This window comes from Kitasatospora sp. NBC_00374 (assembly GCF_041434935.1).
GTDB lineage: Bacteria > Actinomycetota > Actinomycetes > Streptomycetales > Streptomycetaceae > Kitasatospora.
In genome coordinates this window covers 1,315,774-1,546,459 of the sequence record NZ_CP107964.1, presented here as the reverse complement: position 1 = coordinate 1,546,459, position 230,686 = coordinate 1,315,774, and the positions used below count along the sequence as shown (strand labels likewise).

The window sequence follows — 230,686 nt, the reverse complement described above, 5'->3', positions numbered from 1 at the left end:
AGACCAGGGCCACCGCGGTGCACTGACAGAACAGGATGCTGGAGAGGTAGGAGAGCGTCCGCCGTGGCCGGCGCCGCTGCTCCACGGCCGGGACCCGTCCGGAGAACAGCCTTCTGCCTCTCCACTGCGCCATCGCCAGTGCGACGGAGGCCACGAACAGGACGATCGTGAGGATGAGGAAGGGAGTGCCGGTCAGATTCATCGCGTTGTGGTACCCAGCTCCTGTGCCGCCCGGGCCGTGCGCCCGGCGACAGGAGTGACGGCAGGGAACAGCCGTTCGGTTGCCCACTCCTGAGGGAAAGCTGGGAGATTTCTGTGATCCTCGCCGACCCGCCGTTGCCGCTGCCCGGCCGCCCGGGCCGGTGCCGGCGAGGAGGCGTTCGCGGCCGCGCTTGGCCCGTCCGGGTGACGCCGGTTTGCGCGTACACGGACGGCTCCGCGACGATCACTGTCCGTGAAGATCGCTACCGCCGGAGCCGTCCGCTGGCTCGTCGAACTCGAACCGGTCGCCGATGAGCTGATGAACCGCCATCTCGCCACGGCGCGCGAGTGGTTCCCGCACCAGTACGTGCCGTGGAGCCTTGGCCGGGACTACGACGGCCCGCTCGGCGGAGAGCCCTGGACGCCCGAGCAGTCCGCCCTGAGCCCGGCGGTACGCTCGGCGCTGGTGGTCAATCTCCTCACCGAGGACAACCTGCCGGGCTACCACTGGACGCTCGGGGCACAGACCTCCCGGGACGGCGTCTGGGGTGCCTGGCTGCACCACTGGACCGCCGAGGAGGACCGGCACGCCTCGTCCATCCGGGCCTACCTGCACGCGGCCCGCGCCGTCGACCCGATCGCCCTGGAACGAGCCCGGACGGCGCAGCTGGCCTCGGGTGCCGTCCCGGAACCCGTCGGTGTGCTCGGCGTGGTCGCCTACGCGACCGTCCAGGAGCTCGCGACCCGGGTGAGCCACCGCAACACCGGCCGGCTCAGCGGCGAGCCGGTCTGCGAGGGGCTGCTCGCCCGGATCGCCCAGGACGAGAACCTCCACATGGTCTTCTACCGCGAACTCCTGCGTGCCGCACTGGAGATCTCCCCCGACCGGGTGCTCACCGTGCTCGACGCGACCGTGCGGGACTTCGCCATGCCCGGCCAGGGCATGCCCGGCTTCGCCCGGATGGCCGCGGAGGTCGCGGTCGCGGGCGTCTACGACCCGCGGATCCATCACGACGACGTCCTGCTGCCGCTGCTGCGCTCGCTGGGGATCTTCGAACTGGGCGGCCTCCGGTCGGCGGGCGAGCAGGCCCGGCAACGGCTCGCCGATCATCTTGCCCGCCTGGACACCCGGGCCGCGCGGTTCGTCGAACGCCGCGCCCAGGCCCTCGCCGTCCGCGCCCGCCGTGGCCACACCGTGCACACGGGCGCCCCCCGAACTGGAGAGGCATGACCATCACCACCACCGGCACCAGCGCCGCCGACATCGAGTTCCACTACGACCTCGGCAACGAGTTCTACGCGCTGTGGCTCGACCCGACACTGACCTACTCGGCGGCGCTCTGGGACGGCATCCCACCCGACGAGCCCGACGCCACCGCCCTGCCCCGCGCGCAACGGGCCAAGCTCGACCTCCACCTGGACCTGGCCGGCGCGGCCGCAGGCACCGGTCCGCGCCTGCTGGACGTCGGCTGCGGCTGGGGCGGGATGCTCGCGCACGCGGTCGTCGAGCGGCGGGTGGCCGAGGCCACCGGGCTCACGCTCTCCCGCGCCCAGCACGCGTACGTCGGGGCGCTCGGACTGCCCGGTGTCGAGGTCAGACTGGAGAGCTGGGACAGCCACCGCCCCGAGCGGCCGTACGACGCAATCGTCTCGGTCGGCGCGTTCGAGCACTTCGCCACCGCCGCCATGGACCACGCCGAGCGCCTGGCCGCCTACCGGACCTACTTCGAACGCTGTCACGGCTGGCTGCGCCCCGGCGGCCGGATGTCGCTGCAGACCATCGCGTACGACGGGGTGGCCGGCGGCGACGGGCCGGTGGGTTCTTTCGTCGCCGCCAGCGTCTTCCCCGGTGCGGCGCTGCCCCGGCTGAGCGAGATCGCCGCCGCCTGCGACCCGTACTTCTCGGTCACGCTCGTCCGGGCCTCGGCCGAGGACTACGCCCGGACCCTCAAGGCCTGGTCCGCCCGGCTGCTCCGGGCCCGCGAGGAGGCCGAGCGCCTGGTCGGCCCGGCGGGATACCGGCGGTACCGGCTCTACCTTCGGGCCTGCGAGGTGACGTTCCTGCGCGGCGCCGCCACGCTCTACCGGATCGGCTTCCGGCGGCGCGACGAACCCCTGCGGCTGCCCTGCGGGGCCGGGACGTCCGCCGCCGGGCGGGCCCGGTGAGCAGGCGGCGGGCGTGGGGCGCGGTGGCCGTGGTCTGCGCCGCCCTGTTCCTGCTCGGGCTCGACTTCACGGTGCTGAACGTGGCGATCCCGGGACTGCGGGCCGACCTCGGCCCCACCATGGCCGAGACCCAGTGGATCGTGGACGGCTACGCGCTCGCGCTCGGCGGCTGCGTGCTGGCCGCCGGCGCCCTCGGCGACCGGTACGGCCGGCGGCTGGCGTTCACCGTCGGGCTCGTGCTGTGCGCGCTCGCCTCGCTGGCGGGCGCGGTCGGCACCAGTGCCGCCCAGCTGGTCGCCGCCCGCTGCGGCATGGGGCTCGGAGCGGCGCTGTTCATGCCCGCCACGCTCTCCACCATCGTGCACGTGCTGCCCGACCCGGCGGACCGGCGGCGGGCGATCGGAGTCTGGGCGGCGGTGGCCGGGGTCGGCGCGCTGTTCGGGCCGGTCGTCGGCGGCTGGCTGGTGGGGCACTACGGCTGGCAGGCGGCGTTCTGGCTGAACGTGCCGGTGGTGGCGCTCCTCCTGACGGCGGTGCCCGTGCTGCCCGAGTCGCGCGACTCCCGGGCGCGGCCGCCGGACCCTGCGGGTGCGCTGCTCTCCTGCGCAGGTCTGCTGGCGCTGGTGTGGGGAGTGATCGAGGCGCCCGGGTACGGCTGGACCAGCGCCGAGGTGCTCGCCGCGTTCGCCGGGGCGCTGCTGCTGCTCACGGCGTTCGCGTGGTGGCAGCTGCGCTGTCCGGCGCCGATGGTCCCGGTCCGGCTGCTGGGCGGTGGCCCGGTCTGGCCGGCGACACTCTGCCTGGCGCTGATGTCCTTCGCCATGTTCGGCGCGATGTTCCTGCTGACGCTCTATCTCCAGCAGGTGCGGGGCCTGTCGGCGCAGCAGGCGGGCGTGCGGATGATCCCGCTCTCGCTGGGGCTCGCGGTCGGTGCGGTGATCGGTCCGATGGTGGCGCGGCGGCTCGGTGCGCGCGTCCCGGCGGCCGGCGGCCTGCTGCTGATCGTCGCGGGCTTCGCTCAACTGGGCGGTCTGGCGGCCGAGTCCGGGGACGGGCCGGTGATGGTCTTCGAAGGGGTCAGCGGTCTCGGCGCCGGACTGCTCGCGCCGGTCGCCACCGAACTGGTGATGAGCGCGGTGCCCACCGCCATGGCCGGGGTCGGCTCGGCGCTCAACGACGCGACCAGGCAGGTCGGTTCGACGCTGGGTGTGGCCGTGCTGGGCTCCGTCCTGGCCACGGCGGTGAGCGGGGCGCCGGCCGGGGATGTCGGCGCTTTCACCGACGGGCTCGGCGCCGCCTCCCGGGTGGGCGGGACCGTCGCGCTGGCCGCGGCCGTCCTCGCCTGGTACCGGCTGCCCGGGCGCCGCCCGGGCCCCGTCCCCGTGCTCGTCCCCGAACCCGACTGAGCCGCCCTGCCGCTCAGCACCGTCGGATCCCTGCAAGTGAAAGGCCTCACCGGTATGTCCGAGACGTACGAGATCCTCCGCGACTGCCTCGTCACGGAGTTCGACGTTCCGCCCGGCCTCGTCCGGCCGGAAGCCGTCCTGTCCGGCCTGGACCTGGACAGTCTCGCCCTGGTCGAGCTCTCCCTGATGGTGGAGGAGCGGCTCGGCGTCACCGTGACCGACATCGGGCCCGACCGCACCCTCGGCGAGCTGGCCGCCCTGGCCGACGCAGACCGGGCGGCGGGCGCGGTCAGTTGAGCACACGTGCGGTGGCCGTGACCGGGCTGGGGCTGATCACCCCGGCCGGGTTCGGAGTGGCGGCGAACTGGGAGCGGTTCTGCGACGGGCTGCCCACGGCGCGCCCCGACCCCGGACTGGCGGGCCTGGCGGTGGACTTCTCGTGCCGGGCAGCCGACTTCGACCCGCACGCCCTCCTCGGCGGCCGGCTGGCCCGCCGGCTGGACCGCTTCGCCCAACTGGCCGTGCTGGCCGCCCGGGAGGCGGTCGCCGATGCCGGGCTCGACCCGGCGCGGTGGGACGGTGACCGGGTCGGTGTGGTGCTCGGGGTGAGCGCCAACAGCGTCGCCACCTACCAGGTGGAGTACGCCCGGCTGGAGGGGGGCCGGCCCGACCGGGTCTCGCCGCTGATGCTGCCGCGCAGCATTCCGAACATGGCGGCCGGCGAGGTCGGCCTGGACCTCGGCGCCCGCGGGCCGAGCCTGGTCGCCAGCACCGCCTGCGCCTCGGGCACCACCGCCCTCGGCCTGGCCTGCGACCTGCTGCGATCCGGTGACTGCGACCTCGTCCTGGCGGGCGGCACGGACAGCCCGTGCTCCCCGATGGTGGCGACGGCCTTCGACCGGCTGGGCGCGCTCTCCCGGCGCCGGCACGACCCGGCCGGCGCCTCCCGTCCGTTCGACGCCGACCGGGACGGTTTCGTCCTCGGCGAGGGAGCGGGCGTGCTGGTGCTGGAACGGGTGGAGCACGCCCGGGCGCGCGGCGTCCGTCCGCGGGCCTACCTGGCGGGCCGGGGCGCCGCCGGCGACGCGTACCACTTCACCGCCCCCTCCCCGGGCGGCGAGGGGCTGGCCCGCGCTGTCGAGGCCGCGATCGCCGACGCCGGGCTGGTGCCGTCCGAGATCGGACACGTCAACGCGCACGGCACCGGCACCGCGCTGAACGACCCGGTGGAGGCGGCGGCGCTGCACCGGGTCTTCCGCCGTCCGCCGCCGGTCACGGCGAACAAGAGCGTGATCGGCCACACCATGGGCGCGGCCGGCGCGATCGAGGCGGCGCTGACCGTCCTGACCCTGCAGCACCAGCTGATCCCGCCGACCGCCAACCTCGACCGGATGGCCGAGGGGATCGACCTCGACGTGGTCACCAAGGTGCCCCGGCCGGTCGCCCTCCGGGCGGCCGTCTCGGTGTCCAGCGGCTTCGGCGGCCAGAACGCGGCCGTCGTGCTGACCACCGCCTGACCCGGCGCCGTCCGGCCCCACCGTCCGTGCCAGACCCGGAGAGTGCACCATGACCACCCCAGCGAGGGAACGTACGTCCTGCGCCGACCGCCCCGTGCGCCGCGGCGGCCTGCTCGCCCGAGCCCGGGTCGCCGGTGCCCGCCTCTACTGCCGCCTGCTGATGTCCCGTCCGCCCGCCGACTGGTCCGTCCCGTACGCCGACGGGCGGTACGGACCGGTTGCGCCCGCCGACGACCGGCCGCTCACCCTGCTGATGCTCGGGGACTCGCTCGCCCAGAGCCTCGGCGCCCGCCATCGCGAGGAGACGATCGGCGCCCGGCTGGCCCACGCCCTCGGCGAGCACCTCGACCGGCCGGTGGACCTGCGGGTACTGGCCCGGGTGGGCGCCACCACGGCGGGCGCCCGTCGGCAGGCCGCCCGGGCGTCCGCCCTGCGGCCCGGCGTGGCCGTGCTGATCATCGGAGGCAACGACGTCCTGCTCCCGCGGCCGCTGGGGCGCTCCGCCCGGAGCTTCGCCCACCTGGTCCACGGCCTGCGCGAGGAAGGCTGGCAGCCGGTCGTGGTGCCCTGCCCGAATCCCGGGTACGGCCCGGGCTTCCGGGCACCGGCCCGCTGGCTGGGTGCCCACCGGGCCCGGCGCCTGGCCCGGCTCCAGCTCCGCGCCGCCGAGCGGGCCGGCGCGGTGCCGGCGCCGTCCTCCGGCACCGAGTTCCGCGACCGCGCACACGAACTCCTGGGCCCGGACGGCGTCCACCCCTGCGCGCGGGGGTACGCCGAACACGCGGAGCGGATGCTGCCGAGCCTGCTCGCGGCGGCCCGGCTGTTCGACCCGACCGAGGTGGTGCCGCGCTGAGCGGCGGCGGGCGGCGCTCGCCGAAAGGCGTCCACCGTTTGGTTCAGGCCGTCCGGTGGCGATGGAAGCCACGTCCCGACTTGCGGCCGAGCAGTCCGGCCTCGACCATCCGCGACAGCAGCGGCGGCGGAGCGTACAGCGGTTCCTTGTACTCCTCGTACAGCGACTCGGCGATGGCCTGGACGGTGTCCAGGCCGATCAGGTCGGCGAGTTGGAGCGGGCCCATGGGGTGGGCGCAGCCGTGCACCATGCCGGCGTCGATGTCGGCGGCGGTGGCGTGGCCGGCCTCGGCCATCCGGATCGCGGACAGTAGGTAGGGGACCAGGAGGGCGTTGACGACGAAGCCGGCCCGGTCGCGGGAGCGGATGACGTGCTTGCGGAGGGTGTCCTGGACGAAGCTGTCGACCCGGTTGAGGACGGTCTGGTCGGTGTGCAGGGAGGAGACCAGTTCCACCAGCGGCATGACCGGCGCCGGGTTGAAGAAGTGCAGGCCGAGGACGTGCGAGGCGCGGTCGGTGGCGATGCCGAGCCGGGTGACCGGGATGGCGGAGGTGTTGGTGGCGAGGACGGCCTGCTCGTCCGCCAGCACCTTGTCCAGGGCGGCGAGCACCTCCGTCTTGACGGGCTCGTCCTCGACCACGGCCTCGACCACCAACTGGCGGTCGGCCAGCGCCTCCAGATCGTCGGCGAAGAGCAGGTGCGCCCAGGCGTCCTCGCGCCCGGCCGGGCTGAGCCGGCCGCGTTCGACCGCGTGGTGCAGGGCGCGGTCGATCCGGGCGCGGGCCGCGCGCAGCGCGTCCGGGCCGCGCTCGCAGACGACGGTGTCCAGGCCGGCGCGGGCGAAGACCTCGGCGATGCCGGAGCCCATCTGCCCGGCGCCGACCACGGCCACCCTTCGGATCTCGTTCACGGTGCTGTCTCCCTTGCTGGGCTGGGACGGCTCAGGCCGCGGTGCGGACGCGGACCAGGTGGCGGGCGTAGGCCTCGGTGGTGAGGAAGGCGGGCAGCTCCGCACCGAGCGCGGTCTCCACCAGGATCCGGACGGCGTCGTCGACCAGGGCCGGGTCGGCGCCCTCGGCGAGCAGGGCGGCCCGCTCGGTGTCGATCAGCCGCCGCACCACGTCCGCAGTGACGAGCGAGCCGCCGGTGAGCCGGGAGCAGTGGTGCTGCCACTGCCAGAGCTGGCAGCGGGCGATCTCGGCGGTGGCGACGTCCTCCATCAGTCCGAAGACGGCGACCGCGCCGGAGCCGCCGAGCCAGGCGGTCAGGTAGCGCAGTGCCACCGCCACGTTGGAGCGCACGCCCTCGCCGGTCGGCAGGCCGACGGACAGGCGCTGGACGGCGAGCAGGTCGGCGGCGCCGACCTCGACGTCCTCGCGGCTCCGGTCGAGCTGGTGCGGACGACTTCCCAGCACGCCGTCGAAGACCTCCCGGCAGGTGGCGACCAGGCCGGGGTGGGCGACCCAGGAGCCGTCGAACCCGTCGCCGGCCTCGCGCTCCTTGTCGAGCCGGACCTTGGCGAGCGCGGCCTCGTTGGCGGCCGGGTCCCTGCTGGGGATGGCGGCCGCCATGCCGCCGATGGCGTGGGCGCCGCGCCGGTGGCAGGTGCGCACCAGCAGGTCGGTGTACGCGCGCATGAACGGCTGGGTCATGGTGACGGTGGCGCGGTCGGGCAGGACGAACCGCTCGCCGTGTCCGGCGAAGTTCTTGATCAGGCTGAACAGGTAGTCCCAGCGGCCGGCGTTGAGGCCGGCGGCGTGCTCGCGCAGCTCGTAGAGGATCTCGTCCATCTCGAACGCGGCGGTGACGGTCTCGATCAGGACGGTGGCGCGGATCGTGCCGTACGGGATGCCGAGTTCGTCCTGAGCGAAGGTGAACACCTCGTTCCACAGGCGCGCTTCGAGGTGGTTCTCCAGCTTGGGCAGGTAGAAGTACGGGCCGCTGCCCCGTTCGATCTGCCGCGTGCCGCAGTGGAACAGGTACAGGCCGAAGTCGACCAGGGCACCGACCGCCGGGCGGCCGTCGATCAGCAGGTGGGCCTCGTCCAGGTGCCAGCCGCGCGGGCGGACCACGATGGTCGCGGGCGTGTCCCCGATCCGGTAGCGCTTCCCCTCCGGGGTGGTGTCGTCGATCCGGCGCTCGACCGCGTCCAGCAGGTTGAGCTGGCCCGAGACGAGGTTGTGCCAGGTGGGGGCGGTGGCGTCCTCGAAGTCCGCCAGCCACACCTTCGCCCCGGAGTTGAGCGCGTTGACGGTCATCCGGCGCTCGGGCGGTCCGGTGATCTCCACCCGGCGGTCGGCCAGGCCGGGCGCAGTCGGCGCGACCCGCCAGGTGCGGTCCTCCCGGACGGCGCGGGTCTCCGGGAGGAAGTCGAGGGTGCCTGTGGCGGCCAGGGCGGCCGCGCGGCGGCCACGCTCCGCGAGGAGCGCGGCGCGGCGTCCGGCGAAGGCGTCGTGCAGGCGCACCACGAAGCGCAGGGCGTCGGGGGTGAGGATCTCGTCGAACCGCTCCTCGGGCTCACCGAGGATCTCGATACGGCTGGTCAGGGTCATCCGGCTCTCCAGGAAGGTGGGCCCGGGGCCGCGTCTCCCAACGCGGCCCCGGGCACGGGCGGCCGTCGGGGTCCCGTCCCTCAACGGGACCCCGGGCGAAGGTCTGGGGCGGCCGGCCGGCAGCGGGGAGCCGGCCGGGCCTGATCAGTGGAACTGCTCGGCCTCGGTGGAGCCGCTCAGGGCGAGCGTCTCGGCGTTCGGGTTGAGCGCGGTGCTGACCTGGTCGAAGTAGCCGGTGCCGACCTCGCGCTGGTGCCTGACCGCCGTGTAGCCGTCCGGCACGGCCGCGAACTCGGCCTCCTGGAGGTCGACGTAGGCCGTCATGCCGCTCTCGGCGTAGCCCTTGGCGAGCTGGAACATCGAGTGGTTCAGCGCGTGGAAGCCGGCCAGTGTGATGAACTGGAAGCGGTAGCCCATCGCTCCCAACTCCCGCTGGAACTTGGCGATCTGGTCGTCGTCCAGGGCCGCCTTCCAGTTGAACGAGGGCGAGCAGTTGTAGGCGAGCATCTTGTCCGGGTACTCGGCCTTGACGGCCTCGGCGAACTCGCGGGCCTGCGCCAGGTCCGGGGTGCCGGTCTCCACCCAGAGCAGGTCCGCGTAGGGGGCGAAGGCCAGCCCGCGGGAGATCACCGGGCCCATGCCCGGCTCGACCCGGTAGAAGCCCTCGGCGGTGCGCTCGCCGGTGCAGAACCGGGCGTCGCGCTCGTCCACGTCGGTGGTCAGCAGGTTGGCGGCGAGCGCGTCGGTGCGGGCCACGATCAGCGTCGGCACGTCGGCGATGTCGGCCGCCAGCCGGGCCGCGTTGAGCGTGCGGACGTGCTGGGCGGTGGGCACGAGCACCTTGCCGCCGAGGTGGCCGCACTTCTTCTCGGAGGCGAGCTGGTCCTCGTAGTGGATGCCGGCCGCGCCGGCCGCGATCATGCCCTTGGTGAGCTCGAAGGCGTTCAGCGGGCCGCCGAAGCCGGCCTCCGCGTCCGCGACGATCGGCACCAGCCAGTCCGGCCCGTCACTGCCCTCGGCGGCGTCGATCTCGTCGGCCCGCAGCAGCGCGTTGTTGATCCGGCGCACCACCTGGGGAACGGAGTTGGCGGGGTACACGCTCTGGTCCGGGTAGGTCTGCCCGGCCTGGTTGGCGTCGGCGGCCACCTGCCAGCCCGACAGGTAGATCGCCTGCAGCCCGGCCTTCACCATCTGCACGGCCTGACCGCCCGTCAACGCGCCGAGCGCGTGGATGTAGTCCTGCTCGTGCAGCTGCCGCCACAGCCGCTCGGCGCCCCGCCGGGCCAGGGTGTGCTCCTCGCGCACCGTGCCGGACAGCCGCACCACGTCGGCGGCGGTGTAGGTCCGCTCGACGCCCGCCCAGCGCGGGTCGGACGCCCACCGGGCGGCCAGCCGCGCCGCCTGCTGCTCCTGCTGCTGCCGAACCGACTGCGTCATGATCTGCTCCCGAGGATGCTCGTTGCGAAGGATGTGAGGCCGATCACTTCGCCCGGTGAAAGTGCGGCCGGGGGCGCCGGGCAGGCAGCGGCGCTGCCGGGACGTCGTAGCCCTCGGCTCCTGCCGCCAGGCGGAGAACGCCTTGGCAGTAGGGCCGTTCGTGGTGCGCCTTCCGGCCGCAGCACCGACTCTGGCAGCCCCGGCGGCGGCCGTCACCGGTGGACGGCTGCCAACTTCTGCGAATCCGATCCTGCGAATCTGCGAAGTCTGCGAAGACTCCGGGACCCTCCTCCTGGCTATGCTGCGAGGCACCCGAACGGTCGGCGAGGAGCGGAGACGGCTCGATGGGACGGACCTTCGCCGGCGCGCGCCTGCGCCGGCTGCGCGAGGACCGCGGGCTCAGCCAGGCGGCCCTGGCCCGGCTGCTCGAACTCTCGCCCAGCTACCTCAACCAGCTGGAGCACGACGCCCGCCCGCTCACCGTCCCGGTCCTGCTGCGGCTCACCGAGGCCTTCGGTGTGGACGCCGGCTACTTCGCCCCGCCGGACACCGCCCGGCTCACCGCCGAACTGCGCGACTCCCTCGGCGAGGAGCTCGCCGCCGGCCGCGTCACCCCCGGTGACCTGGACGAGCTCGCCACCCGGCTGCCCGCCGTGGCCCGGCTGTTGATGGACCTGGGCCGCAGCCGCCGGGCCGTCGCCGACCAGCTCGCAATCCTGGCCGGCGACCGGGGACCGGCGGCCGACACCGCCCGTACGCCGCACGAGCAGGTCCGCGAGTTCTTCTACCGGCGCCAGAACTACGTCCATGAACTCGACCTGTCGGCAGAGGAGTTGGCGAGATCCATCGGGCTGCGGCGAGGCGGGGTCAGGACGGTGCTGGCCGAACGGCTCGCGGCCGGGCACGGGGTCCGGCTGGCCACCGGGGGAGAGCGCCTGCACGAGTACGACCCGCGCACCCGGGTGCTCCGGCTGTCGGACCGGCTGCGGCCGGGCCAGCAGGCCTTCCGGATGGCCACCCAGCTGGCCTACCTGGAGCACGACGCCCTGCTCGGCGAACTCGCCGCGCAGGACAGCCCCGAGGGATCCACCGCCTGGTCGCTCACCCGGATCGGCCTGGCCAACCACTTCGCGGCCGCCCTGGTCCTGCCCTACACCGTCTTCCACGCCGAGGCGGAGGCGGCCCGCTACGACATCGAGCACCTCGCCGACCACTTCGGGGTCGGCTACGAGACGGTCTGCCACCGCCTCAGCACCCTCCAGCGGCCCCGGCTGCGCGGGGTGCCGTTCTCCTTCGTCCGGGTCGACCGGGCCGGCAACGTCTCCAAGCGCCAGTCCGCCACCGACTTCCACTTCTCCCGCACCGGCGGCACCTGCCCGCTCTGGAACGTCTACGAGGCCTTCGCCGCCCCCGGCCGGGTGCACGTCCAGGTCGCCGCCATGCCCGACGGGCGGCGCTACCTGTGGACCGCCCGCGCGGTGACCCGCTCGCCCGGCGGCTGGGGAAGGCCGGGCAAGACCTTCGCCATCGGGCTCGGCTGCGAACTGCGGCACGCCGCACGGCTGGTGTACTCCGCCGGCCTCGACCTCGGGGACGAGGGCGCGGCCACCCCGATCGGCCTCGGCTGCAAGGTCTGCGAACGCCCCGCCTGCCCCCAGCGCGCCGCGCCCGCCATCGGCCGGCCCCTGGCGGTCGACGAGCACACCAGCACCTTCGTCCCGTACCCGGTCCGTGTCGAACGTGCGGACCAGTTTCCCCTGTGACGCGGGTCACGGGAACTGCCCTGTGGCGGCGGGACAACCAGAGGTGTGGACTTTTCGATGCACGAACGGATCAGAGCCGGGGATCCCGGCGCCTTCCGGCAGCTGTTCCAGGAACACTCGCAGGCGGTCCTGGCGCATGCCGTCCGGGTGAGCGGGGATCGCGCCGGCGCCGAGGACGTCATGGCAGTGGTCTTCCTGGAGGCGTGGCGGCTGCGGGAGAAGCTCCGCGATGAGGGGAGCACACCCCGCCCCTGGCTGATGGGCATCACTGTCAACGTGCTGCGCAACCGGGCCCGGGCCGCCCGCCGGCATGCCGCCGCCCTCGCCCGGATGCCGCTCGCCGAACCCGCCCCGGACTTCGCCGACGAGCTGGTCGGCCGCCTCGCCGACCACGAGCAGCTTCTGGCCGCCAAGGCGGCGTTGGAGAGACTCCGTCGTGGGGAGCGCGAGGTGTTCTCGCTGTGCGTGTGGGCCGGCCTGAGCTACCCCGAGGCCGCCGCGGCGCTGGGCATCCCGGTCGGCACCGTGCGCTCAAGGCTCTCCAGGGCCCGCACCCGGTTGCGTGCCCTGGCCGACAAGGAACTGCGGCAGGCCTCGAAGACTCTGCGGGAACCCCTGCGGGCAGTCGGACAAGTACAGGGTGGCCGGATGGTTCCGGCCCGGTCGGACAAGGAGTGGAACGGATGACCAGCACCCCGAAGCGGCAGGAGTCGCTCGACGACGCGGAGCTGAAGCACCTGCTTCCCGCGGCCGGAGCACCGGCCGCCCCGCTCGGCCGGCAGCGCCAGATCGAGGAGTTCCTGATGAACGAGATCACCCGCACCCCCCAAACCGCGGCTCCGGTCCGGCCCGAGGCCAGGAGCCGTCGTCGGCTGCTGATCGCCGTGCCCGCCACGATGGCGGCCTTCGCCCTCGCCGCGACCGTGGCACTCACCACGGACGGCACTCAGGGAGCCGGTCCCGCGGGGGACGCGCGCGTCGCGGCGCCCGTCGTCCGGATCGCGGCCGGCGACACCGCGGCCCTGGCGGGCGCCGTACAGCGGATCTCCCTGGCCGCCGAGGCCGCACCCGACCTCGTCCTGCGCCCGGGCCAGTACGTCTACATCGAGAGCACCGTCTCCCACCTCGTGGGCTCCGTCGACGCGGGTAGCGGCACGTCGAACGTGTGGGTCGACAAGCCCCACCATCGGCAGGTGTGGCACTCGGCCGACGGCCGCACGGGCCGGCTCATCGAGGAGGGCAAGACCCCGGAGGGAGGTGAGGCCCTGGAGTCGGGCACCGGCGCCTACCTGAACGGCCCCTCCTACGACTACCTGCGCACCCTTCCCACCGACCCGCAGGAACTGCTGCAGAAGATCTACACCGAGACCAAGGGAGCCGGCAGCGGACCGGACCAGCAGGCGTTCGTCACCATCGCCGACATGGTCCGCGAACAGGCCGTCCCCGGCAAGCTCGCCGCCGCGCTCTACCAGGCCGCCGCCCGTATTCCCGGAGTCGTCCTGGTCGACGATGCCACCGACGCCGCCGGCCGCACCGGTATCGCCATCGCCCGCACCAACAGTGCCACCGGCTCGCGCGACGAGATCATCTTCGACCGCACCTCCTACGCCTTCCTGGGTGAGCGCAGCGTCCAGGTCACCGAGGCCTTCGGAGTCAAGCCCGGCACCGTCACGGCGAACACCGCCGTTCTGAAGCGCGCCGTCACCGACGCCGCAGGCCAGCGGCCCGGCAACGCGCAGGCCTGACCGCACCCGCCCGCCGCCCCGGCCCCCCTGTGGGCCGGGGCGGCGGGCGGTGTCGGTTCTAGGGCGCGAGAGTCAGTCGACTCGATGCGCGGGCCAGCAGGTCGATCAGCAGAGCGCGTTCCTCGGGGCTGAAGCCGTCGGCGATCCGTCGCTCGATGGCGACGGCCTTCGCGTCGGCCTCCGCGAGCAGTAGGCGTCCGTCGTCGGTGAGGCGTACCTCGGCCACCTTGCGATGCCAGGGATGCGGCTGGCGGGTGATCAGCCCCTTCGCCTCCAGGTTGGCGAGCACGGTGGCGATGGTCTGCGGGGTGACCAGGCAGGCGCGGGCGAGCGCGGCGGCGGAGAGCCCGGGCTGGTCGTCGAGCGTGTACAGCGCGGCGTACTGCGGAACCGTCAGCCCGAGCGGCCGGAGTGCGGCGTGCTTGGCCGCCATCAGCTCCTGCTCCACCCGCTTGATGTACAGCCCGAGGCGTTCCGTGACCGGCATCTCCATGAGGCCGATGGTACGCCACCGCTCGAACCCTGGCTGATGACAGAGCTCTGGCACATGCCAGAGCTCTGCTATGTTTTCCCCAATCGCTCAGCACTCATTCATGGAGGCACCCCTTGGCCAACCCTGAACCGCTTGATCACGTCGTCGCCGGGGCCGGACCGGGCCTGGTCCTGATCCACGGCACCGGCGCCGACGCGACCTCGAACTGGGGAGCTCTCATCGACGCGACGCGTGACCGCTACACCGTCGTCGCCCCGAACCTGCCCGGCGCCGGCGCCACCCCAGTCGACCCGGCACCGATCGACCTGGACTCACTCGCCGACCGGGTGGTCGCCACCGCCCGGACCGCTGGCCTGGAACGGTTCCACCTGGTCGGTCACTCGGTGGGCGCCGTCGTCGCCACGGCCGTGGCCGCCCGGCATCCTGCGGCCGTGACCTCGCTCGTCCTGCACGCCGGATGGGTCAGGACGACCCCGCGCGAGGCGTTCATGTTCGACCTGTGGGCGCGGCTGCTGCGTACCGACCCGGCCCTCCTGGCCCGCCAGTTGATCCTCACCGCGATGGGGCCCGGTCTCCTCGGCGCCCTCGACGACGCGCAGTTCGCCGAACTGGCGGCGGGTTTCACGGCCGTTCTCGACGAGCGAATCCTCGGGCAGATGGAACTCGACACCCGAGTCGACCTGCGTGACGCGGTGGGCCGGATCGCCGCGCCCACCCTCGTGCTGGCGAGCGCCGACGATCAGGTCATCCCGCCCCACCACCAGCGCGAACTGGCCGCCGCGATCCAGCAGGCCGACTATCTCCAGGTCCCCGGCGGCCACGGTCTGCCGTTCGAGGACCCTGCACGGTTCTTCTCGGTCATCGCCGAGTACGTGGACCGGCGCCAGGCGCAGGGCCGGGGCTGAGGCCGTGTAGCTCGGGGCCGGCTCGGGAGAGGTGTGGCGCCGAACGAGTGGACTCGTGGGGGCGCGTACCGGAGGGGGGCCCGCGCCCGGGGTCCGGATGGTGACGTTGCCATCCGAGCCCCTGGACTGGAAGAAGCACCCCGACATGCGACGCACCCCCTCCCGCCGGCTGCTCGCCGCAGCGCTCCTCGCGGCGTCCGTGCCGGCCCCGACGGCAGTGGCTCCCGCCGCGGTCGTCCACGCCGTGAGCATCGACCGGTACGACAAGGGCGACTTCCCGCCGGACGGTCTCGGCCCCGAGCTGACCTCCCGGCTGGACCGGGCCATCGAGGACGTTCGCCGGCAGGCCGGCATCCCCGGCGTCGTCGTCGGGCTGTGGATGCCGGGCAAGGGGAGCTACGTGCGGGCGACCGGTGTCGCCGACACCGTCACGCGCAGGCCGATGACCACCGACGTCTTCACGCGGATCGGCAGCGAGACCAAGACCTTCACGGTCACCGCGCTGCTCGAACTCGTCGACGACCGTCGGATCGGGCTGGACGACCCCATCTCCAAGTACATCGACGGCGTGCCGTGCGGCGACCGGATCACGCTGCGTCAGCTCGCCGGGATGCGCAGCGGCCTGTTCCCGTACACCGCCGACCCGGACTTCGTGCGGGCACTGGAGGGCGACCCGAGCCGCTCGTTCACCCCGCAGGAGGTGCTCGCGTACGGCTTCCGGCACGACAACACCTTCGGGCCGGGTGAGATGTTCCAGTACTCCAACACCAACCTCGTCCTGCTCGGCCTGGTGGTCGAGAAGGTCAGCGGCCTCGGGCTGGCCGACTTCATCCACCGGCGGGTGCTCCGGCCGGCCCACCTGCGCCACACGCTGCTCCCGCGGGGGGCCGAGTTCCCCGAACCGCACGCGCACGGATACACCGACCAGACGCTCGGCGGCGAGGTCGCGGACACCACCGACTGGAACCCGAGTTGGGCCTGGGCTGCCGGGGCGATGATCTCGGACCTGCGCGACCTGCGCCGCTGGGCCGAGGTCGTCGCCACCGGGACGCTGCTCAGCCCGGAGACCCAGCGCGAGCGGCTCGAGGTGCTGCCGACCGGCTTCCCCGGCACGGGCTACGGCCTCGGAGTCTTCGAGACCGGCGGATGGATCGGCCACAACGGCTCCATCCCGGGCTACGAGACCGTGGCCGTCCACCTGCCCTCGCAGCGGGCCACCCTGGTGATCATGATCAACACGGACGTCTTCGCCCAGGGGCAGGAGCCGTCCACGCTGCTCGCCCGGGCGATCACCGGGATCGCGACCCCGGACAACGTCTACGACGGCCAGGTCCCCCCGCGCTAGCCGTGCCTCGGCGCCAGCCCGGCGTCGTCCGGAAGAGCGGTGTCGCCGACCGTTCCCACGGGGGTCAGGCAGTCGGCGGCACCGGTCGGAGGGGCTGGATCCGGGCGTGCAGGAGGCAGAACTCGTTGCCTTCCGGGTCGGCCAGGACGTGCCAGCTCTCGGTGCCGGTCTGGCCCACGTCGACGGGCCTGGCGCCGAGGGCGAGCAGCCGCTCCAGCTCGGCGTCCTGGTCGCGGTCGGTGGCGCTGACGTCGATGTGCAGGCGGAGCTTCCCGGCCCGCGGCTCGCTGCTGGGGCTGAGGACGAGGGTGGGCTGCGGGCCGCCGAAGCCGGCGCCGGGCGGTCCGATCTCGATGCTTCCGTCGGCCTCCCGGCCGAGTTCGACGTAGCCGAGGACCTCGCTCCAGAACGCGGCGAGCCGGTCGGCGTCGGCGGCGTCGATGACCAGCTCACTGATGCGGCATGCCATGCCCGTCAGTGTAGGTGGACAGACCGGGAGTCGACCGTCGGCCGCCGCCGTCGGCGTACCGACGAAGAGGCCGCCGACCGGGAGCTGATGCCTCGTCACCGCAGGGCCGTCGCAGTACTAGGCTGTGCCTCGCAGTCGGTTCGCCCTGTCAGCCAGGCAGGCGCGTCGCAAGAGGGAACCCGGTGGGAATCCGGGACTGCCCCGCAGCGGTGAGTGGGAACGACCGCCGTCACGTGCACTGGGCCCCAGCGGGGGCCTGGGAAGCGACGGCCAGTAGGTGTCCGCCTTTCGGGCGGATGTGCCCATGAGTCCGAAGACCTGCCACTGCCCGTGTGCGACCGCACACGGTGATCTCGGTGACCTCGTGGGAGGGTCGGCGGAGCGGGCGGGCACATCCCGGTGCTGCGCCCTCACTGTCGTACCCTCGTTCCTCCGTGCTCTCCCGGGATCGCAACGCGACTCGCGAAGGAGAGTTCCGTGTCATCGAGCTCCACCACCCCGCAGGCCACCGTGTACGGCTACCCGAGGCAGGGCCCCAACCGGGAGCTGAAGAAGGCGATCGAGGGCTACTGGGCCGGCCGCGTCGACGCCGAAGCCCTCCGGGCCACCGCCGCCGACCTGCGCCGCGACACCTGGCGCCGGCTGGCCGAGGCCGGCGTCACCGAGGTGCCCACCGGCGACTTCTCGCTCTACGACCACGTGCTGGACACCAGTGTCGCCGTCGGCGCGATCCCGCCGCGGCACCGCGCCGCCGTCGACGCCGACCCGCTGGACGGCTACTTCGCCATGGCCCGCGGCACCCAGGACGTGGCGCCGCTGGAGATGACCAAGTGGTTCGACACCAACTACCACTACCTCGTGCCCGAGTTGGGGCCGGGCACGGTCTTCGCCGCCAACTCGGCCAAGCCGGTCTCCGAGCTGCGTGAGGCGCTCCTGCTCGGCCACCGCGCCCGCCCGGTGCTGGTCGGCCCGCTGACGTACCTGCTGCTCGCCAAGCCCGCGCCCGGTGTGGCCGCCGACTTCCGGCCGGTCACCCTGCTCGACCGGCTGCTGCCCGTCTACGCCGAGCTCCTCGCGGACCTGCGCGCGGCCGGCGCCGAGTGGGTGCAGTTGGACGAGCCCGCCCTCGTGCAGGACCGCACCCCGGCCGAACTGAACGCCGCCGCACGGGTCTACCGCGAGCTCGGCGCGCTCACCGACCGGCCGAACATCCTGGTGGCGACCTACTTCGACCGGGCCGGCGAGGCGTTGAAGGTCCTGGCCAAGGCCCCCATCGAGGGCGTCGGGCTGGACTTCACCGGCCCCGGCGCGGCCAACCTGGACGACCTCGCCGCCGTCGGCGGCCTGCCCGGCAAGCGGCTGATCGCCGGTGTGGTGGACGGCCGCAACATCTGGATCAACGACCTTGAGAAGTCCCTCACCACCCTGGCCACCCTCCTCGGCCTGGCCGACCGGGTCGACGTCGCGCCGTCCTGCTCCCTGCTGCACGTCCCGCTCGACGCCACCGCCGAACGTGACCTCGACCCGCAGATCGCCCGCTGGCTCGCCTTCGCCCGGCAGAAGACCGCCGAGATCACCACCCTCGCCCGGGGCCTGAACGCGGGCACCCACGCGGTCCTCCCCGAACTCGCCGCCAACCGCGCCGACCTGGCCTCCCGCGCCGTCTCGGCACTCACCCACGACCCGGCGGTCCGGGCCCGTGCTGCCGCCACCACCGCCGAGGACGCCCGGCGCCCCCAGGCCTACCCCGAGCGCGCCTCGGCCCAACGCGCCCGTCTCGGCCTGCCGTTGCTGCCGACCACCACCATCGGCTCCTTCCCGCAGACCACCGACCTGCGCACCGCACGCGCCGACCTGCGCGCCGGCCGCCTCGACGAGGCCGGGTACCGCGACCGGATGGAGGCCGAGGTCCGCGAGGTGATCGCCTACCAGGAGAAGGCCGGCCTGGACGTCCTGGTGCACGGCGAGCCCGAACGCAACGACATGGTCCAGTACTTCGCCGAGCAGCTGACCGGCTACCTGGCCACCCAGCAGGGCTGGGTGCAGTCCTACGGCACCCGCTACGTCCGCCCGCCGGTGCTGGCCGGCGACATCTCCCGCCCGCACCCGATGACCGTCGACTGGTACCGCTACGCGCAGGACCTGACGGACCGTCCGGTCAAGGGCATGCTCACCGGCCCGGTCACCATGCTCGCCTGGTCCTTCGTCCGCGACGACCAGCCCGTCGGCGACACCGCCCGGCAGGTCGCCCTCGCCCTGCGCGACGAGGTGAACGACCTGGAGGCCGCCGGCGCGGCCGTCATCCAGGTGGACGAGCCCGCGCTGCGCGAGACGCTCCCGCTGCGGGCCGCCGGCCGTCCGGCGTACCTGGCGTGGGCCACCGAGGCGTTCCGGCTCAGCACCTCCGGGGTACGCGCCGACACCCAGGTCCACACCCACATGTGCTACGCCGAGTTCGGCGCGGTCATGACCGCGATCGACGAGCTCGACGCCGACGTGATCTCGCTGGAGGCGGCCCGCTCGCACATGGAGGTCGCGCACGAGCTGGCCGAGGCGGGCTACCCGCGCGAGGTCGGCCCCGGGGTCTACGACATCCACTCGCCCCGGGTGCCGAGCACCGAGGAGGCCGCCGCACTGCTCCGCGCCGGCCTGGCGGCCATCCCGACCGAGCGGCTGTGGGTCAACCCCGACTGCGGCCTGAAGACCCGCGGCTGGCCCGAGACCCGCGCCTCACTGGAGAACCTGGTCGCCGCGGCCCGCGAGGTCCGCGCGGAGCTGGCCGGCTGAGGCTGCCGCCGGGGCGGGTGCGACCTATTGGGTCACCCGCCCCGGCGCCGTCCGCGGCAGACCGTCGGGTGTCGGCCGGGTGGCCTCGGCCGCTGCGCTGCTCACGGCCGTGGCGGGACGGCGCCGGGGACCACGACGGACAGGCGGGCGCGGAAGGTGGTGCCGTCCGAGGTGTCCTGGACGGTGAGGGTGCCGCCATGGATGGTGGCGATGTCGCGGGCGATGGGCAGGCCCAGGCCGGTGCCGCCGTCGTCGCGGCTGCGGGCGTCGTCGAGGCGCGTGAACCGTTCGAAGATCCGCTCTCGGTCTGCGGGGTCGATCCGGAGGCCGTCGTTGGAGACGTCGAGGACCGCCCGGCCGGTCGCGCCGTCGGTGGACAGCCGCACGGTGACGCGGTGTCGGGCGTGGCGCTGCGCGTTGTCGAGGAGATTGGTCAGCAGCCGCCCGAGCCACAGCCGGTTGCCGACGAGGGTGATCTCGTCCGGGGTGTGGAGGGAGACCGGGTGGGGCTGGGGGCCGCGGGCGTGCACCGTGGTGTGGACGAGTTCGGTGAGGTCGACCAGCTCGTCGGGCCGGTCGTGGCCGGTCGCGTCGAGGCGTGCGAGGAGCAGCAGGTCGGCGGCGAGTGACTGGAGGCGTTCGGTGTCCTGCAGGGCGCCGGCGACCAGGTCGGTGCGTACGCCGGGGTCGGGGTGGGTCAGGGCGACCTCGAGCTGGGTGCGGAGCACGGCGAGGGGGCTGCGCAGTTCGTGGGAGGCGTCGGCGATGAAGCGGCGCTGGCGGGCGCCGGCGGCTTCGAGACGGTCGAGCATGGCGTTCATGGTGTGGGCCAGGCGGGCGATCTCGTCGTCGCTGCGGGGTTCGGGGACGCGGCGGTCGAGGTCGCGGTCGCCGATGGCGGCGACTTCGGCGCGGATCGCCTCGACCGGGCGCAGGGCGCGGCCGGTGGCTCGCCAGGTGAGGGCGCCGACGGTGAGCAGCAGGACGGCACTGAGGGCGGCGAGGGCGGCGGTGGTGAGGTCCTCGGCGGTGTCGGCGGTGCGCAGGGAAGCGCCGACGTGGATGGTGACCGGGCCGGTGGGGGTGTCGGTGGTGACCGTGGTGACCCGTTGGTGGTGTTCGTCGCCGAGGGCGCCGAGGTTGTAGGTGCTGTGGCCGTCGTGGGTGTTGGTGGGGGCGAGGGCGGGGTGGCCGGCGAGGTTCTGGCTGGCGGCGATGACCTTGCCGTCCGCGTCGGTGACCTGGATGAAGTCGGTGCCGTGGTCGAGGGGCAGCTGCGCGGTGAGGTGGTCGTCGGTGGCCAGGCGGGCGATGGCCTGGGCCTGTTCGCGGGCTCCGGTCTCGACGGTGCGTTCGAGGTTGGCGCGGAGCAGCAGGAGTACGGCGGCCGAGGCGACGAGCAGGACGACGGCGACGCTGGCGCAGGCCGCGAGGGTGGTGCGGGTGCGGACGGAGCGCGGCGCGAGGCGCTTGACCAGGGCCGCGATGCGAGGGTGCCGGGTGAGGTGGTGCAGGATGGCGGCGGTTCGGCGGCGTGCGGCACGGAGGGGTCCGGGCCGGGTCGGGTCAGCCACCGTCGGCCGCCAGTCGGTAGCCGGCGCCGCGGACGGTCTGCACCGCCGAGCGCCCGAACGGGGTGTCGATCTTTCGGCGGAGGGCACTGATGTGGACCTCGACGGTGTTGGGGTCACTGTCGGGGCCGCTGTCCCAGACCTGTTCGAGGATCTCCCGCTTGGAGACGGCCTCCCCGGCACGGCGGGCGAGGTGGTCCAGGACGGCGAACTCGCGGGGGGTGAGGGGCACCGGAGTGCCGCCACGGGTGCAGGTCCGGGCGGCGGAGTCGACCACGAGGTCGCCCAGGGTGGTGCGCCGGGGCGCGCGGCTGCCGATGCGGCGGGCGAGAGCCTTGAGGCGGGCGACGAGGACGACGAAGGAGAACGGCTTGGACAGGTAGTCGTCGGCCCCGGTGTCCAGGGCCTCGGCCTCGTCCCACTCGCCGTCCTTGGCGGTGAGCATCAGGATGCCGGCGTCGCTGCCCGCGGCTCGCAGGCGTGCGCACACCCGGTAGCCGTTGAGGCCGGGCAGCATGATGTCGAGCACGATCACGTCGTAGGAGTGGTCCGTCGCCCGGGCGAGGCCGGAGAGGCCGTCGTGGACGACGTCGACGGTGAATCCCTCCGCGGTCAGTCCGTGCTGCAGCGCCAGGGCCAGTCGGCGCTCGTCCTCCACCACCAGTACACGCATGACCCCAGGGTGGCAGGTCCCCCGGCCGGGAACCTGAAGGTGTCTTCAGGTCTTCAGCAATCCTTCAGCGACGCCCGGTCATGCTGGGGCTGACGTCCGGGCGCAGGGCCCGGGCCTTGCCACATGATCGGGGTGGGCGCAGTGAGCGAGTCCATGGACGGTGCGGAACCGCAGGAGCAGCCGGGCACCGAGAGCCCCCGCAAGGGGCCCGGTGGGCTGCGCTGGCTGCGTGGCCGTCCCGCGCGCTGGGCGGTGGCCGGCGCGGCGGCCGCGGTGGTGATCGGCGGCGGCGCGGCCGCGGTGGCCGTCCACCACGAGGGCGAGGGGCACGGCGAGCGCGCGGTGGCCTCCAAGGACGGATACGAGGGGCGTGACGGCCGCAAGGCGGAGGGTCGCGACGGCGGGCGGGAGGACGGGCGCGGCCCGCAGACCGCGCCGGCGCCGCTGCCGTCCCTGGACGCCGCGGACGCGGTGGTCAAGGCCTCGTCCTCAGTCGCGGGAGGCAAGGTCGAGTCGCTCAGGGCGGTCACGGAGCAGGGCGGCGGCCGGGCCTGGCAGGCCGTGGTTCTCGGCCCGGACGGGGTTCGGCACGTGGTGACCGTCGACGGCGCCAGCGACACGATCACCGGCAACACGGTCCTGGGCGGCTGAACCATCGGGTCGGCGCGGCCCGGCCGCGCCTCGTGGAAAGGAGTGCCGTCGTCTTGGACGCCACCACGACAACGACTCGCGCGGCCCGCCGCCCGGCCGGGTCCGCCCGGCCGGTGTGGAGCAAGGTCCCGCAGGTGACGGCTGCGTTCTGGCTCGTCAAGATCCTCACGACCGGCATGGGCGAGACCACCTCCGACTACCTCGCCCGCACGCTCGGGCCGATCCCGGCGGTCGGCTCGGCAGGCCTGCTGCTGGCGGCGGCGCTGTTCGCCCAGGCCCGTACCCGTCGCCACGTACCGGCGGTCTACTGGTCGGCGGTGGTCATGGTGAGCGTGTTCGGCACCATGGCCGCCGACGTCGCGCACGTCGCGCTCGGGGTGCCGTACGCGGTGTCCGCGCTCGCCTTCGCCCTGGCGCTGGCCGCAGTGTTCGGGCTGTGGCGCCGGACCGAGGGCACCCTCGCGGTGGAGACCGTCTCGGGCGGGCGCCGCGAGGTCTTCTACTGGTCGGCGGTCATGGCGACCTTCGCCCTCGGCACCGCCGTCGGCGATCTGACCGCGGCCACCCTGGGCTGGGGCTACCTGACCTCGGGAGTGCTCTTCGCCGCCCTGATCGCCGTCCCCGCACTCGGTCACCGGCTGCTGCGAGTGCCCTCCGTGCTCGCCTTCTGGTGGGCCTACGTCCTCACCCGGCCGCTCGGCGCCTGCTTCGCCGACTGGGCCGGTGTCAGCCGTCAGCGTGGCGGCCTCGACCTCGGCACCGGTCCGGTGAGCCTGGTACTCGCCGTCGTGATCATGGCCGCCGTCGGATGGCCGGCCGCCGCCGCGCGGCGCGCGTCGCGCACCGCGGCCTGACCACGGCCCCACCGCACCGAACCGCTTCCAGGAAAGGCGCAACCGCGATGATCTCCTCATCCGCTCTACTGGCCGTCAACCCGCTGGACGCGGGCTCGCTGCTCGGGGCCTTCGGCGCCCTGGGCATCGCCGTGGTCCTGTTCGCGGAGACCGGCCTGCTGGTCGGATTCTTCCTGCCCGGCGACTCCCTGCTCTTCACCGCCGGCCTCCTCTGTACCACCGGCACCCACAGCGGGCCCCACCTCGACCTGGCCCAGGTCCTGGCCGCATCCGCCGTCGGAGCCCTCGCCGGCGCGCAGGCCGGCTACCTCATCGGGCGACGCGGCGGACGCGCCCTGCTCGCCCGCTCCCGCAACAGACACCTCCACGAAGGCGCCGTACGTGCGGAGGAACTCCTCACCCGCTACGGCCACGGCAGAGCCGTCGTCCTCGCCCGGTTCGTGCCCGTCGTCCGCACCGTCCTCAACCCGCTCGCCGGTGCGCTCGGCGTGAACGCCCGCACCTTCACGCTGTGGCAGGTCGTCGGCGGCCTCGTCTGGACCTTCGGTCTCGTCCTGGCCGGCTACGCGCTCGGCTCGTCGGTACCGAACGTCGACCGCTACCTCCTGCCGATCGTGGGCGCCGTCATCGCGCTCTCGCTGCTGCCGCTCGCGCTGGAAGTGCTGCGCTCCCGCCGTCAGGCCAGGGCGCGATGAGGGCCGCCGGCACCGCGCTCGCCGTCGACGGCCGGCCGATCGACGGCGGTCTGTCCCTGCGGGCCGACCACTGGGTCCAGCACCTGCCCTCGCCGGTCCAGGACGCGATCGCCGCGTTCTCCGCTTACGGCCTGGGGCTGCTGGCCGTCCTGATGGTGTGGGCCTGGTGGCGCGCCCGCGCCGCCGACGGCGCCGCCGACGGCGCCGCCATGGCCCGGGTGCTCGCCGCGCCACTGGTGGTGGTCGTCGTGTTCGCCGCCGACACCGTGCTCAAGGCCCTGCTGCACGAGCCCCGGCCGTGCCAGGTCCTCGACACCGGCCCGACCCTGGAGACCTGTCCCGCCACCGGGGACTGGTCGCTGCCGAGCAACCACACCGTCATCGTGTTCGCCGGTGCCGCCGTGCTGTGGCTGGTCGACCGTCGCATCGGTGCGCTCGCGCTGCTCCTGGCCGTTGCGATGGGAGCGTCCCGGGTGCTGGTCGGCGTCCACTACCCGCACGACGTCGCCCTGGGTGCGCTGGTCGGTGCCGCCGCCGGATACGGGATCGGTGCCCTGGCCGGGCAAGGGCGAGGCCTGGTGGACCGGGCCAGGACCGGAGGCCTGCGCAGGTGGCTGACCGCATGACGGGCCGGCGGTGGCCGAAGCCGTGGAACCCGCCGTCACCTCGCTCGGTACCGGCGTGGTGCGCCACTGGTGGGCCGGCCGCAGCGGCGGCAGCCGCCGTGACACTCCGGGACGGCTCCCGGGCCGGTCGCCGACGGACCGACCGGCGGGCGCCGTGATGTGACGCACGCGGCCTTGACCCGGCCTTTCGGCCGTCGCCATGATGGGCCGTCATGTCGTGACTCCGCCGTTGGCGGAAGTCCGGTCCGAATCCGGCGCTGACCCGCAACGGTAGGCCGCCGACAGCTGTCGGCGGCGAGCCCGAGTACCCGGCGGCGGAGGTGTGTGCACTCCTCCCGTCGTGGTCTGCGGGCCGGAGCTCCGAGGGCTGCCCGGTTTCGCGCGGGCTCCCTCCGGGCCCCTGCGTGCGGGCCCGGAGAGGCTCTCACACCCGCCACCGGCCGCACCGCCAAGGCCGACGCGGGCCTCGGCTGGCTGACCGCCCATCAGAACACCGACGGTGGCTTCGCCGCTGCCGGAGCCACCGCCTCCAACGCCCACAGCACCGGCCTGGCCACCGAGACCCTGCTGTCCACCGGCCGCCTCGGCGCGGGCCTCAAGGGCTGGAGCAGCCTGGTCAAGCTCCAGCAGGGCTGCGCCGCTGACCGGGCCGTCCGCGGCGCGGTCGCCTACGACGCCACCGGCTTCGACCCCGGCACCGGCGCCCGGGCCACCGCGCAGGCCGTCCTCGGCCTGTCCGGCACCCCGCTCGCCACCCTCTCCGCGCACGGTGCCCGCCCCGCCGTGCCCGTCCTCGCCTGCCCGGCGACCACCCGCTGACCCCGTAGGAGCACCCCGATGACCGACACCCGCACTCCGCCCCGGCGGGCCCGCCGCACCCTCGGCTCGATCACCGCCGCCGCGGCGCTGACCGCCGGCCTGCTCGGCGTCTCCGCCGCCCGGGCCCCGCAGGCCCAGGCCGCGGCCTGCACCGGCACCACCGGCGTCACGGTCGTGGTCGACTTCACCGCCGTCGGTGGCGGCATCGAGACCGGCTGCGCACCCGGCGACCCGGCGAGCGGCCTCGCCGCACTCACCGGCGCCGGCTTCTCGTACGCCTTCCACCCGCGGTTCCCCGGCTTCGTCTGCAAGATCAACGCCCTGCCCGCCACCTGCACCAACCCCACCGGCAGCGCCTACTGGTCGTACTGGCACGCCCAGCACGGCGGCGCCTGGTCCTACAGCAACCTCGGTGCGGGCAGCTACAACCCGGCGCCCGGGGACGTCGAGGGCTGGGCCTTCGGCGCCGGAGCGCAGCCGGGCATCACCGCACCATGAATCACCGCGCCCTGACCGGCCGTCCGCAGACCGGTGGCCCGGCCCTCCACGATGGGGCCGGGCCACCGGCGGGTGCACGATGCCGTCAGGCGGCGTGGCTCAGCGGCACAGGGCCGTGTCCACGAGCCTCTCGACGTGTTTCATGGCTGCCTCGTCGGTCGGCTGGGTGGTCACCGCGAGGTTGGCGGCGCGGCCGTCCTCGGTGACACCGCCCCGGGTCTCGTAGCCCGTGATGCTGCCACCGTGGCCCCAGTAGAGGCCGCCGCACGACAGTGGTTTGCTCACGAGCCCCAGTCCGTAGCGGGCACCGTCGCCGAACGTGCTTTCGGCGGGAACGGTGGTGCGCATCTCGGCGAGCTGGGCCGCCGGGAGGAGACGGCCGGCGAGGAGTGCGGTGAAGAACCGGTTGAGGTCGGAGTTGGTGGAGATCAACTGGCCCGCCGCCCAGCCCCAGGAGGGGTCGAGTTCCGTGCCGTCGCGCAGTGGTGCGCCTGCCGATTCCCGGTAGTAGCCCTTGGGGTGGGGCTCCCGGATGGTCGCGTCTCCGGGGGCCGGGAAGTACGTGTGGCGCAGCCCGATGGGTTTGATGATGCGCCGGTTCATCTCCTCGGCGATGGGTCGGCCGGTGACCTTCTGCACGATCAGGCCGGCCAGCACGTAGTTGGTGTTGCTGTACGCCCACTGCGTCCCCGGGGCGAAGTCGGCCGGGTGCCGGAGCGCGAGGTCGAGGAGCTCGTGGGGTTCGTAGTGCCGGACGTCGTCGCCCAGGTACTCGGTGTAGTTGGGAAGTCCGCTGGTCTGCTGCAGGAGTTGACGGACGGTGATGTGGCGTCCGTCGATCCCGTCCCCGCGGACGAGGCCGGGCAGATAGGTGTCGACCGTGGCGTCGAGGCCGATCCTCCCCTCGCCGACCAGTTGCAGTACGACCACGGCGGTGAACGTCTTGGTGTTGCTGCCGATCCGCACCTGGCCGTCGACCGGCACCTTCGCGCCGGTGGCCAGGTCGCCGACCCCCGCGGTGTAGGTACGGGTGCGGCCGGTACGGTCCTTGACGCTCGCCAGCGCGGCGGGCAGGCCGTCGTTGCGCACCAGCGCGTTCAGGCCCCGCCGGACGGTGTCCGGCCCGACGGCGGCGGCCGCCGCGGGCGGCGCCAGGGCACTCATCGTCAGGACGCCGACGGCCAGCGCGACCGCGGCCGGCACGGCCCTGCGCCGGCCGCCCCGCTGCCGCCCGGATGGACGGAACCTCTGCCATGCCTGCTCACCCACGAGTCGACTCCTCGGGAATCGTTGGAACACCATCGGTTGGTGCCGGGCCCAGCATTTCCGAAGGCGACCGACCGGGGCGATCCTGCCAACCCCCAGCTCACGGTGGGGCTACCCCCCGGGGTGGCTCACCCCTGGTACCGACCCCGACCGTCACCGACCCGTCCGGTGTGCCCTAGCATCCATCCGGTCCGGACGGCAGATCGAACGAGGAGGGGCCCGAATGCGGGACAGCGACGACAAGCCCGCAGGCGCGAGCGTGCTGCGCCACCGCAGGCTCATGCTCGGCGTGACGGCGGGGCTGTGCGTCCTGGGCCTGGCCGGGGGAGGCGGGCTGCTTCTGCGGGGCTCGGACGAGCCCGACCGGATCGGCGCCGAGACCGTTCCCTCGGCCAGTGCGGCGGCCTCGACGAGCGCCGGCCCGTCCGTGCCCGTGATCGCGTCCGCGCCGGTGCCGTCGTCGGCGAGCCCGTCACCTTCGGAGGCGGCACCGACGTCGGCGAACCCGTCCGCCAGCGCGAGCGCGACGCCGCCGGCCCGTACGGGGGCGGCGACCGCGAAGCCGTCCACCGGCAAGCCCCGGACCAGCCCACCGCCACCGCGGCCGTCCGTGACACTGCCGGTCCCGCCGACCTCCTGTCCCGCCGGGCAGCTGGCCTCCTGGGACGGCTGCCACCCGCTGCCACCACCTGTCAGCCTGCCCTACCCGTCCGTGTGGCCCTCCTGATCTTCGGGGCGCGGGAGCCCGCCGCCCGTCCGGGACGAACCGTCCGCGCGGACGACCCCCGTTTGCTGATGGATACTCAGCTGCGTTGGTCCACCGAGACGCTGTTGCCGAACGGCCCGTAGTAGCCGGGCGCGGCTCGCTGCCCGGTGCGCGTTGAGGACGGCCCCGGGCTCGGAGCGTCGAGCCGCCCCCCGGCGCCGTTGCGCGGCAGCCCCGGTCGCACCGGGTTCCCCGTTCGGCCAACCAAGGACCGCCGCGCTGCCCGCCGCGCCAACTTCGAAGCCCCCGTCCGCTTCACCGCCCCGGCCACCGACCGGAACGCCGCACAGCCGGCCGAGCCGCCGACGCGGTGAACACGCCCGGGGCGCTCAGGCCGTGAGCGGCCGGTGGGTCGGGCCGATTTGCTGGTTCTGGACCAGGACGGTTGGCACGCCGTGGGGCGGCGGGCCCTCGTGATGACGAACTGCACCAGTCGACTCGCGAGGGCGTGCCGCGTTCGCGGGCACTCAGTGGACGTTAAGTCCCCTTTCTCACGGTTCGTGATCGCTCGCTCGTGTGAACGTCGGCCGTACTGGCGTGCCAGTTGGGGTTCGGGTGATGTTCTGCGGCGCATGGACAGACGGGCGTATCCGAGCGACTTAGACCGTTTCCTACGTGGTGGTTTTGGCGAGGCGTTTGTGGCAGGTGATGACGGCGGCGAGGTCGCAGAAGGCCAGGTAGTGGCGGTGATCGCGTTCGTAGCGTCGGGCGATCCGGCGGTAGCCGGTGAGCCACGACATGGTGCGTTCGATCACCCACCGATGGCGGCCCAGGGTCTGGCTCGACTCGACGCCCTTGCGGGCGATCCGGGGCAGGATTCCCCGCCTGCGAAGCCATGTGCGCAGCTCGGAGTTGTCGTACGCCTTGTCCGCGTGCAGCTTGCGTGGCAGGAGGTGCGGGGCTCGCTCGGGGTCGTGTTTCGCCGGGAGGGCTTCGACCAGGGGCGTCAGGCCGTGCTGGTCGTGGGTGTCGGCGGAGGAGATGCCGATGACGAGGGGCAGCCCGTTGCAGTCGGACAGGACATGCACCTTGGAGCCGGGCTTTCCCCGGTCGATGGGGCTGGGACCTGTGTGTTCGCGCCCTTTTTCGCGCGGACGTGGACGGAGTCGACGACGACGCGCGACAGGTCCAGGACCTCGGCGTCGGCCAGGCGCTCCAGCATCACTCTGCGGAGCCGGCCCCACAGGCCGTCCTTGGTCCAGATCGTGAAGCGGCGGTGCACCGTGGACTTCGACACCCCGAAACACGGTGGCAGATGTCGCCACGCGCACCCCGTCGTCAGCACGTAGACCACCGCCGCGAACACCGCACGGTCGTCCAAGTTGGCTGTGCCACCGCCCTGTTGGCGCACTCGAGCAGCAGGAAGCAGTGGCTCGACCACTTCCCACAAGCCGTCAGGAACGATCCATCCCCACTCACCACTCCCCATGACCCCTACAACGACACCACCGCCACGTAGGACACGGTCTTAACGTCCACTGAGGGCCCTGACGTGGGAGCCGTCGATCGCCACATCGTCCATGTCCAGCAGGCCACTTGCCCGCAGTTCGGTGAGGAGTGACTCGTGCAGGCGGGGCCAGACGCCGGCCTCGGTGCAGTCCTGCAGCCTGCGCCAGGCGGTCATCCCGGAGCAGCCGACGACCGGGGCCGGGACGTCGCACCAGGCCACTCCCTTGCGCAGCACGTACACGATGCCCGCCAGCGCCACCCGGTCCGGCACCGGGAGCCGCCCGGGATGACGATGGCGGCGGGGCGGCCGCTCCGGCAGCAGCGGGGCTATGAGCTCCCAGAGGTCGTCGGGAACAAGATCAGCAGACATCCGCCAGACCTTGGCCCAGATGCAGCGTCAGGCGCCAGCCGACACGCCGATCTCATTCTGAAATGAACGGCTAAACAGGCATTCGAGGAGAGACGCCGGGGAATCGACGTTCGGTTGCCATCACCTCAAACTCTTTACAAATCACGGAAAGCAGCACGATATCCGTTCGTGATGCACAGTTTCGTGATGCACCGTCACTTGCCGTGTACTCTGCGCGAGTTTGCCAGCTGACAGAATGTCTAGCAATGGCCCAATGGATAACGTTTCCATAAAGTCGTATGCGATCCACTGGCTCTTTAGAGTGGATCGCCAGTTACAGAGTCCATCAACAATCGTTCTGTTCAACCAACTTGACTGCCCGTCATATCCACGCGGGGCATTGGTTGAAGAGGCGACATCTTCGCGCGTAGAAAGCAGTGTTCAGACCGCACCGAATCCTCTGGCAGGATTCCCGGAACTCAATCCCTCAGGAAAGAGGTGTGGTTATGTCTGCACGTAGAAAGATGAGCAATCGGGGGCGTCGAACCCGGGTCTCACTGGTCGCGGCGGTGGTGGCCGCAGCGGGGGTCTTAGCTGGAGGTTCGGCCGCACTGGCCGGGGTCTTCACGGGCGAGCGGACGACGGTGACGGCGGCGGCCAGCGCCTCCGCGACCGAGCTCACGCCTGCAGCTGAGCCCCGACACGACGAGGCACCCAAGGCGGTGGCCTCGATACCGGCGGACGACCCGTCGAACGGTCTGGTCTACGCGGGCCTGCGGCCCGCTCCTCAGGGCGACCGCTGCCTCGGTGTCCTCAGTACGGCCGACGGGCACTGCACCCACGGCCCGGACGCGCCGCCCAAGGGCGTCGACATCAGGAAGGACACCCCACCGGTAACGTCACCGCTGCCGAGCCTCGATGCGCGGGCCGACCAATCGTCCGCCAGCCCGGCCTCAACTCCCGGACCGGGCAATGTGGTTGCCGCTCCGGCCAGCCAGTCCGTGGTCTGCGACGGCGACGGAAACACCGGCAACCGGGTCCAGGTGGTGTACGCACACGGTCCGGGCCGCAACCGGTACGCGCAGTACGCCGTCTCGTTCAAGACGTGGGCCGCCGAAGCGGACATGATCTACTCCGCCAGCGCCCAGGAGACCGGCGGCGTGCGGCACATCCGCTACGTGACCGCCGCCGACTGCACCCCGGCGGTGCTCGAAGCCGAGATCCCCGACGCGGCGCTGGCCGAGTTCAGCGCCATGAACTCCGCACTCGCGAGCAAGGGCTTCAACCGCAAGGACCGCAAGTACATGGTCTTCGCCGACGCCAACGTCTACTGCGGGATCGGCACCTTCAACGGCGACGAGCGGCCCGGCCAGGACAACCTCAGCAACTTCGGCCCGTCGTACGGCCGTTCCGACAGCGGTTGCTGGAACCCCCACACCGCCGCACACGAACTCGGGCACAACCTGGGTGCGGTGAACAACAGCGCGCCCAACACCAGTCGCGGCGCACACTGCACCGACGAGTGGGACATCATGTGCTACTCGGACACCCCGTACTACCCGGCGATGCGCACCGTCTGCCCGGATCAGGGACACGACCTGCGGCTGGACTGCAACCACGACGACTACTTCAACACCAACCCGAAACCAGGCAGCTATCTTGCCACCCACTGGAACATCGCCAACAACCAGTTCCTGCTGACCGGCAACGGCACCAAGCCTGACCCGAACCCCACGTCCAGCCCGAGCCCGAAGCCCAGTCCCACCGGCAGCACAGGCCCGTCCACCGGGCCGGACGTGACGGTCGGCCAACTTACGCCGGACTCCGCCGTCATCACCTGGCCGACTGTCAAATCGGCGGACTGGTACGAGGTCTTCCTCAACGGCAAGCACATGGGCTGGGTGAAGCAGCCCACCATCCGCCTGGCCAACCTGCGCCCGGACACCGACTACGCCATCGCGGTGTCGGTCCGCGACAGCGCCGGGCATGACTCCAAGCCCGGCCGCACGGTGTCCTTCCACACCCCGAAGGCCTGACGGTAGGTCATGTCGGCCGCCCGCCTCACCGCGCGGGCGGCCCCCTTCTCCGGGCTCGCTTCTCCGGAGCGGCCCCCGCCCCACCGCGTGGGGCGGCCCCTTCTCCGGCCGCTTCCCCGGAGCCCCCTTCCCCGGAGCCCGGACGGACGGTCCCACTACCGCGCAGGCACGTTCCGGACTCCCGAATTCTCCGATTGAGGAGCATCATGCATCGACGTCGCATGTCCCGCCGCAAGAAAGTGTTGATGAGCGCGACCGCTGCCGCGCTCTCCGGCGGTCTGATCGTCGGCCTCGGCGTCTTCGCCCAGGCCGACCTGGTCAACGGCACCGTAACCGCCGGCAACGGCCAGTACAGCAGCATCAACCATCGCGCCCAGCCGTCCCTGTCGGCGCAGATCAGCGGCTCCACACGGATCGGTGACAAGGTCGCGATGTCGTGCCGGACCACCGGCGATGCCGTCGAGAACAACACCCGGTGGGTCCAGTCCGACTCCTATTACATCGCCGCAGCCTTCATCAAGGAGAACACCGACAACCTGCCGGTCTGCCGTTCGACGACCACCGATCCCTCCCCGACGACGACCACCAGTACGACCGCCAAGTCACTCAAGATCAGCATGCAGAAGCAAGTCAAGGACCAGTGGTGCTGGGACGCCTCCGGCGTGACCATCGCCCACTTCTGGGGCCACACCAGCGTCAGCCAGGAGGAGTTCTGCAAACTCGCCGCCCAGGGCACCTGGGTGAACTGCAACAACCAGCCCGCGACCCTGGAGGACATGGCCAACGGCCTGGCCAGGCTGGGCCTGAGCAGCAGCGGCCGCAGCCTGTCCCGTAGCGCCTCGTTCGCCGAGTCCTCCGCCGAGGTCACCGCCGGCCGCCCGTTCGGCGTCCGGATCGGCTGGCGCAGCGGCGGCGGCCACATGAACGTCGTCTACGGATACGACACCGCCAGCAGCATGATCGCCGTCGGCGACCCCTGGCCCAGCACCCAGACCTACACCTGGTGGAACTACTCCACCTATGTGAACAACAACTCGTTCCAGTGGACCCACTCCCGCATCGGCATCCACGGCTGAGGAGACGACCGACCATGCAGATCATGCGACGCCCCGCGCGTGCGGCCGCCCGAGCGGCCGTCCTCGCCACAGCCACTCTCGCCGCCACTCAGTTCTTGAACATCTCGGCGCAGGCCGCCGACGGTGACGGCATCGCGGGCTACCAGTCCGCCCAGCAGGTCCTCCAGAGCGGTCAGGTCAAGGACACCGTCTCCCGGTTCCTGGTCGCGGCGCGGCAGGCCGGCACCCCCGCGGCCGCCGACGGCGGCACCGTCGGCACCCCCGGGAACGCGCCGGGCGCCGTCGCCGCGCCGCCCCGGTTCGATCTCAAGGACCCGGTGCCGATGTTCGAGCTCAGCCCCGAGTTCGTCGCCGGCAAGAGCCAGGCGAGCCCGCAGACCGCGCTGCGGCTCTCCTACCTGGCCGCCCGGGTCACCGCCTCCGACGGCCACCAGGCCGCCGTGCTGCTCGCGCCCCAGAACAACGGCCAGAGCAACGCGGCCCCGGACAAGAACGGCGTCCAGAACATCGGCGCCGAGGGCTGGCAGCTGGCCGGCATCCGGGACGGGGACGCCGAGGTCAGCCTCGCCGAACGCGGCACCGCCCAGGCCCGCACCTTCACCGAGCCGCAGATCCACGCCTGGTACCGGCTCACCGCCGAGGGCATGGTCGAGCCGCTCAACGACGAGGCGACCACCGGCCTCCAAGGCAAGGCCGGCATCCCCCTCGCCGACTACCAGAAGCTGGTCAACACTCGCTACGGCGACAAGCTGCCCGGCTCGGAGTACGACCGCAAGGGCCTGGCCGGCGGATTTGCCGGCCTGACGGACGGCCAGCCACAGCAGGTCACCACCACGGCCGCAGAGCCGACGGCCGATCCCGACTGGCGGCCCGCCGCCATCACCGGGGTTGCGGCCCTGGCCGCGATCGCCGGCGCCACCTGGTACCAGCGCCGCCGGCGGACCTCCACCACCCGCTGACGCACCCCCGAACGCCCGGCGCCGGCCCACCGAATTCACTGCACCGGCGCCGGGCGCCAACGGCGGAACGAGCCCGGGCATCGCAGCTGCCGGGCCCGGGCTCGATCCCAAGGACCCGGTCGGCCGGGCAAGAGCGCACCTACGCGACGGTGCCCTCGCCTGTCCAAACCCTCGCCTCCCGGGTGACGGCCGAAGACGGCCACCACGCCGCTGCCCTACCGCCCCGCAACCGCAGGACCGGACCTGGCAACCAGCCGGCATCCGTGGCGGCGACGCCGAGGTTGGCCACAACGAGAGCGCCACCGCTCAGGCCCCCGGTGTTCGCCGAATCCCAGTCCACGCGCGGTCTCCCTCACCACGGATGGCACCGTCGAACCGGTCAACCAGGAAGCCACCACCAGCCTCGGCTGCAAGCACCTCCTCACCGGCGGATTCGGCTCTGCAGCCGCCGCGGCACCCACACAGCCGCAAGGCCCGTCGACGCTCACTCGTCAGCGTCGGTGCCGCAGTTCTGGCTGCCGACGTCGGCATCGCCGCTCTCCGGACCGCCGTCGCACGCACCGAGTCGAAGAGCGTCCGTCTCCATGCTCACGCAGTCTCCCCTCACATAACGAAAGGGCCCGCCCCGTTGACTCAGACGCTCATTGGGCCGACACACAATGACACCGGCATGGCTGACCCGGCGTCGGATCCCGCGCCCGTCTTCGTGGACAAGTCGGGCACCCGCGGCCGCCGGCTGCGCGGCCTTGGCTGGCTGCTCGCTCTGGTGGCCACCATGCTTGCGGCCGCCGCGACCAGCAGCATCGTCGGTCTGCAGTCGCAGGCACCCGAAATCCGCATCCCGCCACAGCCCCCGGGCGCCCTCGCGGCGCGTGCCGCGAGCCCGTCGGCAGCCCCGCCCACCGCGCCATCCTCTCCGGCAGCAAGCCCGACCGCGCCCGCGCGCAGCGATCCGTCCACCACGCCACCCTCGCCCGCAGCAAGCTCGCCCACTCCCGCGCGCAGCACGCCGTCCACCACTGCCCCCTCGGGTCAGCCAAGCAGAACCGCCCGCGCCACCACCAGCCCGGACGGGCACTCCAAGAACCCCAAGCCCAAGCACGACTGATCCGCGGAACCCGCCCGGCCCCCCAAGGAACCCCATGTCCCGCCATCAGCGACCCCGGCAGTCGATCGTTCGACCGCGCCGGCTCGCCGCGCCGCCCCTGCGTTTCTTCCTGCCGATCACCCTGTTGGTCTGCCTGCTGGCCCTCCTGGTGCTGCGCGGTCTCGCGACCAACGAGGCCTTCCATGACGAGCGGGTGGCCGTCTCGGTGGACAAGAGCACGGTGCCGACCAACCTGCTGAACGGCGGACCGATCGTCGACGCCCGCGGAACGCTCAACAACCAACCGGTGAGCTACCAGGTGCCGGACCACACGGTGGTCCTGACCTTCGACGACGGCCCGGATCCGAAGTGGACACCCCAGATCCTGGACCTGCTGGCGGCCCGTCACATCCACGCCTCGTTCTTCATCACGGGCGCGATGGCATCCCGCAACCCCGAGCTGATCCGTCGGATCGTCGCCGGGGGCCACGAGATCGGCGTGCACACCTTCACCCACCCCGACCTCACCCAGCAGTCTGACGCCGGGCTGGCCTGGGAGCTCGGGCAGACGCAGCTCGCACTGGCCGGCGTCGCCGGCGTGCACAGCTCGCTGTTCCGCCCGCCGTACTCGTCCACCGTCGACGCTCTGGACGACTGGAACTACCCGGTGGTGAAAAAGGTCGGTGCCCGCGGCTACCTGACGGCGTTCATCGACTCCGACACCGAGGACTGGCAGCGCCCGGGTGTCCCCGCCATCGTCAAGGCGGCGATGCCCAAGCAACCCGGAAAGGGCGAAATGATCCTGATGCACGACGCGGGCGGCGACCGCTCGGAGACGGTGACCGCGCTCAGCCAGATCATCGACGAACTCCAGACGCAGAACTACCACTTCGCCACCATCTCCGAGTCTCTCGGCGCCTCCAGCGCGACCGTCCCGGTGCACGGCTACCAGCTGTGGGCGGGCAAGGCGTTCATCTGGCTCACCGGCCTATCGGTCGTACTGCTTCCCTGGCTGGTCGATCTGCTGGCCTTCGTCGGCGTCCTGGTTTTCGCCCGGTTCGCCTTGATGATGGTGCTGGCCACCCGCCACGCCCGGCAGCGGCGGCGTCCCGACTTCGCCTGGGGTCAACCGGTCTCCCGACCGGCCACCGTGCTGGTGCCCGCCTACAACGAGCGGGAGTGCATCGCCAACACCCTGAACTCCCTTGCCGTCAGTGACCATCCGATCGAGGTCATCGTCATCGACGACGGCTCCACCGATGACACCGCGGACATCGTCGAGGAACTGGCCCTGCCGAACGTACGCCTCATCCGGCAGCCCAACAGCGGCAAGTCCTGTGCCCTCAACACCGGTATCGCCAACGCCTCACATGACCTCATCGTGATGATGGACGGAGACACCGTCTTCGAGCCCTCCACCGTCCGCGAGCTGATCCAGCCCTTTGCCGACCCCTCCGTGGGAGCAGTCGCCGGAAACGCCAAGGTCGGCAACCGCGACACGCTGATCGGCGCCTGGCAGCACATCGAGTACGTCATGGGCTTCAACCTCGACCGCCGCATGTACGACACCCTCAACGTCATGCCAACCATCCCCGGCGCGGTCGGCGCGTTCCGCCGCGAGCCGCTGGTGCACATCGGCGGAATGAGCGACGACACTCTGGCCGAGGACACCGACGTCACCATGGCAATGCTCTGCGAAGGCTGGCGGGTCGTCTACGCCGAGCGCGCGCGTGCGTGGACGGAAGCCCCCGGCAGCATGCAGCAGCTCTGGTCGCAGCGCTACCGCTGGAGCTACGGCACCATGCAGGCGATGTGGAAACACCGCCACGCCGTCCGCAGCCGCGGCCCGGCCAGCCGGTTCGGGCGACTCGGCCTGCCGATGGTGGTGCTGTACTCAGTGCTCGCCCCGCTACTGGCTCCACTGATCGACCTGTTCCTGTTGTACGGCGTGCTGTTCGTCGACGCCCCGCGCACCCTCACCGCCTGGGCCGCCGTCCTGCTCGTCCAGATCGCGCTGGCCTGGTACGCGTTCCGGCTCGACGGGGAAAAGCCCGGATATCTCATCACCCTGCCGATCCAGCAGGTGGTCTACCGCCAACTGATGTACCTGGTACTGCTGCAGTCCTCGATCACCGCGGTGACCGGCGGCCGCCTGCGCTGGCACAAGCTGCGCCGCACCGGCGAGGTCGCCGCACCGATGGGGGCCTGACGTGAACAGCGACACCCTCAACCTGCGCATCCCGCCCGCCTTCGTCCCCAGGCCCGAACCCCAAGCGTCGGCGTCGGCTGGCCGCACACAGGGCCGCGACCGCTACCTGGACCTGCTGCGCGCCATTGCCCTGGTCCGGGTCGTGGTCTACCACAACTTCAGCTGGACCTGGCTGCCGCTGGTCTTCCCGTCCATGGGCGTGATGTTCGCGCTGGCCGGCTCGCTGATGGCCCGTTCACTCAGCCGCCCCCCGCTCGACGTGATCCGGGGGCGTCTGCGCCGGCTGTTGCCGCCGATGTGGCTGTTCGGCGTGATCGTCGTCGCCGCGCAGATCCTCGACGGCTGGGGCCCGAACTCCGAAGGACACCCGGCGTGGTGGTGGGGGAAGCTGGCGTTCTGGATCCTGCCGCTGAGCACGCCGCCCTACGCCGCGCACCTGAACGGCTTCAACCACCATCTCGTGCCGAACTGGGCCGAACAGGTCGTCGTACCGCTGTGGTACCTGCGCGCCTACCTCTGGTTCGTGCTGCTCTCCCCGCTGGCGCTGCGAGCCCTACGGCGGATGCCGTGGCTGACGGCGCTCACCCCACTGGCGCTGTCGCTCGTCCTCAACTCGGGGCTGTTCAGCCAGCAAGGGCGGATCTGGGAGACCGTCATCGACTTCACCACCTTCGGCTCCTGCTGGATGCTGGGCATGGCCCACCAAGAGGGGCTGCTGAAGCGGATACCGCGGTACCTCGTCCCGTCTACCGCCCCGCTGATCATGCTGGCCGGCCTCTGGTACCTGAACATCCAGCCGTTCGACCCCAGCCAGCCCACCGACCTCGACGGCGTGCCGATCGCCCAGGCCGTCTGGTCGTTCGGCTACGTCGCCATGCTGCTGCACCTCAGCCCGTCGTGGGAACAGTGGCCCAAGCCGCTGGAACGCTGGAATGGTCTGATCAGCCTGCTCAACGCCCGCGCGGTCAGCGTCTACCTGTGGCACGCGCTGGTGCTCTCCCTCCCGCTGACCGACCCGCTCTGGGGGGTGTCCTTCGTCTACCAGAACGCCCAGTGGCTGCTGACCAGCCAGTGGCTCCCGCTGATGACCGGCATACCGCTGATCGGGCTGTTCGTGCTCTCCTTCGGCTGGATGGAGGACCTTGCCGCAAAACGGTCGCTGCGGCTGTTCCCCTGGCCCCGCCGCCCACGCGGCAGACGTCGCGCCGCATAAGAAGCCAACGCGCGACCAATCCCGCTCTGTCCGAGGGGTGCTTCCGGGAACTCTCCACCGTCTGACGCGGTCGCCCACACGATCATGTTGTCGCAGCCCGCCCCGGCCGCCGCCTTCGCCCCACCGGGCGACGACCAAGGGCGGGATCCGGTCGGGAAGCGGCCCGGCCGCCGCGTCGGGCAGCGCTCGGCGCCACCGCCTCCATCAGGGACAGAAGCGCGGCTCACGGACCTGGCCACCACCCGAAAGATCATCGCGGAGGTCACGCCGGCAGGAACCGAATCCGAACCACCCGAGACGAACACTACCTACCAGGCCATCGTGAACGCTTTCAACCAGAACCCCGACCAGGCATTCCGGGTACGCGAGCTGCACGAACTCCTCGGCATGCCCACCGACGAGGCGTCCGTCAACATCACCCGCAGCCGCCTCGGACGCCTCACTCGCCAAGGCTTCCTCACCCAACCCGGACGAGGGCGCTACAAGAAACGGACTTAACGTCCACTCAGTCGAGACAGAACTCGTTGCCCTCGACGTCCTGCATCACGAGGCACGACTCGTTGTAGCCGTCGGCACGCAGGAGCCGCACGCGCACCGCGCCGAGCGCGACCAGTCGTGCGCATTCGGCCTCAAGTGCGGTGAGGCGCTCCTCACCCACGAGCCCGGTGCCGACCCGCACGTCAAGATGCAGCCGGTTCTTGACGACCTTGCCTTCGGGAACGCGCTGGAAGAACAGTCGTGGGCCCGCACCCGAAGGATCAATGCACGCGAACGCCGAACCCTGACGCTCAGGCGGCAGTGCGCGGTCGAAATCGCCCCAAGTGGCGAACCCCTCCGGTGGCGGCGGTACGACGTACCCCAACACCTCGCACCAGAAACGAGCGACGCGCTCAGGTTCCGCGCAGTCGAAGGTGACCTGGATCTGCTTGATCGACGCCATCGGTCCATCATAGAGGCGGGGTCTTTCGTCGTCTCCCCGGGCCCGGCCCGGGGCCCCGCTTGGTCGCGGGATGGTCTGGTGTGCTGCTCGATGCCACGTCAGTCGTGGGGCCAGGGTTGCCGCATGGTTCAGGGGTGGGTGGATTCCGGCAGGCCGCTCGCACGGCCGGACCAGGTGTCGTTGGGGGTCCTGGTCGCGGCGGTGCCGCGTTCAAGGTCGACGAGGCCGCGGCGGTGTGCGGGGTGGCCGAGCAAGGCCGGGGTGGCACGCTCCCTCCGCACGTGACCGCCTATCCGACGATGGCGCTGTGCCTGTTCTCCGACGAGGGCGCCGAGGAGGTCGCGCGGAAGGTCAGCGGGTCGCTGTCGGAATTCGGCGTGTGGGACGCCGGGTGGGAGCCGCCGACGTCGTCGGGGATCACTCAGGCGCGCAGGCAGCTGGGTCGCGACGTGCTGCGGGAGACGTTCTACCGGGTCGCCGAGCCGGTTGCCACCGGCGAGACCCGCGGCGCGTGGCTTCGCGGATGGCGGCTGATGGCCATCGACGGGTTCGAACTCGACGTCCCCGACTCGGCCGAGAACGCGGCCGAGTTCGGCTACGCCGGCAACGACCAGTCCCGTTCCGCCCTTCCCAAGGCCCGGGTTGTGGCTGTCGTCGAGTGCGGATCGCACGCCGTCATCGATGCCGAGGTCGGGCCGTGGCACCGGAGCGGGAAGACGATGGCGGCCGCGCTGCTGCCCTCGATCTCGACCGACTGGCTGCTGCTGGGCGATCGGGGCCTCTACAGCTTCGCCGTGTTCAGTGCCGCCGCCCACACCGGGGCGGCGCAGTGCTGGCGGGCACCGACGCAGCTGTCCCTGCCGGTCCTGAAGGTCCTGTCCGACGGTACGTACCTGTCGGCTCTGGTCGATCCTGCCCTGCGCGGCTGGGAGCGGGAGGAACAGCTGCGGGTGGCGAAATCCGGCGCGAAGCCCGATCCGGCCGCAGCCCACGTCGTCCGGGTCGTCGAGTATGACGTCCCCGACCGCGACGGCGGGGAACCGGTCTGCCTGATCACCACGGTCACCGATCCGGAGGCCGCGACGGCGGCCGAACTGGCGGACGCCTACCACCGGCGATGGGAGGAGGAGCCCGCGACCGGCCGGTTGAAGACCGTCCTGCGCGGCCCGGGAACGGTGCTGCGGTCCAAGAGCCCGGACCTGGTCCACCAGGAGATCTGGGCCCACCTGCTGGTCCAGTACGCGATCAGCTCCCTGGTCTGCCAGGCCGCGACCGGTGCTGGCATCGACCCCGACCGGATCGGCTTCGTCAGGACCCTCAACATCGTCCGCCGCACCGCCACCGGTACGGCGGCCCTTTCCCCCTGATCGGTGGGACACGGTCGGGGCGGATGTCCTCACCGCGCTCGCGGCACGCCGAAAGCGCAACCCGGCGGGCCGCCGCCGCTCCTACCCGCGCGTCGTCAAGCGGGCCCGCCACAACTCCTACCCCCGGTCTTCCCCGGCCTGCCGACCTTCTCCTGCCGCTAGGCGCTCCACTCGCCCGGACCCCTGCTGCGGCGAGGCCGGCCTGTGGGGGATCGGTTCCACGCCGTGGTGCGCCGTCAGGTTCCGAGCTGTGCGGCGGTGCGGGTGAGTCGCTTCTCGATGTCCTCCAGGGCGCGCAGGACGGAGGCCTGTTCCTCGTCGGTGGTGTCGCCGACGGTGGCGTCTTCGAGCTCGCGCCACAGCTGCTCGACTTCCTTGCGCAGCGCGTGACTGGCGGTGGTGGCCTCGATGAGGGAGGCGCGTCTGTCGTCGACGCAGGGTGAGCGGCGGACGAAGCCGGCGTGTTCGAGGCGTCGGATGGTGCGGGTCATGGTTGCGGCGTCGGAGTCGAGCAGTCGGACGAGGTCGACCTGTCGCTGCGGTCCGAGTTCCCACAGCTGCATCATCACCAGCTCCTGGCCGGGGTGCAGGCCGACGCGGCGCAGGAGGTGTCCGGCGATCATGCGGTGGGTGCGGGCCACCCGGAAGATCGCGTGACTGATGGGTCCTCCTTCGGCGGCCGCGGGCAGGGGGATGGCCGCGTCTGCCGAGGCCGGGGAGCGGCCCTCGCTGCCGGCTGCGGACTCCGTCATGGTCTGACACTCCCGTTTCCTGGTGAATATTGCCCGAGCAGGATATCTCCTCCCGCCCCGTGGGGTGCTCGCGGTCCCCCCTCTCACCTTCCCTGCGCGCACAGGCCCGACGCCGACGGATCCTGGATCGCCGTGATGGGCGTCACATCGTTTGCGGAATGCCATCGGAGGGTTTTACTGTTCGAACAGGTAATTCCGTCGGGTCGCACCAGGGCCCGCCAACAGAGGCCGCCACCGGCCGCTGCAGCACCCACTGCCTGAAGGGCTTGATCATGACCACCGCTTTCGATCCGATCGTCCTGGGCGGCCGCCGCCTGTCCAGCCGCGTCGTGATGGCGCCGATGACCCGCAGCCGCGCCTTCGGGCCCGGCGCCGAACCGACGGAGCTGATGGCGACGTACTACGCGCAGCGCGCCACCGCCGGCCTGATCGTCACCGAGGGCATCCAGCCCTCGACGGTCGGCCAGGGCTATCCCGACACCCCCGGGCTGCACACGTCCGGGCAGGTGGCGGCGTGGCGGACGGTGACCGACGCCGTGCACCGCGAGGGCGGGGTGATCTTCGCGCAGTTGATGCACACCGGCCGGATCGGCCACCCCAGCCTGCTGCCCGAGGGCCTGGTGCCGGTGGGTCCGTCGGCGGTGGCCGCCAAGGGCCAGGTCTTCACCCACGAGGGGCCGAAGGAGTACGTGACGCCGAAGGAGCTGAGCGAGGCGGAGATCCGGCAGACCGTCGACGACTTCGCCGCCGCGGCCCGCAACGCGATCGAGGCCGGGTTCGACGGCGTGGAGCTCCACGGCGCCAACGGCTACCTGATCCACCAGTTCCTGGCACCGAACAGCAACCGGCGCACCGACGCCTGGGGCGGCGAGGCCGAGGGCCGGATCCGCTTCGCCGTCGAGGTCGTCACGGCCGTGGCCGAGGCGGTCGGCGGCCACCGGGTGGGCCTGCGGCTCTCACCCGGGAACCCGTACAACGACATCGCCGAGGACAACCCGGCCGAGGTGTACGAGGCGCTGCTGGGGCGGATCGCCGGCCTGGACCTGGCCTACCTGCACCTGTTGGAGGGCCCGGACCGCGACCTGACCAACCGGCTGCGCAAGGCCTGGCCCGGCACGTTCGTCCTCAACCCCTTCACCTACCCGGAGGTCACCGGGCCCGAGGCGCTGAAGATGGTCGAGGACGGAGCTGTGGACATGGTCGCCTACGGTGCGCTGTTCCTGGCCAACCCCGACCTGCCGGCCCGGCTGGCGGCCGGTGGCCCGTTCAACACGCCGGACCCGGCCACCTTCTACGGCGGCGACCACCGCGGCTACACCGACTACCCCACCCTCGTCGCCTGACCGGGGCCCGCGCGGCCCGGGCTTCACGGCCTGCCGCCGGGACGTCCCGCCCCCATCACGCCACTCTGGTGACGCAGATCGTTTCCCGCCCGTGTCTTCCCCTCCTGGAGTTCCGATGTCCAACGCGATCACATACTCGAGCTACGGCGGCCCGGACGTGCTCACCCTGACCGAGGTCGACGCGCCCGAGCCGGGCCCGGGCCAGGTCCGGATCAGTGTCCGGGCGGCCTCCGTCAACCCGATCGACCTGAAGATCCGCTCCGGCAGGATGGCCGGCGCCCGCCCGGCGCAGTTCCCGGTGCGGCCGGGCCTGGACGTGGCCGGCGTCGTCGACCAGGCCGGCGAAGGTGCGACCGCCTCGGTCGGCGACGAGGTCTTCGGCGTCGCCCTGGGCGGCGGCTACAGCGAGTACGCGCTGCTGCGGCAGCCGGTGCCGAAGCCGACGGGGGTCTCCTTCGAAACGGCTGCCGCCCTGGTGACGGTGGGTGAGACCGCCTACCGCGGCCTGCACCAGCTGGGCGTGGCGGCGGGGGAGACCCTGCTGATCCACGGCGGGGGCGGATCCGTCGGCACGATCGCGGTCCAGCTCGCCGTCGCCCGTGGCATCGCCGTCGTCGCCACCGCCGGCGAGCACGACCTCGAGCGGCTCACCGCGCTCGGCGCCACCGCCGTCCGGTACGGCGAGGGCTGGGTGGAGCGGGTGAGGACGGCCGCACCACAGGGTGTGGACCGCGTTTTCGACACCTCCGGCGCGGGCGTGCTCGCCGACTCCGCCGCGCTGACCGGCGATGCGGCCCGGGTGATCACCATCGCCGACATGACCGCCGCCCAGCACGGGGTCCGCTTCAGCAGTGGCGGCCCCGCCGACCGCGTCGAGCAGGCGCTGCCGGAGCTGGCCGCCCTCGCCGCCGCCGGCAGGCTCGACCTCCCGATCGGTGCCGGCTACCCGCTGGCCGAGGCCGCCCGCGCCCACGCCGATATCGAGGCCCGCCGTGTCCGCGGCAAGGTCATCCTGTTGCCCTGACCGGGACCGCCGTCCCACCCGCCCCTTCACCTCATGCGGGTCCGCGCACCGCTGCCCGCACGCGAACAGATCCGCTCCGGGTGGCAGCAGCACACTCATCCGCGAGCCGGGCCACCGGGTGATGCGGCCGCCGAGCCCGGATCACCCTGCGCGGTCAGAACCAGTGCAGGCAGTGCGGGGAGCGCTCGGCGCGGAAGAGGGCGTCGGCGCGGGCGGCCGCGCCCGGGCGGTGGGCCCGGATGTGTCCGGCCCGCACGAGCGTGCTCGGGGCGGTGCCGCCGAGGTAGACCGAGCCCAGGTCGCTGACGTCCAGGGACAGGTCGGGCTCCCGGTCCGTCGGAACGCAGTCGGCCTTGCCGTCCCGGACGGTCAGCAGGTAGCGGCCGTGCTCGCCGAGGAACGGGTCGTCGACGTCCAGGACGAGCTCGCCGTCCGTGAACCAGCCGCGCGCGGTCAGCGCACCCGGGACGTCCAGCAGCCGCACCCAGAGCCAGTCGGTGTCGTTGCTCACCTCGGCGGCGCGGAAGTCCGCGAGCTGCCAGCGCAGCGGGTGCTCGGGCGGGACGTGCTTGAAGACGACCCGAGCGACCAGGTCGTGTCCGAGCAGGAAGCGGGCCAGGGCCGTGAAGACGGCGTCATCGGCGGCGATGATCTCGTCGACGGTCAAGGTCTCGGACTCGCCGAGAGAGTAGCTGGCGTACCCGTCCGGGGCGCCGTCGGCGTCCCGGTGGACGGCGATGTAGCGCGGCGCCGGAGAGATCGGGGGCTGGCCTGCGCCCGAGGACCACCAGCGGTGCGGCCGCGACAGCGCGCCGGGCTGTGCGCGACGGTACCGGTCGTAGACCTCCTCCAGGATCTCGCCGCACTCGGCACGCCGCAGCACCTCGACCGAGCCGGTGTCCGAGCCGCCTGCAGGGGCGTCGGCCGCTCCGCGCGCCCGGGGAAGAGCGAACGCGGCCCGGTGGCGCGCCACCGTGAGTCGGGCCGTGTAGGTCGCCGGTCCGTAGCCGAACCTGCGGTAGATCAGGGCCTCGGAGGCCAGCAGGACGGAGAGGAACTCCCCGCGCGCCCGCAGCGCCGTCAGCTGATGCCGCATCATCGCGGTGAGCACGCCCTGGCGTCGGTGCGAGGGCAGGACGCCGACGGCGGTCACCCCGGCGGCCGGGACGAGGGTCCCACCTGGCAGGGTGAGCTCGAAGGAGTACGCACCGGCGGTGCCGACGGGCCGCCCGTCCGCCGTCACGGCGAGCAGACTGCGGTCCATCTCGTACGCCGACCAGAAGACCCCGCCGCCGTCCTCGGCCGGGGTCTCCGGGAAGCGCCCGAACGCGGCGTGGACGGTGTCGACGAAGACGTCGAGGTCCTGATCGGTCGTGGGACGGATGTCCATCGCTGCCGCTGCCTCCCCTGAATACCGGCACCACGACTCGTGGTGTCCCGCCACAGTGCAGCGTCGACCCGCGGCCAGGTCAACCGAATTACGGCCGGGCCTGCGGCCGGTCACAGCACCCCTCAGCGGGGGCGGCATGGCTGATGACGATCTCACCTGCTCCGGCCGGGGCGGGCGCGATTGCGCCGCCTCGGCTGGGCTCGGCCCGGGGTAGGTGGCCCCCTTGTGGCGCCGGGTGGCGCCATGTGGCACCACCTGGCGCCATTCCGCGCTATCGGATGCGCATGAGCACGGCTGGCGCCACCATGGCGCGAGCCGCCCTCATCGCGTTTTCGCAGGTCAGGGCGCCCAGACTAGGGTCCGTCCCGCGAATGGCGCCACCGGGTCTTGCGTATGGTGCCACGGTGGTGCCATGATGGCGTCATGGACCTCACTCCGTATGTCGACACCCTCCGCCGCGAACTCGCGGTGGCCGCCGAGGCCGGCGGCGACGAAGCTCGCGAGCTGGCCGACCGACTCACCGCTCCCCTGGAGTCGGCGACCCGGCTGACCATGCTCAACGTGCTCTCCGCCGCGATGGACGAGATCACCCGCGAACTCGCCCCCGGCTCGGTCGACGTACGGCTGCGCGGGCTCGACCCCGACTTCGTGGTGACACTGCCGCCCACCGACGGCGGCGCCCCCGCGGAGCCGGCCGCGTCCGTCGAACCGCTCAAGGCCTCGACTCCGGCCGACGGCGACGAGGGCGGCACCGCCCGCGTCAACCTGCGTCTGCCGGCCAACCTCAAGGCCCGCGCCGAGGAGACCGCGGCCCGCGAGGGCCTGTCCGTCAACTCGTGGCTGGTCCGGGCCGTCTCGGCCGCGGTTGACGGCGACACCCGGCCGCGTGCGACGGAGAAGACCCAGAGCATCGGACGGAGCATCACGGGCTGGGTGCGCTAGCCGCATCCCGCCCGCACGAACCATCACCCCACACCACGTCCCACCAGCGGGGACGCCCCGAAGACCCAAGAGGACGGGACAGCCATGCCTTCTTTCGACACTCCCGAACCGATCTCGGCCACGGCGCACGTGGAGGCCGGTTCCATCCGATTCGCCGCGGGCGACCGCCTCGACACCGTCGTCGAGGTGCGGCCCCGCGATCCGAAGAAGGACCAGGACGTCCGCGCGGCCGACCAGACCGAGGTCACGTACACGGGCGGTGTCCTGACCGTCAGGACCCCCAAGCAGCGCTATCTGATCGGCCGCACCGGCACCGTCGACGTGACGGTCGAACTGCCCACGGGCTCGCGCATCGACATGACCGGCGCCTGGGCACAGGTGCTCGGCGAGGGCCGGCTCGGCGAGGTCCGCGTGAAGACCTCCTCCGGCGACGTCCGCCTCGACACCACCGGCCCGCTGCACCTCACCGCCTCCCACGGCTCGATCACCGTGGACCAGGTCGAGGGCATGGCCGAGATCACCACCAGCTCCGGCAGCCTGCGTGTCGGCCTCCTCGACGGCCCCGCCGTCCTGAAGAACTCGCACGGCACCACGACCGTCGGCGCCGCGACCGGCGAGCTGCGGGTGAGCGGCGCCAACGGCGACATCGAGATCCGGCGCGCCGAGGACTCGGTCACCGCCACCACCGCCCACGGCACCCTTCGCGTGTACGAAGTGGCCCGTGGCACCGTCCAGTTGGAGACCTCGTACGGTGCCATCGAGGTCGGCATCCGCGAGGGCACCGCCGCCTGGCTCGACGTCAGCTCCGGCTCCGGTCAGGTGCGCAACACGCTCACCGCGTCCGAGGCCCCGGAAGCGACCGAGGACACCGTCAAGGTCCGCGCCCGCACCCGGTACGGCAACATCGACATCCTCCGCGCCAAGGTCTGACCCTCGAAGTATCGGCGTCAACCCACCGGCTCCGCCGGCCACTTCGACCACTTCGGCCACCTCAACCACTTCAGCCTTCGAACGGGAGGGCTTCATGCCTTCATTTGTCATGCCCACATCCAGCCGGGGTGGCGGTCACCCGTCGCCGGCCGCCATCTCCGCCGTCGGTCTTCGTAAGTCCTATGGCGACAAGACCGTTCTCGACGGTGTCGATCTGTTCATCCCGGCGGGGTCGGTGTTCGCGCTGCTCGGGCCGAACGGCGCGGGCAAGACCACCGTGGTGAAGATCCTGTCCACGCTGATCTCCGCGGACGGCGGGCAGGCCCGGGTCGCGGGCCACGACGTCGCCACCGACCCGCAGGCCGTGCGCGCCGCGATCGGTGTCACCGGGCAGTTCTCCGCCGTCGACGGGCTGATCACCGGCGAGGAGAACATGCTGCTCATGGCGGACCTGCACCACCTGTCCAGGCGGGAGGGGCGGCGCACCGCCGCCGAGCTGCTGGAACGCTTCGACCTGACGGAGGCGGCGAGGAAGCCCGCCTCCACCTACTCCGGCGGCATGAAACGCCGCCTGGACATCGCGATGACCCTGGTCGGCGACCCGCGGATCATCTTCCTCGACGAGCCGACCACCGGCCTCGACCCCCGCTCCCGGCACACCATGTGGCAGATCATCCGCGGGCTCGTCACCGACGGCGTCACCGTCCTGCTCACCACCCAGTACCTGGACGAGGCCGACGAACTCGCCGACCGCATCGCCGTCCTCAACGACGGCAGGATCGCCGCCGAAGGCACCGCCGACGAACTCAAACGCCTCGTCCCCGGCGGCCACGTCCGACTGCGCTTCACCGACCCGACCGCCTACCGCAACGCCACCCTCGCCCTGCACGACGCCACCCGCGACGACGACGCACTGACACTCCAGATCCCCAACGACGGCAGCCAACGCCAACTGCGCGCCGTCCTCGACCGACTGGACACGGCCGGCATCGACGCGGACGAACTCACCGTCCACACCCCCGACCTCGACGACGTCTTCTTCGCCCTCACCACCGGCACCGACCCCCAACCCCGCATCCCCAACCAGCCCACGGAGGCCGCACGATGAGCTCCCTCACCCTCGCCGCACGCGACTCCTCCACCATGCTGCGCCGCAACCTCCTGCACGCCCGGCGCTACCCCTCCCTCACCCTGAACCTGCTGCTCACCCCGATCATGCTGCTGCTGCTCTTCGTCTACATCTTCGGCGACACGATGAGCGCCGGCCTCGCCGGCGGCAGCCCGAACCGCGCCGCCTACATCGCCTACGTCGTCCCGGGCCTGCTGCTGATGACCATCGGCAGCACCGTCGTCGGCACCGCGGTCTCCGTCTCCAACGACATGACCGAGGGCATCATCGCCCGCTTCCGCACCATGGCGATCCACCGCCCCTCGGTCCTCGTCGGGCACGTCGCCTCCAGCGTGCTGCAGTCCGTCGCCAGCGTGCTCCTCGTCGGCGCCGTCGCCGTGGCCATCGGCTTCCGCTCCACCCACGCCACCGCCCTGGAGTGGCTCGCCGCCCTCGGACTGCTCGTGCTGTTCGCCCTGGCCCTCACCTGGATCGCCGTCGGCATGGGCCTGATCAGTCCCAACGCCGAGGCGGCCAGCAACAACGCGATGCCGCTGATCCTGCTGCCACTGCTGTCCAGCGCCTTCACCCCGATCCACTCCATGCCCGGCTGGTTCCAGCCCATCGCCGAGTACCAGCCGTTCACCCCCGCCATCGAAACCCTCCGCGGCCTGCTGCTCGGCACCGAGATCGGCCACAACGGCTGGCTCGCCATCGCCTGGTGCCTCGCCCTCACCGCACTCGGCTACCGCTGGTCCACCGCCACCTTCAACCGCGACCCGAAGTAACCACCACCAACACCACCCCACCCCGCCCCACCCCAGGACGGCGTACCCCGACACCACATCGGCGTACGCCGCCCACCGGCATTCCCAGCCGAATCCGTCAATGGCCGGGAGCTTGTGGCTCCACTTCACCGCTCAGACGTCGTGCGCACAGGTTCGTGGTCCGACCGGCGGTGTCCGGCCCTGAGTGACCGAGCACGCCGAGGTCATTGCCGTCCACGCCGAGAAGTGTCGGCGGGCTGCCTGAAACCGGCCGGCCGCCGACGCCTGTCCGCACGGCTGCGCCGGAGCCCCGCATCGAGTAGCGATCTAGCATGAAAGGTGAGGCTTCATTTCCAGGCCCGCGCCGCAGCGGCAGGGAGGCCGGCATGGCGTTCGACACGACTGGTTTCGAGCAGGCGGACAGCCGCCGCTACATGCCGATCTCCGAACACGGCCTGATCGGCGATCTTCGTACGACGGCCCTGGTCGGAACGGACGGCACCATCGACTGGTACTGCTGCCCGCGATTCGATGCGCCCAGCGTGTTCGGGTCCATCCTCGACGCCGAACGGGGCGGGTCGTTCGAGTTGGCCGCCGAGGTCCCGACACGCACCCGACAGTTCTACTTCCCCGACACGAACGTGCTGATCACGCGATTCTTCGCCGCAGACGGGGTGGCGGAGATCCAGGACTTCATGCCCGTGGTCGACGAGTCGCGGGAGGCGGCCCGGCACCGGCTGATCCGGCGGGTGCTCTGCGTCCGCGGTGCCCTCCCGTTCAGGGCGCGGATCGCCCCCCGGTTCGGCTACGGCGCCGAGGCGCACACCACGCACCTCGAAGGCCACGTGGCGGTTTTCCGCTCCCCGTCTCTGACACTCGCGCTGACCGCCACCGCACCGCTGGAGAGCGACGGCCTGGACGTGTGGTCGCACTTCAAGCTCCTCGAGGGCGAGTCCAACGTGTTCGCCCTCGACCAGATCGGCGACGACGTGGCCCCTCGGTCCTGTCCACGCGTCGAGGCGCAGGAGCAGGCCGACGCGACGGTCAGGTTCTGGCGTCACTGGCTGGCCGGTTCGCGCTACCACGGGCGGTGGCGGGAGATGGTGAACCGCTCCGCTCTGGTGCTGAAGCTGCTCACCTACGCGCCGACCGGTGCGATCGTCGCCGCACCGACCACCAGCCTGCCCGAGCAGATCGGCGGCGAGCGCAACTGGGACTACCGCTACGTCTGGGTCCGCGACGCCGCCTTCTGCGTCTACGCCATGCTGCGCCTCGGGTTCACCTCGGAGGCCGAGGCGTTCATGGGGTTCCTCGGCAAGCAAGGCATCATGAGCGGCACCGGTGCGACCGGCCCGTTGCAGATCATGTACGGCATCGACGGGCGCAGCGAGCTGCCCGAGTACGAGCTGCCGCACCTGGAGGGCTACCTCGGCTCCGCACCGGTCCGGGTCGGCAACGCCGCCACCGGCCAGCTCCAGCTGGACATCTACGGAGCCCTGATCGACTCGATCTACCTGTACGACAAGTGGGGACAGCCGATCAGCAGCGCCCGCTGGGACGAGGTCGGCGCGATGGCGGACTGGCTCTGCGAGCACTGGGACCAGCCCGACGAGGGAATCTGGGAGACCCGCTCGGGCCGGCGGAACTTCGTGTACTCGCGGCTGATGTGCTGGGTGGCACTGGAGCGGGCCATCCGGATGGCGAACCGCCGCGGCCTGCCGGCCGACCTGCCCCGCTGGCGGCAGTCCCGGGACGCGATCTACCGGCAGATCATGCAGCGCGGGTGGTCGGCCCGGCGGGGCGCGTTCGTCCAGGCTCTGGACGACGGTCAGCTGGACGCCTCGCTGCTGATGATGCCGATGGCCAAGTTCATCTCGCCCACCGACCCCAAGTGGCTCTCCACCCTGGACGCCCTCACCGCCGACCTCGTCTCCGACTCCCTGGTCCACCGCTACGACGCGGCCGCCAGCCCGGACGGCCTGCACGGTCCCGAGGGCACCTTCTCGATCTGCTCCTTCTGGTACGTGGAGGCCCTGGCACGCGCAGGGCGGCTGGAGGAGGCCCGGCTCGCTTTCGAGAAGATGCTCACCTACGCCAACCACCTCGGTCTGTTCGCCGAGGAGATCGGCCCGACCGGCGAACAACTCGGCAACTTCCCCCAGGCCTTCACCCACCTCTCGCTGATCAGCGCCGCCTTCAACCTCGACCGCGCACTCGGCTGACGCGGCACCGCCGCCCGGACGCAGTGCCCGACGCGCTACGGCGATATCCATGCCGGACGGGCGATCACCCGGATCGGCATGCGCTCGGCCCGGTGCGGCCGGCGGATCTCAGCCCATTCCCCCACGGAAATCACCCGCTCCTCCTGATCCTCGCCTTGTCCCCCGCCGCGGGGTCGGTGCGAGCTTGCGGCCCGCGTGACGGGTGAGTCGGCGGCTGTCCGCCCGCCGGCCTCCCGCGTGCCGGTCCGGGACGAATCCTGACGCCTTCTTAACGCCTTCTTATCGCGTTCTTGGCGTAGCATTTCCCTTCGGTGTGCCGGGAAGTCTGGTCGGCGTCTGTGTCCCCACGTCCCGACCTGAAGGGCTCGCTCCCGTGGTTGCTCCCGCCGCCGCCCACCCCACCGTTCCGTCCGCGGCCAGTCCCAGACGCGGGCCTCGACGCTCGGTGCTGTTCTTCGCCTTCGCCTTCGCCGTGATCGCGGACCCGGTCTCCTCCGTGGCCTACGCGATCGAGGCCGCGCTGCGCGCGCTGCACGGCGACCTCGCGCTGCTGCTCCCGACGATGGCCCTGGTGGTCGGGCTCGTCGTCGTGGTGACGGCCAACTACTGGCAGCTGGTGGGGCGGTTCCCGAAGGGCGGCGGAGCGGCCGCGGCCGCCGGACGAGCCTTCGGCGCCCGGTGGACGTTCCTGCCGATCGGCGCCCTCGTGGTGGACTTCGTCCTGACCATCGGCATCTCCATCGCCGCCGCGGCCAGTGCCGTGATCGCGCTCTTCCCCGGGCTGGCGCCCGTTCGGATCCCGCTCGCACTCGTGCTGCTGGCGGTGGTGGCGGGGCTGACCTGGTTCGGGCACGGCGGCCGCCTGTTGTTCGCGGCGATGACGGTCGTGTTCGTGCTGATCGCGGTCGTGGTGCTGGTCCTGGGCTTCGCCGGGCCCCACAGCACCGGCACGGCGGCTGCGGCGGCAGACCCCGGCAGGCCCGCGGTGCTGGCCGTGGTGATGGCCTTCCCGGTCGCCATGGCGCTCGCCACCGGTATCGAGGCGCCGTCGACCGCGATCGCCCAGCTCGGCCAGCTCGACGACACCCACCGCCGCCGCTTCGGCCGCGGCACGCTCGCCCTGCTGCTGGTCATCGTCGGGGGCCTCACCCTGGCCCTGACCGCGCTCGCGGTGGACCTCCACATCGGGCTGCCCGGTGCCGACTCCACGCAGATCGCGGAGATCGCGCATGCCGCGGCCGGCCCGGGCTGGGTCTACAGCGCGTTCCAGCTCACCAGCTCGCTGCTCCTGCTCGCGGCCGCCAGTTCCTCCTTCCAGGCCGGACCGGGCCTGCTGAAGGCCCTCGCCGGGACGGCGGACAACCCCGGTGTCCTGCCGGCCGTCCTCGGCCGGAGCAACAGGCACCACACCCCGTACTGGTCGGTGGTGGTCTACCTGGCCGCCGCCGCGCTGGTCATCGTGGCGGCCTCCGGGCAGGAACAGGAACTCGTCCTGTTCTACGCGGTGTCGGTCTTCGTCAGCTTCCTCGTGGGTCTGCTGGCCATGGCCCGCTTCGCCAGAACCGAGCGCAAGCCCGGGCTGGTGCTCGTCAACGCCCTCGCGGCGGTGGCGGTCGCCTTCACCCTCGCCGTCAACCTGCTGCGCGGCTGGCCGCTGCTGTCCCTGGTCGCGACCGTGCTGATCGGCGGTGCCCTCTACGCGCGCTGGGTGCGGGCAGGCCGGCCCAGCGGCATCGAGGACATCGAGCGCCGGGCCGAGGCCGGCTGAGCGGTGCGCACGCGTCGATGCTCAACGCCGCCTCTCGTCGCTCAGGGCCGGTCGGGGGTCGATGGTCGGCCCCGAGCCGGCGTTCGAGGTCGCGCAGGTCCTTGCCGATGGACGAGCGGACCTTGCGGGCCGTGACCGGTGAGGCCGGCCGGCCTGTCGATCGTCGTGCGTTGCCCTCGCCGTTCGCGTCGTAGGCCTCCCGATCAGGACTCCTGTCGCTGGCGGCGAGCGCCCGATTGCGGCTTTACGGCTGATTCGCGGCGTACGGTCGGGTCAGCGCGGCTGCCCTCCGCGCGCGTCCGCGAAGGAGTACTTCCCTGAACGCCCACGATCACGACGGGGACGAGCCCGACCGCTCCGCACCACGGCCCCACCCGGCCCCCGAGCCCGAACAGCACAGCCCCGAGCCCGCCCCCGGACCGAGGCCGGACGGACAACCGAGCCCGCGCCCGCAACACCCGGAAGCCGAACCGTCGGCCACCCGCCCGCGGTCCGACGTCAAGGGCTCCCCGCTGCGGACGGCGCTCGCGGCCGGCCCGCCGCCTGGTCCGGCACGCCCGGAGTTCTGGCGCAGCCCGCTGCGCGGCCCGTGGCTCACCTCGGTCCTCGGCCTCGTCCTGCTGGGCGGGATCACCGTGCTGTTCGTGACCGGGCTGCTGTCCTACGCCGCCTACAACCCGGACCTCGCGGCGGTGAACGACCAGACCCCGGACAAGGGTCGGCTCGGCTTCTACCTGTTCCCCTGGCCGACCAGCCCCGCCTGGCTCTACCGCCTGACCCAGGGCGTCCACGTCACCCTGGGCATCGTGCTGATCCCGGTCCTGCTGGCCAAGCTCTGGTCGGTCATCCCCAGGCTCTTCTCGTGGCCGCCGGTCCGTTCGCCCGCCCACGCCCTGGAACGGCTGTCGCTGCTGCTCCTGGTCGGCGGGGCGCTGTTCGAGTTCATCACCGGCGTCCTCAACATCCAGCTGCACTACATCTTCCCCGGCTCCTTCTACACCCTGCACTTCTACGGCGCCTGGGTGTTCATCGGCGCCTTCGTCGCCCATGTGGCCTTCCGCCTCCCGGTCGTGGTGCGGGCGCTGCGCAGCCGGCGTCTGCGCGCCGAACTGCGCACCGACACCGCCGGCACGGTCCCCGAACCGCTCGACGACACCGGCCTGGTCTCCCCGCGGCCCGCTCCCGCGACCGTCTCCCGGCGGGGAGCCCTCGCCATGGTCGGCGCCGCCGCCCTCGCCCTGTTCGCGGTGACGGCCGGTCAGAGCATCGGCGGATGGTGGCGCCGGACCGCACTGCTCGCCCCGCACGGACAGGAACCCGGCACCGGCCCGAACGGCTTCCAGATCAACAAGACCGCCGCGGACGTCGGCATCCGCCCCGCCGACATCGGCCCCGACTGGCGGCTGACCGTGCGCGGCCCCGGCCGCGAAGCCGTCCTCACCCTGGACCAGCTGAGGCGGCTCCCACAGACCGGCGCCGCTCTGCCGATCGCCTGCGTCGAGGGCTGGTCCACCCCCGACCAGGACTGGACCGGGGTGCGCCTGACCGACCTCGCCGCCCTCGTCGGCCTGCACGACAGCCCGCCCGACGTCTTCGTCGAATCCGTCCAGCGCGGCGGGTCGTTCAGCTCGACCGTCCTGCGTGACAACCAGGTCCGCGACGCCCGCTCCCTGCTCGCCCTGCGCGTCAACGGCGCCGACCTGTCACCCGACCACGGCTACCCCGCGAGGATCATCGTGCCCGCCAACCCCGGTGTCCACAACACCAAGTGGGTCACCCGCCTCACCTTCGGAGCCACCGGATGACACGCCGCAGCGGCTTCCGGGAGCGCTACGGCGCCTCCCCCCTGCACCTGCTCCTGCTCCTGAGCTCCGTCGCCCTCGCCCTGTACGCCGGGATCCGCCTGCTCAGGGGCGATCCGCTCGGTGTCGCGATCTGGTTCGTCGGCGCCGCCCTGTTCCACGACCTCGTCCTGCTGCCGCTCTACACCTTCACCGACCGGGCCGCCCAGGCCCTGACGGGCGGACACCGGGCCGGGACCGACGGGGCGTACCGGGTGCCGGCGGTCAACTACCTTCGCGTGCCCGCGTTCTGCTCCCTGCTCCTGCTGGTCGTCTGGTACCCGCTGATCCTGCGCCGCGTCCCCGGCTACCGCTCCGCCACCGACCTGGATCCCGACCGCTTCCTCGGGCACTGGCTGCTGCTGACGGCCGCGTTCTTCGCGCTGTCCGCGGCCTGTCTGCTGGCCGCGACGGTCCGCAGGCGCCGAGCGGGCGGCTGAATCAGCCCTGCATCCTCACGTAGCGGGCTGAGCTGCATCTCGTCGACCGACAGCGCGGCTTCGGCGGCTTCTACGAGCAACTGCTCGACCTGGCGTGACCGCTGTGCGTCCCCGGGGCCGAACCGATCCGTCGTCAGGCGCTGAGGAAGCCGGCGTCCGTGAGGACCTTCTGGCCGTCGGGGGACTCCACCAGGGCGACGAACGCCTGGGCGCCGGTGCTGTTGGGGGCGTGGGTGAGGGTGGCGATCGGGTAGTCGTTGATGGCGGAGGAGGACTCGGGGAAGGTGACGCCGTCGACCTTGCCCGCAGCGGATTTCACGTCGGTCCGGTAGACGAGGGAGGCGTCGGCCTCCTGGAGTTCGACCTTGGTCAGCGCCGCTTTGACGTCCTGTTCGTAGCTGGCGGGAGTGACCTGGACGTTGCCGGCCGCGAGGGCCTTCTGGGCCGCCGCCCCGCAGGGGACCTCCTTGGCGCACAGGACGACCTTCAGGCCGGGCTGGGCGAGGTCCTGGAGCGAGGCGATGTGCTTGGGGTTGCCGGGAACGGTGGCGATCTCCAGCTGGTTGCGGACGAAGGTCGTCGGAGTGCCCGCCGCGTCGCCCTTGTCCGTGACGGTCTTCATGGTGGCCGGGCTGGCGGCGGCGAACACGTCGGCCGGGGCGCCGTTCACGATGCTCGCCGCGAGGGCGTCGCTGCCCGCGAAGTTGAAGACCACCTTGGTGCCGGGATGGGCCGCCTCGAACTGCGTGCCGATCGCCGTGAAGGCCTCCTTCAGCGACGCGGCGGCGAAGACGGTCACCGTCCCGGTGACGTCCGCCGTCGTCCCCGAAGCGGTTGCGGGGGCGGTCGAAGCCGTCGACGCGCCGGAATCGCTCGAGGAGCAGGCGCTGAGCGCCAGGAGGACCGCGGTGCAGCCACTCGCCAACCGCATGGTCCGGCGGCGGATGGTACGGGTCGGCACTGGGTTCTCCCCGTCTGTGACGGCACCGGTCGGTGCGCAGTAGCGCCGAGCATAGGGCCGCATCTGCGAGGGGGATCGGCACATTCGTCTTGCATTCGCCCAATGGTGTGAGTGATTGATCCACACTGCCGACAGGTCCCGCCCGCACGGTGAAGGCGGGCCGGCCATTCCCCGGCCGCGAGGCCTGCCCGGCCCGTGTGGGGTCGCACCCTCGGTCGTCAGGACCGAACCCTGTTCGATAGGTTGGGGCGCCAGCGTCAACTGTCGAGTACCGCAGAAGGGCCCCTCCAGATGGCCGAGCAGGCGTACCACCAGCTGTTCTCCTACGGCACACTGCAGCTTCCCGAGGTCCAACTCGCCCGTTTCGGGCGGCATCTGGAAGGACAGTCCGACGCACTGCCCGGCTACCGCCTCACGTACGTCGAGATCACCGACCCGGAGGTGATCGCGACCAGCGGCACGAACCTCCACCCCCTGGTCGTGGCCTCCGCCGAGGGCGGCGACGCGGTGGACGGCAGCGTCTTCGCCATCACCGACGCCGAGCTCGCGGCAGCGGACGACTACGAGGTCGACGACTACGCCAGGACCGAGGTCGTCCTGCGGTCGGGAACGAAGGCCTGGGCGTACCTCGCCGCTCACGCGTAGGGCGGCACCGCCGGCTGGGGCGACCGCCCCTGACTGCACGTCACCGGGGCACCTGCTCATGGCGCCCCTGCGGATCACACGCGGGGCGGAGCCTGCCGTGCAGCGGGGTTGACAGCAGCGGGCGAGCCTGCCCTGCCTCCCCTTGATGCCGCACCCCCGTGACGAGAGCCCGGAGCGGTCAGGAACGGAATGCCGCTTCGGTCTGTGCGGTGTCCTCGGTGCCGCGGTAGTGGACGATCTTCCCGTCACGGAAGGTGAACCGGTGGTGCAGGTCCATCGCCAGCCGCGTCCCGCTGGCCCGGTGCGTGGCCCGCATCCGCACCACGGTCAGGACGTCGGTGTCGTTCGCGGCGAAGGACACCGGGGTGAACTCCTCCACGGCCATGGTCGAACCGAACTGCTCGAAGAATTCGGCGACTTCCGCCTTCCCGTGGCGCACGCCGTACCACGGCGCCGCCGTGGAGCTGGTCTCCGAGGCCCAGTCGACGTCATCGCCGAGCCTGGCCAGGATCCCCGGTACGTCGCCGCTGCCGAACGCCGTGTAGACGGATCTGATCGTCTCGATCATGCTCTGCTCGCCCACCGGGCACCCCTGTCCGTCGAGGAAACCATCTCGGTCCATGCTAGGAGCGGTACCGGTACCGCCGCCTTCCGGCGCGGCCCGGCCCGTTCGGTCCGCAGGCCGTCGCCCCCGGAGCCTCCCCCCTCGGCCGTCAGGAGGCGGCCGGAGGGTCCCGGTCCGTCCGGCGCGGACGCGCTGGGCGAGGCTTGCCCCGGTGCCGGGCGTCTCTGCCGCATCATGGATCGGGCGGAAGGAGACTCATGGCGCAGCCTGTCCCGCGGAACGGCGGATGGCGCCCCTCCGTTCCCTCGCTCCCCGGGCTCGTCGTGCTCAGGCACTACCGGCGTGCCTGGCTGCGGGGTGACCTGTTGGCCGGCGGCACCGTCGCGGCGTACCTCGTACCGCAGGTCATGGCCTATGCCGGCGTCGCTGGTCTGCCGCCGGTCGCGGGGCTCTGGGCGATCCTCCCGGCGCTGGCCGTGTACGCCCTCCTCGGGTCGTCCCGGCTGCTGTCGGTGGGGCCCGAGTCGACGACGGCGCTGATGACCGCCACCGTGGTCGGGCCGCTGGCCGGCGGCGACACCGACCGCTACGCGGTGCTGGCGGCCACCCTCGCCGTGGTGGTCGGCGTACTGTTCGCGCTGGCGTGGCTGGCGCGGCTGGGATTCGTCGCCGACCTGCTCTCGCGGCCGGTCCTGATCGGCTATCTGGCCGGGGTCGCGCTGATCATGATGGTCGACCAGCTGTCCAAGCTCACCGGCGTCGACGTGGAGGGCGAGGGGTTCGGCCCGCAACTGAGGTACTTCGTACGGCACCTCTCGGAGGCGGACACCGCCACCGTGGTCTTCAGCGCGGCGGCGCTGCTCTTCCTCTTCGCCGTCAACCGCTTCCTTCCCCGCCTCCCCGGACCGCTGCTGGCCGTCGTCCTCGGCACGGCGGTGGTGGCGGTGTTCGGTCTGCAGGAGCACGGCATCGCGGTGATCGGCGAGATCCCGGCCGGACTGCCCAGCCCCTCCCTGCCGGACCTGAGGGAGGTGCACCGCCTGCTGCTGCCCGCCCTCGGCGTGCTGCTCGTCGGCTACACCGACGTGATCCTCACCGCGCGGGCCTTCGAGTCCCGCGACGAGGGCGAGCAGCTGGACGCCGACCAGGAACTGCTCGCCCTGGGCGGCGCCAACCTCGGCGCCGGATTCCTGCACGGCTTCCCGGTGAGCAGCAGCGCCAGCCGCACCGCGCTCGCCCAGTCGGCCGGCGGCCGCACCCAGGCGTACGCGCTGACGGCCGGCGTGGCCGTGCTCGCCGTGCTGCTGTTCCTGAGCCCGCTGTTGAAGTACACGCCGACGGCGGTGCTGGGCGCACTGGTCGTCTTCGCCGCGATCCGGATGATCGACGTGGCGGGGCTGCGCCGGCTGAAGGGGTTCCGGCGCCGGGAGTTCCTGCTGGCGGTCGGCTGCCTGGTCGGGGTGCTGGCGCTGGACATCCTGTACGGGGTCCTGGTGGCCGTGGGGCTGTCGGTGGCGGAGCTGCTGAGCCGGGTGGCCCGCCCGCACGACGCCGTCCAGGGCCTGGTGCCCGGTGTTCCCGGCATGCACGACATCGACGACTATCCGCAGGCCCGCACCGTGCCCGGGCTGGTCGTCTACCGCTACGACTCGCCGCTGTTCTTCGCCAACGCGGAGGACTTCCGGCGCCGGGCGCTGGCCGCGGTCGCCGAGGAGAGCGGCCCGGTGCGCTGGTTCGTCCTCAACACGGAGGCCAACGTGGAGGTCGACATCACCGCGCTGGACTCGGTGGAGGCGCTCCGGATCGAGCTGGCCGGACGCGGCATCGTCTTCGCGCTGGCCCGGGTCAAGCAGGACCTGCGGGCCGAGCTGGACGCATACGGGCTGACCGGGTCCGTCGGCGAGGACCGGATCTTTCCCACCCTGCCCACGGCCGTGGCCGCCTACCAATCCTGGGCCTTTGGCAGCGGCCCGGAAACGTGGCCGGCGGACCCGGAGTGAGGCGGACGTCCCCCGGGTGGCGGCTCCCGGTTTGACGGCCCCGACGGTCGGCCGGATGGTGGCAGGTACCGACGTCCACCGGACGGTGGGCCGGATCGACGCGGCAGCGGAAGCGGCCGCCCGCCGGGCAGCGGCGCCGGCCGGCCGCGGCGACGGCGATGGCAGGGACCGGGACAGGGGCCGGGCCGGTGACCCGCAGCCGTCGCGGACCGAGAGGAAGCGGTACCGGCGATGTCGGACAAGCAGGCCAGACGGATCGCGAAGTTCATCGAGCCGCTGCGCGTGGAGCCGGGCTCGCGGGTGGACCTCGCCGAGGACTTCGACCCCCGCTACAAGGCCCGGTTGAAGAAGCGGGACGGCGCCGAACTGCTGCGCACCGGCGTCGGCCTGCTCGCCGAGTACCAGTCACGGCTGGCCGCCCAGGACACCTACGGTGTGCTGCTCTGCCTCCAGGCGATCGACGCGGGCGGCAAGGACGGGACGATCCGCCACGTGATGAGCGGGGTCAACCCGCAGGGCGTGCACGTCAGCAGCTTCAAGGTGCCCTCCGTCGAGGAGCTCGACCACGACTACCTGTGGCGCTACGCGCGGCGCCTGCCGGCCCGCGGGGACATCGCGATCTTCAACCGGTCGCACTACGAGGAGGTCCTCGTGGTGCGGGTGCATCCCGAGAACCTGGACCGGCAGCGGCTGCCCGCCGAGGCGAAGGGGCGGGACGTCTGGACGCGCCGCTACCGGGAGATCAACGACTGGGAGCGCTACCTCTGCGCGAACGGGTTCAGAGTCGTGAAGATCTTCCTGAACCTCTCCGAGGAGGAGCAGCGCACCCGCTTCCTGAAACGGATCGACCTGCCGGACAAGAACTGGAAGTTCTCGGCGGCGGACCTGCGCGAGCGCGAGCGGTGGGACGACTACCAGCACGCCTTCTCCGAGATGCTCTCGGCCACGAGCACCCCGTGGGCGCCGTGGTACGTCGTGCCGGCCGACCGCAAGTGGTTCGCGCGCATCTGCGCCGCCGCGGTGCTCGCGCACACGCTGATGGAGATCGACCCCCGCTACCCGGTCGTCGGCAAGAAGGCCCGCAAGGAGCTGCGGGCCGCCAAGCGGCAGTTGGAGCAGCAGGCCCCCGAGGGCGCCGAGCGCGACCCGTACGCGGCCGGGCACCGGACCGGGCACCGTGCCTGAGCACCGCGGCGGCCGGCCCGCCGTGAGGAACGCGACGCATCGGAGGTGCGGGCATGGCGGCACAGACTGAACCGCCGGCGGCGGGCCCGGCCATGCGGCCCTGGTACGCGACACCGCCCCAGGAGGTCGCGGCACGGCTCGGCGTGGACCCGGAGGCCGGGCTCTCCGCCGCCCGGGCGGCGGACCTGCTGGCCGCGAACGGCCCGAACGCACTGCCGGAGGAGAAGGCGAGGCCGGGCTGGCTGCGCTTCCTCGACCAGTACCGCAGCTACATGCAGATCATCCTGGTCGCCTCGGCGGTGGTCGCACTGGCCATCAAGGAGTGGAGCACGGCGATCCTGCTGATCGTCCTGACGCTGTTCAACGCGGTCGTCGGTCTGCGGCAGGAGGGCAAGGCCGAGAGCGCCATGAACGCGCTGCGGTCGATGATGAAGACCACGGCCCGGGTCCGGCGGGACGGGGCCGAGGCGGAGATCCCGGCCGAACAGCTGGTGGTCGGGGACGTCGTGCTGATCGCCGCGGGCAACACCGTCCCCGCGGACGGGCGGATCGTCCGGGCCAGCTCGCTGCAGATCGACGAGTCGGCGCTGACCGGCGAGAGCGTACCGGCGGTGAAGGACGCGGGCACCCTGACGGGCGAGCGGCTCGGCCCGGGCGACCAGTCCACCATGGCGTTCATGAACACCCCGGTCACCCACGGCAGCGGCGTACTGATCATCACCGGGACGGGCGCCGGGACGGAACTGGGCAAGATCTCCGGGATGCTCTCGGCGACCGAGAAGGAGCAGACGCCGCTCACCCGGGAACTCGACACCCTGACCCTGTGGATCGCGGCGGCGGCCGGCCTGACCATGGTGGTGATGTTCGCCCTCGGCCGCAGCCGCGACCAGGCCTGGGACACCCTGTTCGTCAGCGCCGTCTCGCTGGCCATCGCCGCCATCCCCGAGGCCCTGCCGACCGTCACCCAGGTGATCCTCTCGGTCGGCAGCCTCAACCTCGCCAGACGCAACGCCATCGTCAAGGAACTGCCGTCCGTGGAGACCCTGGGCTTCACCTCGGCCATCAACTCCGACAAGACCGGCACCCTGACGATGAACCAGATGACCGTCGTCGAGGTCCTCAGCCCCACCGACCGCTTCACCGTCTCCGGCAGCGGCTACGGACTGGAGGGGCGGATCCACCACGCCGCCGGATCCTCGGCGGGCATCGAGGACGCCATCCTGCCGTACCTGGTCGCCAGCGACGCCGAGCTGGTGGACGGCACGGTGGTCGGCGATCCGACCGAGGGCGCGCTGCTCGTCCTCGGCCACAAGGCCGGCCTGGACATCGGCGCCACCCGGGAGCGCTACCCCCGGCTCGCCACCCTGCCGTTCGACCCCGAGTACAAGCTGATGGCCACCTTCAACTCGGCCGTGGACGCGACGGGCCGGCCGGTGGTGCGCTGCTTCGTCAAAGGCGCGGCGCCCGCCGTCACGGCCCGCGCGACCACCGCGCTCGCCGACGGCCGGACCGTCCCCTGGGACGCCGACCTGCGGGGTCGCGCGGAGACCCAGTCCGAACGGATGGGCGGCGAGGGCCGCCGGGTGATGGCGGCGGCCGAGCGCGACCTGGACCCGGCGGAGTTCGACCCGGACGGAGACCTGCTCGCGCTCGTCACCGACCTGCGGATGACCAGCCTGGTCGGCATGGTCGACCCGCCCCGCGCGGAGTCCAGGGAGGCGGTGGCCAGCGCCCAGGCCGCCCACATCCGGGTCCGCATGGTCACCGGTGACGACGTCACCACCGGCGAGGCCATCGCCCGTCAGCTCGGCATCCCCGGCGGGGCGATCCTCGGAGCGGACTTCGCCGCCATGCCGGAGCACGAGCGGCTGGCCCGGATCGACGGCATCGGCGTGGTCGGCCGCGTCGCGCCCGAGCACAAGGTCCTGCTCGCCGACACGCTCAAGAAGAAGGGCGAGGTCGTGGCGATGACCGGCGACGGTGTCAACGACGCACCCGCCATCAAGGCCGCCGACATCGGCATCGCCATGGGCAGCGGCACCGACGTGGCCAAGAACGCCGGCCGGATGATCCTCTCCGACGACAACTTCTCCACCATCGTGTACGCCGTCGAGGAGGGCCGAAAGCTCTACGACAACCTCACCAAGTACATCCGGTTCGTCCTGATGCTCCTGGTCACCTTCGTCCTGACCTTCCTCGGCGCGACCCTCTTCAACATCGCCGCCGGTGAGCCGTTCACCCCGCCGCAGGTGCTGTGGATCCACTTCGTCGTCAACGCGCCCTTCGGCTTCGCCCTCGGCTTCGATCTGGCCAGCCCCGGCCTGATGCGGCGCACCCCGCGCCCGCGCGGCGAATCGCTGCTGACCAGGTCCGTCATGGTCACCGTCGGGCTCAGCGGACTGGCCGTCACCGTCGCCCTGCTCCTGCTGATCAAACTGGGCGAGCACCACTACGGCAGCGTGAAGACCGGCAGCTCGATCGCCTTCACCGCCTTCGCGCTCTGCCTGATCGTGGCGGCCTACGAATGCCGCAGCGAACGCGCCACCGTGCTGAGCACCGGCACGTTCGACAGCAGACCGATGAACCTGGCGGCCCTGTCCGAGTTCGTCCTGGCGGTCCTGGTGACGCAGATGGACGCCTTCCGCCGCATCCTCGGCACCACCGAGATCACCCTCGCCCAGTTCGGCTGGGCCCTGCTCGCCCCCGTCGCACTCCTGCTCCTGTGGGAGCTGGGCAAGCTCCTGTCCCGCCGAACGTCGACGGCCGCCTGACACCCGGCCACGTGGCGGGCTTGATCACCACCCGGTGCGCCGGCCCTCCGCCGCCGCGATCCTCGGCCGCCCGCCCGCTACGCCGGTGAGCGCTGTCACCCCATTCAGAAAAGCCTGCTGACACCGAGTCAGCCGAAATGTCGAAGCTCGCGCGGCCGCTCGAACATGGCATTTCGGGCGATTCCGACCGCACGTCACCAGCCCGTGTGACTTAGCACACGTTTTGCTTTCACATTGTCCAGATTTGGCAGGCATGGTCACGCTTACTCCACTCGATCCGTGGCGGGTCCACCTCTCTGACCTCCCGGTTTGTGTTGACACCCGGTTCGATGGTTTACGAAGATCTGCTCCGCATTAGAAGATCTTAAGAATTCGGGGATGAGAAGACGGTGGCAAGTACAGAGTGGAGACGGGCGACGCGGGCATGGATTGCCGCGACCGTGGCTGCCGGAGCACTGATCGGCTCCGGCCTGCTCCCGGGCGTCGCGTCCGCCGCTGACGGATCGCCGGCGGCTTCGACGCCGGCCGGCGTCACCTCGACCGACGCGGCGGAGGTCGCGGCGGTCGCGGAGGCGAAGCGGTCGGGGAAGCCGGTCGAGGTGGCGTCGAAGCGGACCGAGACGAGCGACGTGGTGGCCCAGCCGGACGGGAAGCTGGTGGCGACGACGTATGTGCAACCGCACCGGGTCCGCAGGGCCGGCGGCTGGGTGGACGTCGATCCGTCGCTGAGCGTACGCGCCGACGGCTCGGTGGCACCCAAGGCGGCCACCGCCGACGTGGTGTTCTCCGGCGGCGGGAGCTCGCAGCCGTTGGTCCGGATGACCTCGGCGGGCAAGGAGCTGAAGCTGTCGTGGCCGAAGGCCCTGCCGAAGCCGGTGGTGGACGGCAGCACGGCGGAGTACCGCTCGATCCTGCCGGACGTGGACCTGAAGCTGACCGCGACGCGGACCGGGTTCAGCCAGATCGTCGTGGTGCACACCGCGGCGGCGGCGAAGAACCCGGAACTGGACCAGCTCCGGCTGGGCCTGAAGGGCGACGGCCTGACGGTCAAGCAGGCCGCCGACGGTTCGCTGACCGCGGTGGACAGGAACGGCGGCGGGACGGTCTTCGAGGCGCCCACGCCGGTGATGTGGGACTCCTCCGGCCCGGCTGCCGCCCAGGCGGCAGCGGCCGCGGCCGCCGCCCCGGCGGCGAAGTCGAGGACCCTCGCAGCGCCGGCTCAGGAGTCCGCCGCGCTGCCCGCGCCGGACCTGCTGCCGGGTGAGGGCGCGAAGGTCGCCCGGATCAAGGTCGACCTGCCGCTCGCACAGGACAGACTGGTCCTCACTCCGGACCAGACGATGCTGGACGACCCGGCGACGGTGTTCCCGGTGATGATCGACCCGGCCTGGAACACGCCGAACGCGGCGGACTGGGCGGGTGTGTCGCGGTACTACGCATCCCAGTCCTACTGGCACTTCACGTACAACAGCTCCTACGTGCACGACTGGGGCGTCGGATACTGCGGTGACACCAGCCGCTGCGCACCGTCGGACGTGAAGCGGGCGTTCTTCCAGATCCCGACGTCGACGTTCATCGGGAAGCAGATCCTGAGCGCGGAGTTCGGTACCTACGAGAGCCACTCGTGGTCCTGCTCTCCGAGCAACGTGGAGCTGTGGAGCACCGGTTGGGTGTCCTCGAAGACGAACTGGACCAGTCAGAGCGCGTCGGGATTCTGGAGCCGGAAGCTGCAGACGATGAGTGCGGCGAAGGGCTGGAGCGGTAGCTGCCCGGGTGGCTGGCTGGAGTTCGGCGGCGCCTCGGGCGGGGTCAAGGACCTGGTGCAGGACGCCGCGAACTGGGGTTGGTCGTGGACCACGTTCGGGCTCAAGGCCGAGAACGAGGGCGACAGCAACAGCTGGAAGCGCCTGACCGACGACGCCTTCCTGCGGGTGCACTACAACCTGGCACCCCGCCAGACCCCGATGAGCGGCCTGACGATGTCGCCCGGCAGCTGCCTGTCGACCGGCGTGACCATCAACAAGTGGCCCCAGATCACGGCGCGTGCCGACGACCCGGACGGTGAGGCCGTCGGCGTCCAGTTCGCGGTCGGCTGGGACGACGGCACCGGCTTCGCCCGCCGGTGGTGGTCGACCGGGTCGGCGGGTGCGGCGCCCGCATCCGACACCTTCAAGGGCTCGGGCTCGCAGTTCTCGCTGACCGTCCCGCCCATGCCCGCGCCCGCCAAGGGCGCCTACGGCTGGGAGATGAGGGCCTGGGACGGCGCGAGCTGGGGGCCGTGGTCCTCGGTCGGCGACGCGACCAACTGCTACTTCCGCGTCGACACCTCCGCGCCCGACGGGCCGGCTGTCACCTCGGCCTCCTACCCAGGCTCGAAGGACGCCGCCGCAGCGCTGCCGTGGACGGACGGCGTCGGCAAGTACGGCGCCTTCACGATCGACTCGGCGGCCACCGACGTCGTCAAGTACCAGTGGGGGCTGGACACCACGGCCTCCGCGGCCCACGAGGTCGCCACCACGGCGGGTGCCCCGCAGACCATCAGCGTGCTGCCGGAGACACCCGGCGTGCACACCCTGTCGGTGCGGGCGCTGGACGGGGCGGGCAACGCCTCGCAGCTGGAGACCTACTACTTCAGCGTCCTGAACGGCCAGCCGCAACGCGCCGGCTGGACCATGGACGAGGCCTCCGGCACCACCCTCGCCGGAACCGGCGCCCGGATCGACGCCACCAAGGGCGGCGGCGCGGTGACCGGGGCGCCCGGGCACCTGGGCACCGGGGCGGCCTTCAACGGGACCTCCACCTCCTACGCCGGAACCCAGGGCGCGGTCCTCGACACCACCAGGAGCTTCACCCTCTCCGCGTGGGTCTACCTGACCGACGCCACCCACAACCGCATGGCGATCGCCCAGGAGGGGACCTACATGTCCTCCTTCAGCCTGGGCGAGCGCGACGGCAAGTGGGCCTTCGTCAGCACCACCAAGGACAGCACCGGCTACGCCTGGCAGATCGCCGCCTCGCCGACGCCCGCCCCGCTCAACCAGTGGGCCCATCTGACCGGCGTCTACGACTCCGCCAACCAGACCATGGCGCTGTACGTCGACGGGGTTCCCACCGCGACCGTCCCCGCACCCGTCAGCTGGAGTGCACGCGGACCGCTGGACATCGGCCGGCTCACGTACCGAGGCGGGTACACCGACTTCTGGGCCGGGTCCCTGGACGAGGTCAAGGTCTGGGACCGGCCGCTCTCCGCGGCCGAGGCCGTCGAGGTCGCCGCCGACCGCCCGCTGACCGCGGGCCTGCCCGCCAAGGCGGTCTGGCACCTCGACGAGGACGCGGGCGCCGCGACCGTGGCCGGCTACCCGGAGTCCGACAGCCTCACCACGTTCGGAGGCGTCCAGGCCGGCGTTCAGGGGACGGCCGGCAAGGCCGTCCACTTCGACGGCACCAGCGGGTACGCCCGCACCGCCCGTCCGCAGGTCGACGGGGCCCGGAGCTTCGCGGTCTCCGCCTGGGTGCGGCTGCCCAAGCTCGCCGACACGGACGGGACGGCCAAGATCGCGCTGTCCCAGATCGGCCGGCACAACAGCGAGTTCTCCCTGTACTACTCGGCCTACTACAAGCGGTGGATCTTCGGCCGGTACAAGGAGGACACCGCCGCCGACACCCTGGTGCGGGCGATGCAGCCGGACTGCGCCGCGGGCAGCACGGTGAACGGGGTGCCGTGCTTCGCCGGCACGGACAACCAGTGGACGCACCTGCTGGGCGTCTCCGACACGGTCGCGAAGAAGACCCGCCTCTACATCAACGGCTTCCTGGTCGGCGAGGCGGACTACACGCAGAACGCGCCGTGGGCGGAGCCCGGCCCGCTCCAGCTGGGTGCGGTCAGCCGTGAGGGTGCCAACGGCGAGTTCTTCGGCGGTGACATCGACGACCTGCGGATCTACGACCGGGTCGTCACCGGCCCGGAGGCGGCCGACCTGGTGGCCCAGCGCCCGCAGCTCACCGGCCGGTGGAAGCTCAACACCGTCGCCGGTACCGCGACCCCGGGCGAGGGGCCGACGAAGCCGGCCGCACAGCTCGGCGGCGGCGCCACCATCAACGCCGGCGGCGGTCTGTACGTGACCCCGGGCACCCTGCAGCTGAACGGCACCACCGGCTTCGCAGCCACCGGCGCCGCACCGGTGCACACCAACCAGAGCTTCACGCTGGCCGGCTGGGCGAACACCGCGGGCTCCCCGACAAGGGACATGACGGTGCTCTCGCAGGGCGGTACCACCGGTGACGCGGCCACGCTGCGCTGGCACTACCTCAAGGACGACCCGAACACCGGTGAGCACCTGGGCGAGTGGCAGGCCGTGCTGGCCGGCACCGACGCGGCGGGTGCCGCCCGCACCGTCGTCGTGCACTCCGCGGTCCCGTCGGTGCTGGAGAACTGGACGCACCTGGCGCTCACCTACGACGCGCTCTCGAGCCGGCTGAGCCTCTACGTCAACGGCGACCTGGAGAACCAGGTCTGCACCACCGGCGCGGCGGACTGCACCAGCCGTACCTCGTGGGCCCAGGCGGTGCGGCCGTTCGACGCCACCGGCGGGCTTCAGTTCGGCCGGGCGAAGGCCACCGGCACGTTCGGTGAGTACTTCTCCGGTGAACTGGACGACGTCTGGGCGTTCCAGGGCGTGCTGAGCGCCGCCCAGATCGCCCGACTCGCCGACTACAACACCGAGTTGGACACCACGACCGGTCCCTGACCGGTCCCTGCGCGGGCCGGGTGGCAGCTGCCGCCCGGCCCGCGTCTCCGTCTTCCGCCTGCCGCGCCGGCAGGCGGTCCAACGGCGGCGCCAGCCTGTCGGCCGCCGCTGTCACTCTCCGTGCCCGCAACGTGACGGGCGCGCGTATCAGGAGGAATCTGATGAGCAGGGAAAGGGCTGCCGGACGGCGGTCCCGGCCCAGGATCTCGGCCCTGGTGGCCGCGACACTGGTCGGGTCACTGCTGCCCACGCTGCCACTGGCAGTGGGTGCGGCCGCGGCCGAGTACACCAAGCCGTCGGCGGTGTCGGCCGAGAAGCCGGTACAGGGCTCGGCGGGGAAGGCCAAGGGCCGCAAGGCCGACACCACCGTCAGTGCCCCGGCCGCGAAGCAGGCCGCCTGGCCGAAGGCGGGCGGCGCCAAGGTCACCGTCCCGGGGGAGGCCGGCAAGGGAGTGAAGGCCGGCGAACTGCCGGTCACCCTCACCGCGACCGGCACCTCGCAGGCGGCGAAGAACGCCGACGTCCAGGTCCTCAGCCAGGACCTCGCCCGGAAGGCCGGCATCTCCGGCGTACTGCTGAGCGTCGCCGCCCCGCAGACCGCGGACGGCACGCAGGCGAACATCAGTGTCGACTACAGCTCCTTCGCCCAGGCCGGTGGCGCCGGCTTCGGCGCCCGGCTGCATCTCGTGCAGCTCCCGGCCTGCGTCCTGACCACGCCCGACCTGCCCGAGTGCCGCGTCCAGACCCCGCTGCCCGGCGGCAACGACCTGGAGAAGCAGACCGTCACCGCCGACGCCGTGGCCATCGCGGCGCCGGCCCCCGTCGGCGGCATGAGCCTGCAGTCCACCTCCGGCGGGGGAGCCGTTCTCGCCGCCACCACCGGCAGCGCCGGCCCCGGCGGCGACTACAAGGCCACCCCGCTGTCCGCCGCGTCCTCGTGGTCGACCTCGCTGAACAGCGGTTCGTTCTCCTGGTCCTACGAGATGCCGCTGACCGCGATGCCGGGCGGGCTGACCCCCAAGCTCGGCCTCTCCTACAGCTCCGGCAGCATCGACGGCCGCACCGCCAACAGCAACAACCAGGCCTCCTGGGCCGGCGACGGCTTCGACCTGTCCCCGGGCTTCGTCGAGCGCACCTACAAGGCGTGCGCCGAGGACGGCGTGAAGACCGGCGGCAACTACCCCGGCGACCTGTGCTGGGCGACCGACAACGCCACCATCAGCTTCGCCGGCCACTCCGGCGAGCTGATCCCCGTCTCAGGTGACGAGTTCCGGCTCAAGGGCGACGACAACACCAAGGTCGTCCGGGTCCGCGACACCAACCGGGGCAACGGCGACAATGACGGCGAGTACTTCCGCGCCACCACCACCGACGGCACCAACTACTACTTCGGCTACAACCGCCTCCCGAACTGGAGCAGCGGCAAGCCGGAGACCAAGTCCGTCTACACCGTGCCCGTCTTCGGCAACAACGCCGGAGAGCCGTGCCACGGCGCAGACTTCGCGTCGTCGTGGTGCCAGCAGGGCTGGCGCTTCAACCTCGACCTCGTCGTCGACGGCCACGGCAACGACATCACCTACTGGTACACCCCCGAGACCAACAACTACGGCCGCAACCTCAAGGCCACCGACCGCACCCCCTACGTCCGCGGCGGGCACCTGGACCACCTCGACTACGGTCAGCGCCAGGCCGACATCCACTCCGGCACCGTCAAGCCGATGGCCCGGGTCGATTTCGGCACCGCGGAGCGCTGCCTGGAGAGCACGGCCGGCCTCTGCGATCCGGCGAAGATCGACGCCAACCGGCAGTACTGGTACGACACTCCGTGGGACCAGAACTGCAGCACCGGCAAGGACTGCACCACCCAGGTCGCCCCGACCTTCTTCACCCGCACCCGGCTGACCCAGATCGTCGCCAAGACCCTGCAGTCGGACGGCTCCTACAAGGACATCGACTCCTGGTCGCTGAACCACAAGTGGGGCACCGCCGACGTCGACTACCAGCTGCTGCTGGAGTCCGTCCAGCACACCGGCTCCTCGGCCACGCCGTCGATCACGCTGCCGAAGACCACCTTCGCGTACAAGCAGCTCACCAACCGCCTCGACAAGGTCGGTGACGGCCGCGCCCCGTTCATCAAGCAGCGCCTGGGCACCATCACCGACGAGCTCGGCGGCCAGCTGGACGTCAACTACAGCGCGCCCGCCTGTGACTGGAACACCCTGCCCACCCCGCAGACCAACACCACCCGCTGCTTCCCACAGCAGTACCAGGCGTCCAACGAGACACCGGTGACCACGGAGTGGTTCAACAAGTACGTCGTCGACTCGGTCATCGCCACGGACCGCACCGGCGGCGCACCCGACATGGTCACCCACTACACCTACCTCGGCGACCCGGCCTGGCACTTCGACGACGAGGACGGCATCACCAAGGAGAAGCTGAAGACCTGGTCCCAGTGGCGCGGTTACGCCCGGACCCGGGTGGAGACCGGCGGCGTCTCGGGCATGTCCACCCAGGCCGAGCACTACTTCCTGCGCGGCATGGACGGCGACCGCAGTGACCCGGCCGACAAGACGAAGAAGCGCACGGTCGCCGTCGACGACGGCCACGGCACCAGTCTGACCGACGACGACGCCTTCTCCGCCTTCGAGTACCGCACCGAGCAGTACGACAAGCCGGGTGGCAAGGTCCTCTCCAAGACCGTCAGCACGCCCTGGAAGAAGGAGACCGCCAAGAGCGTCCGCGACTGGGGCACCACCACCGCCAACCTCACCGGCACCCGGACCAGCCGCTCCTTCACCTCCCTCGACCAGGGCGCCGGCGCCTCCTGGCGCGAGACCCGCACCGACAGCACCTTCGACGGCTACGGCCGCGTCGTGCAGTCCGACGACCTCGGCGACGCCGACGTCGGCACCGACGACAAGTGCACGCGCACCACCTACGCCGACAACACCTCCGCGTGGATCCTCGTCGGCACGATCCGCACCGAGACCGTCGCCGCCGCCTGCGGCGCCGACGTCGACCGCGACACCCGGCCGGACGGGAGCTCGGCCGTCCTCTCGGACGTCCGCCTGCGCTACGACGGCCAGGCCTACGGCGCCGCCCCGACCGTGGGCGACAGCACCCTGGTCGAGACGCTGAAGTCCCGCTCCGGGAAGGTCGCGACCTACCTCGACGGCGCGACCCACTACGACGCCTACGGCCGGGCCGACAGCACCACCAAGCTCGCGTCGACCTCCGTGTTCGACACGACCGACGCCACCGCGCCGGTCACCACCGCCAGCCCGCTGGCCCAGACCACGAGCACCGGCTACAGCCCGGCCACCGGCCGGCCCACGAAGGTGACCGTCACCGGCCCGCCGGTGACCAGGGGCAGCCCGGCCACCGCCATGACCACCGTCACCGACTACGACCTGGCCCGCGGCCAGGCGGTCGACACCGTCGACGCCAACAACCGGCGCACCGACGTCCTCCTGGACGCGCTCGGCCGCACCCTGAAGGTCTGGCAGCCCAACCGCTCGCGGTCGACCGGCCAGAGCCCGAACCACGAGTACGCCTACGCCGACCTCGACGGCCAGATCCGGGCCGTCGCCACGAAGTCGCTCAACGCCGACGGCTCCCAGGACACCGCCTACACCCTCTACGACGGCCTCGGCCGGGCCCGCCAGACCCAGGCACCCGGTGACAACGGCGGCCGGGTGCTGACCGACACCTTCTACGACGAGCGCGGCCAGTCCGCCCTCGCCTACGCGGCCTACTACGCCACCGGCTCCCCCTCGGCCACCCTCTTCAAGGTCGACGACGCCACCGGTGTGGAGACCCAGACCGCGAACACCTACGACGGCCTCGGACGTGTCGTCAAGTCCACCGTCCTCGCGGGCAACGGCGTCGGGTCCCCGATCTCGACCACGCTCACCGAGTACGGCGGCGACCGGGTCACCGTCACCCCGCCCAAGGGCGCGACCCCGACCACGACCATCAGCAACGCGCAGGGCCTGACCACCGAACTGCGGCAGTACCACGCCGACACGGCCACCGGCGCGTACGACGGCGTCGGCTACGCCTACGACCCGGCCGGACACATGGTCAGGCTGACCGACCAGGCCAGCACACAGTGGACCTGGACGTACGACCAGCAGGGCCGCCTGGTCAAGAGCGTCGACCCGGACTCCGGGACCTCGGTCAAGACCTACGACGACAGCGGCCTCCTGACCACCAGCCGCGACGGCAACAACCAGACGCTGGCCTACGTCTACGACAACCACGGCCGCCAGATCGAGACCCGGTCCGGCTCGGCCACCGGCCCCCTGCTGACCTCGCAGATCTGGGACCCGGCCGGTAACAAGGGCCTCATCTCCTCGGCGACCCGCTACCTCACGGTCGGGTCGAGCACGTACCAGTACAAGACCACCTGGTCGCTGTACGACCCGCTCGGACGGGCCACCCGCACCACGGTGTCCGTCCCCTCCGTGCCCGGACAGGAGGCACTGGCCGGCTCCTACGTCAGCGGCACCGTCTACCGCCTCGACGACCAGCCGCAGAGCACGAGTTACCCGGCCGCCGGAAACCTCCCCGCCGAGTCGGTGGCCTTCGGCTACGACACCCAGCACCGCCTCACCACCGCCGGCGGCCTGAGCGGCTACCTCGCCGGGCAGACCTACAGCCTGACGAGCAAGCCGATGCAGGCGACCCTCTCCGACGGGACGCCGGGCAAGCAGGTCTACGTCACCAACGCGTACGAGTGGGGCACCCAGCGGCTCACCGCCTCGCGCACCGACCAGTACGGCGTCGCGACGCCCCTGCGCGCGGCCACCTACACGTACGACCAGGCCGGCAACGTCACGTCGATCACCGACACCTCGCGCGGCGGCACCGACCGCCAGTGCTTCCAGTACGACCACCTGGTCCGGCTGACCGAGGCGTTCACGCCGAGCTCCGGAAGCTGCCCGGCCGTACCGGACGCCAGGTCACTGGGCGGCCCGGCTCCGTACTGGACCAGCTTCGGCTACCGCAGCGACAGCACCCGCGACATCCAGACCCAGCACAACCCGACCGGTGACGCGAGCAAGGACGTCACCACCAAGTACAACTACCCGGCCGCCGGGGCCGCCCAGCCGCACACGCTGCGCAGCACCAGCGGCACCGGGGTGCAGACCGAGTCGGACGGCTACGACCTCGCGGGCAACACCATCGCCCGGCACCGGCAGCTCACCGGCGGCGGCACCAGCGACCAGGCCCTGACCTGGGACGCGGAGGGCCGTCTCGGCAAGGTGGTCGACACCCTGGTCAACGGTGGCAGCACGACCACCAGGACCACCGACTACCTCTACGACGTCACCGGCAGCAGGCTGACCGCGCACGTCCTGGACAGCGCCGCCCCCGCGGGCGAGCAGTGGACCCTCTACCTGGGCAGCACGGAGCTGACCCTCACCAAGGGTGCGGCCAAGCCCACCGCGACGCGTTACTACTCGCTCGGCGCGGCGGCCGCCGTCCGCACCGACGACAACAAGGTCGCCGTCCAGATCGTCGACCACCACGGCACCGCCGAGCTGAACATCGACACGGTCACCGGCAGCACGGCGCAGCGCCGCAGTGCTCCCTTCGGTGAGGCCCGCGGCACCAAGCCCGCGACCTGGTCCGGCAGTCACGGCTTCCTCGGCGGGGTCGGCGAGCCCACCGGGCTGACCCACCTCGGGGCGCGCGACTACGACCCGGCGGCCGGCCGCTTCATCAGCGTGGACCCGCTCTTCGCCCCGGACAGCCCCAAGGAACTGAACGGCTACAGCTACTCCGGTGACAACCCGGTCGGCAGCACCGACGCCGACGGCCGCAAGATGTGCGCGGACGACTGCTCCAGCAACGACATGGCCGAACACGGCTGGGTCGGCCTCGGCGGAGTCTTCCACGAGCCCACCCGGGGCCCGCAGTGCACCTCGCTGTGCCACCCCGTGGTGCCCACCACTCCGGCGACGGAGGTGGTGACCAACACCTCGGAGAACCGCAAGAAGTGGCACGAGGCACGGATCGCCTGGCTGCTGCAGCCGGACAACCCGATCATCGGGAAGTACCTCGCCGACATCGAGAAGATCAACCGGCAGACCTGCCACCGGGAGGCCCATGACGGCTGCGGCTACGGCAACATGTCCACCACCGCGTTCCTGGAGAGGGCCGTCAAGGACGCCGCCAACCGCATCGACGAGTCGGCCATCCCGTTCGACCCGAAGCGGTTCAAGACGCTCACCAAGCAGGGCAGCAACCTGACCACCTACGCGTTCAGCAACGGCGAGTACCAGATCGCCTTCGACCTGGCGATGGGCGGGTCGACGGTGGTCGCGATCCCCGAGAGCAGTGACGCCAACGTCAAGACCCCGGACGCGAAGGTGGACGGGGTGCCCTCGGAGTTCAAGGCTCCCGGCAGCGGCAAGGGCGCGGTCCAGGACAACCTCAAGAAGTCCAACGCGAAGGGCGCCGAACGCGCTTACATCCGGCTCCCGGACAACTACAGCTCCGAGACGGCGATGAAGAGCCTGAAGAGCTACCTGGCCAACAGCAGCTCCGACTTCTCCGAGTACTCCATCTGGGCCCGCGGCGACGTCGGTGGCTGGCTCATCTCCGGTAAGATCGGCAGCGAACCGACCTGCAAGGGCTGGGGGTGCTGAGCGATGTCGAGTGACGCGGCCGTGCTGGTACGGCGACACACGGGCGGTGCCCTCACCACCCGACAGGTGGCCACGGCGCTGGGCCTGTCGGAGGACCCGTCAGTCGTGCTCTGGCAGCAGGCCACCGGGCCGGACGGTTCGCTCTTCAGCCTCCGGATGAGCACCGACCCGGGCGACCGGCTCGGTCCCGCGGTGGGGGAGCCCTCGCCCGAGTGGCCGGCGGAGCGCTCCTACGACTGCTACCTGCACGTCACGATCGATCGGACGGCGGACGAGGACGGGGACAGCACTGCCGCCCTGCGTGCGTTCTGCCGGTCGGTGGTGTCGCGGCTGCACGGTGCCTGGGCCGCTCTGGAGACGGCCTTCAGTCTCGACGCCGACGGCTCCTACAGCTACCGGATCGACCCGCACGAGATGCGCGGGACCGAGATCGAGCTGTGGCTGGGGAGCGCGGCGCAGCCGTTCGCGCCTCGGTTCTCGCTGGCCGGAGCGGCCGACCGGGCGGCCGCGGCCGCCCGGCTCGGGCCGCTGTTCCACGAGTGCCCGCCAGGCCGGTTCATCCCTGACGCGGAGACGGCGGGCGACGCGGTGACGGAGACCTTGGCGTTGCGTGCCGAGCGGCCCGGCTTCCGGGCCGCGGCACGGACGGCCGAGTGGTCCGGCACGCCGGAGGAGCTGCTCGGCTTCACCGAGCGCCTGCTGACGGAGGTCGGAACGGCTTTCGAGGAGGTCGACCTGGCCCTGTGGGTCGACGGCCGACTGTGTCGGAACGAGGTCGCCGCGCGCGTCGAGGCGCCGTGACCTGACCCCTGACAAGGCTGACAAGGACCCCCGGAGGCGGAATGCCGCATCCGGGGGTCCTTGTCTCAGGGCATGACGCAGCAGCACGACGCAGGTGTGCGGCGCCAAGGGCCCGGCCGGTACCCGGGGCCCGTTTCACCGGATCGTGGGGTTTGGCGCCGCTGCGGCCGGGAGCGGGGATCCGGGCGTTCGCGATCATGGATACTGGCTGCCATGCGCGTCGACTTCGATCCCGAGACCGTGGGCCGTGACGAGTTCTACCGGCTGCTCACCGCCGTCGTGGTGCCCCGGCCGATCGCCTGGGTGTCCACGCTGTCGGCGAGCGGGGTGGACAACCTCGCGCCGCACTCGTTCTTCAGCATCTCCTGCGTGGCGCCGCCGATCGTCCAGTTCACCTCGGTCGGCCGCAAGGACACGCTGCGCAACGTCGAGGCGACCGGTGAGTTCGTGGTCAGTATGGCGCCCGAGGCGATGTTCGAGCAGATCAACGAGACCGGCACCGACTTCCCGTCCGACCAGGGCGAGTTCGACGCCGTGGGCGTCGAGCGGGAGCCGTCCCTGCTGGTGAAGCCGGCCCGGGTGGCGGCGTCGCCGGTCGCGTTGGAGTGCCGGCTGCACAGCACCGTCCGGCTCGGCGACTCGACGCTCGTACTGGGCCGCGTGGTGCACGCGGCCGTGGACGAGGCGGTGCTGGTGGACGGCCACCCGGAGATCACCAGGATGCGCCCGCTCTCCCGGCTCGGCAGGGACCAGTGGGGCACCACGGCCGGCATCCGCTCGATCGCCCGGGTGCCCTACCGGGGCGAGCGGCAGTCGTAGTCGCCCTGTTCGGCCGGCCCCAGCCGGACCCTTCGGCGTCGCCACTGCAACGCGGAGCCCTTGTTCTTGAATGACCGCTCATGTATTGTTTCCCGCATGCCCAGACCGCGCGAGTTCGACCCCGACACCGTCCTGAACCAGGCGATGCTGCGGTTCTGGGAGCGCGGCTACCGGGCCACGTCCATCGAGGACCTGGTGAAGGCGACGGGGGTCAAGCCGGGGAGCATCTACAGCGCCTTTCCGGGCGGCAAGCACGCGCTCTTCGTCAAGTCGCTGGAGCGCTACTCGAAACTGGTCGTTCCGCAGAAGCTGGGTGAACTCGAGGCCGCGAGTGCCTCGGTGGCCGAGATCCGGGCGTACTTCGACGGACTGGTCCGTGACCTGCTCAGTCCCGAGGGGCGGCAGGGCTGCCTCCTGGTCAACACCGCGATCGAGAAGGCCGCCGAGGACGACGAGGCGGCGGCGGTCGTGCGGGGCCATCTCGCCCGGCTCGAGCGCTGTATGACCCACGCGCTGCAGAACGCGGCCCGCCGGGGCGAGGTGCGGCCCTCGCTCGACGCGACGGGCAGTGCCAAGCTGCTGGTGGCGACCTGCCAGGGGCTGATGGTCGTGGGAAAGGCGAACCCCGACGAGACGGTACTGCGGGCGATCGTCGACAACGCCTTCCTCGCCCTCGCCTGACGGGTCGGCAGGCGGGCCACCGTGCGCGGTGGCCCTTTCGTCGGCCCAATACTTGAATGACTAATCAAGAATGGAGACCCGAACATGAAGGCCCTGGTCATATCCGCCTACGGCGGCCCCGAGGTGCTCACCGCCACCGACCTGCCCGACCCGGTGCCCGCCGCCGGCGAGGTGCTCATCAGGGTCAAGGCCTTCGGCCTGAACCACGCCGAGGCCTACATGCGCAGCGGCGCCTGGGGCGAGGTCGCCGCGGTTCCGGGCATCGAGTGCGCCGGCCTGGTCGAGGCCGACCCCTCGGGTGAACTCCCCGTCGGGGCCCGGGTGGTGGCGATCCTCGGCGGTATGGGCCGGACCCGCAACGGCAGTTACGCGGAACTGGTGACCGTCCCCGCGACCAACGTGGTGGCGGTGCACTCGCAGCTGCCCTGGGCCGACCTGGCGGCGGTGCCCGAGGTGTACGCCACGGCGTTCAGCGCCCTGCGCGGCAACCTCGCCCTCATGCCCGGCGAGACGCTGCTGGTCCGCGGTGCGACCTCCGCACTCGGGCAGGCCGCCGTCAACCTCGCCGTCCAGCACGGTGCCAACGTGCTCGCGACGACCCGGGACCCGGCGCACGCACCGCTGCTCAAGGAACTCGGCGCCGCCGAGGTGCTCATCGACGACGGACGCCTGGCGGCCGAGATCGCCCGGCGGGACATCACCGTCGACGCGGTGCTCGACGTCGTCGGCAACAGTGTGCTGCGCGACTCGCTGGCCGCAGTCCGACCGTGTGGGCGGGTCTGCCAGGTCGGCTTCCTCGGAGGATTCGCCCCGGTGGCGGACTTCGACCCGATCGCCGATTTGCCCAGCGGTGTCCAACTCAGCTTCTTCGGCAGCGCGTTCGTCCTGGGCACCCCCGCGTTCCCGCTCTCCGCCGTGCCGCTGGACGACATCTACGCCCAGGTCGAGGCCGGCGTGCTGAAGGCCCGTCCCGCCCGGGTCTTCCCGTTCGACGAGGTCGTCGAAGCCCACCGGGTCATGGAGGCGGGCCGGGCGCTGGGAAAGATGGTCGTGGTCCTCGACTGAGTCCGTCCCGGTGCCACCCCGGCCGGGTACGGGTGAGCCGCGGCTCCCGGGAGGCTCCGGGAGGCGCGGCTCACCCGCCGTGTGCCGTGGGTTCAGAGCGCGACGATGCCTTCGCCGCCCGCCGCGCCGGGGACGGTCGAGGAGCCGAGCGCGGTCAGCGAGCCGTCGCCGTTGACGCGGAAGGCGTCCACGATGCCGTTGATACCGGTCTGGACGTAGAGGAAGTGGCCGTCCGGGGTGGCGGCGGCGTCGACCGTGCCCGGGTTGGTCGCGGTGGTCCCGAGCGAGGTCAGGAGGCTGTGCGCGCCGACGCGGAAGCCGCTGAGGTTGGAGGTGCCCGCGTTGGACGCGTACAGGAAGCGCCCGGCGGCGGCGATCCAGCAGGTGGCCGACTGGCCGGTGGCGGCGGACGCGGTCTTCGTGGCCGTGCCGTCGGCGTTGATGGTGAAGGTGGCCACGGCATTGGGGCCGGCCTCGGTGACGAACAGGCCGTGGCGGCCGTTCTGGACGAACCCGAAGGGCACGGCGCCGGGGTCGGTGGTGACCACCGGAGCGGCCGCGGGCGCTCCGGTGCGGTCGAGGTTGAAGACGTCGATGCTGTTGCCGTTGGCCTTGGTCGTGACGACCAGCTGATTGCCGGCGCCGGTGAAGCCGACCTGGGCCGGAGTGGTGGTGAACTGCGGCGTGGCGTTCGGGTCCAGCCCGAGGCCGCGGTGCCAGCCCGCCACCGGGGCGAGTTCCCCGTCGGCGACGGTGTAGCCCTGCACGGAACCGCCGTCGAGCGCGTTGAGGACGTAGACCACGTCCTGGTGGACGGCGATGCTCACCGGGAACCTGCCGCCGGAGGCGACGACCTGGCACAGGTGAAGGTGCTCGCCCTCGACCGCGAAGACGGAGACGGTGTCGCTGCCGGCATTCACGGCGTAGAGCAGGCGGTGCTTCTCGTCGTACGTCAGGGAGCCCTGCGAGGCCAGGTGGTCGGCGACCGATCCGCCCAGGACACCGCCGAGGCCCCCGGTGTCGTAGACGGCCGACTGGGTCAGCCGCCCGTCGTCCTCGCGGTGGTAGGCGACGATCTGGTTGCCCGCCGGGTTGTCGGTCTGGACGAAGACGGCGTGGTGGACGTGGTGCCCCGGCCGTCCGCCGCCGTGTCCCGCGGCGGCGGACGGGACGGACGGCGCGAGCGCGGCGGTGGCGGCGAGCGCGGTGGCGACCGCGGCACCGAGACGGGTGATCCTCTGCACGGGTGTTGCCTCTCGGGGAGCTGGGGCACCTGGTGCGACGTGCGGGGGACGGGACCGCTCGGGTCGCGTTCGGATGCCTGGCGTCGTGGAGGGGCCCCGGGTCGTGGCGTGGGAAGAGCACCGACGCCGGCCCCGGGATCCTTGAGGCGGGGTTGTCGTCGGTGCCCCTGCGTGACTTTATGTGACGCTATGTCGGAATTGAGGGAGGCGCTGCGGGCGTACCCGTGCGTCCTGCCCGGCGGCCCGGGCCGATCCACGGGGATGGCCGAATCCGCCAGAGTCTCGTCATTGCGGCCGTCACGGATCGGGCGGAATGATCAGGGCATGCCCCAGCCACCCCACAGAGTCGTCATCGCCGCGTTCCCCGGCGTCGAACTGCTGGACGTCACCGGGCCGGCAGAGGTGTTCTCGGTCGCCACCCGGGTCGCCGGGCCCGGCCGGCCCGGCTACGTCGTGCAGATCGCGACGGCCGACGGCGGACCGCTGCCGACCTCCAGCGGTGTCCGGCTGCTGGCCGACCTCACCCTCGACGAGGTGGCCGGCCAGGTGGACACCCTCCTGGTGGCCGGCGCGGTCGACCTGGTCGGCGACGGGGTGGAACCGGTGATCGACCGGGGGGTCACCGACTGGCTGCGTTCGGCGGCGCCCGGGGCCGGCCGGGTCGGGTCGATCTGCGCGGGCGCACACCTGCTGGCCGCCGCGGGGCTGCTCGACGGCCGGCCCGCCACCACGCACTGGCTCACCGCGGCCCGGCTGGCGGCCGACCACCCGCAGGTCGCGGTCGACCCCGATCCGATCTTCATCCGGGCCGGGGGCGTGTGGACCTGCGCCGGTGTCACCTCGGGGATGGACATGGCGCTGGCGATGGTCGCCGAGGACCACGGCCAGGCGCTCGCGCTGGCCACCGCCCGGATGATGGTCATGTACGTGAAGCGCTCCGGCGGGCAGAGCCAGTTCAGCGTGCCGCTCTCCGTCCAGACCTCCGCCGGTGACCGGATCGACGACCTGCGGGTGTGGATCGCCGAGCATCTGGCGGAGGACCTCTCGGCCGAGGCACTCGCCGCGCGGCTGCACCTGAGTGTGCGCCACTTCTCCCGGCTGTTCCGCCGGCGCACCGCGACCACGCCGGCCGCCTACGTGGAGTCCGCCCGGCTGGAGGCCGCCCGCCGACTGCTGGAGGAGACCGACCGGAGTCTCCCGGAGATCGCCGCCGCCAGCGGCCTCGGCTCGGTGGAGACCCTGCACCGCTCCTTCCAGCGACGTCTGGGAACCACTCCGGCCGAGTACCGCCGCCGATTCTGACCGCCGGCTCGCGCCCCACCTCCTGCGCCCCACCTCCTGAGCCCCGCCGACCGCCGCCCGGCGGCTCCCGGCCATGCCCGCACGGCCGGCCACCACCCAACCCCAAGGAGACAGCCATGTCCCGCACGAAGGTCGTACCGATCCCGGTCCTGGGCCGGCACGCCGTCAACGCGTACCTGCTGCTCGGCCGACGGCCCGTCATCGTCGACGCCGGGACCCCCGGAAGCGGCCGGAAGATCTACGAGCAGGTCGCCAGGCACGGTGTCGACCCGGCCGACATCTCGCTGATCGTCATCACCCACGGCCACATCGACCACTTCGGCTCCGCCGCGGAGCTGCACCGCCTGACCGGCGCACCCGTGGCCGGCCACATCGCCGACCTCGGGCCGTACCGGACGGGCCGGGTCCGCGAACCGTACCTGCCCACCGGTCCGATGGGCCGTCTGATGGACCGGAACAGAAAGCTGCACGTCCGGGCCGAACCCGTCGAACCCGGCGTACAGATCAGCGGCGAGACCGGTCTGGAGGACTTCGGGATCGCGGCGCGCATCATGCCGACCCCCGGGCACACCGCCGGATCGATCTCCGTCCTCACCGACGAAGGGGACCTCGTCGCCGGGGACCTGATCGCCAACTCCTTCATGGGCCTGATCCCCGGCCGGCCGGCCAACCCGCCCTTCCACGACGACCCCTGGCAGAACCTCGCCAGCCTGCGGCAGATGCTGGCCCTCGACCCCACCGCACTCCACGTGGGCCACGGCACCGCGCTGGACCCCCGCCGGGTCCGGCGCTGGGCGGAGCGCGAGCACGACCGCCTGACCCGGCTGAGGGCCGCCGGCCGTCTCACCCGCCGCGCGGAGGAGCCGTCCTGACGCACCGGGACGGGCGCCGCCGCCTGCGGGACCGAAGGGCGGCGGCGCCGGTGCGGCCGGGACTGCGGGCGGTCAGGAGAGGTGGCTGACCTCCGGCCAGTCGATCTCGACGGCGGCGGCCTTGTCGAAGCAGCCCCGCCTCCCTCATGCGTACGGCCCATCCCCACCGGCGGCGCACGGGCGCGCCTGGTGAAGTGGACGAAAACCCATGCCCGCGCGACGCCGGAAGGCACACCCATGCCGGACACAGCCACCTCGTACACCGACCTGCGCGCACTGGTCATCAACTGCACCCTCAAGCGTTCCCCCGAGCGCAGCCACACCCAGGGCCTGATCGACATCAGCCGCGGCATCATGGAGCGCCAGGGCGTCGCGGTCGACGTCGTCCGGGCCGTCGACCAGGACATCGCCACCGGGGTCTGGCCCGACATGACCGAACACGGCTGGGAGAGCGACGAGTGGCCCGTCCTCTACAGCCAGGTGATGGCCGCCGACATCCTCGTCCTGGCCGGCCCGATCTGGCTGGGGGACAACTCCTCGGTGACGAAGAAGGTCGTCGAGCGCCTCTACTCCTGCTCGTCGGTCCTGAACGAGGCCGGGCAGTACGCCTACTACGGACGGGTCGGCGGCTGCCTGATCACCGGCAACGAGGACGGCATCAAGCACTGCGCGATGAACGTCCTCTACAGCCTCCAGCACATCGGTTACACGATCCCGCCGCAGGCCGACGCCGGCTGGATCGGCGCGGCCGGCCCCGGCCCGTCCTACCTGGACGAGGGATCCGGCGGACCGGAGAACGAGTTCACCAACCGCAACACCACCTTCATGACCTGGAACCTCCTCCACCTCGCCCGCATCCTCAAGGACGCCGGCGGCATCCCCGCCCACGGCAACCAGCGCTCCGAGTGGGACGCCGGCTGCCGCTTCGACTTCGAGAACCCAGAACACCGCTGAGCGAACAAGCGGCCCGAGCCGAGGTTTGACCTGGCTGCGGAGCCTGGCGGTAGTTGGAAGCCGGACGATGCGGGCGCAGACACGGCATGCCATGTCTGTCCGTCCCGGTCGGCCAAAAGCCCGATGGCGCCTCGGCCAGCTTGTCAGACCAAGGACTGCATGAAGTCCTGACCCGCCTAATGGGACTTGCTGAGTCGTAGAGACTCGGTGCCGTAGCCGCCAGCAGGTGAGCACTCTCTCCGCCGGAACCACTGCGAGTTCTGGGGTCAGACCGTGCCCCTGCTGGTCGGCCGGAAGGCCATGACCGCTGATGGGGTGGCGTGCCCGCCGAACAGGGCGTGAGCACTGGATCCATTAGGCCGCGTGCCGTGTCTTCCGCAGGCTGCACGACCAGCAAATACGCGATGGGGAGGAAGAGTTGCTGCTGATCGGCGACGACTGGGCCGAGGACCACCACGACGTCGAGGTCCAGGACGCGACCGGCCGACGCCTCGCAACCGCGAGGCTGCCCGAGGGCGCGGAAGGCATCGCCAAGCTGCACGAGCTCGTGGCCAAGCACGCCGGAGAGGACCCCGATCCCGCCGACGTGATCGTCGGGATCGAGACCGACCGCGGCACCTGGGTACAGGCCCTGCTCGCCGCCGGCTACCAGGTCTACGCGATCAACCCCCGGCAGGTCGCCCGGTTCAAGGAGCGGTACGGCACCTCCGGCGCCAAGAGCGACAAGGGCGACGCCCACGCCTTGGCCGACATGGTCCGCATCGACCGCGACCAGCTACGGCCCATCGCCGGCGACAGCGACCAGGCCCAGGCCGTCAAGGTCGTGACCCGCGCCCACCAGACCCTGATCTGGGAACGCACCCGCACCTTCCAACGGCTCCGCAGCACGCTGCGCGAGTACTTCCCCGCCGCCCTGAACGCCTACGCGTCCCTGGAACTGACCAGCACCGACGCACTGGAACTGCTGATCAGAGCACCCACACCGCAGGCGGCGGCGAAGCTGACCCGCACCCAGATCGCCGCCGTCCTCGCCCGGGCCCGCCGACACAACCGGGACCAGAAGGCCGGCGCGATCCAGGCCGCACTGCGCGAGAAGCAGCTGGAGCTGCCCGAGCCGGTCACGGCCGCCTACGCGGCCGCCACCATTGCCCACTCCCGGCTCCTGCTCGCCCTCAACGAGCAGATAGCCGCGATGGAAAAGCAGGTGAGGGCGCATTTTCTCGCGCACCCGGACGCTGAGATCTACCTCTCCATGCCCGGCATCGGAGAGATCACCGGCGCCCGGGTGCTCGCCGAGTTCGGGGACGACCCCACCCGCTACACCTCCGCCAAAGCCCGCAAGAACTACGCCGGCACCAGCCCCGTCACCCGGGCCTCCGGCAAGAGCCACACCGTCCAGGCCCGCTACGTCCGCAACAACCGGCTCGCCGACGCCCTCCAGCGCCAGGCGTTCTCCGCCCTGCGCGCCTCACCCGGCGCCCGCCGCTACTACGACAAGCAGCGCGCACGCGAGGCCGGCTACAACCCCGCTCTCCGCCAGGTCGGCAACCGACTCGTCGGCATCCTCCACGGATGCCTCAAGACCCGCACCCACTACGACGAAGCAACCGCCTGGTCCCACCACGCACACCTCCATGCCGCTTGACCTCAAACGTCATGGGGTGTCTGACCCGCCTGACCCGCCCCCCGGCGGGGCGCCCGCCGGCCGTGGTCGCCGGGGGCCGCTCGCCGACCGAGCTGGGCAGATCGCCGAGCAGCTCGCCTCGGCCACCGAGCTGGGACTCGTCCCCGACCCGGACTCCGTCCGCGCCGTCGGGGACGACGCCGTCGCCGCGGCCCGGACACTACTGCCGGACGGCGCCTGCCAGCCGATCCTGGACGTCGCGACCCTGGGCCCCGCCCGCGGCTGGGCGGTGCTGCGCGCCCCCGGCGGCATCCCCATCGGGAAAGCCGGCCTCCACGGCCGGCCCGGTGGCAAGCCCACCGGGGGCTCGCCCGCCCGTACCGCACTGCGACGCCTCCTCGCGACGGTCTCCCGATCTGCCGAGCACGGGCCGGCAGCCACCGTCACCGACGCGCGTCACCCGGCGTGAGCAGACTGGTGAGTTTGGCGGTCGCCCGGGAGACGGAGAGTGTCGGGAGTCACCTCCGGTTGCGGGAGACATCGGGCGTGATTCGATGAAATTACGTGGGTTGCGACACAGCAACCACCTTCTCCGCGCACACCGGGGCATGTCGTCCGTGGAGCGCGCCTCCGCTGTCTCTTTCCTCGTAGCGCTCGCGTCCATGCCCGGCCCTCGGCGCGTGGCCCTGGGTGCCGCGCAGAGCTCGCGGAGGGAGACGTCATGATGGCGAAGGTCGTCCGGCACCCACCAGGCAAGGAGCGCCCTCACAACGCGCCGATGACGACCCTGCCCCTCAGGCGGGCCGGGGCTCGGGTCCTGTCCTTCTTCCGGTGCCACTGGCACAGGTTGATGATCAGTCTGGAGGCCCGTCGCGGCAGGACGCGGCCCAGGAAGTGGCGCAGGTGGGGTTCCTACACCAACACGATGCGGGTCTTCTGGCTGGTGGTCTCCCTTGCGGTCCTCGCCTGGATCGCGGAGGGCCTCTACATTCTGATCACGGGTGAAACCACCGCCTTCGAGACGTGGCGGAAGGGCAATGCGGGGTTCGACGCCCTCATCCGGTTCGTCGGTCCGGTTCTCACCGCCGGAATCGCTACCGCGCTCTTCCTGTTCCTCTGGTACGGCTGGACGAAGCGGCGCTTCCTCAAGAAGGCGCGCAAGAAGCCCAACGAGTTGGTCCTCACCGCAGGACCGCACATTTCCGAGGTCGTCGGCCGCCGGGAAGTGGCGCAGGTCATCGCCCAGCGACTGCGTGAGCGCAGCACGCGCAGGCCGTATCTGTTGGTCGGTGGGGTGGGCGTCGGGAAGACGGCCGTCCTGGTACAGCTGACGGAGATCTTGGCCCGGGAACACGCGGTACCGGTACCCATCCGGCTGCGGGACGCCGCCCACGAGTCCGACCTGAACTTCGAGGAGATGGCCAAGCGACGCTTCTCCGAGGAGGCACCTCAGGGCATCCTCGCCCGGAGCAAGAACGACCGGGTCTGGAACCAGTTACTGGCGGACGACAAGCCGGTCGTCATCGCCGACGGGCTGGAGGAGGCGATCCTCGACGAGAGCCTCCAGGACGACCGGGACAACGTCATCTGCCGGGCCATCGAGCGCGCGTACCAGGAGAAGCTGCCCCTGGTCATCGCCTCCCGACCGCACGCTCCCCTGGAGGGCACCAACGCGGCGATCATCGAGTTGGAACCCCTCAGTGAGGAAGCGGCGCTCTTCTTCGTGGAGGCAGACGCTCCCGAGAGTGACGAACGCCGCCTGGACTGGATCGTGGAGACGGCGGAGGTCACCGAATCGCCGATCTACCTGCAGATCGCACGGGAGCTGCATCGCCACGACAGCCTGGAACGTGACCGGCCCCGGCCTGATCCCAAGCGGCTGGACACGCGCAGTTGGGACCGGTCCACCCTGCGGTTGTGGCTGCTGGAGACGTGGTACCACGCTCTGGAGGAGGGCCGGCTGGAGGAGGGTGTCGCACTGGAACCGCAGGAGCGCCGCGACACGCTCGAGGTGGTCTCGGCGCTGGCGTGCATCGGCCTGCTCCAGGACAAGCTGGAGGTCTCTTTCGCGGATCTGCTGGGCGAGGACGTTCACCCCGGCTTGACGCGACAGATGGAGACCAAGGTCCAGCACTTCTGGACCGAGCAACGCGGGTTTGATCAGTACGGCAGGAGTGCGAACACCTTCACGGCGTGGCAGCGGGAGCAGATCTGGGCCACCCTGTGCGACCGGCTCAGCAAACCGGAGGGCCAGCACCTCGGCCACGGGAGCACCGTCCAGTGCCAGGCCGCGCTCGCCCGGTTCATGCGCCACGCAGGTGAGCTCAAGTTGGTGGAGGGCTTCGAGAAGAAGGTCCGGTTCCCGCACAGCATCATCCAGGCGTACTTTGGCTATCGCATGCTCTACCACCTGGGGGAACGCAAGGCTGGCCGGCTCATTGAGCAGGCGCTGTACCCGCCCGGGCCCGGTCGCGAACTGCTCATCGCGCTGGTGCTGCTTTCCCGCCGACGCGCGAAGGAACCCCCGGCGGAGAGCGGCAGTCTCAAGGCCGACGTGACGAGGGAGGCCAGCAAGCTGTTGCGACGCGCACCGCTGACCGGACGGACGCTCTCCGAGCGGCTCTGCAGCGCCGCGAGCCGCCGTTCGGACCCGAAGGCCCTCGACCTCTACGCGGCTGCCCTGGAGATCGACAGCGTCGAGGCAGTGCCCCGGCAGCTGGACACGATCACCCGCAAGCTCAAAACACGGTGGCGCGGTATCAAGGGCGACAGGCGAACCCTGGACGAGGCGAAGCTCGGTCTGGTGAAGCAGTTCGGCGCCGCCCTGCGCACGGCTGACGGCAAGACCGACATCACGGACCTCTACGAGCGGCTCTTCGACCTGGGCATCAAGGAGCCCTCTTTCGCAATCCGCCTCGCAGTCGCCCAGGAGTTCGGCAGCGGCGGCGACCCGGCATTCGCCTTGATCCGCAAGTGGATCCACAAGAACAGCGATCCCCTGGAGGAGTACCGATCGCATGTCGACGAGCTGAGGGACACGAAAAGGAAGAAGACCGCTGAGTGGATCGAGAAGCGGAATGCATCCGCTGTTCGGGGACCCTCCCGGACAGCGCCGGAGAAGGATGATCCGCTGGACCGCGAACGGCAGGCCATCAACGTGCGGTACCGGGACGGCCGCATCGAGCTCTGGCGTCAATTCGTCATGCGGGCCTGGATGATTCCGATGCTGCTGGGATCGGTCAGCGACGGGCACCGTGACGAGGCCCGCGACCGCCTCCTGAAGTGGCTGCGCCACCTGGACCCCGAACACACCGGCGGTACGCCCGACCTGCCGCGCTCCCTGGAGAACGCGCTCGCCCAGGGCTTCAAGTACGCGGCCAACCGGCGCAAACGCCACCCCGACACCTATCGCGGTGGCCGCATCGACCTGATCCGGCAGGCGGAGACCATGCTCCAACGAAGCCGCTGCTGGTACTCGCAGATCTGCCTGCTCCAGGCACTGTGCCTGTGGGAGCTCCCGGACAGTGTCACCCGCGACGGACAGAACGGTGAGGTGGCGGCATCGCGCGCGGGCAAGGGCTACGGCAACGGTGCGGCCGGGCGGATCGAAGGCTCCCGCGGTACCACCGCCGTCCAGACTGTGGAACGCTGGCTCTCCATGGCGGGCACCGCCCGCACCGCAGGTGATGGAGCCATGCCCAGGCAACGCCTGCACCCCTTCGTGGCCGAGGCGGGCGACCTGGTGGCCCTCGCCCTGGAGACCAGGCAGCCCGAGCGCTTCATCTGGATCGACGAGAAGGGCGTCGCCGAGAACATCGGCTCCCGGGCGGACGGCTCGCAGCACTACCGCAAGCACAGTCTGTGGATCCCGCCCTCGGTCGGGTGGACCACCCTGGACGGGCGCGCCCAGCGGCTGGTCGCCGATGTCCTGGTCATGCTCAACCTCATCGAGCGTGACGGGCTTCCGGACGACGTCGAGGAACGGCTGAAGAGGTCCGAGCAGCCGGACATGCCGCTACCGCCCTGCCTCACCACGGACCGTACCCCGCTGCATCCCGAGCTGAAGGTCGGCACCACGGATCCACCGATCCCGGGCGCGACCTGCCTACCCACCTGCAAGTTCCAGCTCTGCCCCTACCCGCCCCAGGGAACGCAGCTCCGAGTCGAGATACGCGAGCCGTTCTGCCGGCAGCAACAGGCCCTGCTGCCCGGGCGCGTGCGCCGCGTCTTCCCTCGAGTTCTCCGCCGGAAGACGCCGAACTGGGTCGGCATGCGCGTCCGGGAACTGCACGACTTCTGGGAGGAGATGGCCAAGCGCTAGCGGCACCACCACCTTCATGACCTGGAACCTCCTCCACCCCCCCCGAATCCTGAAGGACGCCGGCGGCATCCCCGCCCACGGCAACCAGCGCTCCGAGTGGGACGCCGGCTGCCGCTTCGACTTCGAGAACCCAGAACACCGCTGAGGACGCAAACGGCCTGAGCCGACGGGTGCGCCGAAGCGACGCCCGCTGAGGAGGTACCCGAGGTCCGGGCCGCGGTTCACGGGGTTGCGCGCAGGGCGTGTTGAATGCTTGCAATGAACCGGTGGAGGACGGCGGGGTGTCCGGCGGCGCGGGAAGGGTTGAGCTCGCAGATCGAGAGTGCTCGGAAGCGCGGGTCCCGGCAGGCGGTGTCCAGCGCCTCGGACACGGCGTCGAGAGTGGGGCCGCTGTTGCGGCCGTCCGTGCTTTCGGCGAGCGGCGCGTCGGTGAAGTCCAGGACGTCGACATCGAGGTGCACAGCCAGGGGACCGGCCGGGAGCGTACTGAGGGCCCGTGTCACCTCGGTTCCCGGCGTGGTGGCGAGATCGAAGTGCGAGCCCCATCGCAGGCCCAGGCGACTTGCCTGCTCGCGTTCCCAGGAGGTGGCGGCCTCGGGATCGATGCCGAGGAGGTGGAGCCGGTCCGGGGTGAGCAGCGGGCGGCGGGCGAAGGCGGCCGCCAGCGGCTCCGCGGCTCCGGGCAGGTCCAGTCCGTGGGCGAGCCCCATCCAGTCGAGGGCGCCCTCGCCGGTGCTCTCGGGCGTGTTGAGATCGAAGTGCCGGTCGATGTAGAGCAGGCCGGCGTCCGGGTCGCCTGCCGTGAGAGCTGCCATCACACCCAGTGCGACGGTGCAGTTCCCGCCGATGACCAGGACGTCCGCGTCCTCCTCCAGCGCTCCGGCGACGTGGTCGGCGACCGCCTTGACGGCTTGGACCACTGCCGCGAGGTTCTGAGCCCGCGGGTGCTGCGGGTCTGGGGCCCACACGTGCAGCGGCCCGTCCCCTGCATCCCGTACCCGGCGGCCCGCCGCCCTCAGACGATCGATCAGGCCCAGCTCGCGCAACACGCGTGGTGCAGCCTCCTGGCCGGGTGCGTAGCTGCCCGCGCTGGTCGGCGCGCCCACCAAAACGAGATCCCGTGGCATCCACCCATCATCGCGGTCCGCCCGCATGGGCGCGAGCGGGCTGCGTCCGCGGGTCGGCAGGGGGAGTGACGATCTCGCACGGTGGAGAACGCGGGCCGGGCCCCGAGAAGCTGTCGTCCGACGTCTTCCAGCCGCTGACGCTCACCGCGGCCGAGCCGGTGTTGTACAGCTTCACCGTGTCGTTGGCCGCGGCGCATACAGCGGCGACGCCGGCAAGCGAGCGAGGGGCGCGAGGCCGCCGCGCCGTCGGCAGGGATATTCGCTTGTCGCCCCCGTTGACGGCTTCCCCACGGCCGGGCGGCCGGCTGCCTGTCGCTGTGCACGGGCGTTGCGCACCATCGCCCCCGTTGGCGCGAAGCCGAACGCTTGACCAGCCCCCGACCGCAGTCCTGTCCGCGTGGCCTCTTAACATCATTTCGGATTCTTCGACGGACCCTGCTGCTGCTCGGCCGTGTGCCCGCAGTCCAACACCCAACACGACACAACGGCTCCACCGCACGGCGATGGAGCCGTGCATCGAGGAGGAACGTCCATGCAAGCCCGGAAGATCGGCGCGGCCGCCGCGACAGCGGTGGCGCTTCTGGCTGCCCGCGACCTCATGCAGAAGAGGCACGCGCTGTTGCGGAACTTCCCGGTGATCGGGCACGCCCGGTACCTGTTGGAGACGATCGGGCCGGAGCTGCGGCAGTACATCGTGACCTCCAACGAGGAGGAGCGCCCGTTCAGTCGTGACCAGCGCACTTGGATCTATGCGTCGGCGAAGGAGGAGAACAACTACTTCGGGTTCGGGACCGAGGTCGACGTCGAGCACGTACAGGGGCACGCCTATCTGAAGCAGCGTACGTTTGCCGGCACTCTGCCCGACGCGCACGATCCGCAGGCTCCGCTGCCCTCGGCCAAGGTGCTGGGCGGGCCGCGCGGGCGCGCCAAGGCGTTCCGGCCGACGAGCGTGGTGAACGTCTCGGCGATGAGCTTCGGATCGCTCTCCGGCGCGGCCATCACGGCGCTCAACAAGGGGGCGGCGCTGGCCGGCACGATGCACAACACGGGCGAGGGCGGCCTCTCGCCGTACCACCGCAACGGTGGTGACCTCGTGCTTCAGCTCGGTACGGCGTACTTCGGCTGCCGCAACGAGGACGGCAGTTTCAACCTTGAGAGGCTCAAGGACGTCGTCGCCAGTGCTCCGGTCAAGGCGATAGAGATCAAGCTCTCCCAGGGCGCCAAGCCCGGGTTGGGCGGGATGCTGCCAGGCGCGAAGGTGACCTCGGAGATCGCCGGGATTCGCGGCATCCCGGTCGGCAAGGACTGCGCCTCCCCGTCGCGGCACACCGCGTTCAGCGACGTGGACTCGATGCTCGACTTCGTCGAGTTGCTCGCCACCGAGACCGGTCTGCCGGTCGGGGTCAAGAGCGCGGTCGGAGAGATGGGCTTCTGGCAGGAGCTGGCCACGTTGATGGTGCGTGGTGACCGTGGAGTCGACTTCGTGACCGTCGACGGCGGCGAGGGCGGCACCGGGGCAGCGCCGCGGATCTTCGCCGACTCGGTGTCGCTGCCCTTCCGGATGGGCTTCTCCCGGGTCTACGGCACCTTCGCCGAGCTGGGGCTGACCGACGACCTGACCTTCATCGGCTCCGGCAAGCTCGGCTTGCCCGAGAACGCCGCGGTCGCCTTCGCTCTGGGTGCCGACATGATCAACGTGGCCCGTGAGGCGATGCTGTCGATCGGCTGCATCCAGGCGCAGAAGTGCCACACCGACAAGTGCCCCACCGGCATCGCAACCCAGAACCCGTGGCTGGCCCGCGGCCTCGACCCGGCCTCGAAGGCCACCCGGGCCGCTGCCTACTTGCGCACCCTGCGCACGGAGCTGATCAAGATCTCGGCGGCCGTCGGCGTCGCCCACCCGGCACTCATCACGGCCAACGACATTGAGATCATGAACGGCGACTACGAGGCCCGCACCCTGGCCGGCGTCTACGGCTACAAGGACGGCTGGGGCGAGCTCGGCCCGCACCTTGCCGATGAGATCACGGCACTTCTCACCACCAAGCCGGCCTCCGTCCGGAAGCCGGCTGTCTGACGCGCTGACAGAGGCGGCGGCACCATGACGTGTTCAGCGGCATCCCACCCCACTTCCGAGCCCCATGCCACCTCATGACCGCGGGCCGCCACCGCACCGAAAAGATCATCAGCTTCGCGATCCGGGACCGGATCACCGGCGTCGTCGGTGTGCCCAGCACCGCCTGACCGAGGGCCGACAGCCAGCCCCGCCATGCCCTGACGCGTCGCCACACGCCTACATCCCCAGAACGTGACAACGCCCGGCGAACGGCTGCGAAGGTCCGTAACGCGGCTGCGAGGCCTGACCGGACTGCTGCAGACCAGGCTGGCCGCGGTGTCACTTCCCTTCGTCGAGCCGTAAGCCGCCCGGGCTGCGGGTCCGGTACCGCAGAGGGCAGCCGAAGCCCGACGCCTTCCCGCCGGGCTCGTCCCGAACCGCAGGCTGGCGCAGCGGCCGCGGAGGCGGGCAGAATGCGTCAGGATCTGTTCCCGGCAGCTGCGACGCCGGGAACAGGCCCTAGGAAGGGGGTGGGGCTCCGGCTCCGGACCCTGGGCGCGGCGTGCGTGGGTGGTGCGGCTCGACCGGGCGGGGGCCGCCCCTGGGCGGGTAGTCGGCGGGCCGGGCTGCCGAACAGCTGAACTCCTCGAACAGGGCTTTGTCCAGGTTGACGGCGCAGGTCTGCATGTTCCACGTAATATCACCGGGCAGCCTTTGCCATGCCTAAAATCAACCGGGCGGTCAGATTGCGAAGTTCGGCTGGACCGTCAACCGGAGCCTGCCGTGCGAATTCTGAGATCTGACATTGAGGAGTGAATTTTGCCTGGCCAGTCCCCAGCGAGTCCGCACGTCGCCGTCGCCTTGGACAGCCCCGCGCCCATCTGTAATCCTGGTTCTCGACGGTGGACGATCCTTCGACACTCGCTGTCCATCGTCATGACGACAGCAGCCATCGTAGCGGCTTTTATGGTCATCAGTCTTCCAATTGTGGCAGTCTTTTTCATCGACAAAGCTATCATCGCCAGCGATTACGCCAAGGCCGTTCTATTCGCCGCTGGCGTGGGGCTTGCCGTGAGTGTTTTCATTTTTCCCATTGCCTTCGGGTTTGAGCGGCTGGTCATGCGCGGTGGAGCTACGTGGAAGGTGCTGGCGGCGTTTGCACCGATAGCCTCTCCGGTCGCGGCTGTGCTGATTTTCGTTTCGCTGTTTAAATTTCAACCATCGACTGTTGTTAGTAATGCTTTCGCTGTTGCGATCTTGTTCTTCATGGGCTTCTCCGTCTACTGGTTGTCGCTGTGGTCATTGAGTGCTGTTCGCTACGGCGCTTGGCGCTTTTCCCGGCGCATGAGCCGAGGTCGGCGGTTCGGCTAAGGGAGGACCCGTACCTGGTCGTGGCGGGCAGCTCCGGACGGGGACGAGGTCGACCCCGTGCACGGCAACCAGCGCCCCGAGTGGGATTGCCGGCTGCCGCTTCGACTTCGAGAACCCGGAACACCGCTGAGCGAACAATCGGCCCGTGGTGCTGCCCAATGTGCGCGGCGCATGTCAACGGCCAGTTCGGTGTCGACGACCGGGCTGCGTGTTGCCCGGACAGGTGCCGTCCGACGGGAGCGGAATTGTTGTGCTTCGGGCCCGGTCTGGCTTCTCGTTGAGGCAGGCGTGACTGGTGCCGAAGTGAAGCTGCGAGCTCGCCTCGGGGTGAGCCGCAGGAGTGTGTCGGCGAGGAGGTGTCCGCTCGTCTGGAGCCTGGGCCGGGGGGCCGCGCGCAGGGCGTTGAAGGCGGGGCCGGTGCGGTTCTCGGCGGCGAGGCGGTTCGCGAGCCGGAGGATCTGGGCGCGTCCGGGCTCGGTCGGTCCGGTGGAGGTCCGCTCGCCGCCGACGCGTCCAACGACGTTGCCGTGGGCTTCGCCGCGACGGGTGATCACCAGCCGTGCTCGGAGCGGGCGAGGAAGGCTGCGGCGTGGGTCATGGCGATGGCTGCCTCACTTCTCGACGAGCACGATGTCTTCGATATCGCGGGTGAGCTTCACGGTGTTGTTGGTGACCGTGACGATGTGCTGGAGGCCCTTGATGGAGTCCTGCTGCTCGGGCACGTGGAACTCCTCGCCCTCACCGGCGAGATAGGCCGGGAAGCAGTTCAGTGAGGGGCCGAAGAGACGGATGTAGTCCGCGAGGCGCCGGAACAGCTTCGGCAGGATCACCAGGTCGCTCGTGATCGAGGAAAGTCCCGTGATCGTCGCCCCGCTCCTGGTCGCGTCCTTCGCCCACACGCTGCCGAGAACGGCCGCGGTCCGCGCCTGCCTGGCCGTGTCGGCCATGTCGAGGCGCAGGTCCTTGGGCAGGTTGCTGTAGAAGGTGGGGTAGACCAGGCCGCGGGAGAGCAGGTGGTGATTGGCGGTCTGGTTGACCATGTTCACGTCGACGTTGACCCGCTCGCCGTCCTTGGTGTCCGGTGGCAGCGGGCCGCGGCCGACCATGGCGATGCAGCGGCCGAAAGTGTCGGCGCCACTGGCGAGGATGTAACCGGGCACGGTCTGAGGGGTCGAGGCGGTGACCTTCTCGTCGGCGCCCTGGGTGACGCTGGTGAAACCGAGCCAGTTCAGCAGCTCGTCCCGGGCGGCGTGTGCCCCGAGCTCCAGCGGCTGATTCACGACGCCCGGGCCGACCCCCTGGTAGTGGGTCTCCAACGCGTCGATCCCGTCCAGGCGCAGCGCGCCACCCCCGTGGCCGTTCCGCTTCACCCTGTTCTTGCCCGGGAGGTCGCACCAGAATCCCGGATCCTGCGGGGTGAAGTGGACAGTGTCGCCGTCCGGTTGCGAGTCGATGATCTTGTACGTTCCCTTGATGAGCAGCATCGGCATGAGTGCCTCCCGTAAGTGGATTGGCACTTATTGTGATGCCGTTCGTGATCAAACCGGTGGAGCCGCTTCGGCGAGTTCTCGTGGACTCGTGCGCCGGTCGCCGGACAGGCGGGGTCCCGTTCATGCCGACGTCGCACCTGCCCTCACAGGCGGCCCCGCTGTCGCCGCACCCGGCGACGCTCGGCAGCCGATGCGGCCGCGCCGTGTCCGGCCCCCGCCTGTTGCAGGGGGGCTCACCGGCCTTCCCGTACACGGAACTTCGGCGGATCACCCGCGCTCGACCGGGCCGCACTCTCGCAATTGGTCCAGACCTATTGACGTGCCCTGCCGCCCCTCCTACGATCCGGTCCGGTACAGCCCCACATGTCCCCACCTCACCCAGAGCCGGGCGTCACGCCCCCACGCGTCGGTCATGTCCATGACGCTCGGCGGGAAGGGAGCACAGCATGTTCCGTCGGAGGTCTCGTACTCCACGTCTGCCGGGTGATGTCGGCCCGCCGCTCCGAGCCGCTCGCCAGCAGCGGACGGCAGTGGAACGCGCATCGCAGGTGAACCCCAAGCACGAACCGACCCTCCTGAGGCGCCTCTTCGCAGGGGTGAGCGCCGCCGCCGTCATCGGTGGCGGCATCGCCGTGGCCGGCTCCGTCACGGCCGGGGCCGCCACCACCAACCTGGTGGCCAACGCCGGATTCGAGAACGGACTCTCCGGCTGGACCTGTTCCAGCGGTTCCGGCGCGGCCGTCGGCAGTCCGGTCCACTCCGGCGCTTCCGCCCTCAGGGCCACGCCGACCGGCCAGGACAACGCCCAGTGCACCCAGACCGTCAGCGTGCAGCCCAACTCCCAGTACACGCTGAGTGCCTACGTCCAGGGCAGCTACGTCTACCTGGGGGCCACCGGCACCGGCCTCACCGGCGCCCCGTCCACCTGGACGCCGGGCAACGCGTCGTACGGCCAGCTCAGCGTCGGCTTCACCACCGGATCGAACACCACCTCGGTGACCGTCTACGTGCACGGCTGGTACGGGCAGCCCGCGTACTACGCGGACGACGTGTCACTCACCGGCCCCGGCGGCAGCAGCCCCTCGCCGACCACCCCGCCGCCGACCACCGCCCCGCCCACCACCGCGCCCCCGACCACCACGCCGCCGACCACCGCGCCCCCGACCACCACGCCGCCGGGCGACACCTGCCCCACGAAGCCCAGGCCGTCGGGCAAGGTCCTGCAGGGATACTGGGAGAACTGGGACGGCGCCGCCAACGGCGTCCACCCCGGCATGGGCTGGGTCCCCATCACGGACAGCCGGATCGCCGCGCACGGTTACAACGTCATCAACGCCGCCTTCCCGGTGATCCTCTCGGATGGCACCGTGCTGTGGCAGGACGGCATGGACGCCGGCGTCAAGGTCTCGACGCCCGCCGAGATGTGCCAGGCCAAGGCGGGCGGGGCGACGCTGCTGATGTCGATCGGCGGCGCCGCCGCGGGCATCGACCTGAGCTCCGGTTCCGTCGCCGACAGGTTCGTGGCGACCGTCGTCCCGATTCTCAAGAAGTACAACTTCGACGGCATCGACATCGACATCGAGACCGGCCTGTCCGGAAGCGGCGACATCAACACGCTGTCCGCCTCCCAGTCCAACCTGATCCGCATCATCGACGGCGTCCTCGCGCAGATGCCGGCCGGCTTCGGCCTCACCATGGCCCCCGAAACCGCGTACGTCACCGGCGGAAGCGTCACCTACGGGTCGATCTGGGGCGCCTACCTGCCCATCATCAAGAAGTACGCCGACAACGGCCGCCTGTGGTGGCTGAACATGCAGTACTACAACGGCAGCATGTACGGCTGCTCCGGCGACTCCTACCAGGCCGGCACCGTCCAGGGCTTCACCGCGCAGACCACGTGCCTGAACAACGGCCTGACCATCCAGGGCACCACCATCAAGGTGCCCTACGACAAGCAGGTGCCCGGCCTGCCGGCCCAGCCCGGCGCGGGTGGCGGCTACATGGCGCCGAGCCTGGTCGGCCAGTCGTGGAACGCCTTCGGCGGCTCGCTGAAGGGGATCATGACGTGGTCGATCAACTGGGACGGCTCGAAGGGCTGGACCTTCGGCGACAACGTCAAGTCCCTCCAGGGCCGTTGACGTCCCGCTGACTCTCCGCGCCCCGGTTGCTCCGTTCCGGGCTGGAGCCGGTCATGGACCGGAACCACACCCGGGGCTGGGCCCGGGGCGCGGATTGTGGGGCTACGTCGCAAGGACGCCGGCGGCATCCCCGCCCACGGCAACCGGCGCCCCGAGCGGGACGCCGGCCGCCGCCCTCGGAACGGCCCGGGCCGGGCCGGGGATCAGCGCAATCCGGCGAAGAGGTCGTTCTCGGGCACGGCCGCGCCGGTGGCGTCCTGGACCCGTACGAACGTCTCCGTGCCCATCAGCTCGGTGAACCTCTCCTTGCCCATCCTCAGGAAGAAGATGTTCTCGCCCTGGCTGGCGTGCGCGGCGAGTGCGTCGAACTTCTGACCGCCGAACTCGGTGGTGTCCACCCAGGTGGTGATCTCTTCGTCGGGAAGCCCGATTTCCTGCATCGCGGCGGCCTCCGCCGGATCCGGCTCCTCCCAGTCCGCGCCGAACTCGCGCATGACCTCCCCGAATCGCTGCATCATCGAGCGCGGCGCCGTCGTCCAGTACACCTTCGGCGTCATCCCGGTCATCGCCAGCGCCGCCATGGTGATGCGGTTCGCCTGGATGTGGTCGGGATGGCCGTAGAAACCGTTCTCGTCGTAGGTCACGACCACATCGGGCTGGTAGCGCCGGAAGAGTTCGGCGAGGCGGGCGGCGCCCTCCTCCACGGGTGTCTGCCAGAAGGAGCCGGGCGCGTCGTTGGCCGGCCAGCCCATCATCCCGGAGTCGGCGTACTCCAACAGCTCCAGATGACTGATCTTCAGAACCTCACAGCTCGCCTCGAGTTCTTGCCGGCGCATCACGGCGACGGCCGCCGGATCGTGCCCGGGCTCGCCCGGCTTGACGCCTCCCGGTCCGTCACCGCAACCGCCGTCGGTACACGTGACGAGGACCGTGCGCATGCCCTCCGCCGCGTACCGCGCCAGGACGCCCCCTGTTCCGGTGGCCTCGTCGTCGGGGTGGGCGTGCACTGCCATCAGCGTCAAGGGCCGGCCAACCATGGAAAACCATCCTTCGGTATGAGAAGTGCTCGGTCCGAGTCTGCGGCACGTGGGCGGGTGCTCGCCCGCAATATCGGGGTGACCGGGGCACTCGGGAGACCGAAGGTCGTACTCGGGGGCGTCTGAATCCTGCGGATCGGCCGGAGGGCGGGCACGCTGCGGGCGCCGGGTAGGGCGCCGGGTGGAGTGCCGCGTGGAGTGCCGCGTGGGGTGTTGTCGCCCCCGGAGCCGGTCAGTCGATGAGGCCGAGCCGCGGTCCGCCCCGGTCGTGCAGTCGCCTGAGGAAGGCGAGCACGCCGGCGGAGCCGCCGGCCCAGGTGGCGCTGGGCCGGGTCAGACCGGTGTTCGGGAACACCGGACGGCTCGGGGTGCCGCCGCTGCGGCTCAGGATGATCGCGGCGACGGTCTCGGCGGCGTCCCAGAACTCCTCGGATCCGGACGCCTTGGCGACGTCCACCAGCAGGTCGCCGACCCCGAACAGCCCGCAGCACTGGGTGACCAAAGGCATGCGCGGCGCCAGCGCGGCGCAGGTGCGCGCGGTCCGCTGGGAGAGGCGGAGGTACCCGGGTTCGCCGAGGCGGTCGGCGGCCCGGACGAGTACCGCCCCGATCCCGGCCAGACCGCGGCACCACGAGCCGTAGCGGCGCGTTGCTCCCGGAGCCGTCGCCGCCGCGACGATGCCCGGTGTGCCGGCGGCGAGCTGCGCGCCCCGAGCTTCCGCCGAAGACATCGCCGGGTGTCGGGACGTTCGCGCGGGCGGCGAGCACGGGGTCTGCGATCCTGCGGGCCTCGTCGACGCAGAACGCGGTCGTGTGCTCGATGATCTCTTCGAGCAGGCCGCCGTCGAATCGGAGCCGGCCGGGCCCTCCGGACGCTCGGGACATCGTGGGCGGCTCGGGCGGCTCGGGCGCCCCGGACAGAGGACCTGACGCGGCGTCAGGCGAACCGCCGGGTCCGGGTGGAGACAGGACCCGACGATCTCCCGCAGGGCCGACGGCAGGGCTGCCGCCGCGTCGGCCGGGCCCGGTCCGAGCGGCTCCCGTCCGGACGCCGCGTAGGCCAGCGTCGCGCCGAGCGAGAACACGTCGTCCGCCTGCGTCACGGGCTGCCCGAGGGCCGCCGCCGGCGACCCGACGTCGGCCGCCGGCGGCGGGGCCCCGACCTGAATCCGTCGCGCGAGGCCGAAGCCGGTCAGGTACGGGCCGGCCGTTCGGCCGGAGCCCTGCTGCCGAGGAGGTCGCGTCGCGCAGCAGCACGCCGGATCCGGCGGCGAGGCGAGGTCGGAGATCACCGACGACGGGGTGGTGACGCTGCGCACCCCCGGCGGACGGCCCGCGCCCAAGCTGCCCGCGCGCGCCTGTACGCCTGCCCGCCGCTCCGAGTTGCGGAGGAGCGAAGGAGCGAACGAGGAGCCATGGACGAGGTCCGAGGACGGCCACGGCGACGAACGGGCGCCGGCGGTGAAGCGGTTGTGGGCACGCGACCGGACCGGCGGGCGTACCGTGAAGACATGGCCAAGGACTTCTTCCAGGTCGGGCGAGTCTACGAGCACTACGTCGCCGGACGTCGCTCCGGGGAAGGGGTTCTGTGGGTGCAGTGGGTGGGGACGCCACCGCCCGATTTCGAGGAGCCGAGCCGGCGTGACGGCGTGGCGGCCGGATGGCATCGGGGTTTCAGCCCGCACGGGGTGCCGGTCCGCGGCTTCTACAGCACGGCGGACTACGAGGGCTGGCGGGAGGTCCCGGAGAGTGCCCGGGCCGATGCGCTCGCCGGGCGCCCGCCCTACGACTACGCCCTCGTCGAGGAGTACCGGCACAACCTCGGCCGACCGTCGCCGCCCGCCCTGGAGCCCTGTCCTGACTGAGGCCGTCCCGGCGACTGCCCGCCGGCCGGATCCCTACAGCCGACTCTCAACGGCAGTTCTCTACGGCGCGGCTCTCTACGGCACGGCGTGCAGGGGGCGCGCGCCGTCGGATCCCGCCGCGCCGGAGATGAGCTGCTCGGCCCAGACCGTCTTTCCGGTCGGTGTGTGGCGGGTGCCCCAGCGGTTGGTGAGCCGGCCGACGAGGAACAGCCCGCGCCCGCCCTCGTCCAGGTCCCGGGCGCGGTGGGAGTGCGGCGAGGTGCTGCTGCCGTCGGAGACCTCGCAGATCAGCGTCGAGTCGTGGATGAGGCGGAGCCGGATCGGCGGGCTGGCGTAGCGGATGGCGTTGGTCACCAGCTCGCTGACGACGAGCTCGGTCGTCAGGGCGCTCTCCTGCAGGTGCCACCGGGAGAGCTGGTCGGCGGCCCACCCGCGGGCGTCCGCGAGGACGGCCGGGTCGGCGGCGATCTCGCGCGAGGCCACGTGGCCGGAGCCGAGCCGCCGGGTGCGGGCGATCAGCAGGGCCGCGTCGTCGTCGGGCCGATCGTGCGGAAGCGCGGCCACCACCCGGTCGCAGCTGGTCTCCAGCGAGGCGGCCGGCTCGCTGAGGGCGCGCATCAGCGCCTCCGTCCCGCCGTCGACGTCCCCGTCGTCCGTCGCGACCAGGCCGTTGGTGTAGAGGACGAGCAGGCCGCCCTCGGCGAGGTCGACGTCCGTGGCCTCGAACGGCACGCCGCCGACGCCGAGCGGTGGCCCGGGGACGATGTCCACGTTCCGAGCCGTGCCCCGCGGGCTGACGCTGATCGGCGCGGGATGGCCGGCGCTGGCGATGACGCAGCGCAGCGTGGTGGGGTCGTAGACCGCGTAGACGCAGGTCGCCCCGATCTCGGCGGTGGTGTCGATCCCCTCCTCGACCTCGCCGAGGATGAGGTCGTCGAGCTGGGCGAGCAGCTCGTCCGGGGGCAGATCCACGTCGGCCAGGGTGCGTACGGCCATCCGCAGGCGTCCCATGGCGGCGGAGGCGTGGATGCCGTGGCCGACCACGTCACCGGCCACCAGGGCGATCCTGGCTCCCGACAACGGGATGACGTCGTACCAGTCGCCGCCCACCCCGAACCGGGGGTCGGCGGGCAGGTACCGGGTGGCCGTCTCCACGGCGAGCGTGTCCGGCGGGCGGCGCGGCAGCAGGCTGCGCTGAAGGGCGAGGGACGGGCTGTCGGCACCGTCCGGCGGTGTGGACACCTGCAGATACCACTGGACCAGGCCCTGTGCGTCGGCCAGCGGGCAGGCCCGCACCTCTGCCTCCAGGCGGTCGCCGTCGCGGTCACGCAGTGCGATCCGCCCTGCCCAGGCCTGCTTCTCGGCCGTGCTCCTGCGGGCGGCCGCCGGTAGCCCGCCGCACAGGAAGTCCGCGGCCCGGCGCCCCAGGCTCTCGCCCGCCGTGTACCCCAGCAGGCGCTCGGCGCCGTGGCTCCAGGCGGTGACCGTGCCCCGGGCGTCCAAGGCGGCCGCGGCAATGTCGGGCACCGGGGCCGGGGGAAGGGCTGGGGGCCGGGCCGGGGGAAGACTGCGTCCGTTCATCTCACACTTCTCTCCGAGGAGACCCCTTCCCGGCACTCTCGGTGGTTGAAACCAGGACTGGCGCTCGCGAGACGGAGACGAACCGTCGGCTACCGACCGTGACGGTGATCGTTTCCCCGCATCGGGCGGTGCCGCGTTCCGGTTCGTGGCCGCGGTGCGGACTGTTCGCTGGCGAGCCGGGCGCGCCGACTCGCGGCCTGCGGCCCGGACGCGGATCACGTCGCGCGGCGGTCGGGTCAGGCGGACGCGGCGGTGGGCGGCGTCATGGCCCAGCGGATCGTCCGGGTCAGTCCGTCCGTGGCCAGACGGACACCGGTGGCCTCGACGAGGGGCAGCCAGGGCAGCCGCAGCGGGGCCCGCGCCCACCAGGGCAGCAGCGCGACGGCACCGGCGGCCAGCACCGCGTACGGCGGTCGCGCGAACCAGGGCAGGGGAGACCGGAAGAGGAGGAAGCGCGCAGCCTCCCGGGCTTCCGGCGTGCTGCGGAGCTCGGGTCGGTAGGCGGCCAGCCGGGCGGCCAGTGACGCCTGGTCGCGCGGCGGGTCCGGGACACCGAGGGCCATCGCCACCCGGGCGGTGTCCGCGACGTAGCCGTCGTACCCGGCTTCGTCCAACGGCCTTGCACCGTAACGCCGGTGGGCGCGCAGGAAGCTGTCGACCTCGGACACGTGGACCCAGGCGAGCAGGTGCGGGTCGCTCGCCCGGTAGGGCTCGCCGGCCGCGGTGGTGCCGCGTACGTGCCGGTGCACGGCCCGGACGCGGTCGACCGCGCGCTGCGCGTCGTCGGCGGTGCCGAAGGTGGTCACGGCCAGGAAGGTGCTGGTGCGCTGCAACCGGCCCCAGGGATCGCCCCGGTAGCCCGAGTGCGCCGCGACCGCCGCCATGGCCAGCGGGTGCAACGACTGCAGCAGAAGCGCCCGCAGGCCGCCCACGAACATCGACGCGTCGCCGTGCACCTGCCGGATCGGCCGCTCCGGGCCGAACCAGCGCGGCCCCGGGGTGTCGTGGATTCGGCGCCGCACGGCGTCGCCGTCCGGCCCCGCGATCCGGGCGAACAGCGCGGCCCCCGCACGCGCTCGCACGGTGTCGGGGCCGCCGGGCAGAACCCTGTCAGCCACCATGACGTCCATGCTACGGGCGCTGGATCCCCGGGGGGTACGGAGTGAACGGCCACCCGCCCGGCGTGCGGGGACGCGCCGGGCGGGCAGCCGCGGCGCAGGACCCGCCCGGCCCGGCGTGCTGCGGGAGGGAGTGGTCTCAGCGCAGCCGACGCACGCGCAGCACCAGGTCGTCGGTGTGGTGCGCGCCGGCGCCGCCGTCGGGGGCCATGCGTGGACGCTGCTCGTCCACCTCGATCCTCCAGTCCTCGTCGAGCAGTGCGGCCACCATCGAGGGCCAGACGTAGTCGGCCGGGTCGAAGCCGCTGTCGTGCGCCTGCCGGGTGTCCATCCCGGCATGGTGCACGAGCAGCAGCACGCCGCCGGGCGCGACCGCCGCGAGCAGCGCCCGCTCGGCCGCGGCGTCGGGGGTACGCAGCAGAGCCGGGTACTGGGCGGAGACCAGGTCGAAGGAGGCCGGCGGGAGCACCGCCTCCGCCAGCCCGGCATGCACCCAGCGAACGGTGACGCCGGCGTCCCGGGCGTGGCCGGCCGCCCGCTCCAGCGCCACACCCGAGACCTCCAGCCCGGTCACGTCCCAGCCGCCGCGCGCGAGCCAGACGGCGTCCGCGCCCTCGCCGCAGCCCACGTCGAGCACACGCCCCGGAGCGAGCCCGGCGACCTCGGCCACGAGCGCGCCGTTGGGCCGGCCGCTCCACAGCTGCTGCCGGTCGGCGTACCTGCCGTCCCACTCCGCCCGCACCGCGGGGTCTCCGAGGTAGTCGTCCGCGGGGGAGGGGGCGTCGGAGACGGATGATCCTGCTGCGATGTTGTCGGTCACGGGCCCACCGTCGCCGATCGCGTCCCGGTCACGCCACTTCTGTTGCCGTTCCGGCAAAACGGCGACCGAGGGGAAAGGTCGAGGGGGAACGAGGAGTATCCGTACCGGACGATCCCCCGCGGCCGCGGGGCCGCCCCGAACGAGGGGCGGCCCCGGGGTCCACGTCGGTCGGCCCTGTCTACCGACCCGGCTCGGCCGCGTCGGCCGACCCGGTCCGCCCGCCGCCGAAGACCTCCTCGACGAGCTTCTGCGTCGCCGTCTGGAACGGCCCTGCCATGGACAGCGCGGCGTCGTCGACGTAGTTCAGCGCGGCGGTCAGGGTCCTGCTGCCGTCGGGCGTGCTGTACATCAGTGCCGCGTGGCCCGCCATGCCGCCGTTGTGGGTGATGACGGTGCCGCCGCCTGCGCCCGCATCCTGCACGAACACCCCCAGGCCGTAGCCGACCTTGGGATGCGGCTTGCACATCTCGGCCAGCAGCGGGGCCGGCAGGAGCCTGCCGCCCATCAGCGCGGAGATGAACGTGTGGAGGTCCCGGGTGGTCGAGATCATGTCCCCGCCGGTGGAGATCCAGGAGGGGTTCTGGCGGGTGACGTCGACCGTCCTCTGCCGGCCGGCGTCCTCGTACCGGTAGTAGGCGTGGGTGTGCGGTTCGGGGATCTCCGTGCCGGTCTCCGGCAGGACGGTGCCCGACAGCCCGAGCGGCCCCAGGACCAGCCGCTGCATCTCCTCGGCGAGCGAGCGGCCGGTCACCTTCTCGATCAGCAGCCTGGCCAGCACGTAGTTGGTGTTGGAGTAGCTCCAGTCCGTCCCCGGCTCGAACCGTGCCGGCTTGGACAGCGCCAGCCGTACCAGCTCTTCCGGCCGGTAGGTCCTGAACCGGTTGTCCACCCACTCCTGGCCCGCCGTCGTGGCGGGGATCCCCGGCGCGAACGTCCCGTCGTCGTAGTACTCGCCGGTGAAGTTGAACACCCCACTGGTGTGCTGCAGCAGCATCCGCACCGTGACCTTCCGGTCCAGCCCGAACTCGGGCAGGTGGTCGGCCACCGGGGCGTCCAGCTCGATCGCGCCCTCGGCCACCAGCCGCAGCGCCACGGTCGCGGTGAAGGTCTTCGTGACGCTGCCTGCCCGGACGTGCCCGTTCGTCGGCGGCTTCGCGGTCTCGCCCAGCTTGCGCACCCCGGCGCTGCCGACCCACTCGCCCCGCTCGTCGTGCACGCGCATCGTGACCCCGGTGAAACCGGACTCGACCATCTCCTCGATGGCCTTCTGCAGCTCCGGGCGGTCATGGTCGGTAAGGGTGTTGGACATGGTGCGGTGCTCCTTCAGGACTGTTACGAGGTTCAACCGAACGGACGGGATCGCCGCGCCTGAGCGGCGCCCCTGCTACAGGCTGTGGGCGGTGATGTTGCCGTGGGTGGTGGTGGCGTGGATGGTGAGTGCGGCGTCGGCGCCGTCGGTGTTCTTGAGCGCGTTGTCGATGCGGCCGTAGGAGGTGCCGGCGTTCAGGGCGGCGGAGACGCCGCGGGCGGCGCCGATGGAGATGTCGCCGGCCTGGGTGCGCAGTTCGACGGTGCCGTGTGCGGCCTCGGTGATGTGGAGGTCGCCCTGCTGGGTGGTGATGTTCGCGGGGCCGCCCAGGCGGCCGACCGCGATGGTGCCGGCGAGGAGGGTGAGGTGGGCGCTCGCGGTCTCGTCGAGCTTGACCGTGCCCCGGGCGGTGTCGAAGGTGACGTCGCCGAGCCGTCCGACGCCGCGGAGTTGGGCGTCGGCGGCCTTCGCCTCGATCCGGGAGCCGGCGGGCAGTTGGACGGTGACCTCGACGGATCCGCAGGCGCCGAGGATCTGGTTCCTCGCCTCCGGGGCGTTGATCCGCAGGACGCCGTCGGCGTACTCGACGGTGGTCTGCTCGGCCGCCTTCACGTCGCGGCCCTTCGAGGCGTTCGCGGGCAGGACCTCGACCGTGGTGTCGGTGCGGTCGGCGGCGATGAAGCGGAGGCGGCCGGCGGGGATGTCGAGGACGGCGGTGATCGGGGTGGGGGTGGCGAACTTCTGCATGGTGTTCTCTCCTGCACTCGTTGTTTCTGACTCAGAGAACGCTACGTTGCGTTCAAGAATCGCGCTACGAGTTCGTTGCGCATGATCGGCGTCAGTGCAGGTGGAGGTGGAGATTTCATTGCAATGGCTCTGAATCTAATGCAATAGTCCTCGCCCTTTGCGTTGCAATGAATCGAGAGTGAACGCTAAGGTGGAGACACCACGGACCACGAAGGAGACCGCGATGCCGGGAGGCAGACTCACCCAGCAGGAACGCCAGAAGATCGCGCTGGGACTGGCCGACGGCCTCGCCTATGCGGAGATCGCCAGGCGCCTCGACCGCCCCACCTCGACGATCACGCGTGAGGTGATGCGCAACGGCGGCCCCACCGCCTACCGCGCCGACCTCGCCCACCGCGCCACCGAACACCGCGCCCACCGCCGCAGGCGCGCCGCACCCCAGGGCCCCAACACGCCCCCGCAGGCCCACGGACGCGATGCCGAGGCCGTACGCGAGTACGAGGAGGTGCTCGCCACCGTCTTCATGCAATCGGGCCTGCCCAAGATGACGGCCCGGGTGCTGGCCGGCCTCTACACCACCGACGCCGGCAGCCTCACCGCCTCCGAACTCGCCCAGCGCCTCCAGATCAGCCCGGCGTCCGTCTCCAAGGCGATCACATTCCTCGAAAGCCAGGGCCTCATCCGCCGCGAACGCGACGAACGCCGCCGCGAGCGCTACGTCGTCGACAACGACGTCCTGTACCAGTCGACGATGGCCAGCGCCCGCGCCACCGCCCACCTCGGCGAGGTCGCCCGCCAGGGCGGCGGCATCCTCGGCCCCGGCACCCCGGCCGCCGCCCGCCTGGAGAACATCGCCCGCTTCGTCGACTTCATCTCCGAGAGCATCGCCCGCGCCGCGGACCAGGCCCGCGAGATCCTCCACGCCAAACCCGAAACGACGTCGGACAGCACCACCTGAGCCACCGAGCCACCTGCGGATCGCGAGTGGGCAGCCCCGGCGACCACCGCCGGGGCATCGGCGCGCCTTCAACCGCACCAGCAGCGCGAACCGCCGCAGCCGGGCCCGCTCAGCCCCCACCGTCGTCATCGTCCTCCGGCTCGGCGGCGCCCGGCTTGGCGCGGGGCGTCGTAGAGCGCCTCGGCCTGCTCCGAGACGTCGAAGTGCTCGTCCTCGACGGTCCAGGCGGCGATCGGCGTGTAGGCACGTGTGTTTCGACAGGTCGATTGGGAGCCAGTTGGGCAACGAGAGTGAGAGCCACGTTGCTCTATTGGTGGAGCCATCCGGAGTGCCGTCGGACCAAGATCGACAATGGGTTTCGGAGCCGCCCCTTTCGGGTGATGTTTCACCACAACGATCCGATTCGGAGTGCTGTCATCGGAGTCGGGGTGGCCGGGTTGGCTGTCCCGGACCCCGTCAGGTCGTTTCGCCGACAGGCTCTACCCGGAGGGACCTGGCTCTGTTCCTGTGGCCGCGCCCTCCAGCAGCGGCGTGTCGACCGTGGTAGTCAACGTGTATGCCGATGGAGCCCCCCAGTGCTGGAGACCGGCCGTCTCTGTTCGGCCGGCTGCGGCGGGTGGTCCGCCGGTCGCCGGCCGGGCGCGGCTGGATGCGGGGCGGCGACCTGCAGCTGTCACAGCGGGCGCTGGGCTTCGCGGCCCTCGGGTTCCTCACCCTGGTCCCGCTACTGATCGTGGTCTCCGCAGCCGATCCCAACCGTGGGCGAGGATTCGCGCAGTGGCTGGGGGATGGGCTCGGCGTGTCACTGGCTTCCAGACAGGAGGTCGAGCAGCTCTTCGGGCGGCCCGGCCAGGCGTTTCAAACCACGACGGCCTTCGGCCTCGCCGCCCTGGCGGTGTTCGGCCTCTCGTTCGGGGCCGCGGTGCAAAGCGGCTACGAGAAGGCCTGGAATCTACCGCCGGCCCGCTGGTGGGCCCGGTGGCGCCACGTGCTGTGGCTCGCCGCCCTCATCGGATTCCTCTTCCTGTCCGCCACCAGTACGCTCTGGCGCCGATCCCCGGCCGGCGGTCTCGCGGCGGCGCTGAGCGCGGTCCTGTTCGTCTGGTGGTCGCAACGGCTCCTGCTCGGCGGGCGGGTGCGCTGGCGCGCCCTTCTGCCAGGGGCCGTGGTGACCGTGGTCGGACTGCTCGGCCTGCGGCTCTTCTCCCGGCTCGTCTTCTCACCGCTGATCGCCTCCAACACGGTCACCTACGGTCCATTCGGGACCGTTCTGGTCCTCCAGTCATGGCTGGTCGGCGTGGGAGTCGTCGTCTTCGGCGGCGCACTGGTCGGCCGACTACTTCACGAGGAACTCCCCCGCGTGACACGCGCGCTGAAACGGCAAAAGTGAGACCTGACTCGCCGTCGTGGCCATCTCGTGAGCGACGCCACTCGTTGCCTTCTGGTGCTGAAGGGTGACAGCCCAACCGGCCTGTCTTGCATGATCAAGAAGTGCAGTGTGTCGCGTCCAACCGGACCAACTGATGACATTGCTCCGAACATGGTGTGTCGCGCTGTCAGGCGAGGCGGCTCTCAATCTCGGTGCCTAGACCAGTGGCTCTCACTCCCGTTGCCGAAGTGGCTCTCAAACGACCTGCCCAATACAGCACGTGTCATGGACAGTGACCGGTAACTCCGCACCAGCTCCGGCACACGCTGGCCACCCGGGCGCCCGGCCGCTTGAGCAGCCACGGTGGGTGGCGTTCGACGTGCCACCGCTCGGGATCGGCTATGCAGGCCATGGTCGGATCTTCGGTGGCGACCGGCAGGTCGAACTCCCGCAGCGTCAGCTCGGCGATCTGCAGCGCAGCCACGTCAGCGACGCGCTCTCGCCCGGCGTGCCGAGCCGGTCCACGTCCAGCTTCAGCGCTTAGCGTTCACTCTCAATCCAATGCAACGTACAGCGAGGCGTTCGTTGCGTTAAAGCCAGATCCGTTGCAACGAAACTTGGGCTTCCACCTGCAGTGATGCCGATCATGCGCAACGAACTCGTTGCGTGATTCCTGAACGCAACGTAGCGTTCTCGGAGTCAGAAACAACGAGTGCAGGAGAGAACGCCATGCAGAAGTTCGCCACCCCCACCCCGATCACCGCCGTCCTCGACATCCCCGCCGGCCGCCTCCGCTTCATCGCCGCCGACCGCACCGACACCACGGTCGAGGTCCTGCCCGCGAACGCCTCGAAGGGCCGCGACGTGAAGGCGGCCGAGCAGACCACCGTCGAGTACGCCGACGGCGTCCTGCGGATCAACGCCCCGGAGGCGAGGAACCAGATCCTCGGCGCCTGCGGATCCGTCGAGGTCACCGTCCAACTGCCCGCCGGCTCCCGGATCGAGGCGAAGGCCGCCGACGCCGAACTCCGCGGCGTCGGACGGCTCGGCGACGTCACCTTCGACACCGCCCGGGGCACGGTCAAGCTCGACGAGACCGCGAGCGCCCACCTCACCCTCCTCGCCGGCGACATCGCGGTCGGCCGCCTGGGCGGCCCCGCGAACATCACCACCCAGCAGGGCGACCTCCACATCACCGAGGCCGCACACGGCACCGTCGAACTGCGCACCCAGGCCGGCGACATCTCCATCGGCGCCGCCCGCGGCGTCTCCGCCGCCCTGAACGCCGGCACCTCCTACGGCCGCATCGACAACGCGCTCAAGAACACCGACGGCGCCGACGCCGCCCTCACCATCCACGCCACCACCACCCACGGCAACATCACCGCCCACAGCCTCTGAACGTCATCCCTGATCCACCTCCGACACCGGAAGAAGCCAAGCCATGACCGTCAAGCAGTCCGCCTGGACCGGCATGGTGTCGATCGATGACACCGCACTGGCCGTGACCGACACCGGCGGGCCCGGCCGTCCCGTGGTCTACCTCAACGGCTCCTACGCCGACCAGTCGCACTGGCGGCGCGTCATCACCGACCTCGGCGGCGACTACCGGCACATCACCTACGACGAGCGCGCCCGCGGCAAGTCGAGGCGCGCCGCGGACTACTCCTTCGAGGCGTGCCTCCGCGATCTCGACGCCGTCCTCGGCGCCAGGGGCGTGGACCGGCCGATCCTGGTGGGCTGGTCCTACGGCGCCATGGTCGCCGTGCACTGGGCGGCCCGGAACCCGGACCGCGCTCTGGGGGTGGTGTCCGTGGACGGCGCCCTGCCGCACGAGTGGCTCGACGACGCCGCCCGGGCACAGATCCGCAGGCTGTTCCGCCGGCTGAGCCCGCTGTTCCCGATCGCCCGCCCGCTCGGCCTGGCGGCGCGAATGAGCGCCGCGCAACACGCCGAGATCAACATCGAGGCCAACGAGCTCTGCGCGCCCGCCGCCCTCGACCCGGTCCTCGACCGTCTGACCGTGCCGGCCCGGTACGTACTGGCCACCGGCGGCAACCTGGGCGGCGACGCGAAACTGATGGAGCAGATCCGCGCCAACCTCGACCCGGTGCTCGCCCGTAACCCCGACATCCGGGTCAGCGCGAAGGTCGCGAGCAACCACTCCAAGATCCTGCGCAAGGACTTCCGAGCCGTCGCCGACGCGGTACGCGAGCTCGCCGCCACCCGCGACCACCAGGTCGGCTGAGCCATGACGTACGGGTCGGCCGATCCCACGCCGCCCCGGGACACCGGCGCCACCGTGGCCTGCGTTGCTCCGCGGCGGGCGGGAGGTCCCACCTGGTCCTCGCCGGCCCAGGCCGCGCCTGACCACGAAGAGCCGGCATCGAGCCCGTCCGCCGTGCGGGGTGGGGGTGGACCGCTGATGGGGTGACAGCGGGACCACCGGCCGGGTGCCTCCCCGGGCCGGGGGAGCGGCTCGCCTACGCTGAGCCGGCCGCCGGTCCGGCGGGCCAGGTGGTCGGCGGTCTCGACAGGGGTGCACGATGGCAGGCTCGGCCTCTGATGCTCGTGGTTCCTCGCCATCGGCGCGGCAGCGGTTGCGGGCGTGGTTGCTGGAGGGCACATCGGACCGGGCGAAGCAGCACCCGGGTCCGCACGCCGAGGCTCCTGCGGAGCACCGGCAGCGGTGGTGGCGGGTGATGTGCCTGACCGGGCTGGACTACTTCTCCACGCTCGGCTACCAGCCGGGTATCGCGGCGCTGGCGGCCGGGCTGCTGTCCCCGCTGGCGACCGTCGTGCTGGTGCTGGTCACGCTGTGCGGGGCGCTGCCGGTCTACCGGCGGGTGGCCCAGGAGAGCCCGCACGGGCAGGGCTCGATCGCCATGCTGGAACGCCTGCTGTCGTTCTGGCAGGGGAAGCTGTTCGTGCTGGCCCTGCTCGGCTTCGCCGCGACCGACTTCGTGATCACCATCACCCTCTCCGCCGCCGACGCCACGGCGCACCTGGTGGAGAATCCGCACCTGACCGACGCGCTGCACGGCCGTCAGGTGCTGATCACGATGATCCTGGTCGCCCTGCTCGGGGCGGTGTTCCTCAAGGGCTTCAGCGAGGCGATCGGCGTGGCCGTGGTCCTGGTCGCGGTCTATCTCGCGCTGAACGTGGTGGTGGTCGCGGTCGGACTGTGGCACGTGCTGACCGATCCGCAGCTGATCACGGACTGGACGGACGCGCTGACCGCCGAGCACGGCAACGTGGTGGCCATGGTCGGTGTGGCCCTGCTGGTCTTCCCGAAACTCGCCCTGGGCCTGTCCGGCTTCGAGACCGGCGTCGCGGTCATGCCGCACATCGAGGGCGAGGAGGGCGACACCGAGGAGAAACCGACCGGGAGGATCCGCGGCACCCGCAAGCTGCTCACCACCGCCGCCGTGATCATGAGCGTCTTCCTGATCACCACCAGCCTCATCACCACCCTGCTGATCCCGCCCGCGGCCTTCGAACCGGGCGGCGCGGCCAACGGCCGCGCCTTGGCCTACCTGGCTCACGAGTACCTCGGCGGTGCTTTCGGCAGCGTCTACGACGCCTCCACCATCGCCATCCTCTGGTTCGCCGGGGCCTCGGCGATGGCGGGCCTGCTCAACCTGATGCCCCGCTACCTGCCGCGCTACGGCATGGCGCCACACTGGGCGCGGGCCGTGCGCCCGATGGTCCTGGTGCTCACCGGGGTCGCCTTCCTGATCACCTGGATCTTCGACGCCAGCGTGGACGAGCAGGGCGGCGCCTATGCCACCGGCGTCCTGGTGCTGATCACCTCGGCCGCCATCGCGGTCACCATCGCCGCGCACAAGGCCGGCCAGCGCGGCTGGACCGTGGGCTTCGCGATCATCGCCGCGGTCTTCGTCTACACCACCGGCGACAACATCGCCGAGCGGCCCGACGGCGTGAAGATCGGTGCCTGCTTCATCGCCGCCATCGTGCTGATCTCGCTGGCCTCCCGGCTGGCCCGCGCGTTCGAGCTCCGGGTCACCGACGTGGTCCTCGACCAGGTCGCCGAGCGCTTCGTACGCGACTGCTCGAACCGGACGATCCGGCTGATCGCCAACCAGCCCGACAGCCGCGATCTCACCGAGTACCGGGAGAAGCTGCACCAGATCCGGGCGGACAACGACATCCCGGTCGAGGACGACCTGGTGTTCGTCGAGGTCACCGTCCGGGACCCGTCCGACTTCGAGGCTGAACTGCGGGTCCACGGCGCGGTACTGCACGATCGCTACCGGGTCCTCACCCTGGAGCACTCCAGCATCCCGAACGCGCTCGCGGCGCTGCTGCTGCACGTGCGGGACGCGACCGGGCAGCAGCCGCACATCTACTTCGAGTGGACCGAGGGCAACCCGTTCGCGCAGTTCATGCGGTTCTTCCTGTTCGGCCAGGGCGAGGTCGCCCCGGTCACCCGGGAAGTCCTGCGGGAGGCCGAACCCGACCGTACCCGCCGCCCCCGCGTGCACGTCGGCTGACCGCCCCTTCGAGGACGATGGAGACAGTCACCGACGACCGGCAGAGGCGTTGAACAGGAGGCCTTCGTGGCCAGCGACGGGAAGCTGCGGGTTACCTGGGCGCCGCGCCGGGGGTGGGGAAGACGTACATCGACACCGAGGCGGACAGGCTGACCCGTCTCATCGTCGTCCTGCTCGACCTCAGCCGCATGCAGGCCGGGCAGGTGCCGGTGACGCTCAGGCCGGTGGCCGTCGGGGACGTCGTGGCCGCGGCGGTGGCAGCGCTGCCGGGATCCTCGGTGCCGGTGGAGACCGAGATCGCGGAGGACCTTCCCGGGATCGAGGCCGATCCCGGCCTGCTGGAGCGGGCGTTGGCCAATGTGCTGGCCAACGCCCGGACTTGGTCACCGCCCGGCACTGCGGTGCGGGTGGACGCCGGTGTCGTCGAAGGCCGGGTGGAGATCCGGGTCATCGACCGGGGCCGGGGGATCGAACGGGACCGGCGCGACGATCTCTTCCAGCCCTTTCGGCAGGCCCAGGGCAGTACCCCCGGGACGGCAGCCGGTCTCGGCCTCGCCGTCGCCAAGGGGTTCACCGAGGCCATGCACGGAGAACTCGGTGTCGATGACACCCCGGGAGGCGGCACGACGTTCGTCTTCGGCCTCCGCATCGCGGCGTCGTGAGTGCTCTCGGTGCTCTGACCCCGGCCCTTCTCGCGGTGTGACCCGCGAACCGTGCGGGCGGGTTCAGGCCGAGACGGCGGAGTGGCGCGGAGCCCGGCTGCGGCCGGCGAGGAAGGGCAGAGGTGCGCCGCTGCGCGCGGTGAGTTCCATACTCTCCAGGAGCTCGGACGGGGAGACCACCAACACGTCGCAGACCGCGTGGGTGCGGCAGTGGCGAGCCACCGAGCCGTGCAGGGCGTGCTGGAGGCGGCCGCGGTGGCCGCTGCCGAGCACCAGCAGGTCGGTCGGGCGGTCGGCGGCGGCGACCAGCGCTCGGCCGGCTTCGGCGCGGACCACGAGCGGACGGATCACGATGTCGTGCGGGTAGCCGCCGAAGGCCTGCTCGAACACGGTGTCCAGACGCTTGCGCGCCGCATGCTCCAGCTCCGACAGCGGCCGCAGGTGGTCGCCGCCCGTGTCGGACCAGGCGATCACCGGGACGAGTACGGCATCGCGCCGGCCCGCTTCCTCCACTGCCCGGTACACGGCCGCGAGACTGCTCAAGGAGCCGTTGACCCCGACGACGACCCGAATGCCCTCGATCATGACAGTTCGCTCTCTTCCCGCTCTCCGGTCGGCGGAACCCGTTCAGCCCCGCACCTCCATTTGACGACCGTCCGACCGCTCGGGCTGCTGTCCTTGACGTACGTACTACGCGTCGCGCGCCGTCCTTGACGTGGTCTTGATACATGCCGCCGTGAACCCGGCGCTCTCGGTCCGCCGGGACCGGGTTCGGGCTCACGGCCGGTGCTGCGCACCGGGGTCGTAGCAGTAGCCGACCTGCCGGACGGTCGCAATGGTGTCCCGGAGCTCGGGCCCGAGCTTGCGGCGCAGCCGGGCGACGTGCACGTCGATCGTCCTGGTGTCGCCGAACGGCTCCTGCTCCCAGACACTGGTCAGCAGCTGGCGGCGGCTGTAGACCCGCAGCGGATGCGCCACCAGGTGGGCGAGGAGTTCGAACTCCATGTAGGTGAGCTTCAGCGGGCGGCCGCCGGCGACCGCGGTGCGGCGCACGGTATCGACGGCGATGCCGGTCGCGGTGGCGCGCGGCGGGTCGGACCTGGGACCGCCGTCGAGCCGGAGGACGGTGGCCGCTGCGGCGTCGACGGCGGGCCAGGTCGAGTGGATACGCGAGACCCGGGGGTAGTACAGGGACATCTCATCCTCCTTGCGGTCGTGTCAGCGGGGCGAGGTACAGGGGGATGCGGTCAGTTGTCGGGAGCCCAGCGGGCTTCGAGCCGTGGTGTGCCGTCCGCTGTGGTGACGGTCCGCCAGTCGGCCCGCACCCGGACCGTCCGACGGCTCACGCCCTCACCACCGCCGGCACTTCCGGCCGGGCCGCCGATGGCCTGCAGCACCGAGCTGTCCAGTGGGCTGTCGGCGAGCCGCCGGAGCACGGCGGTGAGCAGGGCGAGCGCGGACCCGAACGCCCTGGGTGAGGTCCTTGGCGCGTGGGTGCGCGAGGCGCCGAGAACTGCCATGTGGACTCCTCCTCGGTGAAAGGCCGTCAGGTGCGGCGGGGCCCTGTGCGGTGGGACGGGGAGAGCGTGGCGCCGGCCCGCCGGAGCCCGGTGACCACGGCGGACAGCTCCCGCTGATCGACGCCGGCCCCGTGCGGGTGGTGGGGTCGACGAAGTCCAGGGAGTGCGGGCCCTCCTCCCCCGGCGATCGCCCGCAGGGGTCGCCGAGGGTCTGCGGGTCGACTCGGCGTCGACACCGGTGAGCACCCCACTGCCGAGAGGTGCGGACAGGTCGCGGTCCGACCCGGCTGGTGTCTCTCCGACGCTAGGCCGCTTCACGCGCACGGCAACCGTTCCTGACGACTCGTTGACTGTCCGGCGACGGCCCCTGACGGCTCCTTGACATGGGGCCCGTTCTCGGAGCGGCTCCCGGTGTTGACGCTGGGTGGGGGAACATGGCGTCGGTGGGGCAGGTCGACGTCGGTGAGGCCCTGAACGGGTGCCTCACACACGTCGGCCGGACCGGCGGTCAGGGCGGGAAGTTGACGGATCGTGGGTTCCAGCTCGGAGCGGTGGGCGGCCCAGCGGGCGATGTTCTCGCGGAAGCGGGACGGTCACCACGGCCACGTCCTCGTCGGGCCGGCGCGGTTCGGCAGATCAGGACGGTGTCAAGGAGTTGTCAAGACGGGCGACTTGGGCGTAGGCCGCACGTCAATGCCCGTTGCGGCGGGGGAGGATCGGGACTCCACTGGGAGTGGCAGAGATCGCCTGGCGGCCCCGAACAGGGCCACAGACTCCCCCCCCGGCGGCTCTGAGTGCGAGACCGCGTCCCGAAGGAAGCGAATGACCATGAGCATGGGCACGCAAGACACTGTCGAGGTCAACCGCCCGTCCGGCAATCCGCCGACGCCGGTGCTCAGGCTTCCGGCGGGGCGACCGCGCGATCTCCGCAGCCTGCCCGTGGTCTCGGTGCCACGGCCCGCGGACGCCGACGACCCGGAGACCGACCAGGGGGAGTGGCACCGGGCGTCCGGAGGCCACTGCCGGATCGCCATGGGGTACTTGGACTGACCCCGTACGGCCGTCGGCCGGATCACCGGCCGACGGCCTCGGCATGGCGGGGCAACTATGCCGCCCGTCCCTCGAACTCCGCATCCGTAGCCAAGCCGAGAGCCCGGTGTCGTCGTGGTCGGGCCGCCCGTGGCCTGCTGTACCGGACCGGCGAGCGAGCCGGCGACGGTGAGGTCCGCCGGAACATCCCGAGGATCAAGGCGGCGTCAATCTCTTCTGGCTGACCGTCAGAAGAGTGTCAGAGCCGGCCGTCCGCGCCCACGGCCGCCGGTTGGCTGAGGTCGACCTTGCCCAGCCTCCCGTCACCGGCCCGCCAGAAGGTTCGCAGCATGCTTGCTCCGGCTCCCGAGAGGGACCAGTCCATCCGCCCGGCGCCACCGTCCCCGACTGCCCGTCACCGCCGTTCCGGGGGCGGCCTGTTCGATCCGAAGCAGTTGCTCACGTCGTTCCCGGACGCGCTGCGCAAGCTGCATCCCCGGGTGATGATCAAGAACCCGGTGATGTTCGTGGTCGAGGTCGGCTCGGCCCTGACCACCGTGTCGGCGGTCGTCTCGCCGACCGTCTTCACCTGGCTGATCAGCCTCTGGCTGTGGCTCACCGTGGTGTTCGCCAACCTGGCGGAGGCCGTGGCGGAGGGACGCGGCAAGGCCCAGGCCGAGTCCCTGCGCAAGGCCAGGTCGGGGACCTTGGCCCGACGGCTCGCAAGCTGGCGCGTCGGGCTCCGGACCTTCCGGGAGGAACGGGTGCCGGCCGAGAAACTGGTCCTCCACGACTTCGTGGTCGTGGAGGCCGGTGAGACGATCCCCGGCGACGGCGACGTGGTCGACGGCATCGCGGCCGTCGACGAGTCCGCCATCACGGGCGAATCCGCCCCCGTGATCCGGGAGGCCGGCGGCGACCGCTGCGCCGTCACCGGCGGCACCAAGGTCCTCTCGGACCGGATCGTCGTGCGAATCACCTCCAAACCCGGGCTGACCTTCATCGACCGCATGATCGCCCTGGTCGAGGGCGCCGAGCGGAAGAAGACCCCGAACGAGATCGCGCTCAACCTGCTGCTCGCCTCCCTCACCATCGTCTTCATCCTCAGCGTCGTCAGCCTCCAGCCACTCGCCATCTACGCCCGCGCCGAGCAGAGCACGGCCGTCCTGGTCGCCCTGCTGGTCGCGCTGATCCCCACCACCATCGGTGCCCTGCTGTCCGCGATCGGCATCGCGGGCATGGACCGTCTCGTGCAGCGGAACGTGCTTGCGATGTCGGGCCGGGCGGTGGAGGCGGCCGGGGACGTGGACGTTCTGCTGCTGGACAAGACCGGCACCATCACCTTCGGCAACCGGCAGGCCGTCCGCTTCGTCCCGCTGGCCGGCGTGACGGCCGATCAGCTCACCGAGGCCGCCCAGCTGTCCAGTCTCGCCGACGAGACCCCCGAAGGCCGCTCGATCGTGGCACTCGCCCGCGAGCGGTACGGGCTGCGGACGCGCGCCCAAGGTGAACTCGGGCACATGGACTTCGTCCCCTTCTCCGCGCAGACCCGGATGAGCGGTGTCGACCTCACCTGGCCCGACAGCCCGGCGATCCTGGTCCGGAAGGGAGCCGCGGCCGCAGTCGCGACCTGGGTGTACGACCACGGGGGGCAGGTTCCGCCGCAGGCCTTCGAGATCGTCGACGTGATCGCCGCGGGTGGTGGGACCCCGCTGATGGTCGCCGTCCACGACCGGCACGGCGCCCGGGCGCTGGGAGTGATCCAGCTCAAGGACGTCGTCAAGGAGGGCATCGGCGAGCGGTTCGCGGAACTGCGGCGGATGGGAATCCGTACGGTCATGGTCACGGGCGACAATCCGCTGACCGCCAGGGCGATCGCGAAGGAGGCCGGCGTCGACGACTTCCTCGCCGAGGCCACCCCCGAGGACAAGCTGGCGCTGATCAGGAAGGAGCAGGAGGACGGCAGGCTCGTCGCGATGACCGGCGACGGCACCAACGACGCGCCCGCGCTGGCCCAGGCCGACGTGGGGGTGGCGATGAACACCGGGACCTCGGCGGCGAAGGAGGCCGGGAACATGGTGGACCTGGACTCCAATCCGACCAAGTTGATCGAGATCGTCGAGATCGGCAAGCAACTGCTCATCACGCGAGGGGCGTTGACCACGTTCTCGATCGCCAACGACGTGGCGAAGTACTTCGCGATCATCCCGGCCATGTTCGCCGGCGCCTACCCGGGCCTCAGGTACCTGAACGTCATGGGCCTGCACAGCCCGACGTCCGCGATCACCTCGGCGATCGTCTTCAACGCGCTGATCATCGTTGCGCTGATCCCGCTCGCCCTCCGGGGCGTGCGCTACAAGCCCTCCTCCGCCTCCGCGCTGCTGGGGCGCAACCTGCGGATCTACGGCCTCGGCGGACTCGTGCTGCCCTTCCTCGGCATCAAGCTCATCGACCTGCTGGTCCAGTTCGTACCAGGCCTTTGACCAGGTGCTCCGCAGGGCTGTGCGGTCGTCAGGAACGCGTTGGAATCGTCGTCCCGACCGTCAGGGAAGCGTCAACGAACGGCGGCGCCTGCCCGCCCGTGGGCTTGGCTGGGCGTAGTCGAGTGAACGAGGAACGAAATGACGGGCATGGATGAGGCCTGCCGCGGCGAGCACCGGACGCAACGGATCGTCGTCGGCGTCAGTGGATCGCTCGGCAGCCTGGCCGCTCTGCACCGGGCTGTCGAGGAGGCCCGCCGCACGGATGCCGAGGTGCTGGCCGTCCTCGCCTGGCTCCCGCAGGGCGGTGAGCACGTTACCGCCGTGCGCCCTGCCCGCCCTTGCTGGCCGCCTGGCGGGAGGCCGCGGTCGTGCGCCTGGAGAAGGCGCTCGACGACGCTTTCGGCGGCACGCCGACCGGGGTACGGCTCTCCAGCGAGGTCGTGCGTGGCGAGTCCGGCGGCGCCCTGGTGTCCAGCGCGGACCGCCCGGACGACCTGCTGGTGGTGGGTGCCGGCGGCGGCAGCCCGATTCGCCGAGCGCTGCGGCCATCCGTGACGGCGTACTGCGTCAACCACGCCGCCTGCCCGGTTCTCGCCGTGCCGAAGCCTACGCTCCAGCGTGAGCTGGAAGCCTTTCGCCGCCGCAGGGTCTGGCACCTGCCGGCTGTGCCGGTCGAGGGTCATTGAGAGGGAACGGACAATCATGAGGCTCTACCATGCCCGTCCGGGCCGATCCTCCTTCCGGCCGGTGGTGGACCGTCTGGCGGTGAGCATGTCGGGCGCGATCGCACTGATCGCCTGCGCCGCCCTGACGCTCGCCCTCGCCGTGCTCCGGGAGCAACACTCCACAGCGTTCGCGCTCGGCGGGTTCACCGTCCTCTGCGTCCTGGTCGGCGCGGTCTCCCGCCCGGTGGCGGCCCCGCTGATCGCAGGGACCGGCTGGCTGTTCTTCAACGGTTTCGTGGTCCACCGCCATGCGACCTTGGAGTGGGGCGGAACCGGCGTCGAATGCATGCGCCTCGGCCTGTTCGCGGCTGCCGCACTTGTCGCGTCGCTGCCCGCCTCGCTGCCCCGACGCAGGGTGCGCGTGCAGGCGCTGGCCGTGCAGGGTCACACCCGGACTCCGCGGGGCTGACTGCTCGTCAAGGATTCGTCAGGGCAAATGAACCGTCCTTGCCCGGCCGGTGGCGGGTGCATTTGAATGGACGTCATGAACCGCTCGACACGCCACCACGACCGCCCGCCGTATTCGCGGGCGACCGAAGGAGGCGCCTCCCGGCCCGACGCCGGGGGAGTCGCGCTTCGTCACCGCCGTCCGGTGACTCTGCCTCCCCGCGGCTGATCCGGTCGGAGCGTGGCAGGGCTTCCATGGCCGCCCACGCCGTACCTGTCCGGCCGCGGTTTCCCCGCAGCGGCCCGACGAGCCAGTAGCAGTACACCTCCCGCACTCCTTGGACGGGCTCGAAGGTGCACTACGTCGACGACGCCTGCCAGCTCACCGGCCTCCCCGCCGACTGCGCCGGCTACACCCAGCAGACGGTGATCGCGCAGCTGGCGGCCTCCGTGTTCGGCGGCAGCGACAGCATCCTGTTCTACGTGATCCAGGCCGCGACCGCGCTGGTGCTGATCCTGGCCGCGAACACCGCGTTCAACGGCTTCCCGCTGCTGGCCTCGATCCTGGCCGAACACCGTTACCTGCCCCGGCAGATGCACACCCGGGGCGACCGCCTCGCGTTCTCCAACGGCATCATCGCCCTCGCGGTGGTCGCCGGCGGCCTGCTCTGGCTCTACGACGCGGACGTCACCAGCCTGATCCACCTCTACATCCTCGGCGTCTTCACCTCCTTCACGCTCTCCCAGGTCGGCATGGTCAAGCACTGGAACCGGCTCCTTGCGAGTGAGAGCGACGGCCCGGTGCGTCGAGCGGCCCAGCGCTCCAGGGTGATCAATGCACTGGGCGCGGTCACCACCGCCCTGGTGCTGGTGATCGTGCTGCTGACCAAGTTCGCCCAGGGCGCCTGGCTGGCCGTGGTCGCCGCGATCGTGCTGTGGCTGATGATGCGCGCCATCCGTCGCCACTACGACAGCGTCGCCGACGAACTCGCCGTCCAGGACCCGCAGGCCGAATCGGTGCGCCCGGCCAAGGTGCACGGCATCGTCCTGGTCTCCAAGCTCCACAAGCCCACCCTGCGCGCCCTCGGCTACGCCGAGGCGTTCCGCCCGGACACCCTGGAGGCCGTCACGGTCGAGGTGGAGAGGGAGGCGACGGACGAACTGCGCACCCAGTGGGACGAGTTCGAGGTGCAGGTGCCGCTCAAGGTGCTGGACTCGCCGTACCGCGAGATCACCAAGCCGGTCGTCTCCTACGTCCGTACCGTGCGCCGCACCAGCCCCCGGGACGCGGTCGCCGTCTTCATCCCCGAGTACGTGGTCGGCCACTGGTGGGAGCACCTGCTGCACAACCAGTCGGCGCTCGGGCTGAAGAGCCGCCTGCTGTTCACCCCGGGCGTGATGGTGATCAGCGTGCCCTGGCAGCTCTCCTCCGCCCCCCGCGCCCCCGGCGCGGTGCGCCGCGGCGAGCCGGTTCGTTCCAAGGCCGTACCGGCGCCGGAGAAGCTGTGATCTGAGCGCGGACGTGTGGCCCCGGACAGCGTGCTGTCGGGGGCCACCGACACGTTCCGGCCAGGGTGAAGTCTCAAGCGTGTGAAGCAGGTATCAAGGCCGCGTCAATGTTCCAAATTCATCCGTATGGAAGGCGTCAGGGATCCGATCAGCGTCCTGACCGGCTGATTTGCTGCTCTGGCCGGTCTGCCGCCGGTGTCGTGCGGGCCCTTCGGAGGCGTCCACGACCAGGTCCTGAACCACGTTGGTGGAGCCCATGCTCGATCTCGTTTTCGTCGGCGTCACGGTTGCCGTGTTCGCCGTCATCGCCCTGGTCGCGCGGGGGGTGGAGAAGCTGTGAGCGCCGAGAACATCGCAGGTCTCATCGTCGCCGTCGCTCTCGTCGGCTACCTCGTCGTCGCGCTGATCTACCCGGAGAAGTTCTGACATGAGCTCCACTCTCGCGGGCTGGCTGCAGGCCGTCGCCCTGGTCGGCGCGCTGGCCCTGTGCTACCGCCCGCTCGGCGACTACATCGCCAAGCTCCTGACCTCCGCCAAGCACCTCAGAGTTGAGCGCGGCCTGTACAAGGTGGTCGGCGTCGACGGTGACGCCGACCAGCGCTGGCCGGTCTACCTGCGCTCGGTACTCGCGTTCTCGGCTCTCTCGATCCTCTTCCTGTACGGCCTGATCCGGCTCCAGAACCACCTGCTGCTGAACCTCGGCGTCCCGTCGATGGAGCCGCACCAGGCCTGGAACACGGCGGTCTCGTTCACCACCAACACCAACTGGCAGTCCTACAGCGGCGAGTCCGCGATGGGCCACCTGGTGCAGATGGCGGGCCTGGCGGTGCAGAACTTCGTCTCCGCCGCGGTCGGCATCGCGATCGTCGCCGCGCTGATCCGCGGGTTCACCCGCAACCGCACCGACCGGGTCGGCAACTTCTGGGTGGACCTCACCCGGATCGTGCTGCGCCTGCTGCTGCCGATCTCGATCGTCTTCGCGCTCGTGCTGGTGGCCAACGGCGTGGTGCAGAACTTCCACGGCTTCCACGACGTCGTGACGCTGGGTGGCGACACCCAGTCGATCCCGGGCGGCCCGGTGGCCTCCCAGGAGGTCATCAAGGAGCTGGGCACCAACGGCGGCGGCTTCTTCAACGCCAACTCGGCGCACCCGTTCGAGAATCCGACCGGTTTCACCAACTGGCTGGAGATCTTCCTGCTGCTGGTGATCTCCTTCTCGCTGCCGCGCACCTTCGGCCGGATGGTCGGCGACAACCGCCAGGGCTACGCGATCGTCGCGGTGATGGGCCTGTTCTGGGTGGCCTCCGCCGCGCTGGTCACCTTCTCGGAGGCGCACCACTCGGGCGCCGCGCTGCAGGCGGCCGGCGGCGCGATGGAGGGCAAGGAGCAGCGGTTCGGTGTGGCCGCCTCCAGTCTGTTCGCCGCCTCCACCACGCTGACCTCGACCGGCGCGGTGGACTCCTTCCACGACTCGTTCACGCCGTTCGGCGGCGGCATCACGATCTTCAACATGATGCTGGGCGAGATCGCGCCGGGCGGTACCGGCTCGGGCCTGTACGGGATGCTGATCCTGGCGATCGTCGCGGTCTTCGTGGCGGGTCTGATGGTCGGCCGCACGCCCGAGTACCTGGGCAAGAAGCTGGGCGGGCGCGAGATGAAGTTCGCCTCGCTGTACATCCTGACCACGCCGGCGCTGGTGCTGGTCGGCACCGGTCTGGCGATGGCGCTGCCCGGTGAGCGGGCGGGGATGCTGAACTCCGGTCCGCACGGCTTCTCCGAGGTGCTGTACGCGTTCACGTCGGCGTCCAACAACAACGGTTCGGCGTTCGCCGGTATCACCGTCAACACCGACTGGTACGACACCGCGCTGGGCCTGTGCATGGTGTTCGGCCGGTTCCTGCCGATGGTGTTCGTGCTCGCGCTGGCCGGCTCGCTCGCGCAGCAGCAGCCCGTCCCCGCCACCCCGGGCACCCTGCCCACCCACAAGCCGCTGTTCGTGGGCCTGCTGTCGGGCGTCGTCCTGATCGTCGTCGGCCTCACCTACTTCCCGGCCCTGGCCCTCGGGCCGATCGCGGAAGGTCTCCACTGATGTCCACCACCCTTACCCCCGCACCGGTCGACCACGGCCAGGCTCCACACAGAGTCTCCGGCGGTCTGTTCGACCCGCGGCTGATTGCCAAGTCCCTCCCGGACGCGGTGAAGAAACTCGACCCGCGCGTCATGGTCAAGAATCCGGTCATGTTCGTGGTCGAGGTCGGCTCGGTGGTCACCACCGTCTCCGCGATCGCCGATCCGTCCGTGTTCGCCTGGGCGATCACGGTGTGGCTGTGGCTGACCACGGTCTTCGCCAACCTGGCCGAGGCCGTCGCCGAGGGCCGCGGCAAGGCGCAGGCCGACACCCTGCGCAAGACCAAGAGCGACACCATGGCCCGCCGCCTGGTCAACTGGCCTGCCAGTGGCGCGGAAGAGGAGGTCTCCGGCACCGCGCTGCGGCTGGGTGACCACGTGGTGGTCGAGGCCGGGCAGATCATCCCCGGCGACGGTGACGTCGTCGAGGGCGTCGCGTCGGTCGACGAGTCGGCGATCACCGGCGAGTCCGCGCCGGTGATCCGCGAGTCGGGCGGTGACCGCAGTGCCGTCACCGGCGGCACCAAGGTGCTCTCCGACCGGATCGTCGTCAAGATCGCCTCGGAGCCCGGCAAGTCGTTCATCGACCGGATGATCGCCCTGGTCGAGGGCGCGGCCAGGCAGAAGACGCCGAACGAGATCGCCCTCAACATCCTGCTGGCCTCCCTGACGATCGTGTTCCTGATCGCCGTGGTCACCCTGCAGCCGATGGCGACCTTCGCCGGGGCCCCGCAGTCGATGGTCGTGCTGGTCGCCCTGATCGTGGCGCTCATCCCGACCACCATCGGCGCCCTGCTGTCCGCGATCGGCATCGCCGGCATGGACCGCCTGGTGCAGCGCAACGTGCTCGCCATGTCCGGCCGCGCCGTCGAGGCGGCCGGCGACGTCAACACCCTGCTGCTCGACAAGACCGGCACCATCACCCTCGGCAACCGCCAGGCCGCCGAGTTCCAGCCCGCGAACGGTGTCACCGTCGAGGAACTGGCCGACGCCGCCCAGCTCTCCTCGCTCGCCGACGAGACCCCCGAGGGCCGCTCGATCGTCGTCCTCGCCAAGACCGGGTACGGCCTGCGGGCCCGCGCCCAGGGCGAGTTGACGCACGCGACCTGGGTGCCGTTCACCGCCCAGACCCGGATGTCCGGCGTCGACCTCGACGAGGCCGACGCCGTGCACCGGGTGCGCAAGGGCGCGGCCGGCTCGGTGAGCCGGTGGGTGACGGAGAACGGCGGCAGCGTCGGCAGCGATGTCGCCCAGCTGGTCGACGGCATCTCCGCCGCCGGCGGCACCCCGCTGGTCGTCGCCTCGAAGATCGGCGAGAGGACTCCTCGCGTCCTGGGCGTGATCTACCTCAAGGACGTCGTCAAGGAGGGCATGAAGGAGCGGTTCGACGAGCTGCGCCGGATGGGCATCAAGACCATCATGATCACGGGTGACAACCCGCTGACGGCGCGGGCGATCGCCGAGGAGGCCGGCGTCGACGACTTCCTCGCCGAGGCCACCCCCGAGGACAAGATGGCCCTGATCAAGAAGGAGCAGGCCGGCGGCAAGCTGGTCGCGATGACCGGCGACGGCACCAACGACGCCCCGGCGCTCGCCCAGGCCGACGTCGGCGTGGCGATGAACACCGGCACCATGGCGGCCAAGGAGGCCGGCAACATGGTGGACCTGGACTCCAACCCCACCAAGCTGATCGAGATCGTCGAGATCGGCAAGCAGCTCCTCATCACCCGGGGCGCGTTGACCACGTTCTCGATCGCCAACGACGTCGCCAAGTACTTCGCGATCATCCCCGCGATGTTCGCCGGGGTCTACCCGGGCCTGCGGCACCTCAACATCATGGGTCTGCACAGCCCGGAGTCGGCCATCACCTCGGCGATCATCTTCAATGCCCTGGTCATCGTCGGTCTGATCCCGCTCGCCCTGCGGGGAGTGAAGTACCGCCCGTCGGACGCGAGTTCGCTGCTGGCCCGGAACATCGGGGTCTACGGACTCGGCGGTCTCGTGGTGCCGTTCATCGGGATCAAGGCGATCGACCTGATCGTCCAGTTCATCCCCGGCCTGAGCTGAGAGAAGCAGAGATGTCCAAGCCACTGCCCGCCGTCGTGCGCACGCACCTCACCGCACTGCGGATGCTGCTGGTGATGACCGTGATCCTCGGCATCGCCTATCCGCTGCTGGTCACCGGCGTCAGCCAGGTCGCGTTCGCCGACAAGGCCGACGGCTCGATCGTGAAGTCCGACGGCAAGGAGATCGGGTCCAGCCTGCTCGGCCAGAACTACAACCTGCCGAAGAAGAACCCCGACGACCCGGACGAGGAGGCCCAGCCGGACCCGAAGTGGTTCCAGCCGCGGCCTGCGGCCTCCGCCTACGACCCGAAGGCCTCCGGCGCCTCGAACCTCGGCCCCAACAGCGAGGACCTGCTGAAGAACGTCGAGGACCGCCGCGCCGCCGTCGCCGCCTTCGACGGCGTCGACCCGGCCACCGTCCCGGTGGACGCAGTCACCGCCTCCGGATCCTCCCTCGACCCGCACATCTCGGTCGCCTACGCCAAGGAGCAGGTCGACCGGGTCGCCAAGGAGCGCAATGTCTCCACCGAGACGCTGAACAAGTTGATCGACAAGTACACCGAGGGCCGCTCGCTCGGCTTCCTCGGCCAGGACGGCGTCAACATCGTCCTGCTCAACAAGGCACTGAGCGAGTCGAAGTGACATCGCGTCAGCGCAGAGCGTGACACGGACCGGCCCGGGGCGCGGGGAAGCACACCCCGCCCCGGGTCGGTCCGCGGCATTGCGTGTCCGCTGAGCGGACGAGTGGACGCCGCTCAGTCGATCGCCCACCGAACCTCCACCATCCCGGCCGCCCTTCGTAGAGAAAGAGCAGCGCCCATGTCCCGTGACCTCACCCCCGGCATCGTCACCCGCCGCGGCCGGCTGAGGGTCTACCTCGGATCGGCCCCCGGTGTCGGCAAGACCTATCGGATGCTCGACGAGGCCCACCGCAGACGGGACCGGGGCGCGGACGTGGTGGTCGGCTTCATCGAGACCCACTCGCGCAAGTACACCGAGAGCATCCTGCAGGGGCTCGAGGTCGTGCCGAGGCTCACCCGCAGCTACCGGGGCACCGAGTTCCAGGAGATGGATCTCGACGCCGTGCTCGCCCGCCGCCCCACTGTGGCGTTGGTCGACGAGCTCGCCCACACCAACATCCCCGGCGGGCGCAACGCCAAGCGCTGGCAGGACATCGCAGAGCTGCTCGCCGCCGGCATCGACGTCATCACCACCGTCAACATCCAGCACCTGGAGTCACTGAACGACGTCGTCCAGAAGATCACCGGTATCCCGCAGCGCGAGACCGTCCCCGACGAAGTGGTCCGTCGCGCCGACCAGATCGAACTGGTCGACATGGCCCCGCAGGCCCTCAGGCGCCGGATGGCGCACGGCAACGTCTACAAGGCGGAGAAGGTGGACGCCGCACTCTCCAACTACTTCCGGGTCGGCAACCTGACCGCCCTGCGCGAACTCGCCCTGCTCTGGGTCGCCGGACGCGTCGACGAAGGACTGCGCGACTACCGCGCCACCCACAACATCGACCGCGTCTGGGAGACCCGGGAACGCGTCGTGGTCGCCCTCACCGGCGGGCCGGAAGGCGAGACGATCATCCGGCGCGCGGCCCGGATCGCCGACCGCACCGCGGGCGGCCAACTGCTCGCCGTCCACATCACCCGCAGCGACGGCCTCGCCGGAGCCTCGCCCGGCGCCCTCGCCGAACAGCGACAACTGGTCGAAACGCTCGGCGGCAGCTACCACGTGGTCGTCGGCGACGACATCCCCACCGCCCTGCTCTCCTTCGCCCGCGCCCACGACGCCACCCAACTCGTCCTCGGTACCAGCAGGCGTGGACGGCTCAACCGCTTCCTCACCGGCCCAGGCAACGGGCAGACCACCGTCGACCTGTCCGAGGACATCGACGTCCACATGGTCACCCACGAGTTCACCGGCCGCGGCCGACTGCCCTCCCTCGGCCGCCGCCACTCCAAACGACGCACCGCCGCCGGCTACGCCGCGGGCCTCGCGCTGCCCGCCCTGCTCACCGCCGGCCTGTCCCAGCTCAGCAGCCTGAACCTGACCACCGTCGCGCTGATCTTCCAGCTCGGCGTCGTCGCGGTCGCCCTGCTCGGCGGCGCCACCTCCGCGCTGCTGGCCTCCCTGGTCGCCTCGCTGCTGCTCAACTACTACTTCATCCCGCCCGTCCACACCTTCACCATCGACGAACCCAACAACCTTGTCGCCCTGGCGGTCTTCGCCGCCGTCGCCCTCACCGTCTCCACCGTCGTCGACCGGGCCGGCAGACTGACCAGCCGGGCCGCCCGCGCCACCGCCGAGGCCGAGACCCTCTCCACCCTCGCCGGCAGCATCCTGCGCGGCGCCGACGCCCTGCCCGCCCTGCTGGACAAGACGCGCACCGCCTTCGCCATGGACTCCGTCGCGCTGCTCGACCGCGGGAGCGGCGAGGTGCTCGCCCGTACTGACTCCGAATCCGAGCCGGCAACCGACCGGGTGGAGAGCGAAGTCCCGGTCAACGGCGATGCACTGCTGGTCCTCGCAGGCCGCCGCCTGCCTGCCGCCGACCAGCGGGTCCTCACCGCCTTCGCGGCTCACATCGCCGCCGCGCTCGAGCGCGACCGCCTCGCCACCGTGGCTGCGGAGGTCGAACCGATCAAGGCCGCCGACCGGATGCGCACCGCCCTGCTCGCCGCCGTCAGCCACGACCTGCGCACCCCGCTCGCCGTCGCGCTGGCCTCCGTCGGCTCGCTGCGCAGCCCGGACGTCACCTTCTCCGACGAGGAGCAGGGCGAACTCCTCGCCACCGCCGACGAATCCCTCGTCAAGCTCGCACGCCTGGTCGACAACCTGCTCGACATGAGCCGCCTCCAGGCCGGAGCCCTCACCCTCCACCTGGCGCCCACCCATCTGGACGAGGTCCTGCCCCGGGCCCTGGACTCCCTGCTCGACGAGTACGCGCCCGTCCAGCCGCTCGATCTCGACACCGCCCCGCCGGTCCTCGCCGACCCGCCGCTGCTGGAACGCGTCCTCGCCAACGTCATCACCAACGCCCTGCGCCACAACGCCCCCGGCGCACCCGTCCTGGTCACCGCCAGCGGCCACCTCGACCGCGTCGAGATCCGCATCATCGACCGCGGCCCCGGCATCCCCGTCGAGGACCGCGACCAGGTCTTCCTGCCGTTCCAGCGCCTCGGCGACACCGACAACACCACCGGCGTCGGCCTCGGCCTCGCCCTCTCCCGGGGCCTCGCCGAGGCGATGGGCGGCACCCTGGACATCGAGGACACACCCGGCGGCGGAACCACCATGCTGCTCAACCTTCCCGCAGCGGTGGAGCCGGACGGCGAGCCCGACATGGTCGCCCGCGAGGAGAGTGGGACATGAGCCGGATTCTGGTCGTCGACGACGAGCCCCAGATGCTGCGCGCGCTGAAGATCAACCTGCACGCCCGCCGGTACTCGGCGCTCACCGCCGCCACCGGGCAGGAAGCACTCGACCTGGCGAGCCGAACGCCGCCCGACGCCGTCCTGCTCGACCTCGGCCTGCCCGACCTCGACGGCATGGACATCATCCGCGGCCTGCGTGCCTGGAGTGCCGTCCCGATCATCGTCCTGTCCGGACGCGCCGACGCGACCGACAAGGTCCGGGCGCTCGACGCCGGTGCGGACGACTACGTCACCAAGCCCTTCGGTATGGACGAGCTCTTCGCCCGCCTGCGCGCCGTTCTACGCCGCCCCGCCCGCGAGCTCCCACCGCCCAAGGTGGTGATCGGCGACTACACGGTGGATGTCGCAGCCTCCCAGGTCACCGGGCCGAACGGACCCGTGCGGCTGACGCCCACCGAGTGGAGGATCCTCGCCCTGATGCTCGCCAGCCCCGGCCGCCTGATCCCGGGCCGCCAGATCCTCCAGGAGGTCTGGGGACCCGATCAGGAGGAGCACTCCAACTACCTCCGCGTCTACTTCGCCGGCCTGCGCCGCAAGCTCGAACCCGACCACACCCGGCCCCGGTACCTGGTCACCGAACCCGGCATCGGCTACCGCTACGAGCCATGACCCGATGCCGCCAATGATCCGTCAAGACCGGGGGAGACGACGTCAAGGGGTCGGTCATCAGAGAACGTCTCGTCCCCGGCTCCGTGGCACAGCGTCAGCTACGAGGAACGATTCCGCCCTACCTCGTGGGGGAGCGCGGTGCGGAATCACGCCGGATCCCGACACCTCGGCCGTTCGCACCGAGGACGGCTCCGGCGGCCAGTGGTAAGGGGAGGGGACGGGCGGTCATGACAGCGGGTGTCTCAGGCAGCACGACCGAACAGGGGCAGACGGGCTCGCCGGGGTGGCGAGTCCGGGTTCGAGAGCGCCGGCACCCGGACCGCGCGCCCCCCGCACCACGCGCGGCCCAGGGCGCGGTGCCCCGCGCCCGTACGCGGACGACCCGCGTCGGATCGTCGACGCGGTGTGCCGCAGGCCGCCGGGGTTCAGGAGCTGCCCAGCCCGGCCTCTTCCAGGTCGAGGTCGCGCGCTGGCGCTCGAACCCGAGCACACCGCCCGCGAGGAGGCCGCGACGCGGGGCCGCTTCGTGGCAACCGTCGGCGCTGGGCCCACTGTCCCGTGTACGTCGGGCGAGGGGAGGACGGTCGTCCTCGGTCCACGGACGGGCGGCACAGCCGGTGTGCGGTCGACCGTCACACCGTTCCTGCCCAGGCGTTGGTGCCGAACAGCGTCTTGATGTCCGAGGCGAGGCCGTTGTCCGGGTTCACCAGGAAGCCGAGCTCGTACAGGGTGTTCTTGTCCCAGTTGGTCGTGAGCAGGCGCACCGGCACGTCTCCCGGGTGGTCCTGCAGGGCTCGCCTGAGTTCGGCCACCAGGTCAGGGGTGATCTTTCCGGCCGGGATGGTGATCTGCACGGGCGGCTTGGTGCCGAGCTCGGCGGAGGAGACGTCGAGGGTGCTGATCTCCTGGCCGAAGATGCTCAGGGACCCGTCGCGCTCGTTGAGCCGTCCCCTGGCCGAGATGACGTTGTCCTCGACCATCTGGTCGGCCATCAGGTTGTAGGTGGCGGGGAAGAACAGGACCTCGACGGAGCCGTCGCGGTCGGCGAGCGTGATGATGGCCCATGCGTTGCCGGCCTTGTTGATCCGGCGGTCCACCGCCGTGATCAGGCCGGCGAGCCTGACCTCGCCCTCGGTGCGGCCGGAGCCCATGAGTTCGGCGATCGAGGTGTCGCGGTTGCGGGAGAGGATGTGCTCGGCCCCGTCGAGCGGGTGGCTGGAGACGTACAGGCCGAGCATCTCCCGTTCCAGGCTGAGCAGTTGCTTGCGCGGCCATTCGCGGTCGGTGAGTTGGAAGTCCAGGCCGATTGCCGGGGCGCCGTCGCCGGTGTCGAGGGCGCCGAAGAGGTCGTCCTGGCCGATCGCCTGCTGCTTCTTGACGCCGGTGACGGCGTCGATGGCGCTCTCGTGCACGGTGCTCAGGGAGAGACGGGTGTGGCCGAGGGAGTCGAACGCGCCGGCCTTGACGAGGGAGTCGACGGTGCGCTTGTTGCAGACCACCAGTTCGACCTTGTCGAGGAAGTCCGCGAAGGAGGTGTACTTTCCCTTCTCCTTGCGGGTGCTCACCAGCGACTCGATGACCGGCACGCCGACGTTGCGGACGGCCTTCAGGCCGAAGCGGACGTCGCTGCCGACGGCGGTGAAGTCGACCACGGACTCGTTGACGTCCGGGGAGAGGATCTTGATGCCCATCTGGCGGCACTCGGCCAGGTAGACGGCCATCTTGTCCTTGTCGTCGGCCACCGAGGTCAGGAGAGCGGCCATGTACTCGGCCGGGTAGTTGGCCTTGAGATAGGCGGTCTGGTAGGAGACCAGGCCGTAGGCGGCGGAGTGCGATTTGTTGAAGGCGTAGCCGGCGAACGGCACCAGGACGTCCCACACGGCCTTGATCGCCTCGTCGGAGTAGCCGCGTTCGTGGCAGCCGGCCTGGAACGGGATGAACTCCTTCTCCAGGACCTCCTTCTTCTTCTTGCCCATCGCGCGGCGGAGCAGGTCGGCCTGGCCGAGGCTGTAGCCGGCCAGCACCTGCGCTGCTCGCTGCACCTGCTCCTGGTAGACGATCAGGCCGTAGGTGGGGCCGAGGACCTCGCTCAGCGGGGCTTCCAGCTCGGGATGGATCGGGATGATCTCCTGCTGGCCGTTCTTGCGGAGCGCGTAGTTGGTGTGCGAGTTCATGCCCATCGGGCCGGGCCGGTAGAGGGCGCTGACGGCCGAGATGTCGGCGAACTCGGTGGGCTTCATCAGGCGGAGCAGGGCGCGCATCGGGCCGCCGTCGAGCTGGAAGACGCCCAGGGTGTCGCCGCGGGCGAGGAGTTGGTAGGTGGTCGGGTCGTCGAGTGGGATCTTCTCGATGTCGACGTCGGCGCCCCGGTTGGCCTTGATGATCTTGATGCAGTGGTCGATGATGCCCAGGTTCCGCAGGCCCAGGAAGTCCATCTTGATCAGGCCCATGGCTTCGCACGACGGGTAGTCGAAGCCGGTGATGATCACGCCGTCCTTGTCCCGCCTGTGCAGCGGGATCAGGTCGAGCAGCGGGGTCGAGGACAGGATGACGGCGGCGGCGTGCACGCCGGTGCCGCGGATCAGGCCCTCGATACCCCGGCCGGTGTCGATGATCTTCTTGACGTCGGACTCGTTGTCGTAGAGCGCCCGGATCTCGGTGCCCTCGTTGTAGCGGGAGTGGGTCTCGTCGAACAGGTCCGCCAGCGGGACGCCCTTGCCCATCACGTCCGGCGGCATCGCCTTGGTGATCCGGTCGCCCATCGCGAACGGGTAGCCCAGGATGCGGTTGGCGTCCTTGACGGCGGCCTTGGCCTTGATCGTGCCGAAGGTGTTCACCTGGGCGGTGTACGCGGAGCCGTACTTGTCGGTGACATAGCGCACCATCTGGTCACGCTGGCGGTCGTCGAAGTCGATGTCGACGTCCGGCGGGTTGATGCGCTCGGGGTTCAGGAACCGCTCGAACAGCAGGTCGTGCTCCAGCGGGTCCAGCTCGGTGATCCGGGTGAGGTACGCGACCATCGAACCGGCCGCCGAGCCACGGCCCGGACCGACCGGGATGCCGTTGTCCCGTGCGTACTGGCAGATGTCCGCGACCACGAGGAAGTACGCGTCGAACCCCATCGGGGTGATGACACCCATCTCCAGCTCGATCCGGTCCAGCACCTCCTGGCTCGGGCTGTCGCCGTACCGGACCTTCAGGCCTGCGGCGATCTTCTTGCGCAGGTACGACGCCTGGGTCTCACCCTCGGGCACGTCGAACTGCGGCATCCGGTCGACGTAGGTGAAGACCTCCTCGTACGACTCGATCCGCTCGGCGATCAGCAGGGTGTTGTCGCAGGCCTCCGGCAACTCGCGGAACAGCTCGCGCATCTCGGCCGCGGTCTTGATGTAGTAGCCGGTGCCCTGGAACTTGAAGCGGTTCGGGTCGTCCTTGTTCTTGCCCACGCCGACGCACAGCAGACTGTCGTGCGCGTCCGCCTGGTCGGCGGTCACGTAGTGGGAGTCGTTGGTCGCGAGCAGCGGGATGTTCAGCTGCTCGGCCAGGCGCAACAGGTCCTGGCGGACGTCCCGCTCGATGGACAGGCCGTGGTCCATCAGCTCCAGGAAGTAGTTCTCCCGGCCGAAGATGTCCTGGTACGCGCCGGCGGCCTTGACCGCCTCCTCGTACTGCCCGAGGCGCAGCCGGGTCTGCACCTCGCCCGAGGGACAGCCGGTAGTGGCGATGATGCCGGCCGCGTTCGCGGCGATCAGCTCGCGGTCCATCCGGGGCTTCATGTAGTAGCCCTCCATCGACGCGAGCGAGGAGAGCTTGAAGAGGTTGCGCAGACCGGTCGCGTTCTGCGCCCACATGGTCATGTGGGTGTAGCGGCCGCCGCCGGAGACGTCCTTGCCGCCCTCGCCGTCCGCGCCGGACGGGCGCTGGCCGCCGGGCGACCAGAAGACCTGCTTCTTCTCGAAGCGCGAGCCCGGTGCGACGTACGCCTCGATGCCGATGATCGGCTTCACGCCGGTCCTGGCCGAGGCATGGAAGAACTCGTACGCGCCGAACATGTTGCCGTGGTCGCTCATCGCGATCGCGGGCATCTCCTGCCGCTCGGCCTCCGCGAACAGCTTGCCGTTCTTTGCCGCCCCGTCCAGCATCGAGTACTCGGTGTGAACATGCAGGTGGGCGAAGGTGTCTGACACTGCGCTGAGGCTCCTTGCGGATCTGGCGACCGGAGAGAAGTGCCCCACCCTAGTGTCCTGCGCCGGAAATATCAGTCATAAGTCTGTAGTCTGTTTTTCGTGTCGCAACGAGGTCCGAAGGCTGTAGAGATTGTGCTCTCCTCGAAGGAGCGCATTGAGTTGTCGCACTGGGCGGCCGGCGGGGCGGGGGCCCGGCTCGCCGAGCGGGCCGGGATCGTCCTGGCCTGCGCGGACGGAGTGTCAAGTACGCGGGTGGCGGCCGATAGGGGCGTGAATGTGGCGACCGTGCGCAAGTGGCGGGCCCGTTTCGCGGCTGACCGACTGGCGGGCCTTGCGGACGAGCCACGGCCCGGCCGCCGCAAGGCGGAACTTGTACTCACCGAGTCGGAGCGGGAGGAACTGACCCGATGGGCGAGGCGGGCGAAGACGGCCCAGTCCCTCGCGTTGCGGGCCAGGATCGTGCTGCGATGCTCGGAGGGCGGCACGAACAAGCAGGTCGCGGTCGAACTCGGCACCGCCCAGGCGACGGTGAACCGTTGGCGGGCCCGGTTCGTCGAGGACCGCCTGGACGGTCTGGTCGACGAACCGCGCCCCGGCAGGCCACCCTCGATCCTGCTCGACAGGGTCGAGGATGTCGTGGCGGCGACTTTGGAGTCCACACCGAAGCACGCCACCCACTGGTCACGCGCCTCGATGGCCGAACGTACCGGCCTGTCGAAGTCCACCATCGGGCGCATCTGGCAGAAGTTTGACCTCAAGCCGCACCTGCAGGATTCGTTCAAGCTCTCCACCGACGCGCAGTTCGTGGACAAGGTCGTCGACGTCGTCGGGCTCTACCACAACCCGCCGGAGCGGGCGGTGGTGCTCTGTGTCGACGAGAAAAGCCAGATCCAGGCGCTGGACCGATCCCAGCCGGTGCTGCCGATGATGCCCGGCATGCCCGAGCGTCGCACCCACGACTACCTGCGCCATGGCATCACGAGCCTGTTCGCCGCGTTCAACATTGCCGACGGCAGCGTCATCAGTGCTCTGCACCGACGCCACCGCGCCATCGAGTTCAAAAAGTTCCTGATCACGATAGACAAGGCCGTGTCGACCGAGCTCGACGTGCATCTGGTATGCGACAACTACGCCACCCACAAGACCCCCGAGATCCAGAAATGGCTGGCCCGGCATCCCCGGTTCCACGTCCACTTCACCCCGACCGGCTCCTCCTGGATCAACCAGGTCGAGCGCTGGTTCGGCCTGCTGACCGACAAGCTCATCCGCCGCGGCGTCCACACCTCCATCCAGGCTCTCGAGAACGACATCCGCACCTGGATCCAGACCTGGAACGAGGACCCGAAGCCCTTCACCTGGACCAAGACCGCCGACGAGATCCTGAACTCGCTCGCCGACTACCTCACCAAAATCACCCCCAGAGCACCATAAAACCCTAGTGAACTTAGGCTTGGCACTTGCGGCGCAGGACACTAGTGGTCGACGGAGCTCGACTCGCCGTGGCCGAGCCGACGACCGGGTGTCCTTGACGAACTTCCTACGCTTCGGAGTCGATGGCCTTCGTGGCCAGGACCACGCGGTCCTCGGGCCGCAGGACGTAGCCGGGGTGGAGATGCCGGTCCGTTCGGGGGGAAGGGGCCACAGCCTGCCGTGCGAGGTGGTGGAGGAGCCGTAGGCCGGCGCTCGGCGGGAGCGGTGGTGTCGCGGGCGGTGACCCGCCCCTGGCCGGGGCGCAAGGAGGCGTCGACGGTGTGGTCGTGGTCGTGGACGTCGATGGTGACGAGGAGCGGGACGCCGAGTTCCACCGGCATCACGCCCAGCACATGATGTCCCGTGAAGAAGGCCAACCACGGCCGCAAGGCGAGCCAGTAGAACCCTGAGACCCACCTGGCGCCGAGTGCCACCGGCGCCGGATGCCGCAACCCCGAGACCCCGGGAGTCTGCAGACTCCCGGGGTCTCGGCATGCCCGCCGCGTCAGGATCGTGTCAAGAAGGCAGCCGTCGACGTCAGGAGCACGTTCGGGCCGAGCGGCGCGAGTCCGGCCGCGCCGCAGGATCGAGCCACTGCCGATACCTGCGGAGGCCATCGATGACCGGCACTGCCGACCCCCTGTCCGCCACACCCCCGGCGACCGCCGAGCCGGAGCCCCCCGGCACCGGACGTGCGGACGAACGCCACCGACTGACCGCACTCGGCGGACTGGCCGCGCTGTCGCTGGACGCGATGGCCTCGGTCGCGTACGGGCCGGAGTCGATCGTGCTGGTGCTGGCCGCCGCCGGTGGCTACGGGCTCGGGTTCACGCTTCCGGTGACCGTGGCGATCGCTGTGCTGCTCGCGGTGCTGGTCGCCTCCTACCGGCAGGTGATCGCGGCGTTCCCGGACGGCGGAGGCTCGTACGCGGTCGCCAAGGCCCACCTGGGCCGCCGGACGGCGCTCGCCGCGGCGGCCTCGCTGGTGATCGACTACATCCTGAACGTCGCGGTGTCGGTGACCGCCGGAGTGGCGGCGTTGACCTCCGCCTTCCCGGGGCTGTACGGGGATCGGGTGTGGCTGTGCCTGGGCGTGCTGGCACTGGTCACGGCGGTGAACCTGCGGGGCATCGCGGAGTCGGCCCGCTGGTTCATGGTGCCGACCGCCGTGTTCGTGGCCTCGATCCTGGCGATCATCGTGGTCGGCCTGTTCCGGGACGCGCCGGCGTCCCCCGAGGCCGCCGCCGGGCACGCCTCGGCGCTGGCGGGGAACGCCACCGCGGTCGGGGCACTGCTGCTGCTCAAGGCCTTCGCCTCGGGCTGCTCGGCGCTGACCGGCGTGGAGGCGATCGCCAACGCCGTGCCCTCCTTCCGTACGCCGGGGGTCCGGCGGGCCCAGCGCACCGAGGTCGCGCTCGGGGCGCTGCTGGGCGTGATGCTGATCGGCCTGGCGGTGCTGATCGGACGGTTCCACCTCCAGCCCGTCGAGGGCGTGACGGTTCTCGCCCAGCTCGCGGACGCCTCGCTCGGGCAGGGCTTCGGCTTCTACCTGGTGCAGTTCGCGACGGTGGTGCTGCTCGCACTGGCGGCCAACACCTCGTTCGGCGGCCTGCCGGTGCTGCTTCATCTGCTGGCCCGGGACAACCACCTGCCGCACGTCTTCGCCCTTCGCGCCGACCGCCAGGTCCACCGGCACGGTGTGCTCTTCCTCGCCGGGGTCTCCGCCGTCCTGCTGGTCGCCTCCGGCGGCGACGTGAACAGCCTGGTGCCGCTCTTCGCGATCGGCGTCTTCGTCGGCTTCACGATCTGCCAGATCGGCATGGTCAGGCACTGGGAGCGGGCGCGCTGCGCCGGCTGGCGCGGAAAGGCCCTGCTCAACGGGTTCGGCGCCCTGCTGACCGGCATCGCCACCCTCGTGGTCACCGGCACCAAGTTCACCGAGGGCGCCTGGGGCATCTGCCTGGCCCTGCCCCTGCTCGTCCTGCTCTTCGAGCGCATCCATCGCACCTATGGCCGCATCGGCACCCGCCTGGAGCTCGGCCGGACCCCCGGGCCGCTCACTGAGCAGCGCTCCCTGGTCGTCGTCCCCGTGCGGGCGATCACCCGGCTCACCAGGGAGGCGCTGTCCGCCGCCCTCTCGCTCGGCGACGAGGTACGCGCGGTCACGGTCGTGCATGCCGAGCCCGACGCCGAGGACCGGCAGGCCGCCGAGGCGCTGCGCCGCGACTGGGAGCTCTGGCGGCCCGGGGTGGACCTGGTCGAGATCCCCGACGGCCACCGCAGACTTGGCGCGCCGATCGCCGCGTACGTCAACGCACTGGCCGCCGAGAACGCTTTCGACCGGATCACCGTCCTGATCCCCGAGGTCGAACCCGCCCGGCTGTGGCAGCGCGCCCTGCAGAACCAGCGCGGCGCGGTCATCGACCGTGCCCTGCGCCGTCACACGGACGCCGTCGTCTGCCGCCTGCGCCTGCGGATGTAGGACGAGCCGGCGGAGGGCGTGTGTCCGTACCGGCCTGTGTTCCGGCCCCGGTGTTCCGGCTTTCTCCGGCCCCGCCGAGGTCCGGATCCGGGTGGCCCACCCGGCCTCGGCGGGCGCCTACCGGTGCGGCGGCGTCACGTCGTTCGGCCGTCGTGAATCCGGTGTCCAGCGCATGGCCGGACGCTCGTGTCAGCGCGCGGTGTCGGGGACGAGGCGCGGTACGAGACGGACGTAGGCGACCATGCCGACGACCTCGACGAGGGTTTGGGTGACCACGACGACGGCGGCCACCGCCAGGTCGTCGGGCAGGGCCAGGGCGAGGGGCAGGACGACGAGGGAGTTACGGGTGGCGCCGGTGAAGACGACCGCGCGGCTTGCGCCGGTGTCCAGACGGAACAGGCGGGCCACCGCGCGGCCGGCGAAGGCCATGACGACGAGGAACGCGGCGTAGAAGGGGATGACGGCGCCGACGTCGGCGAGGTTGCCGCCGAGCCCGGGGACCTGGGAGGCGACGACCACGAGGAGGGTGGCGGCCATCAGCGGCACCATCGTGGTGGTCGCGGCGCCCGCGACCTTCAGTCCGGTCGGGCGGCGCGCGGCCCACACCTGGAGTGCCCAGGCCAGAGTCAGCGGGATGACGATCAGGAACGCGAACGCCTCCAGGAACGGGCCGACATCGACGATGTCCGCGAGGTCGGAGCCCATGAACAGGTACAGAAACACCGGCAGCAGCAGCATCTGCGCCACCAGCAGGACCGGGGTGGCGGCGAGCAGACGGCGGCTGCTGCCGCCTGCCAGGCCGGAGAAGACGATCACGTAGTCGACGCACGGGCACAGCAGCACCAGCAGCACGCCGAGGCGCACGGCCTCGTTCGCGGGCAGGAACGCGAACATCGCGGCGACCAGCAGCGGCACTACCACGAAGTTCACCACCAGGGCGGCGGCCAGGAATCTGCCGTCGCGCAGAGAGCGGACCAGCTCGGCGGCCGGGACCTGGAGGAAGGTGACGAAGAGCAGGGCGCCGAGCACCGGGTTGATGGCGTGCTCCAGGCCCGGCCCCCAGCTGGGTGCGGTCCAGCCGAGCAGAGCACCGGCGGTCATCGCCCCGAGATACACCGTGACCTGGTGGTGTTCCATCCGCTCGACCAGGCCCTGCGGTCCCTGCTGCGACACCCGAACCGCTCCTCCACGTGGCCGGGGGTGCCCGGCCGGTCACCCCCCCATGTTGCTGGTCATCCTCACAGGCCAGGCCGGGCGCCGGCGCATCGGCCCCGGCCGGGCCGGGCGCCCATCAGCGTGGCGGTGCGGCGTCCAACCCGGTGAAGCTGGTGCCCGGGCGGCAGATCCTGCGCGAGGTCCGGGGCTGGCGGGTCGGTGACGGTGGACGCGGCGACCTCGTGGTCGCCGATCACAGCCCAACGCGGCGGCGTCTCGGCGGGCGGGCGACGCAGCACGGCCCGGAGGGGGGCGAGGAGCTCGTCCATAGCCGAAGGACTTGGGGAGGTGGTCGTCGGCGCCGGCCGGGCGCCAATGAAGCGTCAAGATCGCTCCCCGTGCCGCCAAGGAAACGTCAGGGAGAGCCGGAAGCCGATATCCGGCGGCATAGCGTCGCAGACGAGGAAGCGGCTCCGCTCCATGGGGGATGCGGGCTGTGACCACGCCGGTGGAGACCTCCACAGGTAACCAACCGGCGGCCAGGTGAAAAGGGTAGGGGGACGCGCAGCCATGACAGCGGGCGCACAGGGCAGAACGACCGTACCGAGGAAGACGAGCTCGCCTGGGGTGGCGAACTCGGGTACGGCCGGCCCGGCACCCGGGCAGCGCGCCCCCCGCACCACCACCGCAGGCGGCCCTGAGGCTCACGTCGGCGCCTCGACCCGGACACCGGGCATACGCGCCCGGATCCCCGCGCTGGGCGGTTCCTGGTGGAACACACCCCGCCTCGTCCGTGCGCTCACGGTTCTCTGCCTGGCCACCGTGTTCGCCTTCGCCGCCACCACGGCCTCGGTGCTGGTCGGCGCCCGCGACGGCATCGACACCATCGGCCACCATGCCGCCCCGCAGGCCGTGCGCGCCGCCGACCTGTCCTTCGCGCTCAGCGACATGGACGCCCAGGCCGCCAATCTGCTGCTGATCGGCGCCGACCAGGACTACTCCGCCCTGCGCAGGCAGACCCTGGACACCTATGAGCAGCGCCGCAACCAGGCCGGTATCGACCTCCAGCGCGCCGCCGAGGCGGCCGCCGGAGAGCCCTCCGGGCAGCGCGCCGTACAGACCGCCATCGCCGAACTCGGTCACTACGAGGCCCTGGTCGCGCGTGCCCAGCTCCTGGAGGACCAGGCCCACGCGTCGGCCGGCAAGCCGTCCCCGGACGCCCTGGACGCCTACCGCCAGGCCACCGATCTGCTCCGGCAGCAGCTGTTGCCCGCTGCCGACCGGATCACCGCGGCCAACTCCGTCACCGTCGACCACATCTACACCGCCCAACGCGACGAGCTTGCGGCCGGCTGGTGGTGGATCCTGGGCACCGGTGCGATCGCACTCGTCGTACTGGCCGCCCTGCAGAGAACCCTGGCCGTCCGCTTCCGTCGCCGGGTCAACCCGCCACTCGCCGCCACGACCCTGCTCACCGTCATCGGGCTGGCGACCGTCCTCCAGCTCGCCGGGCAGGCCGAAGACCACCTGGTGACGGCGAAGCGCAACGCCTACGACTCCGTCATCGCCCTCAGCCGCGCCCGCGCGGTGGCCTACGACATGAACGCGGACGAGAGCCGCTATCTCACCGACCCGGCCCGGGCAGCCGCGTACGAGCAGGCCTTCCTCGACAAGACCCAGGCCGTCGCCGACGTCTCGGGTGCCACTCTCGGCAGCTACAACAGTGAACTGTCCCGTCAGATCGACGCCCACCGCGCCGACTGCAGGGTGGTCCCTTTCGACGGCTTCCTCGGGATGGAACTGCGCAACATCACCTTCCCGGGCGAGCAGGACGCGGCCGAACAGGCCCTGACGGCGTTCCAGCGCTACCAGCAGGACGACCGCACCATCCGCGCCCTGCGAAACCAGGGGCAGCTCAAACAGGCGGTGACGTTCAACACCGGCACTGCACCGGGCCAGTCGAACGCGGACTTCGAGCTCCTCGGCGCTGCCCTCGGCGATGTCCTGGCGATCAACCAGCGGGCCTTCGACGCGGCGGTGGCCGAGGCCGACGCCCATCCGAGTCCGGGCACCGCGGCCGTAGGCGGCATCGCGCTCACGCTGGCGCTCGCGCTGAGCGCGCTCGGCGTCCGCCCGCGCCTGCGCGAGTACCGCTGACGGTTCCACTGTGCTGATGACGTCAAAGATGCCTCAGGGAAGCTGATCTGACGATCCATCAGTGATTGGATCGAAAATCGATCTGGTGAGGCGATTCGACGCCCCGGCCGGACCGGTCGTCCTGACACTCGGCGAAGGTCCCGGCTGGCACCTCGCCCCGGACCGGCCGGTCCCGCTGGTCTCGGCCAAGGCGTACCTGCCGATGCCCCCTGCGCAGGAGGGTGTCCTGGTCGTCGAGATGACGACACCGGACGTGGACAGCGGGCCCGACGTCTACGCGCCCCTGCTCGTCCAGATGGTGCAGCGTCCACTTCCCCGACCCCGACCCGAGCGAGGACCCGGCGGGGCCCGTGGAAGCCCCACAACGTCCGGCCGGGCGGCCGGACGACCCGTTCGGGACGGTCCTGCACTGAGCTCGGAGTCCCGGCCGCAGCGGGAGCGGAACTCCCCGACACGGCTCCAGTCCCAGGACATGGGCCGAGCAACGTCGGGGCCGGCCCCTGCCCGGCGCGACGGGGGGCGGCTCACCCGGCGATGGCGTCGAAGACCTCGGTCATCGCCGCGAGGGTATGACCGCTCACGAAGGCGTCGCAGTGCGGCAGGGCCGCCGCGATGCCGCCGGCGAGCGGGGCGTACCCGGGGGCTGCCTTGCGCGGGTTGACCCAGACCACGCGGTGGGCCAGGCGTCCGAGGCGGGCCGTCTCGCGGCCCACCGCCGCGGGGTCCTCGCCCTCCCACCCGTCCGAGAAGATCACCACCACCGCGCCGCGGGCCATCCCGCGCCGCCCGAACCGGTTGGTGAACTCCGCCAGCGACCGGCCGATCAGGGTGCCGCCGGACCAGTCGGGCGCGGTGAGCCCGGCCCGCCGAAGGGCCGCGTCCGGCGTGGTGTGCCGCAGGACGGGTGTGAGCCGGGTGAGGCGGGTCGCGAAGACGAAGATCTCGACGGCCAGCCCGCCGCCCGCCGATGAGCAGAGCCTGGAGAAGAACCGCAGGTAGACCCGGGTGTACGGCTCCATCGAGCCGGAGATGTCGCAGAGCAGCACCAGCGGCCGGCGCCGCAGCCGCCCGTGCGAGCGGGCCAGCCGGACGGCCTCCCCACCCGTCCGCAGGCTGCGCCGCAGGCTCCGGCGCAGGTCGATGCGGCGGCCGCCCGGATCGGCCTCCCGGCGCCGGGTGCGGCGCAGCGGCACCTTGATCGAGAGACCGGCGAGCAGCCGGTCCAGCTCCGCCAGCTCGCCGGGGCCGAAGCGTCCGAAGTCCTGGTGCGCGAGCGACTCGGCGGTACTGCCGGCCAGCCGCAGGGTGCCGGTGCCGGTGGGGCGTTCGGAGGGGTCGTCGACGGCCTCCGGACGGAGGTCGCCGCCGGGCAGCGGGGCCGTGGCGGGGCGTGGCGGCGTCGGTGCGGCGCCGGCCGGGGCGGCCGGACCGGGTTCCAGGCCGGGCAGCGGCGGGTTGTCGGGTGACCCCCGGTGGTCGGCCGGGTCGCCCAGCCCGCCGAAGACCAGCCCGAAGACCCGGTCGAACGCTTCGAGCTGGGCCCGTCCCGTGACGAACGCGAGCCGGGCCGTCCAGTACAGCGTCGGCCGGTCCACCGGCGGCAGCAGGCGCAGTCCGTCGAGGAACCGCGCCGAGCGCTCGGGGGTGACCGGCAGGCCGGCCCGGTGCAGCTCCGCGCCGAACCGGGCGGCGAACGCGGCCGGGTCGAAGAGCGGGTCAGCCATCGGGTGCGCCGACCAGCCAGGCCAGGCCGCGGTCGCGGACCAGGTCGTGGTCCTCCCGGTACTTGACCAGGACGCCGAGGGTGCGCTCCGCCGCGTCCGGGTCCAGCCGTTCGACGCCGAGCAGGGTGAGCGCGGCGACCCAGTCGATGCTCTCGGCGATCCCGGGCGGCTTCTGGACCTCCAGGGTGCGCAGGCGCCGTACGGCTGCCGCCACCTCGGCCGCGAGCGAGGGCGCGGTCCCGGGGACCCGGCGGCGCACGATCTCGATCACCCGCTCGGTGTCGGGGTAGTCGATCCAGTGGTACAGACAGCGGCGCTTGAGGGCGTCGTGCAGGTCGCGGGTCCGGTTGGAGGTCAGTACGACCACCGGCGGGACGGCGGCGCGTACGGTGCCCAGCTCGGGGATGGTGACGCCGGCCTCCGCCAGCACCTCCAGCAGGAAGGCCTCGAAGTCGTCGTCGGCCCGGTCGATCTCGTCGATCAGCAGCACGGCGGGTGTCGGTCCGGGGTGGGTCAGCGCGGCGAGTACGGGGCGGCGCAGCAGGAAGGCGTCGGAGAAGAGGTCGGTCTCGTCCAGCGCCGTCCCGCGGCTCTCGGCGAGCCGGATGCTCAGCAGCTGGCGCGGGTAGTTCCACTCGTAGAGGGCCTCCGCCGCGTCCAGCCCGTCGTAGCACTGCAGCCGGATCAGCGGGCTGCCCAGCACGGTGGCGAGGGCGCGGGCCGCCTCGGTCTTGCCCACGCCGGGCTCGCCCTCCAGCAGCAGCGGCTGGGGCAGCCGCAGGGCGAGGTAGAGCGCGGTGGTCAGGCCGGTGTCGGTGAGGTAGCCGGTGGCGTCCAGGGCGGCGCGCAGGGACTGCGGGTCCGGCACGGCGAGCGCGACGGCCCGGCGGGCGGATTCGGCCGGCGACGGCCGGACGTCCTCGGTCACGGCGCCTCCTCGGTCACGACGGCTCCTCCGTCAGGGCGCTTGACCGCGCGGCCCGACGCGGGCGGCCGACTCGAACCGGTCGCGGCAGCCGGCGGAGCAGAACCAGTGGCGGTGGCCGCCGACGTCCGAGAACAGGGTGTCCGGGACGACGGCCACGGTCATCCCGCAGACCGGGTCGACGGCGGCGCGCGGTTCGGCGGCCGCCCCGGACGGGTCGGCGGCCTCGACCGGGGCGACCGGCTCGGGCACCGCTTCGCTGTGCAGCGCGACGGCGTGCCGCGAGGCCACCAGCTCGGCCAGGATCGACACCGCGATCTCCCCGGGCGTCCGGGCCCCGATCCACAGACCCGCCGGGGTGTGGATCCGGTCGCGCGCCTCGGCGTCGAGCTCCAGTCCGGTCAGCACCGCGGCTCCGCGCCGGCTGCTGGCGACGAGCGCCACGTACGGGACCCCGGCGCGGGCCGCGGCGGTCAGCAGCGCCTCCTCGTCCCGGCCGTGCGAGGCGACCACCACGGCGGCGACGTCGGCGAGCGCCTGCGAGGTGGACTCCGGAGACGTGGACTCCGGCGACGAGAACTCCCCGGGTGAGACGGCGCGCAGCTCGTACTCCAGGCCGGCGCCCAGGGCGAGCAGGCTGCGACCGATCGGTGTGTCCCCCAGGACCAGGACCACGGGTGCGGGGCGCTGCGGCTCCAGGAAGATCTCCAACTCCCCGCCGGACAGGCAGGGGTTGGCCACCACGAGGGTGCCCTCCCGCGGCTCCGCCCCGGGCCCTGTCGCTGCCTCCGCCTCAGCAGTCTCCTCCACAGCCGCCCCGCTGCCCGCCTGCGGCGAGATCCGCAGCAGCAGCGACTCCCCGCTGCGCAGTACCCGCAGCGCCTGCAGACGCACGGTGGACTCGGCGCAGACGCCGCCGACGAAGCCCTCGATCCGGCCGTCCTCCAGGACCAGCGCGGTGTCCCCGGGGTGCGCGCTGGTGGGGTGCAGGGCGCGCACCACGGTCGCCTTGACGAACGGGACCTGACGCTCCCTCAGGTCCGCCATCCGCCGCTCCATGGCGGTGCCCGTACTCACTGGGGGGCCTCCACGCCCCCGTGCATCGCCTGCCAGACCCGCCCGGGGGTGAGCGGCATGTCGGCGTGCCGGACCCCGATCGCGTCCATCACCGCGTTGACCACCGCGGGGGGCGAGCCGACCGTCGCGGACTCGCCGATGCCCTTGGCGCCGATCGGGTGGTGCGGCGACGGTGTGACGGTGTGGTCCAGCTCCCAGGCCGGGGTCTCCAGTGCGGTCGGCAGCAGGTAGTCCATGAAGGACCCGGAGAGGCAGTTGCCGTCCTCGTCGAAGGCGATGATCTGCATCAGCGCCATGCCGACGCCGTCGGCGAGGCCGCCGTGCACCTGTCCCTCGATGATCATCGGGTTGATCCGGGTGCCGCAGTCGTCGACCGCGACGAACCGGCGCACCTTCACCTCGCCGGTGCCCGGGTCGACGTCCACCACGCACACGTACGCGCCGTACGGGTAGGTGAGGTTGGGCGGGTTGTAGACCGTGGTGGCCTCCAGGTGACCCTCCACCCCCTCGGGCAGCGTCAGCGATCCGTGGGCGGCGAGCGCGATCTCCTGGATCGTCCTGGTCGCGGTCGGGTCACCCTTCACGAACCAGCGGCCCTTCTCCCACTCCAGGTCGTCGGGGGCCACCTCCAGCATCGCGCCGGCGATGATCCGCGCCTTGTCGCGCACCTTGCGGGCGACCACCGCCGCCGCCGCGCCGGAGACCGGCGTCGAGCGGCTGCCGTAGGTACCGAGCCCGAACGGGGTCTGGTCGGTGTCGCCGTGCACCACCTCGATGTCCTCCGGCGGGATGCCCAGCTCCTCGGCGACGATCTGCGCGAACGTCGTCTCGTGGCCCTGCCCCTGGCTCTGCACGCTGAGACGCACCACCGCCTTGCCGGTCGGATGGACCCGCAGCTCGCACCCGTCGGCCATCCCGAGGCCGACGATGTCCATGTCCTTGCGCGGGCCGGCGCCCACCGTCTCGGTGAAGAACGACAGGCCGATGCCCATCAGTTCGCCGCGGGCCCGCCGTTCCACCTGCTCCCGCCGCAGCGCCTCGTAGCCGGCCCGGTCCAGCGCCTTGCGCAGGCATGCCGGGTAGTCGCCGGAGTCGTACTCCCAGCCGGTCTTGTTCCGGTACGGGAACTGCTCCGGACGCAGCAGGTTGTTCATCCTCAACTCGGCCGGATCCGTACCGAGTTCGGCCGCCAGACAGTCCACCATCCGCTCGACCAGGTACACCGCCTCGGTGACCCGGAACGAGCAGGCGTAGGCCACCCCGCCCGGCGCCTTGTTGGTGTAGACGCCGGTGACCGCGCAGTGCGCCGCCTCGATGTCGTACGAGCCGGTGAAGATGTGGAAGAAGCCGGCCGGGTACTTGGTGGGCTGGGCGGTCGAGTTGAACGCGCCGTGGTCGGCGAGGACCTTGACGCGCACACCGAGGATCCGGCCCTCGCGGGTCGCGGCGATCTCACCGTGCATGTGGTAGTCGCGGGCGAAGGAGGTGCTGGTCAGGTTCTCGGAACGGTCCTCCACCCACTTCACCGGCTTGCGGGTGAGGATCGAGCCCACCACGGCGCACACGTACCCCGGGTAGATGCCGACCTTGTTGCCGAAACCGCCGCCGATGTCCGGGGAGATCACCCGGATCTTGTGCTCCGGGAGTCCCGCGACCATCGCGTACAGCGTGCGGTGGGCGTGCGGCGCCTGGGTGGTCTCCCAGAGCGTCAGCTTGCCGTCGACCGGGTCCATGTCGGCCACGCAGCCGCAGGTCTCCAACGGCGCGGGGTGCACCCGCGGGTAGAGCATGTCCTGGGCGACCACCACCTCGGCACGCGCGAACACCTCGTCGGTGGCGGCCCGGTCGCCCGCCTCCCAGTCGAAGATGCGGTTGTCGGTGCGGCCCTCCTGGTCGTCGCGGATCACCGGGGCGTCGGCGTCCAGCGCGTGCCGGGCGTCGATCACCGGCGGCAGCGGCTCGTACTCGACGTCGATCAGCTCGATCGCGTCCCGGGCCGCGTAGTGGTCGTCGGCGACCACGAACGCCACCTCCTGCCCCTGGAACCGCACCTTGTCGGTGGCCAGCACCGCCTGGGTGTCCAGCGACAGGGTGGGCATCCAGGCCAGGCCGAGGCCCTCCAGGGTCGCGCCGGTGACCACCGCCCGGACCTTGGGATGCGACTCGGCCGCCGAGGTGTCGATCGAGACGATCCGCGCGTGCGCGAACGGACTGCGCAGCACCGCACCGTGCAGCATGCCGGGCAGCTGTACGTCGTCGACGTAGTGGCCCTTCCCGCGCACGAACCGCGGGTCCTCCTTGCGGTGCAGCCGCCCGTACCCGATCGGGCGCTCCTGCTGCTCCTCGGGCTCCCGATCCACCTCCGGCGTCGGCGCGGTCTCCTGGGCGGTGCTCATGGCGTGCTCCCCGCGGTCGGGGCGGCGGCGTCCGCCGCCGGGTGGTCCGCGGCCCACTGGACGGCGCGGACGATGTTCAGGTAGCCGGTGCAACGGCAGAGCTGGCCGGAGATCGCCTCACGGATCTCCTGCTCGGACGGGTCGGGGTTGCGGTCCAGCAGCGCCCGGGCGGTGAGCATCATGCCCGGTGTGCAGAAGCCGCACTGCAGGCCGTGCTTCTCGATGAACCCCTGCTGCACCGGATCGAGGCCGTCGGCGCCCTCCAGGTCCTCCACGGTCCGGACCCGGTGCCCGGCGGCCATCGCGGCCAGCACGGTGCAGCTCTTGACGGGCTCGCCGTCGAACAGCACGACGCAGGTGCCGCAGTTGCTGGTGTCGCAGCCCCAGTGGGTGCCGGTGAGACCGAGGTCGTCCCGCAGGAAGCGCACCAGCAGGTGCCGGGCCTCCACCTCGGCGGTCCGGTCCTCACCGTTGACGTTGATGGTGACCTCCATCGTCATGCTCCCTCTGCGTCGGACCGGGCGACGCCCACGGCCCGGTCGGCCCGTTCGGCGGCCAGGGTCAGCGCCCGCCGGGTGAGTTCGCCGACCAGGTGCCGCTTGTACTCGGCGCTTCCCCGGCCGTCGGTCTGCGGATCGCAGTCCTCGGCGGCGATCCGTCCCGCCTCGGTGAAGACCTGCTCGGTCGGCTCCCGGCCGACCAGCGCCTCCTCGGCCCGCCGGTAGCCGACCAGGGACGTACCGACCGCGGCGAGCCCGATCCCGGCCCAGCCGATCCGCCCGTCGGCCAGCGACAGCGCGGCGCCTGCCGCCGCGACCGCCCAGTCCCCGGACTTGCGCTCGACCTTCCGGTAGGCGCTGCCCGCGTTCGGCCGTACCGGCACCCGGATCTCGACCAGCATCTCGCCGGCCCCCACGGCCGTCTCGTACGGGCCGCGGTAGAACTCCTCGATCGGCACCGAGCGCCGCCCGCCCGGCCCGAGCACCACGGCCACCGCCCGAACGGCGGCGCAGACCGCGGAGAGGTCCTCCGCCGGGTCGGCCTGACAGAGCGAGCCGCCGATGGTGCCGCGGTTGCGCACCGGCGGGTCGGCGATCACCCGCTCGGCGTCGTGGAAGATCGGGAGGTGGCGGCCCAGCAGATCGGACTCCAGCAGGCTGCGGTGCCGGGTCAGCGCGCCGATCCGCACCTCGCCGCCCTCCAGCCGCAGATAGTCCAACTCGTGCAGGTCGTTGATGTCGACCAGGAACTCCGGACGGGCCAGCCGCAGCTTCATCATCGGCAGCAGACTGTGCCCCCCGGCGATGACCCGGGCCTCCTCCCCGAACCGCTCCAGCAGCGCGAGCGCGTCGTCCACGCTCTGCGCGCGCCGGTACTCGAATGACGCGGGAACCTGCACGGCAGCCTCCTGACCGGTCACGGGCCAGGGCCACGACGGTCACGGGCCCTGTCGTCCGTCGCCGGCCCGGCCGGCGCTGCGCCCGAGGCCGACGGTACGGCCGAGCGCGGCGCTACGCCCAAGACCGACGCTACGCCCGAGCGTCGCCCCGCCGGCCGGGCCGGTCAACGGCGACTGAAGGGAATGGTTAAGACGCCGCCGCCGCTGACTCCAGTGGAACCCGCGACGGCGCGGCCCGGCGGGTGACCGCAGGAGGCGGCGATGACCCTCACGCAACTCAGAGCCTTCGTGGCGGTGGCGCGACTGGGCTCGGTCAAGGCCGCGGCGCTGTCGCTGCGGGTCAGCGAGCCCGCGGTGTCCGGCGCGGTGGCGGCGCTGCGCCGCGAACTGGGCGACCAGCTGTTCGTCCGGGCCGGGGGCGGGATCGCGCTGACCCCGGGCGGGCGCCGGCTGGCGGCGGGCGCGGCGGAGATCGTGGGACTGGCCGAGGAGACCCGCCGACGGGTCCGCGAGGCCGGGACGGAGACCTCCTCCCTGCGGGTCGCCGCCACCGAACCGAGCGCGGAGCTGATCGTCCCGCCGCTGCTGGAGGCCTTCGTCCGCCGGCAGCCGGAGGTGGACTCCGACACCCTCGCCGTACCCGCCCAGGTCCTCACCGAGCTGCTGCTGGACCGCCGGGCCGACGTCGCGATCGGTCCCACCACCGCCGACGGCGACGGGCCCACGGGCGACCGGGACCCCGCTGCCGACGCCGTCGAACACATCCCGTTCCTGCGGTTCCGGCTGGTGGTCGTCGCCTCGCCCCGGCACGCCGGCGCCGGCCTCGACCGGGCGGGGTACGGGCCGCTGCGCCTGCCGGTCAGCCGGCTGCCGCGCGAGCACTGGCTGCTCGGCCCGGGGCAGCTGGACCCGGCCACCCCGGGCGGCGCCTTCCTGGCCCGGAACGGCGTCGGCGAGCGCAGCGTCTCGTTCTTCCCCAGCACCACGGCGGCGCTCAACGCGGTCGCGGCCGGCGACGGGCTCTCCCTGACCCTGCTCCACCTGGTCCGCGACGAGCTGCGGCACGGCACCCTCACCGTGCTGGAGATCCCCGGCACGCCGGTCAACGGCGTCATGCAGGTCAGCGCGCTGCGCGGCGACCGGCGTTCGCCGACCGCGTCCGCGCTCTGCCGGTTCGTGACCACGCCCGCCGCGCTGCGGAGCCTGCTGAGCCGGACGACCGGGGTGCCGGGCGCACACTTCCACCCCACCGTGCACGTGAGCCTGTGGAGCTGACCCGCGAGCGCACGCGGCGCTGGTGAGCCATCCTTGAAGTGCACCCCTTGACGATCGATTCCGCCGTGCCGACGGCGGGACCGCCGGCGATCCGTGCGAGGAGGCCCGTCCGCATGGAGTTCACCCACGAGTTCCGCGTGAGCCTGCCGATCGACGCAGCCTGGGAGCTGTTCACCGACATCCCGCGGCTGGCGCCCTGCATGCCGGGTGCGCAGCTCACCTCCGTCGAGGGGGAGCGGTACCGCGGGACCGTCAAGGTCAAGGTCGGGCCGGTCACCATCGTCTACAAGGGCGTGGCCACCTTCGAGGAGCGTGACGACGCGGCGCACACCGTGCGGCTGAAGGCCTCCGGCCAGGACACCCGCGGCCAGGGCAACGCCGAGGCGCACATCACCGCGCGGCTCGCACCGGACGGCGACGGCACCCGGGTGACGGCGCAGACCCGGCTCAGCATCACCGGGAAGGCGGCCCAGTTCGGGCAGGGAGTGATCGAGGAGATCAGCAGGAAGCTGCTCGGGAGGTTCGTGGACTGCCTGGAGCAGCGGTCGGCGGCGCCCGCCGACACCGACACCGCGCCGTCCGAGACCGCCGCTCCCGCTCCCGCTCGCGCCCCCGCCGCCGCCTCCGGGGCCTCCGGGGCGGCTCCTGCGGGGGCGGCCGCCGACGAGCCGCTCGACCTGTTCGGCGTCGCCGGTGGCGCGCTGCTCAAGCGCCTCGTGCCGGCCGCCGCCGGGGCACTGATCGTCATCGCGCTGGTGGTCGGGCTGCGGCGGGCCCGGCGATCCGGTCCGTGCTGCCGCCGCTGCGGGTGACACCGTGCGTGACGTCCTGGACGAGGTCTACCCGTGGTACCTGGCCGGTGAGAGCGTCGGGCTCGCCACCGTGGTCAGCACGTTCCGCAGCGCGCCACGCCCGACCGGGGCCGCGATGGCGGTGTCCGAGTCGGGCACGGTGGTCGGCAGCGTGTCCGGCGGCTGCGTCGAGGCGGACGTCTACGAGGAGGCCCGGGAGGCACAGGCCACCGGCCGGCCGGTGCTGCGCAGGTACGGCGTGAGCGACCAGGACGCCTTCGAGGTCGGGCTGAGCTGCGGCGGCACCATCGAGGTCTTCGTCGAGCCGGTGTCCCGTCGGACGTTCCCCGAACTCCCGGAGGTGATGGCGTCGCTGGCCGCCGACGAGCCGGTCGCGACGGCCACCGCGGTCGCGGGCCCGGAGTCCGGAGCGGGCTCGCCCGGCCGCCGGCTGGTGATCTGGCCGGACCGCACCGCCGGCACGCTCGGCTCCGCCACCCTGGACGGCACGGTGACCGTGGACGCACGCGGCCTGCTCGACCACGGCACGAGCGCGCTCGCCCACTACGGCAGTGCGGGGCAGCGCCAGGGCGAGGAGGTCGCGGTCTTCGTCGGATCGTTCGTCCCGGCGCCGCGGCTGCTGGTCTTCGGCGCCCTCGACTTCGCCGCAGCCGTCTCCGAGTTGGGCGGCTACCTCGGCTACCGCGTCACCGTCTGCGACGCCCGTCCGGTGTTCGCCACCGCGGCCCGCTTCCCGCACGCGGACGAGGTCGTGGTGCGCTGGCCGCACGAGTACCTGGCCGAGGAGGCGGCGGCGGGCCGGCTCGACGACCGGACGGCGGTGGCCGTGCTGACCCACGACCCCAAGTTCGACGTTCCGCTGCTCGCGACAGCGCTACGGCTGCCCCGACTCGCCTACGTCGGCGCCCTCGGCTCCCGCCGCACCCACCTGGACCGGCTCGACCGGCTGCGCGAAGTCGGCCTGGACGACGACGAGTTGTCCCGCCTCGCGGCCCCGGCCGGACTCGACCTCGGCGCCCGCACCCCGCAGGAGACCGCCGTCTCCATCATGGCCGAGATCATCGCCACCCGCTGGGGCGGCAGCGGTCACCGCCTCACCGCCACCGAGGGCCCGATCCACACCGCCGCCGCGCTCGACGAACGCCCTGAGGCCGGGAGCCGGGCCGCTTCCCGCACATAGCTCCGCAGGCTCTCGGCGCTGCTCGTCTCCGAACTCGCGCGTGGGACGCGGTTCGCGGCCACCGCAGTCCGGCCAGGAGACCGTCCACGGCAACGCCGGATCGGTGCAGCGCGCCGAGCCGTCCCGGCCGCAGCGGCCGGGACGGCGGATCGGTTCAGCAGTCGGGGATGACGGTGCCGTTGTTGTCCTTGGCCTCGTCGTTGCCCCACTTGGAGAGGTAGTAGGCCGAGACCCACTGCCCGGCGGGTCCGACGTCGGGGTCGGTCTTCAGCCACCAGTGGTTGAAGCTGCTCCCGTTGCGGATCTCGCGTCCCCAGGTCTTGCAGTACACGTAGTTGGTGCCCTGGTAGAGCGTGCCGGTGCTGGTGGTACTGGTCGGTGACCCGTACACGGACGCGTTCGAGAACGTGTCCACCCAGTACTTGGTGGTGCTGGGCGGCGGTGGCGTGCTGCCGCCGGCGCAGTCGGGGATGACGGTGCCGTTGTTGTCCTTGGCCTCGTCGTTGCCCCACTTGGAGAGGTAGTAGGCCGAGACCCACTGCCCGGCGGGTCCGACGTCGGGGTCGGTCTTCAGCCACCAGTGGTTGAAGCTGCTCCCGTTGCGGATCTCGCGTCCCCAGGTCTTGCAGTACACGTAGTTGGTGCCCTGGTAGAGCGTGCCGGTGCTCGTGGTACTCGTCGGTGACCCGTACACGGACGCGTTCGAGAACGTGTCCACCCAGTACCGGCCGCCGCCGGAGGGCGGCGGGGTGGAGCCGCCGCCCGGCCCGTAGAGGCGGATGGCGCCGTAGTAGTCGCTGTGCGAGGACAGCGCGGCCACCTGCACGTAGCCGCCGGAGTACGGGGCCTCCGCGATGTACCCCTGCCCGAGGTAGATCGCCACGTGGTGGATGGTCGACGGCGTGTTCCCGAAGAACACCAGGTCACCGGGGAGCAGTGGGCCCGTCCCGTCGCCCCGGTAGAACCTGGCCACCGCACGTGAGGAGGTCCACTGCGTGGTGGTCACGCCGTTGATGACGTCCGTGCCCACCGCGAGGTAGTAGGCGTAGCGGACCAGGCCGGAGCAGTCCAGGCCCTTCACGTGACAGTCGTTGGGGGCGCCGTTGGACGCGTCGCAGATCCCGTACGACGGACCCGGCTGCCCGCCGTGGCCTCCGCCCCACGAGTACGGCGTGCCGATCTGGCCGCAGGCGGCGTTCACCGCCGAGTTGGCCTGCGGAGCGGCGCCCGAGGAGAGCACTCCGCAGGTGGGCGCCGCATGGGCTTGCTGAGCGCCGGCGAAGAAGACGACGAGGGAGGCCAGCACGGCCAGGAGTGCGGCGAGGCGAAGAACGGGAAGAGCCCGCCGGGGTAACAGGTCAACGCGCGTAGTCACAGGGCGTCCTTGATTTCGGCGTGCCACAAGTGGCAGCAGTGGAGGGGGGGTTGATGGCGGCTATTCAAGCACCGCGCAGGCGACTCCGACAGGCCCGGGTGAAAACAATTTCTGCAAGCCTCACGCGCACTCGGAAGCTTCATCACTCCCCTGCGGGACCGGCACAACAGGGTGCGGCCGCAGCGGGCGGGCACCCCGGAAACGACCAACCAACCACCGTGCACCACAACGGCATTGGTGTCCATGTGGGCCGCCACCACAGTGCGGCCCGGCGGGGCGTGCCGGGGCGGTCCGACATTCCCGGTCCACGACCGGACGAGCCGTGGACGGCCCCCGCCGATCCGGGGAGAGCCGATCGAATTCCCCCTCCCTGCGAACCTGCGAAAGTAATGGAATGCGATCCGAGTCGAAGGGAATCCGGCTCTCCGCGGATGAGCCCGGGGGGTGGCCTTTCGGGCAGGCCGAATCGTCGCAGCCGGCCACCTTCACCGGGCACCTCGGCGGTCGGGTCCACCGAGACGCCGAATCCGATCGCGTCCCGTCAGCGACGCCGGCGCTCGTTGAGCCGGGCGGCCTGGCGGGTCAGGTGGTCGCGCTCGGCGAGGTTGGGCGCGTTCCGGGCCGCCTCCGCGTACAGCCGCGCCGCCGTCGCCAGGTCGCCGTCGCGCTCGCGGAGGTACGCCGCCACCGCCGCGTGGCGGGGGAGTGAGTCGTCCAGCGCCGCGAGCGCCGCCAGCCCGGCGCGCGGTCCGTCGGCCTCGCCGACGGCCACCGCGCGGTTGAGCCGGACGACCGGGCTGTCGGTCAGGCGCACGAGCTCGTCGTACCACTCGACGATCTGCACCCAGTCGGTCTCCTCGGCGGTCGGCGCGTCGGCGTGGAGCGCGGCGATGGCGGCCTGGGCCTGGAACTCGCCCAGCCGGTCCCGGGCGAGGGCCGCCTGCAGGATCCAGACGCCCTCGGCGATCGACCCGGTGTCCCATCGGCCGCGGTCCTGCTCGGCGAGCGGCACCAGGCTGCCGTCGGCCGCGGTCCGGGTGGCGCGCCGGGCGTGGTGGAGCAGCATGAGGGCGAGCAGCCCCGCGACCTCGGGGTGGTCGACGTGGGCCGCGAGCTGCCGGGTGAGCCGGATGGCTTCGGCGGCGAGGTCGACGTCGCCGGAGTAGCCCTCGTTGAAGACCAGGTAGAGGACGCGCAGCACGGTGGCGACGTCGCCGGGCCGGTCGAACCGCACGCCGGAGACCGTGCGCTTGGCCCGGCTGATCCGCTGCGCCATGGTCGCCTCGGGCACCAGGTAGGCCCGGGCGATCTGGCGGGTGGTCAGCCCGCCGACGGCGCGCAGCGTGAGCGCGACCGCGGACGACGGTGTCAGTGACGGGTGGGCGCACAGGAAGTAGAGCTGGAGCGTGTCGTCCACCGCGGGCGCGGGCCCGGGTGCCGGCTGCTCGTCGACGAGGTCCTCACGCCGGCGGCGGGCGGCGTCCGCCCGGGTCGCGTCGAGGAACCGGCGCCAGGCCACGGTGACCAGCCAGCCCTTCGGATCCCGCGGTGGGTCGGCCGGCCAGACGCGGACCGCCTCCACCAGCGCGTCCTGCACCGCGTCCTCGGCCGCCGCGAAGTCGGCTCCGCGGCGGACGAGGATGGCGAGCACGCTCGGCGTGAGGCTCCGGAGCAGGACCTCGTTCACCGGGGAGGTCACTCGGTGATGGTGGGCGGCGCGGTCAGGAACGGGCGCAGTTCGAGCCACTCGTGGATCGGCTTCCCGCCCGCCCCGGGGGCGGCCGACAGCTCCCCGGCCAGCTCGACGGCGCGCTCGTAGCTGTCGACGTCGATCACCATCCAGCCGGCGATGAGGTCCTTGGTCTCCGCGAACGGGCCGTCGGTGACCGGCGGACGGCCCTCGCCGTCGTACCGGACGAACGTCCCCTCGGGTGCGAGCGCCTGGCCGTCGACGAACTCGCCGGTCCCTTCGAGCCGGGTCGCGAAGTCGTGCATGTACTGCATGTGCGCCGAGATCTCCTCTGGCGTCCACTGGTCCATGGGCACGTCGTTGACCGCGCTCGGGGCGCCGCGGTAGTGCTTGAGCAGCAGGTACTTGGCCATCGTGGTTCTCCTCGGTGCTGGTGCGACCCATTGTGGCCGCGTTCACTGCTGGGACGGAGCCCGCCACGGCTTCTCGACATCCCCGGCCGAAAACTTTTCGGCTCCCGCCGACGGGCCCGGGTGAGCCGTCTCGCGGTGTCCGGGTCCACGGCGTGTCGCGGGCGCGTCAGCCGGCCACCGCGAGGACGGGCCTGCGGCGCAGTGCCCAGGCGGCGGACAGCGCGGTGCACGGGACCGCCAGGAGGGTGCAGGCCGCGGTGACCAGCCCGATCGGCTGCCACGGCAGGACCACTGGGGCGGGCACCCGCAGCAGGGCCAGGGCCCCGTGCATGGTGCCGAGTTGGACGGCGGCGACGGCGCAGCCGAGGACGGCGCCGACGGCGACGACGAGCACCGCCTCGGCGGTGACCAGGGCCGTCACCTGGGACCGGGTGGCGCCGGTGAGGCGGAGCAGGGCGAGTTCGCGCCGGCGGTCGGTGGTCGCCATGACGAGGGTGTTGGCGAGGGCGATGCCGGTGTAGATCAGGGCGAGGCCCAGCACGAGGACGGTCCGCAGCCGGGTGATCCGGCCGTTCGCCGGTGCGCTCGCGGCCAGCCAGGCGTCCCGGCCGGCGACGCCCGCGCCGTACGGACTGGCGGCGTCGGTGAGGAGCCCGCCGGCGGTGACGGGGTCGGTGCCGGGCGTCAGGCGGACGTCGATCCGGTCGGTGCGGGCGCCCGGGGCGTTGCGCGCGGTCACGTACAGGCCGTTGTCGCCGAGTCCGTCGCGCAGGACGGCGGCGACACGCAGGGTGGTCCGGGTGCCGTCCGCCAGGATGACGTCCACCGGCTCGCCGACGGCGGTGTGTCCCCACTCCTCGGGCAGCACGATGCCGCCGTCGTCGAGGGCGGTCACCGAGCCGGTGAGCACGGGCAGCCGGGCGACCGCCGCGAGCGCGGTGGGGTCGGCCGTCCGCGCCTGAGTCCGGACGGCGGTGCCGTCGGCCTCGACCACCGTGAGCTCGGTGGGAGCGGTGGGGGAGACCGCCGTGCCGGGGACGGCTCGCAGGGCGGCCGTGAGCGCGTCGACGCGGACAGCGCCCGGAGCGCCGGCTGTTGCGGGTGCCGGCGGCCGGGCACCGGAGGGCGGGGTGACGACGAAGTCGGCGCCGGTACGCGCGGCGGCTTCGGCCGTGCGCGCGGCGCTCACCGTCTCCAGCGCGCCGGCCAGTGAGCCGGTGAGCGCCACCGACACCAGCACGGGGGCGGCGATCGCGCCGGTGCGCCGCATGGCCGCCGTGGCGTTCTCGCGGACCAGCCGGCCGGCCCAGCGGGTGCGGCGGGCCGTGAGCCGGGCGAGCAGCCGCAGCAGCGGACGGGCGAGCGCGGGGCAGAGCAGCCCGCAGGCGCTGATCAGCACCATCGGCTGCACGGTGTAGGTCTTGCGGTGGAGCAGGTCGGCCGGGTCCGTGGCCAGGCTCCAGCCGATCATGGTCGCGGCGGTCAGCACCAGCCCCAGGCCCCACAGCCGACGGCCGCCGGTCAGCGCGGCGGTGTCCACGTCCGCGGAGCGCAGCGCGTCCAACGGCCCGTACGCCCCGGCGCGGCGGGCGGCCACCGCCACCCCGCCCAGCGCCACCAGCAGGCCCGTCCAGAACGCCGCGTGCAGCGGCCAGGCCTGCCGGCCGGGCGTGAAGCCGGGCGGTGCCATGCCGACGTCCGCCAGCCACCCCACCATCGCGGGGGCCCCGAGCCGGCCGAGCACGCAGCCCGCCAGCGAGGCGGCCACGCCGAGGACCAGCGCCTCCGCGAGGACGGTCCGCCGCACCTGGGCCCGGGTCGCACCGGCCAGCCGCAACAGGCCCAGTTCGCGCCGCCGCTGGCCGACGACGTACGAGAACGTCGACGCGACGACGAACGCCGACACGAACGCGCTCACCCCGCCCGCCGTGCCGAGGGCCGCCACCAGCGAGACCACGGCCTCCCCGCCGGGCAGCGACATCGCAGCGGCGAGCCCGAGCAGCATCACCGTCGTCATGGCGACTCCGAGCGCCAGTGCGACGAACGCGCCCACCAGCGACACCCAGCGGACCTTCAACGATTTCAGCGCGATGCGCAGCATCCTCATGCCGCAAGCCAATCGCGGGCGGCCACCGTGGTCAGCAGCCCTGGCCCTACGGCGAGAGGTAGGGCAGGCCCTACCGCGGCCGCTCCGGTGCCCGCCTAGGGTGGAGTCGCGGGGTCACCGGGGCCCGGGCGACGAGGGGGACGACGCGGATGAGCGGCGGGACGGCAGGCGTCTGGCGGGAGTTGACGCGTCCGGCGTTCCTGCGGAGCTCGCTGCCGTGGCGGGCGGCCGGCTATCTGCTGGCCAGCGGTACCGCCGGGCTGCTGCTCTGCGCGGCGCTGCTGGTGACCGCGGTGACCGCCGGTGTGCTCGCCGCGGTGCTGGTGGGCCTGCCGTTGCTGGCGGCGCTGGCGCTGGTCGGCCTGCCGTTCGCGGCCTGGGAGCGCTGGCTGCTGCGCGCGGTGCGCCTGTACGACGCGATACCCGGGGCGGGGCCGCACCAGGTCCCGTCCCGCCCCGGCCTGCCGGCCTGGCTGAGGCTGCGCTACCGGGAGCAGGCGACCTGGCGCGAGCTCGGCTTCGCCGTGCTCGCCGCCTTCGTGCTGTGGCCGGTCGAGCTCGTCGTCGTGGGCTGCGCGCTCGCCGTACCGGGCTACCTGATCGCGGCGCTGCCGCTGCTGCTCGCGGACGGCGACCAGGTGAACGTGCTGAAGCTGTGGCAGGTCCACTCCCCGCTGGTGGCCGCGGCGTTGACGCTCGCCGGGGTGGTGGCGCTGGCGCTGGCGGCCTATCCGCTGACCGCGGTGGCGGCCGGCCGGGCGGCCCTGGCCGGGACGGTGCTGGCGCCCGCCGGACAGGAGCTGCGGATCGGTGAACTGGTCAGCTCCCGCGCCCGGTTGGTGGACGCGTTCGAGGCGGAGCGGCGCCGGATCGAACGCGACCTCCATGACGGCGCCCAGCAGCGGCTGGTGGCCCTGGCCATGGCACTGGGCCTGGCCAGGCTGGACGCCGAGCCGGACAGTGAGCTCGCGTCGCGGCTCGCCGACGCGCACCGCCAGGCCGACCATGTCCTCGCCGAGCTCCGTGAGTTGATCAACGGGATCCATCCGCAGGTGCTCACCGACCACGGACTCCCGGACGCCTGCGCGGACGCCGCCGACCGCTCGCCCGTTCCCGTGGAGGTCGCCTTCGAGCTGACCGGCCGGCTGCCCGCGGCGGTGGAGTCGGCCGGCTACTTCGCGGTGTCGGAGGCGCTCACCAACCTCGCCAAGCACAGCGGCGCCCGATCGGCCCGCATCCACGGGCACCACGCCCGGGGCCTGTTGGTGATCGAGGTGTTGGACGACGGACGCGGCGGCGCCGACCCGGCGCTCGGTACCGGTCTCACCGGCCTGGCCGACCGGGTCGCGGTGGTGGACGGCGTCCTCACCCTCAGCAGCCCGCCCGGCGGGCCGACCGTACTGCGCATGGAGATCCCCTGCACGCCGATCGCCACCGCCGCATGAGCGCCCCCGCCCTGCGCATCGTCCTCGCCGAGGACGGTGTCCTGCTGCGCGAGGGCCTCGTCGGCCTGCTCGCCCGCTTCGGGCACCGGGTGGTCGCCGCGGTCGGCGACGCCCACGCCCTGCACGCGGCCGTCGCCGACCACCCGCCGGACATCGTCATCACCGACGTCCGGATGCCACCGGGGCAGACCGACGAGGGCCTGCGCGCCGCCGTCGCGCTGCGCGAGCGGCGGCCGGGCCTGCCCGTGCTCGTCCTCAGCCAGTACGTCCAGCGGTCGTACGCCGCGCAGCTGCTCGACTCCGGCACCGGGACCGGCGTCGGCTATCTGCTCAAGGACCGGATCAGCCAGGTCGAGGAGTTCGTGGCGGCGGTCGCCGCGGTGGCGGCCGGCGGCACGGTCGTCGACCCGGAGGTCGTCCGCCGGCTGCTCGGCCGCCGCCGCGATCCGCTGGAGCGGCTGACCCCGCGCGAGCGTGAAGTGCTGGCCCTGATCGCGGAGGGCCGGTCCAACGCGGCGATCTGCCGGGCACTGGTCCTGTCGGAGGCCGCCGTGGGCAAGCACATCGGCAACATCCTCATGAAGCTCGACCTGCCGCCGGCCGAGGAGACCCACCGCCGGGTGCTGGCCGTGCTGCGGTTCCTCGGGGCCTGACGGCGGCGGGCCCGGATCGAACCGGGTCCCGACTCGGCCGCGGGCCCCGCGGGCCCCGGGCCCGCCGGGGATCAGCGGGCGTGCTGGATGATCCACTCGGCTCCGTGGGTGGCGCCCGAGCAGCGACAGTGGATCCGCTCCGCGCGGCCGTGCGGCTCGTCCAGCTGTTCCTCCTCGGCCTCGGCGTGCAGCTCGCGGGAGCGGCGGCGGAGGTCGGCCAACTGCTCGGGGTCGGGGTGTTCGGCCGCCATCAGCCGGTCGTAGGCGGCCTGGACCTCCGCGAGCGCCCCGCGCAGGTCCTCCGGTGACATGTGCACGTGTGGCTGTTCCGCCATGGCTCCTCCTGCTCGCACGGCCGAACCGAACACCTTCCAGCCTCGCACTCCGGCGGGCGACCCGGGCTCACCCGGCACGGGTGAATCGCGGCAGCACCCGGCGCGTGGGGGTCGATGAGCGCTCCGCCCGTCCGACGCGGGCGACAGCGGCCCGGGGATCACCTGTCCGAGCGGAGGTTCCAGATGGTCAGCTCGCCTTCGATCAGGCCGTACGTGCCCTTGTCGTAGGAGGTCGCCGTGACCTTCAGCGCGGCGATCGGGGAGTGCTCGTTGACGAGGCACACTCTGTCGCCCTGCCCCACGACGACCTCCTTGACCGACTGGGTGGCCAGCAGGTCCTTGCAGCCCTGGGCCGTGGGAGCCTCCGCGCTCGTCCACAGGGCGACCGTGCCCATGACCTCCATCGAGCTGGACCCGTTGCGTCCGGCGGCGGGCCGGGTGTTCATGATCGTTTCGGAGCCGGCACGTGGCGGTACCTGGTCCAGCTCGATGCCCTCCAGCCCGAGGACCACCTTGCCCGACCACCGTACGGAGCCGGCCCCCGTCCCCGACGCGGCTCCCGGACTCGCCGGCCCGGAGCCGCCCGAAGCCGGAGCCGGAGACGCGGCGGTCGCACCTGGCACGCTCTGCGGGGGCTGAGCCGTCACGGTCACCGAGGCGGGAGGCGGGACCGCCACCGGTGACGGCGAGCCTCCGGAGAACGCGGCGAAAGCGGTCACCACGCCGGTGGCGGCACTGACCACGGCGGCCCCCGTCGCCCAGAGCTTGACGCGGGCGTGGTTCGCGCCGGCCGATCCGGGTGACACCGTCGAGGCCGACGGAGAGAACGGCGAAGTCGGCCGCTGCGACGGATCCTGCACGATATTCCCCTTCGTTCCCCGACCGGTCCGCCGGAGGAGCAGCGGACCCGGATGATCCCGGCACGCAAGCAACTCCGCTGTGCCGTCGGGAGCATGGTAGTGCTCCGAGTGCCGGGCGCAGAGGCCCCGGACGAACGCGGGAGCCGATGACCGGGAGCCTCCTCCGGTGTGACGGTCGGTCGGATCCGGGGCGCGGCGCCGACCTCGGGCGCATCGCCGCGACGTGTCGCGGGGTGGCTCAGACCTGGGCCATGCCGCCGTCCGCGAACAGTTCGACGCCGGTGATGAAGCTGGACGCGTCGCTGGAGAGGAAGACCGCGGCCCTGCCCATCTCGCGCGGGTCGGCGATTCGCCCGCTCGGGTTGCCCTCTCCCATGACCTTGACGGCGGCTTCGACCTGGTCCGCCCCCTGCGCCATCGCCAGCGCGCTGCGCAGGGAGGCGGTGTCGACCGCGCCGGGGCTGAGGATGTTCATCCGGACGCCCGACCCCTTGGTGTCCTGGATCCAGGCCCGGACGAAGTTGCGCACCGCGGCCTTCGAACCGCCGTACAGGCTCATCCCGCGCGGCGGCTGGATGGACGCCGTGGAGCCGATGACGACGACGGTACCGCCGGGCGGCAGCAGCGCGAGCGCGGGCTGGACGGTGAACAGGACGCCCTTGGCGTTGACGCCGAAGGTCCGGTCGAACTGTTCCTCGGTGATCGCGCCGAGCGGGGCGTGCGCGCCGATCCCGGCGTTGGCCACGACCGCGTCGAGTCGTCCGTGACGCTCCTTCACCTGCCGGTAGGCGGCCTCCATGTCCGCGAGCCTGGTGACGTCGGCGACGATCCCCGAGCAGTTCGGCCCGATCGCCGCGACCGCCTCGTCCAGCGGCGCTCGCCGCAGGTCGGTGATGACCACGTGGGCGCCGTTGGCGACGAACTCCTGGGCGATGCCCAGGCCGACCCCGGACGCGCCGCCCGTGACGACCGCGACCTTTCCTTCGAGCTGAGGGCTCATTCTTCTCCTCCTGTGCGTAGGCGGATCCCGGGCGCCGCGTTCGCGGCGGGACCGTGCCGATGGATGTGAAAGGGGGTGTGTGCGCACGCACTCGTGTGCGGCGGATGCGGGCAGGCATGCGTGCCCTAGAGTGAAGCGGAGGCGCCTCCAGTTCCCCTACCGTAAGTGGAGGAGCCTCCAGTTAGCAACCCGGGACGACAGGAGACCGCCGATGGCCGGAGAGACAGGGCGCCCGCTGCGGGCCGACGCGCAGCGCAACCGGGACAAGATCCTCTCCGCCGCCGTGCGCGTCTTCGCCGAGGAAGGACTGGACGCGCACCTGGAGCGCATCGCCAAGGAGGCCGGCGTCGGCTCCGGCACGCTCTACCGCAACTTCCCCACCCGGGAGGCCCTCATCGAGGCCGCCTACCGCAACGAGCTGAGCCGGCTCTGCGACGCCGCCCCCGACCTGCTGGCCACGCTCGCCCCCCGCGAGGCCCTGCGCGCCTGGATGGGCCGCTTCATCGACTACGCGACCGCCAAACTCGGCATGGCCGACGCCCTGCGCGCCCTCGTCGAATCCGGCGTCAACCCCTACGCGCAGAGCCACGAGATGATGCTGGCCGCGCTGGCCTCGCTCCTCGCCGCCGGCGTCGAGGCCGGCGCCGTCCGCTCCGACATCGGCGCCACCGACATGTTCGCCGCCCTCACCGGCATCGCCCTCGCCTCCGGCAAACCGGAACAGCGCGAGCAGGCCGAACGCCTCCTCGACCTCACCCTGGACGGCCTGAGCACCGGCCGGCACTGACGACGACCGGCACTGACGACCGGCACTGACCGGCGGGGCACGCCGTGCGCGACGCGCCTCTCGCGGTCTGGGATGATCATTCGGGACCGGTACGAACAACCAGAGGGGTGGGAGAACATGATTGGCCTGGTGCTGATCGGTGTTCTGGTGCTTGCCGTCGGCGGGTGCGCGTGTGTGGTGTGGGCGGATCGCGGCGGGCCCCGCTGGGCCCGCGCGGTGGCGGCCGTGACGCTGGCCGCGGGCGAACTGGTACGCCGCGCCGCGAGGAACCGGCGCCGGGGCCTGAACCAGAGCAGTGGCGACGGGGGTGGCGACTGAACTCCGTCCGGCCGACCTCGGACGGTGGGAGGACGCCGTCCATGGCAGGCCCGGAGGCGGCGTGGCGCGGCAGCGCACGTGCTGACCGTGCCCGTGCCGTCCGCCGGCTCGTCGGCCGTTGCCGGCAGGGGTCCGCAACCGTCGAGGTGCTCTCCGAACAAGGCCTGGTCGTCCCGGGCGATCCGTGCTGGGCGGAGCGGCTACTCCTCGAACCGGACGACCGGGCGGACGTTCCGGTCACCGTGGACGCCGGCGAGGGCCCGCACGACGGTCCACACCGGCTGCCACGGGCCGTCGGCCGCTCGACCACCGTGGGTGGGGAGCGCCCGCCTTGTCACGGGGCTCGGGTGTCCGCCGCCGGCGGCTCGGGCTCCTCGTTCCCGTCGTCCTCCGCCTTCGCCCGGACATCCGCCGGGGTGGGCGCCACGATCGACCGCTCCTCGGCGGACCGGTCGCGCGTCTCCTCGTCGGGCTGTGCGGTGTGGTCGTCGGCCGTGGTCATGGCATGTCCTCTCGGTGGGGCGGCTCGTAGGCAGGAGTACCGGGCGCCTGCCCGGACCGGCTGATTCCAACCGGACGGGCCGATGCGGTCCGGCGCGGGGCCGCGCGGAACGCCCGAGGTCAAGGGTTTCCCGCGGCTCGCGCGGGTGAGACGGTGAGGTATGGGCAACTATGTGATCACTGTTCCCGGGACGATCGGTCGACCGATGGACGAGCGGGCCCGCCGTGCGCTGCTCGCGGTGGTGCGCGGCGCGGATCCGGAGGAGGTCGGTACCGAGGTGCCCGACCTTGACGTGCTGACCCTCGACGAGCCCGCGCGGACGTTCGTGCTCCGGCTGGAGGTGGAGGCCGCCGACCGCACCGGCGCGGGTACCGCGGCGTCGGACCTGGCCCGGCGGGCCTTCGCGGCGGCTGGCTACGCAGCCGACGAGGTGGGCGTCGGGACCCCGGCGGTCACCGGTATCGACGTCGGCTGACTCGGCCGCGGCCTCCGTCCCGAAGGTGGTGGGCGCAGGCCGTCGCCGCCCCTCGGCCTACCTCTTCTTGAACTCCTCGATGGCCGCCCGGACCGTGTGCCGCATCGCCTCGCCTCCGACGTGACCGGAGTCCTCGAAGATGTGCAGCCGTGCGTCCGGCCAGGCCTTCGCCAGCTCCCACGCCGTCTGGACCGGGCTGCCCATGTCGTGCCGGCCGTGCACCAGTACCGCCGGGATCCCGGCCAGCCTGTGGGCGTCGCGCAGCAGTTGGTCCTCCTCCAGCCACGCGCCGTTGCTGAAGTAGTGGGCGCAGATCCGTACGAACGCGATCTGCGCGTCGACCTCCTGATTGCTGTACATGCCGGGCACACCGTTCGGCTCGTTCGAGATGACCGCGTCCTCCCAGGCCAGCCAGTCGGCGGCGGCCTTCTCCCGGACCGCCCGGTCGGGGTTCTCCATCAGCCGCGCGTAGGCCGCGAGCAGGTCGCCGTCCCGCTCGTCCTCGGGGACACCGTCACGGAACCGGTCCCACGCCTCGGGGTAGAACCGCCCGGCGCCCCGGTAGAGCCAGTCGGTCTCGCTGCGGCGGGTCGTCGTCACCGCCTGAATGACGATCTCGCTGACCCGCTCGGGATGCTGCTGCGCATAGGCCAGGATGAGCGTCGAGCCCCAGGAGCCGCCGTCCAGCAACCACCGCTCGATACCGAGGTGTGCGCGCAGCCGCTCCATGTCGTCGATCAGGTGCTGCGTGGTGTTGAGGCTCATGTCCGCCGCCGGGTCACTGGCGTGCGGGGTGCTGCGGCCGCAGTTGCGCTGGTCGAAGCGGATGACCCGGTAGCACTCGGGGTCCCAGGCGCTCGTCGGCCGCTGCGGCGCGCCCGCCCCCGGGCCGCCGTGCACGAACAGGGCGGGCTTGCCCTGAGGGTTGCCGAGCTGTTCGTAGTAGATGCGGTTGCCGTCCCCGGTGTCGAGAAGACCGCGGTCGTAGGGACTGGTGGGAGGGTAGAGGTCAACCATGACCGCCGATCCTACGGGAGCGGTCCGCCCGAACTCCGCTGTTTTCCAAGCTGGTTCGGCCCCCGCGGTGCAGAGTCGAGGTCAGTCCCACCAGAGGGTTTCGTGATCACCCTGGGTGATGGTGTCGGGAGAGAACGCGAAGTGCTCTCGTCGTGCATGGCCCGTCCCCGGCTCTCCCGGTTGGCGAAGACATCGGGACACGACCAACCGCCTCGGACAGGCGACCTGGGCCGCGGCGGTGCCGGCCACATCCGCCGAGGCCCCGGGGTCAGCAGTCGCAGGGGCAGCAGCAGTCGCACTCGCACCCGTCGCAGGCCGTGCACCCGTCGCACCCGCAGTTGCAACTGTCGCAGATGCAGTCGCAGTTGCGCTGGCACCAGCCCTCCCTGCGCTCCCTGCTGAACGGGTCGTCGTGCTCGCAGCACGTCAGCTGGCACGTACAGGCCATCAGCGCCCACACCGCGCAGCCGGCCAGCGCGCCGCGCGGGCTCTTGCGGGGCGGCTCCTCGGTCGGCGGCCGGTCGATGATCGAGCCTTCCGCCCGGTGCACGTCCGCCCGGTGACCGTTCGCCCGGTGCCCGTCCGCCCGCTGCCCGTCCGCCCGCTGCCCGTCCGCCGCGAGCTCGGGCAGTGCGCAGCCGGCGCCGTGCCCGAAGACCCGGTCGACCGCGTTGCCGGTCTCGTGCGCGAGCAGCAGGTGGGCCAGCGCCCGGTCGGTGAACTCGGCGTCCTTGAGGGCCAGTCGGATGCCGTGCACGGCGTCCCGGCAGAGCCGCTCCGCCTCGGCCCGCTCGGTGCCGGTCGCGGTCAGCGGGTTCCAGGCGCCGCTCGCGGCGTCCTGCGCCTGGTCCTCGGCGGCGTCCAGCAGGTGCGCGAGGCGCCCGAACAGCCGGCCCGCCTCGGCCAGTGCGGTGGCGTTGGCCGGGCGCCCGGCCAGGACGGCGGTGTGCGCGAAGGCGGCGGCGGTCGCGGTCTCGGTCGGTTCGGTGACCAGCAGCACCGAGCTGCCCGCGACCACGTCCTGCTCCAACTGCCCCTGCCGGGCTGCCGCGGTGAGCAGGACTCCGGTGTCGAAGCCGACCGTGGAGCCGCTGCCCGCGCTCTGCCGGTCCCACCGGCGGGCGACCGCGCGGGCTCCGGCCGCGACCGGGCGGTGGGCGAACGCACCGTCGCCGTCCTGGACGTGGTCGCGCATCTTCACCGAGGCCAGCGCCAGCGACACCGCCGCGGCGAGCCGGGCGCCCTCGCCGTCGGCGACCTCCGCGCTGCGCATCCCGCGCAGCGGGCACGGGCCCGCCTTGCGGCGTCCGGCGGGGGATCCGGACTGCCCGGGTATGGTCTCGCGCTGGGCCTCGACCAGCACCGAGATGATCAGGCCGTCGTAGTTGGTGGCCGTACGGGCCAGCTGGCCGTGGTCGTCGCGCAGGGCGAGGCACAGGCCGCAGAGGTGTGCGAGCCAGCTGGTCCGCAGTCGTTCCGACAGCCGATGCCGACAGGGCCTGATGATTCCGAACACGGTTCCCCCCATGGGCCGCGGCCGGGCGGCCGCAGTCGATCACTCATCGTAGGGGTAGCGCGCGGGGGCCGGTACTGCTCCGAGGTGGCCGTCCTTGCGGCGAACGGCTCCGCGGCGGCTGGCCCGAGGGGTCATGGTCGGGACGGCTGACCATGACCCCTTCCAACGGCCTGTCGGCAGGCCGGGGGTGACTCAGGACGACCGGGCCCGGCGGTCGGCCGGGCCCAAGGGCCGTGCGGTCAGGAGGCGCACTCCTTGCAGATGGGGCGGCCGTTCTTGTCCTTGCCCGCGAGCTGGCTGCGATGGTGGACCATGAAGCAGCTCGAGCAGGTGAACTCGTCCTGCTGCTCGGGCAGCACCTGGACGGTCAGCTCCTCGCCGGAGAGGTCGGCGCCAGGGAGCTCGAGGCCTTCGACGGCCTCGAAGTCGGCGTCGACCGAGCCGGTCGACTTGTCGTTGCGCCGACTCTTGAGTTCTTCGATACTTTCGTCCGATTCGTCGCTGTTGTGGCGCGGCGCGTCGTAGTCGGTTGCCAAAACGGGGACCTTCCCGTCGATACTGCACAGTGGTGGGTTTGTCGTCGCACATCCTGTCCTGTCCGGGCCGTGCGGGTGGCCCACGACAGGCTTCTCGCACCTTTTTGGATGACACCCGGCCGGGCCGACCCCGCACCGTGCCGTCGGCCGCCGCGCCGGAGATCCCCCGCAGCGGGACATGACCACTCCCGGTCCGCCCGCCTGACCTGCGGCGTTGTCCACGCAGGGGTCGGCGGCGGGCCGCGGTGCCGGTCGCGGGGACCGGTCGCGGGGCCGGGAAGGATGTCGCCATGCCGTGCATTGTCCGTCGTCGGGACGGTTTCGGCACCATTTACCCGTGAGCCGGTGCCCGACACCGGTGTGCCGAAGGTCTCAGCCGCTCAGGTAGCCGCCCGGGACGGAGGTGAACAGCGGCCCGTCCGGACCGCTCACCCGCCAGGCCTCGGCCGGGCCGTCCGGCCCGAGCTCGGGCGGTACGGCGATGGTGCGCCCGGTGTCGAAGTCGAGCTCCAGCCCGCCGCCCGGGCTGACCCGCACGGCGGTGACCCGCGCGCCGACCAGGGCGCGGAGGCCGCCCTCCGGCGCCATCGTCAGACCGGGGTAGAAGTGCCGGACCTCGCCGGGGGCGGTCAGCCGGAAGTCGTTCTCCACGGTGACCGCGAGCCCGTCGGTGAGCCCGACTCTCAGCCGGTGGCCGCCGTCGACGCTCTCCACCAGGTGCCCGCACAACACGGTCTCGATCTGCCCCGCCACGGTCGCCTCCCGCCGTCTCGCCCACTGCCCCACCCGCCGTACCCCCCCCCCCGACCGGTCCGAGTCTGCCCGCCCGGCCGGACACCCGCACCCCGCCCGGACACCCGCACCCCCGCCCGGATCCGTCAGACCGGGACGCCCCGGACCAGCTCGGCGGGCCCGCCGTCACCGTCCCGCACCGCGAGCGCGGCGCGGGTCCTGGCCCAGGAGGTCGCGGAGAGCACCGCGCGGGCCTCGTCCGCCGTGAACAGGCGGGCCTCCACCACCTCGCCCTCCGGCAGCCGGGCGGTGGCGAGCTGCGCGACCGTCACCGTGCCCCCGTCGAAGACGTGGACCAGCCGGGGCCGGTCGCCCGGCCGCCGAGGGTCGGGGGACTCCCAGTCGAGCGCCAGCAGCCGCCCGGGCTCGCGCTCCCAGCCGAGTTCCTCGCGGATCTCCCGGCGGGCCGCCTCCCGCGGCAGCTCCCGGTCGGCCTCGACCCCGCCGCCGGGCAGCACCCAGTACGGCCGCTCGTCGGGTCTGGGCTGCAGCCGGACCAGCAGGATCCGGCCCTCCGGGTCGGTGAACAGCATCCGTGCCTTCGCCCGGATCCTCGGCCGGGTGGCGATGAACGTCTCGTGGTCCATCGGCGGGGGCGACGCCGGCCGCTCCTCGCGCAGCGGCGGCAGCCCGGCCGCCCCGGTGTACGGCGCCGGGGGCGGGGCGGCGTACCGGGCCGCGGTGTGCCCGAGCGGCCGGCCGGCCGCCAGCTCCAGCGGCCCGGCCGAACGCGGTGCCCGCAGGCAGGCCGTGACCCGCAGCGACAGCAGCGGCGGCAGCGCGGAGGCGGCCTGCTCGGGTGTCAGGTAGCCGTACCAGCCGAGTTCCGCCTCCTCCAGCCGGAGGGCGTCGAGCTCGGCGTCGGTCAGTGGCTCCGCCCAGTAGAGGAAGGCGGCGATCGGCGGCCGGTCGTGGTCGAGCGACCAGTCCAGGCAGGCCAGCGCACCGAGCCGCGGGGTGATGCCCAGCTCCTCCTCGATCTCGCGTACGGCGGTGTGCCGCGGCGACTCGTCCTGCTCCTCCCAGCCGCCGCCCGGCACCTCGACGGGGTGCTCGGCCGCGTACGAGACCCGTACCATCAGCACCCGCCCCTGCCGGTCGGTGAACAGCACCCCGGCCGCCGCGAGCAGTTCGCGGCCCTCGCCGCCGGCCTCCGGATACCCCGTCATCGCGCCCCCGTGCCTCGCCGTCGTGAACAGCATGCAGGACACCGCGCCGGATACGCACGGTTCCCGGCCGGATCGCGCGAGGATGTCGGCACGCGCCGTCCGAGGGAGTCCCGTGACCGTCCACCTCCGCAGGATCTACCGGGAGCCGTCCGCCGACGAGGGCCGCCGGGTGCTGGTCGACCGGCTCTGGCCGCGCGGGCTGCGCAAGGACGCGGCCGGGTTCGACGAGTGGCTGCGCGAGGTCGCGCCGAGCGACGAGCTGCGCCGCTGGTACGGCCACGAGCCGGCCAGGTACGAGGAGTTCCGCACCCGCTACCTGGCCGAACTGGCCGAGCCGGTGAGGGCCGAGGCGCTGGAGCGGCTGCGGGTCCTGGCCGCCGCCGGCCCGCTCACCCTGCTGACGGCCACCCGGGAGGTCGAGCTGAGCCACCTGACGGTCCTCGTCGGCCTGCTCGGGCCGGATTCCGCCTCTGGTGCGCGGTGAGGCGAGGCCGACGTCAGGTGCACCAGAACAGGAACGGCTTGCAGGTGGGGGAGGGCGAGGGCGTCGGGTTGGACGGGCCCTTGGTGGGCGCCGCCGTGCCGGTGGGCGCGGGGGTCGCGGGAGCCGGGGCCTCGCTGGAACGGGTCGCGGAGGCGGGCGCCGAGGACGCGCCGGAGGCGGAACCGCCGGGCTTGGGGCTCCGCCCGGCCTTGGACGGCCCGGTCGGGCTCGGTGCGGCCGAGGTCGGGGCGACCGACGCCGAAGGGATCACCACCACCGGGTGCTCGTCGGCCCCCGGGGTGCTGCCGGGCCGGGCGGCGGGTCCGCCGTCCTGCGGCGCGGCCAGCGCGACGACGCCGGCGCCGCCGATCACCAGCCCGGCCGCCGTGATCAGGACCATCCGCCGCCCGCGCCCGGTCCGCCGCCGGGCCCGGGCGGCCGCCCGGGGCGCGGCGGCCGGTTCGGCCTGCGGCAGCGGTACGGCGGCGCTCGCGGCCGCCCCGCAGCCGGGGCAGGAGAACGCGCCGTTCAGGTGCCGTCGGCACGGTACGCAGTAGTTCAGCGGGATGCCGTGGTCCATATGAGCTTTCCGGATCGCCTCTGGTGCCACGTGCTTCTCACGCGACGTGTCATGGACCCTACGCATGGCACTGTGGCGGTCGACAGGTGCCCGCTGTGAGGCTTTCGCGGAGATCCCATGCAAGCTTCCCGATCACCCGGTACGCCGACGGGCCGGCCCCCGCGAGGGTGGCCGGCCCGCTGTGGTCACTCCGGGCGTACGGGCTGCTCAGGCCATCGCCTGAGCCTCCGGGACCTCCTGGACCTGCGCGTACGGCGCCAGCTTCCGGATCGACTCGATGCTCTTCATGCACTGCTCGAGCGACTCCTCGGGGTCACTGGTCACCACGACGGCCCCGTTGCTCGCCTTGAGCCGGAACCGGTGGTTTCCCGCGGCGTCCTGGTAGATCTCGAACTTCCCTGCCATTGGGATCTCACCTCTCGGTTAGTCAGGCCCCCTCCTGACGCACGGTAGGACGACGGCTCGCCGGCGGCATGCCGGACCGGTCGTCCGAGTGAAGAGTCCGGAGCCTCCCGCGGCGGGACCGACCCGGCCGTCACTCCCGCACCACCTCGTCGGCTGGCCGGTCCGTGCGCAGCCCGAGGAAGCGGGGCTGGCGCAGCCGTCCGTCCCTGGTCCACTCGGTGAAGCCGACCTGCACCACCAGGCGGGGCGTCACCCAGTGCGGCCGGCGCTCGGGGACGGGCTCGCCGAACGGCGTGTCGGGGCGGGCCAGTGCGTCCAGCGCGGCCCGCAGGGCCAGCAGGGTGCGGGTGTCGAAGCCGGTGCCGACCTTCCCGGCGTACCGCAGCAGGCCGCCCTCGTGGTAGCCGAGCAGCAGCGCGCCGAAGCCGACCCGGCTGCCCGCCGGGTCGGTGAAGCCGCCGACCACCAGCTCCTGCCCGGCCTCGCACTTGAGCTTCAGCCAGTCGGGGGAGCGCCGCGGCCGGTAGCGGCTGTCGGCCCGCTTGGCGATCAGGCCCTCCCAGCCCTGGGCACAGGCCTCGGCGAGCGGGACCGGGCCGTCCGCCCGGCGGTGTTCGGTGTAGCGCAGCCGCTCGCCGTAGACCACCGACTCGCGCAGCAGTTCCTTGCGGTCGGTCAGCGGCAGGCCGGTGGTGTCGTGGCCGAGCAGGTGCAGCAGGTCGAAGAGGAAGTACGTCACCTCGACGCCGGCCGCCCGCGGGTCGCGCAGCTGCATCCGCTGCTGCAGCCGGGCGAAGCTGGTGGCACCGCCGGCCAGCGCGACGATCTCGCCGTCCACGGTGAACTCCGGGACGGGCTGCGCGGCGAGCGCCGCCACCAGCTCCGGGTAGCGCTCGCCCAGCGGTTTGCCGGTACGGGAGTACAGCCGTACCCCGGAGGCGTCCCGCCGGGCGAGCGCCCGGATGCCGTCGAGCTTGCGTTCCAGCAGCCAGCCGCCGTCGAACGCGCGCCGGTCGCTCGCCGTGGCCAGCATGGGGTGGATCTCCACCCGGGAGACGTACCCGACCGGCCGCGCGGGCAACCGGGTCAGCCGCCCAGCGGCCCCCGGTGGACCAGCTGGACCTCGCTGTCGGGCCGGGTCTTCGCCCAGTCGACCTGCCAGCCCCGTCGGGCGGCGACGGCGGCGAGGCCGGTCGCGCCGATGCCCCGGTAGTACCGCTTCTTGATCGTGACGACGGGGTCGGCCTCCGGGTACTTGTAGCGGCGCTTGCCCTCGGCGTTCAGGGCGCGGTGTTCGCGCTCCCGGGCGACCGCCGCGTCGCCGACCCGCTGCAGCTCGGCGTCGGCCCAGGCCTCCCAGTCCTGCGGGGTGCCGTGGCGTTCGAGCCGGTAGCGGCGCGGGGTGAGCGTCGAGCGGACGATGTTCGGCCCGACCGAGTCGCCGCCGGCACCGAGCAGCGCGCCGATGAAGTAGACCGCGATCAGCAGCCCCCAGGGCAGCAGCCAGAGCCACTGCAGCCAGAACTGCAGCGCCAGCCCGAGGGCCGAGCGCCGGGGCAGCGGTCCGGCGGCGAGGCCGGCCGGGGGCGGGTTGTGGACGGTGCTCACCCGAAGGCCTCCGTGATCCTGGTCTGCTGCGGCAGGGTGACCTCGGCGGCCTCGGGCTCCCCGGGCCGGCGGTAGCGCACGCTGTCCGCCGCCGTGGCCAGGATGGTCACGTAGTCGGGGAACTCGGGCAGCGAGGGGGTGCTGATCCGCATGACCACCAGGGTGCCGGTGCCCGGGACCGGGATGTACACCTCGGCCTGGGCCAGTTCCAGCCTGGCCGGGCCCGCGCCGTCGGTCTGGCTCGACAGGTCGAGCACCATCCCGGACAGGACCAGGACCGCGGGGCCGCAGCTGACCTCGGTGCGGATCACCTCGTGCGCCGGGTCCAGCGAGAGCACCTCGACCAGCGCGGCGGCCGCCACCTCCGGGTCCGAGGTGTCCGCCTCCTCGGCGAGGATCACCAGCGTCGCCGAGGTGATCCGGTCGTCCTCGGTGCCCATCAGGCTGAGGCCGCAGTACACCGCGCCGTCCTCGGCGGCGTCGGCGGCGATCTCGCCGTACCACTGGGCCACCGTGTCGCGCTGGTACGCGGTGCCGCCGGACCAGATCTCGGCGGACACCTCGGCGAGGTGCGCCGCGCGCTCCTCCTCCGGCATGGCGACGCCCAGCGAGTGGAAGAAGTACGGCACCTCCCAGTGGATGTCGTCCGGCTCGTCGACGAGGACGGCGGAGGGCTGTTCGGCGGTGGTCATCAGGCGGCTCCGGGGGCGAACTCGTGGAAGAGCTTGGGCGCGTTGATACCGAGGCCGGCGCCCTTGATACCGATCTGGATGCCGCGCGACCACCAGGACTGGGCGCTGAGCTTGCCGGCGTCGGTCAGGCTCTCGGCGATGCCGGGCAGGTTGCGCAGCGGGGTCTTGGTGAGCAGCGGGCCGATGCCGAACTTGTGCATCAGGGTGCCGCCCTCGGCGGCCTTGGAGATGGCGCTGCCCGCCTCGGCGAGCTTGGGGACGGCGGCGGCGATCTTCCCTTCGGTGGCGATCGCCTTCACCCCCATGCTGACGCCCTTGATGCCCTTGGCGGCGGTGCCGACGAACGGCAGCGCGCCCACGCCGTCCAGCGCGATGGTGGTCCAACTGACGTTGGCGCCACCGAGCTTGGCGAGTCCGTGGGCGCCGGCGGCGATCACCGAGGCGCCGGCCGCACCGGCGCCGAGGGCGGCGGACAGCGGCGGGCACCACATGGTCGCGAGGGCGGCGATGCCGAGCACGGCGGAGGCGGCGCCGGCGATGTCACCGATCTTCTTCAGGGTGTCGGCGTGCTTGGTGGCCCACTCCTTGATGGAGTTGCCGATCTTCTTGAAGCCGTCGCCGATCTTGCTCCAGATGCTGGTGTGCGGCGCGTTCTGGTTGGCCTTGCGCAGCGCCTTGGCGGCCTTCTCGGCGTCGTCCTGGTGGTGCTCCAGCAGTTCCTTCGCCTGCTTGACGATGTCCTGCAGCTCGTCCTCGATCTGCGAGAGCTCGCGCGAGGCCGTCTCCAACTGGTCGTTGGCGCTGTCCAGTTGCTGCTTGGCCGCGTTGATCTTCGTCTGGGCGTCGGCGAGCGAGCGGTCGTCCGTGAAGAACTGCCCGGCCAGCGAGAAGGCCGGGTTGTCCGCGGCCTGGTTGTACCGGGAGGTCGCGTCGGACTTGCGCGCCTCGGCGGCCTCCATCCGCTGCTTGGCCTCCTGGGCGGCGGCCTCGTAGCGCTTCGCGGTGTCCTGGTAGCCGGAGAGCTGGCGGCCCCAGCCGTCCAGCTGGCCGGCCGCCGACTTCACCGCGTCCAGGCTGTCCTGCATGATCTTGGGCAGCTCGCCGACCTTGCCCGCGAAGGCCGAGGCGGCCTCGCCCTGCCAGCTGCCGCCCGCATGCCCGACCGACACCAGCGTGCGGTGCGCGCTCTCCAGCGAGCCGGCGGTCGAGTTCAGCCGGGAGACCAGCGTGTTCACGCTGTCGACCCGGCCGGGGGCCGGGTTGAAGCCCAGCGCGGGGAACTCCGAGTCCTCACTCATGCCGACGCCCCCTTGAAGGCGTCGCGGATGGCGTCCTCGGTCTCCGCGTAGCCCTTGCGGGTCGCCTTGAGCCCCTCCTCCAGCTGCGCGGTGCCGTCGGCGATCTTCTTGATCGCGTCGTCCCAGCTGTCGTGGAACTCGTCGCACGCGTGGTCGAGCGTCTTGCTGCCGGTGGTCTTCGGTCCGGTGTCCCGCATCGAGTTCAGGGCGGAGCGCAGATCCTCCTGACTCTGCTTCAGCTGCTGCAGGAGCCGATCCAGATCGTCCACCTCCACCCGGAAGTAGTCCCCCATGTCACACCTTCCCCGTCTGTCGTGAGCGAGCCAGGCACAGACTATTGGCCCCACCGGCTCGAACTCCGAGGGCCCCCCGGAGGCCTCCATGGGATTTTCACAACCGGAACGCATGGCCGGCCCGCCCCGCCCCGCCACGCCGCGTCACCCGGGTGGACCTATGGTGGTCAAAGGGACGAACCGGAAATCCTGGAGGTGGGCGCGATGACAGTTGCGGAGAACGCCGGACGGCCCCGGGGCCCGGCCCATAAGAAGCCGGGCCCGATGAAGCGGTTCACCACCATGCTGCGCCACACCCCGGTGCTGGCCGTGGTGTTCTGGCTGGGCCTGGCCATCGGCATGACGGCCGTGGTCGTCCAGCTGGACAACCCGGTGGCGCTGGCCGTGACGAGCGCGATCTGGCTGGTGACGGTGGTGCTGACGATCGGCTGGATGGTCGGTCACCCGCATCTCGACCAGCAGCGCCGCCCCGCCTGAGCACGCTGCTCAGCGCCCCAGCCAGACGGTGGTCAGGTTGCAGAACTCCCGGATCCCGTGCGCGGACAGTTCCCGCCCGTACCCGGAGCGCTTGACCCCGCCGAACGGGAAGGCGGGGTGGGAGGCGGTCATGCCGTTGAAGAACACCCCGCCCGCCCGCAGGTCCCGGACGCAGCGCTGCTGCTCGGCCGCGTCGGTGGTCCAGACGTTGGAGCTCAGCCCGAACGGCGAGTCGTTGGCCAGCACCAGCGCCTCGTCCAGGTCCTCCGCCCGGTACAGCGTGGCGACCGGTCCGAACGCCTCCTCGTGGTGGATCCGCATCTCGGGCGTCACCCCGCTCAGCACGGTCGGCCGGTAGTACCAGCCGCCGTCCAGGCCTTCGGGCCGCTGCCCGCCGCACTCCACCACCGCGCCCCGGTCGACCGCGTCCTGCACCAGCTCCTCCAGGTCCGTCCGGCCCTGACGGGTCGCCAGCGGGCCGACCTCGGTCTCCTCCTGCTGCGGGTCGCCCACCCGCAGCTGCCGCATCCGGTCGGTGAACGCGGCCGCGAACGCGGGGTACACCTCCGCGTGCGCGATGAAGCGCTTGGCCGCGATGCACGACTGTCCGTTGTTCTGCACCCGGGCGGTCACCGCCCACTTCACGGCCGACGGCAGGTCGGCCGAGGGCAGCACCACGAACGGGTCGCTGCCGCCCAGCTCCAGCACGGTCTTCTTCACCTCGTCCCCGGCCGTCGCCGCCACCGCCCGCCCGGCGCCCTCGCTGCCGGTCAGTGTCACCGCGGCCACCCGCCGGTCCCGGACCACGCCCTCCACCGCGGCCGACTCGATCAGCAGGGTCTGGAAACAGCCGGCCGGGAAGCCCGCCCGGGCGAACAGCTCCTCCAGGAACAGCGCGGTCCGCGGCACGTTCGAGGCGTGCTTGAGCAGCCCGACGTTGCCCGCCATCAGGGCCGGTGCGGCGAACCTGACCACCTGCCAGAGCGGGAAGTTCCACGGCATCACCGCCAGCACCACCCCGAGCGGCCGGTAGCGGACGTACACGGCCGAGGCGCCCGAGTCCTCGACGTCCGCCTGCTCCGGATGCTCGTCGGCCAGCAGACCCTGCGCCCGGTCCGCGTACCAGCGCATCGCCTTGGCGCACTTGGCCGCCTCGGCGCGGGCCGCCCCGATCGGCTTGCCCATCTCGGTGGTCATCGTCCGCGCGATGGACTCCCGCTCCTCGTCCAGCACGTCGGCGGCGCGGTGCAGCAGCGCGGCGCGCTCGGCGAAGCCGGTGGTCCGGTACTCCTCGAAGGCGGCCTCGGCGCGGGCCAGCCGCGCCTCCAGCTCCGCGTGCTCCAGCGGCGGGAAGGTCTCCAGGGTCTCCCCGGTGGCCGGGTTGACGGTGGCGATGGGCATGGGGGTCACTCCTCGGTCCTGGCGCGGTCTGCCGACCGGCGCCGGTGGCGGGGCCGGCGGCCGGCCGGCTGGGTGGGGGCGGGCTGATCCGGCAGCGGCGGAACCGGCCGGCGCACGGGCGCGTCCCGGGCCACGGTGAACGGTTCCCCGTGGTGCCACAGCTCCAGGTCGGCGCCCTCCAACAGGGTGTAGACGGCCTCGGCGGCGGTGGTCTCCACCCGCAGCGTGCGGCGCTGGAACTGCACGGTGAACGCCAGCGCGGCCAGCCGGTCGGGCAGCCTGGGCGCGAACGCGAGGGTGTCCCCGCGGTGCCGCAGCCCGCCGAACCCGGCCACCAGGGCCAGCCAGGTCCCGGCCAGGGCCGCCAGCCGCAGACCGTCCCGCAGGTCGTGCACGGTGCCGTCCAGGTCCAGCAGCGCGGTCTCGTCCAGGTAGTCGTACGCGAGGTCGAGATGCCCGGTCTCGGCCGCCAGCACCGCCTGGACCCCGGCCGCGATCGGCGAGTCCCGGACGGTCAGCTCCTCGTAGTAGGCGAAGTCCCGGGCCTTCTGGGCCGGCCCGAAGGCCTCACCGCGCCGGTACAGCGCCAGCACGAGATCCGGCTGCTGCACCACCTGGCGGCGCTGCACCTGGAAGTACGGGTGATGCGGCAGCAGCGGGTACTCGCCGGGCCCGGTGGCGGCGAAGTCCCACCGCTCGTGCCGGGTGAAACCGGCCGCCTGCTCGTGCACGCCGAGCCGCTCGTCGAACGGCACCGCCAGGTGCAGCGCGGCGTCGCGCCAGGCGGCGGTCTCCTCGTCACTGACACCGAGGGCCACCGCCAGGTCGGCGTTGCGCTCGGCCGCGTCGGCGGCGGCCCGCAGGTTCTGCTGCGCCATCAGGTTGGTGTACAGGTTGTCGTCCGCGCCGCCGCTGTACTCGTCCGGCCCGGTCACCCCGTCCAGGTGGAACGTCCCCTCCGGGTCGTGGTGGCCGAGCGAGCGCCACAACCGGGCGGTGTGGACGAGCAGTTCGAGACCGGCCTCGCGGTCCAGCACCAGGTCGTCGGTGGCCGCCGTGTAGTGCACCACCGCGTCGGCGATCCCGGCGTTCACATGGAACGCGGCCGCGCCGGTCGGCCAGTGCGCCGGGCACGCCTCGCCGTCGATCGTCCGGCACGGGAAGGCCGCGCCCTCCAGCCCGAGCCACCGGGCCCGCCGGCGCGCGGCCGGCAGCGTGCTGTGCCGCCAGCGCAGCGCCTGCGCGACCAGCTGCGGAGCGGTGTACGTGAGCACCGGCAGCACATGGGTCTCGGTGTCCCAGAAACAGTGCCCGTCGAGGCCCGGACCGGTCAGGCCCTTCGCGGGGATCGCCCGCTGCTCGGCCCGCGCCCCCGCCTGGAAGAGCTGGAACAGCGCGAACCGGACGGCCTGCTGGATCTCCAGGTCGCCCTCCAGCTCCACGTCGGCCCGGCGCCAGAACCTGGTCAGCACGTCCCGCTGCTCCGCGGCCAGGGCGGCCCAGCCGGTGGCGGCCGCCCGGGCCAGCGCCGCGTCGACCTGGCTGCGGACGGCATGCCGCGAGCGGACCGCCGACCAGCCGTGCGCGACCAGCTTCTCCAGCCGCAGCGCCTGGCCGGCCCGCAGCGACGCCGTCACGGTGAAACGGGCCAGGTCGGGGCTCCGGTCGACGGCGGTGTCGGTGCCCTCGGGTCCGGTGACGGTGTGCTCCGCGGCCAGCGCGATCCGCTGGCCGCCGTGGCGGGTGCGGTGCAGCAGGTGCAGCCGGCTGCCCCGGGCGGCGGCCTCCTCGGGCTCCAGGGCGTCCGAGGCGGCGAGGAGTTCGGACTGCAGCACGATCCGGGCGGGCCCGTCGACCGGCTCCACCCGGTAGGCGAGCGCGCCGATCGCCCGCTGGCTGAGCGAGACCAGCCGCGAGGAGCCGATCCGGACCGTCCGGCCGGAGGGCGCGGTCCACTCGACCGTGCGGTCGAGGACGCCGGTGCGCAGGTCCAGGCTGCGACGGTGGCTGTGCAGCCGGCCGTAGCGCAGGTCGAAGGGCTCGTCGTCGACCAGCAGCCGCACCAGCCGGCCGTCCGGGACGTCCACCACCCGCTGGCCCCGCTCCCCGGCGGGCCCCGTCACCGGCTCGAACACGCCGTTGAGGTAGCTGCCCGGCAGACCGGCCGGTTCGCCCTCGTCGAGCGTGCCGCGCCAGCCGAGGTGGCCGTTGGAGAGCGCGAACAGCGACTCGCTCTGGGCCAGCACGTCGAGGTCGAGCGCACTCTCGCGGAGGCACCAGGCATCGACGGGGTACGCGGGGTGCATGATCACTCCACCGCACCTCCCGCGGTCGTCGGCGGACAGGCCATACGACCACCCTCCCCCGGATCGGCCCCGGGCGCCTGTACGACGCGCCGCCCGGGGCCGGTCGGGGCGCCGCGTCAGCCGGCGATCACCGGGTAGTGGTCCGAGAGGTCGCTGTAGGTGTAGCTGGTGCCCCAGCTGCTGACCGTCCACGGCGCGCTGCGGAAGCGGTGCACCTCGTTGGTGTACTGCTGCGGGCGGGCGTGGTCGGCCCGGTAGAGCACGTAGTCCAGGTCCTCCTTGGGCTCGCCCGGGTAGCGGTAGGCGGCGATGGAGTTGTCGACCGTGTCGAAGGAGTTCGTCCAGCCGGTCCGCTGGGTGGCGGGGGCCAGGTTGCCGTTGGCCAGCAGCGCCGGGTACTCCGAGTCGTGCGAGTTGACGTTGAGGTCGCCGGCCAGCACGATCGGCTCGTTCGCCGGGATCTGCTTGGCGTCCAGGAAGGCCCGCATGGCGTTCAGCTGGGCCGCCCGGACGGTGGCCGGCTGGCCGCTGGAGCAGCCCGAGTCGGTGGACTGCAGGTGGGTGCCGACCACGTGGGTGCGCAGCCCGTCGACGTTCAGCACCGCGTACACGAAGCCCTTGTTGGACCACCAGTCGGCGCCGCACGCGTCCTTGAACACGTACTGCTCCTTGCGCAGGATCGGCCACTTGCTGAACAGCGTGACGCCGCCGTCCTCGGGGGTGGTCGAGCTGTAGCTGCCGCCGGTGGCGTCCCAGCCGCTCCTGGAACGGCCGACCACCGGGGTCTGGTACGGGTACGCCGCGGCGGCCTTGGCGGCGAGCGCGTCGGAGGCGGCGTTGTCGAAGTCCTCCTGGAGCACCACCACGTCGTGGCCCTGGAAGAAGTCCGCCGTCGCGATCGCCTGGGCGCGGTGGTCCTGGCCCCAGTTCGGGTAGAGGCTCTTGCTCATCAGGAAGACGTTGTACGTCAGCACGTCGAGCGGCGGGGCGGTCAGCGGCGCGCTCTCGGTGGTCGCCGCGGACGCGGGGGCGGCGGCCAGCGGGGCGAGCAGCGCCGCCGCCGTGCAGACGGCGGCGGCCAGACGGTGGGTGCGACGGCCGGTAGGCAGGGGCATCAAGGCTCCGCGAGGTGAGGGTGGGGCTCGTCGGGCGACGAGGTGTTGTGTAGTCAACTCGCGTTGTTCCACGTCCTTCAAGACGCCGGTCGAGCATCAGGTGAACTCGGCCGAAACAGACCTACTCGGCAGTAGCGCCCGCGGTGGCGGACATCGGCGCGGCCCCGAACCGGTCGGTCACCAACCGTTCCGCCCACCGGCCGAGCGCCTCGCCGACCGGCGGCCGCACCAGCCCGGCCGCGGCGGCCAGCCGGTCGGCGGAGGCGGTGTCGTAGCGGTCCTCCGAGAGGAAGGAGAGCGACTCCCGGTCCGCGCCGGTGAGGGCCCGCGGCAGCCGCCGCACCAGCCCGACCGGCACGGTCAGCCGGGGCGCGTCGAGGCCCAGCGCGTGGGCGACCAGCGCGATCAGCTCCGGCAGCGACGGGGTGTCCGGGTCCAGCACGGTGTGCAGCGCGAGCGGCTCCTCGTCGTACCGGGGCACCGCCGCGAGGAAGGCGGCGAGGTGGTCGACGGTCACCACCGGGACGAAGGTGCGGCGGTTGCCCGGTACGGCCGGAAGGTTCCCCGACCACAGCTGCTCGACCATCGGGGCCAGACCGATGTACTGGCCGGACTCGCCGGTGCGCGAGTGTCCGATCACCACCGCCGGGTTGACCACCGTCAGCGGGACGCCGAGCCCCGGCGCCAGCGCGCGGACGGCCCGGTCGCCCTCCGCCTTCGAGGCCTCGTACGCGCCGAGCGTGCGGTAGGGGTCGCGGCGGGGCGGGCGGCCGGGCTCCTGGCCGCGGCCGACCCGGTACCCCGAGACGTGCACCAGACGGCGCAGCGCGCGGCGGTCGGCGGCCCAGTGCAGCGCGTGCACCGCGCCGTCGACGTTGGCCGCCCGGGCCTCCTCCCGGCCGAGGCCGAAGCGGTAGACGGCGGCCAGGTTGTGGACGTCCCGGACGTCGGCGAGCAGCGCGTCGTCGGCGGGGGAGAGGCCCAGACCGGGGCGGGTGATGTCGGTGGCCACGGTGGTCAGGCCGGAGTCCGAGACGCCGTGCTCGCGCAGCCAGCGCCGGAGTTCGCCGTCGCGCCCGGCGGCGCCACCCCGGACGCCGACGGCGACCGGCTCGCCGTGGCGCAGCAGTTCCAGGACGAGCCAGCGCCCGATAAAGCCGGTGGCGCCGAGGACGAGGGTGCGGGGCGTGGGCATGGTGGGGCTCCTTTGATGGACCGGTCTACATATTCTGAGGGCGGAGTGGGCCCGCGAGGGGCCCGGCCCGTGGCTGCGGGATTCAGTGCAGGAGGAGCTCGGCGGTGCGGGCGGCGCGGTCCAGCGGGGTACGGCTGCGCTGCACCCGGGCGAGCAGCAGGGCGCCCTCGATCAGGGCGAGCGCGGCCTCGGCCGCGGCCTCGGCGGCGGGCCGGTCGCGGCCCTCGTGCGCCAGCCGGTCGGCCAGCGCCCGCTGCCAGCCGCCGTAGGCGTCCGCGCAGATCCGGCGCAGCCCCTCGTTGCCCGCGGCGACCTCCAGGGCGACGGTGGCCAGCGGGCAGCCCTGGCTGTACCCGGACTGCTCCATCCGCTCGCCGAACAGGTCCAGCAGGCCGCGGACCACCTCGACGGCCGTCAGCTCCCCGCCGCACATGCTGTCGATCAGGACCCCGACCTCGCGGCCGGCCTCGGCCAGGGCCTGGCCGACCAGCTGGTCCTTGCCGGCCGGGAAGTGGAAGTAGAGCGAGCCGCGCGGGGCGCCGCTCTCGGCCAGGATCTGGTTCAGCCCCGTGCCGGCGTACCCCTGGGCCTCGATCAGCACCCGGGTCGCCCGGACCAGCCGGGCCCTGGTCTCCTCGCCTTTTGCTCCCATGGCGGAAACACTAGACCGGTCGACATATTCGTGTCCAGTGCGCCCGGGCTCACCGTCCGGCGCCGGCCGGGCCGGACGGGCCGGACGGGACCCGCGCCGCCTCGTCCGGCGTGATCAGCGTCCGTGCCGCCGCCGAGCGGCTCAGCAGCACGATCCCCGCCAGGACCAGCACGCCCCCGCCGATCTCCGGCACCAGCCACCACCCGCCCCGCAGCCGCTCCCCGAACAGGGCCACCCCGAGCGCCACGCTCGTGCAGGCGTCGCCCAGCGTGAGGGCGGGCTGGGAGAACGTCAGCGGCCCCGACTGGAGCGCGTTCTCCAGCAGGAACAGGGCAACGACGCCGACCACCGCGAAGCCGTACGTCTGCCAGACCGAGAAGAACCCCGCGATCCCGTCGGACTGCCACGTCTGGGCCGCCGACTTCAGCAGCGCCGCCGTCAGTGCGTAACAGAGCGCCGCGGCCAGGGCCAGGCAGGCCGCCCGGGCGGCCCCGGGTCGGCGCCGCACGGCGGTGGCGGTGAGCGCCGCCGCCGCGCCGAGACAGCACGCGAGCGCCACCAGCCACCGCGTCATCGGCGCCTCGGTCCCCCCGGGGGTGGGGGCGGCCGCGAAGAGGGCCACCCCCAGGCCGACCGTGACGAACCCCGCCGCCTTCCACACGTCCGGCGGGAGCCGGCGGTGCAGGATCGCCGCGGCGAGCAGCAGGGCGAAGGGCAGTTCGAGGACGAAGACCGGCTGCACCACCGACAGTGGCCCGTTCGCCAGCGCCAGCGCCTGGAGGCAGGCCGCCGCGCCCACCGCCGCCATGCCGCCGAGCCAGACCCGCTGGCGCACCAGCCCGGCCATCAGGCCGCGCCCGAGCCGGCCGCGCATCGGCACCCGCTGTGCGGCCTTGCGCTGCAGCACCGTGGCGAGCGCGTTGCTGCCCGTGGTGAGCAGGGCGAACAGCACGGCGAGGGGGGTGTGCACGGGCGCCTCCTGCGGCGGGCTCCGGCCTCCGCGGCCGCTCACCCCATCCTGCGGTCGGTGCCGCCCGGGAGCGGGGAGCAGCGCGGCGACACCTCGGCGGATCCCCTGGCAACGGTCCTGGGGGCGCGGCCGTTCCCCGACGGGCATTTAAGTGATATCACTATGCTAGTTTCGTGCCTACGCACCGGATCGAAGGAGCAGACCCGCCATGGCCGCACAGTCAGCCGACCCCGCCACTCCCGTCGCCGCCTCGGACGGCTTCGCCGTCGAGATGCCCGCACCCAAGGTCACCGAGCGGGTGATCGTCGGTGCGCCGGGCCTGCCCATGCTCGCCCTGACCCTGCTCCTGGTCTTCGGGGGCATCGGCCTCACGATCGCGGGCGGCGTCATCCAGGCCGACCAGGCGTCCGCGCTCGGCGCCACCCTCCTCATCGCCGGCCCGCTCGCGTTCGTGGCCGGTCTGGTGACGTCCTTCGGCCTCACCGCGGTCGCCCCGGGCCAGGCCAGGGTGGTGCAGCTGCTCGGCCGCTACCGCGGCACCGTCCGGGCGGACGGCCTGACCTGGCTGAACCCGTTCACCAGCCGTCGCCTGATCTCCACCCGGATCCGCAACCACGAGACCGAGACCGCGAAGGTCAACGACGCGGACGGCAACCCGATTCAGATAGCCGCCGTCGTGGTCTGGCAGGTCGAGGACACTGCCAAGGCCGTCTACGAGGTCGACGACTACGTCGAGTTCGTCGCCATCCAGACCGAGACCGCCGTCCGGCACATCGCCAACAGCTACCCCTACGACGCGCACGCCGAGGGACAGATGTCGCTGCGCGACAGCGCCGACGAGATCACCCGCACCCTGTCCGCCGAGATCGACGCCCGGGTCGCGTCCGCGGGTGTGCGGGTGGTCGAGTCGCGGATCACCCGCCTCGCCTACGCACCCGAGGTCGCCCAGGTCATGTTGCAGCGTCAGCAGGCCGGCGCGGTCGTCGCGGCCCGGCGTCTGATCGTCGAAGGCGCGGTCGGCATGGTGAACCTCGCCCTGGAGAGGCTCGCCGAGGAGAATGTCGTCGAGCTGGACGAGGAGCGCAAGGCCGCGATGGTCAGCAACCTCCTGGTCGTGCTCTGCGGCGATCGCGGCACCCAGCCCGTGGTCAACACCGGCTCGCTGTACCAGTAGGAGAGGTAGCCAGGTGGCGACGGAGCGCAAGAAGATCCTGCTGCGACTCGACCCGGCCGTTCACGACGCCCTCGCCCGCTGGGCCGCGGACGAACTGCGGAGCACCAACGCCCAGATCGAGTTCCTGCTCCGCCGGGCACTCACCGAGGGCGGCCGGATGCCGGGCGGCGTCACCCGAATCCCCGGCCGCGGGCGGCCACCGAAGGACCCCGAGCCCGGGCCGCCCCCGGACGACCTCCCGTAGGACCGGCCGCGGCCTGTCCGCGCGCCCCGCGGGCCGACGTGTGACCTGGGGCGGCCCGGGTAGGCGCGTGCGCCGAGGGCCCCGCGGCCGCGAGGCCCGCCGTACGTCCCCGAGGAGTGAGGAGCACACCGTGAACGGTTGCCAGGAACGCAGCCCCGCGGCGCAGCGCACCGCCGAGCAGCAGTCCGCCCGCCAGGGCCTCGCCGACCGCCGGGACGGGCCGGAGCGCACCGTCGAACACCGGAACGCCCCCGACGTGAGCGACCACGACCGCCTCGCCGACGCCGAGTCCTACGCGGTGCTGGGCGAGGACTGACCGCGCGGACGCGTGCAGAGCTGCGGAGTGCGGAGTGCGGGACGTCGACCGGGCTGCCGAGCGGGGAGCGGCGCAGCGCCCGCCCGTCGCTCCCGGGCCGCCCGTCCGCCCGTTCTCGGTCCGCCCGGTCGACGGCGGGCGGATCTCCTGCGACTGCGGCACGCTGTTGGACAAGGGGCACCGCAAGCCCGGGGCGCACGCCGAGGCCCGCGAGGAGAGAGTCGCCATGGAGCCGCCGGCCCGACCGCAGGCGCCGACGGCGGTGCCGGGCGCGTCCCGGCGGCCGCTGGCGGTCCTCGACGAGCTCGGTGTGGCGGCGGTGGTGATCGACGAGCGCGGGCGGATCGTGCTGTGGAGCCCGCAGGCGGAGCGGCTGTTCGGCTACACCCCCGAGGACGTACTCGGCCGCAGCGCGATCAAACTGCTTGCCGTGGACCGCGACACCGCCGAGGTGGCCCGGCTGTTCGACGTGGTCATGCGCGGCGAGGGCCACTGGGCGGGGGGCTTCCCCATCCGGGGCAAGGACGGCGGCACCACGCTGGCGGAGGTCCGCGCGATGCGGCTGCGCGACGAGCACGGCCGCGTGTTCGCCCTCGGGCTGGTCGCGGACCGGGCGGCGGCCGTCCGGCTGGAACGGGACCTGGCGCTGTCCGGCCGGCTGGTCTCGCAGACGCCGGTCGGCCTCGCCGTGCTGGACACCGATCTGCGCTGTGTGGCCGTCAACCCGGCCCTCGCCGCGATGAACCGCAGCTCCGCGGACCGGCACCTCGGGCGCAGCGGCGCCGACGCGCTGCCGTTCCTCGACCCCGAGGAGTTCCGGGCCACCGCGACCGAGGTGCTCGCCACCGGTCAGCCGGTCGTCGACCGGAAGGCGACCGCGCGGGCCCGGGCCGACGGGTCCGGCCCCCAGGCCTGGTCGGCCTCCTTCTACCGGCTCGACGACGCCCAGGGCACGGTGCTCGGCCTGGCCGTCTCGGTCGTCGACGCGAGCGAGCGCCACCGGGAGCACCTCGAACTCGAACGCAGCCGCCGCAGGCTCGCACTGGTCGCGGACGCCTCCCTGAACATCGGCACCACCCTCAACCTGGAGCACACCGCCGAGGAACTGGCCCAACTGTGCGTCCCGGTCGTCGCGGACATCGCCGCGGTGGACGTCATCGACGCCCTGCTCCCCGGGCACCGGCGCTCCGAGGTCGCGGCCGGGGCGACCTGCTTCCGCGCGCTCGCCGTGGCCTCCGACCGGGCCGGCCCCGCGACGGTGGCCGCCGACCGGCCCGGCGAGGCCGCCGAGTACGGCGAGGACCGCCTGGTGACGCAGTGCGCCCGCACCGGCCGGCCGGTCCATCTGCGGACGGTCGGCCCGGAGGACCTCCCCCGGATCGCCCGGAGTGCCGAGGCGGCAGCCCTGCTCGCGGAGGCGGGTGTGCACTCGTATCTGGCCGTGCCGCTGATCGCCCGGGGCGAGGTGCTCGGGGTCCTCGACCTCAAGCGGGCCGAGAACCCCGACCCGATCGACGAGGACGACGTGCTGCTCGCGACCGAACTGGCCGCCCGCGCGGCGGTGTCCATCGACAACGCCCGCTGGTACCAGCGGGCCCGCAACACCGCCGTGGCCCTGCAGCGCGGGCTGCTGCCCAGCCCCGCCGCCGCCCGCCCGGGGCTGGAGATCGCCTACCGTTACCAGCCCGCCGACGAGGCGGACGAGGTGGGCGGCGACTGGTTCGACGTCATCCCGCTGCCCGAGGACCGGACGGCGCTGGCCGTGGGCGACGTGATGGGCAGCGGCATCGAGGCGGCCACCACCATGGGACGGCTGCGGACCGCCGCGTCCACCCTGGCCGGGCTGGGGCTGCCGCCGGCCCGGCTGCTGCACCACCTCGACCGGATCACCGAGGGCCTCGGCCCGCAGATCGCCACCTCGCTCTACGGGATCTTCGACCCGGGCAGCGGCGAACTGCGGCTGGCCGACGCGGGCCACCCGCCGCCGGTCGTCCTCGGGCCCGGGCGCGGCCCGGAACTGCTCGACGTCGAACCGGGGGTCCCGCTCGGCGTGGGAGGCGGCGACTACCGGACGCTCACCACCCGGCTGCGGCCCGGTGACACGGTGGTGATGTACACCGACGGCCTGGTCGAGAGCCGGGTGGAGGACATCGACGAGGGGCTGCGCTCCCTGCTCGACCTGCTCCGCGACCTCGTGGCCGCGCCCCTGCCCGAGCTCTGCGACCGTCTGATGGGCCGGCTCCGCAACCGCCGGCACTCGGACGACGTGACCGTCCTCGCGGTCCGTGTCGCGCCACCGGCCGCCTGACCGGCCCGCCGCAGACCTCGGAGCACCGGTCGACCGGTCCGGGCCGCGTCAGATCGCGAGCAGGTCGCTCAGGTCGTCCGCGTGTTCTTCCTCCTCCTCCAGGATCGACTCGATCAGCCGCCGGGTCGTCGGGTCGTGGTCCCCGACCCAGCGGGCGATCTCCTGGTAGGTCGAGATCACGATCCGCTCGGCCAGCAGGTTGTGCTCCAGCATGGCCTTGAGGTCCTTCTCGTCCGGCGCCGTGTAGTCGGTGTGGGAGCGCCGGGCGAGCGTCGCCGGGTCGAAGTCGGGCTGCCCGCCGAGCTGCGAGACGCGTTCCGCGGCGCGCAGCGCGTGCTGCATCTCCGCGGCGGCGTGCTCGGTGAACTCGGCCGCGACCTGGGAGCGGTCGATGCCCGTGGCGGAGATCGCGTGCCGGGTGTAGCGCAGCCAGCACACCACCTCGGTCGCCACGACGTCGTTGAGGACGGCGATCACCTTCTCGGTGTCCAGACCGTAGGTCCCGGTGACCGGGCCCCGGGACATCTTCCGCAAGGCCTCCTCGCGGATCCTGCTGACATCGAGGACGAAGTCGTCGGTGGTCATGCGTACTCCCATGCGTGGATCGGCCGGTTCGCTCCGGCACGCCTTCCACGCCGGCCCGCCGCGCATGCGTGGCGCCGCCCGGCGACACCGGTTCGCAGTACGCGGCGGGCCGGCCGGACGCGGCGTCAGCCCACGCCCTGCGAGGCCCAGAAGTCGCCGCGGGCCAGCACGGTGGTGTCGCTGTTGTCGGTGAAGAAGCCGTCCACGCCCAGCTCGTACAGCCGCTTGGCCCAGCCGATCGCGTCGCCGTAGGCGGCCGGGTCGGTGCCGCGGCGGAAGTCGGCGGGCAGGAAGCCGTTCTCGTTGCGGACGGTGTACGGGTGCAGCACCAGCCTGGCCCGGTGGGCGTCGGCGACCAGGGTGGTGGGCCGGGTGAGCCGGCCGGTGGCGGGGTCGGTCGGGGCGATCAGCTCGGTGGTGGGGCCGAGGCCGTGCGAGAAGCCGGCCAGCCAGCGCAGCCCGTCGGGCTTGACCAGGTCGGCGACGGTCCGGGTGTCGCCGGCGAGCACGAAGTCGTACGGGCGGGTGGTGGCGCCGCTCAGCAGCTGGATCCGGGGGTTGCCGACCAGCTTCGCCAGCCGCTGGAGGCTGCTGGGCTCGAAGGACTGCAGGATCGCCCGGCCCTGACGGCCCGCCAGGCCGGCCCGGCGCAGCTCGTCCGCCAGCCGCTCCTCCAGGGGCAGCCCGATCGAGCGGAAGTAGCTGGGGTGCTTGGTCTCGACGTACAGCCAGACGTCCCGGCCGAGGGTGCGGGAGCGGCGCGCGGCGAACTCGGTGACCTCGCGGAAGGTGGGGATCGGCCAGCGGCCGTCGTACAGGGTGTTGCGCTGGCGCTGCTGCGGCAGCCGCTCCTTGGCGCGCAGGGTGCGCAGCTCGGCGAGGGTGAAGTCCTCGGTGAACCACCCGGTCAGGGCCACGCCGTCGACCGTCCTGGTGGTCCTGCGGGTCGCGAACTCCGGGTGGTCGGCGACGTCGGTGGTCTCCGCGATGTTGTTCTCGTGCCGGACCACCAGGTGGCCGTCCCTGGTGGGGACGAGATCCTGCTCGATGACGTCGGCGCCCAGCTCCAGGGCCAGTTCGTACGAGCCGAGGGTGTGCTCTGGGCGGTAGCCGCTGGCGCCGCGGTGGGCGACGACCAGCGGGTGCGGGAGCCGGTCGAGCCCGGTGCCGGTGCGGACCGGCGGGCGGGTGCCGGTGGCCGCCCGCGCGTCGGCGGGGCCGCTGTCGAGGTCCTCGGCGGCGGCCTCCGTGACACCGGTGGCGCCCAGTGCGGCGACCCCGAGGCTGACGGCCCCGGTGGCGCGCAGGAACGAGCGGCGGGAGGAGTTCTCCTCGGTCGGACGGTTCGTCATGTGCTGCTCTCCCTGCTGGCGGGCCCGGCGCATTCCGTCCCGCACCCTAGGGCGTACGGCCCCACCGGCCGGTGAACCGCGGGCGAACCGGTCACCAACCGGTGCCAAATGCATGACAACCCGTCAAGCCGGTCGGCGCGCGTCAGGCCGGGGCTGCCCCGGGCCGGCGGCGGCGGGACGCCAGCCCCACCGCGACCGCCAGTCCCACCGCGCCGGCGGCACCGACCAGCAGCCCGGCGACGAGGACCACGAACGGCGCCGGCAGCGTGCCGATGCCGCCCGAGCTCCAGACCAGGCGCTGCCGCACGTCGGTACCGGCGACGGTCCCCAGGCGCCCGGTGTCGTAGTACCGGGAGTCCAGGGAGTCGGGCCGGTTGTCGCCCAGCAGGAAGAGCCGGCCCTCGGGCACCTTGGTGGCCGCGACCGGCTTGCCCCGGTCGGTTGCCGTGACATAGGGCTCCGGCACCGTCCGGCCGTCCAGCTGCAGGTACCCGGCCGCGTCGCTGGACAGCTCGTCACCGCCCACCCCGACCACCCGCTTGACCACCATCCCCGGCCCGATCGGGTCGGGCGCGGTGAGCATGACGATGTCGCCGCGCCGCACCTCGCCGGGGTCGACGACCTCCAGCACCAGGTTGTCGCCCTTGTGCAGGGTGGGCTCCATCGAGGTGCCGACCACCCGGCTCACCCGGTAGTGGTCGAACACGACGGCCACCGCGCCGATCATCAGCAGCACTCCCAGCGCCAGCACGGCGAGCGCCGCCCAGATCCCGGTCCGCCGTCCGCCCGCTGCCGTCCGCGCCGGTTGAGCTGTCTGCGCCGCCTGTGCCATGCCCGTCCGTCCTGTCGCCGGCCCGACCACCCGGTCGGATCGGCACATCGTACGGACGGCCTGCGAGCGGTCGCCGACCCAGCCCCGCCGGTGCGCGGACCGAGTCGCAGCCCGCTCGGGACCGCCCGCCCGTCCAGGCCCCCGTTCCCGTCCAGGCCCGCCGAGACCCGTCCGGGCCCCGGGCCCGGGCACGGCCGCCCGGTGTACGTTGGGCAGCCATGAACGATCTTCATGCTCCGCCCGCCGCCCCGCTCACCGTGGCGGCGGGCCAGGCCGGCTGCGCCGCGCTGGACATCGCCGCCAACGTCGCCACCGCCGCCGACCTGCTGCGCCGCGCCGCCGACCGGGGCGCCGACCTGCTCGTCCTGCCCGAACTGTTCCTCACCGGGTACGAACTCGCCGGCATCGTCGCCGACCCCGCCACCCACACGGTGAGCCCGGCGGACCCGCGGCTGGACCCGCTCGCCGCCGCCTGCGCCGAGACCCGCACCGCCGTCGTCGCCGGCGCCCCCACCCGGGACCCCGGCACGGGTGAGCTGCGCATCTCCGTCCTGGTCCTGGGCCGTGACGGACGCTTCGCCGTCCAGTACGACAAGCAGCACGTCACCCCCGACGAGCGCGCCGCCGGCCTCACCCCCGGCACCCGCGGCTGCACCCTGACGCTGGACACCTGGCGCCTCGGCCTCGGCATCTGCTGGGACATGGGCTACCCCGAACACGCCCGCGCCGCCGCCCTCGACGGTGCCCACGCCTACCTGGTCGGAGCGATGCTCGGCCGCGGCAGCGGCGAACACCAGCGGGCCACGGTCTTCCCCGCCCGCGCCCTGGACAACACCAGCTACGCCCTGCTGGCCAACCACAGTGCGCCCAGCGGCGCCTACCACGGCTGCGGCGGCAGCGCCGCCTGGAACCCGGACGGCACCCTGCTGGCCGACGCGGGCACCGCCGACCCCGGCCTGGCCGTCGCCACGCTCGACCCCGGAGTGCTGGCGCGGGCCCGCGCCGAGGACCCGGTCCTGGTCGACCCGTCGCTCAGCGCCCCGGTCCACCCGCGCGCGGCCGCCGTCCTCGCCTGACACCGGCCCGGCCCGCCTCGGCCCGCCACGCCCCGGCCCGCCCCGACGCACCGTCAGCGCGCCGGGGCGAGCCGCCGGACGGCCAGTGCCGCCAGTGCCGTCCCGACCGCCATGACGCCCCACAGCACGCCCGGCCCGACCGCCAGCAGCCCCGTCAGCGCGGCCGGCGCCGCCGCCCGGCCGAGACCGGTGGACAGCTCCCAGCGGGCCAGCGCGCGGCCGAGCAGCTGCGGCGGCGCCGAGGCCACCACCAGCGCCGTCCCCGACCCCGCGTACAGGATCTCGCCGACGGTGTAGAGCACCGAGACCCCCGCCACCGCCGCGGCGCCCGCCGTCCCGCCGAGGCCGCCCGCCGCCCAGAACCCCAGGTACGCGACCGCCAGCAGCCATCCCGCCCAGCCGAACACCGTCCGCCGCGGATACCGGGACAGCCGGACCACCAGTGCCACCTGAAGGGTGATCACCAGCACGGTGTTCCCGACGAAGATCCCGGACGGCCACCCGGGCGAGGCGTGCAGACCGGTCACCAGCAGGGCGGGCAGCGCCACCTCCAGCACGTCGAAGCAGAACGCGTACGGCAGGTTGGCGACGCTCAACGCGCCGAGCCACGCCGTGCCGTCCGGCTGCGCCCCGGCCACCCGCGCCCCGGCCACCCGCGCCGCCGGCACCCGCGCCGCCGACACCCGCATCGACCCCACCAGGGCGGCGGCCGTCAGACAGGCCGCGCCCGTCACCAGCGCGAGCACCCGCAGGGCGCCCGCGCCGCCCGAGAGCACCACCGTGGCGATCAGCGCCCCGACGCCGAGCCCGGCATTGCGCAGCGACCGGCCGGCGGCCAGCGCCGCGTCCCGGACCCGGCCGGTCACCAGCGTCGCGACGAACGCCGCGTGCGTGGTCGGCCAGGACTGACTGCCCACGCCCAGCAGCACCGCGGCCACCGTGAAACCGCCCGCACCGTGCCCCGCCAGCAGCACCCCCACACCGGCCGCCCTGACCACGAGGGTCGCCGCCACCGGCAGGCTCCGGGCACCCCGGTCGATCCACCGGCCGGTCAGCGGCACCACCGCCAGCCCCGCCAGCATGCCCAGCGAGAGCGCCAGCCCGGCGCGTCCCACCCCCATCCCCAGCACGCCCACGCCGTACAGCAGCAGGAACGGCCGCAGCAGCCCCGCCCCCACCGCGTCCACCACCAGCGCCGCCGCGTACCGCCGTCCACCCGCAGCACCCAGCGAGCGCAGGGTGCCGGGCGGTCGGCCCGGGCCGGGCGCCAGCGGCCTCTCCTCGATCGTCGTCATGGCGGTGACCCTGTGCCGGCACCGCGGCGCCGGGCACGCGGATTGACCGGATCCGTCAACCCACGCCGGTGCGGTACGGGCCTGCTGGCATGATCGACCGGGTGAGCCTGACCATCGACATCACCGGACTGCCGCCGGAACGGCTGCGGTTCACGCCGTCGCCGCTCGCCGAACTGACCGCCATGCTGCACGTCCTCGCCGAGCCCGCCCACCACCCGGACCTGCACGGCTGGGCGGCGGCCACCACCGCGGCGATCAGCCCCGAACTGGCCGAACGGCTCCAGGAGGCCGACTTCCTCTGGCGCTCCTCCCGCGCCGACTTCCTGCTGCCCGGCCGACCCGGTGCGAACCTCGCCCAGGAGCTCGACGCCGTCGACCGCCTCGACGACGAGCAGTACACGTCCGCCGCCCTGATCGCCACCTGCGGCTCCTCCCGGCTCGCCATCCGGGCGGCCGCGCCGCCGGCCGACCCGGTGGCCCGCGAACGGGCCCGCGAACTGGCGCTCGCCCGCGGCCCGCGCCAGGCGGCCTTCGCCGAACGGCTGTTCAGCGACCCGCCCGCCGTCCGGGCCAGGGTCCGGCGCCTGCTGGAGGACTGCGACCAGGCGTTCTTCGCCGAAGCCTGGCGCGAGGTCCTGCCCGCCCTGGCCACCGACGCCCGTCACAAGGCCGACCTGCTGGCCCGCCACGGCCCCGCCGAGGCACTGGCCGCGATCTCACCCGCCGTCAGCCTCCAGGACACCGGAGCGCGCGGGCAGCGCATCGTCGTCGACAAACTGCAGGACAACACCGCCAGCGCGGTCGGGCACGGCGGCATCACCTTCATCCCCACCGCCTTCGGCCGCCCGCACCTGGTCGCGGTGTACGCCCACGGCCTACGGCCGGTGATGCAGTACCCGGTCGCCGAACCGGGCCTGCCCGAACCGGTCTCCCTGGCCCTCGTCCAGCAGCGCCTGGAGGCGCTCGCCCACCCCGTCCGGCTGCGCCTCGCCCGCACCATGGCCCGGGGCGCGCACACCACCGGCGAACTGGCCGCGGCCTGGCAGCTCACCGCCCCGGAGGTCTCCCGCCATCTCGCGGTGCTCCGCAGGGCCGGCCTGCTCACCACCCGCCGCCGCGGCCGCTACCTGCTCCACCAGCTCGACCTGACCGCCGGCGCCAGACTCGGCGCGGACCTGCTGGAGGCGATGCTGCGGTAACCGCCGCCCGGCCGAACCGTCAGTCCCCGCGGGCGGAGTGACGAGAACCCGGACCCGGTGGGCACGGCATGGCGGCCACCGGGGCCGACCTGATCGCGGGGTGCCCGCACCATGCGGTCCCGGCACCAGGTGTCGTCCCCGTCGGGGTCTGCGCCACCTCAATAGCTAAACCATCGACATATATAAATCATTGATCTATGCTCGCGATATGGCAGACCGTCAACTTCAGGAACCAGCACGTCTCGTGCTCACCGCGCTGGCCGACACGCCCCGGCACGGCTACGCGATCGTCCAGGAAGTCCTGGCGATCTCCGAAGGCCGGACCAAACTGCTCACCGGCACCCTCTACACGGCGCTGGACCGCCTGCTCCAGCAGGGGCTCATCCGGATCGACCGCGAGGAGGTCGTGTCCGGACGGCTGCGCCGCAGCTTCGCGCTGACCGAGCAGGGCCGGGAGACACTGACCAACGAGACGGAACGGCTGCGCGCCGGCGTGGCCGAGGCCGAGCGTCGGCTCGCCCTCGGCGGCCTCCGGGCGAAGCTCCAGGCGAACAGGGGGACGGCATGACCGACTCGCGCATCTCCGCTCCCGCCCTGCTGCGACGGCTCCCCCTGAACAGCCTCTACCCGGCCAAGTACCGCGCCGCGCACGGCGAGGAGATCACCGCCGTCTTCGCCGAAGCCGTCCGGCACGCCGACCGGCGCACCACCCTGCGCGAGTGGGCCGCCCTCGCCGCACACGCCGTGCGGCTGCGCACCCGGCTCAGCTCGCGCGACCCCGCAGGCAGGATCATCGCCGGCGCCGCGCCGTTCCTGCTGGCCGGCGGGGCGGCCCTGAGCCTGGTCCATCTGCTGATCGGACTCTTCCTGCCCGACCCCTACCTGGGCTGGGGGAACCCCGCCGCCCGGACCGCGGTGAGCGCCGCGCAGACTGCTCCCTGGGTCCTCGCCCTGCTGTGCGCCGCCCTCGGCCGCTGGGCTCCGGCCCGAGCCCTCGTCCTGGTGGCCGTCGTGGCCCGGATCGGCGTCGCCGTGGCCGCGCAGTTCCACCCGAGTACGGCGTTCACCCAGTACGCGGACCTGCTCGGGCTCTGGGTCGTCATGGGTGTCCTGGTGCTGGTCGCACCGCCCGACGCCGTCGACGTCTCCCCGCGAGGCCGTTCCTGGGCGGTGGCCTGTGCGCTCGCCATCGCGCTGCCGATGAGCGGCCTCGCCGTCCTCTGGATCGGCACCTGGCCCGCCGACTACGGCAACGTCGTGTTCCCGCCCTCCGTCCAGGTCCCGCTCGACGCCTCCACCGCCTGGCCGGCCCTCGTGGTGACCCTCGCCTACCTCCTGCACCTCGGGAGTCCCAACACCGACCGCCTGCGGGCCGGCGGTATCGCGCTGGCCGTCCTCCCCTGGACGGTCATGGTCGCCCCGCCCCTCTACAGGAGCGCCCCGATCGACGCCCACGACCTGCTCCGCAACAGCGGCGTAGTCCTCGCCTTCCTGGCCGTGGCCACCGCCGTCGGCATCCTGCGCCGCACCAGTCGGCGACCCCACCTCGCCGCACCAGCTCAACCGGGAGTGTCCGATTCACCTGCGTAGCCCGAGGTGACGAGGCACTGCGCTGGTCTGCCCGACACGGACCGCAAGACCTGGACGCACCGGCGGACTGGCGGTCCTCACGTCTTCGAGGGCCGCCGGTCCGTCGGCCACCAGTGGTCAAGTGACCAGGAAACCTGCACCGCTGATTGATCGGGCAGTCCCCACATTCAGCGGCCCCGAGGGTGAGGACGCTGGTGGCGGGTGGTCAACGTACCCGCCGCAGCGGCATCTGTCCGCCGTTTCACTGTCCGAGGTATCTGGCGATGTCGAGCACGGTCGCGCCGATGACCAGTGGTCTGCCCTTGGGGGTATTGATCTCGAGTGTGAGCTTGCCCTGCCCGTCGAAGCTGACGTTGTTGGTGACGCCGTCACCGGTAGGTACGAAGAAGGGCCACACGCCGGCCGCCGCCTTGGCCTTGAGCGCCTGCTGGTCGTCGGCGGAGAATGCGGCGTCCGAGCTGACTTTGCAAGTAACGTTGTCCGCCACCAGCAGGGATGCAACCGCTCGCAGGAGCCGCCCACTCCCTTCGGCGAACATGTCGTGCCAGTTCGGGTGACAGTTCTGCACCCATGGCGGACCGACGTGATTTGCGTAGGCTGAATGAAGCAGGCCTGAGTCGTACCATTCACTGTCAGGAATGGCCGTCCATGTCGTGTACCTTCCCAGGGTGACACTGGCGGTTACCGCACTCGTGGCGAACTTCACGGTGGTGGCGTCGAACCACTGGGCGCCTGTCCACAGTCCGGAGAGGTGGGCATTCACACCTCTTGCCCAGGTGTCGGAGACGTCGGAGGCCGCCGTTGTGCTGCTGAACGAGAGATTGACGGGTTGCGAGCCGGCGAGCCTGGCCTGCAGTTCTTTGATGCCGCCTTTGTAGTGTGCAGGCACTGCAGGGGGCCCCTGGTAGGTGCGGAGCAGCTTCTGCAGATCGGTCAACTGGGCGATGTTGGTCAGGTCCGAGGCGCCGATGCTTGCTACGTCAGGGTGGTGCTGCAAGGCCCACTGCTGGAACAGGTCAGGCAGTTCATCGTCGCTCGGCGGCGGGATCACCGTGTTGAGATAGGCGATCCACTCCTTGTAGACGTCCGGGCCGATGTCCTCTTCGAAGGTGCTCTGCCTGGACAGCACTTCGATCACGGACGCGTACTCGCCGAAGAATGAGGCGCAGTCCACGATCTTCCAGTTGTAGGTGAGAGATGCGGGCGGGACCGTGTTCTCGTACGCCCACAGCGCGGCGTCGGAGAGTTCGAGCAGTGGTACGGGTTGGATGAGCTGGGCGGTCGACTTATCGGCGGCCAGGCCCTTCAGCATGGTGTTGTACCAGCGATTCTGGAGCCCGGTCATGGAGTTGGGTGGTGGCGGCGGCACCACTGGCATGGTGCTGTCCTTTCTTCGAGGCTCGCTGTTCAGGACCGGACAGGCCTGTCGGCCGGTGGTCAGCTGATCACCGGCCGACGGGTCTACCTGGTTACCGGCGTCATGCCTGGTACATGGCTCGCTTCTCGAGCGCCGACACGGCGAAGCCGACGAAAGAACTGATCGGCGCGACATTGACCCCGATCACCACTGGAACGGTGGGAGCCGATGTGGTGGTGATCATGATCGCGCCGGTGTCGTCGAACTCCACCTTCGACTCCACCCCGGAGGTGCTGGAGGAGGTGTAGAACGGCCACAGCCCGTTCTTCTTGTTTTCGGTGATGGTCTGCTGCTGCTGCTCGCTGTACGTGGTGTTCGCCTTCACCACGATGTTCATGGTGTCGGCAATCAGCAGATTGATCGCGAAGCGCTGCATGTTGCCCTGGGTGCCGAAGGTGTTCTCCCAGGTGATCGCGCTACCCGTGCGCCACGGCGGGTCCCCCTGGTTGTGGTAGGCCAGACCGAGTGCGGCGGATTCGTACCACGCGCCGGCGTTGGTCTGGAAGAGAAGCAGGTGCTCGAACGATGCTTCGACCCTGAACGAGCTGCTCGCGAACTGCTTGCTCACCTGGTCGTCGCTCGAGCTGCCCTCCCACAGGCCGAAGAGGCCGGAGTGCTGCCCGGCGGCCCAGGTGTGCGACACGTTCGAACTCGTGGTCGAGCTGTCCACCTTGAAGGTGCGTGTGGGTGCGTCTGCGAGCTCTCTCACCATGTCCTTGTAGCCCCGAGCCCAGTCCGGCTGCAGCTTGCCGGCCTTGTAGGTCAGCAACGAGAACTGGGCGGAGAGGATCGGATCGAGGACGATCGCGGCGTAGTCCGCCGCCCCGATCTGAGCAACATCGGGCGCGTACTGCATCGCCCACGAGAAGAAGATCTCCGAGTACTTGGCCACCGGGGGCGTCGGCTTGAGTCCCCCCAGGTAGGCGGTGAAAGCGATGAAATTGTCCTCGCCGATGTCCTTCTTGACGTCGATGGAGGTCGCCGGCTTCAGTGCGCCCATCAGCGCGCTGAAGTCGGAGAAGAGCTGGTTTCCGCCGCTGGCAACGTAGTTCTGATTCAGCGAGAGGGGAGGGATGTTGTTGAACAGAGTCCACAGCGGTGTGTCTCCCTCGCCCTTGGAGAGGGGGGAGCCGGCTGGAGAATCTGGAAGCGGTCGGGCGATTGCTGCAGCCCATCGCACATCGCGTTGTACAGCTGGTTCTGAACGTCAACAAAGGACATGAGTGTCTTCCTCTCGGGGTGCCATGGCACCGCTGGTGCGCCGTGTGCTGTGCCCACCGCGTGGATGAAAATGAGTCAGGCCGACTGTGGCCGAGATCAACATTGGTTCCGACCTGAACTGCCGCGACACACTCGCCCCTTGAGGGCGAGGAATGAACAGAACGGACCCCGGCCGGGGGTCCAGGCCGCCACAACAGTGGTCAGGAACAGCCGGGCTCCGAAAATTGACGCGCGACTGTGCTCGCACCGACGCTTCTGGTGGCAACGATCGCATACGCACAGCAGGCGGGCAGGAAGACGTGGGCCGGGTGGGTGAGGCTCGGCCTGGACGCTCTGGCAGGTATGGGTGATCAGGCTGCGCAGGCTGCGGCCCGGGCGGGCTGGACGGCGCGGATGTCCTGATCCGTGGGTCGGCCTGGGCCGTTGGGCGCCACCGGGCGGCGATGATCACCCGGCTGAGCTCGGCGACCACGTCGGACAGGGCCGGGTCGGGTGGCGGGGTTCACCGTGGGGGACCGGAGCGGCGAGAGCTGGAGCGCGACGGGGGTTCGCCACGACGTCGAACTGCGTGCTCGACCGGCCACCGACGCGGAACCCGATGACTACTCGGCCCGTCGGTGACCGACCTCTGACGTCCGGTCAGGACTGGGGGCCGTTCGGGCGCAGACCCCTGCGAAGACCGGCGCTCACTCGGTCGCGATGTCCGTCACCACCAGCTCCGCCGCGCGCCCGACGCTGCCGGCGGCCCGGGCGAGCAGCGGGCCCACGGACCAGTGCAGGGGCCCGTCGGCGGTGGTGACGGTCAGGTCGAGGCCGGGCTCGAAGCGTTCGGCGGAGAGCGCGGCTGCGGCGTCCGGGAGTCGCCGCTGGACGTCCTCGAGCAGGGCCCAGGCCCGGTCGTCGAGGTGGCGTCGGGCCACCGGGTCGCAGGCGGCCAGGGCCTCGTCGAGCCCGGGCGTGCGAGGGTCGAGGGATCGCAGCCGGGGGAGCAGTTCCGGCGCGCCGAGGACGGCGGCGGCGCGCAGCGACAGCGGGTCGCCCTCGGACCACTCCAGCAGGTCGGCGAGCAGGGGGACGGCGCGGGGGTCGTGCCGGACGGCCATGCCCCGGATGCCCTCGCCGCGGGCCTCCGGGAAGTCGTCGGTGGTCCGTGCCCAGAGTGCCGCCCGCACGGCCGGAGTGTCGACGGGCAGCTGGAATCCCAGCCCGAAGACGGCCCAGTTGCGGACCTCCGGGTCGGGGTCGGCGGTCAGCCGGATCAGGGCGGGTACCTCCGGATCGCCCGGCCGGTCCGGCGCCACCCCGGGGAGGGACTGCGCCACCGCCCGGCGGATCCCGGGATCCGGGTCCTCGGCCAGGGAGACCAGCAGGGGCACCGCCCGTTCGTCCTGGGTCGCGGCGAGCGCGTGGATCGCGATCCACCGCACCGTTTCGTCCCGTTCGGCGGGGAGGAGAGCGAGCAGCCGGGCCGCGGCCTCCGCCCGGATCGCCTCGTGCAGGTTGCTCGCCCGTCGCAGCAGCCGGCACCCCACCGTGCGGGCCGCGGGGTCGGCGGAGGCGATCAGGCCGGTACCGAGGCGCAGCGCCGTCGGACCGTCCTCGGCGACCCGGTCGAGCAGCGCGCCGACCGCTTCGGCGTCCTCCCGGCCGGTGAGCCGGCGGGTCGCTGCCACGGCTTGGTCGATCAGCGCCGATGCGCCCGCGGTGTCCATGGCCCCATTCTCGTCCTGCCGGCGCAGGCGCCGGCGCTCGTGCCGGGTCACCCCTGGGCGTCGGCCAGCCGTTCCTGGGCCTCGGCGAGGTCCTCGGCGGTCGGCGCGTCGTCCTGGGTGAGGCTGAGCCGCCAGTAGCCGGCGAACTCGACCGAGCGCCGGTCCAGGCCGCGTTCCCGGAGGAGGTGGCGGCGCAGTGCCCGGACGGTGCCGGACTCCCCGGCCAGCCAGGCGGCCCCGAGGCCGGGCAGTTCGGCGGCGCGTACGGCGTCGACCAGTGCCGTGCCGTGGCCGGGGGCGGCGCCGTCGCGGTGCAGCCAGTGGACCGTCAGTTCGGCCCGGGTCGCGAGGTGCTGTTCCTCGGCCGGGTCGGCCACCTCGACGAAGGCGGTCGCCGCGGCGCCGGCGGGGAGGGCTTCGAGCAGGGTGCCGAGGGCGGGCAGTGCGCTCTCGTCACCGGCCAGCAGCAGCCGGCCGGTGGTGGCGGGCGGCCGGGCGTAGAGCGCGGAGGGCCCGACCATGCCGAGGGTGTCGCCGGGGGCTGCGGTCGTCGCCCAGCGGCCGGCCGGGCCGGCGTCGCCGTGCAGCACGAAGTCGATGTCGAGCTCGCCGAGGGCGGGGCGCCGCGCGCGGATCGTGAAGCTGCGCATCCACGGGCGGTCGTCCTCGGGGATCGCGAGGAAGGCCTGGTACCAGCGCATCACGTCGCCGTCCGGGTCGGCGGCGGGCAGCCGGGGCTCGGCCTGCCCGGCCCGGGGGAAGCAGAGCTTCACCTGCTGGTCGGGCCAGTGGCCGGGCAGGGCGTCCGGGCCGAGGCCGCCGAAGGTGACGCGCAGCATGCGGGGGGTGATCCGCTCGGCGGCGGTGACGCGGACCAGCGTGACGGGCAACTGTTCCATGGGTCCTCCTGATATCTTTATGCCGTAAAGATATGACGCTCGCTCGACACTTTACGCCATAAGGAGATGCCCGTGGTGGTATTCGCCGGACAGGGCGACGCCCGCCGCTCGATGGACCTGCTGTGGCGCGGGAACGGCCCGGCCGCCGCCGTCCGCCGCCCGGGGCCGGGCCCCCGCCCGGGGCTCACGGTGGACGCGATCGTCGAGGCCGCGGTGGCTGTCGCGGACGCCGACGGCATGCCGGCCCTGTCGATGCGCGCCGTCGGCGAGCGGCTCGGCCGCACCGCCATGGCGCTCTACACCTACGTACCGGGCAAGAGCGAACTGGTCGACCTCATGTACGACCAGGTGCTCGCCGAGCTGCCCGCCGGGTACCCGCAGGCCGCCGGCTGGCGGGCCGCCGTGACCGCCTGGGCCGACGACAGCTGGGCCTTCCACCTGCGCCACCCCTGGGTGCTCCAGGTCTCCCAGGCCCGCCCGGTGCTCGGCCCCAACGAGTACCGCGCGCTGGAGGCCCTGATCGGAGCCCTCGCGGGCACCGGCCTTCCGGGCGGTCGGCTGCGCCGGATCGTCGGCGCGCTGGTCGGCTACGTCCGCGGCTCAGTGCGGACGGCGGCCGAGGCCAGGGAGGCGGCCGCCGCCACCGGGGTCGGCGACGACGAGTGGTGGTTCGGCCGGGCCTCGCTGCTCGCCGAGGTCGCCCCGGACTTCGCCGAGCGCTTCCCCCTGCTGGCCGCCCTGGAGCAGGACCGCACGGCCGCCTTCGAGCAGGACGACAGCGTGCCGTACCAGGAGCGCGAGGCCCGGGAGACCTTCACGGCCGGCCTCGCCGTCCTCCTCGACGGGGTCGAGGCGGCGATCGCCCGGGCCGTGCCGCCGGCCTGAATGTTTCGTTCTCCGACACGCCGCGCCGGTCCTTGGCAATTCTGGGTAAATTCGCCGCCGGTGCGCCGGTTCGGCCCTGGGGGCGGGGAAGTTCGTCGGCTACCGTAACCGCGAGATCCACCCTCCCGTTGTGCAGGCCCGGGGGCGGTCCCGCCGGGCGGCGCCGCCCGCGCACCGCCGCCGACCCGGCCGATCCTGCGCACCCGAGGCCTTCCGGGGCACAACGCCGTGTCCGAACCATCTGAACTTCCCACCCGAGGTCCGCAGATGAAGCTCACCCCCCACGAGCAGGAACGCCTGCTCATCCACGTGGCCGCCGACGTGGCCCGCGGCCGGCAGGCCCGCGGACTGCGCCTGAACCACCCCGAGGCCGTCGCCCTGATCACCTCCCACGTGCTGGAGGGCGCCCGCGACGGCCGCACCGTCGCCGAGCTGATGGAGTCCGGCCGCCACGTGCTGAGCCGCAAGGACGTCATGGAGGGCATCGCCGAGATGATCCCCGACGTCCAGGTGGAGGCCACCTTCCCGGACGGCACCAAGCTGGTCACCGTCCACGGGCCGATCCTGTGACGCCCGGCGAGATCCTGTACGGGGAAGGCGACATCGCCCTCAACGCGGGCCGCCCCGTCACCCGGCTGACCGCCGTCAACGCCGCCGACCGCCCGGTGCAGGTCGGCTCCCACTACCACTTCGCCGAGGCCAACCCCGGCCTGGAGTTCGACCGCCGGGCGGCGTACGGCCTGCGGCTCAACGTCCCCGCCGGCACGGCGGTCCGGTTCGAGCCCGGCATCCCCGTCGAGGTCGAACTGGTCCCGATCGGCGGCCGCCGCGAGGTGTACGGGCTGCGCGGCGAGGTCGGAGGCGCACTCGATGACTGACCGTCACTCCCCGCCCCGCGCGGCCCTGCACCTGACCCGCGAACGCTACGCCGACCTGTACGGCCCCACCACCGGCGACCGGATCCGGCTGGCCGACACCGACCTGCTCATCGAGGTCGAGGAGGACCGCAGCGCCGGTGGCGACGAGGCGGTGTTCGGCGGCGGCAAGGTGATCCGCGAGTCGATGGGCCAGTCCCGGGCGGGCCGGGCCGACGGTGCGCCCGACACCGTGATCACCGGTGCGGTGGTGCTCGACCACTGGGGCGTCGTCAAGGCCGACATCGGCATCCGGGACGGCCGGATCACCGCACTCGGCAAGGCCGGCAACCCGGAGACCATGGACGGCGTCCACCCCGACCTGGTGATCGGCCCGGAGACCGAGGTGATCTCCGGCAACGGCCGGATCCTCACCGCCGGCGCGATCGACGCCCACGTCCACTTCATCTGCCCGCAACTGGCCGACGAGGCACTCGCCTCCGGCATCACCACCCTGATCGGCGGCGGCACCGGCCCGGCCGAGGGTTCCAAGGCCACCACCGTCACCCCGGGCAGCTGGCACCTGGCCCGGATGTTCGCCGCGATGGACGACCTGCCGCTCAACATCGGCCTGCTCGGCCGCGGCAACACCGTCAACACCGCCGCCATGCACGCCCAGCTGCGCGGCGGCGCACTCGGCTTCAAGATCCACGAGGACTGGGGTGCCACCCCCGCCGCGATCGACGCCTGCCTGCGCGTCTGCGAGCAGAGCGGCGCCCAACTCGCCATCCACACCGACACCCTGAACGAGGCCGGGTTCGTTGCCGACACCCTGGCCGCGATCGCCGGGCGCGGCATCCACGCCTACCACACCGAGGGCGCGGGCGGCGGGCACGCACCCGACATCATCACCGTCGTCTCGCAGCTCAACGTGCTGCCCAGCTCCACCAACCCGACCCGCCCGCACACCGTCAACACCGTCGACGAGCACCTCGACATGCTGATGGTCTGCCACCACCTCAGCCCGCACGTGCCCGAGGACCTGGCCTTCGCCGAATCCCGGATCCGCCCGTCCACCATCGCCGCCGAGGACGTGCTGCACGACCTCGGCGCGATCTCCATCATCAGCTCGGACTCGCAGGCGATGGGCCGGATCGGCGAGGTGGTCATGCGGACCTGGCAGACCGCCCACGTGATGAAGATGCGCCGGGGCGCGCTGCCCGGCGACGGCCGGGCGGACAACCTGCGGGCCCGGCGCTACGTCGCCAAGTACACCGTCAACCCCGCCGTCGCCCAAGGCCTGGACCACGAGATCGGCTCGGTCGAACCGGGCCGGCTCGCCGACCTGGTGCTCTGGTCGCCCGCCTTCTTCGGCGTCAAACCCGACCTCGTCCTCAAGGGCGGCCAGATCGCCTGGGCCCAGATGGGCGACGCCAACGCCTCCATCCCCACCCCCCAACCCGTGCTGCCGCGGCCGATGTTCGGCGCGACCGGCCGGGCCCCGGCCGCGAACTCCTTCAACTTCACCGCCCGGGCGGCGATCGAGGACGGCCTGCCCGAACGGCTCGGCCTCGGCAAGACCTTCCGGCCGATCCGCAGCACCCGCGGCGTCACCAAGGACCACATGGTCAACAACACCGCCCGCCCGGACGTCCGGGTCGACCCCGACACCTTCACCGTCACCATCGACGGCGAGACCGTCGTCCCCGCCCCCGCCACCGAACTGCCGCTCGCCCAGCGGTACTTCCTCTTCTAGATGTCCGCGCTCCTGCTGCTCGCCGACGGGCGCTTCCCGGCCGGCGGCCACGCCCACTCCGGCGGCGCCGAAGCCGCCGTCAAGGCCGGCCGGATCCACGACACCGAGAGCATGACGGCCTTCCTCACCGGCCGGCTGCACACCGCCGGGCTGGTCGCGGCGGCCCTCGCCGCCGCGGCCGCCCAGGGCGACGACCCGGCCGACCTGGACCTGGCCGCCGACGCCCGCACCCCGTCACCCGCCCAACGCGCCACCAGCCGCCGCCTCGGCCGCCAGCTCCTGCGGGCCGCCCGCGCCGCCTGGCCGCACCCCGCCCTCGACGACCTGCACGCCCGGCACCCACGCGGCGCCCACCAGCCCGTCGCCCTCGGTGTCACCGCGCACGCCGCCGGCCTGACCCCCGCACAGGCCGCCGCCCTCGCCGCGTACGAGAGCGTCAACGGACCGGCCACCGCCTGCGTCCGACTGCTCGGCCTCGACCCGTACGGCGTCGCGGCCGCCCTCGCCCGGCTCGGCCCGCACATGGACGCCGTCGCCGCGCAGGCCGTCCGGGCCGCCGCCGCGGGCGACCTGCCCACCGCCTCAGCCCCCCTGCTCGACGTGTACGCCGAGCAGCACGCCTCCTGGAAGGTGCGCCTCTTTGCATCGTGACCACGTCGACCCGCACGACGCCCCCGCCCACCACGGCTACACCGACCACCGCACCGGCCACCGGCACCGACGGGCCCTGCGGATCGGCCTCGGCGGGCCGGTCGGCTCCGGCAAGACCGCCACCGTCGCCGCGCTCTGCCGGGCCCTGCGCGACGAACTGGCCCTCGCCGTCGTCACCAACGACATCTACACCACCGAGGACGCCGAGTTCCTGCTTCGGCACGCCGTCCTGCCGCCCGAGCGGATCATCGCCGTGGAGACCGGCTGCTGCCCGCACACCGCCATCCGGGACGACATCTCCGCCAACCTGGAGGCCGTCGAGGAACTGGAGGAGGCGCTCGGCCCGCTCGACCTCATCCTGGTCGAGTCCGGCGGCGACAACCTCACCGCCACCTTCAGCCGGGGCCTGGTGGACCACCAGATCTTCGTCATCGACGTCTCCGGCGGCGACAAGATCCCCCGCAAGGGCGGCCCCGGCGTCTCCACCTCCGACCTGCTGGTCATCAACAAGACCGACCTGGCCCCGCTGGTCGGCGCCGACCTCGACGTGATGGCCCGCGACGCCGCCGCCCAACGCGGCGACCTGCCGACCCTGTTCAGCTCCCTCGCCGCCCCGGACGGCATCCAGCCGATCGCCGCCTGGGTCCGGGCCCGCCTGAACGCCTGGACCGCCGTTGACCAGCACGCTTGAGGCACTCGCCCGGATCGTCGCCGAACCGGACGGGCGGGGCGGCACCGCCCTGCCCGTCCTGGCCGGCGCCGGCCCGATCGCGCTGCGCCGCACCCGCGGCGACCGGGTCACCCTGATCGGGTCGATGGCCGCCCCGCTCGGCGGCGACCGGCTCGCCCTGCGGGTCGACGTCCGGCCCGGCGCCACCCTCGAACTCACCAGCGCCGCCGCCACCATCAGCCTGCCCGGCCACGACGGCGGGCCCGCCCACTACACCCTCGACCTCACCGTCGGCGAAGGCGCCCGGCTCGTCTGGCTGCCCGAACCCGTGGTCGCCGCCACCGGCAGCCGGCTGATCCTCACCACCCGGATCACCCTCGCCCCCGGCGCCCGGCTGCGGTACCGCGAGGAACAGGTGCTCGGCCGGCACCACGACTGGTCCCGCGGCGCCCCACCCGGCCGCCTCACCTCCCGCCTGACCGTCCACCGGGCGGGCCGCCCGATCCTCGACCAGCAGACCGACCTCGGCCCCGGCGCCCCCGGCTGGGACGGCCCCGCCAGCCTCGGCGGCCACCGCACCGCCGGCCAACTGCTCACCGTCGGCCTCCCCGCACCACCGCCGCCACCACCGGGCGGCGACGCGGCGCTGCTCGCCCTCCCCGGCGAAGGCGCCACCCTGCTCACCGCCCTCGCCCCGGACGCCCTCGCCCTGCGCCGCCTGCTGACGAACGATCGACAACGGTGCGTCGAACCGGTCACCCACCGACCCTGACACCGCATCAGGCGGGCACCCGCTCCGTCCCGCCGTGCCCGGCCGCCGACGGCGAACGCCACACCGCACCGGCCACGGCCGCCAGCCCCGGCAGGGCGGCGGCCGCGACGAACGCCGCCGCCGGCCCGCACCGGTCGACCAGCACCCCGGCAGCGCCCGAACCCAGCGCACTTCCCAGGTTGAACGCGGTGTTCACCCAGGCTCCCGCCTCCGTCCGGCTCCCCGCCGGGACCAGCGCGTCGACCAGCAGATACGAGGTGATCAACACCGTGTCCGTGCACGCCCCCGCCAGCAGCAGCGCCACCACCGCGCCGGGCACGGCCGGGACCAGCACCGGCAGGGCGTAGCAGCCCGCGGCGAGAGCGGCCAGCGCCCACAGCCGCCGCGCGGGCGAGGCCCGCCGGCCGCGGCGCCCGTACGCCAGGCCGCCCAGGCCGCCGCCGACCGTCCTGCCGATCGCGACGCAGGTCCACAGCACACCCTGGCCCGGCCGGGTGTCATGGTCACGGGAGCACCGGCATCCCGGCACGGCACCCCGCAACCGCCGCCACCTGCTGACCGCGGTTGACCAGTGTGAGTAGGAACTACTCTCTCCGGGCCCTCGGCCCGGGTGGAAGTCTTCACCCCAGGTCGGGGAGACACCGCCGTACCGCAGCAACGGGACTCCCGACGCCTCGAACGCCTTCCCACCGACGGCTCGCGCACCTGTCTGTCGTCGTCACGCTGCCCACCGGTCGGCGGAGGAGGCGCCCCACCCGATCAACGAAGGAGGTATCCATGACATTTCGGCAGCTCATGAACCGAATGAGGCCCGGGGTGACGGTCGTGACCGCTCTCACCCTCACACTCTGCGGAAGTGCGCTGGTCGCGGCCCCGCCCAGCCAGGCATTCGGCACCATCATCGGCGGCGGCCAGAACGCCGAGCACGAGAAGATCACTCGCAGGGCGCTCCGGTGCACGGGTTCCGGAGGGCACTCCGACGCAGCGAACAGCTGCTTCGAGGCACGGTCACTCGACCAACTCGCCGGGCACACGGGCACCTTCGGTGCGGTGGGTGCGCCGGACATCACCGAGGTGACGGTAGCCGCAGCCCACTGCGACAATGCGGACTACCGCCCTTCCGTCCCTCTCGCGAGGTATCCGCGGTCACGGGCGCAGGCGACTGCCGTACTTGTGGACTGCATCGACCACCTGAAGAGCAGGTACAACCAGGGCGTGAGCGCGGGCGGAAATCTCGTCGGCCCGGCTCCGCTGTACCGATCGGATGCCGATGAATACGACCTGCGGCACGACTGCAACTTCGCACTCGTCTCGAGCAGGGAGAAGTGTGACGCGCTGGAGGGGTTCGGCCGGGCACTGCACGGTATCCAGGACTTCTATTCCCACAGCAACTGGGCCGACCGGGAACGGACCGCGGTGCCGGTGAGCTCCACCAACCCCGTGGGATTGAACAGGTCGACCACGGCACCTTTTCTCAACATGCGTGCCGCGACGGTCGACACCTCCACCATTCCGCATGAGCTCAGCACCGGCTGCTTCGAGCTGGTGGGCGACGACGAGTGCCGGCACCGGGTGACGCACGACACCCTCAACAAGGACACCGGAGTCATCAGCGTCACTTCCAGTCACGTCGGATCAGGCAGCACTCCAAGAGGAGGAATCCGGGACAACTTCAAGAGCGCGGTCGACGGAGCGGTGGCCGAGACCGTGCTCCAGTGGGCGACGTTCCGCGCGGAACTCCGTTCCAGGTACGGCACCACGCGGGGCAATCTGATCGCGTGCGTGATGACCCATGACCGACCGCAGGACGACTGCCTCCCCGAGTAGGAACGTCAATGCCCCTTCGTGCCGGAAACGGTTTCCTCTCGCGACTCGGTCAACTCACCTGCGTCACGACCGCGGTGGTGGCGTTCCTCCTCCTCGCGAGTCCCTCCGCACAGGCTGTTCGGGGCGGGGACGACGCTCGTGCCCGCTCGTACGTGGCTTCCCTGCAGACCGTCCGGGCGAGCGACGGAGGCCACTTCTGCGGGGCGACGCTGGTGACACCCCAGCTCCTGATCACAGCGGCTCACTGCGTGACCGGGCGGCGGCCGACCGATGTGCTCGTGCATCTGGGCGCCGAGTATCTGGCGACCGGCGGTGAAGATCACCTCGTCGACCGCATCGACATCCATCCGGACTTCGACCCCGCCACCTACGCGCATGACCTCGCGGTCATCGGAATCAGGACCCGAGCAGCCGGCGCGAGTGCGTCGATCGTCACGCAGGCGCCCGGTACCGGACGCCTCTTCGTCGAACTCCTGGGGTGGGGCCGTACCTGCCCGTGGTCGAGCTGCCGACCGTCCTCGCATCTTCAGTCGATCGAGTCCCGCACGGTGCCCGCTTCACAGTGCGCCGGCTACCTCGGTTCCGGCGATCTCTGCGCCGCGAATCCCGAGGGATGGCGGGGCCCCTGCTACGGGGACTCGGGCGGGCCCGCCCTCGATCCGGCAGGCCGACTGACCGGGATCATCAGCAGAGGCCCGGGAGGCATCAACTGCGGCGAGGCGCCGTTCACTCTGACCGCCGTGGGAGATCACCTGCCCTGGCTGCGAAGCCTGGGTGTCACCTGATGAACGGCAGGGACGGGCCCTGCACATCCGACCCAGTCCGGCCGCACCCGAGAGAGAGGTCCGGGACAATGATCCCGATCCGAAAGAAGAGATCTGCGCTCGCCCTCGTCCTTGCCGCGATGTCCGTTCTCCTGGCCGCCCCGGGACAGGCTTCCGCCGACGACCCACGGCCCCCGTTTCTGGGCGGATCAGGGGCCTTCGGCGTCAATGACGTCGATGTGAACGACATAGTGACCCCCTTTGCGGGAGCGCGGCCCGAATACCGGCGCTCCCCGCTCTTCCAGGTGAATTCCCGGGACGCCCCGTTCTACGCGGACGACCCCTTCTACGCCAGGGAGATCTTCGCCCGGGCGGATGCCGTCGCCGCCGAGGAGGGGACGAATGTCGTCCATTTCGAGCTGTTCGCCTGGAGCATCCCGGCGTCCGATTCGCCGGCCGATCATGCGGCGGCGGCCGACTACCAGGAGCGAGTCCGGACCGCGTTCGTCCTGAACGTCACGACCTCCGACGAGGCGTCGGGTTGGCGCTGCGTCAGGCCCACCTACCAACAACTGCCCGACCCCCGCCCCGTCGGCGGCCGCATCGGACCGACCTACCCGCTCGACCGGCACAACCCGTCGACCTCACCGCACAGGCCGGAGGCGCTGCTGCGGCAGATGGCGCGGCGGTACGACGGGTGGACACCCGAATTTCATCTGCGTGCCGAGTACGTCCGCTGCGAGAAGGCGTAGGAAGCCGTCGGCCTGGACCCGGCGCTTGACCTGGTCGACTCGCGAGCCCACCCGAAGGGCATTACGGTCCAGGTCTACCGGCCCGGCGGGCCCCCAGTACGCAACGGACGTGCCGACCCCGAGCACGGGACGCCGGCGCCGCACGAGACGACGACGGCCGTGCCCACGGCCGGTACAGGTGTCCGGCGATGGCTTCGCCGAGTCGGATCGCTCACCGTCCGGCGTACCGGACGGCCCTGGAAAGAAATCCGGGCGGCGGTGTCGGATCGGAGCGGAGGTGTTCGTAGTAAGGGTGAGCGGTCGCCCGCGAGGGGCGTCCCCGAAGCACAGGAGATGACACGAGATGCAGTATCTGGTTTCCGTGATCGCCGACGCGAACGACCTCGCCACCCCGGACGAGCAGGCCGCGATCGACGTGTTCAACGACCGGCTCCAGGCCGAGGGGCACTGGGTCTTCGCCGGCGGCCTCGGCGGGCCCGGTACGGCGACGGTGATCGACAACCGCGGTGCGGAGGCGTTGTTCACCGACGGGCCCTTCGTGGAGTCGAAGGAGTTCCTCATCGGCTTCTGGATCATGGAGGCTCCCGACCTCGACGTGGCGCTCAAGCTGGCGGCCGAGGGGTCGAAGGCCTGCAACCGGAAGATCGAGGTGCGGCCGTTCCTGCAAGCGTGATCGACGTCCGGGAGGCGATCACCCGGGCCCACCGCGAGGAGTGGGCGCGGGTGGTCGCCACCCTGACCAGACGTTTCGGTGACCTCGACATCGCCGAGGAGGCGGCGGCCGAGGCGTTCGCGACCGCCGTCGAGCGGTGGCCGGCCGACGGCGTACCGCCCAACCCCGGCGGCTGGCTGACCACCACCGCCAACCGCAAGGCCATCGACCGGGTCCGGCGCGAGCACAGGCGCGGCGACAAGCAGAGGGAGGCTCAGATGCTGCACGACGACGACCCGCCCGAGCCTCTCGGCGCCATCGACGACGAGCGGCTCCGGCTGATCTTCACCTGCTGTCACCCGGCGCTGGCGATGGAGACCCGGGTGGCGTTGACGCTGCGCATGATCGGCGGTCTGACCGTCACCGAGATCGCCCGTGCCTTCCTGGTGCAGGAGAGCGCCATGGGGCAGCGGATCACTCGCGCGAAGGCCAAGATCAAGGCGGCTCGCATCCCGTATCGGGTGCCGTCCGCGCGGGATCTTCCGGCACGCGTCTCCGGTGTACTGGCCGTTCTCTACCTCGTCTTCAACGAGGGCTACCTGGCGACCGGCCCCGACACCGATCCCGTACGTCACGACCTGACCGCCGAGGCGATCCGGCTCACCCGCCTGATCCGAGCCCTCATGCCGGACGACGGTGAGGTGGCCGGGCTGCTGGCGCTGATGCTGCTCATCGAGGCTCGCCGGACCGCCCGGGTTTCGCCGAGCGGCGAACTGATCGCCCTCGACGAGCAGGACCGTGGGGCCTGGGACGCGGCGCTGATCGCCGAGGGCCACCGGCTGGTACGCGAGCGCCTGGCCGCCGGTGCGGCTCCGGGCCGCTACCAGATCCTCGCGGCGATCAATGCCGTGCACACCTCCGCCCGCGACGTACGCGACACCGACTGGTCGCAGATCGTCGCCCTCTACGACCGCCTCGTCCGCCTCGACCCCTCGCCGATCGTCGCGCTCAACCGAGCCATCGCGATCGCCGAGCTCGACGGCCCGGAGGTGGCACTGGCGGCCGTCGACCGTCTCGAGGACAGGCTGGCGGGCTATCACGCCTATCACGCGACGCGCGCCGACCTGCTGCGTCGGCTGGGCTACGGCCGGAAGTCGCGCGCGGCCTACGACAGGGCCATCGATCTGGCGGGCAACACCGCCGAGATCGCCTACCTGACGCGCCGCCGCGACCAGCTTGGGTAGCGCCCTTCCGGTGTGACCTGGCGACCGGCCGGAGCGAACACCCGGCCGCCGACCAGCACTGGGAGCCGCCATCTGAAACCGGGAGTCACAGCTCTGCCCGAGGTCGCCGGCCGTAGGGTCGACGCATGCTCCTGTGGATCAACGGCCCCTTCGGTGGCGGCAAGACCCAGACGGCGTACGAGCTCCGGCGCCGGCTGCCCGGCAGCGTCGTCTGCGACCCCGAGCACCTCGGCTTCGGCCTGCACCGGATGCTGCCGCCGCCCCTGCGCGGGGACTTCCAGGACCTCTGACCCCGGACGCGGACGGCGCGGCACGCCACTGCCGGGTCACCTCGCGGCGCCGCCGCACACCGCCGGCAGCGGTTCGCCGATGGCCAGGCCCCGGTCGAAGGCAGCCACCACGTGATCCGCCCGGTCCGGGACGAGCGTGAGCGCCCAGGCCCGCAGCCGTGGCAGAAAGCCGGCGAGATCCCGCTGGGCGTCGCACAGCAGCCCGGGCAACGCGTCCCGGGACAGGTCCACGTGGGGCACCGGGGTCGGCCTCCCGGCGCTGTCCTCGGCACCCCAGGCCCACACCCTGGCCGCGCCACCGCCCGGGTACTCGATCCACGGCCCCGGGTCGTGGCCCAGGTCGACCGGCCCACCGTCCAGCGCGGCCAGCCAGTCACGCCACTCGAAGAGGTCGCAGCAGCAGCCCGGTTCCACCAGCACGCCGCGGCCCGGGTCGTGCACCAGAAGACCGCCGGGGGCGTAGAACTCCTCGAAACCGTCGAGCAGTTCCAGCGCCGCCGCCGGCGTCCGCGGCAGGTCCGCCTGGTCCATGGCACCGGACACGCCGTGGAAGACGACCGAGTACACCGCCGCCCCGACCTCCTCCGGGGTCATCGACCCGTGCAACGGCAGCCAGGGGTCGCCCTGCGCGGCCGTCGGCCAGGCGGCGCACCGGGCGTACTCGGGGGCGACGCGGGCGATGACGGGGATCAGACGAGGCATTCCGGAAGAGTAGAGGACCGGCGAGAACGCCGCTCCTCCTTTCCGCGGTGCGCGACAGGCACCGGATCCGGGTGGGGCCTCGTCGTGCTGTACGTGCAGGCGACCCTGCGGCTGGACGACGAAAGCCCCGTCCGATCGGACGGGGCTCACGCGCGCGGGACACGGGACAGGGGTGCTCAGCCGGCTTCGGTCGCCTGGCGGCCGCGCTTGTCGAGCGAGGCCAGGTAGGCGTTGTACGCCACCAGCTCGGCGTCCCCGTCGCGGTCGGCGGCGCGGTCGCGGCGGCGGGCCTGGCGCTCCTCGGACTTGGCCCACTGGAGGGTGAGGGCGATCAGCACGATCGCGGTGGGGATCTCGCCGAAGGCCCAGGTGATGCCGCCGGCGATCTTCTGGTCGTTCAGCAGGTCGGTGCCGGGCGGGGCGGTCTCGGTGCTGAAGGTGGTGACCAGTGGATGGGTGGCCATCATCACGGCGACGCCGAAGAAGGCGTGGAACGGCATCCCCATGAAGAGCTCGATGATCCGCATCACGAACCCGGGCCGGTGCGGACCGGGGTCCACGCCCATGATCGGCCAGAAGAACAGCAGGCCGACCGCCAGGAAGTGCCCCATCATCCCGAGGTGCCCGAGCCGGTACTGCATCAGGTGGTCGAACAGCGGGCTGAAGTACAGCGCGTACAGGCTGGCGATGAACAGCGGGATGGTGAACGCCGGGTGCGAGACGATCCGGATGTACCGGCTGTGCAGCAGCAGGACCAGCAGTTCGCGCGGGCCGCGGCCGCTGCCCCGGCCCGCCGGGCGCAGGGCGCGCAGGGCGAGCGTGATCGGGGCGCCGAGCAGCAGCAGGATGGGGGAGAGCATGCTCAGCACCATGTGCTGGATCATGTGGGCGCTGAACAGCACCATGCCGTAGTCGTTCAGGCCGGTGCAGGTCACCAGCACGATCGTGCCGATGCCCGCGAGCCAGGCGACCATGCGGCCGATCGGCCAGCGGTCGCCCCGGCGCCACAGCCGGACGGCGCCGGCCACGTACAGGCCGAGCGCGAGCAGGCCGGCGACCAGGTACGGCCAGTCGGGTGACCAGCTGAGGCTGGAGGAGAAGGTGAACGGACCGAGCGTCCCCCCTCCGTGGTGGTGCATGCCTGCCATGCCGTCGCCCATCGGCGCGTCCTGCTTTCCTCGTGGTGCGTCGGGCGGGCCGGGCCTGCCGGGTCCGGTTTCGTCCGTTTTGCTTCGGGGTCAGCCTAGGCGGGGCTTACGCGGGGCCCGTACCCGCCCCCGGGCCCGGGTGGGTTCCGGCTGGTCCGTGCCTGCTATCCGGCGCGGCGCCGGGTGTCGGCCGGCGTCGTTCGGCGAGTCCGGTGGAGTCGGTCGCCGGGTGCGTGGTGGACTCCGAGGCCGGGGTGGACCACGGAACCCTTATTGTTCTTTCTCGAAACAAATCCTATGTGGAGGCCCTGATGATCACCGCCCCCTACCGGGCCGCCGAGGATCGCTACGACGGCTCGATGCGCTACCGCCGAACCGGCCGCAGCGGCCTTCAGCTGCCGGAGATCTCGCTCGGCCTGTGGCACAACTTCGGCGACGACCGCAGCCTCGATTCGCAGCGGGCGATCCTGCGCCGCGCGTTCGACCTCGGCATCACCCACTTCGACCTGGCCAACAACTACGGCCCGCCGTACGGCTCCGCCGAGGCCAACTTCGGCCGGCACCTGGCCGCCGACTTCCGCCCGTACCGCGACGAGATGATCATCTCGACCAAGGCGGGCTACGACATGTGGCCCGGCCCGTACGGCGAGTGGGGCTCGCGCAAGTACCTGACGGCCAGCCTCGACCAGTCGCTGCGGCGGATGGGCCTGGAGTACGTCGACATCTTCTACTCGCACCGCTTCGATCCGAAGACCCCGCTCGAGGAGACCATGGGGGCCCTCGCCTCCGCCGTCCGGCAGGGCAAGGCGCTGTACGCCGGCATCTCCTCCTACAATGCGGAGAAGACCCGGGAGGCCGCCGGGATCCTGCTCGACCTCGGTGTCCCGCTGCTGATCCACCAGCCGTCCTACTCCATGCTCAACCGCTGGATCGAGGACGACGGCCTGCTCGACGTCCTCGCGGACGAGGGCGCCGGCTGCATCGGCTTCGCGCCGCTCGCGCAGGGCATCCTCACCGACCGCTACCTCAAGGGCATCCCCGCCGACTCCCGGGCCGCCCAGGGCAAGTCGCTGGACCCGGCCGCCCTCACCGAGGAGACCCTCGGCAAGCTGAACGGCCTGAACGAGGTCGCCGCCCGCCGCGGCCAGACCCTCGCCCAGCTCGCCCTGACCTGGCTGCTGCGAGACCCCCGGATGACCTCCGCCCTGATCGGCGCGTCCTCGGTCGCCCAGCTGGAGGCCAACGTCGCGGCCCTGCGGGGCGCCCCGCTCGGCGCCGACGAGCTCGCCGAGATCGACCGGTACGCCACCGACGCCGGTCTCAACCTCTGGGCCAGGTCGACCGAGGGCTGACCACGGCCCGCCGGGCACCGGACGTGCCGCATGCCGCATGCCGCATGCCGCATCCCGGTGCCCGACCCTGCGGTGCGCGCGGTCATCTTCATCCCCTAGCATCTACAGGCCTGTAGACGCTCGCGTGGCCGATCGGCCGGCTCTGCGATGCCGTGCGTGGCGTGCAGCACTCCCGACCGTCCAGACCATCGCGAGGACCCAGCAGCATGAGCGCAATCGGTGTCGGCCAGGCCGTCATCCTCGGCATCGTCGAAGGGGTCACGGAGTTCCTCCCGATCTCCTCGACCGGCCACCTGAAGATCACCGAAGGGCTGATGGGGATCCCCGTCGACGACAAGGCGGTGGTGGGCTTCACCGCGGTCATCCAGGTCGGAGCGATCGCCGCCGTCCTGCTCTACTTCTTCAAGGACATCCTCCGCTTCGTCACCGCCTGGGGCCGAGGGCTGGCCAACCCGGCGGAACGCGGCAACCACGACTACAAGTTCGCCTGGTGGGTGATCTACGCCACCATCCCGATCGTGGTCGTCGGCCTGGCCGCCAAGCCCCTCATCGACGGCCCGCTCGCCTCCCTCTGGGTGGTCGCGGGCTCCCTGATCGTCGGCAGCATCGTGATGTGGGTGGCCGACCAGATGGGGCGCCACCGCCGCGGCGAGGCCGACATCACCCTCGCCGACGCGATGATCGTCGGCTCCTCCCAGATCCTCGCGCTGCTCTTCCCCGGCTTCTCCCGCTCCGGCGCCACCATGTCCACCGCCCTGATCCGCGACCTCGACCGGGTCGCCGCCACCAGGCTGTCCTTCTTCCTCTCGATTCCGGCCCTGACCGGCGCGGGCCTCTACGAGCTCAAGGACGCGACCGGCGGCGGCGTCGGGCTCGCCCCCCTGGCCGTCGGCACCCTGGTCTCCTTCGTCGTCGCCTACGCCTCGATCGCCTGGCTGCTCAAGTACGTCGCCAAGCACTCCTTCAACGCATTCGTGATCTACCGCCTGGTGGTCGGCTTCCTGCTCCTCGGCCTCCTGGGTGCGAACGTCATCAGCGCCTGACCCGCACCGCCACCACCGAAGGCCGCCCCCGCACGGACCGCGAGGGGTGGCCTTCGTGCTGTGTCCGGCGGGCCTTCCGCGCGGACGGGCCTGGCGGCGTCGGATCACTCGCGGTCCGCTACGCGCCGACGACGGGCACCCGGGTCGCCGTCGCCGTCGTCGGCCGTCGGCGGACGCGATGCGGCCCGGCTCGACTGCAGTCGCCTTCGTCCGGACGGGTGCAAGGTGACGTTCCATCGGGCTGCGGTGCGCGTGGACCCGTGCTTCCCTGGGAGTATCCCGCAGGCCAATTCGCCCATTCGGGCGCGACTGTGAAGGAATCCGAAGATGACAGACGACGCGCTGACTCAACGCTGTAACTACACCACGGCCCGACCGACGCTCAAGCTGGGCTCGAAAGGGGATGCGGTCAAGCAGGCGCAGTGTTTCCTCAACTTCTCGCTGATTGGGGATGCGCTTGCTGAGGACGGCGAATTCGGGCCCGTAACCGACGCCGCGACACGAAGGTTTCAGAAATGCGCCGAGATTACGCTCGATGGCATCATCGGCGCCCAGACCTGGTCATTCCTGACGTTCTGGGCCAACTCGACGGGCTTCGTCTGTTGAGCGTTTCCGTCGTCGGCTAGTCTCGCGCAGGGGCGCACGGCGGTTGGGTGCCAACCGCCGTGCGCCGTTCCGTCAGGCCGCCATCGGCACCGATTTGGCAACGATGAGTCGTTGGCCGACCTTGATGAGATCGGGGTTGGGGATGTTGTTCCACTCGACGAGCTGCTCGACGGTCGTGCCGAACATACCCGCAATGGCCGTGAGCGTGTCACCCGATCTGACGGTGTAGAAGAAATCGTGAGATGAATTCGCCCACGTGACGATGAGTCGTTGGCCGACCTTGATGAGGTCGGGATTGCTGATGTTGTTCCACTCGACGAGCTGCTCGACGGTCGTGCCGAAGACAGCCGCAATGGCCGTGAGCGTGTCACCGGATCTGACGGTGTAGTAGGTGATGTTCGCAGTGTTTGTCGTCATATCTCAGAGCGTAATCCGATCGGATCCGGCTCGCTCGGGAAGAGCGCCATCAGTGCGCCATCCGTAGATCGTGATCTCCACGGCCGAGTCGGTGCACGGTGTCGTGGATGGGCCTGACGACGAGGGCGCGACCTGATCTGACCTGACCGGGACCGGGCCGATCGAAGCGCCGTCCGTCCGGAAGTGACGACATGTCACCGGAGCTCGTCCGGCCGGCCGATGCGACGCGATGTGATGCGGAGTGCAGGTGGCCTGCGGTGCGGTGGCCCTGCCGGCCGTACCCGGGCGGGTGTCGCGAGCTCTGTGCGAGAACGACGAAGGCAAGGGAGAATCCCGTCCCTTGCCACTCTCAACTTATAGCGCACCGGGGGGCTTGCGGCAAGACCCCGGTCATGCCGCAGAATCGCTGGCCTAGGCCAGAACTTGCCGAAACGGGGATTTGCAAAGTGCGTGTGTTGTTGTCGGTTTACGGATCGTGCGGCGATGTCGAGCGGCCGGGGGTGGGATTCGCGCCGCCGCCGGGGGTGCTCGGCGCCGAGGTGTGGGTGTGTGTGACGCCGGACTTCGCGGAAGCGACCCCGGATCGGAGCCGGTGACGTGAACCTCCTGACCACCAGTGCGTTCGACCTTCCCGACCGCCTCTCCACCAAGGCCGCCCCGACGCTGATCGCCGGCGACGATCAGCACTTCGCGGCCATCGCGGAGAGCCTCGAACAGGCGATCGCCGAACTGTCCGACCGCCTCGACGACCTGCGCAAGGCGCCCGGCGGCGTCGGCCGGGAGGCGATGGACCGGGACGCGGAGATCCACCGGCTCACCGGGCGCCTGCGCGCCTTGAGCCGCTTCGGTCTGGACCTGTGTCTCGGACACGTCGTCAGCACCGACAGCCCCGAGCCCGTGTACATCGGACGACTCGGCCTCACCGACAGCGCGGGCCGGCGGCTGCTGCTCGACTGGCGTTCCCCCGCGGCCGAGCCGTTCTTCGCGGCGACCCATGCCAGCCCGATGGGTCTGGTCAGCCGCCGCAGGTACCGCTGGACCCGCGGCCGGATCAGCGACTACTGGGACGAGGTGTTCACCGCGGAGGGGCTTGAGGGGCACGCCGCGCTCGACGACCAGTCCGCCTTCATCGCCAGCCTGGGCGGCAACCGGTCGTCCCGGATGCGGGACGTGCTCGGCACCATCCAGGCGGACCAGGACGCCATCATCCGGGCGGGATCCCGCGGCACTCTCGTCGTCGACGGCGGTCCGGGTACGGGGAAGACCGTCGTCGCCCTGCACCGCTCCGCCTACCTCCTCTACTCCGACCCCCGCCTCGGCCACCGTCGGGGCGGCGTGCTGTTCGTCGGTCCGCACCAGCCGTACCTGGCCTACGTCGCCGACGTCCTCCCCAGCCTCGGGGAGGAGGGCGTGCAGACCTGCACCGTGCGGGACCTCGTCGCCGAGGGAGCCGGAGCGGCGATCGAGACCGACCCGGACGTGGCCCGCCTGAAGTCGTCCGCAAACATGGTGAGGGCGATCGAGACGGCCGTCAGGTTCTACGAGGAACCGCCCGCGGAAGGCATGACGGTCTCGACCGACTGGGCCGACATCTGGCTGAGCGCCGACGACTGGGCCGAGGCGTTCGAAGCGCCGGAACCGGGTACTCCGCACAACGAGGCGCGCGAGCAGATCTGGGAGGAGCTGCTCACGATCCTGATGGACAAGCACGACGGCGACGTCTCGCCCGAGCAGTTCCGGAGGGCGCTGCGGCAGGACGAGGAACTGGTCACGACCCTCAACCGTGCGTGGCCGCTGCTCGAGGCGGCCGACCTCGTCGGTGACCTCTGGTCGGTACCGGCCTACCTGCGGCTGTGCGCTCCCTGGCTCGGCCCGGACGAGGTTCGCAAGCTGCGGCGCAAGGACGCCCAGGCCTGGACGGTGTCCGACCTGCCGCTCCTGGACGCGGCACGGCACCGGCTCGGTGACCCGGAGGCGGCACGGCGCAAGCGTCGGCACGAATCCGCCGTCGCCGCCGAACGCGCGCGCATGGCCGACGTCATCGACCACCTGCTCCAGGCCGATGACGACGGTGAGGGTGCGGTGACGATGCTGCGCGGACGGGACCTGCAGGACAGCCTGATCGACGACACCGCCCTGCCCGGCGCCGACCCGGACCGGCTCGCCGGCCCGTTCGCGCACATCGTCGTGGACGAGGCTCAGGAACTGACCGACGCGCAGTGGCAGATGCTGCTGCTCCGCTGCCCTTCCCGGAGCTTCACCATCGTCGGTGACCGAGCCCAGACCAGGGACGGGTTCACGGAGTCGTGGCAGGAACGGCTCGAGCGGATCGGGCTCGACCGGATCAACGTGGCCTCCCTGAGCATCAACTACCGGACGCCGGAGGAGGTCATGGCGCAGGCCGAGCCGGTCATCCGAGCCGTGCTCCCGGACGCCAACGTGCCGACCTCCGTCCGCAGCAGCGGCATCCCCGTGGTGCACGGGTCCGTCTCGGATCTGGACTCGATCCTCGACACCTGGCTCGCCGAGCATGCCGAGGGGACCGCCTGCGTCATCAGCGCCGGTGACCTCGGTGATGGCACGTTCCGGGCGACGTCCCGGGTCCGGTCGCTGACCCCGGGGCTGTCGAAGGGGCTCGAGTTCGACCTGGTCGTCCTCATCGATCCGGAGACGTTCGGTACGGGTGTCGCAGGAGCGGTCGACCGCTATGTCGCGATGACCCGGGCGACCCGGCAACTCGTCATCCTCACGAGTTCCTGACGTCGGCCAGGGCGGCGTGATCACCGCCCGACCACCGCGCGGACCGCGCGCTCAGGCGTCTGCCCGGGCTTCGCGGTCCGCGCGCCGGGCCGGGTCGGGCGCCGATGACGGTGCCGGACCGGGGTTCGGGAGCCAACGGTCGTTCAGGAGCCGGCGGCCGGGACGAGGGTGTTCTCGTTGGTCCGGCCCGCGGCGAAGTCGTCGACGTTGCGGGCGGTGGCGGCGATGATCTGGCCGACGGCCGTACGGGTGAAGTAGGCCTGGTGCGAGGTGACCAGCACCTGGGGGAAGGTGACCAGCCGGGCCAGGACGTCGTCGGTGATGCCCACCAGGGAGCGGTCGTAGAAGAAGACGCCGGTCTCCTCCTCGTAGACGTCCAGCCCGACGCCGGAGAGCCGTCCGGCGCGCAGGGTCTCGACCAGGGCGGCGGTGTCGACCAGGCCGCCGCGGCTGGAGTTCACCAGGATCGCGTCGTCCTTCATCCGGGCGAGGGCGGCGGCGTCGACGAGATGGTGGGTGGCGGGCACCAGCGGCACGTGCAGGCTGATCAGGTCACTGCGGGCGAGGAGTTCGGCGAGTTCGACGTACTCCATGCCGAGGGCGAGGCAGGCCGGGCTCGCTGCGATGTCCCAGCCGAGCAGGCTGGTACCGAAGCCGTGGGCGATCCGGGCGAAGCAGGTACCGATCTTCCCGGTGCCGACCACACCGACGGTCATTCCGTGGATGTCGCGTCCCAGCAGGCCGTCCAGCCGGAAGTCGAACTCGCGCGAGCGGTTGCTCGCCCGGGCGAGATGCCGGTTGACGGCCAGGGCGAGTGTCCAGGCGTGTTCGGCGACCGAGTGGGGGCTGTACTCCGAGACGCGGGCGACGGTCAGGCCGAGTTCGGCGGCGGCTTCGAGGTCGATGTTGTTGAATCCGGTGGAGCGCTGTGCGACGAGCCCGGTCCCGCCGGCGGCGAGCAGGCGGAGGGTGCCGGCGTCCAGCACGGAGTTGACGCTGCTGCTGACCGCCGGGTGGCCGGCGGCCAGCGGGGCCGTGTCGCGGTTGAGGAAGACCGCCAGGCTGCGCAGCTCGTGGCGGCCTTCGAAGGCGCTCTCCAGGAGCGGTCGCTCGTCTGCCTGGACGCCGTAGGCGAGGATCTTCATCCCCTCACCGTAGGCAGGTGCGAGGCGGGCGGCGGCTCTGCCGCGCCGGGGGAACCGCGTCCGGGGGAGTGGCCCGACGCTCTCACGGATCGGGCCCCGCGCTCCCGGGTCCGCGGCTTAGGATCATGAAATCGTCGGACGAAGGTCCGACCGTCGTACGGGGGAGATTCCATGATGTCCACTCACCGGCTGGCCCGCCGCTCACTGCTGGCGGGCACCGCCGGCGCCGTTCTGGCTGGCGCCGCCGCGTCCACCTCCCGGGCCGCCGCGGCCGATGTCCCGCCGCCGAGCCCGTACCAGGTCAAGCCGCCGCACCAGATCGAGGCGGAGTCGCTGGTGGACTACCTGCGCCTGCGGCCCTGGGGCGACCTGGCCAACCGCTACAAGGTGGCCGACATGTTCCCGGACGAGAGCTCCTCCGCGGTCTGGGGCGAGCCGGGCCGGCCGGAGCAGTTCAGCGTGCTGGCGCAGTGCTCGTCCTTCGTGACCCTGGTGCTGGAGCGCACCTACGGCCCGCGTTCGGCGGCGGACGCGCAGGACCCGGCCCGTTGGGCGACCAAGGAGTACTTCCGCGAGTGGTTCGGCACCGAGCCCGGGAAGCTGTTCCCGACGGCGGAGAAGTTCCGGGCGGGCTTCGCCGACGCCGCCGCCATCCCGCACTTCACCGCCGTCACCAAGCCGGTGAACCTGCGGCCCGGCGACTTCGTCGCCTTCGACTACGACGGGGACGAGACCAGCAAGCCCTACACCGGCCACATCGTGATGATCAGGGAGCGCAAGGGCGTCCTGGCCTCGCCGGCGGACGGCCAGGTCGGTGCGAACGTGGTCCCGTACGTCTTCGAGGTCATCGACTGCACCAGCAACCCGCACGGCAACCCGGCGGCTTCGGCGGGTGCGGAGGCCCTCTACCGGGCGTTCCCCGACACCCGGATCGAGGAGCGGCCCGGCGAGACGCCCGGCTGGAAGGAGTACAACGGCGCGGGCTACGGGCACCTGGTGGTCTACGCGGACGCCGCGACCAAGCTGTTCGCCGGTTACCGCTGGGGTGTCAACTCGACGGTCGCCCACCCGGCGGGCGAGCGGCCGATCGCCGCCGCCCGGGTCTTCCAGGGCTGAGCCGGCGCCGCCGCCCCGGACCCGGCCCGGGACGGCGTGCCGCACCGACCACGGCGGTGCCGTACCGACAATGGTGTGAAATCCAGCTATGGGGATGTCCATGCCATGCCTTTACCGGTAGTTTCCCTCCAGCGCATTCCTGCCTTCGCGTCACCTCTCGCACCGTCATGGACCGCCGGAAGGACACGCCTTGAACGTACGGAACCGCCGCGCCGCCGCAGCCGCCCTCGCCGTGGCCGCGCTGACCGCGCCACTGCTGCTGGTCGGGGCAGGACAGGCGTCCGCCGCCGACGACTACGGCCACCACGACCCCGCCGCCAAACGGGCGGAGCTGCTCGCCCGGGACCTGGTCCGCCACAGCGGCGCCGACGACGCCTACCGGACGCTGAAGGTGCTCCAGCGGATCGCGGACCGCAACGGCGGCACCCGGGTCGCCGGGTCGCCCGGCCACCAGCAGTCGGCCGAGTACGTCGCCGACCAGGCCCGCCGGGCCGGACTCAAGGTCTCCAGGCACGAGTTCGACTACGTCTTCACGCAGACCCTGGCGCAGACCCTGAAGGTGGTCTCGCCCGAGGCCGAGGACCTGCCGGTGCTCGCGATGACCTACTCGGCCTCCACCCCGGTCGGCGGCATCACGGCCCCGCTCGCGGTCGTCCCCGCGGACGCCACCACCGGCTGCGAGGACACCGACTACGCGGCGGGTGCCTTCACCGGCAAGGTCGCACTGATCAAGCGGGGCGGCTGCAGCTTCGCGATCAAGCAGGCCGCGGCCGCGGCGGCGGGTGCGGTCGGCGCCCTCGTCTACAACAACGCGGCCGGCGACCTGAACGGCACCCTGGGCGACCCCGAGGTGGCCAAGGTCCCGACCGGTGGGATCACCCAGGCCCGCGGCGAGGCACTGGCCGCGAAGGCGGCGGCCGGACCGGTCGCGGTGGCGCTGGAGATCCGTACCTCCCACGAGACCCGCCGGACCTGGAACGTCATCGCCGAGACCCGTGGCGGCGACGAGCGCAACACCGTCTTCGTCGGCGCCCATCTCGACTCGGTGCTGGCCGGCCCCGGCATCAACGACAACGGCTCCGGTTCGGCGGGCATCCTGGAGGTGGCCAGGGAGCTGGCGGGGCACCAGGTGAAGAACAAAGTGCGGTTCGCCTGGTGGTCCGCCGAGGAGTTCGGCCTGGTGGGCTCGGAGAAGTACGTGGCGTCGCTGTCCGAGGAGGAGCGCAAGAAGATCAAGCTCTACCTCAACTTCGACATGATCGCCTCGCCGAACCCGGTGCGCTTCGTCTACGACGGCGACGACTCCGACCACGTCGGTTCCGGCCCCGGCCCGGAGGGCTCCGCCCAGCTGGAGCGCCGGATCAACGGCTACCTGGACCGCCGCGGCCTGGTCCACGACGGCACCGACTTCACCGGCCGGTCCGACTACGGCCCGTTCATCGCGGCCGGGATCCCGGCGGGCGGCACCTTCACCGGGGCGGAGGGCATCAAGTCCGACACCCAGGCGGCCCGGTACGGCGGCCAGGCCGGGGTGGCCTACGACACGTGCTACCACCAGGCCTGCGACACCCTGAAGAACCTGGACCTCAAGGTCTTCGACGTCAACATCGACGTCATCGCGGACTCCGTCGGCACCTACGCCTGGGACCTCTCCTCACTGTCGGCCCCGGTCGCGCCCGAGGACACCACCGGGCAGCCGGGCAGCGGCGGCGGCCTGCACGAGGGGCACCAGGAGGTCACCGAGTAGCCCCGGCGGGCGGTCAGGCGGAGGCGCCGCCGTCGATCACCAGGTCGGCGCGGGGCGCCGCTGGCGGCGTCGGCGACCACCGCGTGGCCCCGGCCGCCGGCGGCCCTGGATCGTTCGGTCGAGAAAGAGGGCCGAGAACGGGCCCCCGGCCGCCTGGGCGACCGGGGGCCCGGATCGGAGGCCGGCCCGCGTCAGATGACGGTCTCGGCCTCGATGTAGCGCTCGGTCGGCACGGTCTTCAGCTCGGCGACGGCCTCGCCCAGCGGGACCAGCTTGATCTCGGTGCCCTGCAGCGCCGTGATGTGCCCGAAGGCACCCTTGTGGGCGGCCTCCACGGCGTGCCACCCGAAGCGGGTGGCCAGCACCCGGTCGTACGCGGTGGGGGTGCCGCCGCGCTGGGTGTGGCCGAGGATCACCGGGCGGGCCTCCTTGCCGAGGCGGTGCTCCAGCTCGCCGGAGAGCTGGGTGGCGATGCCGGTGAACCGCTCGTGGCCGTAGATGTCCCGGGTGCCCTCTTCCCAGTGCATGGTGCCGGGCTCGGGCTTGGCGCCCTCGGCGCAGACCACGATGGCGAACTTCTTGCCACGCTCGAAGCGCTCGCGGACGACCTCGGTGAGCTTGTCGATGTGGAACGGGCGCTCCGGCACCACGATCGCGTGGGCGCCGGCGGCCATGCCCGCGTTGAGCGCGATCCAGCCGGTGTGCCGGCCCATCACCTCGACCACCATGACCCGCTGGTGGGACTCGGCGGTGGTCTTCAGCCGGTCCAGTGCGTCGGTGGCCACCGAGACGGCCGTGTCGAAGCCGAAGGTGACGTCGGTGCAGGCGATGTCGTTGTCGATGGTCTTCGGCACGCCGACGACCGGCAGTCCGCCGTCGCTCATCAGCTTGGCGGCCTTGAGGGTGCCCTCGCCGCCGATCGGGATGACCGCGTCGATGCCGAGGTCCTGGCAGTGCTTCTTGGCCCGCTCGACACCGTCGCGCAGGTGGCTCGGCTGGACCCGAGAGGAGCCCAGTATCGTGCCGCCCTGGGCGAGGATGCCGCTCACCGAGTCGAGGGTCAGGGGCCGGTGGACGCCTTCGAGGAGGCCGCGCCAGCCGTCCTGGAACCCGATGATCTCGTCGCCGTGGTCGACCACCCCCCGGTGGACCACGGAACGGATCACGGCGTTCAGGCCGGGGCAGTCACCGCCGCTGGTCAGGACACCAATACGCATTCTTTGCAACTCCCCTGGGGGCACCCCCAGCCGCCAGGCTGGAGGAAGTACCGGACGGCCGGACGACCACCTCGGTGTCGCCACCGCGGTCGGTCGATTTCGGACATCAAGCCCGAAAACGACCATGATGCACAGCATACGGTTCCTGCGTCCGGCCGGGCAGGCACCGGCGCGGGAGCGGCATCGTCGACGCCTCCGCGCGTAACTGCGGCTGGACGCCGAGGAGGGTGTGCGTCCAGCGCTTCCTATTCTGTTATGCCGACGGCCACTCGAGCACGGGTCGACCGGATGCTGGTCTTTCCCGCGGTGGCGCGGCGGGGGTCTGGGCCCCGCGGCGGGCCGAGGTCCCGGGTGTCTGCCGGGACCTCGGGCCGGGTGCGGCCTGCTACGCGGGGCGGCTGGTGGCGGCGATCCGCTCGGCCCGCAGCGCGTCGTACCAGGTGGTGTCGGCCGGCGGGAGGGCGTTCACGTCCAGCGCCAGCTTGATCAGCATGTCCGCGACGGCGGGGTTGCGGGCCAGCACCGGGCCGTGCAGGTAGGTGCCGAAGACGGTGTCCCGCCAGGCACCCTCGGTGCCGTCGCCGGTGCCGTTGCCCCGGCCGACCTGGACCGACGCGAACGGCTTGACTCCCTGGCCGAGGTGGGTGATGCCCTGGTGGTTCTCGAAGCCGGTCAGCTGCGGCAGGCCGAGCTGCGGGTCGACGCTCGCCAGCACGTCGCCGACGCAGCGGGCGCCCTCGCCGCGGGTGGTCCAGACGTCGAGCAGGTCCAGGCCCGGCTCGCGCTCGCCGAGGTCGTTGATGAACTCGCGGCCGAGGATCTGGTAACCGGCGCAGACCGAGAAGATGATCGCGCCGTTCTCGGCGGCGCGCTGCAGGCCGCCGTCGTTGCGCAGCCGCTCGGCGGCCAGCCGCTGCGGGCGGTCCTCACCGCCGCCGATCAGGTAGATGTCCCCGCTGGTGGGCACCGCCTGGTCGGAGCGGACGTCGATCCGGGTCACCCCGAGCCCGCGCTGGCGGGCCCGGCGCTCGACGACCAGCGCGTTGCCGCGGTCGCCGTAGGTGCTCAGGAGGTCGGGATAGACCCAGACCACCCGCAGGCTGCTCTCGCTCATCCTGGTAGGCCTTCCCTGCTGCTGCGACCCGTACTGCGGGTCCGAACCGAAACCGGGGCTCTGGTGGGGCGGCATCGACATCAGCTCACCACCGCCTTGCGCAGCTGCTGGAACGCGGTGTAGTTGGCGATCGCCTCGATGCGACCGGCCGGGGCGACCCGGACGGCCTCCTCCAGGCTGTCCACGACCTGGAAGTGCAGACCCGCGACCTCCAGCCGGACGGCCAGGTCCAGCTTGCGCTGGCCCATCACGAAGATCGGGTGGCCGGACAGCCGCTCGTAGTCGACGTCCCACAGCCACGAGGTGTCGGTGCCGTCGGCGTCCATCGCGTTCACGGAGAGCACCACCGGGGCCGGCGGGCCGTCGATCAGCGAGAACGTCTCCAGCCAGCCGGCCGGGTTCTTGGCGAGCAGCAGCCGGACCTCGCGGCCCAGGTAGGAGACCACGTCGTAGCGGCCGGCCACGGCGGCCACGGACTGCATCCGCTGCAGGGCGACCTGCGGGGCGACGCCGAAGACGGCGGCCACCGCGGCCGAGCTGGTGGCGTTGGCCAGGTTGGCGCGGCCGGGCAGCTGGAGCTGGATCGGCCAGGCACCGCGGTGCGGGTCGATCACGTGGGTGCCCTGGAGCGCCCAGTGCGGGTTGGGACGGCGGAAGCCGCAGTCCTGGCAGAACCAGTCGTCGCCCGGGCGCTGCATCACACCGCCGCAGGACGGGCAGGACCAGGCGTCCTCCTTCCAGGCCTGTCCGGCGGCCACCCAGACCACCTTCTTGCAGGAGGAGGCGGCCCAGGTCACCAGCGGGTCGTCCGCGTTCGCGATGATCACCGCGTCGGTGTCCTTGAGCCCCTCGCGCCACTTCTCGGCCATCATCCGCGTCTCGGCGGCGCGGTCGAGCTGGTCGCGGGAGAGGTTGAGCAGCGCTATGGCCTTGGGGCGGGTGTCCCGGGCGACCATCGGCAGGTACTTCTCGTCGACCTCGATGACACCGAACCGCGCGTCCGAGCCGCCGGCCAGGGCGGCGGTGATGCCGGCCGGCATGTTGGCGCCCAGAGCGTTGGAGACGACCGGGCCGGCGGCGCGCAGCGCCTCGGCGATCAGCCGGGTCGTGGTGGTCTTGCCGTTGGTCGCGCTGACCAGGACCACGTCGAGGTGGTCGGCGAGGGTCGCGAGCAGGTCGGGGTCGAGCTTGAGAGCTACCTTGCCGCCGATCACCGAGCCACTGCCGCGGCCCGCCTTCTGGGAGAGGGCAGCGGCCATCCGGCCGGCCGTCACGGCGATCTTGGCGCGGGCGGGCAGCGAGGCGTCGCGCGCGCCCGTGGCTTCCGAATCGGTGCCTGGCATGCTCAGTGGTTCCTCCTTGCTGCGGCACCGCCCAGGTCGAGCAGTGACCGTCGGGCGGCGGGGACGGGGGCCAGCCTACCCACTCCTTGCCCGACCGTTGATCCCCGGACCCGCTCGGGCGCCCTGACGGGGGTTCGGGGACGGGCCGTGCGGACCTGCCGGAAGCGGTCGGGCGAGCGGTCCGGGCGGGCGCTTCCGCGGCCCTTCCGAGCCGTCCGCGGGTACGGGTACGGGTACGGGTGCCGGTACGGGTGGGCCCCGGCGCCCCTCGGCGGTCCGCCCTCGCCGAGGGGGGACCGCCGAGGGCCGGCCGGGGCCGGTGGACGTCAGCGGCCGGGGCGGCTGGGCCAGGGGGTGGGCAGCTGCTCGGTGGCCTCCGCGAGGTGCGCGGTGATCACCAGTGTGCCGTCCTCGACCTGGTAGTCCAGCGGCGCGGACAGCCGCCGCATGGTGGCGATCAGGCCGCCGTTGGAGGCGTGGGTGACGGCGTAGACCGTCGGCACCCCGGCCTCCAGGGCGAGGGCGGCCATCCGCCGCAGCAGGTCGACGCCGAGGCCGCGCCGCTGCCAGGCGTCCTCGACCAGCAGGGCCACCTCGGCCCCGTCGTCGTCCCAGAGCAGGTGGGCCAGCGCGACGATCCGGCCGTCCGCCGTCTCGACCGCGAGGGTCTGGCCGTGCCGGGGGTCGAGCAGGTGGTCCAGGTAGCGGTCGGCGTCCCGGACCGGGCCGTGGTAACGCTTGCGCAGGGTGTCGGGGGAGCAGCGCCGGTGCATCTCCAGCGCGGCGGCCTTGTCGGCGGGCTCGGCCCGGCGGACCGTCAGGTCTGCCCCCGCGGGCAGGGTGAGCCGTGCCTCCACCTTGGGCACCCGCGGGCCCAGCAGGCTGTCCAGCTCGACCAGGGCCTGGGCCCGGGCGAACTCGGTCGGGGTGAACGGCAGGTGCGGCCGGCTGAGCTCGATCAGGTCACCGGACGGCACCGGCAGCCGCATCACGTGCCCGTCCACCCCGGCGGGGGTTGCGGCGCCGGCGGCCGGGTACTGCCGGATCGCGCACCGGCCGAACAGCTGCCGCAGCGCGACCGGCAGTTCGGCGGCGTCCAGGGCCGTCCTGGTGGCCAGGGCCAGCACATGGGTGGGCGCGTCGACCAGGTCGTGCGCGTCGGCCCGGTCGGTCCAGATGTCGTGTCCGCCGGCGGCGGCCACGACGGCGGTCAGCTCGGCCCGGCCGAGGGACCGTGGGGCGCGGACGAAGAACTCGTCCACCGCCCCGGTGGGCAGCGGGTGCGCCTGCATCGAGACGATGTTCACGCCCTGCCCGGCCAGCGCCGTGCAGATCCGGCCCAGGCTGCCGGGGGAGTCCTCGACGGTGGTGCGGATCCGCCACAGCGCGGCGGCCTCGAACTCGTCCAGCGGCCCGGTCACCGCGGCGTCCCCGGGTGGTGCGGGGGTGTCGGGCGAGGGCAGCCCGTGCGGGTGCCGGTGTGCCCACCAGCTGTGGAACAGCGCCGTGGCGAGCAGTGCGGCGGCCGAGGCGGCCAGCAGCACCGGCCCGTCGTGGCCGTGCACCACGACGTTGGCGACCAGGTCCGCGGAGGCGACGGCCAGGAAGACCGCGGCCAGCTCGACGGTGTCTCTGCGCCAGCGGTGGTGCCGGGTGCCGCGGCGCTGGGCGCGGGAGGGGGTGGAGGGCAGGGTGGGCGTCGAATGGTCCATGTGAGTATGGTGTCGCGCCGGTGTTTCACGATCACGAATCCCCCGTGACCTTGCGGTTAATGTCCTCGGATGCGGTCGGCGGCCCGGTGGACGGTCAGCCGGTCGCCCGGTGCCCCGTCAGCTCGGCTCCGGCGGCGCGGACTTCGGCCAGCAGCAGACGCAGGTCGTCCCCGGTGGTGGCGGCGTTCAGCAGGCAGGCCCGCAGCATCTCGCGGCCCTGCAGCAGGGCCCCGGTGACGAAGACCCGGCCGCGCTGCTGGACCGCGACCGGCAGCCGGCCGTTGAGGGCGTCCAGCTCGGCCTCGGTGAGGCCGGCCGGGCGGTACCGGAAGGCGACGATCGAGGTCTCCACGGGTGCCAGCAGCTCCAGCTCCGGGTCCGCCGTCACCAGCTCGCCGAGCCGCCGGGCCAGCGCGGTGCAGCGGGCGATGTCGGCGGAGATGCCCGCCCGGCCGCGGTGCGCGATGGTGGCCCAGACCTTGAGCGAGCGGAACGGGCGGGTCTGCTCCATGCCGTACTCGGAGAACCAGCCGAGCTCGCCGGCCTCCTCGTCGCGCAGGTAGGAGGGGACCAGGCTGAAGGTGGAGCGCAGCGCCTCGGTGTCCCGGACCAGCGCGCAGCCGCAGTCCACCGGCACGCCGAGCCACTTGTGCGGGTCGAGGGCGAGCGAGTCGGCCCGGTCCATGCCGGCGTAGCGGTGCGCGATGGTGTCGTCCAGCACGCCGAACGCGCCGTACGCGCCGTCGACGTGCATCCACAGGCCCTCCTCGGCGCACAGGTCGGCGATCGGGTGGAAGGCGTCGACGGCGCCGGTGCCGACCGTGCCGGCCGAGGCGACCACGAGGAACGGCAGCCGCCCGGCCGCCCGGTCCTCGGCGACGGCGGTGCGCAGGGCGGCGGTGTCCAGCCGGCCCTCGGCGTCGGTGGCGAGGGTGCGCAGGTGGCGGCTGCCGAGCCCGAGCAGTTCGGCGGCCTTGCGGACACAGGAGTGGGTCTCGCCGGTGACGTAGCCGACCATCGGGGGCAGGCCGCTGAGGCCGTCCAGGCGCAGGTCGTGGCCGGCCCGGCGGGCGGCGCGGTTCCGGGCGGCGGCCAGACAGAGGACGGTGGCCATCGAGGTGCCGGAGGTGAGGATGCCGCCACCGGCCGGGTGCGGGAAGCCGACCAGTTCGGCGATCCAGCGGACCACGGCCCGCTCCAGGTGGACGTCGGCGTGGTCGCCGCCGGCCGAGCTGGGGTTCATCGCGGACGCCGCCAGGGTGGCCAGCACCCCGGCGGGCTGCGGGGCGGAGTTGACCCAGCCGAAGAATCGGGGGCTGCCGTTGCCCATGGGAGCGGGCATCACCCGGTCGCCGATCACCGCGAGCAGCTCGTCCAGGGCGGTGCCGTGTTCGGGCAGCTCCAGCTCCAGCAGGTCCTTCCGCTCGGCCGGGTCCATCGGCTGCCAGACCGGGCGGCCCGGCAGCCCGTCGAGGTAGTCGGAGACCAGCTCGGCGGCCGCTCGGGCCGCGCTGCGGAAGTCCTCGCTCATGGTGGTGCTCCATCAGGGTGCAATGGTGGCGCGACTTCCTCGGCGCAGCCGGCTCGGCACGATCGTACGCCCCGGCCGGACGGCCCCCGCGCGCCGGTTCGCCCCGCCTCTAGGGGCCCGACACTCGCGCGGCGAACGAGCCGAAGGGCGCGCCGGCGCCGAAAGGGAGAGGGCCAAGGCCCCGACGGAGGAGGGGCCGCGGTGCCCGCCGGCCGTCGGCGCCGGATCCGGAGCGCCCGGAGGCGAGCCGAGCCTCCGAGAAGCGGCTCAGTCGAGGGTGCTGGACAGCCCGCCCGCGGTGCGGCAGTACCCGGCGATCTCCTTGTTGGTGATCTTCGCGCAGAGCCGCCCGGCCGCCCCGCCGTCGGTGTAGTTGACGGTGTAGTAGCTGACCAGGCCCTGCGCGCAGGCCTGGCGCTGCCAGGCGTCCGCGGCCGTGGCGCACTGGTTGGCGGCCCAGTCCTCGCGGTCCAGGTTGTACTTCATCGTCCGGGAGCCGACGCCGCGGCTGCAGTCGTTGGCGCCGCCGCTCGCCTTGCCGTTGAGGCACCACTTGAGGGCCTCCGCGAACGCCTCGGGGTGGTTGGCGTAGTCGTGCGAGCTGAGGTAGAAGGTCGGCGCGTAGAAGAAGCAGGCGGACTGGAACAGCGCCGGCTGCTCGGGGCAGGGGTAGAGCGGGTCCTTGGCGATCTTGTCCGCGGGGAGGTTGGCCTTGGCCTTCTCGTCCTCCTCGTCCGGGGCGAAGAGCTGCATGAACAGGCCCTCGGAGCAGGTGATCCGGCGGCTGTCGGTGGGGAACTTGTTGCACAGCGCCCGGGCCGCCGGGATGTCCTGCTTGGTGACGAACATGATGCCGTGGCCGATGCCGTGGATGCACGGCCCGGTGTTCTTGGGCGCGCACAGGGTGAGGATGTCCTGCTCGGGCGTCTTGGAGTTGGCCAGCATCTCCTCGACGGCCCCGTGCAGATAGCCCGCCGCGCAGGTCTCGTGCGGAAACGAGATGACCTTCTGGAAGTCCTGCTGGTAGCGCAGCACCGCCGCGTGGCCGAGCTCGTGCGCGATCGGGTGGCAGAACCGGACGGTGTAGGGCTTGTCCTTGCTGATCTTGTCCAGGTCCGCCAGCGCTACCCCCGGGTCGGTCGCCTGCATCTCCGCCATCAGCTTGTTCCGCAGCGTGCTGCGGGTCCACACCGCGGGGTCCCCGGTCGGCGTCGCCGGTGCGGCGGCGGTGCCCTCGGCCGGGGCGCCGCCCGGCTGTGCGGTGGCGCCGACCGAGGCCGCGGGCTGCGTGCCGGGCGTCCAGTCGGTGAGGGCGACCGCGCCCAGGCCCAGGGCGCCGAGCAGGACGGCGGTGATGATCGCGAATAGTCGCGGGTGCATGGCAGAGATCCCCCGGTGGTCGGACGTGGACGGCGGGTGTTCACCATCCTGGCCGCCCCGGGCCGGAAAGCATGGATCGGAGGCAGCCATTCGGGACGGGTTCGGCCCAACGGCCCAACAGCCTCGCGGCCGGTCGGACCGTCACGATTCCCGTCCCCCGGGTGCCGGACCCACACCGTCTCACAACATCAGCGCCACATGGTACTTCGTCAGCCAGGCGTCCAACTCCAGCGCCAGTTCCGTCCCCTGCCGGACGGCCTGCGGGTCGGTGTCGGCCCGCAGTGCGGCGACCACCGCCTTGGGGTCCAGCAGCTCGAACCCGGGCGCACCGGGGTCCGCGGCCAGCTCGGTCAGGCCGGCGCGCAGGGCCAGCGGATACCCCGGGTCCTGGGTGGTCGGGTAGGGGCTCTTCACCCGGTCGGCCACCGCGGCGGGCAGCAGGTCGCGGACGGCGGCGCGCAGCAGGCTCTTCTCCCGGCCGTCGAAGGACTTCATCCGCCAGGGGGCGCTGAACACGTACTCCACCAGCCGGTGGTCGCAGAACGGCACCCGCACCTCCAGGCCGCTCGCCATCGAGAGCCGGTCCTTGCGGTCCAGCAGGATCCGCACGAAACGGCTCAGGTGCAGGTACGAGAGCTCCCGCATCCGCCGCTCCACCGGGTCTGCGCCGTCCGGGTGCGGCACCTCCGCGAGTGCCTGCCGGTAGCGGTCGGCCCGGTAGCCGTCCAGGTCGAGGGCGGTGAGCAGGTCGGGGGAGAGCAGGGC

194 protein-coding genes, 9 pseudogenes and 2 riboswitches (2 of these 205 running past the window's edge) are annotated in these 230,686 nt (G+C 72.0%); of the genes and pseudogenes, 117 read left to right on the top strand and 86 right to left on the bottom strand.

Going from position 1 to position 230,686, the window contains the following annotated elements; all coding sequences use genetic code 11:
- Window positions 1–202 carry the beginning of an alpha/beta hydrolase gene (locus tag OG871_RS07005; protein ID WP_371495069.1) on the bottom strand. It extends 956 nt beyond the left edge of the window, so 202 of the gene's 1,158 nt are visible here — the first part of the coding sequence; it begins with the start codon at window positions 200–202; its stop codon lies beyond the left edge, outside the window.
- Between the two features lie 252 nt (window positions 203–454).
- Between OG871_RS07005 and OG871_RS07000 the strand changes: the two genes are divergently transcribed.
- The 6 genes from OG871_RS07000 to OG871_RS06975 are packed head-to-tail and all read left to right on the top strand — an operon-like array spanning window position 455 to window position 6,143.
- Window positions 455–1,432, top strand: a complete 978-nt coding sequence (locus OG871_RS07000) for an acyl-ACP desaturase (RefSeq protein ID WP_371495067.1) — start codon at window positions 455–457, stop codon at window positions 1,430–1,432.
- Window positions 1,429–2,367, top strand: coding sequence for a class I SAM-dependent methyltransferase (locus tag OG871_RS06995; protein WP_371495064.1), 939 nt, complete (start codon window positions 1,429–1,431; stop codon window positions 2,365–2,367). The genes OG871_RS07000 and OG871_RS06995 overlap by 4 nt, the downstream gene beginning before the upstream one ends.
- Window positions 2,364–3,773, top strand: a complete 1,410-nt coding sequence (locus OG871_RS06990) for an MFS transporter (protein ID WP_371495063.1) — start codon at window positions 2,364–2,366, stop codon at window positions 3,771–3,773. The genes OG871_RS06995 and OG871_RS06990 overlap by 4 nt, the downstream gene beginning before the upstream one ends.
- Window positions 3,774–3,827: 54 nt before the next feature.
- Window positions 3,828–4,070 (top strand): acyl carrier protein, encoded by a 243-nt coding sequence (locus tag OG871_RS06985; RefSeq protein WP_371495061.1) that lies wholly within the window; start codon window positions 3,828–3,830, stop codon window positions 4,068–4,070.
- Window positions 4,067–5,290 carry a beta-ketoacyl synthase gene (locus tag OG871_RS06980; protein ID WP_371495059.1) on the top strand — a complete coding sequence of 408 codons (1,224 nt, stop codon included), beginning with the start codon at window positions 4,067–4,069 and terminating at the stop codon, window positions 5,288–5,290. Before OG871_RS06985 ends, OG871_RS06980 begins: the two co-directional genes overlap by 4 nt.
- A 49-nt stretch (window positions 5,291–5,339) precedes the next feature.
- Window positions 5,340–6,143 (top strand): SGNH/GDSL hydrolase family protein, encoded by an 804-nt coding sequence (locus tag OG871_RS06975; protein WP_371495057.1) that lies wholly within the window; start codon window positions 5,340–5,342, stop codon window positions 6,141–6,143.
- Window positions 6,144–6,186: 43 nt separating this feature from the next.
- Here the strand turns inward: OG871_RS06975 and OG871_RS06970 are convergent, their stop codons facing one another.
- The 3 genes from OG871_RS06970 to aceA form a co-directional block, all read right to left on the bottom strand.
- Window positions 6,187–7,053, bottom strand: a complete 867-nt coding sequence (locus OG871_RS06970; RefSeq protein ID WP_371495055.1) for a 3-hydroxybutyryl-CoA dehydrogenase — start codon at window positions 7,051–7,053, stop codon at window positions 6,187–6,189.
- A 31-nt stretch (window positions 7,054–7,084) separates the two neighbouring features.
- Window positions 7,085–8,695: a malate synthase A gene (gene aceB / locus OG871_RS06965; RefSeq protein WP_371495053.1), complete on the bottom strand. Its 1,611-nt coding sequence runs from the start codon at window positions 8,693–8,695 to the stop codon at window positions 7,085–7,087.
- A 144-nt stretch (window positions 8,696–8,839) separates the two neighbouring features.
- Window positions 8,840–10,132 (bottom strand): isocitrate lyase, encoded by a 1,293-nt coding sequence (gene aceA / locus OG871_RS06960; protein ID WP_371495051.1) that lies wholly within the window; start codon window positions 10,130–10,132, stop codon window positions 8,840–8,842.
- Window positions 10,133–10,476: 344 nt separating this feature from the next.
- On the opposite strand from aceA, the gene OG871_RS06955 reads away from it, so the two are divergent.
- The 3 genes from OG871_RS06955 to OG871_RS06945 are packed head-to-tail and all read left to right on the top strand — an operon-like array spanning window position 10,477 to window position 13,640.
- Window positions 10,477–11,895 (top strand): short-chain fatty acyl-CoA regulator family protein, encoded by a 1,419-nt coding sequence (locus OG871_RS06955; protein ID WP_371495049.1) that lies wholly within the window; start codon window positions 10,477–10,479, stop codon window positions 11,893–11,895.
- 57 nt (window positions 11,896–11,952) lie between these two features.
- Entirely contained in the window at window positions 11,953–12,582 is a 630-nt protein-coding gene (locus tag OG871_RS06950) for an RNA polymerase sigma factor (protein ID WP_371495047.1), read from the top strand.
- Window positions 12,579–13,640, top strand: coding sequence for a CU044_5270 family protein (locus OG871_RS06945; RefSeq protein ID WP_371495045.1), 1,062 nt, complete (start codon window positions 12,579–12,581; stop codon window positions 13,638–13,640). The genes OG871_RS06950 and OG871_RS06945 overlap by 4 nt, the downstream gene beginning before the upstream one ends.
- A 58-nt stretch (window positions 13,641–13,698) precedes the next feature.
- On the opposite strand, the gene OG871_RS06940 is transcribed toward OG871_RS06945, so the two are convergent.
- Entirely contained in the window at window positions 13,699–14,133 is a 435-nt protein-coding gene (locus OG871_RS06940; RefSeq protein ID WP_371495043.1) for a MarR family winged helix-turn-helix transcriptional regulator, read from the bottom strand.
- A gap of 113 nt (window positions 14,134–14,246) precedes the next feature.
- Between OG871_RS06940 and OG871_RS06935 the strand changes: the two genes are divergently transcribed.
- Together OG871_RS06935 and OG871_RS06930 are read left to right on the top strand one after the other, a co-directional pair.
- Complete coding sequence (locus tag OG871_RS06935) at window positions 14,247–15,038, top strand: alpha/beta fold hydrolase (protein ID WP_371495041.1); 792 nt, start codon at window positions 14,247–14,249, stop codon at window positions 15,036–15,038.
- 145 nt (window positions 15,039–15,183) lie between these two features.
- A complete protein-coding gene (locus tag OG871_RS06930; RefSeq protein WP_371495039.1) occupies window positions 15,184–16,383 on the top strand; it encodes a serine hydrolase domain-containing protein in 1,200 nt (399 codons plus the stop codon).
- 64 nt (window positions 16,384–16,447) lie between these two features.
- Here the strand turns inward: OG871_RS06930 and OG871_RS06925 are convergent, their stop codons facing one another.
- Window positions 16,448–16,852 carry a VOC family protein gene (locus tag OG871_RS06925; protein WP_371495037.1) on the bottom strand — a complete coding sequence of 135 codons (405 nt, stop codon included), beginning with the start codon at window positions 16,850–16,852 and terminating at the stop codon, window positions 16,448–16,450.
- Window positions 16,853–16,971: 119 nt separating this feature from the next.
- Window positions 16,972–17,193, top strand: a riboswitch (cobalamin riboswitch).
- A gap of 136 nt (window positions 17,194–17,329) precedes the next feature.
- On the opposite strand from OG871_RS06925, the gene metE reads away from it, so the two are divergent.
- The gene (gene metE, locus OG871_RS06920; protein WP_371495035.1) at window positions 17,330–19,639 is read left to right on the top strand and encodes a 5-methyltetrahydropteroyltriglutamate--homocysteine S-methyltransferase; all 2,310 of its coding nucleotides are present in this window, start codon (window positions 17,330–17,332) and stop codon (window positions 19,637–19,639) included.
- Window positions 19,640–19,740: 101 nt separating this feature from the next.
- Here metE and OG871_RS06915 read toward each other — a convergent pair whose 3' ends face one another.
- Both OG871_RS06915 and OG871_RS06910 read right to left on the bottom strand, forming a co-directional pair.
- Window positions 19,741–21,213: an ATP-binding protein gene (locus OG871_RS06915; protein ID WP_371495033.1), complete on the bottom strand. Its 1,473-nt coding sequence runs from the start codon at window positions 21,211–21,213 to the stop codon at window positions 19,741–19,743.
- Window positions 21,206–21,883 (bottom strand): response regulator transcription factor, encoded by a 678-nt coding sequence (locus OG871_RS06910; RefSeq protein WP_371495031.1) that lies wholly within the window; start codon window positions 21,881–21,883, stop codon window positions 21,206–21,208. Before OG871_RS06910 ends, OG871_RS06915 begins: the two co-directional genes overlap by 8 nt.
- Window positions 21,884–22,024: 141 nt before the next feature.
- Between OG871_RS06910 and OG871_RS06905 the strand changes: the two genes are divergently transcribed.
- From OG871_RS06905 to OG871_RS06880, 6 genes are all read left to right on the top strand, one after another.
- Window positions 22,025–22,534, top strand: a complete 510-nt coding sequence (locus tag OG871_RS06905) for a hypothetical protein (RefSeq protein ID WP_371495029.1) — start codon at window positions 22,025–22,027, stop codon at window positions 22,532–22,534.
- A gap of 53 nt (window positions 22,535–22,587) precedes the next feature.
- On the top strand, window positions 22,588–23,388 hold the full coding sequence (locus OG871_RS06900) for a hypothetical protein (protein WP_371495027.1): 801 nt from the start codon (window positions 22,588–22,590) through the stop codon (window positions 23,386–23,388).
- Between the two features lie 47 nt (window positions 23,389–23,435).
- Window positions 23,436–24,083, top strand: coding sequence for a DedA family protein (locus tag OG871_RS06895; RefSeq protein ID WP_371495025.1), 648 nt, complete (start codon window positions 23,436–23,438; stop codon window positions 24,081–24,083).
- Window positions 24,080–24,709 carry a phosphatase PAP2 family protein gene (locus OG871_RS06890; protein WP_371495023.1) on the top strand — a complete coding sequence of 210 codons (630 nt, stop codon included), beginning with the start codon at window positions 24,080–24,082 and terminating at the stop codon, window positions 24,707–24,709. The genes OG871_RS06895 and OG871_RS06890 overlap by 4 nt, the downstream gene beginning before the upstream one ends.
- Before the next feature lie 191 nt (window positions 24,710–24,900).
- A riboswitch (cobalamin riboswitch) is annotated at window positions 24,901–25,040 on the top strand.
- Window positions 25,034–25,528 carry a hypothetical protein gene (locus OG871_RS06885; protein WP_371495022.1) on the top strand — a complete coding sequence of 165 codons (495 nt, stop codon included), beginning with the start codon at window positions 25,034–25,036 and terminating at the stop codon, window positions 25,526–25,528. It overlaps the preceding riboswitch by 7 nt.
- 18 nt (window positions 25,529–25,546) lie before the next feature.
- Entirely contained in the window at window positions 25,547–26,026 is a 480-nt protein-coding gene (locus OG871_RS06880; protein ID WP_371495020.1) for a flagellar hook-length control protein FliK, read from the top strand.
- A 99-nt stretch (window positions 26,027–26,125) separates the two neighbouring features.
- Here the strand turns inward: OG871_RS06880 and OG871_RS06875 are convergent, their stop codons facing one another.
- Window positions 26,126–27,229 (bottom strand): serine hydrolase domain-containing protein, encoded by a 1,104-nt coding sequence (locus OG871_RS06875; protein ID WP_371503233.1) that lies wholly within the window; start codon window positions 27,227–27,229, stop codon window positions 26,126–26,128.
- Between the two features lie 286 nt (window positions 27,230–27,515).
- Between OG871_RS06875 and OG871_RS06870 the strand changes: the two genes are divergently transcribed.
- Window positions 27,516–28,019 carry a hypothetical protein gene (locus OG871_RS06870; protein ID WP_371495018.1) on the top strand — a complete coding sequence of 168 codons (504 nt, stop codon included), beginning with the start codon at window positions 27,516–27,518 and terminating at the stop codon, window positions 28,017–28,019.
- 650 nt (window positions 28,020–28,669) lie between these two features.
- Here OG871_RS06870 and OG871_RS06865 read toward each other — a convergent pair.
- Window positions 28,670–29,487, bottom strand: a protein-coding gene (locus OG871_RS06865; RefSeq protein ID WP_371495016.1) for an IS5 family transposase whose coding sequence is annotated in 2 segments (ribosomal slippage) — window positions 28,670–29,136 and window positions 29,136–29,487 — 819 coding nt in all. Because the reading frame shifts where the segments join, the coding sequence is not laid out codon by codon here.
- Between the two features lie 51 nt (window positions 29,488–29,538).
- A pseudogene (locus tag OG871_RS06860) lies at window positions 29,539–29,877 on the bottom strand (transposase); the annotation flags it as partial.
- Window positions 29,878–30,362: 485 nt separating this feature from the next.
- Between OG871_RS06860 and OG871_RS06855 the strand changes: the two are divergent.
- From OG871_RS06855 to OG871_RS06825, 7 genes are all read left to right on the top strand, one after another.
- On the top strand, window positions 30,363–31,892 hold the full coding sequence (locus tag OG871_RS06855) for a fibronectin type III domain-containing protein (protein ID WP_371495014.1): 1,530 nt from the start codon (window positions 30,363–30,365) through the stop codon (window positions 31,890–31,892).
- A gap of 245 nt (window positions 31,893–32,137) precedes the next feature.
- Window positions 32,138–32,968, top strand: coding sequence for a papain-like cysteine protease family protein (locus OG871_RS06850; protein WP_371495012.1), 831 nt, complete (start codon window positions 32,138–32,140; stop codon window positions 32,966–32,968).
- A gap of 14 nt (window positions 32,969–32,982) precedes the next feature.
- Complete coding sequence (locus OG871_RS06845) at window positions 32,983–33,927, top strand: hypothetical protein (RefSeq protein WP_371495010.1); 945 nt, start codon at window positions 32,983–32,985, stop codon at window positions 33,925–33,927.
- 670 nt (window positions 33,928–34,597) lie between these two features.
- Window positions 34,598–35,035, top strand: a complete 438-nt coding sequence (locus OG871_RS06840) for a hypothetical protein (RefSeq protein ID WP_371495008.1) — start codon at window positions 34,598–34,600, stop codon at window positions 35,033–35,035.
- Window positions 35,036–35,069: 34 nt separating this feature from the next.
- The gene (locus tag OG871_RS06835) at window positions 35,070–37,223 is read left to right on the top strand and encodes a bifunctional polysaccharide deacetylase/glycosyltransferase family 2 protein (RefSeq protein ID WP_371495006.1); all 2,154 of its coding nucleotides are present in this window, start codon (window positions 35,070–35,072) and stop codon (window positions 37,221–37,223) included.
- Window position 37,224: 1 nt separating this feature from the next.
- Window positions 37,225–38,436 (top strand): acyltransferase, encoded by a 1,212-nt coding sequence (locus tag OG871_RS06830; protein WP_371495004.1) that lies wholly within the window; start codon window positions 37,225–37,227, stop codon window positions 38,434–38,436.
- A gap of 84 nt (window positions 38,437–38,520) precedes the next feature.
- Window positions 38,521–38,934, top strand: a complete 414-nt coding sequence (locus OG871_RS06825; RefSeq protein WP_371495003.1) for a hypothetical protein — start codon at window positions 38,521–38,523, stop codon at window positions 38,932–38,934.
- 7 nt (window positions 38,935–38,941) lie between these two features.
- On the opposite strand, the gene OG871_RS06820 is transcribed toward OG871_RS06825, so the two are convergent.
- Window positions 38,942–39,376 (bottom strand): VOC family protein, encoded by a 435-nt coding sequence (locus tag OG871_RS06820; RefSeq protein ID WP_371495001.1) that lies wholly within the window; start codon window positions 39,374–39,376, stop codon window positions 38,942–38,944.
- Window positions 39,377–39,504: 128 nt separating this feature from the next.
- Window positions 39,505–39,657, bottom strand: coding sequence for a hypothetical protein (locus OG871_RS06815; protein WP_371503532.1), 153 nt, complete (start codon window positions 39,655–39,657; stop codon window positions 39,505–39,507).
- On the opposite strand from OG871_RS06815, the gene OG871_RS06810 reads away from it, so the two are divergent.
- Window positions 39,610–40,743 carry an IS4 family transposase gene (locus OG871_RS06810; RefSeq protein WP_371503232.1) on the top strand — a complete coding sequence of 378 codons (1,134 nt, stop codon included), beginning with the start codon at window positions 39,610–39,612 and terminating at the stop codon, window positions 40,741–40,743. The two genes, OG871_RS06815 and OG871_RS06810, sit on opposite strands and share 48 nt — an antisense overlap.
- 236 nt (window positions 40,744–40,979) lie before the next feature.
- Here OG871_RS06810 and OG871_RS06805 read toward each other — a convergent pair whose 3' ends face one another.
- The gene (locus OG871_RS06805; RefSeq protein ID WP_371494999.1) at window positions 40,980–41,495 is read right to left on the bottom strand and encodes a MarR family winged helix-turn-helix transcriptional regulator; all 516 of its coding nucleotides are present in this window, start codon (window positions 41,493–41,495) and stop codon (window positions 40,980–40,982) included.
- Between the two features lie 272 nt (window positions 41,496–41,767).
- Between OG871_RS06805 and OG871_RS06800 the strand changes: the two genes are divergently transcribed.
- Both OG871_RS06800 and OG871_RS06795 read left to right on the top strand, forming a co-directional pair.
- Entirely contained in the window at window positions 41,768–42,838 is a 1,071-nt protein-coding gene (locus OG871_RS06800) for an alkene reductase (RefSeq protein WP_371494997.1), read from the top strand.
- A gap of 115 nt (window positions 42,839–42,953) precedes the next feature.
- Complete coding sequence (locus OG871_RS06795; protein WP_371494995.1) at window positions 42,954–43,862, top strand: zinc-binding alcohol dehydrogenase family protein; 909 nt, start codon at window positions 42,954–42,956, stop codon at window positions 43,860–43,862.
- Between the two features lie 154 nt (window positions 43,863–44,016).
- Here the strand turns inward: OG871_RS06795 and OG871_RS06790 are convergent, their stop codons facing one another.
- Window positions 44,017–45,252 carry a GNAT family N-acetyltransferase gene (locus tag OG871_RS06790; RefSeq protein WP_371494993.1) on the bottom strand — a complete coding sequence of 412 codons (1,236 nt, stop codon included), beginning with the start codon at window positions 45,250–45,252 and terminating at the stop codon, window positions 44,017–44,019.
- A gap of 423 nt (window positions 45,253–45,675) precedes the next feature.
- Here OG871_RS06790 and OG871_RS06785 point away from each other — a divergent pair, with 423 nt between their 5' ends.
- From OG871_RS06785 to OG871_RS06750, 8 genes are all read left to right on the top strand, one after another.
- Window positions 45,676–46,194, top strand: a complete 519-nt coding sequence (locus tag OG871_RS06785) for a hypothetical protein (protein ID WP_371494991.1) — start codon at window positions 45,676–45,678, stop codon at window positions 46,192–46,194.
- Window positions 46,195–46,278: 84 nt separating this feature from the next.
- Complete coding sequence (locus OG871_RS06780) at window positions 46,279–47,124, top strand: DUF4097 domain-containing protein (protein ID WP_371494989.1); 846 nt, start codon at window positions 46,279–46,281, stop codon at window positions 47,122–47,124.
- Between the two features lie 109 nt (window positions 47,125–47,233).
- Entirely contained in the window at window positions 47,234–48,232 is a 999-nt protein-coding gene (locus OG871_RS06775) for an ATP-binding cassette domain-containing protein (protein WP_371494987.1), read from the top strand.
- The gene (locus tag OG871_RS06770) at window positions 48,229–49,020 is read left to right on the top strand and encodes an ABC transporter permease (RefSeq protein ID WP_371494985.1); all 792 of its coding nucleotides are present in this window, start codon (window positions 48,229–48,231) and stop codon (window positions 49,018–49,020) included. The genes OG871_RS06775 and OG871_RS06770 overlap by 4 nt, the downstream gene beginning before the upstream one ends.
- A 365-nt stretch (window positions 49,021–49,385) precedes the next feature.
- Entirely contained in the window at window positions 49,386–51,221 is a 1,836-nt protein-coding gene (locus tag OG871_RS06765) for a glycoside hydrolase family 15 protein (RefSeq protein ID WP_371494983.1), read from the top strand.
- Window positions 51,222–51,666: 445 nt separating this feature from the next.
- A complete protein-coding gene (locus OG871_RS06760) occupies window positions 51,667–52,989 on the top strand; it encodes an amino acid permease (RefSeq protein WP_371494981.1) in 1,323 nt (440 codons plus the stop codon).
- Window positions 52,990–53,501: 512 nt separating this feature from the next.
- Complete coding sequence (locus tag OG871_RS06755) at window positions 53,502–54,794, top strand: molybdopterin-dependent oxidoreductase (RefSeq protein ID WP_371503231.1); 1,293 nt, start codon at window positions 53,502–53,504, stop codon at window positions 54,792–54,794.
- Window positions 54,791–55,270, top strand: a complete 480-nt coding sequence (locus tag OG871_RS06750) for a hypothetical protein (RefSeq protein WP_371494979.1) — start codon at window positions 54,791–54,793, stop codon at window positions 55,268–55,270. The genes OG871_RS06755 and OG871_RS06750 overlap by 4 nt, the downstream gene beginning before the upstream one ends.
- A 133-nt stretch (window positions 55,271–55,403) precedes the next feature.
- On the opposite strand, the gene modA is transcribed toward OG871_RS06750, so the two are convergent.
- Window positions 55,404–56,201 carry a molybdate ABC transporter substrate-binding protein gene (gene modA, locus OG871_RS06745; protein ID WP_371503230.1) on the bottom strand — a complete coding sequence of 266 codons (798 nt, stop codon included), beginning with the start codon at window positions 56,199–56,201 and terminating at the stop codon, window positions 55,404–55,406.
- A 321-nt stretch (window positions 56,202–56,522) separates the two neighbouring features.
- Between modA and OG871_RS06740 the strand changes: the two genes are divergently transcribed.
- Window positions 56,523–56,876, top strand: coding sequence for a gamma-glutamylcyclotransferase family protein (locus OG871_RS06740; RefSeq protein ID WP_371494977.1), 354 nt, complete (start codon window positions 56,523–56,525; stop codon window positions 56,874–56,876).
- A gap of 178 nt (window positions 56,877–57,054) precedes the next feature.
- Here the strand turns inward: OG871_RS06740 and OG871_RS06735 are convergent, their stop codons facing one another.
- Window positions 57,055–57,498, bottom strand: coding sequence for a nuclear transport factor 2 family protein (locus OG871_RS06735; protein WP_371494975.1), 444 nt, complete (start codon window positions 57,496–57,498; stop codon window positions 57,055–57,057).
- 200 nt (window positions 57,499–57,698) lie between these two features.
- Here OG871_RS06735 and OG871_RS06730 point away from each other — a divergent pair, with 200 nt between their 5' ends.
- The 9 genes from OG871_RS06730 to OG871_RS06690 all read left to right on the top strand — a co-directional run bounded on the left by OG871_RS06730 (window position 57,699) and on the right by OG871_RS06690 (window position 78,170).
- Complete coding sequence (locus OG871_RS06730; RefSeq protein WP_371494973.1) at window positions 57,699–59,441, top strand: SulP family inorganic anion transporter; 1,743 nt, start codon at window positions 57,699–57,701, stop codon at window positions 59,439–59,441.
- A 231-nt stretch (window positions 59,442–59,672) separates the two neighbouring features.
- The gene (locus OG871_RS06725; RefSeq protein ID WP_371494971.1) at window positions 59,673–60,626 is read left to right on the top strand and encodes a polyphosphate kinase 2 family protein; all 954 of its coding nucleotides are present in this window, start codon (window positions 59,673–59,675) and stop codon (window positions 60,624–60,626) included.
- Window positions 60,627–60,679: 53 nt separating this feature from the next.
- Window positions 60,680–63,397 (top strand): cation-translocating P-type ATPase, encoded by a 2,718-nt coding sequence (locus OG871_RS06720; RefSeq protein WP_371494969.1) that lies wholly within the window; start codon window positions 60,680–60,682, stop codon window positions 63,395–63,397.
- A 440-nt stretch (window positions 63,398–63,837) separates the two neighbouring features.
- Window positions 63,838–68,145 carry a LamG-like jellyroll fold domain-containing protein gene (locus OG871_RS06715; RefSeq protein ID WP_371494967.1) on the top strand — a complete coding sequence of 1,436 codons (4,308 nt, stop codon included), beginning with the start codon at window positions 63,838–63,840 and terminating at the stop codon, window positions 68,143–68,145.
- 161 nt (window positions 68,146–68,306) lie between these two features.
- Window positions 68,307–74,804, top strand: coding sequence for an RHS repeat-associated core domain-containing protein (locus tag OG871_RS06710; protein WP_371494965.1), 6,498 nt, complete (start codon window positions 68,307–68,309; stop codon window positions 74,802–74,804).
- A 3-nt stretch (window positions 74,805–74,807) separates the two neighbouring features.
- Entirely contained in the window at window positions 74,808–75,605 is a 798-nt protein-coding gene (locus OG871_RS06705; protein ID WP_371494963.1) for a hypothetical protein, read from the top strand.
- A 213-nt stretch (window positions 75,606–75,818) separates the two neighbouring features.
- Window positions 75,819–76,424, top strand: a complete 606-nt coding sequence (locus OG871_RS06700) for a flavin reductase family protein (protein WP_371494962.1) — start codon at window positions 75,819–75,821, stop codon at window positions 76,422–76,424.
- 96 nt (window positions 76,425–76,520) lie between these two features.
- The gene (locus OG871_RS06695) at window positions 76,521–77,105 is read left to right on the top strand and encodes a TetR/AcrR family transcriptional regulator (RefSeq protein WP_371494960.1); all 585 of its coding nucleotides are present in this window, start codon (window positions 76,521–76,523) and stop codon (window positions 77,103–77,105) included.
- 84 nt (window positions 77,106–77,189) lie between these two features.
- A complete protein-coding gene (locus OG871_RS06690) occupies window positions 77,190–78,170 on the top strand; it encodes a zinc-binding dehydrogenase (RefSeq protein ID WP_371494958.1) in 981 nt (326 codons plus the stop codon).
- Window positions 78,171–78,262: 92 nt separating this feature from the next.
- On the opposite strand, the gene OG871_RS06685 is transcribed toward OG871_RS06690, so the two are convergent.
- Entirely contained in the window at window positions 78,263–79,414 is a 1,152-nt protein-coding gene (locus OG871_RS06685) for a lactonase family protein (protein WP_371494956.1), read from the bottom strand.
- Window positions 79,415–79,738: 324 nt separating this feature from the next.
- Between OG871_RS06685 and OG871_RS06680 the strand changes: the two genes are divergently transcribed.
- The 7 genes and pseudogenes from OG871_RS06680 to OG871_RS06650 all read left to right on the top strand — a co-directional run.
- A complete protein-coding gene (locus tag OG871_RS06680) occupies window positions 79,739–80,716 on the top strand; it encodes a GlxA family transcriptional regulator (protein WP_371494955.1) in 978 nt (325 codons plus the stop codon).
- Window positions 80,717–80,832: 116 nt separating this feature from the next.
- Window positions 80,833–81,588: an MBL fold metallo-hydrolase gene (locus tag OG871_RS06675; RefSeq protein ID WP_371494953.1), complete on the top strand. Its 756-nt coding sequence runs from the start codon at window positions 80,833–80,835 to the stop codon at window positions 81,586–81,588.
- Between the two features lie 237 nt (window positions 81,589–81,825).
- Window positions 81,826–82,542, top strand: a complete 717-nt coding sequence (locus OG871_RS06670; RefSeq protein ID WP_371494951.1) for a flavodoxin family protein — start codon at window positions 81,826–81,828, stop codon at window positions 82,540–82,542.
- Between the two features lie 418 nt (window positions 82,543–82,960).
- Window positions 82,961–84,187: an IS110 family transposase gene (locus tag OG871_RS06665; RefSeq protein ID WP_371494949.1), complete on the top strand. Its 1,227-nt coding sequence runs from the start codon at window positions 82,961–82,963 to the stop codon at window positions 84,185–84,187.
- Between the two features lie 16 nt (window positions 84,188–84,203).
- On the top strand, window positions 84,204–84,635 hold the full coding sequence (locus tag OG871_RS06660; protein WP_371494947.1) for a hypothetical protein: 432 nt from the start codon (window positions 84,204–84,206) through the stop codon (window positions 84,633–84,635).
- Window positions 84,636–85,091: 456 nt separating this feature from the next.
- On the top strand, window positions 85,092–88,487 hold the full coding sequence (locus OG871_RS06655) for an ATP-binding protein (protein WP_371494945.1): 3,396 nt from the start codon (window positions 85,092–85,094) through the stop codon (window positions 88,485–88,487).
- 7 nt (window positions 88,488–88,494) lie between these two features.
- Window positions 88,495–88,632: pseudogene (locus OG871_RS06650) on the top strand (flavodoxin family protein); the annotation flags it as partial.
- A gap of 76 nt (window positions 88,633–88,708) precedes the next feature.
- On the opposite strand, the gene OG871_RS06645 reads toward OG871_RS06650, so the two are convergent.
- Complete coding sequence (locus OG871_RS06645; protein ID WP_371494943.1) at window positions 88,709–89,614, bottom strand: arginase family protein; 906 nt, start codon at window positions 89,612–89,614, stop codon at window positions 88,709–88,711.
- A gap of 532 nt (window positions 89,615–90,146) precedes the next feature.
- Here OG871_RS06645 and OG871_RS06640 point away from each other — a divergent pair.
- Window positions 90,147–91,691, top strand: coding sequence for an FMN-binding glutamate synthase family protein (locus OG871_RS06640; RefSeq protein ID WP_371503229.1), 1,545 nt, complete (start codon window positions 90,147–90,149; stop codon window positions 91,689–91,691).
- 915 nt (window positions 91,692–92,606) lie between these two features.
- Window positions 92,607–93,041 (top strand): hypothetical protein, encoded by a 435-nt coding sequence (locus OG871_RS06635; RefSeq protein WP_371494941.1) that lies wholly within the window; start codon window positions 92,607–92,609, stop codon window positions 93,039–93,041.
- Between the two features lie 611 nt (window positions 93,042–93,652).
- Here OG871_RS06635 and OG871_RS06630 read toward each other — a convergent pair.
- Entirely contained in the window at window positions 93,653–94,531 is an 879-nt protein-coding gene (locus OG871_RS06630; protein WP_371494939.1) for a nuclease, read from the bottom strand.
- 446 nt (window positions 94,532–94,977) lie between these two features.
- Here OG871_RS06630 and OG871_RS06625 point away from each other — a divergent pair.
- Both OG871_RS06625 and OG871_RS06620 read left to right on the top strand, forming a co-directional pair.
- Window positions 94,978–95,490: pseudogene (locus OG871_RS06625) on the top strand (carbohydrate binding domain-containing protein); the annotation flags it as partial.
- A 90-nt stretch (window positions 95,491–95,580) separates the two neighbouring features.
- Window positions 95,581–96,669, top strand: a complete 1,089-nt coding sequence (locus tag OG871_RS06620; protein ID WP_371503228.1) for a chitinase — start codon at window positions 95,581–95,583, stop codon at window positions 96,667–96,669.
- Between the two features lie 203 nt (window positions 96,670–96,872).
- Here OG871_RS06620 and OG871_RS06615 read toward each other — a convergent pair whose 3' ends face one another.
- Entirely contained in the window at window positions 96,873–97,706 is an 834-nt protein-coding gene (locus OG871_RS06615) for a PIG-L family deacetylase (RefSeq protein ID WP_371494937.1), read from the bottom strand.
- Between the two features lie 232 nt (window positions 97,707–97,938).
- On the bottom strand, window positions 97,939–98,436 hold the full coding sequence (locus OG871_RS06610; protein WP_371494935.1) for a lanthionine synthetase LanC family protein: 498 nt from the start codon (window positions 98,434–98,436) through the stop codon (window positions 97,939–97,941).
- Window positions 98,437–99,216: 780 nt separating this feature from the next.
- On the opposite strand from OG871_RS06610, the gene OG871_RS06605 reads away from it, so the two are divergent.
- Complete coding sequence (locus tag OG871_RS06605; RefSeq protein ID WP_371494933.1) at window positions 99,217–99,570, top strand: hypothetical protein; 354 nt, start codon at window positions 99,217–99,219, stop codon at window positions 99,568–99,570.
- Window positions 99,571–99,645: 75 nt separating this feature from the next.
- Here OG871_RS06605 and OG871_RS06600 read toward each other — a convergent pair.
- The 6 genes and pseudogenes from OG871_RS06600 to OG871_RS06575 all read right to left on the bottom strand — a co-directional run.
- A pseudogene (locus OG871_RS06600) lies at window positions 99,646–100,779 on the bottom strand (SpoIIE family protein phosphatase); the annotation flags it as partial.
- Between the two features lie 60 nt (window positions 100,780–100,839).
- Window positions 100,840–101,151: pseudogene (locus OG871_RS06595) on the bottom strand (PAS domain-containing protein); the annotation flags it as partial.
- A gap of 236 nt (window positions 101,152–101,387) precedes the next feature.
- Window positions 101,388–102,272, bottom strand: a complete 885-nt coding sequence (locus OG871_RS06590; protein ID WP_371494931.1) for an oxygenase MpaB family protein — start codon at window positions 102,270–102,272, stop codon at window positions 101,388–101,390.
- A 136-nt stretch (window positions 102,273–102,408) separates the two neighbouring features.
- Window positions 102,409–103,089, bottom strand: coding sequence for a class I SAM-dependent methyltransferase (locus OG871_RS06585; RefSeq protein ID WP_371494930.1), 681 nt, complete (start codon window positions 103,087–103,089; stop codon window positions 102,409–102,411).
- 178 nt (window positions 103,090–103,267) lie between these two features.
- A complete protein-coding gene (locus OG871_RS06580; protein WP_371494928.1) occupies window positions 103,268–104,398 on the bottom strand; it encodes a serine hydrolase domain-containing protein in 1,131 nt (376 codons plus the stop codon).
- Between the two features lie 75 nt (window positions 104,399–104,473).
- Window positions 104,474–105,145, bottom strand: a complete 672-nt coding sequence (locus tag OG871_RS06575) for a DUF4097 family beta strand repeat-containing protein (RefSeq protein ID WP_371494926.1) — start codon at window positions 105,143–105,145, stop codon at window positions 104,474–104,476.
- Window positions 105,146–105,368: 223 nt separating this feature from the next.
- Here OG871_RS06575 and OG871_RS06570 point away from each other — a divergent pair, with 223 nt between their 5' ends.
- Window positions 105,369–106,103 carry a helix-turn-helix domain-containing protein gene (locus tag OG871_RS06570; protein WP_371494924.1) on the top strand — a complete coding sequence of 245 codons (735 nt, stop codon included), beginning with the start codon at window positions 105,369–105,371 and terminating at the stop codon, window positions 106,101–106,103.
- Between the two features lie 556 nt (window positions 106,104–106,659).
- Window positions 106,660–107,493, top strand: coding sequence for a YhjD/YihY/BrkB family envelope integrity protein (locus tag OG871_RS06565; protein WP_371494922.1), 834 nt, complete (start codon window positions 106,660–106,662; stop codon window positions 107,491–107,493).
- Between the two features lie 262 nt (window positions 107,494–107,755).
- Here the strand turns inward: OG871_RS06565 and OG871_RS06560 are convergent, their stop codons facing one another.
- Entirely contained in the window at window positions 107,756–107,956 is a 201-nt protein-coding gene (locus OG871_RS06560) for a hypothetical protein (RefSeq protein ID WP_371494920.1), read from the bottom strand.
- A gap of 245 nt (window positions 107,957–108,201) precedes the next feature.
- Between OG871_RS06560 and OG871_RS06555 the strand changes: the two genes are divergently transcribed.
- From OG871_RS06555 to OG871_RS06540, 4 genes are all read left to right on the top strand, one after another.
- The gene (locus tag OG871_RS06555; protein ID WP_371494919.1) at window positions 108,202–108,873 is read left to right on the top strand and encodes a DUF4097 family beta strand repeat-containing protein; all 672 of its coding nucleotides are present in this window, start codon (window positions 108,202–108,204) and stop codon (window positions 108,871–108,873) included.
- Window positions 108,874–108,916: 43 nt separating this feature from the next.
- Complete coding sequence (locus OG871_RS06550) at window positions 108,917–109,720, top strand: alpha/beta fold hydrolase (RefSeq protein ID WP_371494917.1); 804 nt, start codon at window positions 108,917–108,919, stop codon at window positions 109,718–109,720.
- A gap of 298 nt (window positions 109,721–110,018) precedes the next feature.
- Window positions 110,019–111,986: an amino acid transporter gene (locus tag OG871_RS06545; RefSeq protein ID WP_371494915.1), complete on the top strand. Its 1,968-nt coding sequence runs from the start codon at window positions 110,019–110,021 to the stop codon at window positions 111,984–111,986.
- A gap of 113 nt (window positions 111,987–112,099) precedes the next feature.
- Window positions 112,100–112,648, top strand: a complete 549-nt coding sequence (locus OG871_RS06540; protein WP_371494913.1) for a sensor histidine kinase — start codon at window positions 112,100–112,102, stop codon at window positions 112,646–112,648.
- A 63-nt stretch (window positions 112,649–112,711) separates the two neighbouring features.
- On the opposite strand, the gene OG871_RS06535 is transcribed toward OG871_RS06540, so the two are convergent.
- The 3 genes and pseudogenes from OG871_RS06535 to OG871_RS06525 form a co-directional block, all read right to left on the bottom strand.
- Window positions 112,712–113,233 carry a universal stress protein gene (locus OG871_RS06535; protein WP_371494911.1) on the bottom strand — a complete coding sequence of 174 codons (522 nt, stop codon included), beginning with the start codon at window positions 113,231–113,233 and terminating at the stop codon, window positions 112,712–112,714.
- A 192-nt stretch (window positions 113,234–113,425) separates the two neighbouring features.
- Window positions 113,426–113,716: pseudogene (locus OG871_RS06530) on the bottom strand (winged helix-turn-helix domain-containing protein); the annotation flags it as partial.
- A gap of 179 nt (window positions 113,717–113,895) precedes the next feature.
- Entirely contained in the window at window positions 113,896–114,168 is a 273-nt protein-coding gene (locus OG871_RS06525; protein ID WP_371494909.1) for a hypothetical protein, read from the bottom strand.
- Window positions 114,169–115,002: 834 nt separating this feature from the next.
- Between OG871_RS06525 and OG871_RS06520 the strand changes: the two genes are divergently transcribed.
- The 12 genes and pseudogenes from OG871_RS06520 (at window position 115,003) to OG871_RS06465 (ending at window position 128,546) form a co-directional block, all read left to right on the top strand.
- Window positions 115,003–115,218: a hypothetical protein gene (locus OG871_RS06520; protein WP_371494907.1), complete on the top strand. Its 216-nt coding sequence runs from the start codon at window positions 115,003–115,005 to the stop codon at window positions 115,216–115,218.
- A gap of 329 nt (window positions 115,219–115,547) precedes the next feature.
- Window positions 115,548–117,680, top strand: a complete 2,133-nt coding sequence (kdpB, locus tag OG871_RS06515; protein WP_371494905.1) for a potassium-transporting ATPase subunit KdpB — start codon at window positions 115,548–115,550, stop codon at window positions 117,678–117,680.
- A 138-nt stretch (window positions 117,681–117,818) separates the two neighbouring features.
- Window positions 117,819–117,926 (top strand): annotated as a pseudogene (locus OG871_RS06510) (hypothetical protein); the annotation flags it as partial.
- Between the two features lie 122 nt (window positions 117,927–118,048).
- On the top strand, window positions 118,049–118,366 hold the full coding sequence (locus OG871_RS06505) for a universal stress protein (protein WP_371494903.1): 318 nt from the start codon (window positions 118,049–118,051) through the stop codon (window positions 118,364–118,366).
- A gap of 16 nt (window positions 118,367–118,382) precedes the next feature.
- Window positions 118,383–118,814, top strand: coding sequence for a hypothetical protein (locus OG871_RS06500; RefSeq protein WP_371494902.1), 432 nt, complete (start codon window positions 118,383–118,385; stop codon window positions 118,812–118,814).
- 326 nt (window positions 118,815–119,140) lie between these two features.
- Window positions 119,141–120,301, top strand: a pseudogene (locus tag OG871_RS06495) (APC family permease); the annotation flags it as partial.
- A 336-nt stretch (window positions 120,302–120,637) separates the two neighbouring features.
- Window positions 120,638–120,727, top strand: coding sequence for a K(+)-transporting ATPase subunit F (gene kdpF, locus OG871_RS06490; protein WP_097237446.1), 90 nt, complete (start codon window positions 120,638–120,640; stop codon window positions 120,725–120,727).
- Window position 120,728: 1 nt separating this feature from the next.
- Window positions 120,729–122,390, top strand: coding sequence for a potassium-transporting ATPase subunit KdpA (kdpA, locus tag OG871_RS06485; protein ID WP_371494899.1), 1,662 nt, complete (start codon window positions 120,729–120,731; stop codon window positions 122,388–122,390).
- Window positions 122,390–124,495 (top strand): potassium-transporting ATPase subunit KdpB, encoded by a 2,106-nt coding sequence (gene kdpB / locus OG871_RS06480; RefSeq protein WP_371494898.1) that lies wholly within the window; start codon window positions 122,390–122,392, stop codon window positions 124,493–124,495. Before kdpA ends, kdpB (OG871_RS06480) begins: the two co-directional genes overlap by 1 nt.
- Window positions 124,496–124,506: 11 nt before the next feature.
- Window positions 124,507–125,136 carry a potassium-transporting ATPase subunit KdpC gene (gene kdpC, locus OG871_RS06475; RefSeq protein WP_371494896.1) on the top strand — a complete coding sequence of 210 codons (630 nt, stop codon included), beginning with the start codon at window positions 124,507–124,509 and terminating at the stop codon, window positions 125,134–125,136.
- A gap of 177 nt (window positions 125,137–125,313) precedes the next feature.
- Window positions 125,314–127,875, top strand: coding sequence for an ATP-binding protein (locus tag OG871_RS06470; RefSeq protein WP_371494894.1), 2,562 nt, complete (start codon window positions 125,314–125,316; stop codon window positions 127,873–127,875).
- Window positions 127,872–128,546 carry a response regulator gene (locus OG871_RS06465; protein WP_371494892.1) on the top strand — a complete coding sequence of 225 codons (675 nt, stop codon included), beginning with the start codon at window positions 127,872–127,874 and terminating at the stop codon, window positions 128,544–128,546. Before OG871_RS06470 ends, OG871_RS06465 begins: the two co-directional genes overlap by 4 nt.
- Before the next feature lie 632 nt (window positions 128,547–129,178).
- Here the strand turns inward: OG871_RS06465 and dnaE are convergent.
- On the bottom strand, window positions 129,179–132,733 hold the full coding sequence (dnaE, locus tag OG871_RS06460; RefSeq protein WP_371494891.1) for a DNA polymerase III subunit alpha: 3,555 nt from the start codon (window positions 132,731–132,733) through the stop codon (window positions 129,179–129,181).
- 159 nt (window positions 132,734–132,892) lie between these two features.
- Between dnaE and OG871_RS06455 the strand changes: the two genes are divergently transcribed.
- Together OG871_RS06455 and OG871_RS06450 are read left to right on the top strand one after the other, a co-directional pair.
- Window positions 132,893–134,164: an IS630 family transposase gene (locus OG871_RS06455; RefSeq protein ID WP_371494711.1), complete on the top strand. Its 1,272-nt coding sequence runs from the start codon at window positions 132,893–132,895 to the stop codon at window positions 134,162–134,164.
- Between the two features lie 658 nt (window positions 134,165–134,822).
- Entirely contained in the window at window positions 134,823–136,685 is a 1,863-nt protein-coding gene (locus OG871_RS06450; RefSeq protein ID WP_371494889.1) for an APC family permease, read from the top strand.
- Window positions 136,686–136,874: 189 nt separating this feature from the next.
- On the opposite strand, the gene OG871_RS06445 is transcribed toward OG871_RS06450, so the two are convergent.
- Window positions 136,875–137,822 carry an arsenic resistance protein gene (locus tag OG871_RS06445; RefSeq protein ID WP_371503227.1) on the bottom strand — a complete coding sequence of 316 codons (948 nt, stop codon included), beginning with the start codon at window positions 137,820–137,822 and terminating at the stop codon, window positions 136,875–136,877.
- Between the two features lie 645 nt (window positions 137,823–138,467).
- Between OG871_RS06445 and OG871_RS06440 the strand changes: the two genes are divergently transcribed.
- Complete coding sequence (locus OG871_RS06440) at window positions 138,468–139,997, top strand: hypothetical protein (RefSeq protein ID WP_371494887.1); 1,530 nt, start codon at window positions 138,468–138,470, stop codon at window positions 139,995–139,997.
- Between the two features lie 524 nt (window positions 139,998–140,521).
- Here OG871_RS06440 and OG871_RS06435 read toward each other — a convergent pair.
- From OG871_RS06435 to OG871_RS06410, 6 genes are read right to left on the bottom strand one after another with little or no spacing between them, the layout of a single operon-like run.
- Window positions 140,522–141,721 (bottom strand): VWA domain-containing protein, encoded by a 1,200-nt coding sequence (locus OG871_RS06435; protein ID WP_371494885.1) that lies wholly within the window; start codon window positions 141,719–141,721, stop codon window positions 140,522–140,524.
- Window positions 141,714–142,649 (bottom strand): AAA family ATPase, encoded by a 936-nt coding sequence (locus OG871_RS06430; RefSeq protein WP_371494883.1) that lies wholly within the window; start codon window positions 142,647–142,649, stop codon window positions 141,714–141,716. Before OG871_RS06430 ends, OG871_RS06435 begins: the two co-directional genes overlap by 8 nt.
- Window positions 142,650–142,679: 30 nt before the next feature.
- On the bottom strand, window positions 142,680–143,723 hold the full coding sequence (locus tag OG871_RS06425; protein WP_371494881.1) for an XdhC family protein: 1,044 nt from the start codon (window positions 143,721–143,723) through the stop codon (window positions 142,680–142,682).
- A complete protein-coding gene (locus tag OG871_RS06420; protein WP_371494879.1) occupies window positions 143,720–146,119 on the bottom strand; it encodes an aerobic carbon-monoxide dehydrogenase large subunit in 2,400 nt (799 codons plus the stop codon). Before OG871_RS06420 ends, OG871_RS06425 begins: the two co-directional genes overlap by 4 nt.
- The gene (locus OG871_RS06415) at window positions 146,116–146,613 is read right to left on the bottom strand and encodes a (2Fe-2S)-binding protein (RefSeq protein ID WP_371494877.1); all 498 of its coding nucleotides are present in this window, start codon (window positions 146,611–146,613) and stop codon (window positions 146,116–146,118) included. The genes OG871_RS06420 and OG871_RS06415 overlap by 4 nt, the downstream gene beginning before the upstream one ends.
- 2 nt (window positions 146,614–146,615) lie before the next feature.
- A complete protein-coding gene (locus tag OG871_RS06410) occupies window positions 146,616–147,518 on the bottom strand; it encodes a xanthine dehydrogenase family protein subunit M (protein WP_371494876.1) in 903 nt (300 codons plus the stop codon).
- Between the two features lie 261 nt (window positions 147,519–147,779).
- On the opposite strand from OG871_RS06410, the gene OG871_RS06405 reads away from it, so the two are divergent.
- The 3 genes from OG871_RS06405 to OG871_RS06395 all read left to right on the top strand — a co-directional run bounded on the left by OG871_RS06405 (window position 147,780) and on the right by OG871_RS06395 (window position 150,785).
- Window positions 147,780–148,793, top strand: a complete 1,014-nt coding sequence (locus tag OG871_RS06405) for a LysR family transcriptional regulator (RefSeq protein ID WP_371494874.1) — start codon at window positions 147,780–147,782, stop codon at window positions 148,791–148,793.
- A 113-nt stretch (window positions 148,794–148,906) separates the two neighbouring features.
- A complete protein-coding gene (locus OG871_RS06400) occupies window positions 148,907–149,605 on the top strand; it encodes an SRPBCC family protein (RefSeq protein ID WP_371494872.1) in 699 nt (232 codons plus the stop codon).
- Between the two features lie 4 nt (window positions 149,606–149,609).
- On the top strand, window positions 149,610–150,785 hold the full coding sequence (locus OG871_RS06395; RefSeq protein ID WP_371494870.1) for an XdhC family protein: 1,176 nt from the start codon (window positions 149,610–149,612) through the stop codon (window positions 150,783–150,785).
- Window positions 150,786–150,939: 154 nt separating this feature from the next.
- On the opposite strand, the gene OG871_RS06390 is transcribed toward OG871_RS06395, so the two are convergent.
- From OG871_RS06390 to OG871_RS06375, 4 genes are all read right to left on the bottom strand, one after another.
- Entirely contained in the window at window positions 150,940–152,091 is a 1,152-nt protein-coding gene (locus OG871_RS06390) for a C40 family peptidase (protein ID WP_371494868.1), read from the bottom strand.
- A gap of 610 nt (window positions 152,092–152,701) precedes the next feature.
- Window positions 152,702–153,847, bottom strand: coding sequence for an RNA polymerase sigma factor (locus OG871_RS06385; protein WP_371503226.1), 1,146 nt, complete (start codon window positions 153,845–153,847; stop codon window positions 152,702–152,704).
- Window positions 153,848–153,855: 8 nt separating this feature from the next.
- On the bottom strand, window positions 153,856–154,263 hold the full coding sequence (locus tag OG871_RS06380; RefSeq protein ID WP_371494866.1) for a YciI family protein: 408 nt from the start codon (window positions 154,261–154,263) through the stop codon (window positions 153,856–153,858).
- Window positions 154,264–154,429: 166 nt separating this feature from the next.
- The gene (locus OG871_RS06375) at window positions 154,430–156,370 is read right to left on the bottom strand and encodes an FtsX-like permease family protein (protein WP_371494864.1); all 1,941 of its coding nucleotides are present in this window, start codon (window positions 156,368–156,370) and stop codon (window positions 154,430–154,432) included.
- A 149-nt stretch (window positions 156,371–156,519) separates the two neighbouring features.
- On the opposite strand from OG871_RS06375, the gene OG871_RS06370 reads away from it, so the two are divergent.
- Together OG871_RS06370 and OG871_RS06365 are read left to right on the top strand one after the other, a co-directional pair.
- Window positions 156,520–157,815: a sensor domain-containing protein gene (locus OG871_RS06370; protein ID WP_371494863.1), complete on the top strand. Its 1,296-nt coding sequence runs from the start codon at window positions 156,520–156,522 to the stop codon at window positions 157,813–157,815.
- On the top strand, window positions 157,812–158,468 hold the full coding sequence (locus OG871_RS06365; RefSeq protein WP_371494861.1) for a response regulator: 657 nt from the start codon (window positions 157,812–157,814) through the stop codon (window positions 158,466–158,468). Before OG871_RS06370 ends, OG871_RS06365 begins: the two co-directional genes overlap by 4 nt.
- Window positions 158,469–158,539: 71 nt before the next feature.
- Here OG871_RS06365 and OG871_RS06360 read toward each other — a convergent pair whose 3' ends face one another.
- The 3 genes from OG871_RS06360 to OG871_RS06350 all read right to left on the bottom strand — a co-directional run bounded on the left by OG871_RS06360 (window position 158,540) and on the right by OG871_RS06350 (window position 160,663).
- Window positions 158,540–158,803, bottom strand: coding sequence for a hypothetical protein (locus OG871_RS06360; protein WP_371494859.1), 264 nt, complete (start codon window positions 158,801–158,803; stop codon window positions 158,540–158,542).
- A 158-nt stretch (window positions 158,804–158,961) separates the two neighbouring features.
- Window positions 158,962–159,315, bottom strand: coding sequence for a hypothetical protein (locus tag OG871_RS06355; RefSeq protein ID WP_371494857.1), 354 nt, complete (start codon window positions 159,313–159,315; stop codon window positions 158,962–158,964).
- A 586-nt stretch (window positions 159,316–159,901) separates the two neighbouring features.
- Window positions 159,902–160,663: an SDR family NAD(P)-dependent oxidoreductase gene (locus tag OG871_RS06350; RefSeq protein WP_371494856.1), complete on the bottom strand. Its 762-nt coding sequence runs from the start codon at window positions 160,661–160,663 to the stop codon at window positions 159,902–159,904.
- 211 nt (window positions 160,664–160,874) lie between these two features.
- Here OG871_RS06350 and OG871_RS06345 point away from each other — a divergent pair, with 211 nt between their 5' ends.
- The gene (locus tag OG871_RS06345) at window positions 160,875–161,450 is read left to right on the top strand and encodes a TetR/AcrR family transcriptional regulator (protein ID WP_371494854.1); all 576 of its coding nucleotides are present in this window, start codon (window positions 160,875–160,877) and stop codon (window positions 161,448–161,450) included.
- A 117-nt stretch (window positions 161,451–161,567) separates the two neighbouring features.
- Window positions 161,568–161,768 carry a hypothetical protein gene (locus OG871_RS06340; RefSeq protein WP_371494852.1) on the top strand — a complete coding sequence of 67 codons (201 nt, stop codon included), beginning with the start codon at window positions 161,568–161,570 and terminating at the stop codon, window positions 161,766–161,768.
- A 334-nt stretch (window positions 161,769–162,102) separates the two neighbouring features.
- On the opposite strand, the gene OG871_RS06335 is transcribed toward OG871_RS06340, so the two are convergent.
- Window positions 162,103–162,270 carry a hypothetical protein gene (locus OG871_RS06335; protein ID WP_371494850.1) on the bottom strand — a complete coding sequence of 56 codons (168 nt, stop codon included), beginning with the start codon at window positions 162,268–162,270 and terminating at the stop codon, window positions 162,103–162,105.
- Between the two features lie 205 nt (window positions 162,271–162,475).
- Between OG871_RS06335 and OG871_RS06330 the strand changes: the two genes are divergently transcribed.
- The gene (locus tag OG871_RS06330; protein WP_371494848.1) at window positions 162,476–162,745 is read left to right on the top strand and encodes a hypothetical protein; all 270 of its coding nucleotides are present in this window, start codon (window positions 162,476–162,478) and stop codon (window positions 162,743–162,745) included.
- 57 nt (window positions 162,746–162,802) lie between these two features.
- Here the strand turns inward: OG871_RS06330 and pip are convergent, their stop codons facing one another.
- The 5 genes from pip to OG871_RS06305 all read right to left on the bottom strand — a co-directional run bounded on the left by pip (window position 162,803) and on the right by OG871_RS06305 (window position 167,808).
- The gene (pip, locus tag OG871_RS06325) at window positions 162,803–163,762 is read right to left on the bottom strand and encodes a prolyl aminopeptidase (RefSeq protein WP_371494846.1); all 960 of its coding nucleotides are present in this window, start codon (window positions 163,760–163,762) and stop codon (window positions 162,803–162,805) included.
- Between the two features lie 268 nt (window positions 163,763–164,030).
- A complete protein-coding gene (locus OG871_RS06320; RefSeq protein WP_371494844.1) occupies window positions 164,031–165,278 on the bottom strand; it encodes a DUF5685 family protein in 1,248 nt (415 codons plus the stop codon).
- Window positions 165,279–165,517: 239 nt separating this feature from the next.
- Window positions 165,518–165,814, bottom strand: coding sequence for a DUF4193 domain-containing protein (locus OG871_RS06315; protein WP_371494842.1), 297 nt, complete (start codon window positions 165,812–165,814; stop codon window positions 165,518–165,520).
- 372 nt (window positions 165,815–166,186) lie between these two features.
- Window positions 166,187–166,567, bottom strand: a complete 381-nt coding sequence (locus OG871_RS06310; RefSeq protein WP_371494840.1) for a DUF6188 family protein — start codon at window positions 166,565–166,567, stop codon at window positions 166,187–166,189.
- 125 nt (window positions 166,568–166,692) lie between these two features.
- A complete protein-coding gene (locus OG871_RS06305) occupies window positions 166,693–167,808 on the bottom strand; it encodes an NUDIX domain-containing protein (protein ID WP_371494838.1) in 1,116 nt (371 codons plus the stop codon).
- 49 nt (window positions 167,809–167,857) lie between these two features.
- On the opposite strand from OG871_RS06305, the gene OG871_RS06300 reads away from it, so the two are divergent.
- The gene (locus OG871_RS06300; RefSeq protein WP_371494836.1) at window positions 167,858–168,259 is read left to right on the top strand and encodes a DUF488 domain-containing protein; all 402 of its coding nucleotides are present in this window, start codon (window positions 167,858–167,860) and stop codon (window positions 168,257–168,259) included.
- A gap of 13 nt (window positions 168,260–168,272) precedes the next feature.
- On the opposite strand, the gene OG871_RS06295 is transcribed toward OG871_RS06300, so the two are convergent.
- The 7 genes from OG871_RS06295 to OG871_RS06265 all read right to left on the bottom strand — a co-directional run bounded on the left by OG871_RS06295 (window position 168,273) and on the right by OG871_RS06265 (window position 173,135).
- The gene (locus OG871_RS06295; RefSeq protein ID WP_371494834.1) at window positions 168,273–168,839 is read right to left on the bottom strand and encodes a hypothetical protein; all 567 of its coding nucleotides are present in this window, start codon (window positions 168,837–168,839) and stop codon (window positions 168,273–168,275) included.
- Window positions 168,840–169,046: 207 nt separating this feature from the next.
- Window positions 169,047–169,244 carry a YegP family protein gene (locus OG871_RS06290; protein ID WP_371494832.1) on the bottom strand — a complete coding sequence of 66 codons (198 nt, stop codon included), beginning with the start codon at window positions 169,242–169,244 and terminating at the stop codon, window positions 169,047–169,049.
- A 130-nt stretch (window positions 169,245–169,374) separates the two neighbouring features.
- Complete coding sequence (gene ligD / locus OG871_RS06285) at window positions 169,375–170,292, bottom strand: non-homologous end-joining DNA ligase (protein WP_371494830.1); 918 nt, start codon at window positions 170,290–170,292, stop codon at window positions 169,375–169,377.
- 38 nt (window positions 170,293–170,330) lie between these two features.
- Entirely contained in the window at window positions 170,331–170,852 is a 522-nt protein-coding gene (locus OG871_RS06280; RefSeq protein ID WP_371494828.1) for a hypothetical protein, read from the bottom strand.
- Window positions 170,849–171,544, bottom strand: coding sequence for a hypothetical protein (locus tag OG871_RS06275; protein ID WP_371494827.1), 696 nt, complete (start codon window positions 171,542–171,544; stop codon window positions 170,849–170,851). The genes OG871_RS06280 and OG871_RS06275 overlap by 4 nt, the downstream gene beginning before the upstream one ends.
- Complete coding sequence (locus tag OG871_RS06270) at window positions 171,544–172,842, bottom strand: putative T7SS-secreted protein (RefSeq protein ID WP_371494825.1); 1,299 nt, start codon at window positions 172,840–172,842, stop codon at window positions 171,544–171,546. Before OG871_RS06270 ends, OG871_RS06275 begins: the two co-directional genes overlap by 1 nt.
- On the bottom strand, window positions 172,839–173,135 hold the full coding sequence (locus OG871_RS06265) for a WXG100 family type VII secretion target (protein ID WP_371494824.1): 297 nt from the start codon (window positions 173,133–173,135) through the stop codon (window positions 172,839–172,841). Before OG871_RS06265 ends, OG871_RS06270 begins: the two co-directional genes overlap by 4 nt.
- A 264-nt stretch (window positions 173,136–173,399) precedes the next feature.
- On the opposite strand from OG871_RS06265, the gene OG871_RS06260 reads away from it, so the two are divergent.
- Window positions 173,400–173,612 carry a hypothetical protein gene (locus OG871_RS06260; RefSeq protein WP_371494822.1) on the top strand — a complete coding sequence of 71 codons (213 nt, stop codon included), beginning with the start codon at window positions 173,400–173,402 and terminating at the stop codon, window positions 173,610–173,612.
- A 9-nt stretch (window positions 173,613–173,621) separates the two neighbouring features.
- Here OG871_RS06260 and OG871_RS06255 read toward each other — a convergent pair whose 3' ends face one another.
- The 6 genes from OG871_RS06255 to OG871_RS06230 form a co-directional block, all read right to left on the bottom strand.
- Window positions 173,622–175,013 (bottom strand): NADP-dependent succinic semialdehyde dehydrogenase, encoded by a 1,392-nt coding sequence (locus OG871_RS06255; RefSeq protein ID WP_371494820.1) that lies wholly within the window; start codon window positions 175,011–175,013, stop codon window positions 173,622–173,624.
- A gap of 5 nt (window positions 175,014–175,018) precedes the next feature.
- Window positions 175,019–177,325, bottom strand: a complete 2,307-nt coding sequence (locus OG871_RS06250; RefSeq protein WP_371494819.1) for a glycoside hydrolase family 65 protein — start codon at window positions 177,323–177,325, stop codon at window positions 175,019–175,021.
- 110 nt (window positions 177,326–177,435) lie between these two features.
- Window positions 177,436–178,434 (bottom strand): sphingomyelin phosphodiesterase, encoded by a 999-nt coding sequence (sph, locus tag OG871_RS06245; protein ID WP_371494817.1) that lies wholly within the window; start codon window positions 178,432–178,434, stop codon window positions 177,436–177,438.
- 121 nt (window positions 178,435–178,555) lie between these two features.
- A complete protein-coding gene (locus tag OG871_RS06240) occupies window positions 178,556–179,629 on the bottom strand; it encodes an SDR family oxidoreductase (protein ID WP_371494815.1) in 1,074 nt (357 codons plus the stop codon).
- An 82-nt stretch (window positions 179,630–179,711) separates the two neighbouring features.
- Entirely contained in the window at window positions 179,712–180,281 is a 570-nt protein-coding gene (locus tag OG871_RS06235; protein WP_371494813.1) for a TetR/AcrR family transcriptional regulator, read from the bottom strand.
- A gap of 49 nt (window positions 180,282–180,330) precedes the next feature.
- Window positions 180,331–181,251: a DMT family transporter gene (locus tag OG871_RS06230; RefSeq protein ID WP_371494810.1), complete on the bottom strand. Its 921-nt coding sequence runs from the start codon at window positions 181,249–181,251 to the stop codon at window positions 180,331–180,333.
- Between the two features lie 208 nt (window positions 181,252–181,459).
- Between OG871_RS06230 and OG871_RS06225 the strand changes: the two genes are divergently transcribed.
- The 4 genes from OG871_RS06225 (at window position 181,460) to OG871_RS06210 (ending at window position 185,293) form a co-directional block, all read left to right on the top strand.
- On the top strand, window positions 181,460–182,425 hold the full coding sequence (locus OG871_RS06225; protein WP_371494809.1) for an SPFH domain-containing protein: 966 nt from the start codon (window positions 181,460–181,462) through the stop codon (window positions 182,423–182,425).
- Between the two features lie 13 nt (window positions 182,426–182,438).
- Complete coding sequence (locus tag OG871_RS06220) at window positions 182,439–182,669, top strand: hypothetical protein (protein WP_371494807.1); 231 nt, start codon at window positions 182,439–182,441, stop codon at window positions 182,667–182,669.
- A 130-nt stretch (window positions 182,670–182,799) separates the two neighbouring features.
- Window positions 182,800–182,985, top strand: a complete 186-nt coding sequence (locus tag OG871_RS06215; protein WP_371494804.1) for a hypothetical protein — start codon at window positions 182,800–182,802, stop codon at window positions 182,983–182,985.
- Between the two features lie 226 nt (window positions 182,986–183,211).
- Window positions 183,212–185,293: a SpoIIE family protein phosphatase gene (locus tag OG871_RS06210; RefSeq protein WP_371503225.1), complete on the top strand. Its 2,082-nt coding sequence runs from the start codon at window positions 183,212–183,214 to the stop codon at window positions 185,291–185,293.
- A 48-nt stretch (window positions 185,294–185,341) separates the two neighbouring features.
- On the opposite strand, the gene OG871_RS06205 is transcribed toward OG871_RS06210, so the two are convergent.
- The 3 genes from OG871_RS06205 to lepB all read right to left on the bottom strand — a co-directional run bounded on the left by OG871_RS06205 (window position 185,342) and on the right by lepB (window position 188,062).
- Window positions 185,342–185,878 carry a ferritin-like domain-containing protein gene (locus OG871_RS06205; RefSeq protein ID WP_371494801.1) on the bottom strand — a complete coding sequence of 179 codons (537 nt, stop codon included), beginning with the start codon at window positions 185,876–185,878 and terminating at the stop codon, window positions 185,342–185,344.
- A 125-nt stretch (window positions 185,879–186,003) separates the two neighbouring features.
- Window positions 186,004–187,230, bottom strand: coding sequence for a glycerophosphodiester phosphodiesterase (locus OG871_RS06200; protein ID WP_371494799.1), 1,227 nt, complete (start codon window positions 187,228–187,230; stop codon window positions 186,004–186,006).
- 142 nt (window positions 187,231–187,372) lie between these two features.
- Window positions 187,373–188,062, bottom strand: a complete 690-nt coding sequence (lepB, locus tag OG871_RS06195; protein ID WP_371494797.1) for a signal peptidase I — start codon at window positions 188,060–188,062, stop codon at window positions 187,373–187,375.
- 218 nt (window positions 188,063–188,280) lie between these two features.
- Here lepB and OG871_RS06190 point away from each other — a divergent pair, with 218 nt between their 5' ends.
- Complete coding sequence (locus OG871_RS06190) at window positions 188,281–189,138, top strand: carbon-nitrogen hydrolase family protein (protein WP_371494795.1); 858 nt, start codon at window positions 188,281–188,283, stop codon at window positions 189,136–189,138.
- Between the two features lie 53 nt (window positions 189,139–189,191).
- On the opposite strand, the gene OG871_RS06185 is transcribed toward OG871_RS06190, so the two are convergent.
- A complete protein-coding gene (locus OG871_RS06185) occupies window positions 189,192–190,433 on the bottom strand; it encodes an MFS transporter (protein ID WP_371494793.1) in 1,242 nt (413 codons plus the stop codon).
- A gap of 101 nt (window positions 190,434–190,534) precedes the next feature.
- On the opposite strand from OG871_RS06185, the gene OG871_RS06180 reads away from it, so the two are divergent.
- The 3 genes from OG871_RS06180 (at window position 190,535) to OG871_RS06170 (ending at window position 193,222) form a co-directional block, all read left to right on the top strand.
- Window positions 190,535–191,632, top strand: a complete 1,098-nt coding sequence (locus OG871_RS06180) for a DUF5937 family protein (protein WP_371494791.1) — start codon at window positions 190,535–190,537, stop codon at window positions 191,630–191,632.
- Between the two features lie 208 nt (window positions 191,633–191,840).
- Window positions 191,841–192,200, top strand: coding sequence for a PadR family transcriptional regulator (locus tag OG871_RS06175; protein WP_371494789.1), 360 nt, complete (start codon window positions 191,841–191,843; stop codon window positions 192,198–192,200).
- On the top strand, window positions 192,197–193,222 hold the full coding sequence (locus OG871_RS06170) for a hypothetical protein (RefSeq protein WP_371494787.1): 1,026 nt from the start codon (window positions 192,197–192,199) through the stop codon (window positions 193,220–193,222). The genes OG871_RS06175 and OG871_RS06170 overlap by 4 nt, the downstream gene beginning before the upstream one ends.
- Window positions 193,223–193,463: 241 nt before the next feature.
- On the opposite strand, the gene OG871_RS06165 is transcribed toward OG871_RS06170, so the two are convergent.
- The 4 genes from OG871_RS06165 to OG871_RS06150 form a co-directional block, all read right to left on the bottom strand.
- Entirely contained in the window at window positions 193,464–194,600 is a 1,137-nt protein-coding gene (locus tag OG871_RS06165; RefSeq protein ID WP_371494786.1) for a hypothetical protein, read from the bottom strand.
- A gap of 100 nt (window positions 194,601–194,700) precedes the next feature.
- Window positions 194,701–195,819, bottom strand: a complete 1,119-nt coding sequence (locus OG871_RS06160; protein ID WP_371494784.1) for a hypothetical protein — start codon at window positions 195,817–195,819, stop codon at window positions 194,701–194,703.
- A gap of 727 nt (window positions 195,820–196,546) precedes the next feature.
- Window positions 196,547–197,572 carry a HEAT repeat domain-containing protein gene (locus OG871_RS06155; protein ID WP_371494783.1) on the bottom strand — a complete coding sequence of 342 codons (1,026 nt, stop codon included), beginning with the start codon at window positions 197,570–197,572 and terminating at the stop codon, window positions 196,547–196,549.
- A 47-nt stretch (window positions 197,573–197,619) separates the two neighbouring features.
- Window positions 197,620–198,471 carry a siderophore-interacting protein gene (locus tag OG871_RS06150; protein ID WP_371494781.1) on the bottom strand — a complete coding sequence of 284 codons (852 nt, stop codon included), beginning with the start codon at window positions 198,469–198,471 and terminating at the stop codon, window positions 197,620–197,622.
- A gap of 72 nt (window positions 198,472–198,543) precedes the next feature.
- Here OG871_RS06150 and OG871_RS06145 point away from each other — a divergent pair, with 72 nt between their 5' ends.
- The 7 genes from OG871_RS06145 to OG871_RS06115 all read left to right on the top strand — a co-directional run bounded on the left by OG871_RS06145 (window position 198,544) and on the right by OG871_RS06115 (window position 204,059).
- Window positions 198,544–199,356: a TetR/AcrR family transcriptional regulator C-terminal domain-containing protein gene (locus OG871_RS06145; protein WP_371494779.1), complete on the top strand. Its 813-nt coding sequence runs from the start codon at window positions 198,544–198,546 to the stop codon at window positions 199,354–199,356.
- A gap of 267 nt (window positions 199,357–199,623) precedes the next feature.
- The gene (locus OG871_RS06140) at window positions 199,624–199,926 is read left to right on the top strand and encodes an urease subunit gamma (RefSeq protein ID WP_371494777.1); all 303 of its coding nucleotides are present in this window, start codon (window positions 199,624–199,626) and stop codon (window positions 199,924–199,926) included.
- Complete coding sequence (locus tag OG871_RS06135; RefSeq protein ID WP_371494775.1) at window positions 199,923–200,234, top strand: urease subunit beta; 312 nt, start codon at window positions 199,923–199,925, stop codon at window positions 200,232–200,234. The genes OG871_RS06140 and OG871_RS06135 overlap by 4 nt, the downstream gene beginning before the upstream one ends.
- Entirely contained in the window at window positions 200,227–201,966 is a 1,740-nt protein-coding gene (locus OG871_RS06130; RefSeq protein WP_371494774.1) for an urease subunit alpha, read from the top strand. The genes OG871_RS06135 and OG871_RS06130 overlap by 8 nt, the downstream gene beginning before the upstream one ends.
- Window positions 201,967–202,617 carry an urease accessory protein UreF gene (locus tag OG871_RS06125; RefSeq protein ID WP_371494773.1) on the top strand — a complete coding sequence of 217 codons (651 nt, stop codon included), beginning with the start codon at window positions 201,967–201,969 and terminating at the stop codon, window positions 202,615–202,617. It begins immediately after the preceding gene.
- The gene (gene ureG / locus OG871_RS06120; protein ID WP_371494772.1) at window positions 202,607–203,308 is read left to right on the top strand and encodes an urease accessory protein UreG; all 702 of its coding nucleotides are present in this window, start codon (window positions 202,607–202,609) and stop codon (window positions 203,306–203,308) included. Before OG871_RS06125 ends, ureG begins: the two co-directional genes overlap by 11 nt.
- Entirely contained in the window at window positions 203,292–204,059 is a 768-nt protein-coding gene (locus OG871_RS06115) for an urease accessory protein UreD (RefSeq protein WP_371494770.1), read from the top strand. The genes ureG and OG871_RS06115 overlap by 17 nt, the downstream gene beginning before the upstream one ends.
- Window positions 204,060–204,066: 7 nt before the next feature.
- Here OG871_RS06115 and OG871_RS06110 read toward each other — a convergent pair whose 3' ends face one another.
- Window positions 204,067–204,537: an MFS transporter gene (locus OG871_RS06110; protein WP_371494768.1), complete on the bottom strand. Its 471-nt coding sequence runs from the start codon at window positions 204,535–204,537 to the stop codon at window positions 204,067–204,069.
- A 299-nt stretch (window positions 204,538–204,836) separates the two neighbouring features.
- Here OG871_RS06110 and OG871_RS06105 point away from each other — a divergent pair, with 299 nt between their 5' ends.
- The 6 genes and pseudogenes from OG871_RS06105 to OG871_RS06080 form a co-directional block, all read left to right on the top strand.
- Complete coding sequence (locus OG871_RS06105) at window positions 204,837–205,886, top strand: CinY protein (protein WP_371494766.1); 1,050 nt, start codon at window positions 204,837–204,839, stop codon at window positions 205,884–205,886.
- A gap of 8 nt (window positions 205,887–205,894) precedes the next feature.
- Window positions 205,895–206,671 (top strand): trypsin-like serine protease, encoded by a 777-nt coding sequence (locus OG871_RS06100; protein ID WP_371494764.1) that lies wholly within the window; start codon window positions 205,895–205,897, stop codon window positions 206,669–206,671.
- A 68-nt stretch (window positions 206,672–206,739) separates the two neighbouring features.
- Window positions 206,740–207,402 carry a hypothetical protein gene (locus tag OG871_RS06095; protein ID WP_371494762.1) on the top strand — a complete coding sequence of 221 codons (663 nt, stop codon included), beginning with the start codon at window positions 206,740–206,742 and terminating at the stop codon, window positions 207,400–207,402.
- Between the two features lie 343 nt (window positions 207,403–207,745).
- On the top strand, window positions 207,746–208,075 hold the full coding sequence (locus tag OG871_RS06090) for a YciI family protein (RefSeq protein ID WP_371494760.1): 330 nt from the start codon (window positions 207,746–207,748) through the stop codon (window positions 208,073–208,075).
- On the top strand, window positions 208,072–209,298 hold the full coding sequence (locus OG871_RS06085; RefSeq protein ID WP_371494758.1) for an RNA polymerase sigma factor: 1,227 nt from the start codon (window positions 208,072–208,074) through the stop codon (window positions 209,296–209,298). The genes OG871_RS06090 and OG871_RS06085 overlap by 4 nt, the downstream gene beginning before the upstream one ends.
- 125 nt (window positions 209,299–209,423) lie before the next feature.
- Window positions 209,424–209,585: pseudogene (locus tag OG871_RS06080) on the top strand (ATP-binding protein); the annotation flags it as partial.
- Window positions 209,586–209,624: 39 nt separating this feature from the next.
- On the opposite strand, the gene OG871_RS06075 reads toward OG871_RS06080, so the two are convergent.
- Window positions 209,625–210,290 (bottom strand): hypothetical protein, encoded by a 666-nt coding sequence (locus OG871_RS06075; RefSeq protein WP_371494756.1) that lies wholly within the window; start codon window positions 210,288–210,290, stop codon window positions 209,625–209,627.
- A gap of 176 nt (window positions 210,291–210,466) precedes the next feature.
- On the bottom strand, window positions 210,467–211,429 hold the full coding sequence (locus tag OG871_RS06070; protein WP_371503224.1) for a cytochrome c oxidase assembly protein: 963 nt from the start codon (window positions 211,427–211,429) through the stop codon (window positions 210,467–210,469).
- Window positions 211,430–211,749: 320 nt separating this feature from the next.
- On the opposite strand from OG871_RS06070, the gene mgrA reads away from it, so the two are divergent.
- The 3 genes from mgrA (at window position 211,750) to OG871_RS06055 (ending at window position 214,439) form a co-directional block, all read left to right on the top strand.
- Complete coding sequence (mgrA, locus tag OG871_RS06065; RefSeq protein WP_371494753.1) at window positions 211,750–212,790, top strand: L-glyceraldehyde 3-phosphate reductase; 1,041 nt, start codon at window positions 211,750–211,752, stop codon at window positions 212,788–212,790.
- 206 nt (window positions 212,791–212,996) lie between these two features.
- The gene (locus OG871_RS06060) at window positions 212,997–213,833 is read left to right on the top strand and encodes an undecaprenyl-diphosphate phosphatase (RefSeq protein ID WP_371494751.1); all 837 of its coding nucleotides are present in this window, start codon (window positions 212,997–212,999) and stop codon (window positions 213,831–213,833) included.
- Between the two features lie 327 nt (window positions 213,834–214,160).
- The gene (locus OG871_RS06055; protein ID WP_371494750.1) at window positions 214,161–214,439 is read left to right on the top strand and encodes a peptidoglycan-binding protein; all 279 of its coding nucleotides are present in this window, start codon (window positions 214,161–214,163) and stop codon (window positions 214,437–214,439) included.
- Between the two features lie 72 nt (window positions 214,440–214,511).
- On the opposite strand, the gene OG871_RS06050 is transcribed toward OG871_RS06055, so the two are convergent.
- The gene (locus OG871_RS06050) at window positions 214,512–214,856 is read right to left on the bottom strand and encodes a LysM peptidoglycan-binding domain-containing protein (protein ID WP_371494749.1); all 345 of its coding nucleotides are present in this window, start codon (window positions 214,854–214,856) and stop codon (window positions 214,512–214,514) included.
- Window positions 214,857–215,453: 597 nt separating this feature from the next.
- On the opposite strand from OG871_RS06050, the gene helR reads away from it, so the two are divergent.
- A complete protein-coding gene (gene helR, locus OG871_RS06045; protein ID WP_371494747.1) occupies window positions 215,454–217,616 on the top strand; it encodes an RNA polymerase recycling motor ATPase HelR in 2,163 nt (720 codons plus the stop codon).
- A gap of 143 nt (window positions 217,617–217,759) precedes the next feature.
- Here the strand turns inward: helR and OG871_RS06040 are convergent, their stop codons facing one another.
- Entirely contained in the window at window positions 217,760–218,761 is a 1,002-nt protein-coding gene (locus OG871_RS06040; protein ID WP_371494746.1) for a 2-hydroxyacid dehydrogenase, read from the bottom strand.
- A 171-nt stretch (window positions 218,762–218,932) separates the two neighbouring features.
- Between OG871_RS06040 and OG871_RS06035 the strand changes: the two genes are divergently transcribed.
- Window positions 218,933–219,877: a hypothetical protein gene (locus OG871_RS06035; protein ID WP_371494744.1), complete on the top strand. Its 945-nt coding sequence runs from the start codon at window positions 218,933–218,935 to the stop codon at window positions 219,875–219,877.
- A gap of 190 nt (window positions 219,878–220,067) precedes the next feature.
- A complete protein-coding gene (locus tag OG871_RS06030) occupies window positions 220,068–221,624 on the top strand; it encodes a M28 family metallopeptidase (protein WP_371494742.1) in 1,557 nt (518 codons plus the stop codon).
- A gap of 191 nt (window positions 221,625–221,815) precedes the next feature.
- Here the strand turns inward: OG871_RS06030 and OG871_RS06025 are convergent, their stop codons facing one another.
- The 7 genes from OG871_RS06025 to asnB form a co-directional block, all read right to left on the bottom strand.
- Complete coding sequence (locus tag OG871_RS06025; protein WP_371494740.1) at window positions 221,816–222,841, bottom strand: 6-phosphofructokinase; 1,026 nt, start codon at window positions 222,839–222,841, stop codon at window positions 221,816–221,818.
- A gap of 385 nt (window positions 222,842–223,226) precedes the next feature.
- On the bottom strand, window positions 223,227–223,955 hold the full coding sequence (locus tag OG871_RS06020; protein WP_371494738.1) for a type 1 glutamine amidotransferase: 729 nt from the start codon (window positions 223,953–223,955) through the stop codon (window positions 223,227–223,229).
- 80 nt (window positions 223,956–224,035) lie between these two features.
- The gene (locus tag OG871_RS06015; protein WP_371494737.1) at window positions 224,036–225,298 is read right to left on the bottom strand and encodes a MurT ligase domain-containing protein; all 1,263 of its coding nucleotides are present in this window, start codon (window positions 225,296–225,298) and stop codon (window positions 224,036–224,038) included.
- 326 nt (window positions 225,299–225,624) lie between these two features.
- A complete protein-coding gene (locus tag OG871_RS06010; protein ID WP_371494735.1) occupies window positions 225,625–227,010 on the bottom strand; it encodes a GNAT family N-acetyltransferase in 1,386 nt (461 codons plus the stop codon).
- Window positions 227,011–227,104: 94 nt separating this feature from the next.
- Window positions 227,105–228,541, bottom strand: coding sequence for an aspartate aminotransferase family protein (locus tag OG871_RS06005; protein WP_371494733.1), 1,437 nt, complete (start codon window positions 228,539–228,541; stop codon window positions 227,105–227,107).
- A 267-nt stretch (window positions 228,542–228,808) separates the two neighbouring features.
- Window positions 228,809–229,921: a hypothetical protein gene (locus OG871_RS06000; RefSeq protein ID WP_371494731.1), complete on the bottom strand. Its 1,113-nt coding sequence runs from the start codon at window positions 229,919–229,921 to the stop codon at window positions 228,809–228,811.
- Window positions 229,922–230,101: 180 nt separating this feature from the next.
- On the bottom strand, window positions 230,102–230,686 hold the 3' end of the coding sequence (gene asnB / locus OG871_RS05995) for an asparagine synthase (glutamine-hydrolyzing) (RefSeq protein ID WP_371494729.1). It continues 1,269 nt past the right edge of the window; the window shows 585 of its 1,854 coding nt (coding positions 1,270–1,854); its start codon lies beyond the right edge, outside the window; its stop codon occupies window positions 230,102–230,104.

Bases quoted from the DNA above. Each gene is read 5' to 3' on its own strand.
- OG871_RS06640 (WP_371503229.1), top strand. From the start codon at position 90,147: ATGCAAGCCCGGAAGATCGGCGCGGCCGCCGCGACAGCGGTGGCGCTT.
- OG871_RS06955 (WP_371495049.1), top strand. From the start codon at position 10,477: ATGGGACGGACCTTCGCCGGCGCGCGCCTGCGCCGGCTGCGCGAGGAC.
- OG871_RS06040 (WP_371494746.1), bottom strand. From the start codon at position 218,761: ATGAAGATCCTCGCCTACGGCGTCCAGGCAGACGAGCGACCGCTCCTG.
- OG871_RS06340 (WP_371494852.1), top strand. From the start codon at position 161,568: ATGATTGGCCTGGTGCTGATCGGTGTTCTGGTGCTTGCCGTCGGCGGG.
- OG871_RS06035 (WP_371494744.1), top strand. From the start codon at position 218,933: ATGATGTCCACTCACCGGCTGGCCCGCCGCTCACTGCTGGCGGGCACC.
- OG871_RS06740 (WP_371494977.1), top strand. From the start codon at position 56,523: ATGGCCGAGCAGGCGTACCACCAGCTGTTCTCCTACGGCACACTGCAG.
- OG871_RS06635 (WP_371494941.1), top strand. From the start codon at position 92,607: ATGACGACAGCAGCCATCGTAGCGGCTTTTATGGTCATCAGTCTTCCA.
- OG871_RS06070 (WP_371503224.1), bottom strand. From the start codon at position 211,429: ATGCACCACCACGGAGGGGGGACGCTCGGTCCGTTCACCTTCTCCTCC.
- OG871_RS06590 (WP_371494931.1), bottom strand. From the start codon at position 102,272: ATGGTGGCTGACAGGGTTCTGCCCGGCGGCCCCGACACCGTGCGAGCG.
- OG871_RS06575 (WP_371494926.1), bottom strand. From the start codon at position 105,145: ATGCAGAAGTTCGCCACCCCCACCCCGATCACCGCCGTCCTCGACATC.
- OG871_RS06205 (WP_371494801.1), bottom strand. From the start codon at position 185,878: ATGACCACCGACGACTTCGTCCTCGATGTCAGCAGGATCCGCGAGGAG.
- OG871_RS06910 (WP_371495031.1), bottom strand. From the start codon at position 21,883: ATGCGTGTACTGGTGGTGGAGGACGAGCGCCGACTGGCCCTGGCGCTG.
- OG871_RS06870 (WP_371495018.1), top strand. From the start codon at position 27,516: ATGCGGGACAGCGACGACAAGCCCGCAGGCGCGAGCGTGCTGCGCCAC.
- OG871_RS06690 (WP_371494958.1), top strand. From the start codon at position 77,190: ATGAAGGCCCTGGTCATATCCGCCTACGGCGGCCCCGAGGTGCTCACC.
- OG871_RS06520 (WP_371494907.1), top strand. From the start codon at position 115,003: ATGGGCACGCAAGACACTGTCGAGGTCAACCGCCCGTCCGGCAATCCG.
- OG871_RS06655 (WP_371494945.1), top strand. From the start codon at position 85,092: ATGCGGGTCTTCTGGCTGGTGGTCTCCCTTGCGGTCCTCGCCTGGATC.
- OG871_RS06675 (WP_371494953.1), top strand. From the start codon at position 80,833: ATGTCCCGCACGAAGGTCGTACCGATCCCGGTCCTGGGCCGGCACGCC.
- OG871_RS06405 (WP_371494874.1), top strand. From the start codon at position 147,780: ATGACCCTCACGCAACTCAGAGCCTTCGTGGCGGTGGCGCGACTGGGC.
- OG871_RS06150 (WP_371494781.1), bottom strand. From the start codon at position 198,471: ATGGAACAGTTGCCCGTCACGCTGGTCCGCGTCACCGCCGCCGAGCGG.
- OG871_RS06210 (WP_371503225.1), top strand. From the start codon at position 183,212: ATGGAGCCGCCGGCCCGACCGCAGGCGCCGACGGCGGTGCCGGGCGCG.
- OG871_RS06765 (WP_371494983.1), top strand. From the start codon at position 49,386: ATGGCGTTCGACACGACTGGTTTCGAGCAGGCGGACAGCCGCCGCTAC.
- OG871_RS06555 (WP_371494919.1), top strand. From the start codon at position 108,202: ATGCAGAAGTTCGCCACCCCCACCCCGATCACCGCCGTCCTCGACATC.
- OG871_RS06000 (WP_371494731.1), bottom strand. From the start codon at position 229,921: ATGCACCCGCGACTATTCGCGATCATCACCGCCGTCCTGCTCGGCGCC.
- OG871_RS06700 (WP_371494962.1), top strand. From the start codon at position 75,819: ATGCGCGTCGACTTCGATCCCGAGACCGTGGGCCGTGACGAGTTCTAC.
- OG871_RS06795 (WP_371494995.1), top strand. From the start codon at position 42,954: ATGTCCAACGCGATCACATACTCGAGCTACGGCGGCCCGGACGTGCTC.
- aceA (WP_371495051.1), bottom strand. From the start codon at position 10,132: ATGACGCAGTCGGTTCGGCAGCAGCAGGAGCAGCAGGCGGCGCGGCTG.
- OG871_RS06270 (WP_371494825.1), bottom strand. From the start codon at position 172,842: ATGAGTGAGGACTCGGAGTTCCCCGCGCTGGGCTTCAACCCGGCCCCC.
- OG871_RS06850 (WP_371495012.1), top strand. From the start codon at position 32,138: ATGAGCGCGACCGCTGCCGCGCTCTCCGGCGGTCTGATCGTCGGCCTC.
- OG871_RS06545 (WP_371494915.1), top strand. From the start codon at position 110,019: ATGGCAGGCTCGGCCTCTGATGCTCGTGGTTCCTCGCCATCGGCGCGG.
- OG871_RS06415 (WP_371494877.1), bottom strand. From the start codon at position 146,613: ATGGAGGTCACCATCAACGTCAACGGTGAGGACCGGACCGCCGAGGTG.
- kdpC (WP_371494896.1), top strand. From the start codon at position 124,507: ATGTCCAAGCCACTGCCCGCCGTCGTGCGCACGCACCTCACCGCACTG.
- OG871_RS06130 (WP_371494774.1), top strand. From the start codon at position 200,227: ATGACTGACCGTCACTCCCCGCCCCGCGCGGCCCTGCACCTGACCCGC.
- OG871_RS06155 (WP_371494783.1), bottom strand. From the start codon at position 197,572: ATGGACACCGCGGGCGCATCGGCGCTGATCGACCAAGCCGTGGCAGCG.
- OG871_RS06140 (WP_371494777.1), top strand. From the start codon at position 199,624: ATGAAGCTCACCCCCCACGAGCAGGAACGCCTGCTCATCCACGTGGCC.
- OG871_RS06170 (WP_371494787.1), top strand. From the start codon at position 192,197: ATGACCGACTCGCGCATCTCCGCTCCCGCCCTGCTGCGACGGCTCCCC.
- OG871_RS06420 (WP_371494879.1), bottom strand. From the start codon at position 146,119: ATGAGCACCGCCCAGGAGACCGCGCCGACGCCGGAGGTGGATCGGGAG.
- OG871_RS06895 (WP_371495025.1), top strand. From the start codon at position 23,436: ATGATCTCCTCATCCGCTCTACTGGCCGTCAACCCGCTGGACGCGGGC.
- OG871_RS06190 (WP_371494795.1), top strand. From the start codon at position 188,281: ATGAACGATCTTCATGCTCCGCCCGCCGCCCCGCTCACCGTGGCGGCG.
- OG871_RS06945 (WP_371495045.1), top strand. From the start codon at position 12,579: ATGACCAGCACCCCGAAGCGGCAGGAGTCGCTCGACGACGCGGAGCTG.
- OG871_RS06375 (WP_371494864.1), bottom strand. From the start codon at position 156,370: ATGAGGATGCTGCGCATCGCGCTGAAATCGTTGAAGGTCCGCTGGGTG.
- OG871_RS06925 (WP_371495037.1), bottom strand. From the start codon at position 16,852: ATGGCATGCCGCATCAGTGAGCTGGTCATCGACGCCGCCGACGCCGAC.
- OG871_RS06050 (WP_371494749.1), bottom strand. From the start codon at position 214,856: ATGACGACAAACACTGCGAACATCACCTACTACACCGTCAGATCCGGT.
- OG871_RS06235 (WP_371494813.1), bottom strand. From the start codon at position 180,281: ATGGGAGCAAAAGGCGAGGAGACCAGGGCCCGGCTGGTCCGGGCGACC.
- OG871_RS06295 (WP_371494834.1), bottom strand. From the start codon at position 168,839: ATGGACCACGGCATCCCGCTGAACTACTGCGTACCGTGCCGACGGCAC.
- OG871_RS06125 (WP_371494773.1), top strand. From the start codon at position 201,967: ATGTCCGCGCTCCTGCTGCTCGCCGACGGGCGCTTCCCGGCCGGCGGC.
- aceB (WP_371495053.1), bottom strand. From the start codon at position 8,695: ATGACCCTGACCAGCCGTATCGAGATCCTCGGTGAGCCCGAGGAGCGG.
- OG871_RS06630 (WP_371494939.1), bottom strand. From the start codon at position 94,531: ATGCCGATGCTGCTCATCAAGGGAACGTACAAGATCATCGACTCGCAA.
- OG871_RS06695 (WP_371494960.1), top strand. From the start codon at position 76,521: ATGCCCAGACCGCGCGAGTTCGACCCCGACACCGTCCTGAACCAGGCG.
- OG871_RS06275 (WP_371494827.1), bottom strand. From the start codon at position 171,544: ATGACCACCGCCGAACAGCCCTCCGCCGTCCTCGTCGACGAGCCGGAC.
- OG871_RS06300 (WP_371494836.1), top strand. From the start codon at position 167,858: ATGTCGGCACGCGCCGTCCGAGGGAGTCCCGTGACCGTCCACCTCCGC.
- OG871_RS06240 (WP_371494815.1), bottom strand. From the start codon at position 179,629: ATGCCCACGCCCCGCACCCTCGTCCTCGGCGCCACCGGCTTTATCGGG.
- OG871_RS06290 (WP_371494832.1), bottom strand. From the start codon at position 169,244: ATGGCAGGGAAGTTCGAGATCTACCAGGACGCCGCGGGAAACCACCGG.
- OG871_RS06005 (WP_371494733.1), bottom strand. From the start codon at position 228,541: ATGAGCGAGGACTTCCGCAGCGCGGCCCGAGCGGCCGCCGAGCTGGTC.
- OG871_RS06950 (WP_371495047.1), top strand. From the start codon at position 11,953: ATGCACGAACGGATCAGAGCCGGGGATCCCGGCGCCTTCCGGCAGCTG.
- OG871_RS06605 (WP_371494933.1), top strand. From the start codon at position 99,217: ATGGCCAAGGACTTCTTCCAGGTCGGGCGAGTCTACGAGCACTACGTC.
- OG871_RS06735 (WP_371494975.1), bottom strand. From the start codon at position 57,498: ATGGACCGAGATGGTTTCCTCGACGGACAGGGGTGCCCGGTGGGCGAG.
- OG871_RS06880 (WP_371495020.1), top strand. From the start codon at position 25,547: ATGACCGACACCCGCACTCCGCCCCGGCGGGCCCGCCGCACCCTCGGC.
- OG871_RS06725 (WP_371494971.1), top strand. From the start codon at position 59,673: ATGTCGGACAAGCAGGCCAGACGGATCGCGAAGTTCATCGAGCCGCTG.
- OG871_RS06060 (WP_371494751.1), top strand. From the start codon at position 212,997: ATGAGCGCAATCGGTGTCGGCCAGGCCGTCATCCTCGGCATCGTCGAA.
- OG871_RS06790 (WP_371494993.1), bottom strand. From the start codon at position 45,252: ATGGACATCCGTCCCACGACCGATCAGGACCTCGACGTCTTCGTCGAC.
- OG871_RS06360 (WP_371494859.1), bottom strand. From the start codon at position 158,803: ATGGCGGAACAGCCACACGTGCACATGTCACCGGAGGACCTGCGCGGG.
- OG871_RS06670 (WP_371494951.1), top strand. From the start codon at position 81,826: ATGCCGGACACAGCCACCTCGTACACCGACCTGCGCGCACTGGTCATC.
- OG871_RS06610 (WP_371494935.1), bottom strand. From the start codon at position 98,436: ATGTCTTCGGCGGAAGCTCGGGGCGCGCAGCTCGCCGCCGGCACACCG.
- OG871_RS06995 (WP_371495064.1), top strand. From the start codon at position 1,429: ATGACCATCACCACCACCGGCACCAGCGCCGCCGACATCGAGTTCCAC.
- OG871_RS06305 (WP_371494838.1), bottom strand. From the start codon at position 167,808: ATGCTGTTCACGACGGCGAGGCACGGGGGCGCGATGACGGGGTATCCG.
- OG871_RS06500 (WP_371494902.1), top strand. From the start codon at position 118,383: ATGAGGCTCTACCATGCCCGTCCGGGCCGATCCTCCTTCCGGCCGGTG.
- OG871_RS06615 (WP_371494937.1), bottom strand. From the start codon at position 97,706: ATGGTTGGCCGGCCCTTGACGCTGATGGCAGTGCACGCCCACCCCGAC.
- OG871_RS06330 (WP_371494848.1), top strand. From the start codon at position 162,476: ATGGACGAGCGGGCCCGCCGTGCGCTGCTCGCGGTGGTGCGCGGCGCG.
- OG871_RS06825 (WP_371495003.1), top strand. From the start codon at position 38,521: ATGTTGTCGCAGCCCGCCCCGGCCGCCGCCTTCGCCCCACCGGGCGAC.
- OG871_RS06570 (WP_371494924.1), top strand. From the start codon at position 105,369: ATGCCGGGAGGCAGACTCACCCAGCAGGAACGCCAGAAGATCGCGCTG.
- OG871_RS06930 (WP_371495039.1), top strand. From the start codon at position 15,184: ATGCGACGCACCCCCTCCCGCCGGCTGCTCGCCGCAGCGCTCCTCGCG.
- OG871_RS06730 (WP_371494973.1), top strand. From the start codon at position 57,699: ATGGCGCAGCCTGTCCCGCGGAACGGCGGATGGCGCCCCTCCGTTCCC.
- OG871_RS06025 (WP_371494740.1), bottom strand. From the start codon at position 222,841: ATGCGTATTGGTGTCCTGACCAGCGGCGGTGACTGCCCCGGCCTGAAC.
- OG871_RS06400 (WP_371494872.1), top strand. From the start codon at position 148,907: ATGGAGTTCACCCACGAGTTCCGCGTGAGCCTGCCGATCGACGCAGCC.
- OG871_RS06380 (WP_371494866.1), bottom strand. From the start codon at position 154,263: ATGGCCAAGTACCTGCTGCTCAAGCACTACCGCGGCGCCCCGAGCGCG.
- OG871_RS06450 (WP_371494889.1), top strand. From the start codon at position 134,823: ATGACCGGCACTGCCGACCCCCTGTCCGCCACACCCCCGGCGACCGCC.
- OG871_RS06800 (WP_371494997.1), top strand. From the start codon at position 41,768: ATGACCACCGCTTTCGATCCGATCGTCCTGGGCGGCCGCCGCCTGTCC.
- OG871_RS06705 (WP_371494963.1), top strand. From the start codon at position 74,808: ATGTCGAGTGACGCGGCCGTGCTGGTACGGCGACACACGGGCGGTGCC.
- OG871_RS06335 (WP_371494850.1), bottom strand. From the start codon at position 162,270: ATGACCACGGCCGACGACCACACCGCACAGCCCGACGAGGAGACGCGC.
- OG871_RS06370 (WP_371494863.1), top strand. From the start codon at position 156,520: ATGAGCGGCGGGACGGCAGGCGTCTGGCGGGAGTTGACGCGTCCGGCG.
- OG871_RS06775 (WP_371494987.1), top strand. From the start codon at position 47,234: ATGCCCACATCCAGCCGGGGTGGCGGTCACCCGTCGCCGGCCGCCATC.
- OG871_RS06820 (WP_371495001.1), bottom strand. From the start codon at position 39,376: ATGGCGTCGATCAAGCAGATCCAGGTCACCTTCGACTGCGCGGAACCT.
- OG871_RS06845 (WP_371495010.1), top strand. From the start codon at position 32,983: ATGCAGATCATGCGACGCCCCGCGCGTGCGGCCGCCCGAGCGGCCGTC.
- OG871_RS06645 (WP_371494943.1), bottom strand. From the start codon at position 89,614: ATGCCACGGGATCTCGTTTTGGTGGGCGCGCCGACCAGCGCGGGCAGC.
- OG871_RS06010 (WP_371494735.1), bottom strand. From the start codon at position 227,010: ATGGACCATTCGACGCCCACCCTGCCCTCCACCCCCTCCCGCGCCCAG.
- OG871_RS06780 (WP_371494989.1), top strand. From the start codon at position 46,279: ATGCCTTCTTTCGACACTCCCGAACCGATCTCGGCCACGGCGCACGTG.
- lepB (WP_371494797.1), bottom strand. From the start codon at position 188,062: ATGGCACAGGCGGCGCAGACAGCTCAACCGGCGCGGACGGCAGCGGGC.
- OG871_RS06580 (WP_371494928.1), bottom strand. From the start codon at position 104,398: ATGTCCAACACCCTTACCGACCATGACCGCCCGGAGCTGCAGAAGGCC.
- OG871_RS06105 (WP_371494766.1), top strand. From the start codon at position 204,837: ATGACATTTCGGCAGCTCATGAACCGAATGAGGCCCGGGGTGACGGTC.
- OG871_RS06525 (WP_371494909.1), bottom strand. From the start codon at position 114,168: ATGGCAGTTCTCGGCGCCTCGCGCACCCACGCGCCAAGGACCTCACCC.
- OG871_RS06185 (WP_371494793.1), bottom strand. From the start codon at position 190,433: ATGACGACGATCGAGGAGAGGCCGCTGGCGCCCGGCCCGGGCCGACCG.
- OG871_RS06020 (WP_371494738.1), bottom strand. From the start codon at position 223,955: ATGAGCGAGAGCAGCCTGCGGGTGGTCTGGGTCTATCCCGACCTCCTG.
- OG871_RS06055 (WP_371494750.1), top strand. From the start codon at position 214,161: ATGACAGACGACGCGCTGACTCAACGCTGTAACTACACCACGGCCCGA.
- OG871_RS06175 (WP_371494789.1), top strand. From the start codon at position 191,841: ATGGCAGACCGTCAACTTCAGGAACCAGCACGTCTCGTGCTCACCGCG.
- OG871_RS06365 (WP_371494861.1), top strand. From the start codon at position 157,812: ATGAGCGCCCCCGCCCTGCGCATCGTCCTCGCCGAGGACGGTGTCCTG.
- OG871_RS06265 (WP_371494824.1), bottom strand. From the start codon at position 173,135: ATGGGGGACTACTTCCGGGTGGAGGTGGACGATCTGGATCGGCTCCTG.
- OG871_RS06465 (WP_371494892.1), top strand. From the start codon at position 127,872: ATGAGCCGGATTCTGGTCGTCGACGACGAGCCCCAGATGCTGCGCGCG.
- OG871_RS06255 (WP_371494820.1), bottom strand. From the start codon at position 175,013: ATGCCCATCGCCACCGTCAACCCGGCCACCGGGGAGACCCTGGAGACC.
- OG871_RS06975 (WP_371495057.1), top strand. From the start codon at position 5,340: ATGACCACCCCAGCGAGGGAACGTACGTCCTGCGCCGACCGCCCCGTG.
- sph (WP_371494817.1), bottom strand. From the start codon at position 178,434: ATGCCCCTGCCTACCGGCCGTCGCACCCACCGTCTGGCCGCCGCCGTC.
- OG871_RS06710 (WP_371494965.1), top strand. From the start codon at position 68,307: ATGAGCAGGGAAAGGGCTGCCGGACGGCGGTCCCGGCCCAGGATCTCG.
- OG871_RS06565 (WP_371494922.1), top strand. From the start codon at position 106,660: ATGCCGATGGAGCCCCCCAGTGCTGGAGACCGGCCGTCTCTGTTCGGC.
- OG871_RS06770 (WP_371494985.1), top strand. From the start codon at position 48,229: ATGAGCTCCCTCACCCTCGCCGCACGCGACTCCTCCACCATGCTGCGC.
- OG871_RS06840 (WP_371495008.1), top strand. From the start codon at position 34,598: ATGGCTGACCCGGCGTCGGATCCCGCGCCCGTCTTCGTGGACAAGTCG.
- OG871_RS06015 (WP_371494737.1), bottom strand. From the start codon at position 225,298: ATGCCAGGCACCGATTCGGAAGCCACGGGCGCGCGCGACGCCTCGCTG.
- OG871_RS06855 (WP_371495014.1), top strand. From the start codon at position 30,363: ATGTCTGCACGTAGAAAGATGAGCAATCGGGGGCGTCGAACCCGGGTC.
- kdpB (WP_371494905.1), top strand. From the start codon at position 115,548: ATGCTTGCTCCGGCTCCCGAGAGGGACCAGTCCATCCGCCCGGCGCCA.
- OG871_RS06075 (WP_371494756.1), bottom strand. From the start codon at position 210,290: ATGCCTCGTCTGATCCCCGTCATCGCCCGCGTCGCCCCCGAGTACGCC.
- OG871_RS06785 (WP_371494991.1), top strand. From the start codon at position 45,676: ATGGACCTCACTCCGTATGTCGACACCCTCCGCCGCGAACTCGCGGTG.
- kdpA (WP_371494899.1), top strand. From the start codon at position 120,729: ATGAGCTCCACTCTCGCGGGCTGGCTGCAGGCCGTCGCCCTGGTCGGC.
- OG871_RS06680 (WP_371494955.1), top strand. From the start codon at position 79,739: ATGCCCCAGCCACCCCACAGAGTCGTCATCGCCGCGTTCCCCGGCGTC.
- OG871_RS06445 (WP_371503227.1), bottom strand. From the start codon at position 137,822: ATGGAACACCACCAGGTCACGGTGTATCTCGGGGCGATGACCGCCGGT.
- OG871_RS06550 (WP_371494917.1), top strand. From the start codon at position 108,917: ATGACCGTCAAGCAGTCCGCCTGGACCGGCATGGTGTCGATCGATGAC.
- OG871_RS06095 (WP_371494762.1), top strand. From the start codon at position 206,740: ATGATCCCGATCCGAAAGAAGAGATCTGCGCTCGCCCTCGTCCTTGCC.
- OG871_RS06090 (WP_371494760.1), top strand. From the start codon at position 207,746: ATGCAGTATCTGGTTTCCGTGATCGCCGACGCGAACGACCTCGCCACC.
- OG871_RS06165 (WP_371494786.1), bottom strand. From the start codon at position 194,600: ATGCCAGTGGTGCCGCCGCCACCACCCAACTCCATGACCGGGCTCCAG.
- OG871_RS06720 (WP_371494969.1), top strand. From the start codon at position 60,680: ATGGCGGCACAGACTGAACCGCCGGCGGCGGGCCCGGCCATGCGGCCC.
- OG871_RS06260 (WP_371494822.1), top strand. From the start codon at position 173,400: ATGAAGCGGTTCACCACCATGCTGCGCCACACCCCGGTGCTGGCCGTG.
- OG871_RS06985 (WP_371495061.1), top strand. From the start codon at position 3,828: ATGTCCGAGACGTACGAGATCCTCCGCGACTGCCTCGTCACGGAGTTC.
- OG871_RS06350 (WP_371494856.1), bottom strand. From the start codon at position 160,663: ATGAGCCCTCAGCTCGAAGGAAAGGTCGCGGTCGTCACGGGCGGCGCG.
- OG871_RS06225 (WP_371494809.1), top strand. From the start codon at position 181,460: ATGGCCGCACAGTCAGCCGACCCCGCCACTCCCGTCGCCGCCTCGGAC.
- OG871_RS06100 (WP_371494764.1), top strand. From the start codon at position 205,895: ATGCCCCTTCGTGCCGGAAACGGTTTCCTCTCGCGACTCGGTCAACTC.
- OG871_RS06200 (WP_371494799.1), bottom strand. From the start codon at position 187,230: ATGACGAACCGTCCGACCGAGGAGAACTCCTCCCGCCGCTCGTTCCTG.
- OG871_RS06890 (WP_371495023.1), top strand. From the start codon at position 24,080: ATGAGGGCCGCCGGCACCGCGCTCGCCGTCGACGGCCGGCCGATCGAC.
- OG871_RS06805 (WP_371494999.1), bottom strand. From the start codon at position 41,495: ATGACGGAGTCCGCAGCCGGCAGCGAGGGCCGCTCCCCGGCCTCGGCA.
- OG871_RS06345 (WP_371494854.1), top strand. From the start codon at position 160,875: ATGGCCGGAGAGACAGGGCGCCCGCTGCGGGCCGACGCGCAGCGCAAC.
- OG871_RS06435 (WP_371494885.1), bottom strand. From the start codon at position 141,721: ATGGCTGACCCGCTCTTCGACCCGGCCGCGTTCGCCGCCCGGTTCGGC.
- OG871_RS06470 (WP_371494894.1), top strand. From the start codon at position 125,314: ATGTCCCGTGACCTCACCCCCGGCATCGTCACCCGCCGCGGCCGGCTG.
- OG871_RS06940 (WP_371495043.1), bottom strand. From the start codon at position 14,133: ATGGAGATGCCGGTCACGGAACGCCTCGGGCTGTACATCAAGCGGGTG.
- kdpB (WP_371494898.1), top strand. From the start codon at position 122,390: ATGTCCACCACCCTTACCCCCGCACCGGTCGACCACGGCCAGGCTCCA.
- mgrA (WP_371494753.1), top strand. From the start codon at position 211,750: ATGATCACCGCCCCCTACCGGGCCGCCGAGGATCGCTACGACGGCTCG.
- pip (WP_371494846.1), bottom strand. From the start codon at position 163,762: ATGGTTGACCTCTACCCTCCCACCAGTCCCTACGACCGCGGTCTTCTC.
- OG871_RS06535 (WP_371494911.1), bottom strand. From the start codon at position 113,233: ATGATCGAGGGCATTCGGGTCGTCGTCGGGGTCAACGGCTCCTTGAGC.
- OG871_RS06750 (WP_371494979.1), top strand. From the start codon at position 54,791: ATGACACGCCGCAGCGGCTTCCGGGAGCGCTACGGCGCCTCCCCCCTG.
- OG871_RS06835 (WP_371495006.1), top strand. From the start codon at position 35,070: ATGTCCCGCCATCAGCGACCCCGGCAGTCGATCGTTCGACCGCGCCGG.
- modA (WP_371503230.1), bottom strand. From the start codon at position 56,201: ATGCGGTTGGCGAGTGGCTGCACCGCGGTCCTCCTGGCGCTCAGCGCC.